We start from the raw sequence: 176,405 nt of genomic DNA, 5'->3' as shown, positions 1-176,405 counted from the left end.
TCCTCGGGGCCGGTTACCGGGATCGGTAGTCGACGCCGGTTGTCGGAGGCGATTGTTGTAGGATTGTTAGATTTGTAGATTTTTTTAGACCGCGAGGCGGTTCAGGGCATACGGTCGAGCAACTCTGGGTATGCGCTGGCGATTTCCTCGGGGAGACGCGCCTTGCCAAAACGCCGGATTACCAGCGTCAGCGGGGTCAGGATGCTGTTTGCGCGATGCTCGGCGTCGCGAAACAGGCGGGCGCTGGTGTAATGGTTCATCCGCAGCAGGGCTGCCGCCTTTTCATACGATAGCATCCGCACCACCGCCCTGGCCCGGATCGAAAGGTTGTCGGGGTCGGCGAACATCGGCTCAAAGAAGAGCATTGCGGCAGTCGAGATGCCGTAGAGTTCGCGTTTGGTCAGGTTCAGGCGATCAAAATCCGCCACCGCGCGCAGCGCCTGAATCTTGAGGGTCAGCGCATAAAGATGCGCCTTGGACCCGTGTGCGACGAGGTTCAGCGCCTGATCGAAACACCGCAGCGCTGCCTCCGTCTCGCCAGCGAAAGCACGGAGCTGGCCGGCGATAACGAGTGAGCCTGCCGGCGCGACGCTGGAGGCCAAGGCCTCCTCCGACAAGGTATGCGCCAGGTCGAAATAACCGCGATCGAGAAAGTGCAACAGCTTGGCCGCCATGATCGCGTACTCTGGTTCGGATTGCACATGCGGCAGCGCGGCGAGGACCAAAGCCTCGATCCGGTCCTCGTCCTCGGCGCGCGTGTCGATACCGGCGCGGAATAGGCGGTGCCCGAAAGAGATATACTTCGAATGGATATGGGTGGCGTAGAGGATCTTGAGGCCGGCATCGCCGGGCTCGACCTCCATCAGGCCGCGCAGCCGCGTCTCGTTCTCCTGCCAGGCCGCCATGGAGCGGTTTTCGAGCTGCGTATTGAGCTTGTCCAGTCGCCGGTCGCTGTCGGTCGCGGCGCCATGGCTGTGGTCCGGCTCGGTCGCGGCCAGGTGTATAAGAACCGGAAGCGGCAAGCCGCTGTCGGTCTCTGTTGCCAGCGTCCGCCAGGTATTGTTGAGCAGCTGCTTCGCGGCGTCGGCGGCGGCAGGGTTGGTCCCGGCCGGTATGTCGGTGGGCAGAGATACGCGCAGGATCGCCAGAATGCGGCCGGTCGGGAAATCGCGCGCGGCGGCGACGCAATTGACCACGCCGCACTCCTCGAAAAAAGACAGCTCGACGGATAAGCTCGGCCTCTGGTCGGCGAAATCGGTCGCCGGCGGACAGTCCGGCGCCAGTGCAACCCGCTGCGCGGGCGGCAGATCGGCGCTCAGGCTGGCGCGCAGGTCGGCGGCGAACCGGTGGGCAAGGCTGTGGCAATCGGACAGATTGTCGAGGCCGCGCAGCGGGCCGACCACAAGGAACGCATCGGCCAGATCGGCAACAACACCGGGCGGCGGCCCGATCCAGACATAGCCTTCGCCGTAGCGGGTCGCGATATAGCGCGGATCGCGAGCGTTGTCCGACAGCTTGCGGCGTAACCGGTTGATCAAAAAGTCAATATTGCGGTCACCCTTGTCCGATCCCGATCCGGTGAGCGCATCGAGGATCTGATCGCGGGTCAGCAGGCGGTTGGGATGTCGGCACAGTATTTCAAGCGCCCGTTTTTCCGAGCGCGTAAAGGTCACCCGCTCTCGGTCTGGCCGCTCGGCGAATGAAAAGTCGGGCGCAAATCTCATATACGTTTTCGGAGAGAGGATGACTTCGTTTGAACAGGCGGCGTGGTGTGGAGGTGTTCAACACTCGCAAGAATTGTTCGCGTCCGTCAAGACGATGCCTTTTGCTGGGCGCCCTGAGGTCATGATCCGGTGGCCAGGACAAGATGGCAGGGAAAGAGCACGCAAAAACGCAATCCATACCCGCCGGCATCCATCAGATCAGCCGGCTTCGGTCAGTGATCGTGGAGCTGATCGGTCGCGTGGCGCTACATCGCCCGGGCCTGCTGTCGGCCGGGCCCGTGGAAGATATGATGAACGGCGAAGATTCCACCTCGCTGCCACCGCCGGAAAGGCCGGTTCCTGCGCATCGCTGACATCTGTTCGGTGCACACCATCACCCTTGCTGGCCCACGCCGAGCTGGATGCCCGGTTACGGGAAATTGACCACTGGCCTTCGCGCCTGCAGCAGATCTGTCGCTGCACCTTGCTCGAATGTCTTTGTTGGGCTGGCTTCCGACCTTCACCGTCCCTGATATGGACGTCAGCGATGCGCAGGAAGCCGCCGGTGCAAAGTTGCGAGCCGGGGTCGTCCTTCGGGGCGTGACCGGCCCGGAGCCGACCTTCGCAAATGTAAACACCCACGGCGCTGTTTCACCAAACCGGCCGTTGGTGCAATGCGCAACATAATCATGGGACGGATCACGGCGCTGCGGACACATGACCCACTGGCAGGCTCACGTCTCGCGGTTGGTGTCCAGCAGGCCTTCGCGCAGGGCGAGGGCAAGCAGTTCCGCCGCGGAATGGACGTTCACCTTTCGCATCAGGTTGGTGCGATGGTTGTCCACGGTCTTGGCGCTGACGCCGAGGCGCGCTCCGATATCCCGGTTGTTGAGCCCTTGCGCGACGAGGTTCAGGATCTGCCGCTCGCGGGCCGTCAAGGTTTCGATACTGCTCGTGCTGTCAAGGAGGTCGCGGACACCGGGCCCGAGAATCCGTTGCCCCGACATCACCTTCGGAATGGACGCCGAAAAGGACTCCAGTTCGTCGCGCTTTAGAAAGATCGCATCCGCGCCCGCACCGGCCAGTTCGCTCAGAAGGCCGGTGGAGGTCATCCCGGAAAACACGATGATCCGAGTTTCCGGCGACCACCGGCGCGCCTCTCCGAAAACCTCGATGCCGCGTGAATAGGGCATGGCGATGTCCAGCGTCAGCAGCGCCGGTCGATGGCTGCGGATCATTGCGATGGCCTCGAGCCCGTCCGAGGCTTCGGCCACCACGTCGAGCCCGGCAGAGGTCAGAATCTGGCGGATCCCCTGCCGAATGAGCGCGTGATCGTCCGCGATGACGGCGGTTTGGTCCTTCATGGCGCTTCTCCGGTCGGTGTGGACGCGCGCGACAGCACTATCTCCGTGTCGTCGTTTGGCACGCAGATGCGGGCCACCGTGCCACGTCCGGGCCAGGATTGCATCTCGAATGCCAGCCCGTGTGCCGCGGCCAGCTCGGTCACGATGGACAGACCCAAGCCGTGGCCGCCCGAGGTCGCCCCGGTTTCCCCGCGCCGGGTCACGCGGGCCAGTTCGGCCAGGGACAGGCCGGAGCCAGTGTCATGCACCTCCAGGCAGAGCGCGGTCGCCGATCGTCGGCATCCGACCAGCACCCGCCCGGCGCCGGCGTGCTGCAAGGCATTGGAAACGAGGTTTCCGACCATGCGCATCAGCGCGAGCGGGTCGGCGACGAGGTCTTTCGTGCAGGCGACCACACGCAGGGCCGTCCCCTGATCGGCGGCCTCGGCGCCGAACATCGCCTCGATGTTCCTGAGGATGATGTCTGCCGTGAACCGTTCCCGGGACCCGCGCGACACCGGGTCGGCATCGCCCGCCCCCAGAGGGGCATTGGCCTCCTCCAGTCCGACCCGCACGATCTCCCTGAGATAGTTGAGACTGGTCTCCACGCCTCCACGTTGTTCGCCCTGTCCCGACAGCGCCATCTGCAGCGATGTCAGGGGTTGGCGGATGTCATGGGCCGCACTGGCGAGCGCCTCGCGGCTCCGATCGGCGGCGCGGGAGGCTTCGAGGCGGTCGTCTTCGGCGCGCCGCAGCGCCTCGGACAGGTAGAGCCGGTCTTCGGACAGGCGCAATTGCTCGCGCAGCGAGTGGTCCCGTTCCCGTCGGGCGGCGCGGATCCGCAGCGCGATGGCGGCAGAGAAGGCCGTGGCCTCGGCCAGAAAGCCAAGCCGTATGGCCACCCCCGCCACTTCCTGCTCGAACAGCCCCTCGGTCAGGTAGCCGGCGACGCCGACCAGAAGCGAGGCCGCCAGCGCGCCGAACCCGAGCAACAGCGTCCCGGCGCCGGCCTGGCCCCGTCGCAGCGCGGCACTCGCAAGCACCACCTGCATGGCGGTTCCGGCCACCACCGCGGCCAGCAGCGCGAACTTGAACCAGATCGACGACAGCAACACCCAGGACAGGGCCGCCAGTGCGGCAAGCGCCGCAATGGTGCCCATGGCGGCCCGGTGAAGCCGCGGGGCATGCCGTGCGGTTTCGGTAAATCGGTCGACGAACAGCGCCCCGAGCGCAACGGACGTGAGCGCGATCATCGCCAGTGCCACGTTGTTGAAGCCGGGGGCATTCGGCCAGACGTATTGAAAGGTGTAGCCCTCGATATGCGTCAGCAGGAGGACACCGCCGAGCATGTAGCTGCCATAGGCCAGGGCCGGTCGCCCATCCAGCCCGTAGAGGTAGACCGTGTTGATCAGCCCCATGCCCAGGACAAGGGCTGTGAGCATCACGATCCAGAGGGTCTCGGATTGGGTCCGGGCGACGAAATGCGGCACCGATTCAACAAAGAGCGGCATCTCGGTGGCCTGGTCGGTGGTATAGGCGATCAATAGGGTCGCCTTCGCCCTTGGCGCAAGGGTTATTTCGGAGACCAGGTGACGATGCGGGATCGGCCGGGCGCCGAACGGGTCCGTGGCGCGGTAGCTCAACAGTGTCCGTGCCGACGCGGAAGGCGCGCCATCCGGCACAAGATGGACCTGCACCAGCTCGGCGACCGGAATGTCGTGGGTCACCCACCACAGGCCCGGATCGGACGAGGTGTTTTCCAGCAGGACACGCACCCAGTACCGCCCGGTGCCGAAGCCGAAGTCGATCAGGTTGCCGGGGACCGGCGCGAACAGCGCGTCGCCCTCGGGGCCAAACACGTCCTCCAGCGTCAAGGCGCGGCTCTCGTCGGCGATGGCGCAGGCATAGGCCCCAAGATTGAGTGAAAACTCCGCCGCATCCGACAGGCGCGCGACACCGCAGCCGCGAAGCCCCTGCGACGAGGCGGGCACTGCAAGACACAGAAGAAAGACAAGCAGCACCGGCAAACCACGCATCGCAAAACGCTACCTTGCGGCCTTGCGTTGCGTCAAGCACACCCGCTTGAAGCGAAGCGTCAGGCACATGTCTCTGTTTTTGGGACCAAATTTCAAGTCCGTCGCTCGAATGAGGTGTTTCCCTCATTCAGTTCCGTCACCCTGTCCGGCTACAACTGACCTGACGGAACGTATTCTCTGCGGGAGACGCGCCATGGGCACCGCCTATTTCTACGACGGCTACTCCGACCACTACAACGACGACATGACCATCGCAAAGGGGCTCAGTACGGTTACGTTCAACCCGTCGGGCGATCCGGCCGGGGCCGAGGTCGAGGCGGTGCGGTTCCGGTTGCACCTTGATCATAACTCCGGAACCAAGGTGGACTTGGGCAAGGTCGACATGTGGATCGTCTCTCCCGACGGCGAAAAGAACAGCATCTATTACAACTGGGATGGCTTTGGCGCGGACGGGGACGACGGAAACGACAGCGACAAGTCGGACGACTACGACATTTCCTTCTGGGGCAGCGATCTGAAATCCAGCATTCTCTTCGGGCTCGACGGCAACCCGGTGAATGGCAACTGGGGGCTGCGGATCGACAACCGGACCGGGATCTCACTCGACCTCAACTATCTGGAGGTCTGGGTCGATTACAACTCGGCCGCCGATCTGCGGGTCAAGGACATCGACATCTCGGGAACGCAGGAGGTCGGTTCGCCGGTGCTGATCGAGGCCTGGATCGAGAACCTGGGCGACCAGTATTACACCGGCAAGGTCGACATCGAGTATCTCGTCAACGGCGAGGTCATCGGCACCAGCGTCCTGCCGGCCGGCTTGGGGGGCGGCAAGGTGAACTATGAAAGCGACCTGCATGTCTTCGACAAGGTCGGGACCAACACCGTGCAGGTGCGCATCGTCGATTCCGGTGACGCGGACACCAGCAACGACAGCCGCTCCGAGAGCTACACCTTCGCCATCGGTGACCGTCCCGACCTGACCGTCAGCGATGTGCGTGTGCTTGGCGGCTGGGACAAGGGCGACACGATCGAGATCCGGCCTTTCATCGAGAACATCGGAACCGAGTCCTGGAACCTGCTGAAAGGCCCGATCAACATCGAGTACATCGTCGATGGCGCCCGCGTCGGCACCGACAAGCTGAGCTGGGGCCTAACGCCGCTGTTCGGGGATTGGGAAAGCTTCGACTACACGCTGACAGAGGACGGGCCGCACACTGTCGAGGTAAAAGTGTCCGGCGGCGATCCCGAACTGTCGACCGCCAACAACAGCTGGTCCGAGGACTTCGGCCACGATCACGACAGCGGCCCGCGGAAGACTATCGTCAATTCGGCCTTCGAGGTAAAGCTCGGCGCCTTCATGGCACGGGCGGTCTACGGTATGGAGAACCTGCCCGAAGACTACCGGTCGACACACGAACTGGCCGAGAACGGGCTGATGGACGATTACCGCGCGTACCTGAAGGCCGCCGAATGGACGGTTCTCGACGACGGCAACGGGTTGGGCGACTATTTCCGCGCCGAGACAGGCGAGGCGTTCTTCTCCACCAATGGGCTATATATCGGCGATTCTGAGGACATCAGAATTTTCACTCGCTATGCCGCGCAAGGGTTGGTGGCCGTCGGCCTCGACCCGGAGGGCAATAAAACCCTGGCGCTGACGTTTCGCGGCACGGATGACAAGGACGCCGTGGACGCCGCCCTGGGGCAGTCCTTTACCGGCAACGGCATCTACAACTACTACGAGGCGATGCGCCCGTTGATCGACGCCGCGATCGGCTATGCGAACGACGACGGCAACAACATCGACAAGGTGGTGGTTTCGGGTCACAGCCTGGGCGGTGCCACGGTGGATCTGTTCACGCTGGTGGATGCCCATCGGCTGCAGTCCGAGCTTGATCTCACCATCGTCTCTCTGGCCTCGGCCGGGCTGCATCATGAGGCCCTGCTCGAAGGCTATACGAAAAAGGGCATGGACGGCCAGTATGACCCCTCGCTGGTGCGCACGATCGAGCTCGGCGGCAGTTTTCAGACCGTGTCCCTGGACGCCCCCACAAGCTACATCGGGCTCTCCTTCACCAATGATCCCGTGACCTTCGACCGCGAGAACCCGACGTCGCTGCCCCTGGTCCCCAATTCGCCCCTGAACGCCAATCAGAACTTCGACAACGGCCTGCGCGCCATCGACCTGCCCAATGTCGCGATGACCGACCCGACGGAATCGTTCAAGCTGGGCGGGTTCGGGGCCGAGCACAATCAGGGGCTCTACTGGGCCATCATGAGCATGGTGGCCGACGATACGCTGGTTGGCCACCTGGACGGCCACAGGGTGATCGCGGGGGAAACCGACTACAGCACCGTCCCGGATTTCGGCGGGACAGAGTTCGAAGTTTTCGGCGACTACATGCGCGCCAAGGACAGCGGATACGAACACGACGCGGATCGAAGGGCGCTCATCGGCAGCGACGCCGATGACTATATCCTCGGGCTCGGCGGAAATGACGAATTGAACGGCAAGGGCGGCGCCGATCTGCTGTCCGGAGGTGCGGGCAGGGACAGGATCCTGGGTGGCGACGGGGACGACATCCTCGCGGGCGGGACCGAAAGGGATTTCCTCGACGGCGGCAAGGGGGCGGATCTGCTTTCCGGCGGGCGCGGCGCCGACAAGATCAAGGGCCGGGGCGGATCGGATCAGCTTTCTGGCGGCGCAGGAGGCGACAGGCTGTCGGGATCCGCAGGCGCGGACACCCTCCTTGGCGGAACCGGCGGCGACACGTTGAAAGGCGCCAAGGGAACCGACGTTCTCTCCGGCGGGCACGGCAAGGATTGGCTCGACGGCGGTGCCGGGAACGACGTTCTGCACGGCGGGGGCGGGAAGGATACCTTCGTGTTTCTCCACGGGTCCGGTCACGACGAGATCGAGGACTTCACGGCCGGCACGGACACGCTTGTCCTTGGCGAGGCGCTGTGGGGCGGCGGGTTGGACGTGCGCGAGGTGCTGGAAACCTACGGGACGGATACCGGAGCAGATGTCGTTCTGGACTTTGGCAAGCAGGACCTGATTCTGCGCGACGTCGGGGACATGTTTGCCCTGACAGACGACATCGTCTTCATCTGACGGGCCCGCGTCAGACAACGTCATGGTTTGTGAAGTGCCCCGCGCTCGCCGATCTCATCACGCGCCTCGAACGGATAGGAAAGGCCGCTTGCCCCGCTTTCCAGTAGACGACACGATCGGCCCGGAGCGGCCGTTCGTCGACGGCCGGAGGCCGCGGCGCAGCATCACAAAAGCGGCCGGTCAGCCCGTTGCAAGGCATGGCATGACCGTCGCTCGAGTGCCGGCTGTGCGGGCCAATCTGCCATTCACTGCGCATGCATCATGGTATCTTCGGCCGGAGAGGGTGAACGAAGGGAGGGAAGCCCGCCCGCTCCGGTGAGAAACGATGCCGCCTGACTACGCGCAGTTGCAGGTCCGCCCGCGCGCTGATATTCATCTCGCGAATCCGTTGGGGTGCCCCGTCTGGGGCTGAGAGGCGCGAGCCAACCCATTGAACCTGATCCGGGCAATACCGGCGTAGGGAACGGAGCAAGATTTGGCGCGCACGACGATGCCCGCCTTTTCTTCCTCCTCCCCTCGCCGGAGGAGGAAGCGACGATGCCACATCAATCCGCACTGACCATCGCGGGCTCCGACAGCGGCGGAGGCGCGGGCATCCAGGCCGATCTGAAGACCTTCTCGGCGCTCGGCGTCTATGGCACGAGCGCGATCACCGCGATCACCGCGCAGAACACCCGCGGTGTCTTCGCGGTCGAGGCGGTCTCGCCCGCCGTGGTCATGGCGCAGATCGCCGCCGTGTTGGACGACATCCCGCCGCAGGCGATCAAGATCGGAATGCTGGCCTCGCCCGAGATCGTCGCCGCGGTCGCCGACGCGATTGCGGGCTACGGTGGCCCGGTCGTGCTCGATCCGGTAATGGTCGCGAAGTCGGGGGACGCGCTGCTGGCCGAGGAGGCCGAGGTCGCGCTGATCGAGAGGCTGCTGCCCCGCGCCGACGTGCTGACGCCGAACCTTCCCGAGGCCGCCCGCCTGTTGCGCTGCGGCGATGCACGGGATGCCGGGGAGACCGAGGCGCAGGGGCGGGCCCTGCTCGGGCTCGGCGCGCGGGCGGTGGTGATGAAGGGCGGCCACGCGGAGGGGCCGAGTTGCATCGATCGGCTGGTGACAGCGTCCGGCGTCGTGGCGATGGAGCAGCCCCGCCTTGCCACGCGCAACACCCACGGCACCGGGTGCAGCCTGTCCTCGGCCATCGCGGCCGAACTGGCCCAGGGGGCCAGTGTCATGGACGCGGTTCGGCGGGCACAGGCTTGGGTGCACGGCGCGATCCGCGCGGCCGACGGGCTGGATATCGGCGACGGTCACGGACCCGTCCACCATTTCCACGAGGTCTGGACATGACGCGGGCGACGGTCCTTGGCGCCGGTGTCGCCGGGCTCTGCGTCGCGACCGAACTGGTCGCCCGGGGCTGCGATGTGAGGGTCTTCGATCCCGCCCCCCGGCCCGGGCCGCATGGCTGCTCCTGGTGGGCCGGCGGGATGCTGGCGCCGTTCTGCGAGGGCGACACGGCGGAAGAGCCGGTGGTCCGGCTGGGCAAACAGGCCGCCGGATGGTGGACGCAGCAGGGGGTGGCCGTGGCGCAACGCGGGACCATCGTCGTGACGCTGGACCGGGACAGGCGCGAGCTTGACCGCTTTGCGCGGCGGGTCGAAGGCCACCGACAGCTCGACGGCAAGGCGCTCACCGCGCTGGAGCCCGATCTTGGCGGCCGGTTCGACCGGGCGCTGCACGTCGAGGACGAGGCGCATCTCGATCCGCGCGTGGCGCTCAACCATCTGCGCGACCGGCTGGAACAGGCCGGCGTCACTTTCATCGCCGCGCCCGGTCGCCCCGATGGCCTGACCTTCGATTGTCGCGGGCTTTCGGCGCGGGACGCCCTGCGTGACCTGCGCGGGGTAAAGGGCGAGATGGCCGTTCTGCGCTGCCCCGATATCCATTTGAGCCGCCCGGTGCGGCTGCTGCACCCGCGCTTTCCGCTTTACGTCGTCCCGCGCGGCGACGGTCTGTTCATGCTGGGCGCGACGCAGATCGAGAGCGATGATCGCCGTCGAAGCGTCCGGTCGGTGCTGGAACTGCTCTCCGCCGCCTACGCGCTGCATCCAGCCTTTGGTGAGGCGGAGCTGGTGGAAATCGGCGTCGATGCCCGTCCCGCCTTTCCCGACAACCTGCCCCGCCTTCGCAGGCGGGGCCAGACGATCCACGTCAACGGCCTCTTTCGCCACGGCTTCCTGCTCGCGCCCGCCCTGGCACGGATGGCGGTGGAGGCGGCCTGTGACGGCACAAAACCGGAGTTCTGGCATGAAGATCACGATTAACGGAACCGCGACCGAGGTGCGGGCCGACACGCTCGCCGCGGTTCTGGACGAACTCGGCTACGGCGGGGCGAAAGTCGCCACCGCCGTCAACGAAAGCTTCGTGCCGGCGGCGGCGCGCGCGCATACGGCGCTGCAGGATCTCGCCGCTGAGGTGCTGGCGGACCGCACTGTCCTGCACGTCACCCATGACGCCGCCGAGGCCGCGCGACTGGGGCACCGCGTCCTGCTGATGACAGGCGAGGGGATTACCAATGTCACCCCGCCCGAGGCCCCCACGCCGCGCCTCTACGATGCGCCCGAAACCCTCGCCTTTCAGGGCCGGTTGCTGCGATTGCTGATGGAGGCGGCGTGAGACGGGCCGCGCGCATGGCCGGCGCCGCGCTTGTGGCCCTGCTGGCCTGGCAGGCGGTGGTCACGCTGGGGGATCTGCCGCGTTTCATCCTGCCCGGTCCGCAGCGCGTTTTCGCCACGCTCTGGGCCAGCCGCGCGCTGATCGCCGAGCATGCTCTGGTCACCGCCATCGAGGTGCTTGTCGGCCTCGGGCTCGGGGCGGCCCTGGGCTTTGCCACGGCGCTTCTGCTGGTCGCCTCGCCGCTGGCGCGGGCGTTGCTGCGCCCGATGCTGGTCTTCAGCCAGGCCATCCCGGTGTTCGCGCTGGCGCCGATCCTGACGCTGTGGTTCGGCTACGGGCTCTGGTCCAAGGTCGCGATGGCGCTGCTCATCATCTACTTTCCCGTCACCTCGGCGTTTTTCGACACGCTGATGCGGGTGCCGTCCGGCTGGCTGGAACTCGCCCGCGTGATGAACGCCACGCCCGGCCGCATACTGTGGCGCGTCCGGGTGCCGTCCGCCATGCCCGGCTTTGCCTCGGGCCTGCGGCTGGCGGCCGTCTATGCCCCCATCGGCGCGATCATCGGCGAGTGGGTCGGAGCGTCCAACGGGCTCGGCTACCTCATGCTGCTGGCGAACGGTCGCGCAAAGATCGACCTCATGTTCGCCGCGCTGATCGTTCTGGCCGTCCTGACGCTCGTCCTCCACGCCGCCGTCGACGCAGTCTGCCGTCGGATGTGGGAGAGCTGAGAGACATTCGTCGTTCTTCGCGGCTTTGGAAGAGTTTCCCGTGAGTGCTGCGGCTGCGATGGACGCTGCAAATTGCCCAGTCGATCTGGGCTCAAAGTGTGAATTCGCCGCGCCAATCAGGAAGGTCCGGTTCGGTTGGAACCGGGGAAACCCGGCGGGTTTCCCCGCCGGGCCCGAGGGGGGAAACCCCGTTCCTCAGAACGGGATCTCGTCGTCGCGGTCGACCAGCTCGGGGTTTTCGTTCTCGGGCGACTTCGGGCGGCTCAGGAAGTCGACCTTCTCGGCGATGATCTCGCAGCCGTAGCGGTCATTCCCCATGCTGTCGATCCACTTGGTGTAGTGGATGCGGCCGTGGACGAGGACCTTCATGCCCTTTTCGCAATGCTCCGCGACCGTCTTGCCGAGACCGTTGAAGCAGGTGATGCGGTGCCATTCGGTGTCCATGACCCGGTAGCCGTTCTCGTCGCGCATCACACGGCCTTCCGAGAGGCGAGGGCGCGAGGTGGCGAGGCTGAAGTTGGTGATCTTGGTGCCGCTCTGGGTGGTGCGGATTTCGGGGGTCTGACCGATGTTGCCGGCGAGGATGACGATGTTCTGCATGATAAGCTCCTGTGTGTCCTGTCTTCGGGACCGTCCCTTCGACAAGACCCGGGAAAAGCCCGTCGGGTGACGCGTGCACGGTGGACGGAACGGACGCCGGAAACCCCCAGAGGACCGGGGTGGCGCGGGCAGCCCCGAAGGGGCAACACGGCCCGGACTGACGCGGGGTTGCGCGCGAGAGCCCGAACGGGATTAGGGGATTGTCAGTCGAAGGGATGGCCCAGAAGACAGAGATGCGCGGGGAGCCCATGCCAGACCATGTCCCCTTGCCAATCGGGACTGTTTGACCCAAAGCCCACCACGCCGCTGGCGGTCAAAGTGGCGATCACCAGCTCTCGCCCCGCCTGCCCTTGCCCGCCGCGGAATGCTTGTTCCTGCCGCGACAGGCTATGATACCGGATCATCCAAGACACGGGACGCACCCGATAGCTGGTTTCGATCTCGGGATGCTGTCGCTCAACGCTCTGCAGAAAATGCAGAAGGAAGTCACTAAGGCGATCTCCAGCATCAAGGAACGGCAGATGGCTGAAACTTGCGCAACGGCGGAGATCTGTGTCGCGATATGAACTTCTCCCCGGCCACCCGAAATCGGTAGAGATTGAAGCCCGGCCATGCAGCTTCGTGTTTCCGGTCGCCTGAGAACTCGAGGCTCACTGAAACCAGCCGTGGGCGCAAACGTCAGGTGAGAGGATCAGCGGCCAAACACGTCATTCGTCGAAGACATCAAGACCTCAAAACGGCTAAACTAAATAGACCATGTCTCGTGAACCTCGCCGCATAATCGAAGAAGTGATCTTTGAGAAATTGGGTCCACTGTCGGCCCGTGATCTTCTCGCCATGCCACGCGAGGGATGGGAGAGCTTGCGGGCTGGCATTACGGACCACCGGAACGGAAAAGACGGCCTAGTGGCCCGGTGCATCGCCTGCAATGGGCAGGTATATATCTCGACCTCGCACGGTCGCCCATTGTTCGCCCACTACCAAGGATCAGATCCGCGTTGTCCTTGGTACTCCGGAAAGAACATGCACCCGGATGACGCACGCGCAGCGCAGTATCGCGGCCAGCAAGAGTCCGAATTGCACCGCCGCATGTGTGAACTCATTGCCGAACTTACCGCGCTGGATGAGCGGTGCGAGGGCACGAAGGTCGACGAGTATCTGCCGCCGACAGAAAGTCAGCACGGGCGTTTTCCGGACGTGCTGGTTGACTGGCGCGGCTTCGGACGCTTCGCCGTCGAATACCAAATGTCGCATACTTTTCAGACCGAAGTGTCGCAACGTTGCATCCACTACGACCGCGAAGGCATTCCGCTACTTTGGGTGTTGTCATCTTTCAATCCTGACCATGTGCCACAGGCAGTTTCAGACGTGGTTCATCGGCACAAAGGCAATGCCTTCGTCCTAGATCAGCAAGCGGTCACCGCATCGCGGGAACAACGCACCTTGGTACTGACCTGCTATTTGTCGAACGGAGTGGGATATGACGTACCCGTTCTGGTCAGGTTCGACTCCCTCACATTCCCTGGATCTGAGTGCCCGTTTCTAGAGGATCGACTTGCGGGACCGCTACTCGAACAGATCAAGTCGAAACGTTTGCCCTATTTCCGCGCTTTGCGAGCGTGGGGTGATCGAATGAACCATCTGCCGTTGGCGGAACTTGAACAGTTCGCGGAACGGCAGCGTATCGACCGCCTTGTTGCTGCCGCGTTTTCCATCGTTGCAGAGGCGGCTGGCAAACCCGAAAACTACGCGAGCGATCATCCAAACATTCGGGCGATGCTAAACACCTTTCAGAACTCTGGTTCACTGGCGCCTTTTGCACGCTTGCTGACTACCCTGATCGAAAACACGTCGCAACGCGTTCTGTTGAAGGGCAAGGTTGGTGAACACCTATACCGATCGATCACCTCTCACAGGCTTGGCCATGTCGAGCAAGTTGATGAGCAATCGCCGGAATGGCGGTTGCTGCGTGACCTTCTGCCGGAGGCGCTCGATCCCTTCGTCCGGCAACGGCTGATCGATGCCGGAGCTTTGCCCGCTTGGGCGTCAGACCATTAGTGAGCAGCCGGGATATTCGGCGTGATCCGCTTGTCGGCCGACGCAGGCGACTGGCGAAGGACCAGGTCCGGAGCCTTGTTCCGAACCAGGGCCCTTTCCGAGACCGTGGGCTTCACGCCCACGGGTCGATCTCACCCACCACCTGAACTTCGTCGCCGTCGATTTCATCGGCGGGGACGGCACCATAGGTTCCATCCCCTGCCTGGAAGACGACGATCGAGACCATGAGCGTGGCGGCGAGGGAGGCGGCGAAAGCGTGAGCATCTTTGCGGGACATCTGTTTGGCTCCTGTCTTGGAGGCGGAGGACCATCCCCCGCGCGACAGGACCCCGCAGGCCCGAAGACTGGCTGACATCACCGGGTGCGTTCGGCTCGTCCGAATCCACCCGGCGGCACGGGCTCGCCCGTAGTCCGACCCCTCGCGGGTTGATCTCGAAGACGGGATTCGGGGCAAGGAAGGGAATGGTGAGCGGGGGATGGTGCGACCGCTGACTGGAGCCGGGTGTCCCGCAGATGCTTTCGCTGCCAGCCTCCCGGGCAGGCTCTTAAGTGAAGATTTCTTTCCGTTTTGGATTGGATCCTATGGTGCCCCGCGATCTCGTGGGAAAGGGTCGTGATGGGTGAGAGGCCCGCGCTTAGGCGGGCCCCCTGAGTTCTAAATGGGCTCATGCAGCAAGCTCCGCGCCCCCTGCCCTATCGCCGTCCTCGCTGCCGACGATCTCGAGCCGCGCGTTGCGATAGCCTTCTTTGGCGATCCAGAGTTCGGCAGCCGTGACAGACTCGGCCAGGTGGAGCAGCTCCGTGCAACCGCCGAAATCCAGCAGGACACGCACCTGCCCGGGCCGTGGTTCCTCAGCGACCTCGAAGGTCAAGGCGCTATCCGCCGAATGCGTTCGCATGATGGTGACGAGAATGACCCCGTCCGAGGAGAAGTTCCCCTCGTGCAGCGTGAACGACGCCGGCGCCGTCCAGGTTCGCGGCGGCTCCTTCTTGACGAGACGGCCGACGCCGTTCGAGCGCTCCCAGGCCGCGAGCTTCTTCGTGAACCGCGCAGGCGGTTTCGGACTGCCGTCCGTATAGCGAATGAGCGCCCCCAGGGGCGCAGTGTCGAGAATGTTGGTTGCAGACATGATTCCTCATCCTGAATGCGTAAGATCGCATTCATGTTATTGATATTGTTATATTTTATGTGATTGAGGGCGGGTTTCCCCGCCCTCGGATGGCGCGGATCACTCCGCGGCCATCATCGATGCCTCATTGCTCGGCAAGTCCGTTGTAAGGAAGGCGGGCAGGTCGACATCTTCGGCCTGCTCAGCGTCGGAAACGGGCTCAGACGCCCCCTGCCCTTCCACACCGTCGAGTGCCGCCGGATCATGACGACGAAGAACCTCCGGCAACCAGCCGCTACCCTTCAAGAGGCGCTCGGCTTCGGTCGCCATCTCGCCCTTCTTCAGGTGATCGAGGAGTTGCGCCGTCCCCTCCCCTTTCGCCTCACGCACGGCCTCGAGGATCCGGGCCTTGGGCACGCGGTTCAGGTAGGTATCGGCCGTCGGCTCCCAACCCGCCTCGACCATGTCGATGTCGACCGCCTGTGCGACCAGGTCGGCCTGGGTCATCCGCCGCGTCAGACCGCTGGCGGAGATGCCGGCACCATAAGGGTTCACCTTCTCATGCAGCGCATTGATCCCGAAGCTGAGGCAATGCGCGAGCAGGGACAGACGGCTCGCCTGATCGAGGGAGGTCAGGTAATCCCAGAGAGCGGCATCGTCGCCGAGCGGCAGGTCGGCCTCCCACTCCGCGTGACGATCGTCCACCAGCTTGGCCACCACGCTGTCCTTCAGATCGCTGGCTTGCGCGGACATGTAGACGTGACGGACCGAGGCCTCGAGGCAGCTGCCGGCCGAACTGGACGTCCGGAAGGTGTCGTTGACAAGCTTCAGGAGCAGCAGCGTCAACGCGACATCAGGGGTGCGCCCGACAGCTTCGCGCAGTGCCAATGTCCGGTGCGCCGTCAACTCCATGACCAGCCGCTCAGGCAAGGGCTTTAACGCACCATCGTCCTCCTCGTCGGGAACGTTGGCGCCAAGCGCCTGACCGGCAGAGGTGATCACCGTGCCATGGCCGACACCATCCGCGCTGCCCCCCACTGAAAGCTCAGCGCCCTGCCCGCCTACGGCCTGTTCACCGCTGTGGACGTCGATGTCTTCCCGAGGCTCATCCTCGGGCCGCACGAAGCCCCGATAGACGGCAAGCTCGCCATAGCGATCAAGCGTCACGAAAGCCCCTGCCCTCGCGATCTCCTCCGCGTCGAAGATCAGCGGCCGAGCCTCGAGCTTCTCCATCGCGACTTCCAACTCGCCAAGACGCGCGTCGATCTCTTCGGGGAACTTATCCTGGCCCTCGTATTCCTCTTCGAGCGCTCGGTACTCGGTAAGCAGCTTGGCATGGGCCGCGCCTTCATCATCCGTCATCGGCGCCGGGTCTCCGCCCAATCGCCGCAGGCCATGGCTGTAGCCATAGGGCAGGTCGAGCGAGACCTCGATCCACTTCCAGCCTTCTGTCGCGATGGCTTCGGCTTCAGCCTGAAGCTTCTCGCTGACCAGACGATCGAGCAGGGCAGGGTCTTCCAACCAGCCGCCGTCATCGCCTTGGAAAAGGTCATGCAACATCGTACCGCCAGCAGCCTCATAAGCCTCGACGCCGACAAAGGCGGCACGACGGTCAGAGGCGCGCACCGAGGTTTCCGTCAGCATCCGTCGGATCTGATACGACTCCTTGTTCCAGGACGACCGAATCGCCTCCCAGATCTGAACCTGGCGTTCATGATCCGGATTGACCGTGAAGGCCATCAGCTGCTCCAGCGTCATCTCGTCCTCGGCATAGAGCTCGAGCAGGGCAGGGGCCACGGTGGCGAGCTTCAGGCGTTGTTTGACCACCTGTGGCGTGACGAAGAAGGCGGCTGCGATCTCTTCATCGCCCTGACCCTTCTCCCGCAGGGCCACAAAGGCGCGGAACTGATCGAGCGGATGTAGGGCAGCGCGTTGCATGTTCTCAGCGAGCGAGTCGTCTTCGGCGAGGATCGTGGAATTGGCATCCCGCACGATGCAGGGAATGGGCGTCGTCTTGGCCAGGCGCTTCTGTTTCACCAGGAGAGACAGGGCCTGGAAGCGCCGACCGCCAGCGGGGATTTCGAACTTACCGGTCTCGGAACCATCCTCCTCAACAACGGGCCGGACGCTCAGGCTCTGCAGCAACCCGCGGCGGGCGATGTCTTCGGCCAGTTCCTCGACCGAGATGCCGGCCTTGATGCGCCGCACGTTGGACTGGCTCAGCACGAGCTTGTCGAAGGGGATGTCCCGGGAGGGGGACAGGGTGACTTTCTGGACAGATTTCGCCATCAGATCTTCTCCACGACGGGCGCCGGAAGCCACTCTTCCGATCTCACTTCCCGTCACCCCTTTCACAGCCATTCACTACCTCTCAACATGTCCACCGCGGTGGACATCACGCAGTAGCTGCCCCAGAACGAGAAAGTCTCTCCAACAAGAGTGATGGATTGAAGTCAGTTTCTCTGCGACCGAGCGTGATGCTGTGGAAATACGCTCCAAAGTCTCGGATGCGGTTGCTCATCTGGAGAATTATGAAGATGGCGCATGATGCTTTTTGAGAGCCTATCTTCCTCGCAGCCTTTTCGAAGGTGCTTTCGTGGATTCCCATCATTGGAGCGAGTGTTCTGGCATGTCTTTCGACGTCGATCCAGTTTCTGAGCGAGTTCGTAGCGAACGATGTGGCTTGGTCGCAAACGGTTGTGAGCGTTTGCAGAGCAGGTGTTTCGTCGTTGGTCGCGCTTTCTAAATCTTTTTGTTCTTTTTCAGACTTAGATTGGTGCCGGACAGTTTGTCCGTCATTGGCGGGCAGTTTCACTGCTTCTGGTGCGTCCACCGCGGTGGACATCTGCTTGCAGTGAACTTCCAGTTTGTCGAGCAAAGCACGATACTCCGCGATCGAGAGCTTCCTCCGAAGAACTCGGCGTACCACATGTGTGAGGTTGTTTTCGGGGTCATCTTCGTCGAGACGTGCAAGCCTGGTTAGGATTTGCTTTCGCAGGAACACGCGATCCCGGCGTGCGTTTTCCATCTCTTGGGCCGCCGCAAGTAGCTCGCTGGCACGCGCGAGCAATGGAGTGAGTGACAAGCCATAGCTAATGGACCGACCTTCGGACGACTTCACCCGGTATCTTTTGCGATTTGGGCTGTCATGGCGCTTCATGAAACCGAGTTCGACAAAGCGATCGATGTGCCTACGGAGGGTTCGTTCATCGATCCCGCCAATTCGACGGCAGATCTCGTCGTTGGAAGCGAACACTGTATCTCCATGCCCAGGCTTGAGAAAGCTCAGCATCGCTTGGAGCGTTTGAACATGTCCTGGACGGAGACCAAAGAGGGTGCGAGTGTCTCTCAGCGCGCGGAAAACTGCCCAGATGTTGGTTTCAGGCGTGGATGTGGCGGGGGTGCTTTTCCCTACGCCCAAAGTTTGAACGGAAAGTTTTGTGAATGCCATGTTTGTTGAACGACGACCGTTGCGGCCCACAACTTCCCCGGCTCTTCACGCCGTTTTTGGCGAGAAAAGGCAACAAAAAGACGTCCACCGAATCGGTGACTCTTGACCGGTATGTCGGAGATTGCTACATCACAGGTGCTAATCAGATGATGAGGGCTCTCCGGGGGAAACCTTGGGGGGCTCTTTTCTTTTTGGTCTTCGCCTTTCTCCTCTGCTCGTGTTTATGGTTATGACCGGGGATCAGGTCCCTGAGCCTCTCTCATTCTGCCACTGTTCGAAAAGCTGTCGCAGCGTGTTTTCCGCACGCTCTTCGAGCCATTGGCCGAATTCCGGGTTGTCCTTGCGGGTGATCTTGATCGCGATCGACTTGCCATCCACTGAAAGTGTGCCGACAGGGCTACCACTTTTGTCCTTTACCACGATCGTTTGGCTACGGGCGCTTTGGTTGGCCGCGCCACGCGCTTTGCTGGAGCAAGCGACGTAGACAGCTTGAAACCTGTCTGAACTTGGAGTGGTGTCAGGGAGAGCAGCAAGTGTCTCGCGCGCAATATCGACAAGCGGAACTTTCTCCGAAAGAGCCGCCAGATCACCCCATTGGCGTCGACCCACGCCATGAGCCGGGCCGATAAGTCGGACAAGCTCGTCAGGCAGTTGTTCGATGACTACACGATGGTTCGACACACCTTGCCGGGTGAGGCCTAGAGCGTCCTGGATGACGCCCGGCTTGTAACCGGCTTCCTGCATCTCTTTGATAAAAAAAGATTTCTCAATGAATGACGGATCCAGCCGGAGGTTGTTTTCCTGGCCTTGCGCGATCAGAGAGGCATCGTCATCGAGTGTTCGAACGATCGCTTTTACGGTTCCGCCGACTCTTCGAATGGCTGCCAGTCTTCGACGGCCATAAATGATGCGGTATCGGTCTGGTTGGTCTGAGGGGCGGACCATGATCGGCACTTGCTGACCATGCTTGCGAATGCTTTCGGCGAGATCTTCAATGCTGCTGTCCTCCAGGATCAGTCGATCCCGGAGGCCATCCACATCGATCCGGTCGGGCTCGATATCTCGGATTGAGTTGGCAGTGATTTCTCGGAGAGAATCCCGCAATCCGCCAACCGAGCCAGGTAGCTTCGTGGATTTGACCGGGGCAGGAGAGGGGGCTGCCGACTCTTTCTCGTCTTTCGGTGGTTGGTTGAAGATATTTCGGGCCATCAGCGACGCCCCCATGCCATTTGGATTGTCTGCTCCAGCTCATCGGCAACGCTGTTCACGCTGGTCAAAGCCCGATCAATGGTCTTCCGAATGAGCTGGCTCGGGTCTACCTCGTAGATGGTTTGCTGAGTCATGCCGGCATCAGAAATGGCTGTCGACTTCAGCATCGGCTCAGTCATGACTTGACCCGCAAGGATTGAACGCAGGTACCCGGCCATTTGCGTTTGTGGTCCGTCCGACGGCTCGTAGCGTGTGATCAGGAACTTTACGAAGTCCCAAGTGACATGCCGTCCAATCGCCTCCTCGACGGCTTTGACCGTTTCCGAAGCAAGTTTGAGAAACTGGCTCATCGAAGCGATGTCGAGCATGCCAGGAACTACTGTCACGAGCAGGCCCGTGGACGCCGCCAATGCCGTCAATGTCAGGAAGCCCAACTGCGGAGGGCAATCGATCAGCACGATGTCATAGTCGGAATCGACCTCCTCCAACGCTAGAGCAAGACGCTCTGCGAAAATCGGCTGAATCCTGCGCGCGAGCGCGTTCGCTGTCTCGGTCTCGTATTCGGACAGCATCAAGCCAGCCGGGACCATGTCGAGCTTATGGAAGTATGTTCTCTGGATTACCTCAGAGAGTGGAACCTGATCCTCGTACCTCAAGGCGTCATAGATTGTGCCACCCTCGGCAAATTCAAGCTCAGGCCGGAAACCAAAAAAAGTTGTCAAACTGGCTTGCGGGTCGAGATCCAGAACAAGCACACGGTAGCCGCGCAGGGCATACCGATGTGCCAAATGGATCGTCGCAGTTGTCTTCGAGCTGCCGCCTTTGAAATTCACGACCGATATGACCTGAAGACGGTCGCCCTCTCGGCGACCAGGCCTGTATGCGTCAGCGTTCTTCCCCGTCCGGGCCAAAATGTTACGGAGTTCGTCAACTTCTTCGGCCGTGTAGAACCTGTGACCACGACCGTCAGTGTGAACTTCAGGAAAGCTGCCATCTTTGTGCCGGTTGCGCAGGTTCGACGTACTAACGCGCAGTAGCTCGGCGACCTCGGTCGAGCTGAAGCGGCGCAAGGACTTGCGTTCTTCCGGCTCGAACGCAACTTTCATCTGCCGGTCAAGCGACTCAGCAAGACTGTCTGCGAATGCTCCGATGTCGGAAGAGCCTATGCCTTGCGCGTAGCCCGTATTTCGATCATCCATGTTCTGCCGCCTCTCATGGCCTTTGCCAAGGCTCTTTGTCGTTCTGACGGTCGAAGCCACGTCTGACGCGTTTTGCCGTCAGAATGGAAATGCCACGAACATCTGAGTCCGGCAAGAAGAATCTAGATGTAGTGGAAAAGTTGTCCACAGCACCAAATCGGGCGGGTGGAGCCTGCGCTCGATAACGCATTGATTACTAACGAAAAAGACTGAATCTGGCGAGGCCGATATCCTTCGAGATATTTTCTGCTCTCGCGAACTAACCCCAAGCCTTTGTTGGATATTTTGGTGGTTTTGGTCCAATTGTGGCGATGATTCTGGAAGATTATGGCCGAGCGAAAAGAGTAGTTTGCTAACCATTGGCGCCTACAAAAGGCCGAGGCGCTCTGCCCGCTCCAGGAGCATTCTGACTGAGGAAGGTTGCCAACTTGTGCGACCGCGAGGGGTGCGCTCACGCATGGATTCCAGCCGGTCACAGATTGCCTGCAGCGTGATCTCGGGGTCCGCACCTTTGATAGCTGCGACAATCGCCGGCAGGCGATCGTCGGTTTCGCGACGTCCAGCGCGTCCAAGCACTTCAGCGGGCAGGAACCCGTCCCGCACATATGCCTTCACAGCGCGGAGTAACCGGCTTTGCGTCCAGTGGCGGCCGTGGGGCAGGGGGCCATTAATGATCCGCAGCACATCTTCCCAGGCCATATCCGGTCGCAGGCGCCGCACATGCGGCACCCAATCCTGCGCGGTCTCGTTCAGGCGTTCCATGTAGCCATCCTGCCGGGCAAGCCGTACCTTGCGAAGCGCGGCCGGGTCCTTGGTGCGAAGCCCAGGATTGCCACCAACGCGACCTTTGGCGCGCGCAGAGGCAAGACCCGCCTTGGTACGCTCGCGGATCAGAGCGCGTTCAAACTCCGCCGCCGCACCGAGAACCTGCAGGGTGAACTTGCCCTGAGGCGAGGCAGTGTCGATCGGGTCCTGGAGCGAGCGGAAGAAGGCACCCTTTGCCTCCAGACGGTCGATCACCTCGAGAAGGTGCGACAAAGACCGCGCCAGCCGGTCGATCCGCACGACGACCAGCGTGTCGCCTTGGCCCACGCGCTCCAGCACGCGTGCCAGCACCGGCCGCGCGTGATTGCCGCCCGAGGCGTGCTCTTCAAAGATCTCGGCGCATTCCGCAGACTGCAGGGCCTCAGACTGGGGCAGGGGGGTCTGATCCTCTGTCGATACGCGCGCATATCCTATCAGGGGCATGAAAACGGGCCGTTTGCAATTCAAGTTATCGCGATTAAACGGCCGTTTATGAACGGATTCAAGGGCGTTCACTGTGGCGCTTTTCGGCACAACGCCTTTGGTTTCCTTACGCCGAGCAGGATCAGAGAGGGCTCCGCGCCCGGCGCGCTTGCTCAGGACGACGAACCCGGCTACCAAAATCCAACCCGCAGACTCTCGTTATGAACGAGGGACCGCCGGGGGGCAGGTCACGCCCCGGGGCCTATCTGAGACGGCCGGCACAAAAGGCCGAAGCGGGCAAATTCTCGATCCTTCCGATGCTGAATGCGCTGTTGCGCCGCTCCCCCCAAGCGGATTGTCAGCTGGCAATCTGCAAAAGTGTGGAAAACCAATGGTATGCAATATTGCCAGGCGTCATTCACCGCTCTTTTCCGGATATTTCCGGCCCGGCAGGCCCATACAGCGCGGCAAGAGACCAGCAGCGCCGTGGCAGGGCGGGATCGAAGGGCCGTCGGCCGTTCGTCCCTCACTCCAGCAGATCCGCCGCCGGATTTTCGGTGATGTCGACGTCATCGTAGTAGCGCTGCGCCTGGGCCATCGAGCGATGCAGGGACAGGCGCATGGCCGCCTGGATCGGGGCGCCGTCGAGGGCGGCCTGGGTCAGAAATCCCGAGCGGAGCCCATGCGGGCTTGCCTGATCCTCTGGTAGTCCGGCCAGTTTCAGGCGCCGCTTGACGATCTGATAGATGCCATCGGGCGACAGTCGACGGGGCAGGGGGCGGCCCGACTTGCTGATCGGCCGGAACAGGGGGCCATCGCTGATCTCTGCCGTGTCGATCCAGACAGCGACCGCACTGGCCGCGCGTCCCTTGAGCACCAGCCGGGGCGTTGCATCGGGCCTCGTCGTCTTGGTCTGCAACAGATGGATCCAGACAAGCCCCTTGGCCTCGAACGCCTCCAGCGACAGATCGGCCCGTTGCAACCCCGAGAGTTCCGAGCGGCGCCGGCCGCCGCTGGCCCAGCCCAGCATCAGGATCGCACGGTCCCGAAGGCCGCGCAGATCGGGGCCGCAGGTTTCCAGCATCTGTTCCAGCGTCTCCCGGACGATGGGTCTGGCCGATTTCGGCGCCCTGGGCCGGGCGGCGGCGCGCCGGGCCTTGGACCGGGCCTGACGCAGCATTGGCGCCTCGAAGGGCGAGGGCAGGTTCTTCATCCGGTGGAAGGCCCGCCAGGAGGCGATGCGGCGGTCCAGCGTGGCCGGGGCAGGGCAGGCGAGGGATTTGCGCAGACCGGCGTCTATCAGTGTCTCGGCGGCGATGCGGGCGGTGTCAGCCGGATCCGCCGCGCCAAGATCGCGTGAATGATCAAGGATGAACCGCAGCGCCACCTCCTCGCGTTCGGGCCAGTCGGGGCCAGCGCCGAATACGACCTCGCGCCAGCGGGTGATATAGAGCAGATCCCGCTCATAGGCGCGCAGCGTGTTTTCGGGCGTGCCGCGCACATAAAGATCGATAAGCGCGGTCTGATCGGCTTCGCAGAGGGCAGGGGATCTGCCCCAGGGCACGGAGACGTCTTGACGTTTCATCAAAGTCTAGCCATCTAACTAGCCAGTAAGCGGCGGGAGGTGTGCGCTATGTGGACATTGCAGGATGCTAAGAACAGGTTCAGCGCCGTTGTCGACGCGGCGCTCGCCGGTGTGCCGCAGGAAGTGAGCCGCCGGGGAAAGCCCGCTGTGGTGGTTCTCTCGGCCGAGGAATACCATCGGCTGATAGAGGATGCGGTCATGCGGCGGGAAAGCTTCGCGGACCACCTGATGCGGTTTCCGGGACCGGAGGAGGTCCCGCGCGCCAAGGTCACCCCACGGGACGTGACCTTCTGATGTATCTGCTCGACACCAATGTGATTTCGGCGGTGCGGCGTCCGGATCGGGCGCCGCAGGTCCGCGCCTGGTTGATGAGCAAGCCGGAAGCGGACCTTTATCTCAGCGTCATTACCCTGGGCGAAATCGAGCGCGGAATCCGCCAGCAGGATCGCGGCAATCCCGATTTCGCGGACGACCTGCGGGCCTGGCTCGACCGGACGATGCTGATCTTCTCCGATCGGCTCCTGGCCTTCGGGGCAGAGGAGGCTAGGATCTGGGGACGGCTGAGCCACCAGCTCGGGCACAGCGGGGCTGACCTGATGATCGCGGCCACGGCGCTGCATCATGGTGCGACCGTGGTCACCGGGAATGTCGTGGATTTTCGGCCAACCGGGGTGCTGTTGGAAAACCCGTTCTGAGCGGCGCAGTCCGCGCATGTGCCCACGCTCCACAGTTCCGGATGTGCCGATGACATAGGCTTTCATGAGCGCCGCCTGGTCGACTTCGCTCAACTGGGCGCGGATCGAGAAGGGCAGGGGGGTCATGCAGCACCTCCACGCGAACCAGACCGGGGCGATCCGGGCCGAAGGGCGTGGCGGAAAGAGAACCGAGCCACTTGCCGGAACGTCGCCGGGGCGTATATACAAGCGTATATCCTTGGAGGGCCTATGATGATGGAAACCCGCATTCGGAAAGTCGGTAACTCCGCGGTCATGACCCTGACCGGGGAAATGCTCGCTCTACTTGATGTAAAGCCCGGGGATACGCTCTTCGTGGTGCGGGGGGATGACGGGTCTCTGAAGCTCTTGCCACAGGATCCCGCCGTTGCCGAGGCCCTGGCGGCGGCCGAGGATGTCATGGACGAGAACCGGGACCTGTTGCAGGCCCTGGCGTGAGCCAATGGCGCTGGGTGCCGATCGAGGCGCTGCATGTGATCCACGACCGGCAGATCGCGCGCCACGGCGGCGCACCGGGTCTGCGGGATGCCGCCCTTCTGGAAATGGGCTGCGCCCGGGCGATGAACCGGGCGGGGTACGAGGAGGCTTCGGTGTTCGAGATCGCCGCCGCCTATGCCTTCGGGATCGTCAAGGCGCATGCTTTCGTGGACGGCAACAAGCGCACCGGTTTCGTCGCCGCTCTGACCTTCCTGAGGCTGAACGGCTATGCCATGCGGCCGGAGCCGGCGGTCGGGGTGGCGATGATGGAAGACCTGGCCTCCGGTACGGTGGAGGAGGCCGCCTTCGCGGTGTGGTTGGGGCAGGAGGCACGTCCGATCGAGCTGTGACATGGGGCCAGACTGCGCCGTTTTCGCCGTTTTCTCAATAGGCATGATAATGGAACCTTATCATGTCTGATGGGGCTTACTGCACGGATCCCCCAGTGCCGCGCGAAAGGATTGTTTTTTGCACATCATGGCCATGATGTGCAATTATAGTTGCACAGAGGGAGCAGCCAGAGGGGCGCGCTATGACAGGTCATTTCGAACGCCATGTCCCGGCGGACAACATGGCCCGCTTCTATAGGCTCGAGATCCAGCCGACCCTGTTCGGCGACTGGTCCTTGCGCCGCAGCTGGGGGCGGATCGGAACCTTTGGCCGCGCCCGGGTCGAGCGTTTTGCCACCGCGGAGGCGGCGCTGGCCGCGGCCCGCCGGCTGGCGGAGGCCAAGTGCCGCCGCGGCTATGTCCGCCTGCCCGAGCGGCTGGACCTGCCGTTCGGACGGGGCGCCTGAGCGATGCTCCGAGTTGGCGCGATCCCGGACATCGAGGACCTGGAAGACGACGAGACCCCCGAAGAGGATCTGTGGTTTCTGCCCGGTCCCGATCCGGAGGAGGATGTCCCGCCGGGCGCCGCGCCGGACAGACGGGGGCAGGACAGGGCCCTGTTCGACCCTGAACCCTGGCAGGCGGCGCAGGCCGATCTGGCGCGGGAGCTGGCCGAGGTCGCGGGCCTGTTCGGGGCGCTGGATCAGCGCCTGAGGACGGCGCCCGCAGGCTGGCGGCAACGGCTGGCCCTGCGCGAGGTCTCGGACCTGAGCTGGTGGACCGGCGACCGTCTGGGGCCGGAGCGGATCGGCCTCTGGGTCACCCTGCGGGCCGGCTCGACCCGGGATACCGAACGGGCGCTGGCGCGCGCCGGCTGGGCGATGCGGCGGCTGGCCCCGGGATCGGGGCCCGCGCCCGCACCATCGGAGGATCTGGCGGTCTTCCTGGACCGGCTGCCCGGGCCGGCGGCTCGGGGCCGGACAGGCGGCGCGCCCGCACCGGCGCCCGATAGGGCCGTCGAGGATGCGCTGGCCGATCTGGCCGAGGTGATGGCCGGCGAGCAGGCGCTGCATCCGATCACCGCCGCGGCGCGGCTGTTCCATGCCTGGCGCGCACTGGGGCCGGCGGGGTCGGTGGATCTGGAGGCCGCCGTGCTTGCCGCCCGCCATGCCGCTGCCATGTCCAGGGCGCCGGGGCAGGGGGCCATTTTCCTGCCGTTGGCGCAGACCGGCGCCGGGGCGCTGCGCGGGCAGGGGGATCCACATGCGAAACTCTCTGCCTGGTTGCGCGGAGCCGAGCGGGCCACGCTGGCGGCGCTGCTGCACCTCGATCGCGTCGCCGCCTGGCGGCAGAACGCCGAGGCGGTGATCGCCGATTTCTCGGGGCGGACGCCGCCGGCGCTGATTGCCCTGCTTGGTGCCTGGCCGCAGGTCTCTGCCCCCATGGCCGGGGCCGAAACCGGCGCCTCCCGCGCCGCCGTCCAGCGCAACCTCGACCGGCTGGTGCAGCGCGGCCTCATCCGCGAGATCACCGGGCAGGAGCGGTTCAGGGTCTGGGCCGCCCGGCTTGTCGGCTAGCCGCGCGCGAAGGACGACCGGTGCCGCGATGACGGCAGGGCCGGGGGAAACTTGCCAGCACCCGGACCATTCCGGTTCCGCATCTATTCGCCGCGCCACGCGGGGGGGCGTTTTTCCAGAAAGGCACGCGCGCCCTCCTGTGCGTCTTTCGACCCCGTGGTCCTGTTGAGGTAGTCGTCATTCAGCGACCACAGCGCGGATTCATCACCGCTCGCCGCGCTGCGCGCAAGATCGAGGCCAAGGGCCACCGACATCGGGGCAGAGGCGGCGACCTTTCCGGCCATGTCGCGCGCGGTGGCCATGACATCCGCCGCCGGGACAACGCGGTTGATCAGGCCCAGGGCACAGGCGCGGGCGGCGTCGATCGGCGCGCCAATCAGGATTATCTCGTTCACCAGCGCAATGGGAAGGCGGTTTGCCAGCCGGAAGACGCCCCCGGCCCCGGCGATCAGCCCACGCTTTGCTTCGGGCAGGCCGAAGATGGCGGTGTCGGCGGCCACGGCCATGTCGCAGGCCAGCACCAGTTCGAACCCGCCGGCCATGGCGGGGCCGTTGACTGCGGCGATCACCGGTTTGGTGCGCCGGACGCCGACAAACCCCGCGAACCGGCCCTTGCCGTGCAGGATGGCCTCGGTCTCGCCGTCGGCAAAGGCCGCAAGGTCCATACCCGCGCAGAACGATGAGCCGGACCCTGTGAGGATCGTCACGGCAACCTGCGGATTGGCCTCACAGGCCTGCACGGCCGCGCTCAGCTCCCGGGTGAGCTGCGCATTCACGGAATTGCGCCGCTCGGGCCGTTCGAGGGTGATGGTCGCGATTGGCCCGTCGATGGCCAGGGAGATGGTTTTTGGCTGAGTCATGAATACGTTCCCATGAAGTGTGGCGCGCGTCTTGTGTGGAACCGGGCGAGGCCTTCCGGCGGGTCGTTGCCTCCTGCGGTCATCGGGTGCCGGATGCCGCGATGCCTGCGTCCCTTGTGTCCGTCCATGATAGCGATAGGTGGCAAATTTCATTTGGTCAACTTTTTCGTCATACATTATTGTCTGCCGATAATGCTGGTGATAGGTTCGCTGGCGAAGAATGAAAAAGTCATGACTTTAAGGGGAAACGACACATGATTCCTGAAAGCTCTCAAAGGTCTCTGGCGCTGAAGAGCCGGATCGAAGCCTTTATGGAAGACCATATCTATCCGAACGAGGCGCGGTTTTATCGGGAATCCGAAGATCTGGGTCCATGGAAGGTCCAGCCCGTGGTCGAGGAGCTGAAGGCAAAGGCGCGCGAGGCCGGGCTGTGGAATCTGTTCCTGCCGGAATCCGAACGCGGCGCCGGGCTGACCAATCTCGAATACGCCCCCCTGTGCGAAGTCATGGGCCGCAGCCACCTCGCTCCCGAGGTGTTCAACTGTTCGGCCCCGGACACCGGCAATATGGAGGTCTTGGAGCGCTATGGCAGCGAAGAGGACAAGAAGCGCTGGCTCGCGCCGCTCCTGAACGGCGAAATCCGGTCGTCTTTTGCGATGACCGAACCCGCCGTCGCCTCTTCGGATGCGCGCAATATCGAAAGTGCCATCGTCCGGGACGGCGACGAATATGTCATCAACGGGCATAAGTGGTACACGACCGGCGCCACCGATCCGCGCTGCAAGATCATCATCTTCATGGGGAAATCGGACCCCGATGCCAATCCCTACCGGCAGCAGTCCATGATCCTTGTTCCCAAGGACACTCCGGGCGTCAAGGTGATCCGCTCTCTGCCCGTCTTCGGGTTCTATGGGGTGCCGGATCGTGCCGCCGAAGTGGTGTTTGAGAATGTCCGTGTGCCGGCCGCCAACATGCTGCTGGGCGAAGGGTGCGGGTTCGAGATCGCTCAGGGGCGGCTTGGGCCGGGGCGGATCCACCACTGTATGCGGCTGATCGGGCTTGCGGAACGCACATTGGAAAAAATGGTGGCCCGCGCCGAGGGCCGCGTGGCGTTTGGCAAGGTTCTGTCAGAGCAATCCGTGACCCGCGAAAGGATCGCGGAATCGCGGATCATGATCGAACAGTCCCGCCTGCTGACCCTGCGCGCCGCGCATATGATGGATACCGTTGGCAACAAGGAGGCCAAGGCCGAGATCGCCATGATCAAGGTCGCGGTGCCGCAGATGGCCTGCAAGGTCATCGACTGGGCGATCCAGATTTTCGGCGGTGGCGGGACCAGCAATGATTTCGGTCTTGCGGCGGCCTATGCCACCGCGCGGCTGTTGCGTCTGGCCGACGGCCCGGACGAGGTGCACCGCGACCAGATCGCGCGTCTGGAATACAAACGTCACCGCAATCGGAATGACGCCGCCGGCGCGCTGAATTGGGGACCGGCGCTGTCTGACGCGGCGCTTGGCACCGCCGACGCATAGACCTGCGCAAAGGCGCCCGGTTGCGCCTTTGCGATCCCCCCTCGTCAGGTGATCCGATGGGGGGCGTGGCAAAGCGGGAAACCTGGCGGCCCGGAGGCACGGCGTGTCCCGGCGCTGCGGGCGTTGGAGCAACCGGCACAGATGTCCTGTGCCGGTTGTTGCGTTCACGATGTCAAAGGTTCACCTCGAAGAGCCCGGCGGCGCCCATTCCGCCGCCGACGCACATGGTCACGACGACATACCGCGCGCCGCGCCGCTTGCCCTCGATCAGCGCATGCCCCACCAGCCGCGCCCCGGTCATGCCGTAGGGGTGGCCGACCGAGATTCCTCCGCCGTTGACGTTGTAGATCTCCGGGTCGATCCCCAGATGATCGCGGCAATAGAGCGCCTGAACCGCGAAGGCCTCGTTCAACTCCCACAGGCCGATATCGCCGATCTTGAGGCCGTGCTGTTTCAGAAGCTTGGGAATGGCGTGGACCGGACCGACCCCCATTTCCTCCGGCGGGCAGCCGGCCACGGCCATGCCGCGATATGTGCCAAGCGGGCTGAGGCCGCGCTGTTCAGCCAGTTTCGACTCCATGATGATGCAGGCCGAGGCACCGTCCGACAGCTGGCTGGCATTGCCGGCTGTCACGACGCCGCCCTCGATCACCGGGTTCAGACCCGACAGCGAGTCCAGGCTAGTCTGAGGCCGGTTGCCTTCGTCCCTGTCCAGGGTGACCTCCCGCTGGCTGACGGCGCCCGTGGCCTTGTCCCTGACCATCATGCTGGTGGTGAAGGGAACAATCTCGGCGTCGAACCGCCCGGCGGCCTGCGCGGCGGCGGTGCGCTGTTGGGACAAAAGCGCGTACTCGTCCTGCGCCTCGCGGCTGATGTTGTACTTTTGCGCGACAAATTCGGCGGTCTTGAGCATCGGCATATAGGCATGGGGCACCTTGGCGATGACGTTCGGATCCGACTCCGACGAGGCCCAGTCGAAATATTTCTCCTGCACCGCCGAGATATTCTCCTGCCCGCCGGCGCCGACGACATCCATGCCATCGACCATGACCTGTTTGGCCGCTGTGGCAATCGCCATCAGACCGGACGCGCATTGCCGGTCCATCGTCTGCCCCGAGACCTCGACCGGCGCGCCCGCGGCCAGAACGCTATTGCGGGCAAGGTTCATGCCGGCCGTGCCGGCGGCCAGGACCGTGCCCAGAACCACATCCTCGATCTCGCCCGGCTCGACGCCGGCGCGATCGATCGCATGTAGCAGCGCATGGCCGGCGAGGGTGGGCGATTTGGTGGCGTTCAGCGCCCCCCGAAAGGCCTTGCCGATGCCCGTGCGGGCAGTGCTGACGATAACGGCTTCTCTCATGATGGTCCCTCCAGTGGATCAGATGTGACGCTGCCAGTCCGACAGACGCGAGTTGGTTTCGGCCAGGTGCCGCAACAGCGGCGCGACGGTCCAGTATCCGTGTTCGTTGCCTAGCGCGGCGGCGTAGTGATCCATCCGCGCCACGATCGTCTTCAACCCGATCTCATCGGCCATGAAGACCGGACCGCCCCGCCAGGCGGGAAATCCGTAGCCGGCTGTCCAGACGATATCTATGTCACCGGGGCGATAGGCGATGCCGTCCTCGAGGATCAGCGCGGCCTCGTTGATCATCGGATACAGCAGGCGCTCCAGAATCTCCTCGTCGGGGATCGCGGCGCGGCGGGTCACGCCATGCGCCTGCGCCAGGTCGCGGCACAGCTTTTGGGTGTCGTCGGAATGCACGGCCTTGCGATTGTCGTAGCGATAGTATCCCTGGCCGGTCTTCTGGCCATGCTGGCCGTGCTCATAGAGGGTGCGGGCGAGGATACGATAGGCCGGATCCTGTGGTCCCTTGCCGCTCTTGATCCATTCGACCACCGTGCGCGCGCCCACGTCCACCCCGGCCATGTCCAGCATCCGGCTCGGCCCCATGGCCATGCCCAGAAATGCCGGATTTTCGGCCACGCCGTCGATCTGCGAGGGCACCGCGCCCTCAAGCTGCATCGCCTCGCTTTCGCGCATATAGACCTCGGCCATCCGGTTGCCGATGAAGCCGTAGCAGACGCCGCTGACCACGGCGGTCTTGCGGATCCTGCGGGACAGTTCCATGACTGTGGCCAGAACCTCCGGGGCGGTATCCTTGCCGCGCACCACCTCAAGCAGTTTCATGATATGGGCGGGGCTGAAAAAATGGGTGCCCAGCACGTCGCCGGCCCGGCCGGTTTCCCGTGCAATCCTGTCCACGTCGAGGGTCGAGGTGTTGGTGGCGATGATCGCCCCCAGTTTGCACACCGCGCCCAGTTTCCGCGCGACCGAAAGCTTCAGCTCCATATCCTCGAACACCGCCTCGACCACGATGTCGCAATCGCTCAGATCGGCCATGTCGGTCGAACCGGTCATCAGGCCGATCCGGGCCTGCGCCTGGTCTTCGCTTATCAGCCCGCGCGTGACGGTGCTTGCGTAGGCCGCGGCGATCAGGCCCTTGCCCCGGTCCAGACCATCCTGCGAGGTTTCGACCAGATGCAGCGGATATCCGGCATTGGCAAAGCACATGGCAATACCGGCGCCCATGGTGCCCACGCCCAGAATGCCGACCCTGGAAATCGTTCGCCTCTCCGCGTCCCTGCTCAGGCCCGGGATTTTCTGCGCCGCGCGTTCGGCGAAAAACAGATGCCGCATGGCCCGCGACTGCGGTGTGCGCACCAGATCGGAAAAGGCCCGCGCCTCCACCCCCTCTCCATCGGGGAAGGATTTCTGCACCGACGCCGCAAGGCAATCGGCCACGGCGGCAAGGGCAGGGAGCCAGGGCCTGGCCTGCGCCGCCCTGCGCGCCTCGGCGATCACGGCCCCGGCCGTGTCGGCATCCGGCGCGATCAGGGCGCGGGTCCGCCGGATCGGCGCGCCGGATCCGGCCAGGTGCAAGGCTAGCTCCCGCGCCGCCAGGGCATGATCCTCGGCCAGCTTGTCCACGATCCCCGCCGCCGCTGCGGCGCTGGCCGAAATCGGCTTGCCCGAGGTGATCATCTCACAGGCTTTCGCCACGCCGGCCAGCCGGGGCAGACGCTGCGTGCCAAGCGAGCCGGGGATAAGTCCGAGCGTGATTTCCGGCAGGCCCAGCCTCGTCGTCGGTGTCGCCACCCGGGCATGGCAGGCGAGGGCAAGTTCCAAACCGCCGCCCAGGACGGTGCCGAACAGGGCCGCAACCACGGGACGGTCGCTGGCCTCGATCCGGGCCAGCAGGGCGTTGAAGGGGCCAGCGCTGAAGGATGGATCGTCAAAGGCCGCGATATCGCCCCCTGCGACAAAGGTCCGCCCGGCGCATTCGATGACCAGGGCGGCCAGCGATGTGTCCGCTTCGAATGCCGTCAGGGCGGCGTCCATCGCTGTCACCAGATCGGGGGCGATCGCGTTGACCGGTGGATTGTCGATCCTCAGAATTCCCAGGCGCCCGTCCCGGTGCAGTTCAGCCTTGCTCATGTCGGTCCTTCCCGATGTCTTCAGATATCCAGTTGAGAGGGGCGACGCGCGCGCATCGTCTCATCCGTGCCGCGGAGGGGCCGCGCCACGATTTTGCGCCCATGACAGGCGTTCCGTCCGGTCACCGGGGCATTGATTTGCCTGTCGGGCCGCATCGCCCGGATGGACAGAGGGGACATGCCGCTTTACCCTCGGTCGGATCGGAACGGAGAAAGTGAATAAGCGTGGCCAAGGAAAGTGTCGGCTCTGCCAAAGGGACAACAAGTGCGGCGGAAACCATTGTTCGGGACATCCTCCGTGGACTTTACGAGGGCCGCTATGTATCCGGCCAGCGGCTGGTCGAACCCGATCTGATCGGCCGCTACGGGGTCAGCCGCTCCACTGTGCGCGAGGCGATCAAACGGCTTGCGGCGCAGGGGGTTGTCGAAACCCGTCATCACCATGGTGCCCGTATCATGACGATGACCCGGGACGAGGCGTTGAACATCCTGCTGATCGCAGAGGTGCTGGTCGGTTTGGCCGCCCGCCAGGCCGCCGAGCATATCGACGAAGGCACCGCCCGTCAGGATCTTCAGGATGCGCTGGATGCCGTGACGGCCGCCGCCCTGTCGGAAGAGCGTTTCGATTTCATCCTGTCCCGCAACCATTTTCACCGGACGCTGGCCCGGATCGCCCGCAGCCGGGTGCTGGAACAGAGCCTGTTCAACCTGCATGTGCACCTTGTCCGCAACAAGCTGGTCATGACGCCCGAACAGCGCGCCGCCTCTTACCAGAGGATTGCCGATGCGATTTTTGCGGGCGACGCGGCGGCGGCAGAGGTTTCGGCGCGCGCCCATGTCCGGGCGATGATCGACCTGTTGCGGTCCTCCTGACAGACCCTCCGGCCGATCCCGCGCATCCGCCGTGCCGGGCGGTGGCGGTACGGCGGCGGCAACCCCGGCCAAGATCAACCCCCGTCCGCGGGGGCCCGGCGCTGCACACCGATGAACACCAGCTCTTCGTCGCCGTTCACCCAGTGATGCATGGTGCCCGGACCGAAGACGATCACATCCCCCGGTCCGAAATCAAAACGCGAGACCGTGGTGCCGTCCGGCGCGTCATTGCCCATGGTGCCATGACCCGAGACGATACAGCCGATATAGGTGTCCGGTCCGTCATGGCTGACAATGCGCCCGCCGGGCGCGATGTGCCCCTCAAAGACCTCGAACCCTTCCATCCCGGACCAGAGCCGCGCATAGGAGAACCCGGCATTGGCCTTGCCGCCGATCTCCGGCACGTCGGACATGGCCGGGGACGGCGTGGTTTCGACATGCGGAACGCCATTGGCATCGTCCGTGATCACGTGAATTTCTGCGTTGGCCATTGCCGGCAGACAGGCCATTGCGGCGGCGCAGATGATCCGTTTCATGAAATCCTCCGTCGGGGTCCGGTCCGGACCCCAGGTTAAGAAATTGCTGTACATGCGCGCGCCCGGGGCGGGCGGGCGGTTTCAGGTCGGATGGATCATCAGCTTGATCTGACCGCCGGGCTTGCGCAGGGCTTCGAAGGTCTCGGGCAGACCGGCAAGGTCGGTGTGGTCGGTGATCATCGCCTTGGCGTCGATCAGTCCGCGCCCCATCATGGCGAGGACACGGGCAAAGTCGGCGTCCTTGTACCCCAGCACGAATTGCAGCCTGAGTTCCTTGAGCGTCGCGGAAATGGGTATGATCTCATCGGGCTTCATGCAGACCCCGACCAGAACGATTGTGCCCTGGGGGCGGGACAGGTCGATCGCCTGCTGGATGATACCCGGCACGCCGACGCAGTCGAAGATCACATCAGGCGGCGCGCCCGCGGCGTCGGCGAAGGCCCCGCCGATGTCCTCGGTCCGGGCCGGGTCGATCACGAGGTCGGCGCCAAAGGCCGCCGCCGCGTCGCGGCGGGCGGGCGCATATTCGGACACTACAACCGATCCGGCGCCGCGCAGACGCGCGAAGGCGAGCACCGACAGTCCAATCGGTCCGGCCCCGAGGATCAGCACCCGGCCACCCAGGGGAATATCGGCCCGGTCCACCGCATGCAGCCCGACGGCGAGCGGCTCGACCAGCGCGCCTTCATCATAGGATACGCCTTCGGGCAGCGCGACGACCTGCTCCGCACCGACGCGGACGGCTTGGGCGTAGGCGCCCGGCACGGATTTGGCCAGTCCGGTGATCCGGTTCTCCGGGCACAGGATTCCCAGGCCGTTGCGGCAGGATCCGAACCCCATGTCCCGGCAGGTATCGCAGGCATTGACGGGAACGGCTGTGGCGCGCAGCCCGACCGGGACGGCCGGGTCGTCCGAGGCGATTACCTCTCCGGCGAATTCATGGCCAAGGATCGTGCCCTGTTCCTGAAGAAAGGCGCCCTCCTGTGTCGCATGAAGATCCGATCCGCAGACGCCGCAGGAATGCACCTTCAGCACGACATGGCCATCCCCGGCCGCCGGCTCCGGCACCTGCTCGACTGAAAGTTTCTTTCCGGGCCCGTGAAATACAGCCGCTTGCACCATGACGAATCCTCCCAAATTTCGTATTTCCTTTTCGTAGGACAATTTTGTGTGTATGTCCATTGGCGTGCCCTGATTTGCAGGGCGGGATTCAAGAGGGAGGAATTTCGGTGGCTCGATTGAAGGACAAAGTGGCGCTGATCACCGGTGCAGGCACCGGCGTGGGGCGCGCCTGCATGGAGATTTTCGCAGGCGAAGGCGCCAGCGTCGTCGGTGTATCGCGGACCCAGTCCAATCTGGACGAAACGCTAAAAAGCGTAACGGAGGCAGGCGGCAAGGGTCAGGTTGTCGCCGCCGATCTGTCCACGCCCGAAGGGGCACAAAAAGCAGTGGATGCGGCGATGGCGGCCTATGGCCGGATCGATGTTCTCGTGAACTCTGCCGGGGTCGGGTACAATTTCCAGGACAACAATCCCGGCACGATGGAGGACACCGCCAACACCTCGCCCGAGGCCTGGCGGCAGGTGATGGCGATCAACCTCGATTCGGGGTTCTACATGTGCCGGCTGGTGATCCCGGAAATGCAGAAACAGGGGGGCGGCGCGATCGTGAACGTTACCTCGATCAGCGGATATCAGGGCCTGCCCGGCGCGCATACCTATACGGCGGCAAAGGCTGGCATGATCAACCTGACCCGCTCGCTCTGCGTGGCCTATGCCAAGGACGGGATCCGCGCCAACGCGATTGCACCGGGGTTCATTGCCACCCGGATGGTCGAAAGCTTTCTGCCCCTGTTCGAGGACGAGGCGGTTGCCGATTCGATCACCCCGATGCGCCGCCCCGGCAGACCGGAAGAGATGGCCTATGGCTGTCTTTACCTCGCCTCGGACGAGGCCGGCTATTGCAACGGCACGATCCTGACGATCGACGGCGGCACGACCGCCCGCCAGTGAGGCTGGTCGGCGCGGGACGAACCCGCGCCGATCGCGACGGTTCGGAACCTGAAGATTTCGCCGTCATTTCCGTACAATCTTCGGGTGGCCCATCGGCAGCCGGCCGGGCGCCCCTGGCCGCGGGGCGCGGACCGGCTTTGCCTAGAGGGCGTCCTCGTTCAGCGTGGCGGTCAGATCGGATTTCGCGACGACCGGGGCCAGCCATGCCCGGACCTGCGGCAGTTCGAACTGTGAGAAATAGCGGCACGCCAGTTTCTGTCCCTCTCCCGCCCGTTCGGTCGAGGCGAGATCAAGCAGGAGCCAGCCGGCGACCACATGGCCCGCGGCGCTCAGCATCTGGGTCGCATTGGCCAGCGCGGCGGCGGGGTCGTTCATGTCGTGCGCGGCGGCGACGCCCTCTTCCAGCGCCTTGCGGGCCGCGCGCAGGGCGGTGACGCAACCGGCCAGGTCATCGGGTGCGTTGTCCGCGGTCTCGCTGATGCGGCGCAGCAGCAAATCAAGACCGCCGGTCCGATCGAACAGCATCTTGCGCCCCAAAAGGTCGATGCCCTGAATTCCGGTCGTGCCCTCGTGAATCGGGTTCAGGCGGTTGTCCCGGTAGATCTGTTCGACCTCGAAGTCCCGTGTATAGCCGTACCCCCCGTGTATCTGGATCGCCATATGATTGGCCACCAGCCCCATTTCGGAGGGCCAACTCTTTACGATCGGCGTCAGCAGACCCAGGAGCGTTTCCGCCTCTTCGTCCCCGGCGCCGGACAGATCGACCAATCGAGCGGCATAGAGGCAGATCGCAAGGCTTCCCTCGGCGATCGCCTTTTGCGCCAGGAGCATTCGGCGCACATCCGGGTGGCGGGTCAGGGGCACCGGGTCGGGCGCGTCGCGGGCATCCAGCGCGCGACCCTGTACCCGTTCGCGGGCATAGCTGCGCGAGGTCAGATAGCCGCGCCAGGCCAGCGCCGCCGCCCCGATGCCGACCCCGATCCGCGCCTCGTTCATCATCTGGAACATGATCGGCAGTCCCTGTCCCTCGGTTCCGATCAGCCACCCCTGCGCGCCGGTCTTTTCACCAAAGGCCATGACGCAGTTGGGTGTACCGCGCCAGCCCATCTTGTGGTTCAGCCCGGTCACAGCCACGTCGTTGACCCGGCCATCCGGCAGAACAGAGGGCACCGCGAACAGGGACAGGCCGCCGGACCCGCTGATGACACGGCCGTCCGGTCCTTCGGCCTTGGCCAGGACCAGATGGACGATCTGCTCCGTGATGTCCTGTCCGCCCGCGCTGATCCACATCTTTGTGCCGCGCAGGCGATAGCGCGGGCCGAGATCGTCGTGACCGTCCGGCACCGCGCGGGTGGCGACATCGCCAAGCGAAGAGCCGACGTTGGGCTCGGACAGGCACATTGTTCCAAGCGCGGTGCCGGCCTGTTGCGGGGCGGCAAAGGCGGCGATCTGGGCGGCCGTGCCAAAGGTGCGGATCACCCGCGAATTGGCCACCGACAGCATCGGGAAGGAGGCCGCCGCGATATGCGACGCCATGCTCATCGCCATGGTTGCGGCCGCCACGGTAAAGGGCAGCGACAACCCGCCCTCATCCTCGGGCACGGCGGCCAGATGCAAGCCGGCGTCAAGCCAGGTGCGCACGGCGGCACGGGTTCCGGGTTCCACCCGGACGACCCCGTCCCGCAGCTCCGGCTCGGTCCGGTCAGAGGCGCGCCAGGCCGGGGCCAGTGCCTCTTTCGAAACCCGGTCGGCGAGGTTCAGAACCGCTGTCCAGTCGGCGACGTCCTGCCCCTGATGGGCAGGCAGTTCCGCCAGGGTGTCGATCCTGAGCCAGTCGAACAGCAGAAGGTTCAGTGTCTCCCGCTCAAATGGGTTGCCCGCCATCAGCTGCGCCGCACCGAGTTCAACGACGCCGAGATCAGCGCAAGGATCAGAATTCCACCCTGCACGATGTATTGCCAGAACGTTTGCACACCCATCACAGAAAGCCCGTTGTTGATGACGCCGATCAGCAGCACGCCGACAGCCGTGCCCAGGATATGAAACTTTCCGGGCTTCATTGTCGAGGCTCCGATGAAAACGGCGACAAAGGCGTTCAGCAAATAGACGTCGCCAACCCCCTGCGGGCGGCCCGCGCCGAGGTTTGCGCCGGCGACCAGACCGCCAAGCGCGGCACAGGCGCCGCTGATCGCCATGGCGATCAGCGCATAGCGGGAAAAGGAAATCCCGGAAAGGCGCGAGGCCTCGCGATTGCCGCCAAGGGCGTACATGTTGCGCCCGGTCTGGGTGTGTTCAAGAAACACCCACAGCACGAATCCGAGCAGCAGAAGGATCAGAACCGGGTTCGGAATGCCCGCGATTTTGCCCTGTCCGATGATGGTAAAGGCCTCGGGGATTTCCGTTGCATAGACCGTGCGCCCCCCTGAGATGCCAAGAATGATACCGGTGGCGACGAAGCTCATCGCGAGGGTTTCCACGATCGCCGATATCCCCAGATATGCGATTAGCGCCCCGTTGATCATCCCGATCAGCGCCGCCAGAGCCAGCACAACGAGAATGACGATCACCACGGCAAAGCCGTTTTCGACGTTCAGTTCCATCAGGAAACGCGCCGCGAAATAGCCGCCAAAGGTCGCCATGGCACCGATGGACAGGTCGAACAGGCCCACGACCAGACAGATGGTCAGACCAAAGGCGATCATCCCGAGGATCGACACCTGATTGAGAATATTGAGCATGTTGCGCAGGGTCATGAAGACCTCGGGCCGCCCGATGGAAAACAGGATGATCAGCAAACCGAGAGAGATCAGCGTCCCCCAGCGAGACAGGAAGGTGATCCAGTCAAAAGAGGGGCGCGGCTGCGGATCGGCGGAGTTATCAGAAGTTGTTGCGGTCATGCGGCGAGTGCTCCTCCGGCGGCGAGTGTCATGATGTTGGGTTCGGTCACGTCCTCACCCCTGAGTTCTCCGGCTACGCGACCGGCGGCGAAAACGAAGACGCGGTCACAGACCAGCGCGTATTCTTCCAGCTCGGTCGAGGCAAAGACGATGCCTTTCCCCTCGCGGGCCAGCTCGTCAATCAGGTCGTAGATTTCCTTTTTGGCGCCCACATCCACCGCGGCGGTCGGAGAGTTCAGCAGAAAGATGTTGGCCCCGGTGGAAAGCCAGCGGCCCAGAACGACCTTTTGCTGGTTGCCCCCCGACAGATCGTCGATCGAGGCCTCGATGCCGGGCATCCGCACGCGCATCCGTTCCGTCACCTCTCTGGCGGCCTCGTCTTCGCGGCCCCTGTGGACCAGCCGGAGGATCGGTTCACGCAGGTATTTGGCAAGGCTAGGCAGAGTCACGTTCGCGCGCACGCTGTCAGCGTGAAAGACCGCCTCGGCAAGGCGGTTTCTGGGCACATAGGCGATGCCGGCGGCGATGGCGTCGCCTGGATCGCGCAGGCGGACAGGCTTGCCGTCGATCTCGATTCCGCCGCGGGTGGACCGGCGGCGGCCAAACAGCAGGTTCATTGTTTCATCTGCGCCCGACCCGGGCAGACCGGCGATGCCCACGATCTCGCCGGCGGCCAGATCGAAGGAGATGCCGTCGGCGCGGCGCCCGGACAGATCCTGGACGCGCATCAATGTGCCGTCAGTCGAATGGCTGCGCACCCGCCGTTCGGCCAGCGCGCCGTCCCGCCCGACGATTGCGCCGACGATACCGGCATGGGTCATATTGCTCCGGTCGAAGGTTCCCGACAGACGGCCGTCGCGCAACACGGTGGCGCGGTCGGCAATCTGGAACACCTCGCTCAGACGGTGGCTGACATAAAGAAAGGAATGGCCCTTGCGGGTCAGAACCCGCATCTGGTCGAACAGGCGTTCGACCTCATGCGGCAGCAGCGCATTGGTGGGCTCGTCCAGGATGATAATCCGGGCCTCGGCCGAGACCGCCCGCGCGATCGAGATCATCGCGTGCTGCTCCGGTCTCAACTCGGAAATCAATGCCGTTGTCGGTATATCGACGCCGACACGGTCCAGCACCTGCCGCGCGCGGCGGTGGACCTCTGACCAATTCAGGAGCCCCGCCCGACGGGGCAGTTTTTCGCCAAGGTGCAGGTTTTCGGCGACGCTCATGGTCGGCACGAGGTTCATGTGCTGGTGCACCACCGCGATGCCTGCGGCGCCGGCGTCGGCGGGGCTAGTGATTTGGACCGGCTTTCCCTCGATCAGGACGTCGCCGCCGGTCGCCGAATAGGCGCCGCAGATGCATTTGATGAGGGTCGATTTGCCGGCCCCGTTTTCGCCGAGAAGGGCGTGGATTTCGCCCTGACGCACCCCGAAGGACACGTCATCGAGCGCGAGTGTGCCGGGGAACTGTTTGGTCAGGCCCTTGATCGTGAGCACCTCCCGGGCGCTGTCGGGGCCGGGTGCGGGGATCGCGGCGTCCGAGCCGCTGGCCGCAGGAATATCTTGCGCTGTCATGGGTTTGTCCTGCTTTGAGGCTCCGGGCGGCGTCCTCTGCCGCCCGGAGACCGCGGTCACTCGCCCGAGAAAAGGCTACAGGAGGAAAAATCGAGCGCGGCGCCTTTGGCCGGCGCGGTGTCCTGCGTCACCAGGCAGGGCTTCAGTGTCAGCAGCGAAGTCGACGGCATGTTGCCCTTCAGCGCCTCGTCGATGACATCCACCGCGACGACACCCATGCGGTGCACGTCATAGGCAACGGTCAGTTCGACCGGCCCGCCCTGGCGCACAAGCTCCAGAACCTCGGGGATACCGTCCTGACTGACGACAAAAACCTCGCCTTCCTTGCCAGCCTGTTCGATGGCGCGTGCCACCGGCGCCGCCAGTTCATCCCAGCCAACCCAGATCGCCTTGATATCGTCATTGGCCAGCAGCAGGTTGGTCGTCTGCGCATAGGCATCGTCCACCTGGCCGGGCACCTTGATTTCGACCTTTGTGATGTCAACGCCGGGATATCCGGCCATCACGGCCTCGAGCCCGCGCTGGCGCTCGATCAGGGCGGGCAGAACGTTCCAGTTGAGCGCTGCGATATGGCCCTCGCCCTGGATGCGGCCGACGAGTTCGGTCGCCGCGATGACGCCATCGGCCGTGTTGTTGGATCCGACGTCGGCGGTAATGCCCGGCACAAGGCCCGAGAATGTCGAGACGAAGGGCACGTCCTTTTCGCCGGCGTATTTGATCACGCCGCTCATCTGCGTATTGGCCGAGGCGACATTCAGGATCGCATTGAAGCCGCGGTCGATATAGGCCATCGCCGCGTTGTTGGTTGCCACCTGATCGCCCTGGCCGTCGAACAGCTCAACCTCCCAGCCCAGTTCCCGGGCCCGTGCGATGCCGCTGTCGGCCTGCAACTGGATCGAGGGTGAATTGTAGTTCACGGCAACCACGCCCAGTTTCACATTCTGCGCCTGGGCGGCACCTGCGGTCATGCCGGCCGCTATCGCGGCGGCGCCGGCGAATTTCGTCAAAAAGTTTGTCATGTGGTCCTCCCTGTGCGCCCCTCCCGGCGCAAGTTGCCCCCTGACCTCTGCCCGGCTTTTCCGGGTCTGCGATCAGGTTCGATGGGGCAGAGCCTAGTCGAGTTGCAAGTCAGTGGTCAACGGTTTTGCATGACAAGATTGTCTAACAATAAGGAATGACCTACTCTGCCGCTATCGAGACCGTCAGTGGGCGGAAGAAAGTGAGCCAAACGGAGGCCTTACCATGCCGAACCTTCGAAGCCTGCCGTTTGACGGCGCCGCCAACTTTCGGGATCTGGGTGGATATCCGGCCGGTCCCGGGCGTCAGACCCGGTGGAATCGGGTCTATCGCAGTGATTCGTTGTCCGACCTGACCGAGGCGGATCTCGACCGTTTGTCGGGTCTTGGTCTGTTCGGAATCTGCGACTACCGGCTGCCGGAGGAGGCGGGCAAGAAACCCGATCGTCTGCCTGAGGGCCACCAGATGCAGATTCTGAACCCCGGATTCCTGCCGGAAAAGACCGGGGACATGCTGGCCCGCTTGGCCGAGGGCAGTATCGATGCCGCCGGGATCGAGGTCGAAGTGACGCACCATTACCGGCTGTTCGCGCGCAGGCATATCGCCGTGTACACTCCTTTTTTCCGCATGATCCTTGAAGCGGACGGTCAGCCGGTGCTGATTCACTGCACGTCCGGAAAGGACCGCACGGGATGGGGCTCGGCGCTGGCGCTGCTGGCGGCGGGGTGTGACGATGCCACCGCCGTCGAGGATTATCTGCTGACCAACGCCTTCCGCCGCGACGTGAGTTTCATGTTCCCCGGTGGGGTCGACCCGGCCGCCCTGCACATGCTGACCAGTGCGATGCCGATTTATATCGACACGGCGCTGAAAGAGTTGCGCAGGCTGCACGGCCCCCGCAATGCCTGGATGGCCGAGGCGGGGCTGGACGAGCCTGAGCGGAAACACCTGCGGGCGCTTCTCAGCGAACCCGCAGGCTGATCCCGTCACATCAGGACCCGAAGGCCTGTTCGAGACTTCGCAAGGACTGCTCGGCGGTCATGTCCAGCTTGATCGGCGTGATCGCGATCTCGTTGTTCTCGATTGCCTCCAGATCGGTCCCGGTGGCGATCTCATGTTCAACCCGCATGATCTGGATCCACCAGTAGTCCTTGCGCCGCGCATCGCTGCGCTTGGTCGGCTTGAACGATCCCGGCGGGCGTTGACCCAGCCGGCAGATGCGGATCCCCTTGACCTCGTCCGGCGGCACCGGCGGGAAGTTGACGTTGACGAAGGTGCCCGGCGCGATCCCTGCTGAAAGGATGCCGTCCAGCACCTCTGGCGCGAATTTCTCGGCCGTCGCCCAATGCACATCCTCAAAGGCGTGGACCAGACTCATCGCCACCGAGGGCACACCCAGCAGAGCCCCCTCCATCGCGGCGGAAGCGGTGCCGGAATAGGTCAGATCCTCTGCAAGATTGGCGCCCCAGTTCATGCCCGACAACAGCAGGCTGGGTGGTTCGGGCATAATTTCGTAGATTCCCATGAGCGCGCAGTCTGTCGGCGTTCCCTTGACCGCGTGGTGATACCTGTCGATCTGCCGGTGCCGGATCGGCAGGTGCATCGAGATGGAATGCGATGCGCCGGACATTTCCTCGGCGGGGGCGACAACCCAGGTTTCCTTGCTGTGCGGTCCGACCACGCGTTCCAACAGCTTGATGCCGTCCGCGTCGATCCCATCGTCATTCACCAAGAGCACCCTGTGATTCTTCAAACTATCCATATTTCTCTTCCTCCTGCAAAATTGTCCTACATAATTGTTTGACGGTATGCTAGATGATTCCGCGAGGAAGACGAAAAGCCGCCGGTCGGGACACCGCCGGTCTCAGGGAGGATCACATGGATATCTGGATTGCCGGGGTCGGCATGACCCCGTTCGGCCGCCACCCGGACAAATCTGTCAGGGATTTGACCGAAACGGCGGTGGGCGCTGCGCTGGCGGATGCGGGCCTCGGCGCGCCGGACGTGGGCGCGGCCTTTTTCGGCAATGCCGTGCAGGGTGCGATCGAAGGGCAATATGGAATCCGTGGCCAGATCGCCCTGCGGGATGTGCCGCTTGGCCCCATTCCTATCGTCAATGTCGAGAACGCCTGCGCCAGCGCCACCACCGCGCTGCACCTTGCTATCGGGCATGTTCAGACCGGGGTATGTGATATTGCGCTGGCCATCGGCGCCGAGAAGATGGTGCATCCCGACAGCGCGGTGTCGATGACCGCGTTCGAGGGCAGCTGGGAGCGGGGCGAGCGGGATCGGGTGATCGGTCGGCTCACCGATCTGGGTCTCGGCACCCCGACACCGCCGCAGGCCGCCGCGCGGGAGACCCCGCACTCGGTGTTCATGGATGTCTACGCCGCGTTCGCAAAGTGGCACATGGCCGAGTACGGCACGACCGAAGCGCAAATCGCCCGGATTGCCTCCAAGAACCACGGGCATTCGGTGCACAACGACCGCTCGCAGTTTCGCCGGCCGTTCTCGGTCGAGGAAATTCTCGGCGCGCGGCTGATCGCCTGGCCCTTCACCCTGCCCATGTGTTCGGCCATTTCCGACGGTGCGGCGGCGGCGGTGGTCTGCAACAAGCGGGGGCTGGCGCGGGTCAATGCCGCGCGGGCCGTCCGATTGCGGGCGGCGGTGTTGATGCACGGGGGGCGGCGCGCGGCGCAGGATTATGCCAGCCACATCTCGCGCCAGGCCTCTGCGCGCGCCTATGAGATCGCGGGGCTGGGACCGGCGGATATTGATGTCGTGGAATGCCATGACGCGACGGCCTTTGGCGAGTTGCAGCAATCCGAACTGCTGGGATTCACCGCGCTTGGCGGCGGCGGCGCGCTGGCGGACAGCGGCGCGACGACACTTGGCGGGCGCATTCCCTTCAATCCCTCGGGCGGGCTGGAAAGCCGGGGTCACCCGATCGGTGCGACCGGGCTTGCTCAGACCTGGGAGCTTGTCACCCAGCTGCGCGGTGAGGCCGGGCCACGTCAGATCGAGGGGGCGCGGATCGCCCTGGCCGAGAATGGCGGCGGGTTGATGGGCGTCGAAGAGGCCGCCATCGGCATCACAATATACGAGGCCGCATCGTGACCCTTGCCTATCTGCTTGCCACATCGGCGCGGCTGCATCCGGGCCGACCGGCGATTTCCGTCGGCAACGAGGTCCGGCTGGACTATGCCGGGCTGGCCCGCTCGGCCGCCGGAATAGCGACGTATCTGGCGGTGCGTGGACTGATGCCCGGCGACCGGGTGATGCTGGCGATGAAGAACAACGACCGGTACTTCACCTATTTGTTCGGCTGTTGGTGGGGCGGTTTCGTTGCGGCGCCCCTGAACGCGACGCTGCATCCGCGGGAAATGGCCGGGATCGTGGCCGATCTTGCCCCGCGCCTGGCGATCTGCGATCCCGGGATCGCCGACGGGCTGGGGCCGCTCTGCCCCGATCTGCCCATTCTCGAACACGGCTCGACGGAGGCCGCGCGCGCCGAGGCCGCGGATCCCGCCCCGCTGGCGGACTGCCTGCTGAACGATACGGCCTGGATCTTTTTCACCTCGGGCACCACCGGCGCCCCCAAGGGCGCCTGCCTGAGCCATGCCAACCTGCTGGCGATGTCCACCGCCTATCTGGCCGATGTGGATTCGGTCGGATCCGGGGATTGCCTTCTGCATCTGGCCGCGACCTCGCATGCGTCGGGGCTGTTCGGCCTCAGTTTCATCGCCCGCGGTGCGGAACATGTGCTGATGCCCTCGGGAGGTTATGAGGCCGGGGCGATGCGCGACATTTTGCAGGCACGCCGCGCGGTGAGCTTCTTTGCGCCCACACCCCTGTTGGCCCGGATGCGCCGGGATGGCATCGGCGATCTGGCCGACGGTCATATCCGCACCGTTCTGACCGGCGCCGGACCTGTGCTCGCGCAGGATGTGCGCGATGCGGTGGAGACGTTCGGACCAAGGCTCTGGAACGGGTATGGCCAGGGCGAAACGCCCTGCACGATCACCGCGATGGCCAAGGCCGCGATCGCCGAGGCCGTCGCGGCCGACGACGACGCGGCACTGGTATCGGTTGGCATACCGCGCAGTGCCACGGCGGTCCGGTTGCTGGATCCCGGCGGACGAGAGGTGCCGCAGGGCGAGGCCGGAGAGGTCTGCGTGCGTGGGCCCACGGTCATGTCGGGCTACCTCAATCGCCCCGAGGCAACCCGGGAAACGCTGCGCGATGGCTGGCTGCACACCGGGGACACCGCGCGGTTCGACGTGGCCGGCCGGCTCATCCTGCTTGATCGGCTCAAGGATGTGATCATCAGCGGCGGAATGAATGTCTATGCCCGAGAAGTCGAGGATGTGCTGTCCCGCCATCCCGGAGTTCTCGAGGTCGCGGTGATCGGCAGGCCCGACCCGGAATGGGGCGAGGAGGTCGTCGCACTGATTGTTCCGGCGCCCGAGGCGGCGGGCGACAACCTAGCGGAATCACTCGATGCGATGTGCCTTGACCGGCTGGCCCGTTTCAAGCGCCCCAAGGCCTATCAAATGCGCCAAACGCTGCCCAGAAATGCGGCGGGGAAAGTTATTAAGTCGCTGCTTAAGAAGGATATTTCCGCAGGAAGTTTAGGCAATCAAAATTGTTCGACAATTTTGTCTTAACATCGTTGACAGCCCTGCGCGAAACACGGCAAACTTGGTTCTGCGAACCCCGGGGAGGAAGGGGGTTCGCGATAGGGGAGGGAACTATGGCAAAACTCTACGTTGATTCCGACAAGTTTGGAGAGGCGAATGCCTCGCCGACAGTCGAGGCGTTTCACGCCGCCGTCAAGGATCTGGTCCGGCGGAAACTGGACGCCTCGGGTGGGCATTGGGACAGCTTCGTTTTCGACAAATCCTATGGGCTGCTGACCGCCGAAGACTTTGCCGGGGTCGAGCGGCAGTTGCTGGACGCCGGCCATCTGTTCGATTGGTCGGCGGCGATTTCGCCGCAGGAACGGCCGGACATCTACAAACCCATCGAGGGTGTCGGCGACGATGACATGGGCACGTTCAGTTTCGAGCACGAGGATGCGGTGACCGGGACGCAAGGCGATCTCGAACAGCGCGGACAGGGCGACAACGTGGCCCGTTACCCACAGGATTGCGAGGGCATCGCCCGCTATATCCGCTCGCCCATGCAGGTGATGAAATACCTCGAAGAGGGGGTGCCGGAAAACACCATCGCCATCATCGACGATTCCGGCGGCACGCTGACCGCGCCGATCTTGGAGCAGTTCAAGGGCGTGATCTGTGCCGGTGGGTCAACCCGCTCGCACCTGGGGATCCTGACCCGTGAATACGGCGTGCCCTGCGTGATGAACGCCAAGATCAGCGGCCTGAAACAGGGCGACACGGTGCGCATCGAATGCACCGCGGCCCCCAAGACCGCTGCCGATTACCAGAAGAACGTTGACCGGACCGCAAAGGTCTGGCGCGTCGCGGCGGCCGGCTGATCCAGGCCAAGGGAGGAAAAACACATGGCAATGCCACTCAATTACACCCAGCTGCTGGAAACCAACAATCTAATCCAGCAGAACGTCGATGAGAGCTATTGGCTCTGCGTCACCCGGACCGTTCAGGAATCCAAGCTGTTCCCGGTTCCGTCCTATATGATGCTCAGCTATCTGATGGCCTTTTACCGCTATCCGTCGCTTCTGCGCAAAATCGAGTCGCGCATGTCCGCCGAGGAGCTGGGCGACCGTTCCCGCGAAATGGCGATGAAGCACCGCGCGCCCGGGGTCAGCTGGGGTCTGCCCAATTTTTACCTGCTGGGCCGGGAATGGCTGATCAACCTCGGCGTCATCAAGCCGACGGATGCGATCGAGGACGTGATGTACGTGATGGATTTCTGGAAACGGTTCCAGCTGTCCCTGCATCGCAATGACGGCCATATCAGCCGCGCGCAATACGGGCACCGGGGTCAGACCCTGTCTGAGCGGCAGGCGCAGGTGTTTCATTCCGACCTTTATTCCTGTGAGGCCGGAGACGAGCTGCACGAGGCCGCGCATCAGTTCATGGCCTCGGCGTCGCAGTACGGTTTCCTGATTTCCTGCGAAAGCCGGATCAGCCTGCACAACCACGGACCTTACAAGCTGTCCGATACCTCCGAGATGATCGTTCGCGATTTCATGGACCTCGCCGAAAGCGATTTCCCCTGGCTCGACGGCGTCGCCAAGGGGGTGGAATACAACAACATCACCGTCACCATGGCCGCCAAGGACTGCCATTTCTACCTGGTCGACGACTGGGGCAGCTTCGAAGCCGAACCTGAATTCTCGGCCGAGAAACTGGTCGGCGTCGGCCTCTATGCCTCGGATAACCTGTCCGAAGGGTACATGCCGCTGGGTATGAACAGCCGGGAGGAGCTGATCGCGACGTTCAAGCGGTTGGATGGGCAGGTCAAAGAGGCGATGAACAACCTCTGGCGCCGGATCGCAGGCTACAGCCGCGACCAGATGATGGATGCCGGCGCGATCACCTATTTCGCCATCATCAAGGATCTGGCGCATATTGCCGGGGTCTACGATGTGGACGACTGGATGAAGGTGGACGAGCGTGCCGAACGCTTCCGCCCGCTGCTGAACGACGAATACGGCCGCGATGTTCTGGGCGAACTGGTCGGTCTGTTGTCCAACCCCAGCCAGAAGCTGTCGGACTATTCGATGATGATGCATTCGAATGCCCCAACGCGGATGTATACGCCCATCCCCTACTCTGTGCTGTCGGGGGAACCCTATACGCCGACGGCCGGTCCCCTTTATCCCGGGATCACCAATCTGCCGGAAAAAGACGACGTCTATACCACCACCAGGGGCAAGATGACGTTGGCCGAATACAACAGGCAAAGTCAGGAATTCACCCCTTCGGCCGTGGCGCCCGAGACACGGTTTCTCTGTGACACCTGGCTCAAGTACCACGCCGGCAGCGACCAGGCCGACAGCTTGTACAGGATCACGCAGGCAAGCTCGCGCAAGCTGGCGGGCAAGGGCTCGACCCTCACCCGCGACGAGGTCGAGGCCCTGCGCGACTGATCTTACCAGGATCGGCCCCTTCGGGGCCGGGACAGACGGACCACCGGGAAGGGCTTGCGCCCTTCCCGCACCAGGACACATGGGAAATCGACAATGCAAATCGGATCTCTGATCCGGCGCGCCGCGCGCCAATTCAAGGATGCCCCCTGCCTCGTGCAGGATGGCCGCACCCTGAGCTATGCGGAATTCGACGCGGCCACGGACCGGCTGGGCAATGCCTTGCTGGCACGGGGGTTGACGCCAGGGGACCGGGTCGGTGTGCTGCTGCCCAATTGCATGGAGTGCATCATCGCCTATTACGCGCTGGCCAAAGCCGGCCTGGTGCGGGTCGGGATGAACACGCGCGAAACGATAGATGACCACAGTTACAAACTGACCGACAGCCAGTCACGCGCGGTGATCCATGCCGGGTCCGACGAGATGCCGGTCGAGATGGCGATCCCCCTGGACGAGTTGAAAGAGATGATCGCCACCGGTGACCCCGCGCCGTGCGAGGTTGTCCGCGCGCTCGATGCGCCCTACCGCATGGGGTATACCGGCGGCACCACGGGCAAACCCAAGGCCGTGACGCTGACCGAACGCGGCGAGCTGTCCGAACTCTCGGCCTTTCTGACCGATCTCATCCCCGATATCCGCGAAGGGGACACCTTTCTGCATGCGGCCCCGATCGCCCATGCCTCGGGCGCCTTTTTCCTGCCCGCCCTCGTGCGCGGCGCGCGCAGCCTGACGATGACCAAGTTCGATGCCGAACAGTTCATCGGGATGGCGCAAGCCGAAAACGCCACCCTGACCTTTCTGGTGCCGACCATGCTGTCGATGATCCTGGCGCATCCCGACTGTGAAGCCGCGGATTTCGACTTCCGCCGCATCGCCTATGGCGCCTCTCCCATTGCCGAAAGCGTGCTGCGGCGTGCCGAAGCGCGATTTGGCAAGATCTTCGCTCAGAGCTATGGGCAGGCCGAAAGCCCGATGGTCATCACCTGCCTGAAACCCGAGGATCATGACCGCATCGGCTCTTGCGGGCGCCCCTTCACGATTGTCGAGGTCCGGGTGCTGGACGACGACGACAACGAGGTGCCTGTCGGCGAGACAGGCGAAATTTGCTGCCGTGGCCCGCAGACAATGGCCTATTACTGGAACCGGCCCGAAGCGACGGAAAAAACCTTTCGCAACGGCTGGCTTCACACCGGCGATGTGGGGCGGATGGACGAAGACGGGTTTTTCTACATCCTGGACCGCAAGAACGACATGCTGATTTCCGGTGGTTACAACGTCTACCCGCGTGAGGTCGAGGATGTCCTGCTTGAGGTCGAGGGCGTGGTCGAGGCCGCGGTGATCGGCCTGCCCGACGAGACATGGGGCGACCGCGTTTATGCGGTGGTGTCCGGGGCTGCGGGCCTTGATCCCGACGCGGTGCTGGCCCACGCCAAACGGCGTCTGGCGGGTCATAAATGTCCCAAGGGCGTCGAGGTCTGGCCGGACCTGCCCAAAAGCGGCGCGGGAAAAATTCTCCGCCGCAAGGTGCGCGACGAACTGATCGCGCACGCCAGATCAAAGGAGATGTCCGAATGATGAAAGCACCGCAACTGGCTCTGCACGGGCTGGCGATCAAAAAACACGGCAGCGCCGCTGAGGTCGCCCGGATCACCGGCCTGTCCGAGGAAGCCGTAGAAACACATCTGTCGGCGGCCGTGACCAGCGGACGTGCGATGAAATCCGGTGAGAAATACATGCTCACCCCGACCGCGCAGATCGCGCTGAAATCGGCCTATTCCCGGGATTTCGCGGATGAACGCGCGGATGCGGCCTTTCAGGCAACCTATGATGATTTTGAGCGCATCAACGAACAGCTCAAATCGCTGATCACGGAATGGCAGACGATCGAGGTCGGCGGGCAGTCCATGCCCAACGATCACTCCGACCCCGACCATGACGCCCGGATCATCGACAGGCTGGGCGATCTGCATGAACGCGCCGAACCGATCCTTGACCGGCTGGCCGCGGGTCTGCCCCGGCTTTCGGTCTGGAAGGATCTGCTGCTGACCGCGCTGGAAAAGGCCGAGGATGGCGATGTGGAGTGGGTCTCGGACGCGAAATGCATGAGCTACCACACCGCCTGGTTCGAAATGCACGAAGATCTGATCCGCGTTCTCGGGCGCGAGCGTTTGGAGTAGGCCGATGACCCGCTGGACCCTGAAACTCGATGGCTCGCACCTGCCCGAAAAAACCCTGATCGGCGGCAAGGGCTGGTCGGTTGCCCGCATGGCCGCGCTTGGCCTGACCGTGCCGCCCGCCTTTGTCATCACAACCGAAGCCTGTACCGCCTATCGCGGCTCCAAGGACTATCCCGAAGGGCTCGAGGCCGAGATCGCGGACGGCATCGCCTGGCTTGAGCAACAAACCGGGCGCACCTATGGCAGGGGACCGTCGCCGCTGCTGGTCTCGGTCCGCTCCGGGGCCGCGATTTCGATGCCGGGCATGATGGACACCGTGCTGAACATGGGGATCACGCCGGACACCGAAACGGCCCTGGCCGAGGAATGCGGTGACCCCGTTTTTGCCCGCGACACCCACCGGCGGTTCCATGAGCTTTATGCCCATATCGTTCTCAAGACCGAGGCCGGTGAGTTTTCGAACGACGAGACCGCGCAGGACTGGGCGGCGCGGATCGAGACCGCCAGCGGGCGCACTCTGCCCGCCGATCCGGCGGATCGTCTGCACGCGGCGGTCCGCGCGGTGTTCGACAGCTGGGATTCCCGCCGCGCCAAACGCTATCGCAAGCATCACGACATCCCCGACGATCTGGGAACCGCCGTGGTGGTTCAGGCCATGGTATTTGGCAATATGGGCGGCACTTCGGGCACTGGGGTGATGTTCTCCCGCAACCCGATTGATGGCGAGCCCACTGTATATGGCGAGTTTCTGGCAAACGCGCAGGGCGAGGATGTGGTTTCGGGCAAGTTCACCCCGCAGCGGCTGGACACGATGCTGGACGCGCTGCCGGAGGCGCATGACGCCCTGCTGCGAGCCGCCCGAATGCTGGAGATCGAAAACCGCGACGTTCAGGACATCGAGTTCACCGTGCAAAACGGCACACTCTACCTGTTGCAGGCCCGCGCCGCCAAGCGCGCGCCAGAGGCGGCGCTCAAGATCATCTGCGACATGCTTGACGAGGGCACGATCGACGAAAAAACCGCACTGTCCCGCATCACGCCGGACCAGGTGCGGAGCCTGCTGGCCCCCCGCCTGCCCGAAGGCGCCTCGGCCCGGGCGAAGCAACTTGCCCGGGGGGAGGCGGCATCGCCGGGCATCGGCATCGGCACCGTGGTGACGGACAGCGACGAGGCCGAGCGGCGCGCGAAGAACGGCGAGGCGGTGATCCTTGCCCGCGCCACGACGAGTCCTGACGATCTGCACGGCATGATCGCCGCCCTGGCGGTGGTGACGGAACGGGGCGGCTCGACCAGCCATGCCGCCGTGGTCAGCCGGGCGCTTGGTGTGCCCTGCGTGACGGGCTGTGGCGAGGGGTCGGTGACCGCGCTGGCCGGGCGCAAGGTCACCGTCGACGGCAGCGGCGGGCTGATTTTCGACGGCGAACTGCCGGTGCAGGAACCGGACGAGACGGCCCTGTCCGGCCTGGTTCGCCTGACCCGCATCGCCGAACGGCTGAGCCCGGTGAAAGTGATCCTGCCCGAAGACGCCCTCGGCGGGGCGCTGGACCTCAACCGCGTCGAGGGCGGCAGCGAAATCGAAAACCTGCCGCGGCTGCTTACCGGCATCGACATCGCCGGGGGCGGCGCATTGGCCGACGACAAGGGGATCGCCGCCGGCCTTCGTGCCGGGCTGAAAACAATCGTCGGGCGTCCGCGCCTGCCCATCCTGCTGGCCGCGATTCGCGGCGCCCGACCTTCCGAGGATCGCGACACCGTCGCCGTCTCGGCCACCGAATGACCCATCCAACAGGGAAGACCGAAAAGCCATGACACTGAAACAAACTGACATCGAAGCCTTGGTCCAGCTTTTCGGAGAGTCCGACTGGAAGGAGATGCATCTGACCCTTGGCGATGAAGAGATGTTCCTCTCCAAGGATCCGAATGCGGCTGGCCCGGCGACAGCCGTTGCGGCCCCGCCCGCCCCGGTCGCAGGGCCGGCATCACCCCCGGATCGCGCGGCGCCTCCCCCGCCGTCCGGGGGTGGCGTCGAGACCGCCGCCGCCGCCGACCGCACCGGCTGGGTGGCGATCAAGGCGCCCAACCTTGGAACCTTTTACCGCGCCCCCAGCCCCGAGGCGGATCCCTATGTGACCCTCGGCGGCCAGGTCACCGAAGAGACCGAGGTCTGTCTTGTCGAGGTGATGAAGCTGTTCACCACGATCCGCGCCGGCATGACGGGCATTGTCCGCGAGATCGTCGCCGAAGACGGCGAAATGGTCGAATTCGGTGCCACGCTGATGTGGATCGAGCCCGAGGTCTGAGCCATGTCCATTTCCCGCATTTTTGTGGCCAACCGGGGTGAAATCGCCCTACGGGTGCTGCGCACGGCCAAGGAGATGGGGCTGGAAACCGTCCTCGGCGTTTCGGAGGCCGACCGCGACGGGCTGCCCGCGCAGATGGCCGACCGCGCCGTGGTTCTGGGCCCCTCGCAGGCCACCAAAAGCTATCTCAATGCGGACCTGGTTCTGCATGCGGCCCGGGCCACGGGTTGCGACGCGCTGCACCCCGGTTATGGCTTTCTGTCGGAAAAGCCCGATCTGGCCCGCCGATGCGCAGAGGAGGGGATCACCTTCATCGGCCCCAGGCCCGAAACCATCGAGGCAATGGGCGACAAGCTGTCGGCCATTGCCGTGGCCAGGGCCGCCGAGGTGGCGACTGTCCCCGGCACCGACATGATCGACACTGCCGGCGACGCGGCCGGCGCGGCCGAAGAGTTGGGCTATCCCGTGGTGATGAAGGCCAGCGCCGGGGGGGGCGGCAAGGGGATGTTCCTGGCCCGGTCCGCCGACGGTCTGGCCAGCGCCTTTACCCGAGCCAGCCGGGAGGCCGAAGCGGCCTTTGGCGATGGGCGGCTTTACATGGAGCGGTTCGTCGAACAGGCTCGGCATGTCGAGGTGCAGATCATCGGCGACGGCGAGGGCAACGTGCTGCATTTCGGCGACCGGGATTGTTCGGTTCAGCGCCGCTACCAGAAACTGATCGAAGAAGCCCCGGTCACCGCCATGCCGGCCGCGCTGCAGGAGCGGTTGCACGACGCGGCGGTCCGGCTCTGTGCCCACGCGAAATATCGCGGCGCCGGAACGGTCGAGTTCCTCTATGACATCGCGCGCGAGGATTTCTATTTCATCGAGGTGAATTCGCGCATTCAGGTCGAACATCCCGTCACCGAGGAGATCACCGGCGTCGACCTGATCCGTCACCAGATACTCGCGGCGAGCGGGGCCGGCCTGCAACTGACGCAGGACCAGATCAAGGTAGAGGGCCACGCGCTGGAGGCCCGGATCAATGCCGAGGATGCGGAAAACGGGTTCTCTCCCGCCCCCGGAAGGATCACGGGCTGGGAACCGCCGATCACGCCGGGCATCCGTCTGGACAGCCATATCCGCCCCGGCGATCTGGTTCCCCCCTTCTATGACAGCATGGTCGGCAAGCTCATCACCCGGGGCAAGACCCGCGACGACGCGATCGAGGCCATGCTGCGCGCGATCCACGATTTCCGCATCGAGGGCATCAAGACCACGCTGCCCTTTGCCGCCCGTATCATCGACCACCCGGATTTCCGGTCCAACCGTATCACCACGCGCTGGCTGGAGGACCGCGTCCTCCCCGCGCTCGAAACCGCCTGAAGGAGAGACAGATGGCCCATGTTGAATTTCTCGACGAGACCATGCGCGATGGCCAGCAGAGCCTCTGGGGCATGCGGATGCAGGCGGGCATGGCTCTGCCCGTTTCACCACTGATTGACCGCACCGGGTTCCGGGTGATCGACCTTGCCGGATCGTCGCTGATGGAGGTGTTGATCAAGCACGCGCAGGAAAACCCCTGGGAAGGGCTCGACCTGCTGGTCAATTCCATGCCGCGCACACGGCTGCGCGGGGGGATGCGTTCCAATGCGTCCGTTACCTTTGGGGTGACGCCGGATTCGTTGATGGATCTCTGGATGCGGCAGCTCAACGAACATGGCATCCGGTCTTTCTGGATCTATGACGTGCTGTACAACATCGACAAGATTCACCGGCTGGCCAAGGTCGCCAAGGAATACGGATCCGAAGTCGCCGGCTCGATCATGTTCGTGCAGTCTCCGGTTCACACGGATGCGTATTTTGCGGAAAAGGCGGGCCAGATGGCCGCCTCGCCGGATATCGATACGATCCTGCTGTATGACACCGCAGGCGTATTGGAGAAGGAGCGTCTGAAAACCCTCGTCCCGGCGATCCAGAAGGCGATCAAGGGCAAACCGATGGAGTTTCACGCCAACAATATCCTTGGCCTGTCGGGCAAGGCATATCTCGACGCCGTGGAGCTTGGGGTGACGATCCTGCATACCGCCTCCCGCCCCATGGCGAATGGGCCCTCGGTTCCCTCGACCGAAAGCGTGGTGAAGAACCTCGAAACGCTTGGCCATACGCACAGCCTGAACAAAAGCCTGTTCAAGCCGGTCGAGGATCATTTCCGCGCCGTCGGCCACGCCGCCGGATTCCTTGTCGATCAGCACAATGAATACGACGTGCTGGCCGTGCATCACCAGATTCCGGGCGGCATGACCGGGACGCTCAAGGCGCAACTGGCCCAGCATAACATGATGGACCGGCTGGACGATGTGCTTGAGGAAACCGCCAGGGTGCGGCGCGAGCTGGGCTATCCCGGAATGGCGACACCGTTCTCGCAACTGGTCGGAACCCTTGCCGTGCTGAACGTGGTCACGGGCAAACGCTATTCGGTCATTCCCGACGAGGTCATTCAATATGCCGCCGGATACTACGGCGAAACGGTGGCGCCGATCGAAGGGAATGTGCTGGACCAGATCATGACCTCCTCGCGGGCCAGGGAGGTTCTGGCGAGCCCGCCGCCCCAGCCCTCCATCGAGGATCTGCAAAAGCAGTATGGTACGACCGACCCGGACGAGCTGATCCTCAGGGCGCTGGTGCCCGAACCCGCGCTGGCTAGGATGCGGGCGGCGGGCCCGGTGCGGCAGGATTTCCCGCTGCTGTCCTCGCCGGAGCTGGATCAGGTGCGCAAGCTGATGAAGCTTGCCAGCGTCCCGGCGGTTCAAATCAGGTCGGCGCAGATGAACCTGTCGCTGCGGCGCGAGGCCTGATCCGATGCGCCGCGCGGTGATCGTCGACATTCTGCGGACCCCTTTCGGCCGTGGCCGGGAGGGGGGCGCACTCAGCCATATGCATCCGGTGGACCTTTATGCGCAGGTGCTGCAGACGCTGGTGGCCCGCAGCGGTATCGACCCGGCCCTGATCGAGGACGTGATCACCGGCTGCGTCATTCAGGTCGGCGAGCAGTCCGCGAATATCGGGCGGCAGGCGGTTCTGGCCGCAGGCCTTCCGGAAAGCGTGCCGGCCCTGACCATCGACCGCAAATGCGGCTCGGCCCAGCAGGCGCTGGACTTTGCGGCGCAGGGTGTCATCGCCGGGGCATATGACATCGTCATTGCCGGCGGGGTCGAGATGATGAGCCGGGTGTCGGCGAAATCCAACCGCATGGGCAAGGACAACATGGGCCCGATGTATCACGCGCGCTATCCCGCCGGCATGGTGCACCAGGGTATCTCTGCCGAACTGATCGCCGCGGAATGGCAGCTCGGGCGGAGTGAAATGGACGCTTTCGCGCTCAGATCGCACAATCGCGCGGAGGGCGCCCGCGACAGGATTGCCCGGGATATCATGCCGGTCGGCAACGTGGACCGGGACGAAGGGATCCGCGCCGACACCAGCCTCGGGAAGCTGGCGAGCCTGCGCCCGGCGTTTGAAGATCCAGAGATGGCCAGGCGTTTCCCGCGGATCGACTGGTCGGTGACGGCCGGAAACTCCAGCCAGGTCACCGACGGGGCCGCCTGCGCGCTGATAATGGAGGAGGCGACGGCGGCGAAACTTGGCCTTTCCCCGCGGGCGGCAATCACTGGCTTTGCGGTGGTCGGGGATGACCCGGTCATGATGCTGACGGGGCCGATTCCCGCAACCCGCAAACTGCTGGCCCGCACGGGCCTGAGCGCCGACAGGATCGACGCCTTTGAGATCAACGAAGCCTTCGCCAGCGTGGTTCTGGCCTGGCAACAGGAGATCGGAGCCGATCCCGACCGCGTGAACCGATATGGCGGCGCGATTGCCCTTGGCCATCCTGTCGGGGCCTCGGGCCTGCGTCTGACGGCCAACCTGCTTGCCGCGCTGGATGAAACCGGCGGAAAATACGGGGTTCAGAGCATGTGCGAAAGCGGCGGATTGGCCAATGCCACCCTGTTCGAGCGGCTATAGGGGGCGGGGATGTACATCGTTACGGTGCTTTATCCGGCCGGTGGTCCTGTCGATCTGGACTATTATCGCGCCAGCCACCTGCCGCTGGTGCGGCGTCTGTTGGATCCGATGGGGATGCGGGAGCTGGGGTACTGGTGCCCGAGCGAGGCCGACCCGTCGGCGCCATTCCAGCTGGTGGCCGAGCTGCGGTTTGACGACGCCGGGGCCGCTCAGGCCGCGCTGACCGCACATGGCGCGGAAACCCAGGCGGACATTGCGAATTTCACCGGGGTGACACCAGTGATCCTGATGGGGACGTGGTCCGCGGACTGACGCATTATCCGTCGGCGCGGGTCAGCCCGGTGCGGAAGGCATCATCCGTCAGGCGCGAGATCGAAAGGCGCGTGCGACGGATATGGATTGCCATCAGCCGCCCGGCCCGCTTGGGCTGCGCGGTCAGGATCGCCGAGATCACCGCCCGGTATTCGTCGAACCGTTTCTTGCGGTCCGCTTCGGATACCCGGGTCTGGAACTGCAGGCGCAGCAGATGGATGTTCATCAGCGGAATGATCCTGTGCAGCTCCATGTTGTCGGTCACCATGAACAGCACGTCATAGAATTTGCGCCGCGCTTCGATGAAATCGTGGGAATCGCCCCTGGCCTCATGCGACAGGAGCTCTTCGGCCGCGGCCTCGAACTCCGCCCGCATATAGCCCTCTTCGATCTTGCGGGCGGCCAGCCGGGCGCCGAGCGCGCAGTTCACTTCCAGCACCCGCAGCAAATCATCCGCATCCTTGCGGTTGAGGGCGCGGACAAAGGCCCCGCGGTTGGCGTTCAGCGTGACAACCCCTTCCGCGGCCAGCCGTTTCAGCGCCTCGCGCACGGGGCCACGGCTGACGCCCAGGCTCTCTGTCAGATCGGCCTCGACCAATCGCTGCCCCGGGACCAGAGATCCACTTCGGATTCCAGTGATGATTGCGTTGAACACGATGTCCGGGGAACTCTGAAGAACCCGTTTTGTCGTCGTGTCAGCCGAAGGCGCTTCGTTTTTCTTCACGTTCCGGTCCTCTGCCTTTGACCAATGCGGTTTTGGAAAACCGGTTGGCACACCGTATTGGCAATTATTGTACTACAATATCTCGTGCAAGTGGTAGCGCGGTCCGCTTTTCAACCGTTCGCCATATCCGACGCAGAGAATGCGGTTCAGCCAGAGCCAAGCGGGCGCGGATGTTTCGAACCTTGGAAGGATGCGGAAATACAAGCGCTCCGGCGGGACATGGTCCCCGCGTGCCAGCGCCGCGAGGTCTGCCGCCGACCCGTGCCGCATGCCGGCATAGGTGACATGGATCAGCGCCCCTTCGGATGTTTCGATCGTCAGGCGCACGTCTAGTTCCAGAACCCCGTCGGTGCGGGTCAGGGCCCAGTCCCCTCCGAACGGCAGAATCCGTCCGTTGATCCGCCCCTCCACCGTGCCCCCGGTCACCGGGACGATCTTGCGATTGCCCCGGGGTGTCTCGCCATGAGATTGCGGCGGTCCGAGGTCCGCCGTCATCACCGCCAGAGGTGTCGTGCGGGGTATCGTCCAGTCGGTCATTTCGCGCGTCTCCGGCAGGCATCTTCGGTTTTTCCAAGTTTAGGTTGCGAAGGGGCTCGATGTATAGGGCAATATTGCACTACGATTTCGTTATGCTATATCGAACGATGATTTTGGAGGGTATTCACACCATGGCAATCGTCATTACAGGCGGCTCAAAGGGTATTGGCCGGGACGTCGCGCTCGCCTTTGCCGAACCGGGAAAAACCATCGTCATCAACTTCAATTCCGATGGTGCTTCGGCAGAGGCGACCGCGCGGGAGGTGCGGGACCGCGGGGCCAGAACGCTCGTCGTGCAGGCCGACGCGGGCACGGTCGAAGGATGCCAGAAGATCGCAGACGCCGTCCGCAATGACGGCGCGCGGGTCGAAATGGCCGTTCACTGCGCGGTCGACGCCTATGCCGTCCCGGTGTTGCAATCCGACCCGGCCAGGATGGCCCGGGCGGTAGAGACCAACAGTCTGTCGATCCTTTACCTTGTTCAGACTCTCGACGAGCTATTGGACCGCGGGTCGACGATTTTCTTTTTCACCAGCCGGGGGGGCCGGATCGTCGTGAAGAACTACGCGGCCATCGGTGTCGGAAAGGCGGCGACAGAGGCGCTGATCCGTTACATGGCGACCGAACTCGCGCCGCGCGGAATTCGCATCAACTCCATCGCGCCCTCCATTGTCGGCACCGAGGCCGTCCGGCACATCTTTGGCGAGGATGAAACCAGAAGCCTGATGGACCACGCCCGCGACAGCAACCCCTCGGGTCGCGCGGTGGAACCCAGGGACTATACCGAGATCATCCGGTTCCTGGCTTCTCCCGCCGCAGAGTTCATCACCGGGCAGGTGGTCTTTGTGAACGGCGGAGCGAACCTTTCGGCCTGAGGCAAAGAGGTGAGACCGGCGGCGCCCGGATTTAGGCCGCTTTCCGGCGACCGCCTTTTGTGCGTCTGACGCGGTGCGCAAGGTCGGCAGACCGTCTCCTGCGCCATGGTGCGGCAACCCGGATGGCGCGGCGACCCGGGCCCGACCCGGCGCGGCGAAACTGGCGGATGACTGCGGAACGAACCGGGTGGAGCCCTGTCTTTCGCCGCGCAACGGCGGGCAAGGCCGATCCGCGATGTCAGCCCGGACACCGTGTCGAGCGTCAGGTCAGGGTCTTGCGCAACCCGACCTGTACCCGAAGCAGCTCGGGCAGGTAGTCGCGGACGAGATCCGCATCGGAGGCGGCCAGGCCGGTGTTGAGCGCGGCGACCACGAGGCCGCGGGCGTTCAGCACCGGCACCGCGAGCGAGCGCAGCCCGATCTCGACCTCCTGTTCGATGACAGCAAAGCCGTCGGTCCGGACCTGGGCGATTCGTTCCATGATCTCGTCGGGGTCGGTGACGCTGTTGACCGTGCGCGGTGTCAGGTCCGACCTGTCGATCAACGCGCGTGCCTGCGGCGGCGGCAACGCCGCGAGCAACACGCGCCCCATCGAGGCGCAATGCGCCGGCAGGCGCGATCCCGGCATCAGCCCGATGGACATCACCCGCCGCTGCGCCGCGCGGGCGACATAGACGATTTCCGTCTCATCGAGGATCGAAACCGAACTGGATTGCCCGATCCGCTCGGACAGCTGGTCCAGCCAGGGCTGCACGATCTGCGGCAACGGCATCGCCGCGAAAGCTCCGGTGCCCAGCCGCAGCACCCGCGGGGTGAGCTGGAAATATTTTCCGTCGAAATCGGCATAGCCGAGCTCGCGCAGGGTCAGCAGGCACCGCCGCGCGGTGGCCCGGTCCAGCCCGGTCGCCTCGGCCACCTCTGCGATCGACAGGCGCGGGGTATCGCCGCCAAACACTTCGAGCACGCTCAGCCCCTTGGCCAGAGAGCCTATGAGGTCGGTTCTGTTCACCATGCGACCATGACGACCGACATTTTGAACAAATGTCAATATGCGAACGAGACGTCTGGAAACGACCTGAAATTGCGCCTAGCACTGCCGGGCAGGAGGATTCCGCATGGACAAAACAATCTCATCTCTGGCCGGGGCGGTCGCCGATATTCCCGATGGCGCATCCGTCATGATCGGCGGCTTCGGCGGCTCGGGCGCGCCGCTCGAACTGATTCACGCCCTCATCGATCAGGGCGCCCGGGATCTGACGGTCATCAACAACAACGCCGGCAACGGGCATGTCGGGCTGGCCGCGCTGATCGAACAGGGCCGGGTGCGCCGGCTGATCTGTTCCTTTCCGCGTTCCGCCGATCCCACGGTGTTCAACGATTTCTACAAGGCGGGAAAGATCGAGTTGGAGATCGTGCCGCAGGGGACGCTGGCCGAACGCATTCGCGCCGGCGGCGCGGGCATTCCGGCGTTCTACACGCCCACCAGCTATGGCACCGACCTGGCCGAGGGCAAGCCGGTGGAGGAGTTCGAGGGGCACGCCTATATTCAGGAACGCTGGCTGAAGGCCGATTACGCGCTGGTCAAGGCGGAGTGCGCCGACCCGCACGGCAATCTGACCTATCGGATGGCGGCGCGGAACTTCAATCCGATCATGGCGATGGCGGCGAGGCGCAGCATCGTGCAGGCGAGCCGCATTGTGCCGCTCGGCGGGATCGACCCCGAGCATGTGGTGACACCGGGGATTTTCGTCGATGCCGTCGTCGAGGTGACGAACCCGGCGCAGGAAGAGGTGCTCAACCGCGAGGGGGCGGTATACCCATGACCGATATCAGCGAGATCAAACTGACCAACGCCCAGATCGCATGGCGCGCGGCGCAGGACATCGTCGACGGCGCCTATGTCAACCTCGGCATCGGGTTTCCCGAGATGGTCGCCCAATTCCAGCCCGAAGGCCGGCAGGCGATCTTTCACACCGAAAACGGCGTGCTGGATTTCGGCCCCGCCCCCGAGCCAGGGCAGGAGGACTGGGACTGTATCAACGCCGGCAAGAAGGCGATCACGGTCCGCCCCGGCACAGCGTTCTTTCACCATGCCGACAGCTTCGCCATGGTGCGCGGCGGCCATCTGGATGTGGCGATCCTCGGCGCGTTCCAGGTGGCGCAGAACGGCGATCTGGCGAACTGGTCCACCGGGCGCGGCGGCGTGCCGGCGGTGGGCGGCGCGATGGACCTGGTGCATGGCGCCAAGCGGGTTGCGGTCGTCACCGACCACGTGACCCGGGACGGCCAGCCCAAGCTGGTCGAGCAATGCAGCTTTCCGCTGACGGGCAAGGGGTGCGTGACGCGCGTCTACACCTCGCTGGCGGTGATCGATGTCGAGGACGGGCATTTCGTGCTGCGCGAAAAACTGCCCCGGATTTCCATGGCGGACCTGCAGGCGGTGACGGGCGCGACCCTGCACACCGACGGCGGGCCGGCCGACCTGATTGTACCGGAGACCCTGTGATGCAAGACGTCTTTATCTGTGATTATATCCGCACCCCGATCGGCCGCTACGGCGGCGTATTGTCAGCGGTGCGCCCCGACGATCTGGGGGCGATCCCGCTCAGGGCGCTGGCCGCGCGCAACCCGGATCTGGATCTGGCGGCGGTCGACGAGGTGATCTTCGGCTGCGCCAACCAGGCGGGCGAGGACAACCGCAACGTGGCGCGCATGTCGCTGCTGCTGGCAGGCTATCCCGAAACGGTGCCGGGCAGCACCATCAACCGGCTGTGCGGGTCGGGGATGGATGCGATCATCACCGGCGCCCGGGCGATCCGTGCCGGCGAGGCCGAGCTGATCGTGGCCGGTGGCGTCGAAAGCATGAGCCGGGCACCCTTTGTCATGCCCAAGGCGACCGGCGCCTTTTCCCGCGCGGCCGAGGTGCATGACACCACCATCGGCTGGCGTTTCGTCAACAGGCTGATGAAGGCGCAATACGGCGTCGATTCCATGCCGGAAACCGCCGAGAACGTGGCTGAGGACTTTGACATTTCCCGCAGCGATCAGGATGCCTTTGCCCTGCGGTCGCAGCAAAAGGCGGGACGCGCGATGGACAGCGGCCGCCTGGCAAAGGAAATCACCCCGGTGATCATTCCCCGGCGAAAGGGCGATCCCCTCGTCGTGGACATGGACGAACATCCGCGTCCGCAGACCGCGCCGGCAGACCTGCAAAAGCTGATCACTTTCGTCAAGGCCGACGGCACGGTGACGGCGGGCAACGCCTCCGGGGTGAACGATGGCGCGGCGGCGTTGATCCTTGCGACCAGAGAGGCGGCCGAACGGAACGGCCTGCGCCCGATTGCCCGCGTTCTGGGCGGGGCGACGGCGGGGGTGCCGCCGCGGATCATGGGCATCGGCCCGGCGCCCGCCTCGAAAAAGCTGATGGCGCGGCTGGGCCTGACGCAGGCGGATTTCGCGGTGATCGAGCTGAACGAGGCCTTTGCCAGCCAAGGGCTGGCGACGCTGCGCGAACTGGGCATCGCCGATGACGATCCGCGGGTGAACCCCAACGGTGGGGCGATCGCGCTGGGGCATCCGCTGGGGATGTCGGGCGCGCGGATCACCGGCACCGCCATGCTGGAGCTGAAGCCGGGCGAGAAGTCGTTGTCCACGATGTGCATCGGTGTGGGGCAGGGCATCGCCATCGCGCTCGAGGCGGTCTGAGACCGTCGCCGGCGGCCCGGCGCAGCAACGGCGGCGGGCCGCTGTCAATCCGGCCGGCGGGCCGCGCCGCATTCTTTCGCGGAAGGCGCGCGGTGTCTCGCCGGTCGGATCTGTTGCATTATTTGTCTCAGCCTAGGATTTGGCTGGTTAGAACGCCGCGCTCACGCGACCATCCCGAAGAGGCTTTCCACGAAACGGACTTCGCCTGTGATCCCTGGGTCCTTGCCATAGACATGACCGCGTTTGATGGTTCGGATCGCTTCGATCCCGCGCAGAGTAGCTTTTGCAGATGACCGGGACTTGAAGCCGCGCATGGGTGTGATGAGTTTTTTGAGGGCGGCATGATCGCTCTCGATCCGGTTGTTCTCCCACTTGCGATTGTTGTGCAGTATGCCTTCGCCTGGAAGCTCAAATTGGTTCATTTCACCAATTACGCGTACATAGCTGTGTGCCTTGTCCGTGGTGATCGTGCGAGGCTGGTACAGGCGGGCATTCTCGCAGGCCTGCTTCAGAAACGCCCTTGCTGCTTTGAGATCGCGCCGCGCTGTGAGACGAAAATCTACAAATTGGCCGCATTGATCAACCGCACGTCAAAGGTACCGCCACTTTCCACCCACTTTGATGTAGGTTTCGTCGACATGCCAGTTTAAGCCCCGCCATGACCGATGCTTGAATGATCGCTTCGCAATCTCAGGTCCGAACTTGCGCACCCATCGGTGGATCGTGGAGGCATCCACATCAATGTCACGCTCTGACAGCAAATCACGAACATCACGGCATGATAGCGCGAAGCGGCAATACCAACGTACGGCGCACAAGATCACGTCAGGCGGAAAGCGATGATGCTTGAAAGGACTGCGTTGCATGATTGGCCTCTCGAAACTGTGGGGCAACTTAAACTGCAATCTGACATCGATTAATGCAACAGACCCGATTGAACAAAGGCGCATCGGTGCCGGACGCCGCGCGACCGGTACCCATTCCGGTCGCGGGTCAAGTGCCGAAAAAAGGGCGGCGCAAGGCGCCTGAAATCAGGTAGACGGACCAGCAGGTTCCGCAATTTTGCCTTTTTTTCAACATCTTCGACAGTCAAATCCCCATTGATATTGGTTAATATACAAAGGACTGCTGCCTGTTGTGAGCAATTCGAATAGATGTGTATACCGAAATGCCGCAATCGCAGCATCGCCCCGGCCCGACGCGGCGCGGCAGGCAAAGCTGATCTGTAAGGGTGGACCATGACCTGCCTGACGAATTTGGACTTCACGGTCGTATCCGCCGCGGTCGCGACGCTGTGGGCGGTGGCCGCGCTTGTGCTTGTCTGGGTGGCGCGGAATCATCGCTTTGCCGGAAAACCCGCCTTTGTTCTGTCCTTCGTCGCAATGCTGTGGTGGATCTTCGTCGTCGGGTTCGAGATGTCCTCGCAGGGCCTGTCGTGCAAGGTCAGCTGGGCGCTGGCGGCCTGGCCTGCGATAACGCTGTTGCCGATGGCCTGGGCGTTCTTTCTGTTCGACTACACGGTGAACACCAAAGGGGGGAGCAATCCGTTCCGCCTTTTGTGCTACGTCGGCCTGCCGTTTCTGGTCAGCGCGATCGCCGTTACCAACAGTCAGCACCACCTGCTGTATGACCTCGATACCCATCTTGTGACCGAGGGGGCCGAGGCCTATGTCGTCTTCGTGCACGGGCCGCTGTTCTATGTGATCGCCGCGGGCCTTTATGTCTTTGTGATGAGTGCCTTGGGCGTTCTCGCCTATGCCTTCGTAAACGCCGAACGAAACATCCGCCCCTTCCTGGCGGTCCTGATCCTCATCACCATCGCCCCGCTGGCGGCAAATGTGGCCTATGTCCGCTGGGGGTTCACCATCCTCGGATTCGATCCGACCTCGTTCATGTTCAGCGGCGCGCTCATCTCCTTCAGCTGGTTGCTTGTGAACAACCGGATGATGGATACCGAGGCGCTGGGTCGCGATCTGCTGTTCTACGCCACGCACGACCCGGTGATCATAATGGATGGCGCCGGTCGGTTCACCGGCGCAAACTCGGCCGCGACGGAGTTGTTCGGGGACCAGATGCCAGAGCGCGGCGGATCGCTCGGCCACCTGGAAAAGATCGGCCCGATGCTGAGTTTTCTCGCGGAAACGGGTGAACTCACCTGTGCCGAGCCGATCCGGTACGGAAACCGTATCTATGATCCCCGCGCGCTCCTGATTGCGAGCCCGATCCAGACCAAAAGCAATCTGCTGGGTTGGTCGGTGTCCCTGGTCGATATCACCGAAAGGGAACGCTCGGCCGAGGCGCTGCGGGTTGCCCTGCAGCGGGCCGAGACCGCCAACCGTGCAAAGACCGAATTTCTTGCGGTGATCAGCCATGAATTGCGCACGCCCATGACCTCTCTGAGGGGCGGGCTGGACCTGGTGCTTCATGGCGTCGCCGGTGATGTCAGCGAGCCCGTGAGAAAATTGCTGGGGATCGCCCAGAAAAACAGCATCAGGCTGCAAAAGCTGATCGACGACATTCTGGATCTTCAGAAACTCGACCTGAACGAGATCAAGCTTGATCTTCAGGAGGTGAACCCAACCGAATTCCTGCGTGAGACCGTACAGGAATACGACGCGTACGCCGCTCAGACCAACGTCCGGCTCTCCGTCGTCTCGGATGATGCGCACAGCCGGGTGCATGTGGATCCCTTCCGTTTGAAGCAGGTGGTCGGAAACGTTCTGTCAAATGCCGTCAAGTTCTCTTCCGAAGGCGGTGTCGTCGAATGTTCCGTCAGCGCGACAGGCGCCACGCTGAGGCTGTCGATCCGGGATAGCGGGATCGGCATTCCGGAAAACGCCGAGGACAAGGTGTTCGGCAGGTTCGATCAGGTCGACAGCTCGTCGACGCGGGCCTCCGGCGGCACCGGTCTGGGGATGCACATCGCCAAGCGGCTGATCGAGCGTATGGGCGGCGCCATTTCCTATGAGAGCCGCGTCGGCCTCGGCACCACCTTTCACATCGACATTCCGCTCGCATCGCACCGGGCGCGGACGCACTGAGGCTCACGCCGCCGCAGCAAACGGCTAGATTCTGAGCGATGCGATCCAAAACGGCCGCCGCTGACCGGGAGATCCCGTCAGCGGCCCTTGCATGATCGCCCCGGCATCTTTACTTCAATCTATAAATGTTTCATCTGATGAAATAAATGGTGTCGCGAACCGATGATCCGCGGCACCTTGGCCAGTGCAACAAGAGGTCCGACGCCATGTCCCCGGAGATAGATCTGATGATCTCCATCCACCTCCTTCACGAAACGCTGGAGGCGCGGATCGAGGCGGCGGACCTGGATCAAACCGTCCCCAAGAATGATATTCTCATGCTCATCCGATTGACCGAGCCAATGAGAATGGGCTCCCTGGCCGAGGAGATGCTGGTCCTGCCCTCGACCCTGACGGCGATTGCCGATCGTCTGGAGGAGGCCGGCCTGATCCGCCGCCGGCGCGACCCCGAGGATCGGCGGGCCTGGCTGCTGGACGTCACCGACAAGGGCCGCGCGCTGCAATCTCATATCATGGCGCTGTCGGCTGAAATGTTCCGGTCCGTCACCGGCCTGTCCGCCGCTGAGATCGGGGCGTTAGGTCAAATGATGCACAAGGTCCGCCGCAACATCATTGAATGCGGCTATACGCAGGAGTTGATGAAATGAGGGGGTTCTCATATCTCCGGGCCGCCGGTTCCGGGCGCTGGCCCGGCCTGATCGCGCCGGGCATCGTCCGCTCGGCCGGCCGGTTGACGGCGGCGGGCTTTCTCCTGCTGGCGCTGGCCGTTCCCCCTGCCCGCGCCGAAGAGCCGCTGGCGGTGGAGCTGGTGACCGCCACCCCGGCCCCGGACATCCAAAGCCACTCTCTCACCGGCGAGGTCGTCGCCCGCGCCACGCTCAGCGCGTCCTTTCCCACCGGCGGCCGGGTCGGCGCAGTACTGTACCAGGAGGGCGACATCGTCGCGCAGGGCACCCCTCTGGCGCGGATGGATTCGGTGCAGCAGGAACAGGCGTTGCGCGCCGCCGAGGCCGGCCTGTCGACCGCCGAGGCAGACCACCGCCAGGCGATCGAGGATCTTCTGCGTCAGGAGGCCCTGCTGGAACGCGGCGCAACCACCCGGACCGCGCGCGACAACGCCGAGGACGCGCTGCGGATCTCCGAGGGGGTCCTGACCCAGGCGCAGGCCGATCTCGACCGCGCGAAAACCGCGCTGGAGGACACCGTTCTGCTGGCGCCGACGGATGCCACCGTGATCGATCGCATGGCCGAGCCGGGGCAGGTGGTCGGCGCGGCGCAGCCGGTGATTGAACTGGCCCTCGGGCGCGGCATCGACGCGATCTTCGATGTGCCCGAGGTCCTGCTGACCAGAGATCTGTCGCTGGAGGCCATCGATCTGACACTGCTGGAGCATCCATCCGAGCGTTTCGCCGGCCAGCTCCGCGAGATTTCGCCGCTGGTGGATCCGACCACCGGAACCGTTGAGGTCACCGTCTCGGTCCTCGATCCGCCCGCGAACCTGGCCTATGGCGATGCCGTTCGCGGCACCGGATGGATCCAGGGCGCGACCCGCATTTCCCTGCCCTACACGGCCCTGACTGCCACCGCAGAGGGCCCCGCGGTCTGGGTGGTGGATCCCGGCACGATGGCGGTTTCGATTCGCCGGATCACGGTCGCCCGGTTCACCACCGGACAGGTCATCGTTGCCGACGGGCTGGAGGATGGCGCGCTCGTCGTGGCGCGCGGATCGCAGTTGCTCTACCCCGGCCGGGTGGTTCGTCAGGCGGAGGTCAGCCAATGAGGATCGCAGTTCTTCTTTGCCTGCTTGCGCTGCCCGCCTTTGCCGAAGACACGGCCCCGTCCGCCGCGCCGCCGCCCCGTCCGGTCGTCTCGGAACTGGCCGACCCCCGCGCCGGGGACCGGATCAGCTTTGTCGGAATTGTCGAGGCGCGCACCGAGACCGACCTGGGTTTCCCGATGAGCGGCACCATCGCGGAACGGCCGGTCGAGGTCGGCGATCTGGTTCACGCTGGCGATGTCCTCGCCCGGCTCGACCCCGAGGATCTGGAGGCCGACGTCCGCGCCGCCCGGGCCGGCGTCATCGTTGCGACCGCGCAATTGCGCACCGTCCGCAACGCCGAGGAGCGGGCCCGCACCTTGTCGGCCAGCGGCGTTGGCAGCGCCACGCGGCTGGAGGATGCCGAACGGGCGCTGACGGCGGCCGAGGCGCGGCTGGAACAGGCGCAGGCGGGTCTGGCGCGCGCCGAGGACATGCGCGACTTTGCCACCATGACGGCCCCCGAGGATGGCGTCGTCACCCAGGTCTTTGCCGAGGCCGGCGCCTCTCTCACGGGGGGACAGCCGGTGGTGCGGCTGGCCGGCACCGGGACGCGCGAGATCGCCATCGACGTGGTCGAAAAGGATGCGGCCACTCTCAGCATCGGCACCGTGTTCGACGCCACCCTCACCGCCAATCCCGAGGTGACGGCCCGGGCCACGCTGACGCGGGTTGATCCGGTCGCCGCGCGCACCACCCGGACCCGCGGCCTGCATCTGACCCTGACCGATCCGCCTGTGGGATTCCGTCTTGGCGCGCTGGTGCGGGTCAGCCCGTCGGCCGGCGCCGACGTAGGGGTGATCCTGGACCGCAGGGCCATCCTCGACCCGGACGGGGCCGCCGCTGTCTGGGTCGTGGACCGCAGCACCGACACGGTCCACCGCACCCCGGTCACGCTGGGCCGGACAATCGGCCCGCTTGTCCAGATCACCCGGGGCCTCGCTCCGGGCGACGAGGTCGTCACCAAAGGCATCAATTCACTTGAGGATGGGCAGCTCGTCGGCCCACGCGTGTCGGAATGAAACGTTTCAACCTGTCTGACTGGGCGCTCAACCATCGGTCGTTCGTGTGGTTCCTGATGGTGATCTCGGTCCTTGCGGGGGCGCTGTCCTATGTGAACATCGGGCGCGAGGAAGACCCTAATTTCTCGATCAAGGTCATGGTCATCGCCGGCGCGCTGCCGGGGGCCGACGTGCAGGAAACGCGAACCCAGGTCACCGACAGGATAGAAAAGAAGCTGGAAGACCTGCCAGAGCTGGATTTCACCCGATCGGTCACCCGCCCGGGCGAGGCGATCGTCTATCTCGAATTGCTGCCGACCACCAAGGCTGACGAGTTGCCGCGGATCTGGCAGACCGTGCGCAACATGATGGGCGATATTCGCGGCGATTTCCCCGAAGAGTTTGCCGGGTTCCGGTTCAACGACAATTTCGGCGATGTCTTTGGCAATATCTATGCGTTCACCTCGGACGGCTTTTCCCCGCGCGAGGTCCGCGATTACGCCGAACGCGCCCGCCGCGCCATTCAGGCGCTGGACGACGCCGGCAAGATCGAGATTTTCGGCACCCGCGACGAGGCCATCTATCTGGAGTTTTCCACCGAACGGCTGGCGGCGCTGGGGCTGAACCAGCAGGCGGTGCAGGAGACGCTGGCGGCGCAGAACGCAATCGTGCCATCGGGGGTCATCGACGCGGGCAAAGAGCGTGTCCTGGTGCGCATCGGCGGGCAATTCAGCGATGTCGCCAGTCTCGAGGACATCAACCTGCGGGTCGATGACCGGTTTTTCCGGCTGATCGATGTCGCCGACATCAGGCGGGGCTATGTCGATCCGCCGACCGAACTGTTTCGCTTTAACGGGCAAGAGGCCGTCGGTCTGGCCGTGGGGATGCGCAAGGGCGCGAATATCATCGACTTCGGCGCCGAGCTGGAGGCGGTGATCGCGCAAGCCCGTGCCGATCTGCCGATCGGCATAGACATCCATCAGGTCGCCGATCAGCCAGAGGTCGTGGACAACGCGGTCGGCCATTTCCTGCAAGCCCTGCTCGAGGCGGTGCTGATCGTTCTGGCGGTGAGTTTTGTCAGCCTGGGCATGAGGGCCGGCTTAGTGGTGACACTGACGATCCCGTTGGTTCTGGCGATCACCTTTCTGGTGATGGATTATTTCGGCTTTACCCTGCAGCGGATCTCGCTTGGCGCGCTGATTATCGCCCTCGGGCTGCTGGTGGACGACGCCATGATCGCGATCGAGACCATGATCTCGCGGCTGGAGCGGGGCGAAAGCCTGACGACGGCGGCCTCCTACGCCTGGACCTCGATCGCCTTTCCGATGCTGTCGGGCACATTGGTCACCGTCGCGGGCTTCATTCCGATCGGCCTCAACTCGTCGGCGGCGGGGGAATTCACCTTTTCGCTGTTTGTCGTGATCGCGGTGTCGCTGCTGGTCAGCTGGATCGTCGCGGTGCTGTTCGCGCCGCTTCTGGGGGTGACGTTTCTGCCGGCCAGGATGAAACATGTCGATGCCGGCCCGGGCCGGATCCGGCGGGCGTTTCATGCCCTGCTGCGCGCCGCGATGCGGTTTCGCTGGCTGACCGTGGTCCTGACGGTTGCGGCCTTTGCCACGTCGATCTGGGCCATGCGGTTCGTTGAGAACCAGTTTTTTCCCAATTCCGACCGGCCCGAGTTGCTGGTGGACATGACGCTGCCGCAAAACGCCTCGATCACGGAAACCCGGACCCAGATGAACCGGCTGGAGGCGCATCTGAAAGACAATGAGAACGTGCTGTTCTGGTCGTCCTATGTCGGCCGGGGCGCACCGCGTTTCCTGTTGTCGCTGGATGTGCTGACGGCCGAGCCCAACATCGGCCAGATCGTGATCCAGACCCCGGGGATCGAGGCCCGCGACGCGCTGCGCGCCGAGTTGAACGCCGTCGCAAGGAACGAGTTTCCCGGCGTCGATGCCTTTGTCAAACTGCTTGAGGTCGGCCCCCCGGTCGGCCGCCCGGCGCAATACCGGATCAGCGGGCCGGACATCGCGGTGCTGCGCGATCGCGCCCGCGAACTGGCGGCGCTGATTTCCACCGACTCGCGCCTGACCAACACCATCATGGACTGGAACGAACCGGCCCGCGTGGTCCGGGTGAACATCCTGCAGGACAAGGCGCGCCAGCTGGGCATCACCCCGCGCAACATCGCGGCCTCGCTCAACGCGATCTATGACGGCGCCAGCGTGACCCAGCTGCGCGATGCGGATTATCTTGTCGATATCGTCGCGCGCGGCGACGCGGATTCGCGCCAGTCGGTCGAGGCGCTGGCCGGGCTGCAACTGGGCACCGTTGACGGCAGGACCATTCCGCTGCGCTCGGTCGCCACGCTCGACTATGGGACCGAACAGCCGGTCATCCACCAGCGCACCCGGATGCCGACGATCACCGTCAAGGCGGACATCGCCACGAACGATCAGCCCGCGACCGTTGTCAGCGACCTGGCGGACAAGGTCGCCGCCTTCGACACGGCGCTGCCGCCCGGCTATGCCGTCACGGTCGGCGGCACCGTGGAATCCAGCGCCGACAGCCAGGGACCGATTGCCGCTGTCGTGCCGCTGATGACGCTGATCATGCTGACCCTGATCATGATCCAGATGCAAAGCTTCCGGCTGGCCTTCGTGGTGATCTGCGCCGCGCCGCTCGGCCTGATCGGCGTGGTCATCGCGCTTGGGCTGTCCGGCGCGCCGCTGGGGTTCGTGGCGATCCTCGGCGTGCTGGCGCTGGTCGGCATCCTGATCCGAAACTCGATCATCCTGGTCCATGAGATCGAGGTTCTGCGCGACAAGGGACGCAGCGCCTGGGACGCGGTATTCGAGGCCAGCGACAGCCGCGCGCGCCCGATCCTGTTGACCGCGGCGGCGGCCAGTCTGGCCCTGATCCCGATCTCGCGCCAGGTCTTCTGGGGGCCGATGGCCTTTGCCATGATGGGCGGCATCATCGCCGGCACGGTCATCACGCTGGTCTTCGTTCCCGCGCTCTATCTTGCGGTGTTCCGGGTGAAGCGCGGGGACGCGGCCACTTAAGACCGGATCCGGTTCCTTGCGGCCCTGACCGGGGCGCGCGGGGTGCCTCCGGCGTTCAGGTCGTCGCCGTCATCACATAGCCGGGATGAAAGGCCAGCCGCACCGTCGTGATCGGGCCGCTGTCGTTCCATGTGGTCCGGTTGAGGATCAGCAGCGCCTGCTCCGGTTTCGTCTCCAGCAGCCGGGCGTCGCGCACCCCGGCGGAACAGGCGGAAAAGTTCAGCTCCGCCCGCAGATAGGGGGCGTTGCGGACCAGCCATTCATTGGCGTTCATATGGTGGAAATCCACCGTTTCGATGCCCGGCACCGCGCGCGGATTGATCCAGCGATCCTCAAGCTGAAACGGACGGCGGTCGCCGTAATGCACCGCGCGCTGATGAATCAACACCTCGCCCGCTGGCAGGCCCAGCCGCGCCGCGTGCCGCTCCGGCAGCGGGCTGCGGCTTTGCGAGATCAGCCGGTGGCTATAGCTCATTCCCGCCGCCTCGACCTGTTCGCGCACGATCGGGATCGAAAAACTCGCCTTGCGCACCGGGTTGACCGCGACCCGGGTGCCGGCACGGCGGCGGCGGTCCAGCAGCCCCTCCTCGGCCAGCATCTGCAACGCCTTGTTCACCGTGGCGCGCGCCACGCCGAATTCGGCGGCCAACTCCGCCTCGTCGGGAATGCGTTCGCCCTGGCGCCATTCCTTTTCGATGATCCGGCGGCGCACCTCTTCGGTGATATAGGCGGCCTTGCCGCCGCTCGGGAGGGCCTCGCGCTCTGTCACAATCTCTCCTGCAGCTTGCCGATAAAGGTCAGATAATCGGACACAATGCGGTCGCGGTCCATATGCCGTCCGTCCCGCACCAGATGACGCCCGGCGGCCCAGACATCGGTGATCAGCCCCGCGCCGCCCGAAAATATCAGACTGTCGAGCATGGCGTCGCCGTCACGCCCGGCCAGTACCGGGTTGCGGCGGGAGACGGCGCAGAGATCGGCCCACATGCCCGGTGCGATGGCCCCGGTGTCGCGTCCTGCGGCGCTCGCCCCGCCGTCCAGCGCGGCCTCATAGAGCACCCGCCCGGTGGAGCGGTCGGGCGTGGCATAGATGGCGCGGGCGCGCTCGCGCAGGCGCTGGCTGTATTCCAGGGTCCGCAGTTCCTCGACCAGCGAGATGCGGATATTGCTGTCCGAGCCAAAGCCGATCCGCCCGCCCGCCCGCTGCCAGGCGACGCCGTTGAAGATACCGTCGCCCAGGCTCGATTCGGTGATCGGACACAGCCCGGCCAGCGCCCCGGTGGCGGCCAGATCGCGGGTCTCGGAATCGGTCATGTGGGTCAGGTGGATCAGTGTCCAGCGCGGATCGGGGGCAAAATTCTCCAGCAGCCATTCGACCGGACGAAGGCCATAGGCGGCCCGCACCTCCTCGATCTCCGGGATCTGTTCGGCCAGGTGCAGGTGCAGCGGACGATCCGGCCGCAATTGCGTACAGAACCGCAGCCCCTCGGGCGCGACGGCGCGCAGGGAATGCGGCGCCACGCCGATCCCGGCATCGGCAGGCAGCCCCGTCAGCGCCGCCTCGGCCCCGTCGAGCAGCCGCGCGAACCCCTCGGGCGTGGTGCCGAACCGCTGCTGGCCGGACCCCAGCGGGCGCCGGTCGCAGCCGCCGAACTGGTAATGCACCGGCAACAGCGTCAGGCCGATCCCGCTGCGCGCGGCGGCGGCGGCAATGCGCTCGGACATCTCGGCCGGATTGGCATAGGGTGCGCCGCTCGGCTGGTGATGCAGATAGTGAAACTCGACATTGGTGGCATAGCCGGCCTCGAGCATCTCCATCTGCACCAGCGCGGCGATCGCTTCGACATCGTCGGGCGTCAGATGATCGAGAAAATGATACATGATCCGGCGCCAGGTCCAGAAGGTGTCGCGCGGATGCGGCCCGCGCGCCTCTGCCAGGCCGGCCATGGCGCGCTGGAAGATATGCGAATGCACATTCGCCACCGCCGGCAACAACAGCTCGACACGCTGCCCCGCCGGCGCCGCGCCCCGGGCGATGCCCGTAATCCGCCCGGCATCGTCCAGCGTGACCCGGACATTGTCCGCCCAGCCATCGGGCAACAGCGCCCGTTCCGCCCATAGCACCGTCATCTTCCCGTCCCATTGTTTTCAAGCATCAATTAAGTTTAGACATTGACCACATATAAGTCTAAACATATTAGCACGGAAAACAATCCGGAGACGGCGCGCCATGCAGATTCTCGGTGACGTGAAAATTGCTCGGATGGACGAGGGCTCTCCCGGCTACGGGATGGTCGAGGCGGCCTGTCTGGTCATCGACGCGGATCGGATCGCCTGGGCCGGGCCGGAAACCGACCTGCCGGCGCGCTTTGCCGGTGCGCCGCGCCGGGATCTTGGCGGCCGGCTGGTCACGCCGGGGCTGATCGACTGCCATACGCATCTGGTCTTTGGCGGCGACCGCGCGCGCGAGTTCGAGATGCGCCTTGAAGGCGCCGGGTACCAGCAGATCGCCCGCGCCGGCGGCGGGATCCTGTCGACCGTGCGCGCCACGCGGGCGGCGAGCGAGGATGGGCTGGTTGCACTGGCCCTGCCCCGGGTCGATGCGCTGCTGGCCGAGGGGGTCACCACGATTGAGATCAAATCCGGCTACGGGCTGGATATCGAGGCCGAGCTGCGGATGCTGCGCGCGGCGCGCCGGATCGGGCGCGCGCGAAAGGTCCGCGTCGTGACCACCTGGCTTGCCGCCCATGCGCTGCCGCCCGAATACGCCGACAACCGCGCCGGCTATCTGCGCGAGGTGGTGATCGCGGGGATGGAGCGCGCCCATGACGACGGGCTGATCGATGCGGTGGACGGGTTTTGCGAGGGCATCGCCTTCGGCCCTGACGAGTTGGCGCAGGTTTTCGACCGCGCCGCCGCGCTCGGCCTGCCGGTGAAACTCCACGCCGAGCAGCTGTCCGATCTGGGCGGGGCGGCGATGGCGGCGCGGCACCGGGCGCTGTCAGCGGACCATCTGGAATATCTCGGCGCCGACGGGATCGCGGCAATGGCGGCCTCGGGGACCGTCGCGGTGCTGCTGCCGGGGGCCTTCTACACCCTGCGCGAAACCCGATTGCCGCCGGTTGCCGCGCTGCGCGCGGCCGGCGTGCCGATGGCGCTGGCAACCGATTGCAACCCGGGAACCTCGCCGCTGACCTCGCTGCTGCTGACGCTGAACATGGGCGCGACATTGTTTTCGATGACGCCCTCGGAATGTCTGGCTGGTGTGACCCGCAACGCGGCCCGGGCGCTGGGTCTGACCGATCGCGGCGTGATCGCGCCGGACCTGCGCGCCGATCTGGCGGTCTGGGATGTCGCCCACCCCGCCGAATTGGCCTACCGGATCGGCTTTAACCCCCTTCACGCCCGCATCCACGGAGGCGAATTTGTCTGACTGCGTTCTGTTTCCCGGCCGCACCACCCTGGCCCAGCTGGAACAGGTCTGGCGCGCCGGGCTGGCCGTGCGCCTTGACGACAGCGCCCGCCCGGCGATCGCTGCCGCCGCCGCGCGCATCGCCGCCGCCGCGCGGGGCGACGCGCCGGTCTATGGCGTCAACACCGGCTTTGGCAAACTGGCCTCGATTAAGATCCGCGCCGAGGACACAGCCACGCTGCAACGCAACCTGATCCTGTCGCACTGCTGCGGCGTGGGCGAGCCGATCGAGCCCGAGACCGTGCGGTTGATCATGGTGCTGAAGCTGCTGTCGTTGGGGCGCGGGGCCTCCGGCGTCCGCCCCGAGGTGGTGGCGCTGCTCGAGGCGATGCTCGCCCGGGGCGTGGTGCCGGTGATCCCGTCTCAGGGCTCGGTCGGGGCCTCGGGCGATCTGGCCCCGCTTGCGCATATGACGGCGGCGATGATCGGCGAGGGCCGCGCGCAGTTTCAGGGCCAGGAGATGGACGGGGCGGCGGCGCTGGCGGCAGCTGGACTGGCGCCGATCAGCCTGACCGCAAAGGAGGGGCTGGCGCTGATCAACGGCACCCAGGTCTCTACCGCCTTTGCGCTGGCCGGACTGTTCGACGCCTTCCGGCTGGCGCGCAGCGCGCTGGTGACCTCGGCGCTGGCCACCGACGCGGTCATGGGCTCGACCGCGCCCTTTCTCGACGCGGTGCACCAGTTGCGCGGCCATCGCGGCCAGATCGTCGCCGCGCGCGCGATCCGCAGGCTGATGGCGGGATCGCAGATCCGCGAGAGCCACCGCGACGGCGACCAGCGCGTTCAGGATCCCTATTGCATCCGGTGTCAGCCGCAGGTGACCGGCGCCTGTATCGACCTTCTCACCCAGGCGGCCCGCACGCTGGAGATCGAGGCCAACGCCGCGACCGACAATCCGCTGGTGCTGATCGCCGAGGACCGGATCGTCTCGGGCGGGAATTTCCATGCCGAGCCGGTCGCCTTTGCCGCCGATCAGATCGCGCTCGCCATTGCCGAAATCGGCGCCATCGGGCAGCGGCGCATTGCGCTGATGGTCGATCCCGCGCTGAACCACGATCTGCCCGCCTTTCTCACGCCCTCGCCCGGGCTCAACAGCGGGCTGATGATCGCCGAGGTGACCTCGGCCGCGCTGATGAGCGAGAACAAGCATCTCGCCACGCCCTGTTCCACCGATTCCACGCCGACCTCGGCCAATCAGGAGGATCACGTATCGATGGCGGCGCATGGGGCGCGGCGGCTCGGACGGATGAACGCGAATCTGACCCATATTCTCGGGATCGAGGCGCTTTGCGGCTGTGCCGGGGTCGAGTTCCGCGCGCCGCTGAAAACCTCGGCGCCGCTGATGGCGGTGATCTACCGGCTGCGCCAGTCGGTGCCGCCGCTGGACCAGGACCGGTACCTCGCCCCCGATCTGGAGGCGGCGGCCGAGTTGATCCGATCGGGCGCGCTGCTGGACGCGCTGCCTGATGCCCTGTTGGACGAGGTGCGCCCGTGACCCCGGTCGCCGTCACCCGGGGCGAGGGTCCGGTCATCCTTGCCCTGCCCCATACCGGCACCCATGTTCCCGACCGGATCCTTGCCCGGCTGACCCCGCGGGGACAGGTCCTCGCCGATACCGACTGGCACGTCGAGCGGCTCTATGGCGGGCTGCTGAAAGGGGCGACCACGGTGCGCGCACTGTTCCATCGCTATGTGATCGACGCCAACCGGGGGCCCGGGAACGACAGCCTCTATCCCGGGCAAAACACCACCGGGCTCGTCCCGCTGACCGATTTCGATGGCGAACCGATCTGGACCGAGGTCCCCGACGCCGCCGAAACCGCACGGCGTCTGGCCGATTGGCACGTCCCCTATCACGCAGCGCTCGCCGCCGAGATCGCGCGGGTCAGGGCGATCCACGGGGTGGCGATCCTTTACGATTGCCATTCGATCCGCAGCCGTATCCCGTTCCTGTTCGATGGCACCCTGCCCGATTTCAACATAGGCACGAATCTGGGTGTTACCTGTGATCCGCGCGTCGAGGCCGTGGTGCGCGAGCTATGTGAAGTCACCGGCCGGACGCTGGCGGTGAACGGGCGGTTCAGGGGCGGCTGGACGACGCGCCACTACGGCCGGCCCGAGGACGGCGTGCACGCGATCCAGATGGAGCTGGCGCAATCGACCCACCTGACCGCCGAGGCGCCGCCGTTCGCCTACGACCCGCTCAAGGCCGCGACGCTGCGCATCCCGCTGGGCGCGATCCTGCGCAGGCTGGCCGGGCTGGCGCCCGAGTTGGCGGCGACGACATGAGCCAGACACCGGGCGCCGCCCGGCGCATCACCATTTCCGGCCAGTTGCTGGCCCGATCCCAGGGAGAGAGACATGACCAATCCCCGCCACAACACCCGCGACATCTTTGCGCCCACCGGCCCCGAGCTGACCGCAAAAAGCTGGCTGACCGAGGCGCCGCTGCGGATGCTCATGAACAACCTGCACCCGGACGTCGCCGAAAACCCGCATGAGCTTGTCGTCTATGGCGGCATCGGGCGCGCGGCGCGGACCTGGAGGGATTTCGATCTGATCGTCGAGACGCTGAAAACCCTCGAAGACACCGAGACGCTGCTGGTCCAGTCGGGCAAGCCTGTGGGCGTCTTCCGCACCCACAGGGACGCGCCGCGGGTGCTGATCGCGAACTCGAACCTGGTGCCGCACTGGGCCAACTGGGACCATTTCAACGACCTCGATAAAAAGGGCCTGATGATGTACGGTCAGATGACCGCCGGCTCGTGGATCTATATCGGCGCGCAGGGCATCGTGCAGGGCACCTATGAGACCTTTGCCGAGGCCGGGCGCCAGCATTATGGCGGCGATCTCACCGGCAAATGGATCCTGACAGGGGGGCTGGGCGGGATGGGCGGCGCACAGCCGCTGGCTGCGGTGATGGCCGGCGCGTGCTGTCTCGCCGTTGAATGCGACGAGAGTCGCGCCGATTTCCGCATCCGCACCCGTTATTGCGACGAAAAGACCCGCGATCTGGACACGGCGCTGGCGATGATCGAGCGTTGGACTGCCGCCGGCGAGGCGAAATCCGTGGCGTTGATCGCCAACGCGGCGGATGTTTTCCCCGAGCTTCTCAAACGCGGGGTGAGGCCCGATCTCGTGACCGACCAGACCTCGGCGCATGACCCTGTTCACGGCTATCTTCCGCAGGGCTGGAGCCTGGCCGAATGGCGCGCCCGGCAAGAGAGCGATCCCAAGCGCGTCGCGGCGGCGGCGCGCGCCTCCATGCGTGCGCAGGTCGAGGCGATGGTGGGGTTTCACGACGCCGGCATCCCGACGCTGGATTATGGCAACAACATCCGCCAGATGGCGTTTGAAGAGGGGTTCGCACGCGCCTTTTCCTTTCCCGGTTTTGTGCCGGCCTGTATCCGGCCGCTGTTCTGCCGGGGGGTCGGGCCGTTCCGCTGGGTCGCGCTCTCGGGGGATCCCGAGGATATCTACAAGACCGACCAGAAGGTGAAAGAGCTGATCGACGATCCGCATTTGCACAACTGGCTCGACATGGCGCGCGACCGGATCGCGTTCCAGGGGCTGCCGGCACGGATCTGCTGGGTGGGTCTGGGACAGCGCGACAAGCTGGGCCTTGCCTTTAACGAGATGGTGCGCACCGGCGAGCTGAAGGCGCCGGTGGTGATCGGGCGCGACCACCTCGATTCCGGTTCGGTCGCCTCCCCCAACCGCGAGACGGAATCCATGCGCGACGGCTCCGACGCGGTGTCGGACTGGCCGCTGCTGAACGCACTGCTCAACACCGCCTCGGGGGCGACCTGGGTGTCGCTGCACCATGGCGGCGGCGTCGGCATGGGCTTTTCCCAGCATGCGGGCATGGTGATCTGTTGCGACGGCACCCCGGAGGCCGATGCGCGCATCGCCCGGGTGCTGTGGAACGATCCGGCCACCGGGGTGATGCGCCATGCCGATGCGGGCTACGAGATCGCGGTGGACTGCGCAAAGGCGCACAACCTGAACCTGCCCGCAATCCTGTGAGCGAGGCCGGCGCCCCGCGGCGCTGACCCCGTACAGGTTAGCGCCGCGAGTCCCCGGGGTTCGACCGATGCGAGCCTTTACGGCGGCACCCCGGGGTTGGACGGCAGTCAGCGCATGTTGAACAGCTCCTGATGGAAATCGCCCGCCGCCAGGCCGTTCGCGATCAGATCGCCGCGCAGGCGCTGCCCGAAGGCGGCCGGACCGCAGAACCAGACCGAGGCCGCCGTCCACTCGGGCACCAGATCGCGAACCCGGTCGCCGGTGAGAAACCCGTCCCGGTCATCGACCAGGATGTGCAGGTCGATACCGGCCGCCTCAGCATCGGCGGTCAACAGGTCCAGCGCCTCGGGCGATATCTCTTTCGTGCTGTGGATCAGATCGACGGTTTTCTCGCCCGGCACCCGCGCCAGCTGTTTCATGCGCGCGATGAACGGGGTGATGCCGATGCCGCCCCCGATCCAGATCTGCCGCTCGCGCGCATCATCAAAGGTAAAGCAGCCATAGGGCCCCTCGACAACGACCTCTTCTCCGGGGGTGAGCGTTTCGGGCAAGACGTCGGTATAATCGCCCAGCCCCTTGGTGATGACAGCAATCTCGCGCGTTGCCGGATCCCAGGCCGAGGCGATGGTGAACGGATGCCTGCCCTCGTGGCGGTGGAAGGTCACAAAGGCGAACTGGCCTGCGTCATGTCCTGTCCAGCCGTCCTGCAACGCGATATTGACCTCGGTGCTGCGCACCTCAGGGAATGTCCGAAAGGTCACGATCCTGCCCGCCACGCGGTTGCCCCGGCCGATCTGCCCGCTCAGCGCCAGCGCCGCCGCGATCACGCCGCCGACCATGAGCAGGCCGACCAGAATGCCCAGGGGCTGGGTCCAGGCGCCGAAGTCGAGAAGCACCGTGGAATGGGCGACCAGCACCAGATAGGCGACGGCAATCAGCTTGTGAGCTGAGACGAAGAATTTATAGGGAACCCGCCTGATCAGGGCGAGCGCGATCAGCAGAACCGCAGCGTAAAACGCCCATTCGCCCAGCATCTCGGCGGTGCCGCGTTGGCTTTTGAAAATCTGTTGCAGGGCTGGCAACGCCTCTGCCCCCGCTGGCGGGCCACCGCGTTTGGGCCGTTCCAGCAGGCCCATGCCAACCGCCCATTTCGGCCCCTGCGTGGCAAGCCAGTGCAGGATCGAGGTCACCAGCGCGGAAATGCCCAGCCATTTGTGCAGCCGATAGGATTTATCGAGGCCGTTCAGCCAGGGTTCCAGCCATTTCAGGCGCAGGGCCAGGATCATCGCGACGCTCATCGCGCCGATGCTCAGCACCCCGGTATATTGGACCAGCAGGTTGCGGACACCGATGACGCTCAATTCGTCAGGAAAGGGAAGGGTTGCGGCGAGCCAGAGCACGGACAGAACCGCGGGAATGGCCCAAAGGGTGATCTTGATTTTCTTCATGGTATTGGCCTTCGTGGAGGAGGACGCGGACAGTCCTGCCCGCAATACCGCTCGGGTATGACCTTCATACGTTGGCCGAGGGCATTTCCGTCGGCGATTATATTCCGCAGGTCCGGGACGACCAGATCCGGAACCATGGTTCGCGGTTTTTGACCGGGTTCAGCGCCGCATTTCCCGGAAATGCCCGGATCGCCAGCCCGTTTTTTCGGTCATATGCAGCGCTATATCATTGATATGATTTTGAATACCGCACGGCTGTCCAGGTCTACGGCAGGCACCCCCCACCTTGCGAAAATCCATGGCTTTTTATGACATTTGTTGACTCCGAATGCCGGGCCTTCCTCGGCTCCTCCCGAATACGGCGTGTCGCGGCGCGCCCCCCCTGCTCGCCTCAGCGGAGGTCCCGGCGATAGGCGCCGGGGGTCACCCCGGTCCAGCGTTTGAACGCCCGGTGAAAATTCGCCACCGAGGCAAAGCCGATGTCCTGCGAGATGCCCTCCAGGCTCTTGCCGCCCCGGGTCAGGTCGCGGATGGCGATGTCGCGGCGCAGCCCGTCCTTGATATCCTGAAACGAGGTGCCCTCTGCCTCCAGCCGCCGCATCAAGGTGCGTGGCGTCAGGTTCAGCGCCCGGGCGGCATCGCCGAGGTTCACATTCATCCGGTCCGATAACAAAAGCAACTCGCGCAGGCGCAGCGGCAGGGCATGTTCACGATAGCCGGTAAAGATCCAGTCGCGCGGGGCGCGGATCAGAAAGTCCTGCATCTCGGCCTCGCTGCGCGCCACCGGCAGCGCCCCCAGCGCCCGGTCCAGACTGATCGACGAACAGGGCTGCGCAAACCGGATCGGGGCGGGAAAGAGGATCGGGTAATCCTCGGCGAACCCCGGGCGGGCAAAGACGAAACCGACCTCGCGCAGCGGCAGTTCACGCCCGGCCAGCCATGAGGCGATGCCATGGGCCAGTTTCAACAGCAGCATCTGCCCGAACCGCTGCGGCACCGCCGCGCCGCGCGGTACGATGGACAGGCGCAGCGCCTCGCCGGTCTCCTCCAGCGTCAGCCGGTGGTCGTCCAGCAGCAGATTCCAGAAGGTGGTGAAACGATAGAGCGCCGCCGCCAGCGACGAGGCCCCGCGCACCGAGGCACATAGGATCTTGAGCCCGCCCGACCGGATTGGCCGGCTCCACAGCCCCATCATCTCATCCCCGGTGCCGACCGCCACCAGCTGATACAGGCGCACGATCTGGTCATGCGTCACCCGCGCGCGCGGCTGGCTGGCGGCGGCGGCCAGCCCGGTCTGCTCCAGAAACTCCGCCAGCTGCTGCGGCGGGCAATAGGCCCGGAGCGCCGAGAGCCAGTCCTCGACAAAGGCGAAGGACACGGTGGAGAGAACCGGCGGGGTCTGGGCGGGCACGAGGGCTGGGGTCATGGTTCGGTCAGCATCCCGGAATTTGTCACTTTTTGCAAATTAAGCGTCCATGGAGGAGATAGTACGCGGTGTTTTTCCCTTCTATATGGCACTCAAACGCATTCAGGGGGCTGCCCGATGACCTTCACCGCACCTGTCAGGGATCTGCTTTTCAACATCGAACATCTGTCGGGCTGGTCCGGGATCGCCGGGCTGCCGCAGCACGCCGGGCTCGATCTCGGCGATGTCTCGGCGGTGCTTGAAGAGTTCGGACGTTTCTGCGCCGACCGGATCGCGCCGCTGAACGCCCCGGGGGACCGGGCCGCTTCGCGCATCGAGAACGGCAAGGTGATCCTGCCGGAGGGGTTCGCCGCCGCCTATGCCCAGTTCGTCGAGATGGGCTGGCAGGGGCTGCAACACCCCGAGGCCTATGGCGGTCAGGGCCTGCCGCGCGCCGTCGGGGCGGCAGCGACCGAGATCCTGAACGCCGCCAACATGAGTTTCGCGCTGTGCCCGCTGCTGACCGACGGCGCCATCGAGGCGCTGCTGACGGCGGGGTCCGAGGCGCAAAAGGCCACCTATCTGACGCCGCTCGTCTCGGGCCGCTGGACCGGGACGATGAACCTGACCGAGCCGCAGGCCGGCAGCGACCTGGCCTTGGTGCGCAGCCGCGCCGAGCGGAACGCCGACGGCAGCTATCGCATCACCGGGACCAAGATCTTCATCACCTATGGTGAGCATGACATGGCGGAGAACACCGTCCATCTGGTGCTGGCGCGCACCCCGGGCGCCCCGACGGGGGTCAAGGGGATCAGCTTGTTTCTGGTGCCGAAATACAGGGTTGAGGCGGATGGGAGCCTTGGCCCCCGCAACGCGGTGCGCTGCGTCTCGGTCGAGCACAAGCTGGGCGTCAGGGCGAGCCCGACGGCGGTGCTGGAGTATGAGGGCGCGACCGGCCATCTGATCGGCGAGGAAAACCGCGGCCTCGACTATATGTTCGTGATGATGAACGCCGCCCGCTATGCGGTCGGGCTGCAGGGTATCGCCATCGCCGAACGGGCCTATCAGCAGGCGCTGGCCTTTGCCCGCGAGCGGGTGCAAAGCCGCCCGGTCGACGGATCATCCCGCGACGCGGTGACGATCATCCATCATCCCGACGTGCGCCGGCTGCTGCTGCGGATGCGGGCGCTGACCGAAGGCGGGCGCGCGATGGCCGCCGCCACCGCGGGCTGGCAGGAGCTGGCGCATCCGGACGAAACACCCGCGAGCTGCCCCGAGGCGGCGGCGCTGGCCGAATTCATGGTGCCGCTGGTCAAGGGATACTGCACCGAGATGGGGGTAGAGGTCGCCTCGATGGGGGTGCAGGTGCATGGCGGCATGGGTTTCATTGAGGAAACCGGCGCCGCCCAGCATTACCGCGACGCCCGCATCCTGCCGATCTACGAGGGCACGACGGCGATCCAGGCCAACGACCTTCTGGGCCGCAAGACCCTGCGCGACGGCGGCGCCACCGCCCGGCGGCTGGCCGCGATGATCGCCGGAACCGAGGCCGATCTGTCGGCAGGCAGTCCCGTCGCGCAGTTGGTGGCCACCCGGCTGACGGCGGCGCGGGGCGCGTTCGAGGCGGTGGTCGATCACCTCTGCCACACCGGCGGCGCCGATCCCAACGCCGCCTTCGGCGGCAGCGTGCCCTACCTGATGCTGGCCGGAAACCTGATGGCGGGATGGCAGCTGGCCCGATCGCTGCTGGCGGCGGAAAGGGCCCTGGAAAACGGATCAGAGCCTGATTTCATGACCGCCAAGATCGCCACCGCGCGGTTCTATGCCGACCATATCCTGCCCGAAACCGAAACCCAGCGCCTGCGCATCACCGAGGGGGCGGACAGCCTGCTCGCCGCGCTGCTCTGACCCCGCTTTGCCAGATCTGAAAGGACTGAACCATGACCGTTGAAATCGATACCTCCCGCTACACCCGGCTGGCCCTCGACCCGCAGGAGGACGGCGTCTGGGTCGTCACCCTGAACCGGCCGGAAAAGCGCAACGCGCTTGATCTCGCCACGGTCGAGGAGATGGTCGAATTCTTTTCCGCCGCGCCGCGAGCCGGGGTCAAGGCGGTGGTTCTGGCCGGTGCCGGGGACCATTTCTGCGCCGGTCTCGATCTGATCGAACACCATGACGCCGACCGCAGCCCGGCCGATTTCATGCATGTCTGCCTGCGCTGGCACGAGGCCTTCAACAAGATGGAATACGGCGGCGTTCCGGTGATCGCGGCGCTGCAGGGCGCGGTAGTCGGTGGCGGGCTGGAACTGGCCAGTGCCGCCCATGTGCGGGTGATGGACCAGAGCACCTATTTCGCCCTGCCCGAGGGTCAGCGCGGCCTGTTCACCGGCGGCGGTGCCACCATCCGGGTCGCCGACCTGATCGGCAAGGCGCGGATGATCGACATGATCCTGATGGGCCGCGTCTATCAGGGGCAGGAGGCCGTCGACCTGGGTCTGGCGCAATACATGGTCGAAGGCTCCAGCCTGGACAAGGCGATGGAACTGGCGCGCCGCGCGGCGCAGAACCTGCCGCTGACCAATTTCGCCATCTGCTCGGCGATCAGCCACGTGCAGAACATGTCGGCGCTGGACGCCGCCTATGCCGAATCCGTGGTGGCCGGGATCGTCAACACCCAGCCCGACGCGCGGGCGCGGTTGGCCGCCTTTGCCGACAAATCCGCCGCGCGGGTGCGCCCCAACAGTTGAGCGGACGTTGCCGCGGCCCGGCTGGCGGCGGAAAACGATGGCGACCAACCGGGGGCAACTACCCTCGGTTGGCGCGGCCGGACCTCCGCAGCTGTCCCCTGAACGGGGTCGCGGCCGATCTGGCCACCTTGATCCACGGATTTTCGCGCGGGCCGCAAGCGGTCCCCGCGGTCAGAACCCCGGAGAATCGGGGCGCGCGTCCCGGCGCCCGGATCGCGGGATGCGCCTGCCGGTGAGCTACCCCCAGAAATTCGGACACTGACATAAGCTACGATTTGCAGTCTGCTGATCTTCGACAAAGAGGAGATCAGAGATGTCGAAACGGCGTTATCACGTTAATCGGGCGGCGATTGCCTGCTCTTTGATTGCAACGTAGATCACAGCGATGCAGACACCTTCCATCAGCTACAAGCGGCACCGGTTTCCGCCCTCGATCATCGCCCACGCGGTCTGGCTGTATGTCCGGTTCAATCTGAGCCTGTGTGAGGTCGAGGAGATGCTGCTCGAACGTGGCATCGACGTGTCCTATAAAGCCGTTCGGCGCTGGACGGCCAAATTCGGGCCGCAGATCGCGAGGAACCTGCGGCGGCGCCAGCGCCGCCCCGGCGACATCTGGCACCTTGACGAAGTCGTGGTGAAGATTTCCGGCAAAACGTTCTGGTTCTGGCGCGCCGTTGATCAACATGGCGCCGTTCTGGACGAGATCCTCCAGTCCCGGCGGGACAAACGGGCCGCCAAACGGCTTCTGCGCAAATTGATGAAACGCGCGGGATCTGTTCCCAAGCGGATCATCACAGACAAGCTCCGCTCATGCCGCGCCAATGCTCCGGACGATCTCGATCACGAGGGCTGCGAGCGCGGGTACATCCACTTCTTCCGGCTCAACCCGGTCGCGGAATTCGGCACCGATGAAGAAAAGGAACGGATGATCCGGCCCATGGCGGAAGGGCAGGCCACAAGGCCTGCTTCGCCGTGACCGAACCCAACAGTGGGCTGCAACCGCCACGCCGTGGGGCGGTTGCGGATCGGCTCCGGGCCTCAGCTCCGATGGGTCAGGAAGCGGGTGTTGAGATAGGCGTCGAGGGCTTCGAAGCCGCCTTCGTGGCCATAGCCGGAATCCTTGATGCCGCCGAAGGGGGTTTCGATCAGGGCCAGGCCCTGATGGTTGATCGAGACCATGCCGCTTTCGATCTCGCTCATCATGCGGTCGGCGCGGGCGGCGCTGGCGGTAAAGCCATAGGCCGCGAGGCCATAGGGCAGGCGGTTGGCCTCGGCAAAGGCGGTATCGTCCTCCGCAAAGCAATTGAGGATCACTACGGGGCCGAAGGGCTCATCCTGCATCATCCGCGCCTCCGGCGGCACGTCGGCGAGCACCGTGGGTTCGAAGAAACAGCCGGAGTTGCCGCGGCGCTTGCCGCCGGCCAGCAGGCGGGCGCCCTTGTCTAGGGCATCGCCGACCAGCGCCTCGATCTCCACGACCCGGCGTTCGTGGGCGAGCGGGCCCATGTCGGTCCCCGGGTTCATGCCATCGCCGAGCCTGAGCGCCTCGGCCCGCGCAACCATCTCGGCGGCGACTGTATCGAACAGGGGCTCTTGTACCAGGAAACGGGTGGGGGCGATGCAGATCTGGCCGGCGTTGCGAAATTTGGCGGCGGCCATGCGGTCCACCGCATCGGCGGCGTCGGCATCGTCGAAGATCAGCACCGGCGCGTGACCGCCGAGCTCCATCGTGCTGCGCTTCATGTGCCGTCCGGCCAGTTCGGCCAGATGCCGCCCCACGGCGGTGGAGCCGGTGAAGGAGACCTTGCGGATCTCCGGATGGGCGATCAGCCGGGCGGAGATGGCGACCGGATCTCCGGAGATCAGTCCAATGACCTCGGCTGGAACGCCCGCATCAAGATAGGCGCGGACCAGTTCGATCACCGAACCGGGGGTGGTCTCGGCGCCCTTCAGCACGATCGAGCAACCAGTGCAGAGCGCGGCGGAAAGCTTCCGTACCGCCTGGCCGATGGGGAAGTTCCAGGGGGTGAAGGCGGCGACCGGCCCGACCGGGTCCTTGACCACCATCTGCCGGACCTGCGGGGCCCGCGCGGGGATCACCCGGCCATAGGTGCGGCGGCCCTCTTCGGCGAACCATTCGATGATCTCGGCTGAGGTGATCACCTCCAGCCGCGATTGCGCCAGCGGCTTGCCCTGTTCCCGGGTCAGGATCGGGGCGATGGTGTCGGCGCGCTCACGCAGCAGGGCGGCGGCGCGGTGCAGCACCTTGGCGCGGTCGAAGGGCGATACGGCCTTCCACGCGGCAAAGCCGCGCGCCGCCGCCCGGGCGGCGGCCTCGACATCCTCCGGGGTGGCGCAGGGCAGGCGGCCGATCTCTTCGCCGGTGGCAGGGTTGTGAACGGCCAGGCTGTCGCGCTGGTCGGCGCCGATCCATTGCCCGGCAATATGCATTTTGAGGTCGGCGTAGCTCACTCTGGGATCTCCCGTCGCTGTTCGATTGGGCGCCGGTCCCGAAACGCGCGGCGCGCGCCTCGGACGGCCGCGCCATAGTGGCGGCGGGCGCTGCGCCGAAAAAGAACAATGCGGGCATGCGAGCGATCTTGGAAGGAGATGCCTAGCCGGCCCAGTCAAGCAGGAGATCGGCGGTTTCGTCGATCAGATGGGGATGGCTGTCGAGATAATGCGGCGCGCCCTTCAGCACGTGGTAGGTCTGGCGCCCTTCGCAGGCGGCCGCCCATGCCCGCATGTGGCTGGGAAAGACGGTCTGGTCGGCGGTATGCTCCACCAGCAGCACCGGGCAGGCGGTCTCGGCCAGCCGCTTCGGTCCGTTGGCGCGGCTGTGGGCGGGGCTCCACTGGCTGAGGTAGGAGCGCAGCGTGCAGAACCGCCCGAGCCCGTTGGCGGCGTAATTCGCGTGCGCTGCCGCGCCCTGGATCGAGCCCGCCTTGCGGTCGTTGGCATCCAGAGACAGGTCCAGCAGCCGCGGGTCGGCCTGAGTACGGTGAATGACGAAGGCCTCGTCGGCGGTCTCCGGCGGGCGGGTGTCGTCGAGCTGTCGCAGACGGGAGAGCACATGGGCGGTGATTCTGTCGATCCGCGCCGCCTGGGCGGCGCGATAGCGTTCCACCCAGGCGGGGGCATAGGCGGGGCCGTTGTCCGGATTGTACATATCGAGCGCCGGATCGTTCAGTTCGGGATCGGCCTCGTCGGTGACCGCCGGGTCGATCTTGGTCAGCAGCTGTTCGGCACGGCCCGGGTGGGCGCAGGTCAGCACGATGCCGTCGGCCGGCGGTATGTCCCCGGCGGTGATGCCGAGAGGTCGGCCGTCGGGGGTGTCGGCGAAGCCCAGGGTCTCGGCCTGGCTCTGATAGAAGGCCGCCAGGGAGCCGCCGCCGGAATTGCCGATCAGGATGATCCTTTCGTAGCCCCGGCCGCGCAGGAAACGGATGCCGGCGCCCAGATCCATCGCCGCGCGTTCCATCAGCAGCATCGAATCGTTGCCCGAATAGCGGGTGTTCAGCGCCAGCACCGCGCCGCCCCGGTTCAGCAGCGGCTCGATCAGGTAGTGGTTGTGGAAATTGCTGGTCGGGTGGGTCAGGACGAAGGCCAGCTTGCCTTTCGGCGAAGGCTCTTCGAATCGGCAGAAGATCACCGGGCGGTTTCGCTGGATGCCGCTCTGGCTTTCCATGAATCCCCCCGGTTTCACCGGAAGTGTCAGCAGGTGGCTGAGGGTGTGGGGCATTGCGGAACCTCCCTGGTCGTGCCGGAATTAAATAGAACTGAAGGTTCCGTTAGTAGATGGATCGGGCGTGTTTGACGAGGGGAAATTGCTTGTTGTCAAAACCTGAATAGGTGATATTTATAGAAATAGAACATCTAGTTCTGTTTTTGTCGAGCCAGAGGAGGGCCCCCTATGACGCCGTTGAGACTGGACCATGTCGCTTATCGCTGCCGCGACGCCAATGAGACCGTGGAGTTCTACAACAAGTATCTGGACATGGAACTGGTCGCAGCGGTGACCGACAGCCATGTGCAGTCCACCAAGGAATATTGTCCGCATATCCACGTGTTCCTGGCGATGCAGGACGGCAGTTGTGTGGCGTTTTTCGAAACTCCGGAAGAGCCGGACATGGGTCGCGACCCGAACACACCGGAATGGGTGCAGCACCTTGCCCTTGAGGTGGCCGACCGCGAGACCCTGATGTCGATGATGAAGCGGCTGGAGGACGACGGCATCAAGGTCACCGGGCCGAAGGACGGGCATCTGTGCCTGTCGATCTATTTCTTCGATCCCAACGGCCACCGGCTGGAGCTGACCAACCGCAAGATCGTCCCGGACGAGTGTACGGCACGCGACGCCCGGCGCATTCTGGAGCGCTGGAGTGCCGACAAGAAGCCGGTGACCGGCATCGAGATGGAACGTCAGATCTGAAACTCCGCCGCCCTTCGGGACGGCGGTTCGAGACCCAGCTTTGCGCCCTGTCGAGCCCGGGTGCGAAGCCACTGAAAAGGACGAGGGGGGAGACATGGGTGACACGAAGCCGGTGGATGTATTGATTGTGGGCGGTGGCCCGGTGGGTCTGGCTCTGGCCGGGGATCTCGGCGCGCGCGGGGTGTCCTGCGCGCTGTTCGAAAAGACCGACGGGGCCATCCGGCAACCCAAGATGGACGGCATCAGCAACCGGACGATGGAGTTCTGCCGTCGCTGGGGGGTCGCCGAAAAGGCCAAGACCTTTCCGTTTCCGGCCGATCATCCCAACGACATGGTCTATCTGACCGGCTTCGACGGCTATGAGCTGGGCCGGGAATCCTTTGTGCGGCCTTCGGGCGGGGCCGAGCTGTCCGGTGCCGAGGTCAGCCCCGAGCCGCGGCTGCGCTGCCCGCAGAACTTCTTTGACCTGATCCTGCGCGATTTCGCCCGGTCGCATGGCGCGCGGGTCTCGCTCAACTACGAATGCGAGGTCACGGCGGTGGCGCAGGACGGTGAGGGCGTGTCGCTGACCTGCCGCGATAACCGTAGCGGCGAGAGCGTCGAGCGGCGGGGCCGTTATCTTGTGGCCTGCGACGGCGGTGGCAGTTTCGTGCGCGAGGCGATGGGGATCGGGATGACCGGGCTGGGCTTCCTGAACTATTCCACCAACGTGCTGATCCGTTGTTCGGACCTGATCGCGCGCACCCATATCCTGCCCGGCTATCGCTTTTTCTTCGTGGGCGAGGAGGGGGTCTGGGCGACCTGCTCCCATATCAACGGCCAGGACATCTGGCGGGTGCAGATATTTGGCGGGTCCGAGGCGTGCAAGCCAGCGCCGGAGGAGGTCGAGGCGAAGATCCGGCGCGCCTTTGGCGCGGGGATAGAATTCGAGATTCTCGACATCCTGCCCTGGCAGCGCAAGGAACTGCTGGCGGATCGCTATCGCGCGGGGCGGATATTTCTTGCCGGGGACGCGGCGCATATCACCTCGCCGACAGGCGGGTTCGGGATGAACACCGGCATTGCCGATGCGGTCGATCTGTCGTGGAAACTGACGGCGGTTCTGCAGGGCTGGGGCGGGCCGGCGCTTTTGGACAGCTACGAGGCCGAGCGCCGCCCGGTTGGGTTCCGGGCAATCCGCGAGGCCTCAGGCAACCTCTACCGGACCCTCTCGGTCGGCGAGGTGCCGGGGTTGCTGGCGCAGACGCCGGAGGGGGCCCGGCTGCGCGCGCGGGTCGGTCGGACCTATGCCGCGACGATGCTGCGGGAATGGTACAAGAACGGCATCGATTTGGGGTATGTCTACCGCAATTCGCCAATCTGTGTCGCGGAGGAAGAGGCGGAGCCGGGGCCCGGCCGGGGTGCCCGGGCGGAGGGCGATCCGACCTTCCTGCGGGAGTGGCAGCGGCTTGTCGTGCATGAAGCGAACGGTACGCCGCTGAAGCTTGACTGGCGGGAGTTGCCGGTTGCCGAGGTCATGTTGTTTTCGCAGTCCGCCGAGCCGGGCGCGCGCGCGCCGCATCTGTGGCTGGGCGACGGGCGTTCGACGTTGGATCATCTGGGCGGGGGGTTTGTGCTGTTCGTGTTGGGGCCGGGCGGCACCGGGACCGCGGCTTTCGAGCGCGCCGCGGCCGAGCGTCGTATCCCGCTCGATATCGTGCGCATCGTCGAGCCCGCGGTTTGCGAGCTCTATCGTCGCAAGCTGGTGCTGATCCGTCCGGATGGACATGTGGCCTGGCGCGGGGACGATTGCGGCGGTGCGGATGGCGCGCAGGCGCTGCGTATTCTGGAGCGGGCAACCGGGGCCTGAGCCGGGGGCGGGCCGGTGTCGGGCGGCGCAGCGGGTAAAACCCATGCCGGTTCGAGATACCTTATATCGCATTTGTATCCATTTTTGCGATTAAAAAAATCCGTAACCTATCGCCAAGCGATGCTCGATTCCCTTGACGGCTCATGCAATAGCTGCGTTAAATATAGAACACAGTTCTACTATGCAGAATAATGCGAGGGATCGTGAGCTTCGCTGACCGTTCCCCAGCGGGGCGCGGAAACTGAATAAGACATGTCGACCAGGGAGGAAAATATGCTGGGATTTGCAACTGGACGCCGTTTGAGGGCGGGCCTGTCCGCCGCGGCACTGTCGGTGACCTGTGTCGCCGCGCCGGCGGTGGCCGAAACTATGACCTTCGGGGCCTATATGGCGCCGAAACATCCGTTTTACGATCGGGCGCTTGAGCCGCTGCTCGAGGACCTCAAGGCGGATCCGGATATCGATTTCAAGGTGCGCGTCATTCCGGGGGGGCAGCTTCTGGGCGCACGAGAATCGCTCGAAGGGGCCAAGAACCGTCTGGCGGACTTCAGCTTTGTCGTGCCGGTCTACAACCGGACCGAGCTGCCTGAGATCAACCTGTTCTTCCAGTTTATCGCTTTTGGCGACAATGTGGTGGCCGGCACCGGCGCGGTGCTTGAGGCGATGTATCTGCATTGCCCGCAGTGCCTGAGCAACTACACTGACAACAACACCGTTCCGCTAGCGACGGGGTCGGGCGGCCAGTACCGCATGTTCTGCAAGGATCCGGCGAATTCGGTGGCCGATCTGAAAGGGCGCAAGATCCGCGCGGTGGGCGCTCTGGCGCGTCTGGTCAACATGATGGGGGGGACGCCCATCAACATGCCTGCCAACGAAGGCGTTTCGGCAATCCAGCGCGGCACACTCGATTGCCTGATCGGGCCGCTCGCCTGGATGACCTCCTATGGCTATGTCGACACGGCGCCGAATATCGTCAATGTCCCGATGGGCTATGTCAAAGGGCTGGGCCTGGTGGTGATGAACAAGGATCGCTGGCAGGGGCTGTCCACCGAGGCGCGGGCTGCGATGTTGTCGCATATGGGCGAGCTCAGCGCGCGTTCGACGATCGACGCCTATCTGAAACCCGATGAGGAACTGCTGTCCCAGGCCGATGAGCTTGGTCTGAAGCCGACCAAAGGCGACGGTAGTTTCGAAGAGCTGTTCAAGGCCTTCGGCGAGGCCGAGGTGGCCGAGGTGATCGCTGCGGCTGAAGCCAGCGGGGTGAAAAATGCCGCCCAGCTGGTCGAGACGGTGATGAACCTCTATCCAAAATGGCTGGAAATCGCAGAGACCACGGGCAACGATCCCCAAAAAGTCGGCGAAGCCTATACCCGCGAGGTCTACAGCAAACTCGATCCCGATACGTTCGGTATGAACTGATCGACACAGTATCGTGGTCCGGGCGCGCAACGGTATCGGGGCGCGCCCGGGATTTCGATTGGGATACATCATGCAAAGCACTTACGAACGACAGGGCGGCCTCGTGCGCAGGCTAGCCGTCTGGTCCAACTGGCTGGCGGCGCTGGCGCTGGCGCTGATGATGGTGCACATCACCATCGACGTGATCATGCGCTATCTGTTCAGCGCTCCGCTGACCGGTACGATCGAGATCGTCTCGGCCTATTACATGGTCGCGGTGATCGCCTTTCCGCTCGCCTACGTCCATTTCAAGGACCATCATATCCGGGTGGAACTGTTCACCGCCGGCCTGTCGTCGCACCGGCAGCGCCAGATCGATACGGCGGTCGAGGTTCTGCTCTTCGTTATGTTCACCGGCATCGCGGTTCTCAGTATCGAAGAGGCCGTGGCCAAGACGCAGGCGAAAGAGGTCTGGGAAGCCGGACAGGGCCTGATCCAGGTCTGGCCCGCGCGCTGGTCGTTGGCGATCGGCTTTTCCCTGATGGCCCTGGTCAGTTTTTCCCGCCTGTTGTCCCGGTTCGGGCTGGCCGGACACCAAGATGAGACAATCAAATGATCAGCGAATATGCATCCGAACTGACCACGGGCGGCGTGGCGCTGGGGGCTGTCCTGCTCCTGATCGCGGCCCGCGTACCGATTGCGATGGCGCTGTTTCTGGTATCGTTCCTGGGCATCTACTACCTGAACGGGCTCGACGTCGCCCTGGCGGTGATCCGCAGCGTGCCGTTCGAGTTTTCGGCGCATTGGTCGCTGTCGGCGATCCCGATGTTCACCTTCATGGGCGCGCTGGCCTATTTCACCGGCATCAGCTCGTCGGTGTTCCGCGCCGCGCGGATCTGGCTGGCGGGCCTGCCCGGCGGGCTTGCGGTGGCGACGAACTTCGGCTGCGCCGGTTTTGCGGCGGCGTCCGGTTCCAGCACGGCGACGGCGGCCTCGATGGGCAAGATCGCGATCCCTGAGATGCTGAGCGCAAAATACGACAAGGGTCTGGCGACCGGCGTCGTGGCCAGCGCCGGCACCCTTGGGGCGCTGATCCCACCCAGCATCCTGTTCGTTCTGTTCGGCGTCTTCGCCGAGGTCTCTATCGCCAAGCTGTTTCTGGCTGGCGTCCTGCCCGGGTTGCTAACCGCCTTTGTCTTTGCCGCGATGATCGTCATCCGCTGCTGGTTGAAACCCGAGCTGGCGCCGCGCACGGCAGGGATCAACAGCTCGGAAAAATGGAAAGCGCTGTTCGAAACCTGGCCGGTTCTGCTGCTGGTGGCGGGCATCACCGTGGGTCTCTACGGCGGTCTGGTGACCCCGACCGAGGCGGGGGCCTATGGGTCGGCGGTGACGCTGCTGGTGGGTCTGCTGCAACGCCGGCTGAACTGGCGTACCCTGATGGACAGCCTGCAGGAGGCCGCGGCAACGACGGCCAAGGTGTTCATCGTGGCCATCGGCGCCTCGCTGTTCACCAAGTTTCTGGCGATCAGCGGGACTGCCTACGGGCTCGGGCAGATGGCGGAATCCTATATCGCCGGCCCGCTTGAGCTGTTCATCGTGACCACCGTCTTTTTCCTGTTCCTGGGGATGTTCCTGGACCCGCTTGGCGTGATGCTGATCGCGATCCCGGTGCTGCTGCCGTTCTATGATGCGGCGGGGCTGAATCTGATCTGGTTCGGAGTTCTGGTTGTCAAGCTGGTCGAGATCGGGCTGCTGACGCCGCCGGTCGGGTTCAATGTCTATGTGGTGAAAAGCGTGGTGGGCTCGCAGGTGTCGCTGGGGCAGATCTTCCGCGGGGTGACCTGGTTCCTGCTGTGCGAGGCGATTGTCCTGCTTCTGCTGTTCACGTTCCCGCAGATCTCGCTGTTCCTGCCGGATCTTCAGTTCTGAAACGAAGCCCTGGCCCGGCCGCCGGATATCCGACGGCCGGGCCTGGGTAAATTACCGGGCGATGTCCTTTGGGTTTGACATCGTTTTTTCGCATTATTAAATTAGAATGACGTTCTGCAGAATAGAACATCGTGAGGAGGCGAAGCCGCAAAGATGAAACTGGCCAGATTTGACGACGGGAAAATCGGATATGTCGACGCAGAGGAGATCGTCGACATCACCGTGCTTTGCGGCGTGGACGCAGCGGCCTGGCCGCCGGTCGGCATGCCGAAGGTGATCGCGGACTTCGCCGCGCTGAAACCGAAGATCGAGGCGGGGCTCGCGTCCTGCACGCGCCACCGGCTGTCCGATGTGGTGCTGCGCACGCCGATCCCCTGGCCGAACAAGGTCATCGCCTATCCGGTGAATTACCATGCCCATGGCCGTGAGATGCAGGCGGGTTATCGCGCCACGCAGCAGGGGTTTTTCCTTAAGCCGAACTCGTCGCTGTCGGGGGCGGGGGAGCCGGTGGAGCTGCCCGATCTGCCCGGCCGCGAGACCCATCACGAAAGCGAACTGGCGATCATCATCGGCCGCGAGGCGCGCGGCGTCGCGCGGGCGGACTGGAAGGATTACGTCTTCGGCTATGCCTGCCTGCTCGACATGGTGGTGCGCGGCCGCGAGGAGCGGGTCTGCCGTAAGGCCTATGACAGTTTCTGCCCGGTCGGCCCCTGGATCACAACCGCCGACGAGGTGGCGACGCCCGAAGAGCTGCAGATGAAGCTCTGGGTCAACGACGAGCTGCGTCAGAGCGCAAATACCCGCGATCTGGTGCTGGATATCCCCGGTATGATCGAGACCGCCTCGGCGGTGATGAAGCTTTATCCAGGCGACATCATCGCCACCGGAACGCCCGAGGGCGTCGGCAAGGTGGAGGGCGGCGACCGCATCCGTATCCGCATCGAACAGGTCGGCGAGATGACGGTGGATGTCATTCAGGGCCATCGCGGCCAGACCGAGGTTTTTTCCAAGCCCTATGAGCCCGACATCATCAAGCAGGAGCTGAAGCCATGAGCGCCGATATTTCCAGTCTGGATGAGCTGTACGCCGCCTTTTCCTCGCTCAGCATGGAGGGCGGCTGGCACCGGGTGCAGCCGGCGCTCTGGCCCGTGCCGCGTGAGAATTTCGAGCCGGCGCAATGGTCCTATGCTCAGGTGCGGCCGATCCTGGACGCGGCCGGGCGGCTGATCGATACCGAACAGGCCGAGCGGCGCAACCTGACTATGACCAACCCCGCCGAGGGCAACCTTTACCCCACCGTGCGCACGCTGGTCGCGGCCTATCAGATGATCAAGCCGGACGAGCGGGCCTATGCCCACCGCCACACGCCCAATGCGCTGCGGCTGATCCTTGAAGGGCGCGGCACCTATACGGTGGTGGACGGCATACGGGTGGAAATGCGCCCGGGCGATGTGCTGCTGACCCCGAACTGGGCTTGGCATTCGCATGAGAATGTCGGCTCGGAGGATTGCTACTGGATGGATTTCCTCGATGTGCCGCTGGTGCATCTGCTGGAGCCGATGTTCTTCGAACGCCACCCCGACCGGCTTGAGGCTGAGGTCAGCGATCGCGAACAGGCCGACGGTGTCTATCGCTGGGAAGAGACCCGGCGACGCCTGGCCGAGGCGCCCTCGAACGCGACGCCGGAGGCCGACAAATCCATCGAGCTGGGCGGTCCCGCTCTGCCCACCATCGGGCTGCATATGCAGGAACTGAAGGCAGGTTCGCGCAGCGGCGATTTGCAGACCACGGCCAACAGCATCTTCGCCGTGGTCAAAGGGCGGGGGACAACCACGGTCGGCGGCCGGACGTTCGACTGGGGCTTTGGCGACACCATCGCGGTGCCGGCCTGGCGTCCCTACAGCCACATGGCCAGCGAGGATGCGGTGCTGCTGCGGGTGACCGACGCGCCGATGCTGCAAAAGCTGGGCTGGCTGCGCGGCAATTTCGAGTGAGCAGGGGCCGGTCCGTGCGGCCGGTGACCCGAAACGGAAGGGAAAAGGACAGATGGCTAAAGTTGGGAAAATTCTGATCGCCGGCGGCGGTATCGGCGGCATGGCGGCGGCGCTGGCCCTGTTGCGGCGCGGTTTCGAGGTGGATGTGTTCGAGCAGGCGCCGAAACTGGGCGAGGTGGGCGCGGGCGTCCAGATCAGCCCCAACGGGGCCCGCGCACTCGATGAGCTGGGGGTTCTGGGGGTGCTCCGGGAGCTCTCCTGCAAGCCCGAGCGCAAGGAGTTCCGCCTGTGGAACAGCGGCGATGCCTGGCCGATGTTCAATTTCGACGACAAGGCGGCGGAGCAATATGGCTATCCCTACCTGACCGTCTATCGCCCCGATCTGCTCGGCGCGCTGGTCGATGGGGTGAAGACCCATGAAAAGGGCCGGATCCACCTGGGCCGACGGGTGGCCGATCTGGAGCAGGACACCGATGGCGTGACCCTGATCCTTGAGGATGGCGAGACTGCGCGCGGCGATGTGCTGCTGGGGGCCGACGGGGTGAAATCGGTGATCCGCGACCGGCTGTGGAACACCGAGCCACCGCGGTTCTCGGGCATGATCACCTGGCGCGGGGTGATCCCGATGGAACGCCTGCCCGAGCATATGCAGAAGATGGTCGGCTCGACCTGGACCGGGCCGGGCGGCCATGTGGTCAATTACCCGCTGCGGGCGGGCAAGCTGATGAATTTCGTCGGCACCATCGAGCGCGACGACTGGCAGGTGGAATCCTGGTACACCGAAGGCTCGGCCGAGGAATGCGCGAAGGATTTCGAAGGCTGGCACGCGGATGTGCAGGCGATGATCGAAACCGCGCCGACGCTGCTGAAATGGGCGCTGATGGAGCGCGAGCCGCTGCAACAGTGGACCCTGGGCCGGGTGACGCTGGCCGGGGATGCCTGCCATGCGACGCTGCCGTTCCTGGCGCAGGGCGCGGTGATGTCGATCGAGGACGGGGTCGTTCTGGGCCGCTGCCTGGAACAATTCGACGATCCTTTCGAGGCGCTGCGCCGCTATGAGGCGGCTCGGGTCGGGCGCACCACCCGGATGGTGCGGGGCGCGCGCGACAACACCGACCGGTTCCACAGCTCCGAACTGGCCACCAAGGAAGAGGCGCAGGCCTATCTGGAGCGGGAATGGAGCCAGAGCCCAATCCGCGACAGGTATCACTGGTTGTACAATTACGACGTGATGGCGACGGCGATCTGAGCGCGCCGCAGCCCCGTTTCCCCAATTAGAGAAAGGCATCCCCTCCCGTGACCGACCAATTGCCGAAGGCCGATCTTTTGCAGGGCATTCGTGTGCTCGACCTGACCAATGTGCTGTCAGGCCCGTTCTGCACCTATCAGCTTGCCCTGTTGGGGGCTGAGGTCATCAAGATCGAAAACCCCGAAGGTGGTGATCTGGCGCGGGAGCTGGGCGCGGGGCCGGAGCTGAACACGGCGAAGATGGGCGCGTCCTTCCTGGCGCAGAACGCCGGTAAGAAATCGATGACCTTGAACCTCAAATCCGAGGCGGGCAAGGTGCTGTTCCTGCAGCTTGTCGATACAGCGGATGCGGTGGTCGAGAACTTCCGCCCCGGGGTGATGGAGCGGCTGGGACTGGGGCAGGAGGTGCTGCGGGCGCGGCGGCCGGAGCTGGTCTATTGCGCGATCTCGGGTTTCGGGCAGGAGGGGCCGCTACGCGGCAACCCGGCCTATGATCAGATCATCCAGGGCATGTCCGGGGTGATGAGCATCACCGGCGATGCCGACAGCGCGCCGCTGCGGGCGGGCTATCCGCTCTGCGACACGCTGGGGGGGATGACCGCCGCCTTCGCCATCGTCAGCGCACTGCTTGCGGCGCGGACGACCGGCATGGGGCGGGCGATCGACGTGTCGATGCTGGACAGTACAATTGTGGCGCTGGGTTGGGTGGTTTCAAATTATCTTCTGGCCGGGGTTACCCCTGCGCCCATCGGCAACGAGAACATGACAGCCGCGCCCTCCGGCACCTTCCGTACCGGAGACGGCCCGCTGAACATTGCTGCCAACAGGCAGCAGCAGTTCGAAACGCTATGTCGGGTGATCGACCGGATCGATCTCGCATCCGATCCGCGTTTTGCCGAGCGCGAGGCGCGCAAGGCGAACCGTGCTGCGCTCAATGCCGAGATCGAGGCCAGCCTGGTCACGCAACCGGCCGAGGCTTGGGAGCGGACGCTGAACGAAGTCGGAGTGCCCGCCGGACGGGTAATGAGCATACCCGACATTCTGGCGCATCCGCAGATTGCCGGGCGGCGGCTGATCCAGCAGCTTGACAGCAGCGTGGATGGGATCGACCGTCTCAGTGTAGTGCGGGCGGGGTATCGCCTGTCCGATTGCGAGCCGGCTGCGGGTTGGGCGCCGCCGACGCTCGGGGCCGACACGGATGGCCTTTTGCAGGAGATCGGGGTCACCGCGGCAGATCGCAAAAATTTTCGTGACAGCGGCGTGATCTGAGCCAGGCCGCGATGTCAGGACCGGGGATCTTTTTCGGCCGGAAGCAGCCGTTTCAGGATTTCGGGCGATGCGCCCGCCTGGATCGACAGCTCTACCGCCGCGCGTTGCAGCACCGGTGTGATCTCGGCCACCCGCTCGGGCGAAAAGCGGGTGCGCGGGCCGGAGATGTTGATGCAGCCCGACAACGTATTGCCGAGGCCGAACACCGGTGCGGCCATCGCCGCCATGTCCGGGTTGCGCTCACCGAAGGAGGTGAAGACAAGACCGTCGCGACCGGCATCGCTGGCACGCTTGCCGCTGTAGCGGATCAGCGCCTTGCCGCTTGCGCCGCGGTCCAGCGGCCGGGTGTCGCCGACGCGGATATGGTCGCGGATCTCCTGCCGGGCATCGACGCGGAACAGACACAGGCGCATTTTGCCTTCCCGCACGAAATAAGAGGCGCTCTCGTTTACCTCGTTCACGATGCGCTCCAGCATCGGCATAACGATATCGCCAATTCGGAAGGTTTCCTGATAGATACCGGCGAGTTCGACAAATTTGGGTCCGATCTGATAGCCCCGGTCGTCGAGCTTTCGCACATAGCCGTAGGCCTCCAGCGAGGCGAGCAGGCGCAGGATCGTACTTTTGTACAGGCCGGTCTTCTGGGCCAGTTCCGTAAGGCTAAGACGGCCGTCGGTGTCGCGAAACGCATCCAAGATCGAAAGCGCGCGCTCGACCGCGGCGACACCGTTTTTCGCTGTCATGCTGATGCCTCATCTTTCTCACCAAGCGTAATACCATTCTACGAGATGAAACTGTACATATCAATGCCAAACCCGCGTAGCGCCTGGCCCGAAGGGGCGGACTGCGCTGTGCCCCCCCGTTGTCAGGGCCCAATACCCGCTGCAGCCAGAACCGGAGTACAACCGTGAGCGATTTTCCCACCCGCGTCCATATAAAGGAAGAGGGCCCCAGAGAGGGGTTCCAGATCGAATCCGCCGCGATATCCACCGTCGACAAGATCCGCCTGATCGACCGGCTGTCGGACAGCGGGTTGCGCCATATCCAGGTGGTGTCCTTCGTAGATCCCCGGCGGGTGCCGGGCATGGCCGATGCCGAGGCGGTGGTCACCGGCATGGTGCGGTGCGAAGGGGTCAGCTATACTGCGCTCTGGCTCAATGCCCGCGGGTTTCAGCGGGCAGCCGCAGCCGGCGGGCTGGATCTGGAGGGCAGCCTGAACCTCTATGCCTCGGACGCCTTTCTCATGCGCAACCAGAACCGCACACCTGCGCAGCAATATGCGGCGCAACCCGAGCTGATCGCGATGTATCAGGCGGCGGGTGTGCCGGTGCGGCGCGGTTTCGTTTCGGCGGCCTTCGGCTGCAACTTCGAGGGCGATATCCCGGTGGCGCGGGTGGTGGACCGGGTGGGCGAACTGCTGGCCCTTGCCAGCGATCACGGCGAGACGCTGGGCCATGTGGGCCTGGGTGACACAATGGGCTGGGCAACGCCGCTGACCGTCAAGCGGGTGGTCGGAGCCGTGCGTGACCGGTTCCCGGACCTTCGCCTGTCGCTGCATCTGCACGACACCCGCGGTATGGGTGTGGCCAATGCCTGGGCCGGGCTGGAGATGGGCGTGGATATGTTCGATGCCGCCGTGGGCGGGCTGGGCGGCTGTCCATTCGCCGGTCACAAGGGGGCGGCGGGCAACCTGTGTACCGAGGACTTCGTATTTCTCTGCGACGAACTGGGGATCGAGACCGGGGTCGATCTGGAGGCGCTGATCGATTGCGCGCGGCTGGCCGAGGAGATCGTCGGCCACGATCTGACCGGATCGGTAATGAGAGGCGGTCTACTGCGCCGCCTGCGGCGCTGAGCGCGGATCGGGGTGCAGATGTCAGGCCGGGTCAGAAGAGACGATCTCTTTCAGCAATCCGATCATCCGCTCGACCTGCCCGGCGTCAAACCGCTGGTCGGGGCCGATGATAGTATAGACGCCGATCAGGTCGCCATCTTCGGCCAGCAAAGGGGCTGCGACCGCCGAGGCGCCCTCGGAGACCGCGCCGGAGGAAAACGCGACGCCGTTCTCGCGCACCGAGTCGTACACCGCACCCTGGCGGCCCCGGCTGGCTTCGATCACCAGCCCGCTGGCGTTGCACCCAATCGGGATCCGGTCGCCCTCGTTGACCGAGGCGCGCACGAGTTTCGGCGATTCGATCCGGTAAAGGCACATCTGCTGAAGCCCCAGCGGGATATAGAAGGCCACGGTTTCATCGAAGGCGCTGTGCAACCGGCGCATGTTGGCCAGGACGGCCTCCCGGTCGATCAGGTTGCCGAAGTAGAACCTGTTGCCCAGCTCGCCGACGACCGCGCCCAGACTGTAGAGCCCGTCGGCATTGCGGTGCAGGAAGCCGTGGTCCTGCAGGGTGCTGCACAGCCGCAGGGCGGTACTTTTGTAATGGCCTGTCCGTTCGGAGATCTCCGTCAGCGACAGTTGCGACCGATCGCCGAGGAAGCAGTTCAGCACCTGAAGACCGCGTTCCAGCGCAGCCACTCTCTGTTCGGGTTTCGCGGGCTTTTCGGTGCTCATCTGCTTTCTGTCCTCCCAGACGGATGCGGCTTTCCCAGCCTTTTGGTGCATATACCGATCCGGGCGGCGACAACAGGGTGCGGCGGGCGTTGTATGGACAATCCGGCCACAGTAACGTTGAAGACCAATTCCACATCCGGCGCGCAAGGCGTCCAATGCCCGGCCTGAAGAATGAACTCGCAGCCAAGAACCGTCTATCTCCTTGCCCGAATCTATCACGTGATCCGCGAACAGATGGATTCCGAACTCGCCCGGCTGGGGATCACGTCGGTGCAGTATTCCATTCTCAGCCTGATCCGCGCCGGGGACGGGCTGTCCTCGGCGCAGCTTGCCCGGCGGTACCGGGTCAAGCCGCAGTCGATGATCAAGATCGTCAAGGATCTGGAGGACAAGGACTTGATCGAGCGTCACATCGGACCCGACAGTCGCAAGGCGCTGGTGGCGCGACTGACTGCGGAGGGCTCTACGGCACTGGATCGGTGCGATGCAACGATCGACCGCTTCGAAAATCGCATCTTCACAGATGTCGCGCCGGAGGACATCGCCGCCTTCCGCCGCGTCGCAAGGACGCTGATCGATCAAACCGGGTTCTCGCCCGACGGCGATGCGCGCGGAGGGACGGAGGCGTGAATATCGACGATCTGAAAGCCTTTGTCTGGGTGGCGGAGGCCGGCGGATTCTCACGGGCCTCGGCCGAACAGCGGGTCGCACAGTCGGCGCTGAGCCGACGGGTGGCGCGACTGGAATCGGAACTCGGCATCCGCTTGGTCAAGCGGGACGGACGCGGCGTCCGGCTGACCGATCAGGGCAATTTGCTTCTGGAACGTTCGGGCGGGATCTTTGCCGAGATCGACGCGGTAAAACGGCAGATGGTCGAGCATTCCGACGAGCCGCGCGGCGAGGTGACTCTGGCCATGCCGCCCACCACGGCCCAGGTCCTGGCGCCGCTGATTGCCATGGAGGTGACAGAACGGTTTCCCGAAGTGCACCTGCGGATGCTAGAGGGGTTCAGCGGAGCGATCCACAACCTGGTGGTCAGCGGCCGCGTCGATCTCGCGCTGCTCTACGAGCCGGAAGAACGCTCCGATATCAGCATAACGCCGCTGATCAACGAACCGGTCTACCTGATCGTGGCCAAGGACAGGCGGTCGGCGTTTCCGGTGCTGAACGAACGCAAGGTGGTGCGGTTCTCGGACCTGCCGAAGCTGCCGCTGATCCTGCCGAGCAAGAGCCACAGCATTCGTAGCCTGATCGAGCGTCAGGCGATAGAGCGGCGGCTGAAACTGAACCTAGCCTTCGAGGTCGACGGTATCCGGGCGACCAAGGCGATGGTGCAGGCGGGGTTGGGGTGCACGATGTTCAGCTACGCGGCGGTCTACGAGGATGTGAACGCGGGCAGGCTGGAGGTGATCGAGACCATGCCGCGGCTGTCCTGGACACTGTCGCTGGGCGAGCCGAAGCGGGAGGATTCCGGCCGCGCGGTGCAAGCGGTGCGCGGTGTCATTCTGGAAAAATTGCAAGCGCTGAAAGACGGCGGCTACTGGCGTGGGCGGTTCCTGTTCCGCTGAACCTGGCCGTTCCGGCAATCCGCCCCGCCGGGGTACGGCGAGGCGGGGGCATCAGACCTCGATCTTGGTGACGTCGTCCTTGAAGATCCAATCGTAGCGGTCGAGGATCGCGGCGCGGCCCCATTCAGTTTCGATGAAATCGGCGGCGGTATCGGCCTGCAGGAACGCCTCGTTGTGGAACCGGCGCAGGTTTTCGTTGGCGCCCTGCACCTTGCGGTTGGCTACCGGGCTGCGTAGTTCCTCATAGCGGCGCAGCGCCCGAACCGGATCGTCGGTGTATTTTTCCAGACATTTCGCCAGGACAACCGCATCCTCGATCGCCATCACCGCGCCCTGCGCCAGCAGCGGCAGGGTGGGGTGGCAGGCATCGCCCAGCAGTGCGGTGCGCCCTTCGGCCCAAATCTGCAGTGGCGGGCGCACCATCAACGCCCATTTGAATTGCGAAGGTGCCGCCTCGATCAGGGTCTGGATGTCTTCGTGCCAGCCTTGGAAATCGGCGCGGAACTCTTCCTTGTCGCCCTGGGCGCTCCAGGATTCCACCCGCCAGTCGTCGCGTTCGGCGGTGGCGACCACATTCATCAGCTTGCCGCCGCGCAGCGGGTAGTGCACCACATGGCCATGCGGGCCGACCCAAACGGTTGCGCGGTTGCGGTTCATCCGCTCGGGCAGGTTTTCCATCGGCACCACGCCGCGCCAGGCCAGCATGCCGGAGAACTCTGCCGGAGCGCTGCCGAACATCGCCGCACGGATGGTGGAATGCACCCCGTCGGCGCCGATCAGAACGTCGCCGGTCACTTCGGTGCCGTCGTCGAGCCTGAGGCCGACGCCGTCCTTCGTCTGGGCGAAGCCGGTGCATTTGCGGCCCAGATGGATGGCGTCGGGCTTTTTCAGCCGGACCGCATCGACCAGCACCTGCAGCAAATCTGGCCGGAACACGGTCAGGTAAGGGTAGCTGTAGCGTTCCAGCGCCTCGGTGCCCAGATCGAACATTTCGAAGGTTTTACCACTGTCCCACAGGCGCACGACCTTGTCGTCGGCATTGGACGACAGCCGCGCCAGGTCGTTGAACACGCCCAGGTGATCCAGCGCCCGGTTGGCGTTCGGGCTGATCTGGACGCCGGCGCCGACCTCGCCCAGTTCGGGGGCCTGTTCGTAGACATCGACGTCGAACCCCTTGTTCAGCAGCGCCAGCGCCGTCGCCGCCCCGCCGATCCCGCCACCGGCTATGATGACATGCAGTTTCTTTTTCATGATCCCTCCCGCTTGCTGCGGACGTGTAAGCTCAGGGCGCTCCCCGGCGGCGGGGGGCGCCGTTTCGCGTTTTCGGTTGGAGCGCCGCTTATTCGGCGATCAGGAAGCCCAGCTTTTCCATCACCGGCTTGTCGCAGACCTCGAAGAGGTCACTGTCCTCGTCCGTGGTGATCTCGTGGCGGGCCCAGGCCGGTGCGGCGAAGACATCGCCGCGTTGCCAGCGGAACTCGGTATCGCCGCTACGGAAGCTGCCGCTGCCCTTGGTGGCGGCATAGATCCGGTTGACCGTATCGCGCACCGGGCCGAGCGTTGCTCCGGCGGGCAGGGCCATGCAGGTCAGCTCCATGGTCAGGATATGTTCCTGGGAATCGAGCACGTGGCGGCGGATGCCGGCGGTATCCGGGGTGGCTTGGGCCAATGCCGCGTCGATCTCCGCCCGCTTGAACCAGAAGGGATGGGCCTGCGGTGTCTGCTCGACGGTCTGATAGGTGTCGGGATGTTCGGTATAGAACATCGGCTCCAGCCGGTGCACCAGCGGCACATCGAGGAAGTCGATCCAGCAGGCGGTTTCTTTGCCGTCGTTGTAGTGGCTGTGCCAGCAACCGCCGGGTGTCAGCAGAACGTCGCCGGGAACCATGGGCAGCTTGACGCCATCGACTACGGTAAAGAGCTCGGGGCCCGCATCCAGCACCAGCCGCAGCGCGTTCGGCGTGTGTTTATGGGCGCGGGCGTGCTCGCCGGGCTGGATCAGCTGATAGGCGCAGACCAGGGTGCGCACGGTGTCATAGTCGTTGTCGCCCACCGGGTTGAACATCAGCAGGTTGCGACGCTCGGCCAGTTCGGTGTCGATCCACAGGCTGGCGCGGTCGAGCGCGGCATGGGCCTCGCGGTAGGACCAGTGCAGCGGGCGGAACTCGGTCGCGGGTTGCTTCCACAGCGAGCGGCGTTTCTTGTGCCAGCCGGCGGTATAGCGCTCGCGTTCGAACAGGGGGTAAAGATCGTCCAAGCCGCTGGACTTGGCGATATCGTCGATCGTACTCATGCGATGGATCCTTCCTTGGTCTCAGATGCCGCGTTTGAATTCATAGGGTTTGTCGAACACCACATTGGCGCCGCAGTCGCCCGCCACCACCGGCAGCGACATTCGTCCGATGCCCTCGACCTCGATGGTGACGGTATCGCCGGGCTGGATCGGCCCCACGCCCGCGGGCGTGCCGGTGGCGATGATGTCGCCGGGATAGAGGGTCATGGCCGAGGAGGCGATCGACACCATGTCGGGCATGTCGACGATCAGGTCGCGGCTGTTGGCATGCTGGCGCAGCTCGTCGTTGACCCAGAGCTTCATCTCGATATCGGCCACATCGGCGATCTCGTCCGCGGTCACGATCCACGGCCCGATGGGGGTAAAGGTGTCGTAGGATTTGCGCATCACGCGCTCTTCCTTGCCGCGCACGGTGATGTCCATCAGGCAGGAATAGCCGAAGACATAGTCCAGCGCCTCTTCGGGCGAGACATCGCGGCAGGTCTTACCGATGATCAGCGCGATTTCGCATTCGTGGTGGAATTCGCGCCCGGCGATATTCGGCGTGGCGATCTTGTCATTGGGGCCGATGATCGAAGAGTTGGCCTTGAGAAAGAAGCCCTGGATATTGGCGAGGCCGGTCGAGGTCATCTCCTTGGCGTGGTCGTGGTAGTTGACCGGATAGGCGATCAGCTTGTTCGGCCAGGGCACCGGGGTTTCCAGCGTCACATCGGCCAGCGGAATCGCCGGGCCGGTCTTGACGGCGTCCTCCAGTTTCTCCTTGAGCCCGTCGAACTCCGCGATCATCCGCAGCGGGCCGACCGGCGGCCATTCTGCCGCATCCACATTACACAGCGCGGTGACGTCGGTGATCTCCTCCCCGGCGATGACCCCGATCTTGCCTCCGTCGAAACGTGCGATCTTCATGTGTTCTGTCTCTCCTGAAATTTTCATTCGGCGCAAACCGCCTTTCGGGCGCAGGGTAGAAGCAAAAAAACATCTCAAAAACAGATGAGTTTGCGATTTATGCCATCTCGTTTCGGCAATAATTCCGTTGCCTGACATTGCCGTACCGTTTGTCCTTGCGCCCGAAAGATGCCGTGCAACGGCGGCTTGACAGGGAGAATTCGGATTCGTATTAATTTATAAGCCTAACTGATATTGTATCAGTTAGGGGTTGAATTTTGGAGGAGTCCCATGAGACAGACTGCTGAAGGTGTGCCGGGCGGCAAGAACGTGACGGTGGAGTTTGAGGACGGCATCGCTTGGGTGCGTCTCAACCGGCCGGAGAAGCGCAACGCGATGAGCCTTGAGCTGGCCATCGAGATGAATGAGGTGATGGACGCGCTGGAGCTGGATGATCGCTGCGGCGTTTTCGTCCTCACTGGCGAAGGCGATGCGTTTTCCGCCGGTATGGACCTCAAGGGGTTCTTCCGCGAAACCGACGGCATGACCGACCTGCACCGCAAGCGCGCCTATCGCGAGAACCGCGACTGGCAGTGGCGACGGCTGATGATGTACGGCAAGCCGACCATCGCCATGGTCAATGGCTGGTGCTTCGGCGGTGCCTTTACGCCGCTGATCTGCTGCGATCTGGCGATCTCCTCGGACGACGCGACCTATGGTCTGTCCGAGGTGAACTGGGGCATCATCCCCGGCGGTGTGGTGCCCAAGGCGGTGCAGACGCTGGTGAACGACCGCCAGGCGCTCTACTACATGATGACCGGCGAGACTTTCAAAGGCCAGAAAGCCAAGGAACTGGGGCTGGTCAATGAATCGGTTCCCGCCGACAAGCTGATGGAGCGTACCCGCGAGGTGGCGAAAGTGCTGCTGGAGAAGAACCCGCTGGTTCTGCGCAACACCAAGCTGAGCTATCGCTATATCCAGGAAATGAACTGGGAACAGGCGGGCGAATACCTGATGGCCAAGGGCGACCAGACCACCTTTATGGATCCGGAGAAAGGGCGTCACGAGGGGATCAAACAGTTCCTCGAAGACAAGACCTACAAGCCGGGCCTTGGCGCCTATTCGCGGGACTGATCCCGGGCTTTGGATGAAAACGGTGCCGGTGCGCGACCGCGAGGGCGGACGCGTGCCGGCACAGGGAGGACAGGAATGACAGTCAGGCCATCCATCGTGCGCCTGCTCCGGCCGCGGTCCATCGCGGTTGCCGGGGCATCGGCGAAGAAGAAATCACTTGCCAATATCGTGCTGGACAATCTCGCGCGCTACGGGTTCGCGGGCGCTCTGCATGTGATCCACCACAAGGAGGCCCAGATCGAAGGGCGGCCGACCGTCGCTTCGGTGGACGAGCTGCCCGAGGGTGTCGATTGCGTGGTTCTGGCGATGCCGGCCAAGGCGATTCTGCCGGCGGTCGAAGCCTGTGCCGCCAAGGGCGTGGGCGGGATCATTATCTTTTCCGCCGGTTTCGCCGAGCTGGGCGAAGACGGCCGGCAGGCGCAAGAGCGTATTCGCGAGATCGCCCATGCGGCGGGGATGGTTGTCGAAGGACCCAACTGCCTCGGCATGATGAATTACGTCGATGCCATCCACCTCAGTTTCAGCGCCACCGATCAGCGCGATATCGCCGGGCCGGGAATCGGCGTGATCTCGCAAAGCGGGGCGATGGCCGTAGTCGTGCGCGGCGCCTTTCACGGGCGCGAGCGGGATGTGAGCTATGCCATCTCGACCGGGAACGAGGCGGCCAACGGGATCGAGGATTTCCTCGAATTCCTGCTCGACGACGACGACACCCGGGTGATCTGCATGATTGCCGAACAGCTGCGCGACCCGCAGCGGTTCCTGGCGCTGGCCGGGCGCGCGCGGCACATCGGCAAGCCCATCGTGATGCTGCATCCGGGCAAATCCGGTGCCGCGCGCGAGGCCGCGCGCACCCACACCGGGGCGCTGGCCGGCGACAACGCGGTGATGCGCGCCAAAGCGCAGGCCAAGGGCGTGACGCTGGTCGATACCATCGAGCAGCTGATCGACGTTACCGAATTCGTCCAGCTGTATGGTTTTCCGTCAGCGCCGGGGCTTGGGGTAATCGGCGAATCCGGTGCTCTGAGCGCGCAGCTGCTCGACTATTGCGAAGAGCAACATGTGCCGCTGCCGCATCCCGAAGGCGCGGTTGCCGAGGCGCTCGCCGCCATCGCGCCGGGGTTCATCAATGCGACCAATCCGCTGGACCTGACGGCACAGGCGATGATCAATCCCGACATCTACCGGCAGGCGGTCGCCGCGCTGGAGGTCGACGACCGGATCGGCACCATCATGTTCGGCATTAGCCTGACAAGCCGCACCATGGCCAAACGCAAGCTGCCGCCGCTGTTGGAAATCCTCCGGGCTTACCGTCCGTCCAAGCCGGTGATCTTCGCCATGGTCGGCGACGACGCCGAGATCGGGCAGGAGTTGATCGGGCAGATGCGCGATCTGGGCATTCCCTTCTATCGTTCGCCCGAACGGGTGGTGCGGGCGCTGCCGGTTCTGACTGCGCCCCGTTCAGGGGCCGAGGCGCGCCGCCTGCCGGCGCCGGCGGCTGCGGATCTGCCCGAGGGCACGTTGTCGGAGGCGCAGTCCAAGACGCTGCTAGCCGAAGCCGGTCTGCCGGTGCCGCCGTTCCGCGCCGCAGGCAGCGCGGATGAGGCTGCCGCCGCGGCTGCCGATCTGGGCTATCCGGTTGCGATGAAGGTGCTCTCGGCCGCGTTGCCGCACAAGAGCGACGTGGGCGGTGTGTTCCTCAGCCTGAAGGACGAGGCCGCACTGCGTGCCGCCTATGAAGAACTCCATGCCAATATCGCCCGCCTTGCGCCGGGGGTGACGTCCGAGGGCGTGCTGATCGAGCCGATGGCACGGATGGGGGTGGAGCTGATCGCGGGCGCGCGCGACGATCCGCTTTGGGGGCCTGTCGTGCTGGTGGGGCTTGGCGGGGTTCAGGCCGAATTGCTGAAAGACCTCCGGCTGTTGTCTGCCGACTGCTCGGAGGCCGAGGTAATTGCCGCGCTGGAGGGGCTGAATGGTGCCGCACTTCTGAAAGGGTTCCGGGGGGCACCACCCTGCGACCTGCCTGCGATCGCCCGTGCGGTCTGCGCACTGGGGGATTTCGCGGCGGCCCATCCGCAGGTGGCCGAGGTCGAGATCAACCCGCTGTTTGCCTACCCCGAAGGGGACGGCGTCTGCGCCGTCGATGCGCTGATTTCTGTCAGGAAGGAGCAGGAGTAATGGATTTTTCCGTTTCCGAAGAACAAAAGATGCTGCTCGATACCACATCGACGCTGATGAGCCGCCATGCGGATCCGGCCGAGATCGGCAAATGGGATCTGGACCGCCAGTATCCCGAAGAGCTTTACGCCAAATGGGCCGAGGCCGGGCTGATCCAGTTTCCGTTCCCCGAGGAATACGGCGGACTAGGTGGCGATGCGGCGGATGTGGCCCTGCTGGTCGAGGAACTCTCCAAGTCGAGTGCCGACCTCTGCATGCCCTATTCCAGTGCGATCTTTTGTGGGTTCAACATTCTGCGCAACGGCAGAGAGGCGCAGAAGCGCCGCTGGCTACCGCCGCTGCTGAGCGGCGAGATCAAGATGCTGATCGGCATCTCGGAGCCCGGCGCGGGCTCCGACGCCACCGCCATGAGTACCTTTGCCAGCCGGACCGAGGGCGGCTATCTTCTGAACGGGCAAAAGCTCTGGGTCACCGGGGCGGGGCTGAAGGACGCTTATCTCTGCCTCTATGCGAAAACCGACAAGACGGTGTCGCACCGGGACGGCGTTTCGATGTTCTTGATCGATGCCCGGGCGCCGGGGGTGACGCTACGCAAGCTCGACATGCTGGGGCGGCGCTGCAGCGGGACCTATGAAATCTTTTTCGAGGATGCCTTCGTGCCCGAGGATCAGCTGATCGGCGGCGAGGGTCATGGCTGGCAATGCCTGATGTCGGGGCTGCAATACGAGCGCGCGGTTTCCGCCGCCAGCAGCTGCGGTGGGGCGCAGGGGGTGGTTGACCTGATCGCCGCCTATGCGATGGAGCGCCAGCAGTTCGGCCAGCCGATCGGCACCTTTCAGGCGATTTCGCACCGCATCGCGGATATGCAGACACGGGTCGATGCAGCACGGATGCTCATGCTCCGGGCGAGCTGGCTGTCGTCGCGGGGCGAGGACGCGCTGCGCGAGATCTCCGAGGCCAAGCTCTTCGCTTCGGAAACCTATGTCCATGTGGCGGGCGAGGGGGTGCAGCTAATGGGGGCCTACGGGCTGAGCCGGGAATATGCGATGGAGCGGCATTTCCGCGATGCCCGCAGCGCCACCATTGCCGCGGGGACCTCGGAGACGCTCAGGAACTTGATCGCGGGTCTGATGGGCTTGAAACAGCTCCGATAGCGCGCGTTGGCTGGTCCCGTTACCGAGGTCCAGACCCCAGGCATTCCCTTCCCGGGGGACAGGGGGACGACGCGGCTTCGCTATAGAGGAGCGAACAGATTGGCCAGGAGCCGAGCATGGCGGGTCTGTGCCTGGTCTTGCCCCGTTTTAGTTCCGGTCTCTTTCGAGCAATGTTTGCTATGAAGGAGACCGAGAATGGCAACGAACTAAACAGACGAGTTTCGTCGTGGTGCTTTACGAATCGCAACGACCATTGGTCTGACAAGACCACAAGCGGCATCAGATTTGGGGTTGGGCATTCGACATTGAACAAGTGGGTTCAATAGCATCGACACGAGGGCACCAAATCCGTCGCCTGATCCTGAGATGATTTCCTGGCCGCTGTGTTGTGCCGGGCATGGGTCATTTCCCGCAGCTGTGCTTTCGCCGATTTGGCCCCCTTCCACCCTCACCGCGATTTCGCATCGGATGAGTGTCTTGTCCTACCACCGGGCGTTTCAGGTAGGGACGTCCCACGAAAACGTGGTGATCGTCGACTACCTCTATGAATTGAATATCCGCGGGCCTGTGGTCGATCTGGACGACGTCGAGGGCCTGTCTCGCACTGATGCATCCCGGACGAAGTTTCAGGCGATGAAGATACTTGCCGCCGGAAAGCCTGCGACGTGCAATCTCCTCGTGGGTGAACAGGTGCGGGATCCGCTTGGCCACGCTGACATAAGCTGGAGGATTGAGCCCTTCACTGGCACAGCGCGCACGGATTTCATCGACGAACGGAGCGAGGTCGGGTTGCTCTGGCCGGAGCCACAACTCGCGCATCTGAACCCGAGTTCCGGATCTTGTATCTCAGTATACCTCAGGTTTGGGGGGCGCCGGCTAACTATGGGGGCGGGTAGCAACAACAACGCGCGGCTCTTTTCCGGTATGACCCCCGAAACCTATTCCCGTTCCGACGCCACAACCCTCGCGCAAATGATCCGCAGCGGCGAGGCTGGCCGTGATGAGGTCCATGAAGCGGCTGTGCGGGCGGCTGCTGCGGCAAACGCGAAATTCAACTTTGCCCTGGCGTTGAAGGCTGATGCCTCGGAGCCAACGCGGGAAGACGGTGCGCTCTGCGGGGTTCCGACCCTGATCAAGGACATCAACGGTCATATCGCAGGCGACCCGGTTTGTTTTGGAAGCCGCCTCTATCAATGTCAGACATCCGCACAAAGCAGCCATGTCGGCCTCGGGATTCAGCGGGCCGGGATGGATGTGATCGGCGTCTCCTCGGCGCCGGAGTTCTCGCTGGAAGGGCACACTTCCAACCTGCTGACCGGCGACGTGCGCAATCCCTGGGCAACTGAGCGGTCGCCGGGAGGCTCCAGCGGCGGGGCCGCAGCAGCGGTTGCCAGTGGCGCGGTGCCAGTTGCCCATGGCTCGGACATTGCCGGCTCGATCCGCGTTCCTGCGGCCTGGTGCGGGTGTGTCGGGCTGAAGCCGTCGCGCGGGCGCGTCAGTTCAGGCCCTGCAAAGGATGAAGGCGGCTTTGGCCTTGCCACCAACATGTTCCTGACCCGGACGGTACGGGACGCGGCCGCCACTCTCGATGCGCTATCACGCCCCTTTCCGGGTGATCCGTTCCGTATCCCGACGCCGGAAGGATCGTTTCTGGCCTCACTTGGGAACGGTGGTGTGGGCGGTTCGTTGCGCATTGCGGTCTCTGTCGAAGGTCGCATGGGCATTCCGGTCGAGCCTGAAACCGCCGCGGCACTTCGCGATGTCGCAGGTCTTCTGGAGCAGGCGGGCCATTTTGTGGAAGAGTTCGGCGACCCGCTGGACGGAATTGAGAGCCTTGTCGCGTTGACCGAGGTCTGGCTCGCGGGCTTCGCGGATCAATCCGACCGGGTGGCGACGGCACAGGGCCGCAAAATCGATGAAACCGTTTTCGGTCCGGTCGCATTGGCCGCCTATGAGTGGTCGAGACGCATCGATCTGGCCCACTTTCTTGCTGCGATCGATCACTTGAACCGGAGCCGTCGCCAGATGGGCGAGGCGCTGGAGGCCTATGACATCTGGCTCAGCCCGGTGACCCCCGCAGCCGCGCCCCGGATCGCCGATCTGCCGACGCCCTCCACAGATTTCCGCGACCATATTGAGCGCGGCATGGCGCCTGCCTTCCAGCACACCGTCGCGCAGAATGTACTTGGCCTTCCGGCGATGTCGCTGCCGCTTGCACGTCACAGCGACGGGCGGCCCATCGGAGTGCAACTCACCGCGCAGGCCGGTCGGGAGGATCTGTTGTTGCACCTTGCAGCCTTTTTCGAAGAAACCCGTCCCTGGCCGCTGATCCCGCCAGAGGCGAGATAACAAACCACTGGTCCAACAAGGAGAAGATCATGAAATTGAAACCGATTGTTGCTGCGATTGCGGTGGCGCTCGGCCTGGGAGGCGCGTCCGCCCAGGCCGAAGCCAAATATACGTTAACGATCTCAAGCTGGGGGCCGCCGACCTCAGGGATAAATGTTTCGATGTGGCCACAGATCACGAGACTCATCGAAGAGGCAACCGATGGGCGGATCACGACCGACCTGAAACTGAACCTTGCGCCGCCGCCCGCGCAGTTTGACATGATCCTCGACGGTGCCGCGGATCTAACCTGGATTTTCCACGGCTATAATCCCGGCCGCTTCGTTTCCGCCCAGATGATCGAATTGCCGGGGTATGATGCCGATTCCGCCACACTTTCGGCGGCCTACTGGCAGGTTTATCAGGACCATTTTGCCGGGCTGGACGAACACCGCGGGGTGAAACTGATCGGTTTGATGACCCATGGTCCGGGTCAGCTCGCTTCGGCCTCCAGGATCGAACAGCTGTCCGATATTGCCGACCTGAAGATCCGCACCGGCGGCGGTGTCGCTGGCGAGGTTGTCGGCCTTTTGGGGGCCAGCCGCATCCAACTGCCTGCGCCGAGTTCGTATGAGGCGATTGCCTCGAAGGCGGCGGATGCCAGCATGATGACAATCGAGGGCCGCAAGAGCTACAATCTGGTTGAGGTGGCGCCCTTTATGTACGAAATGCCCGGTGGCTTCTATCGCGGCTCCTTTGCGCTGCTGATGAACCAGGAAAAATTCGACGCGCTGCCCGCGGACCTTCAGACTGCGCTCGACACGGTTTTCGGCCTCGACACCTCGCGCGTTGCCGGCACCGTCTGGGATGAGATCGACCTCGAAGGTCGTCAGGCCACGCTCGACACGCCCGGCAACGAGATCATCGTCGCCAGCCCCGAGGATCAAGCGGCCTTCGCCAAACTTGCCGAGGGCGTCAAGGAGAAGGTCTTTGCCAGCCTCCGCGACGCAGGCGCAGATCCCGAGGCTGCCTATGCCGAGATCTTGTCGCTGATCGCCAAGTGATGAGCTGGTAGAGCGCATGTCATCCTTTCGGAACACTGTCACCGCGGTCCTTGTGACCGCGGTGCGTTTGCCCAAGGGGCTGGCCATGGCGGCGCTGATGCTGCTGATGGTCATGACCTTTTTCGATATCTTGCTGCGGTCGACGGTGAATGCCCCGATCGAGGCCACGACCGAACTGTCGCGCATCCTGTTGATGTTCGTCGTTTTTGCCGCCATGCCCGAGGTGACCCTGCGCGGCACCCATGTGGCGGTGGATCTGCTGGCGCCCGTACTGGACCGGGTCGGGTTCGCCCGCATCGAGGGGCTGATCCTGATCGGCTCTGCTGTGCTGATGGTCTGGCCCGACCAGAAGATCCTGACGCTCGCGATGCGCAGCAAGAGTTATGACGACATGACAGAATTCCTGCATATCCCAACATATCTGCCGGCGCTTTGCGTGTTTGCTTTCATGGTGATGACCACAGCCTGTTTCGCCATTGCCGGGCTGTGGCTTTTGCTGACCGGGTATTCCTTTGGGTTTGAACGGCGGGAGGCAAAGGAATGGTAACCTCTCTCTTGGGCCTCGCGGCCGTTCTGGCCCTATCGCTGCTGCGTGTACCGATCGCCATAGCGATGGGCGTCGTCGGCGTCCTTGGCTACGCGATGGAGACCAGCATGTCGGCCTCAATCTCGATGGCCGCACGGCTGATCACCGATGCGTCGCAGGACTACAGCCTGACGGTGGTGCCACTCTTCGTGCTGATGGGCCTCTTCGTCAACAAGGGCGGCATGGCGGATGAGCTTTACGAGGCCGCCTATTCGTTTCTCGGGCATCTGCGTGGCGGGCTTGCGATGGCGACCATCGTCGCCTGCGGCGGCTTCTCGGCGATCTCGGGTTCGTCGCTGGCGACGGCGGCGACCATGTCGCGGGTGGCGATGCCGCAGATGCGGAGGTTCGGCTACAACGATACGCTCTCGACCGGATCCATCGCGGCGGGCGGTACGTTGGGCATCCTGATCCCACCCAGCGTGATCTTGATCATCTACGGGCTTCTGACCGAGACCAGCATCGGAAAGCTGTTCCTTGCCGGTATCGTGCCGGGGATGCTCGGCATCCTGCTTTATCTGGTCGCCGTTCGCTTCGCGGTCTGGCGCGACCCGTCGGCGGGGCCGGCCGGAGAGCGCTCCACCATGCGTCAGCGACTGCATGCGCTGCGCGGGGTCTGGGCGATCCTGCTGCTGTTCTTCATAGTGATCGGCGGGCTCTACGGCGCGCTGAACTTCTGGCCGATCCATATCACCTTCTCGCCGACCGAGGCGGCGGGCGTCGGTGCGACCGGGGCTTTCCTGATCTCGTTGTTCAGGAGGCAGATGAGCCTGCGCGACATGCTGTCGGCGTTGTCCGAGGCCGTGACAACCACCGCCTCGCTTTTCGCGGTGCTGATCGGGGCCTGGATCTTCTCGAATTACGTCAACATGGCCGGCCTGCCATCGCAGTTGCAGGCCTTGGTGTTGAACTGGGGAACCTCGCCCTTTCTCGTCATGGCGATGATCATCCTGATCTACGTGCTGCTGGGGTGCGTGTTCGAGAGCATGTCGATGCTGTTGCTGACCGTGCCGGTGTTCTTTCCGGTCGTCGTGGCGCTGGGATTCGATCCGGTCTGGTTCGGCATCGTCGTGGTCGTGGTGGTCGAGATCAGCCTGATTACACCGCCCGTTGGGTTGAATGTCTTTGTTCTCAAGCGCGTGGTGCAAGATGTTTCGATCGCCACGATCTTTCGCGGGGTGACGCCTTTCTGGATTGTCGATCTGATCCGGCTGGCCATTCTGCTGGGCATCCCGGCGGTAACGCTGTTTCTTCCCAACTCCATTCACTAGGGGCCTTAGGGCTCCGAGACCCGGCCCCTCCACTGGCGGGGCCGGGTTCGATTCAACATGTCAGACGGTCAGTTGGCGGTTTCGGCAACTGGGCATATTGGCCACCGATGAACAGCAGGGGATCGACCTGACCCTCAGGGGCCTCCATGTGCACCGGCCGGCCAAGGATGATCCGGTGGTCCCCGCCTGGAAAAACCTCATGCAGATCGCAGAGGAATACCGCCGACGCATCCGCCAGCCGTAGGAAGCCGCGGTCCCGTAACAAGGGCACCGAAGCCACATCGCCGCGTCCGGAGAAGGCGTTGGAAATCTCGGTCTGGTCGCGCTTGAGGATGTTCACCGAGAACCGCCCAACGCGCAGAACCGTATCAGCACTTCTGCTTTCATTGCGGGCGCAGAACAGCAGCAGAGTCGGATCAAGGCTGACCGAGGTCAACGAATTGACGGTCATGCCACAGGGCCGGTCGTCGTCCTTTGCCAGGATCACCGCCACGCCAGTGGCGAAGCGCCCGATCAGAGAGCGGAACAACATGGGGTCCAGAGTCGGAAAATCTTGGGAATGCATAGGGGTACCCGTTCGCAATTTCGGTATGGGCCCATTCTGGCGCGCATCGCGCCGACTCGTCTGTATCTCCCGTTACCGGCTCAGTCCCGGAACCGATCGGAGATCAGCAGGATCCGCCCGTCGATGATGGCGATTTCTCCGCGCTCCTTCAGTCGGCCAAGAGTTCGGGTGACGGTCACGCGGGTATTGCCTGTCATTGCCGCAATCTGCTCATGTGTCAGTTTTGGTACGATCAGTTTTCCGTCGTCGCGGGTCTCAGCGAACATCCGCGCCATACGGCCGAACATTTCGAGGATCCTTGTCTCAGGCTCCCGCGAGGAAAGCTGTTCCAGCCGCACCGCCAGTACCCGCTGTTTCAGGGCGGTTACCTGGAGGACGGCGGCAACGAACTCTGGGCTGTGTGCCGCGATTTGTGCAAGCTTGCCGGCATCGAATTCGAGAAGTTCCGTCGGCTCCAGTGCCGTAGCACCGGAAAAGCGGGGGAGCGCGTCGATGGCGGCGCCCTCACCGCAGACAGTCTGTGGTCCCATCAGTTCTAGGATCACCTCGGTACCGTCCTCGCGGATCATGGCGATCTGAACCAGACCCGAGACCACGACATAGAATTTCGAGGATAGACTTCCCTGGGCATAGATCTCTTCGTCCTTCCTGAACCTGCGGCGCAGGAACAGACCACTGTCCTTTATCATCGAACCCATCAACTCGTCCGACATCAGCCAAGTGCCATTGGGGTTCAATTCCATTTTCGTTCCTTTTAAAAATTGCAGTGTATCCAAGGATACCGATCAAGCCTCCGGGGCTGTGTAGCCTGCGCTACATCGAAAGTCTGGAGGTCCAAGAAAAATGTCAAATCCAATGGTGGCGAACTGCCATCAAGAGGCCGGCGACCCGATTGAGGCCGCACGCGGTTTGCAGCCGTGGCTGAAAAACCAGGCAACCCGAATCGAGGAGGCGAACCGCCTACCCCCGGATGTCGCCGAGAAGCTTGTGGAAGCCGGGTTGTTCAAAATGTCCGTCCCAAAGCGCTATGGAGGATATGAACTCTGCCCCTCGCAAGCCAGTCTTGCGGTGTTCGAGGTCGCACGCGGATGCGCGTCATCGGCCTGGTTGAGCGGTTTGGTGGCGGCGAACCTGATGATGGTTGGAAAATTCTCGGACCGGGCACAGGACGAAGTCTTTGGCGGCGGGCGTCCGGCAATCGTGCCAATGCTGACCGGTGGAGTTGGATATGACATCATCGTCGCGCCGACCGAGGACGGCCTTCGCCTGTCGGGCAAATGGCGCTATGCCTCGGGGATCGATATCGCCTCGTGGGTGGGGTTGCTGATCCAGGTCCCCGGAAACGACGGTCCGCGTCCGGCGCTGGTTCTGGTCCCGCAGGAGGAATTCTCAATCGACGATGCCTCCTGGCAGGTTCTCGGGATGCGCGGGACCGGTAGCAAGAACGTGGCGCTGGAAGAGGTGTTTGTCCCGGCGCACCGGATGCTGGACTGGCAGGTGCTGCAAGAGGGGGGGCGCCATCCGGATTGCAGCAACGACGGCATGATTTTCCATTACCCTCTGAACTCGGCCTTTGCGCTGTCGGTCGCGGCGCCCACACTGGGGGTCGCGGCGGCTGTGGTCGAAACCTATACGGACACGGTCCGCACCCGCGTCGCGTCCGGTACCGGGCAGGCCCAGGTCGAGGATCGCGTCGCACAGATCGCCGTTGGGTCGGGAACAGCGGTAACACACCTGCTGTGCGAGGGTCTGGTGACGGGCGCCGCCGCTCTGTCGCGGCGCGTGGAGGCGGGGGAGAGCATCAGCCTCAAGGACCGCGCGATGTTCCGGATGCGACTAGCAGCCTCCACGTCTCTTGCGCTGCGCGAAGCGCAGAAGGTCTTCCGCTCGGTGGGCGGCAGCCTGCTGCCGTCCGGCAGCCCGCTTGAGCGGTTGTTCCGGGACATCCATGCGATGAGTTCGCATTTTCTTTTGCAAGAGGATCCCATCGGTGAGGCATTTGGCCGCCTGCTGCTGGACCTCGACCTTCCCAAGAACGCAAGACTGTAAAACAAGGAACCCAAACCATGACCAAGATCACGACAAACCCCGATCATCCGGCGTTCAAATCACCCGATGGCAGCAGTATTTTCGACAAGTTCGGATATTCCGCCGCCGTGCGCGCCGGTGATTTCGTCTATGCAGCGGGGCAGATCGGCTTGAACCCCGATGGCTCGATTCCGGAAAGTGACTCAGAACAGATCCGCAATGCTTTTGACCGGTTGAAGATCGTGCTCGAAGCCGCTGGGTCGTCGATGGATGATGTGGTGGAGTTGATCACTTACCACGTGGGCATAAAAAACAATCTGGCCGGTTGTGTCGCCATCAAGGCCGATTACATCAAGGCGCCGTTTCCGACCTGGACAATCATCGAGGTAGCCGGTTTGGCGCGGCCGGAATTGAAGATCGAAATCAAGGCCACCGCCTACACGCCTGAAAAATAGCGGAGCGATCCTACAGGGTCGGCCCGCCGCCACTGGGTCTCGCCGGTCTGATTCCTCGCTAATGGGCAGCGCTGTCGCAGTCTATGCGCGGCGCGATGATTGGAAACGGGGGCAGCGATGATCATCACCTTCCTCGGCGACATTTCCACCAATCACCTGGCAGGGGCCACCCCTCGTTGCGGCGCCATGGCGCTCGCCATCATCCTGTTCCTCCTTTCGATCCGCCGCGTCTGCGGGAGATGTGATCAGCTTGCCCCGGCGTTTCGGCCTTGGGAACGGGATAGTGGCGCGGTGTCCGTATGATGCGGATCTACCGATCAACGAAACCGCCGGGTGCCGCTGCTCCGTGGTCTGCAGGGTCAAGCTCAAGAGGGCGTGTGGTCGCAAAGACGGGATGGGCCGGCTATCGGATCACTTCAGATCAGCGGGAAGGAGTTCATTTGGAAGGTTTTGATGGCAGACTGGCCGAAGCCACCGGCGAATTGCCAGTGTTCCGACCGAGGTATGTCCGAAATTCGTCGAGGCAGGATAGGGCCCCCCATGGACCATCGCGTCGCAAACCTCGACCCCTGTCGGAAAACCGTTGGCGAGAACCCGTCCCGCCTTGCGCTGAAGGGTCGGCAACAGGTCGCGGCCGATGTCTGTGTCGGCCTGGTCCATGTGCAAGGTGCAGGTGAGCTGGCCTTTCAGACTTGCCGCGACCGCCTGCATCTCATCGGCATCGGCAACCGAAACGATCAGACCGAACGGCCCGAAGACCTCTTCGCCCAGCACCTCGTTTGTCATCCAGGCCGCGCCGGTGGTGCGGTAGAGGTAGGGGGTAGCGTTCCTGAAGTCGCAGACCGAGGTCAGCAGCTCCTGCACCCCCGCGCTGCCGGCCACACGATCGCGCCCGGCGCGGTAGGCTGTGGCGATGCCGTCGGTCAGCATGACCTGTTCCCCGCCCTGCGACAGCGCCACTGCCGATGCTTCGGCGAAGGCGTCGGCATCCGGGCCATCAATGACCACGGCGATCCCGGGATTGGTGCAGAACTGCCCCGCGCCCATGGTCAGCGATCCTGCCCATCCAGATGCGATCTCGCCGCCGCGCGCGGCAAGCGCGGCCGGCAGCAGGAACATCGGGTTGACCGAGCCGAGCTCGCCGAAGAACGGAATCGGTTCAGGCCGCGCCGCGCACAAATCGAACAGCGCCCGCCCGCCGTCGAGCGAGCCGGTAAACCCGACCGCGCGGATCAACGGATGGGTGACGAGCGCCTGCCCGGTCTCGCGGGTTCCGCCCTGCACAAGGCTGAAAACGCCCGGGTCGATCCCCTGACTGTTGATCGCCGCCAGAATCGCCTGGGCCACGATCTCGCCGGTCCCGGGATGGGCCGAATGGCCTTTGACCACGACCGGGCAGCCCGCTGCCAGTGCCGAGGCCGTGTCTCCGCCCGCGACTGAAAACGCCAGCGGGAAGTTCGACGCTCCGAACACCGCGACCGGCCCAATCGGCTGTTGCATCACGCGCAGATCGGGGCGCGGCAGCGGCGCGCGGTCGGGCAGTGCCGGATCGTGGCGGCGGTCGAGATAGTCGCCCGCTTCGATATGATCGGCGAACAGGCGCAGCTGGCCCGTGGTCCGGCCGCGTTCGCCCTCAAGCCGCGCCGCGGGCAAACCAGTCTCTCTGGTGCCGATCTCGGTTATCGCGGCCGCGCGCATCTCGATCTCTTCGGCGATGGCGCGCAGGAAGGCTGCCCGCGCGGCGCGCGAAAGCCCGGCATAGGAGGCGAAGGCCGTTTCGGCGGCGCGCACCGCTCGGTCGACATGTTCGGGCCGGCCCACGGCAAAGGAATCTGGCGTGCCGTCGATCGGCATGTTCGTGAAGGTCTCGGTGTCGCCGACCCATTCGCCGGCGATCAGGTGATTGCCACTAAGCATTGTGCTTCCTTCTTCAGATCAGCTTGCGGTGCGCGAGATTCGCCATCAGCGCGCGGGCGCCGAAGGTCCATTCGGGGCATTTCGTTGAAAGATCGACGGTATTGCGGAGCGCCCCCAGCCCCTCGGAGGCGATCGTCACCACGTCGCCGATCTTGTGCGTGAAGCCGCCGCCCGGGGTGTCGCGGTCTTCGGTTGGCGCGAAAAGCGTCCCGAGAAACAGAATCAGCCCGTCGGGATACTGGTGATGACGGCCGATCGCCTGAGAGACGAGATCCGCCGGGTCGCGGCTGATTTCAGCCATAGAAGAATGGCCCTTCAGCACGAAGCTATCCGGACCTTCGACCGTCAGTGCAACCTCGGCCTGCCGCACGTCGTCCAGTGTGAAGCCGTCATCAAATAGGCGGATGAACGGGCCGATCGCGCAGGAGGCGTTGTTGTCTTTCGCCTTCGACAGAAGCAGCGCCGAACGCCCCTCGATATCGCGCAGATTGACATCGTTGCCGAGGCTCGCGCCAATGATCCGGCCGGCCGAGGAGACCGCCAGAACCACCTCGGGTTCGGGGTTGTTCCATGCCGATGCCGGGTGCAGCCCGATCCGCGCGCCCTGGCCGACGGAAGAGAGCGCCTGTGCTTTGGAGAAGACTTCGGCGTCGGGACCGATCCCGACCTCGAGATACTGGCTCCAGAGCCCTTCGGCGATCAGCGCCGCCTTGGCTGTCGACGCCTCGGGCGAGCCGGGGCGGATTGCGCGAAGGCTTTGGCCGATCGCGGCACCGACGCGGGCGCGGATCGCTTCGGCGCGGGCCGGGTCGCCGGCGGCGCGCTCCTCGATCACGCGCTCGATCATCGAGCCGGCAAAGGTCACGCCGCAGGCCTTGATCGGTTGAAGGTCGCAGGGCGCCAGCAGGCGCAGCGCGTCGCCCTCGTCGGCGTCCTGCGCCAGAAGATCGGCGAGCGGTCCCAAGGCGTCGCCCGGCGCGGCCTGGACATGGGCGGCGGGGTCGTCCAATTCGCAGACGTCGCGTACGGTGGGCGCGGCGCTCGAGGTGATGTCCACCACCGCGCCGTCCCGAACCGTCACGACGCAGGGCCCGATGCCGGGCCGCCAGACCCGCCCCAGAAGCGTGCCATGCGTAAGGGGATTGCTCATCATTCACCTCCCGTGGTGCGTGTCGGCTCAGACATTGCCGAACAGGTGCTGCTTCTCGATCCCGGCAGACAGCGTGTAGTTCGGGTCGACCATGTTGCCCAACCGCACCCGGCCACACTGGCTCAGCAGCATGTAGGCCTCGAGCCGATCATGCCCGAACTCATCGGCCATCCATTCGACGAGATCGCGATAGGCGATGCGCGCGGCATCCTCCATCGGCCGGGCGCTGCCGACTGACATGATCCGGTCTTCGGATTCGATGCGCGGCCAGTTGATCTGCCAGTCGCGGATCAGGTCGACGACGATCGTGGTTTCGCTGGGGTGCTCAATGGCATTGCCCGAAAGCTCGCCATCACCCTGAGTCGCATGAACGTCGCCGAGGAACAGGTATGCGCCTTCGGCACGTACCGGCAGGTAAATGACATTGCCCGGCCGGGTTTCAGGCAGGTCCATGTTGCCGCCATGGCTGGCCGGCACCAGCGAACTAATCGAATCGATCTGTGGCGAAAGCCCGATCGTGCCGATGAAGGGTTCGTAGGGCAGGCGAAGACGGTCGCTCCAGTAGACCCAGTTCTCGTCCACCACGACCTTGCGTACTTTCTCGGGCAGCGGATCGTTCAGCATCGCCGTGACGTCAGTGCCGACCAGCCCGCCGAGCTCGTTGATCAGGCAGGTCGTGCCCCGGGGCTGATCGCCGCGCGGTACGATCCGTTCGATATAGATCGCCAGAACGTCGCCCTTCTTCGCGCCCTCGACCCGGATCGGCCCATTCTGCGGGTTGCCGAAGGGCATCTCGAGGATCTCGGACGGCCGGTCGCTTTCCAAGCGGATGCGTCCGCCGAATGCATCCAGCGTTTCGACCACGATACGGTCGCCGGGCGCGACCTCCAGCACCGGATCGGCGTATGGGCCAAGCGTGTATTTGAAGTCCCTCTGCGCGGCTTCATCGAGCCGGTGGGTGCGGCCGACACGGCCTTGCGCCGCCCCGCGGGCGCGCATGATGGATCCCGAAAGCCAGGACGATTCCTCGAACGGTCTATGCACTGTGCTACCTCCCTGTGCCTTGGTTGCCTGCGATGGTTTCCCCGGTACATGGCCGCAGCGGCCATGTACCGGCCTGGGCGTGACGCCGCGCATCGCGCCGCCTATCGTGAGACTTCCCCAACGCATTGGCCTACCTTTCATACCAGTTTTTTCGCGCTACGACGCTTGAGTCAAGACGGAATGCTGGCTTCTGCATGGAAATCCCGCGTGGCTTGCGGCTGGCCGGACCGTGCAGTGTGTATCGCCCGTCGCCGGTGATGGCGGGCCGGCCGGGGAGATGATGGCCGCTATTCGGTCAGGGAAAGACGCGCCTCCCAGACCGACCAGTATTGTTTGATCACGCCGTCAAGATGCGCGCGCATCGCTGCCTCGGCGGCGTCGGGGTCCTTGGCGGCGATCGCCTCGAAGATGCGGGTGTGGGCCTCGACGGCATGCTGCGGAGACCCGGGGTGCAGCATGGCGATCTGGCGCTGCTCGAATAGCCATTCAGACAGGCCGCTGTAGGTCGCATCGATCACCGTATTGCGCGCGATCGAAACGATTTGGGCGTGAAAGGCATTGTCGGTTTCGTTGAAGCGATGCCGATCGTTCACCGCCACTCGGTTCGCGTCCAGCGCCTCCTTGAGCTCTGCGATGTCGTCCGGCGTGGCATTGACGGCCGCGTGACGAACCAGCGCGACTTCGAGCAGAACTCGAGCATCCTGGAACATGCGCACGCCGTCCCTGGTGGCCATCAGCGAACGGGCTGCGCCGGACAATTCCTGGATAAGCACGTCCGGCGTGGGACTGGTGACGACGGCGCGCTCGCCACTCCTGATCAGGACGAGGCCCATTTTGCTCAATGCAAACAGGGCTTCGCGCACTGCCGGGCGCCCGACCCCGAATTCTTCCATGATCTTGCGCTCCGAGGGCAGATGATCTCCCGGCGCGTAATCGCCGGCGTGAATCCGCCGTTCGATCTCGGACGCAATTTCCTCGTAAAGTTTTCTGCGGCGAATGTCGTTTCGACCCATGCCTTTGCGCTGCCTCTTTTTCTAAAGTTCTACGTTAACCTCGAACCGACCGTGCCGGAAGTCCGCTTTCCGGTATCGCGCGATTGCGCGTCCGGGGCGCTAGTGTCTGCGCCAATCACGCATCCAGCCCGACGCGCTGCCCGCACCGCCGCTCGGCAGATATTCACAGCCGACCCAGCCGTCGTAACCAAGCTGGTCAAGAGTTGCGAACAGGAACGGGTAATTGATTTCGCCGGTGCCGGGCTCGTGCCGGCCAGGCGTATCGGCGATCTGTACGTGTCCGATCACGTCGATATGGTCTGCGAGGGTGCTGGCCAGCTCGCCCTGGATGCGCTGCATGTGGTAGATATCGGCCTGAAGTTTCAGGTTGGGCCGGCCGACCTCGGCAATGACATCGAGCGCGTGCGGCACGCTCGCCAGGAAATATCCGGGCATATCATGCGGGTTGAGCGGTTCGACAAGCACCGTTGCCCCTTGCGCTGCGGCGCGGTCGGCAGCAAGGCGCAGGTTCTCGATATAGGTCGTGTGCAGTGCTTCGCGGTCGTCGCGATCCGCGACCAGCCCGGCCATTACATGGAGCCGCGGGCAATCGAGCGCGCGCGCGTATTCCAGAGCCAGATCAACGCTTTCACGAAATTCGACCCCGCGTTCGGGCCGGCAAGCAAGGCCGCGATCGCCCCACTCCCAATTGCCGGGCGGCAGGTTGAACAGGGCCTGGGTGAGCCCGTGCTCGGATAGCCGGTCGGCCAGTTTGGCGGCGGGCCATTCGTAGGGAAACAAGAACTCGACCGCCTCGAAACCATCGCGTGCGGCACATGCGAATCGATCGGTGAAAGGGCTCTCGGGAAACATCATCGACAGGTTGGCAGCAAAACGGGGCATGGCTGTACTCGCGTCCGTGATCTGGCCGAAGATCGACCTGCTTGCAGAACAGCATGCGCGCGATCATCGCTATAATTATGATACCAAGGTCGTACGAGAAGCGCTGTATCCTGTCAAGTAAGGGGTTATTCCGGCCACGATATGCAATGATATTCTTTATCGATCAAAAGAAGATATGGCCAAGAAAAGGTAATTTTAACAGTGTATTGGTGCCATTCCGTTCAAGACCTGAGTACACTCCGGCGCGCAGAAAGGAAAAATTTTGAGTGCTTGACAGGGCCTGGAGAATCAAGAAAGGTGGTATCACAGGTAGACCAGTCAACCAGAGTTGCGCCGCACAAAACGGCGCGCGGTGACCGAAAGGCAGGGGAGAGATATGACCAAAGAAAAGATTGCCATTGTTGGCGCGGGCATTGTCGGACGCGGCTGGGCAATCTCGTTTGCGCGGGCAGGTCATGACGTGCACCTGTATGACACGGACGCTTCGGTGCTCGATGCTGCGCTTTCCGAGATTGGCGATCTGGTTGCCGGGCTGCATGCGCACGATCTTCTGAGCGGCCAGACCGAATCGACAGTGACGCATCGGATTGTCCCGACAGATGATCTGGAGCGCGCGCTCGACGGGGCGGTATATGTACAGGAATGCACGCCCGAGCGGGTCAAGGCCAAGAGCGAGGTCTTCGCTGCGCTCGACGCGGCGGCCGGAGACGGCGCAGTGATTGCCAGTTCTTCCTCGGCAATTTTGCCCTCACGCTTTACCGAGGGCCTGCCAGGTCGCCACCGCTGCCTGGTCGTCCATCCGATCAATCCGCCCTATCTCGTTCCCGCGGTTGAGATCGTGCCGGCGCCCTGGACAGACGTCGAAGCCGTCGAGCGCACGTCAAAGCTGATGCGCGGCTGCGGCCAGGCCCCGATCGTGATGAAGAAAGAGGCGGAAGGCTTCGTGATGAATTGCCTGCAGGGCGCCTTGCTGCACGAAGCCTTCCGGCTTGTTGCCGAGGGCTATGCCAGCGCCGAGGACGTCGATACCGGTGTGCGTGACGGGCTCGGCCTGCGCTGGTCGTTCATGGGCCCGTTCGAAACGATCGACCTGAACGCGCCGGGTGGGATTCGCGACTATATCGGGCGCTATGGTCTGGCCTATGAGCGCATCGCGCAGGATCAGCATCCGGTCCCCTGGCGCGGCGCACTAGTGGACGATCTGGAGCAGGCCCGCGCCGAGCGGCTCCCGCGCGACCTGCTGGGCGAGCGGCAACGCTGGCGCGACCGCAAGTTGATGGCGCTGATCGCGCATAAGCGCGCCGGGTGCGAGGCATGAGCGGCGCGGCAAACACATCGATCGCTCTGCTGGGAGTGGGGCTGATGGGCGCGCCGATGGCGCGGCGCCTGGCCGATGCCTTCGGGCAGGTCACGGTGTGGAACCGCAGTCCCGCCGCATTCGACCGCATCGACTGCAGCGGCCTTCGGATCGCCCGGGACGTTCACGAGGCGGTGCGCGGGGCCGATGTGGTGATCACCATTCTAACCGACGGTGCCGCCGTCGAGGATGTGCTCTTCGTTCGCGGCGCGGCCGAGGCGATGACGCCCGACGCATTTGCTATCGACATGAGCTCAATCGCGCCGTTCGAGGCGCGCGAACATGCGGACCGGCTGGCCACGCTCGGCCTGCGCCACCTCGATGCGCCGGTGTCCGGCGGCACCTCCGGTGCCGAAGCGGGGCGGCTTGCAATCATGGTGGGCGGCGCGGCAGAGGATTTTGATCGCGCCCGCCCGATATTCGCACCGCTGGGGAGGGCATTGCATCTGGGGCCCTCGGGCGCCGGCCAAGTGGCGAAGCTGGCCAATCAGATCATTGTGGGCCTGACCATCGGCGGCGTCGCCGAGGGGCTGGCGCTCGCCCGGACAGGCGGCCTCGATCTCGAGCGGTTTGTCGACCTCATCGGTGGCGGGCTGGCCGGTAGCACGGTCCTTGCTCAATATGCGCCACGGATGATCGCCGGCGACTTCACGCCGCGCGGTCGGTCGAGTACGCATCTGAAAGACATCCGCAACGCCCGGCGACATGCCGCGACACTCGGGCTTTCCCTGCCGTTCAGCGGGGTGCTCGAAGACGCTTTTGCACGGCTGATCGAGCGACAGGGCGACGTTGACCATTCGGGCCTGATCCTCGCGCTGGACCAGGCGGTGCAGCCGGGCCCGGGTGCTGCTGCGGCGGTTTCGGAGCAGAGGAGCCGAGAAACGCGATGACCGGCCAAACGAAAAAACATCGGCTGCGTTCGCAGGACTGGTTCGACGATCCCGAGCGCATCGACATGGCGGCGCTCTACCTCGAGCGGTTCATGAATTTCGGGCTCACGCCTGAAGAGCTACGGTCGGGCAAGCCGATTGTCGGCATCGCCCAGAGCGGCAGCGACATCAACCCGTGCAACCGCATCCATATCGATCTTGCCCGCCGGGTGCGCGACGGCATCCGCGATGCCGGCGGCATACCGCTGGAATTCCCGGTGCATCCCACTTTCGAGAACTGCCGCCGCCCGACCGCGGCGCTCGACCGCAATCTCGCCTACCTGGGGCTGGTGGAGATCCTGCATGGCTATCCGCTCGACGCCGTAGTGCTGACCACGGGCTGCGACAAGAGCACGCCGATGGCGCTGATGGCCGCGGCGACGGTGGATATCCCGGCGATCGTCCTGTCGGGCGGTCCGATGCTTGACGGCTGGCATGACGGCAAGCTGGTCGGCTCGGGCACCGTTATCTGGCAAAGTCGGCGCAAACTGGCCGCCGGCGAAATCGACGAGGACGAATTCATCTCCCGCGCCGCCGACAGCGCTCCTTCGGCGGGGCACTGCAACACCATGGGCACGGCGCTGACGATGAATTCTCTGGCCGAGGCGTTGGGCATGTCGCTGCCCGGCTGTGGCGCCATCCCCGCCGCCTATCGCGAACGCGGGCAGATGGCCTATCGAACCGGCCGACGGATCGTCGAGATGGTGGACGAGGACCTGCGCCCGTCGCAGATCCTGACCCGTGCGGCCATCGTGAATGCCATCGTGACCAATTCCGCGCTCGGCGGATCGACCAACGCGCAACCGCATCTTGTGGCAATCGCCCGTCATGCCGGGGTCGAGATTTCCCCCGACGACTGGCAGACGCACGGATACGACGTGCCGCTTCTTGCCGATGTCCAGCCCGCAGGGCGCTATCTCGGCGAGCGGTTTCACCGCGCCGGCGGCGTGCCGGCGGTGATGTGGGAACTCATGCAGGCCGGTGTGATCGCCCCCGATGCGCTCACCGTGACCGGCCGGATACTGGGCGAGAACCTTGACGGCCGCGAGGCCCGCGACCGCGACGTTATCCGGCCCTATGACCAGCCACTGCGCGAGCGGGCGGGCTTCATGGTCCTGTCAGGCAACCTGTTCGATTTCGCGATCATGAAAACGAGCGTGATTTCAGACGAGTTCCGCCGCCGCTTCCTGTCCCGCCCCGGTCAGGAAGGTGTGTTCGAGGGTCGCGCCGTCGTATTCGACAGTGCCGAGGAGTACCACGCCCGCATCAACGATCCGACGCTCGAGATCGATGAGGGCACGATCTTGGTGATCCGCGGCGCCGGGCCGCTTGGCTGGCCCGGATCGGCTGAAGTGGTGAACATGCAGCCGCCCGACGCGCTTCTGCGTCAGGGTATCACCAGCCTGCCGACAATCGGTGATGGCCGGCAGTCGGGCACATCGGACAGCCCGTCGATCCTGAACGCCTCGCCAGAGAGCGCCGCCGGTGGCAATCTCGGCCTGCTGCGCACCGGCGATCGGATCTGCGTTGATCTCAACACGCGGCGTTGCGACGCGCTGCTGTCCGACGAGGAGTTTCTCAGGCGGGGCGAGGAGGGCACCACGCCCGCCGTGCCCGAAAGCCAGACGCCCTGGCAGGCGCTCTACCGCCAGACCGTCGGCCAGTTGCGCGATGGCGCGGTGATCGAAGATGCTGTTCGGTTCCGCCAGGTCGTGTGCACACCGCCGCGCCACAATCACTAGCGAGGCTCCCGTGACGTTCAGCAAAGCGAAATACAGGTTTCAGACAGCCGGCGCCGTGCCGCAACGGGCCCGGCGGACATGGTGCGCCCGCCTTGGCGAAATGCCCGCCAATCCTTCGCACCGAGTAAGACCGTCGTGCGAGAACGCGCGCCGGAGAAACGCACCAATTGGCCACTGCGCCGGGAGTTGACCGATGGGAAGTATCACAATAAGCAAAGTGACCAAGCATTTCGGCGCGCTGGAGGTGATACCGCCGCTGGATCTGCATATCGAAGAGGGCGAGTTCGTCGTCTTCGTTGGCCCGTCTGGCTGCGGCAAGACCACGCTGCTGCGCCTTATCGCGGGGCTGGAGGACGTGACGTCCGGGTCGGTGGCGATCGATGGAACCGACGTGACGCAGGTTGCCGCCGCGCGGCGCGGACTCGCCATGGTCTTCCAATCCTACGCGCTTTACCCGCACATGACGGTACGAGAGAATATCGGCTTCCCGCTGCGAATGGCGGGAATCGGCAAGGCGGAGATCGCCCGCAAGGTCGAGACGGTCGCCGAAACACTTAACCTGACGGGCCATCTCGATGCGCGCCCCGGCCAAATGTCCGGCGGTCAGCGCCAGCGTGTCGCCATCGGCCGTGCGATCGTGCGGGAGCCCAAAGCATTTCTGTTCGATGAACCGCTTTCCAACCTGGATGCCTCCCTGCGGGTAAACATGCGACTGGAAATCTCCGAGCTTCACCAGCGCCTCCAAACGACCGCGATTTATGTCACACACGATCAGGTCGAGGCCATGACCATGGCAACCAAGATCGTGGTTCTGCGCAGCGGCATCATTGAGCAGGTCGGCTCTCCGATGGAGCTCTACAACCAGCCGCGCAACCTGTTCGTCGCCGGCTTCATAGGTTCTCCGAAAATGAATTTCATTACTGGTGAAAAAGCAGCGCAACACGATGCGGCAACGATCGGCGTGCGGCCGGAACACATCGCGCTGTCGAAGGACGCCGGGGCCTGGCAGGGCGCCGTCGGAATCGTGGAGCATCTGGGCTCAGACACATTTCTGCATGTCAACGTGTCTGGCGCAGGGCCGCTTACTGTGCGCGTGGCGGGCGAGTTGGCCGTCAACTTCGGCGACACCGTCTTCGTGACCCCCGACGCGAACAGAATCCACCGCTTCGATGCCGCCGGCAACGCGTTACCGCGAAGGAACTGATCGAGCTGCGGAGACAGCAGACGCGACAGCCAATGCTACGACACGGGATTGAAGAAATGGAACACCGAATGGCGATCGACCGGAAAACGCGGAAAAGGATCCGCGAGCTCTGTCGGCCACCATGATCGGGTGCACCGGCTCTGCCAGCAGGGTCGGACTGGGTGGCGCGAATCGACCGCGACGACCGCGACGCCGTCAAGAGGTGACAGAGTATCGCGCAGAATCAAATTGAACCGAGAAATGACAAGAACCCAAAGGGAGGATACGATCATGTTGACTGTTATTGGAAGAAAGAGGACGAGCGGCGGAGTGCTCCGCGCGGCTCTGGCCGCAGGAACAATTCTGGTTGCCGGATTCGGCGCGCAGGACGCCTTTGCGCAAAGCGGCAGGTTGGTCATAGGCGCCGTCAACAATGCCGAGTTCGTGGCGCTGAAGGATCTTCTGCCGGAGTTCAACCGGCTCTATCCCGACATCGACGTGGAATTCCAGCTGGTCCCGGAAAACGAGGTCCGGGCCAAGATCACCACCGATGTCACGACCCAGAGCGGCATCTATGACCTGATCACGACCGGGCCGTTCGAGGTGCCGATGTGGGGCCGCACCGGCTGGCTGGAGCCACTTGACGAGATCATGGACGATCCGGCCTATGAGGCCGATGACGTGTTCGAAGCCTATCTCAACGGCCTTAGCCATGACGGGAAGCTCTACGCGGCCCCCGGCAGCGCGCAGGCCTCGATGCTCTACTACCGCAAGGATCGGCTCAATGCCGCGGGATTGACGATGCCCGAGGCCCCGACATGGGATCAGGTGGTCGAGATCGCCAGCCAACTGCACGATCCGGCGTCGGGCCAGTATGGTCTGTGCCTGCGCGGCCTTCCCGGCTGGGGGCAGATGGGTGCCCCGCTCGGAACGGTGATCAACACATTCGGCGGGCGCTGGTATGACGCGGACTGGAATGCCCAGATCACGTCGCCGGAGACCTCCGCCGCGATCAAGTTCTACATCGATACCTTGCAGAGTGCGACGCCGCCGGGGGTTACCCAGTTTGGCAATCAGGAATGCGGCCAGGCGATCACCACCGGCCAGGCGGCAATGCTGTTCGACGACAGTTCCTGGTCCCAGGTGTTCTTCGATCCGAACACCAACCCCTTTGCCGAGAACATGGCAGTCGCGATGGCGCCGGTGAAGGAGGCGGGCAGTAAACCGAGCGCCTGGTTCTGGACCTGGGCCTGGGCGGTCCCCACCAGCGCCAACAACAAAGAGGCGGCGCTGGCCTTCATCAAATGGGTGACGGGGCCCGACTACATCCCCTACGCCGCCCCGATCAAGGGTTGGGGCAACATGCCCGGACCGGCGCGCCAGTCGCAGTATGAGGACGGCTCGCCCTATTCGGAGTTCGCCACGCCGTTCATGGCGGTCCTAGACCGGACGCTGGCAACCGTCGACGGGGTGAATGGCACCCACTACGACGACACGCCGTACACCGGCAACCAGTACATCCAGATCCCGGAATTCCAGGACCTGGGCAACCGGTGCACGCAGGAGTTCTCCGGCGCTGTGGTTGGCCAGCAGACCGCCGACGAGGCGATCGCCAAATGCCAGCAGTATGCCGAGGACGTGGCCGTGAACGGCGGCTACAAGAACTAGGCGACAAAGCGCGCGCCCCGGCCCCTGCTTTGCCCGGGCGCGCGCACCTATTTTTCACAGGCAGCGGTCCGGCTGCAACAATCATGAATGAGGCGGTATAGATGACTTCAGAAGCCAATCCGGCCCTTTTCGGGCGCATTCCGATCCTCGGGCGGTTCGGGTTGTGGATCTGGCGCAATCCGCTCATTGCGCCGGCCCTCCTCGTCGTTATCGTCGTCACGCAGGCGCCATTCATCCTGACAGTCATCTACAGCCTGTTTCGCTGGAACCTCCAACGACCAGAGAACACCGCGTTCAACGCGTTCGGCAACTACGTCGACATTGTCCGGGACACACGGTTCCTGGACTCGATTGTGACGTCCTTGACCTTCACAGTCGGAGCAGTGCTTCTGTCGCTGCTGGTGGGATTGATATATGCGCTGCTGGTCCACGATCGTTTCTTTGGCCGTGGTATTGTGCGCACTCTGCTGATCACGCCGTTCCTGATCATGCCGATCATCGGGGCGCTGGCCTGGAAATACACGGTTCTTAGCCCGATCTTTGGCGTGGTTAACTGGATCGTCCGGCAATTCGGCGCCGCCCCGATCGACTGGATCGGGATGTATCCAGTCGCTTCGGTCGTGGCTGTGCTGGTTTGGCGCTGGGCCCCGTTCATGATGATCATCATCCTTGCCGGGCTTCAGGCGCTCGACGACGACCAGCGAGAGGCGGCCCGCATGGACGGCGCCGGTCCGTTGGGTGAAATCCGCTTTGTCGTTCTGCCGCATTTGAAAAAATACCTGCAACTCAGCGCTCTGCTCGGATCGATTTTCATCGTCAACGAGTTTGATGTCATTTTCATGCTGACCCAAGGTGGGCCCGGCACTGCAACGACTAACGTGCCCTTCCTGATCTATCAGAGCGTTTTCTATAGCTTCGATATTGGCCACGCGGCGGCCATGGCAGTCGTGACCGTGCTCGGCACGATCATTATAGTGACTTACCTTCTGAAACTGCTCGGCAGCCTGATGGGAGATTTGGACTAATGGTTTTCTGGCAACGCAGAACCGCGGCCACGCGGGGAATCGAACGGGCAAGCATGATACGGACGGTACTCGCTTGGGCGGTGGCGCTTTTCGTGTCGTTTCCGTTTCTCTATCTCGCCACCAGCGGATTCAAGACCGAGGTCGAGGCGCCGAAGATGCCGCCAGCCTTTGTGCCGGTGCCGGAATCCCTGAGCGGTTTTCCACTGGCCTACACGCCGACGCTTGAGAACTACAAGCTGATCCTTGCTGGCGATTTCATGCCGTATTTCATCAATTCGGCGATTGCGACGCTGGTTTCTACGCTCATCGTGTTGCTGCTAGCGACTCCGGCAGCATATGCGCTGACCCTGCCGCAGACCACCGGCAAACGAAATGTCTTGTTCTTCTTGATCTCGACCCGCTTCCTGCCGGCAGTCGGCGTGATCATTCCGATCTTCCTTGCGACGCGGTTTCTCGGCCTGCTCGACAACGTGCTGGCCCTCATCATTCTCTATACCGCCATGAACCTGCCGATTGCGGTCTGGATGATGCGGTCGTTTTTTCAGGATCTACCAGCCGACGTTCTGGATGCCGGGCGCATGGATGGCGCCGGTACCATCCAGGAGCTGATCCTGATCGCGTTGCCTATGATAAAAAACGGCGTTCTCGCCACGGCTTTTCTGGCGATTATCTTTGCTTGGAATGAATTCCTGCTGGCGCTCACGCTGACGACAACGAAGGCCGCGACGGTGCCGCTTTACATGATTAGCTTCATGTCGGCCCAGGGGCTCTGGTACGCCAAGATGTCGGCAGCGGGCACACTGGCGGCACTGCCCGTCGTGATCCTCGGCTGGTTCGGGCAGAAATGGCTGGTGCGTGGCCTGTCCATGGGAGCCGTCAAGTAGCAACCCGCCAGCTGATCCTCAGGGTAGACAAGGGATATGACGCTGCCAAGTTTCTCGCTGATCTGCGACAGGCCTGCGTTACACCCCATGTCGCGCAGAAATCGCGGTATTCAGCAATCGATGGCCGCACCACCCGGCACAGGGGCTATGCTCTGTCCCTTAAGCACCGAAAACGGATCGAAGAGGCGTTTGGCTGGGCCAAGACCGTCGGCGGCATGGCTCAGACTATGTATCGCGGCGTCGAGCGGGTGCGATCCCGCTTCATTCTGACGATAACGGCCAACAATCTCGCCCGTCTGCCCCGGCTGTTGGCCGCATGAAGCCGAAAGCAGGCATCAGGCGTACGTGACGTTCGCACCGACGGCGCATTACGCTCAAGGGGGACACCCCAGATAGCGGAAAACCGTTTCGGCACGGCGACTTTTTCAGCACCCTGTTAAGCGTTTCGGCAATCAGCATTGCGCTGGCAACCGGACCCCGAGATGACGCAGAAGTCCGAAGACAACAGTGTCGTGTTCAGGTTATTGGTTTTCTTGGCGACAGTGCGGCTGATGCTGCCTGCGAGATCGATCCTGCAAAGACGCCGGAACAACAACGCACGCGATGCACCGACAGGGGACGCCTGATGAACCGCGGAAATCAAATCAGCATCTGGTACATTTTCATTGCGATTATGGGCATTGTCCTGCTCCGCGATCTGTGGGTTCAGAGCCAGACGATCGAGGCGATACCTTACAGCCAGTTCGAGACCTATCTGGCAGACGGGGCAATCGAGGACGTCACGATTGGCAGCACCACGATCAAAGGCATCTTCACCAGCCCGCAGGATGGCAAGACCGGCTTCGTCACCACGCCTGTCGCGCCTGATTTGGCCGAGCGGCTGAACGAGACCGGGGTCACCTATACCGGTGCGGTCGAAAACACGTGGTTCACCACGCTTCTGTCCTGGGTTCTGCCCGCGTTGTTCTTTGTCGGGATCTGGATGTTCGCGATCCGCAGGCTCGGCGGCGGTCAGGGCATGGGCGGCCTGATGTCGATCGGCAAGAGCAAGGCGAAGATCTACGTCGAAAGCGACACGAAGGTGACCTTTGCCGATGTCGCCGGCGTGGACGAGGCCAAGACCGAATTGCAGGAAGTCATCGATTTTCTGAAAGACCCCAAGGGCTATGGCAGTCTTGGGGCGCGTATGCCCAAGGGGATCCTTCTGGTTGGTCCTCCGGGGACCGGCAAAACGCTGCTGGCGCGGGCCGTCGCGGGAGAGGCGGGGGTGCCATTCTACTCCATCTCCGGCTCGGAATTCGTCGAAATGTTCGTGGGCGTGGGCGCGGCACGGGTGCGCGACCTGTTTGAGCAGGCCCGCAAGGCGGCCCCGGCAATCATCTTCATCGACGAGTTGGACGCCCTGGGCCGGGCGCGCGGCGCGGGCAACATTCAGGGTGGCAATGACGAGCGCGAACAGACACTGAACCAGCTTCTGTCCGAGCTTGACGGCTTTGATCCCAGCGAAGGGGTCGTGCTGCTCTCGGCGACCAACCGGCCCGAGATCCTTGATCCGGCCCTGCTGCGCGCGGGACGGTTTGACCGGCAGGTTCTGGTGGACCGGCCCGACCGCAAGGGCCGGGTGCAGATCCTGAAGGTGCACATGAAAAGGATCGTGCTGGCCCCCGACATCGACCTTGACGACATCGCGGCCCTTACCACCGGCTTTTCCGGGGCTGACCTTGCCAATCTTGTCAACGAAGCCGCGCTTCTGGCCACCCGGCGGCGCGGCGATGTCGTGACCATGGACGATTTCACCCGTGCGATTGAACGCATCGTGGCGGGTCTGGAAAAGCGCAACCGCCTGATCAACCCGCGCGAGCGCAAGATCGTCGCCTATCACGAGATGGGCCATGCCTTGGTGTCCATGGCGCTGCCCGGTGTGGACGAGGTGCACAAGGTGTCGATCATCCCGCGCGGTATCGGCGCGCTTGGCTATACCATCCAGCGCCCGACCGAAGACCGGTTCCTGATGACCGAGGCGGAACTGCGCGACAAGATCGCCGTTCTGATGGGCGGGCGCGCTGCGGAAAAGCTGGTGTTTGATCATCTGTCCACCGGGGCAGCCGATGATCTGGCCCGCGCCACGGATATCGCCCGCTCGATGGTGGCGCGATATGGCATGGATCCGGACTTGGGCAGCGTCAGCTACGAAACGCAGCAAAGCAGCTTTCTGGAGGGCCAGGCGCCGCGTTACATCGAGCGCAGCTATAGCGAGGCGACAGCCGAGGCGATGGACGAGGCCGTTCGCGAGCTGTTGCGGGAGGTTTCGGAGCAGGCACTGGAAATCCTGAGTGCAAATCGCGATATTCTGAACAGGTCTTCTGATCGCCTGTTGAAGGTCGAAACACTGGACCAGGCGGAATTGCGTGACCTGGCGCGTGGTTTGCGCAATGAAACTTCGAATGAAACAAAGGTCACGATGAATGGAAGATGACCCCTACAAAGTTCTTGGCGTCGCCAAGGACGCCTCTCAGACCGAGCTCAAGAAGGCCTATCGCAAGCTGGCCAAGTCCCTGCATCCCGACATCAATCCCGGCGACAAGGCCAAGGAGGCGCGGTTTCAGGCCGTGGCCGCCGCCTATGACATCATCGGTGATGCCGAGAAGCGCCAGCGTTTCGACGCCGGCGAGATCGACGCCTCGGGTCAGGAGCGCCCGCAAAGGCAGTATTACCGCGATCACGCCGACGCAGATCCGCGAGGGCGCTATACCTCCGGCGCGGGCTACGGCGATTTCGAGGATCTGTCGGATGTGTTCTCCGACATCTTCGGCGCGCGGGCCCAGGCGCGGGGCGGTGCCCAGGGTTTTGCCGCGCGCGGCGCCGACCTGCGCTATCACTTGGACGTGGATTTCATGGATGCAGCAAAGGGCGCCAAGCGCGCCGTGCCGCTGCCCGACGGCAGCGCCATCGACCTGACCATCCCGGCGGGCGTGCGCGACGGCCAGACCCTCCGGCTTCACGGCAAGGGGCAGCCGGGCGTTGGCGGCGGCCCGGCGGGGGATGCCCATGTCGAGATCGGCGTGCACCCGCACAAGGTGTTCACGCGCGATGGGAATGATATCGAGGTCGAGGTTCCGATCAGCTTCGACGAGGCCATCCTGGGAGCCAGGATCGAAGTGCCGACGCTCTCGGGCAAGGTCTCCATGAGCGTGCCGAAAAGCGCGTCATCGGGGCAACGCTTGCGCCTGAAGGGACGTGGCATCAAGCCTGCCAAGGGGGCGCCGGGCGATCAGTATGTGCGGCTGAAGATCGTGACGCCGCCCAGGATCGATGCCGAGATGGAAGCGATCGCGCAGCGCTGGCGCGATCATGACGCGCAGGATCCGCGGGCAGTACTCTGGAGGGATCTGTAATGCTGAACGAACACGATGTCGTGGCGCGGGTCGCACGGATAGAGTTGCGCGAACTCAGACTTTGGGTGCGCGAGGGCTGGATCAAGCCCGCCGAGGGCGAGAACGGCCCGGTCTTTGACGACCTGGACGTGGCGCGCATCCGGCTTGTCTGTGATCTGCGCAAGGAGATGGCGCTGCCGATCGATGCCATGCCCGTGATTTTGTCGCTGCTGGATCAACTGCACGGAGCGCGGCGCGAACTGCGCGATCTTGCAGCGGCGATTGATGCGCAATCGCCCGAGATTCGGCAGGCTATCGTTGCGGCCTACAGGACGGGGCAAGAGACCCGGTCTTGACCGGATGATTTGGGTATTGGGGCTGTCCACGAACGACAACGCCGCCGAACGAATGCAACACTGCGGTCCGCCTGAAACGGAATCCGATCGGCTTTGTCTGCAATGAGTCCGCCCATTTTCAGTTTCGTGACCGGAGCATGGACCTCGCCCTGTCCCGGTTCGACTGGCCGCATTTCTCGGATGTGGCCACAGCGCCGGGCGGGCGGGCGTTGACGTGCAATCGAATGCCGGTCTCCAAACCGCGACCGAGGCGCCCGCGCCCCGCTACGGACGCGGGTGTTTCGTCTGTACCATGGTGTCCCGTCTGTCCCAAAATCACTTCGTCCTGGATCGCCCTTGCCAATCGTGCACGCCGCTGCAAGTCGGGTTTCTCTGACAGTGCCCTCCGCGATCCACCGCCTATCAGGCCCCCAAACCAATTGACTCAACGTCATCTTCGGCCGAGGGTACACCTGTTTGACGGTCCCTTTTCTGGCTGCGGATCGCCGTCCGCGGCTGCATTCTTCGGCGCTCATGGCGGTTTCGCAGAATGCAGCTGATCGATTTCGTGAACCAGCCTCGGCCGCAGCCTGACTGGTTCCAATCCCGGATAGGAGACTACCCATGTCAAAAGATCAAGCAGGGTCTGCGACCGGCGCTGCGCAGCGCAGTCTTGTCGTGCAGGAATTCACCAACGGCATTCTGGACCCGTCGCAGCCGATGCTGGGCCCGCTTGAAGACGGCGGCACGATCATCGCCAATACCGCTCCGGGATGCTGGGGGCCGATGATCACCCCGCGCCTTCGCGGCGGGCATGAGGTGACGAAACCGGTCTACGTGAACGGCGCAGAGCCGGGCGATGCGCTGGCGATCCGCATCCGCGACATCACCGTAACCGCCATCGCCACCGCATCGGGGCACGATTCGTCACCCGAAGGGTTCTGCCTCGGCGATCCCTACGTCGCGGCCCGCTGCCCGCATTGCGACGCGCTCTGGCCCGAAACCCATATCGAGGGGATTGGGCCGGACGCGGTGCGCTGCGACAAGTGCGGCAATCCCGTCAAGCCGTTCGAGGTGGTTCACGGATACACCGTCGTCTTCGACGAAACCCGCAGCGTCGGTGTCACCATGCCCAAGGACGCGGCCGAAAAGATTGCGCACAATGCCGAACACTATGCGGCGCTGCCCGACCATTCGGTTCAGCATCCCATTCTCGTCTATGCGCCGTCGGACATGCCGACAGTGATGGTCCGGATGCGGCCGTTTCTGGGGCAACTGGGCACAACGCCGTCGATGCCGTTGCCGGATTCGCATAATGCCGGTGATTTTGGCGCAGCCCTGATCGGCGCTCCGCACCAATATGCGGTAACGGCAGAGCAATTGGACGCGCATCGAACCGATGGCCACATGGACATCGACGCGGTCCGCGACGGCGCCATCCTGCTGACGCCGGTCAAGGTGCCGGGTGCCGGGGTCTATATCGGTGACATGCACGCCGGACAGGGCGATGGAGAGATCGCGGGGCACACGATGGACGTGGCCGGCAGCGTCACGCTTCAGGTCGAGGTGGTCAAGGGCCGCACGCTTTCCGGTCCGGTGCTGTTTCCCCGCCTCGAGGACTTGCCGCCAATGGCCCGACCGTTCGATGCCGATGAGAAGGCAAAGGCCGTGGCGCTGGCCCGCGAGTGGAACATCGAAAGGTTGGAGGAGTCGGCGCCGATTTCGGTCATCGGCACCGGCCCGACGCTGAACCAGGCGATCGAGAACGGGCTGGTCCGCGCCGCCGACCTGCTTGGCATGACCGTCCCGGAGGTGCGCAACCGCGCCACCATCAACGGCGCGATCGAAATCGGACGTGCCCCGGGTGTGATCCAGGTGACGTTCCTTGCGCCCCTGTCGGCGCTCGACGCCGCCGGGATCGGCAAATTCGCGCGCGAGCAATACGCTTTGTAACAGAAAGCCTTGCAACGGGCGGCGCGGCGGGCCGACCGTTGATCTGCGGTGATGCGGAAGGTGAGATGCGGCATAGTGTTTTGAGGTTCACGCGCCCGCACACGAACCGAACAAAAGGGAGGACTCACATGCAACCGACGAAAGAACAGTCACTGTGGATGTACGAAAACATGGTGGTCAGCCGGCGTTTTGAAGAGGCGATCGAGAAGATCTATCTCGAAGGCAAGACGCCTGCGTTCAACATGGCGAATGGGCCGATCCCTGGCGAGATGCACCTGTCGAACGGGCAAGAGCCGGTCGCTGTAGGTGTCTGCGCGCATCTGGATGCCGACGACATTGTGACCGCAACCCATCGCCCACACCATCAGGCGATCGCCAAGGGCGTCGATCTGAAAAAAATGGCCGCCGAGATTTTTGGCAAATCGACCGGCCTGTCTGGCGGACGGGGGGGCCACATGCACCTGTTCGATCCGGCGGTGAATTTCGCCTGTTCCGGCATCATCGGCGAAAGCTGCGGCCCTGCTTGCGGGGCTGCCCTGTCGCGCAAGATGCAGAACAAGCCGGGGGTTGCGGTTGCATTCCTCGGCGAGGGCGCCGCGAACCAGGGCGCATTTCATGAGGCGCTCAACCTTGCTGGTTCATGGACGCTTCCGGTGGTCTTCGTGATCGAGGACAATTCCTGGGGCATTTCCGTGCCGAAGTCCGAATCCACGGCCGTGGCCCGCAATGACGTGCGCGCAGCGGGCTATTGTATGCCCGGGCACTACATTCCCGGCAACGACCCTCATGCAATCTTCGATATCGCAGGCCAGGCGATTGCGCGCGCCCGCGAGGGCAATGGGCCGACGCTGATCGAGGTCGAAACCTACCGGCTGGCGGGGCACTTCATGGGGGACGCCGAGCAATATCGCCCCGAGGGCGAAAAGGACGCGCTGTTTGCCAAGGATCCGATCCCCAGGATGCGCGAACGCCTGGTTGCTGACGGGCATGCGGCCAAGGACCTGGATGCGCTCGAAGACCGCGCAGAGGCCCGCGTGGCCGAGGCGATCGCCTATGCCCGTAACAGCGAGTATGCGCCGGACAGCGATGCGCTGACTGCTGTTTACGTCTGATTTTCCGACCTTCACCGGCGGGTGGTATGAAAGGATTTGTTCCATGCTTGACCAACCAACCAACGAGCGCCGCCTGACCATTGCCCGCGCGATGGCCGAGGCAATGCAGCAGGAGATGAGCCGCGACCCGACCGTCTTCGTGATGGGCGAGGATATCGCCGGTTTCGGCGGCATCTTCGGCAATACGCGCGGCCTGTTCGAGGAATTCGGAAAGGAACGTGTGCGCGATACTCCGATTTCCGAAACCGGCTTCATCAGTGCCGCGGTGGGCGCGGCGATGGACGGGATGCGGCCCGTCGTCGAACTGATGTTTGTAGACTTCTTCGGCGTCTGCTTTGACGCGATTTACAACCAGATGGCCAAGAACACCTATTTCGCGGGCGGCAACGCCTCGGTGCCGATGGTGTTGATGACCTCGACCGGAGGCGGCTATTCGGATGCGGGCCAGCATTCACAGTGCCTTTACGGGACTTTTGCCCACCTGCCCGGCATGAAGGTTGTTTCGCCCTCGAACGCCTATGATGCCAAGGGGCTGATGACCGCCGCGATCCGCGACGACAACCCGGTGGTCTACATGTTCCACAAGGGGTTGCAGGGCATGGGGTGGCTGGGCACCGAGGCCGGCGCAACAGTCAACACTCCCGAAGAGGATTACACCGTCGAGATCGGCAAGGCCAAAGTCGTTCGCGCAGGCACCGACGTGACGCTGGTCGGGCTTGCCATGGGGGTGCATAACGCGCTGAAAGCCGCCGACAAGCTGGCCGAAGATGGCGTCAGCGCCGAGGTCGTCGACCTAGTTTCGCTGGTCCCGCTGGATCGTGAGACGGTGATCAATTCGGTCGCCAAGACTGGCCGCCTGATCGTGGTTGATGAGGATTACCACAGCTATGGCGTGTCGGGTGAGATCATCGCCACCGTGACCGAGCATGACATCTCGAAGCTGAAAGCGTCACCGGCGCGTATCACCTTTCCGGATGTGCCGATCCCTTATGCGAAGCACATGGAGCAGTTCTGCCTGCCCAATCCCGACAAGATCGTCGCCGCCTATCGCAAGATGTAGCAAATCGCGGCCAAGTGAGGGAGCGAACGGATGGCAACCGAGGTGAAGGTGCCACAGGGTCTGTGGCAGGATGACGGCATGGAAGCCGTCATTACCAACTGGCTGGCAAGTGACGGCGCGACCGTGCGCAAAGGGGCGCTGATCGCCGAGATCATGGTCGAGAAGTCGCAGTTTGAGGTGACAGCGCCGGCCGACGGCGTTCTGAAGATCAGCAAACAAATCGATGACATCGTGCGCAAGGGGGATGTCATCGGGCAGATCACATGACCGCCACGACGGAGGTGGCGGGCCCTGTGCGAGGCCTTGCTCTTGCCGATGCATTGGCTTGGGAGGCAAGCTGCCTAGCCGACATTGCCGCCGGACGCCGCACCGCCAGCGCCCGGCTTTGGTCCTGCGAACCTGCGCTGGTCGCGCCAGCAAGGATGGCCAGGCTTCCCGGGTTCGCTCGCGCTTGTACGCGGGCCGCTGACGCTGGCTGGCCGGTTCATTTGCGGGCCACCGGCGGCGATCTGGTTCCGCAGGGGCCAGGTATCGTCAATCTGACGCTAATGTTTCGAGAGCCGCAGGGCGCGGCATCCACACTTGAGGACGCATACAAACGACTGACTGCGCCGATCTGCGAGGCGCTTTCCGATGCGGGCATACCCTCCCGCTATGGCGCCGTGTCCGGGGCCTTCTGTGATGGCCGGTTCAACGTCATCGTGACGGGCCGGAAATTCGCCGGAACCGCTCAGCGCTGGCGCCCGATGGCGGGGGGAATGGCCGTGCAGACCCATGCGATGATGCTGATACGCACCCCGGACGAAAACACGATCGCGACGCTCAACCGTTTCTATCAAGATTGTGGAATAAATCGGGTGATCCATGCCATGGCACATGTCGGATTGCAGGAGCTGTTTCAGCTGGCGGGGAGGAAAGCCACGCAACACCGCTTCCTCCGCATGATCGCTGATCGGGCGCGTTCGTGTCCGGAGGCGGCTTTGCCATGCGGGCTCCCTCTACGAGGTCAGCGAGGCGTGAGAAGCCCCGCCAGGTGACGGTCGTTCCCGGTGGCGCGTCGGAAGCTCGGTCGAGATAGCCGCCGAGCCGTGCGACTGCCCTAACATAGAACTCAAAGTCGTGCGGTGCCGGCGCTTTCTGTCCGGCGTTGCGTGTTCGAGCAGGTGGCGCTCGTCGTCCGTGAAAACCGCAGCAGGGTTGGGAGTGTCATGAACTCAGTTTCGATTCCTTGTGCCTGTTTGAGATCAATAGTTGACCTGTTCGAAGCCATAGGTGCCCTCAAGGTCCTTCCAATCCACGAACACAGCGCGGACCCAGATCGAGGGACAATTCTGACTGTACCGCTCTGTCCCCCGGAAAGCTGGAGGAAGGGCGCTTACAGAGCTGTTTTGCCACCGAAATTGGCCGTCCTGATCATAGGTGCCGTGCCGCACGGAAGCATATCGGTTGCACTCGCCACGGCCCCTGTCTTGTTCCGCAGTGACTTGGAAAACATCGATGGAGCGGATGAAATCAAACGCTGGGTCGGTCACGTCGATATCCGCACCACGCCCGACAGCTTGGGCGAGCTGGAGCGTTTCTCGCTCAGGGGGCAGGGAGACTGCTGGCCCGGGATTAAACCCCGCCAACCTGTAGAGGCGCTCGACCGGGTCCGGCGCTTCCAACGCCGCACGCATTGGGCAGCGCCAGATCTGCAGCGGTGGCTCTACCGGCCAGGGCGTAATGCGGCGAATAAACTCTGCGCGCGCGCGGGCACATGGGACCGAAGGCGGCCAACCGCCTGCGAGGCACAAGAGGATTGCACAATCGATCTGGTAGCCTTGTGCGGTAGCGGGTTTGGCAGCAAGCGGCATGAGGCCGATTGCGATGATCGCGGCCGTTGAGAGGAGCCGCCTCATGACAGAGCGCCGCCGCTAACCTGTTGTCGTATAATAAGACTTATGTTAATTGAGTCACAATTACTGACATATTTTGTGCGTCGTTTCATTGGAACATCTCCCGGTAAGCGTCAAGCACAAGACGGACTTCGGCCTGCGCAGAAGCCGATGCCCCAGCAAGGCAATTCAAATAGGTTTGTGCCTCATCGAAGTAGGCGTTGAACTCGGCTCTGATGTCGTCGCCGTACTCGTTCAGGAGCGCAGGCGAAGCCGACAGCGCCGGCCGCAACGGCAACACGCAGTCCATCGCCAGCGTCTCGGCGTTTGCTGGGATCGCAAGGACGATGAGTGTGGTACATACCAGTAACCGCGACATCTGGTGGTCTCCCGACAATCTGGGGGCGAATCGTGTGCTCGACCTATCACCGAAAAAATATCGCAATCAATCAAAAGATATCTATTGACCCTCTAACATATTTTCCGCTACGCCGCCGCATATCCTGTGACATACACTGTTTGAAGCGGTGCAAAAGCAGGTTACTTCCGGAGGAACTTCTTTCCTTCGGAGGCAAAATGGCAGGAACAAAATACCCCGTGATCCTAACATCGCACATGCAAGAGGCGATCGAGGGTGGGGCATGGATCGAGGTGGAATGCGTTGAAGCCCCGGAAAAGGGCGGCAATACGCATAGGGGTGGCTGGACAGTTTTCGTCTGCTCCAATGACGGTCAAGGCGGTGTGCACCGGTCGGTCTATGTGACCAACCGGGATCTGAAACCACGCGTCTTCAAGACCGCAGCAGGGCTCATGAGCTTCTGCCTGGAGCTCGGCGCGAAGGTGTTCAGTTGCCCCCTCCGAGAGGGCGAGAGAGGCACGTGGGAGTTTGAGACGACAAGGTATCCTATCAGCGGCTAGCCTCGTTCTCTGGGGTCTTTCAGGCCCTTCCTCTTATGCACAATCCGTTATCGATCTCGATGCTCCAGAGCGTGCTGGTCGACTGACCAGCAGCGTTCTCGACTTCGCAAGGCCTCAACCCGAGCAAAGCGACGTTGTCGCACGTGCTGAGGTAGCCCCTCTTTCTTCACCACGACTTTCTAAATCTCAGGTCCCATCAGGTTGTCCCGAAATCGAGGCTATGATCCTCGATGTGGGCTCGGTCTATGCGGACCACCCGGCCCTGCGCAGGGCCGGGATGACCTCTCGCGACTGGCTTGCATTCTTTCGCGCCAACATCGCTATTGAAAGCGCATTTGATCCAGGCGCGCGGTCGCATGTCGGCGCAATCGGGCTTGGGCAGTTGATGCCGGACACCGCGCGCGTGCTTGGAGTCGATCCGCATGATTCTGAGCAAAACCTGCATGGATCCGCCCGCTACTTGCTGACACAACTTGATCGTTTCGGCACACCGCAGCTTGCGCTCGCGGCCTATAACGCCGGCCCCGAAGCCGTGGCGCGTCACGGCGGTGTGCCCCCCTACCGCGAAACCCAAGGCCATGTCCGCAAGGTCATGGCCGTCTATGCCCAATCCATCGGAGACCAGATATGAAACGTATTGACTATACCCGGGCGGCATTGGCCGCGTTGCTGATGTTGGCCGCCGCCCCGGCGCTCGCGCAGGACCTCAGCCCCGTCTCTGACATGATCGACAACATCATCGACGCGGTGACGGGTCCGATCGGTCGTGGCCTCGGCGTGCTCGCTCTCGTGGGGTCCGGTGTCATGATGTTTTTCGGGCGCCTCAACTGGCCGATTTTCGTCGCCGTGTTTGTCGGCGTGGTGCTGATCTTTTCGGCCGAGACCATCATCGACGGCTTTGCGGCCCCTTGATCTGACAGGCCGCAGAGACCTCCAGGCCCGCATTCTGGTTGGCTGGTCACGCATCGTCACACCCGAGGGGCAATCGGTTCAGCTCGCCGCATTTGGCGCGGACGATCAGGGCCGGTCGGGCGTGACGGGCTCCGTGAACTCCCGCTTTGGGCTGCGCTTTGGCACAGCCGCATTGCTCTCGATCATCGGCGCAGGACCGGCAATCGCCGCATCCGAGGCCAGCTCCGAGACCAGATCAGAAATTGCAGAGGATGTCGCGGGCAGTTTTGCGCAGGCCACCGATGCGGTGATCGGCGAATATGCCACCCTGCCTCCGGTTATCTCGGTCCAGCCGGGTGCTGCGATCAGTGTGATCGCCGACCGTGATCTCGAGTTCTATTAAGTGCGTTTCAGGTTCGACAAAATAATCATGTGTCGAAACACGCGTTCGACCGAAGGGAGAGGCAGCGTGTTTCGACGCAACACAAACCTGAAATGCACAGGCGGCCAGCCATGAACCAGGCGGCAGAAAAAACCAGTTTTCTTTCAACATATCTAAAACCGCTGGCTGCACCGCTCTCCGATCCCGCCGTGGTCGAAATAGCCATCAATCCCGATGGAAAGGTCTGGGTGGAAACGCGGGGGGCTGAGCATATGGTTGGCCTCGAGGGCCTGTTCTACTCCCCTGCGCAAGCTCGGGACCTTGCAACGTCCATTGCCAGCGCCACCCACGGACAGATCAGCGAGAAAAAGCCGCTGGTCTCCGGCAAGATCGAGATGAACGGCAAACCGATCCGGGCACAGGTCGTCTATCCACCGGTCGTGGATGGCGGGCCGTCGATCACCTTGCGCCGCTATAGTGAAGACCAACTCACCTTGAGCGACATCGGCCTGTTGCACGGTGCACTGGTGGACCTGGACGCCGAACGACAGGCAAAAGCCGAACGGGTGATCGCACTGACCCAGGCAGGGGATATTCGAGCCGCCATGAAACTCTGCATCGATGAGCGGCTGAACATCATGATCAGCGGCGGTACGTCCACGGGCAAAACGACTTTTGCTCGGGCGCTTCTCGCGCTGGTGACCGAGACGGAGCGTATCGTGACCATCGAGGACGCGTTTGAGCTCTTCCCGCCGCAACCCAATCGCGCGATGCTCAAGGCTGACCGTATCCCCTCAAGCGAACGCACCGCGGCCAAGTTGCTCGAGACCTCTTTGCGCATGCGTCCTGACCGGATCATTCTTGGTGAGCTGCGCGGCGATGAGTGCAAGACCTTCCTCGACGCGATCAACACCGGCCATTCCGGCTCTTTCACCACAATTCACGCCGATACCGCGCAGAAGGCGCTCGACCGCCTTGCCCTCATGGTCATGTCGGTGGGCATCAATATGAGTTTTGAGGAGGTAAGGCGCTATGCTGCGTCCAGCATCGACGTCGTGGTACAGCTTGGGCGGAAGGACGGGCGGCGTGGGGTCGAACAGGTGTGGGTGCCGGATAGCCCGACTCCCTGAAGGGATCTGTTGGTCCGCGTCGGATGTGACCCTGTGTACCGCAATGCTGCTCAGCAGAGTACTCCACCCGGTAAAGGGAAATGAATTGGTTTACCGAGACAACAACCCGGAGGGGATATGGCGAACCTGAGTTCAGTGGCGAGGTCTGCCTTCGGCGTAAACAGCGCCAAAAGTAGATTTATCTCCGGCATCACAGAACAGGTTGCGCGATCGTTTCATTTCGAGCGCAAATGTAGCTTTGGGCGACATTTTACTTGACTTTGGCGGATATGTCGCCCAAAGCTACATCATGAAGCAGATCAGCTATACGAAAGCCGCGATCAAAGCGTTGCGCCGAATACCTGTGAACACTGCCACACTGATCCGCTCCAAGATCGAGGCCTATGCGCAAGACCCAGGCTCGCAGGCCAACAATGTGAAGTCCCTCAAGGGGCGAGAGGGCATTCGGCTACGGGTAGGCGGTTGGCGTGTTATCATGGATGATCAGGGCAATGTCCTGGCTATTCTGGATATAGGGCCCCGCGGCGGCATCTATGACTGAAAGGGTATGACATGAACGAAATGGTGACGATCCCCCGCGAAGAGTATGACCGCCTGCAGGCTGCAGCTGAGGATCTGGCTGATTTGCAGAGCTTTGACCGTGCCAAGGCAGCGCTGGCGGCGGGAGAGGAAGAGCTTGTGCCTGCGGAATTCGTAAATCGCCTGCTGAATGGCGAAAACGCCCTGCGCGTCTACCGGGACTTGCGTGGCCTGACACAGGCAGCGCTGGCTGCAAAGGCGGGCGTAAACCGCGTGACCGTGACCGAGATCGAAACCGGTCGCAAACAAGGTTCGGTCACAACACTGCGCGCATTGGCGAATGCCCTCGACGTCGCGCTCGACGATCTGGCAGAATAAAGGTCTGCATTTTCCTGGCGCTCTGGTAAGTCAGAAGGTTAAGAAATTCCGGCAGTTTCGGCTGTGTCTTGCCGAAAGCCGGAAGCTGACCGCGTTCTCTTTGGCCGCGCCTTTGCCATCTCTGCATATTCCCGCAGCGCTCCAGCATAGGACTGCACGACAGTCTCCAGCTCCTTGTCATCCATGGAGATCGCTTCTGGCGCACTGCCTAAGGGCCGCTCCAGTTTGATCTTCTTCGGCCTGCTCGAGATTGGCGCTGCAGCAGGAGGATAGGGCAAGGCATGCCCCTGCCGTGCTTTGTCAATCTCCGCAAAATGTCGGTCGGCATAGTAACGGATGTGATCCGCCCTGATAGGATATTGCCCCTCAGGCAGGACAAGGACCTTGTCGAGCGGGAAGCGCAGCAATTCAGCGGGGGATACCAGCGCCCGTTCTTCCGAGCGACGGCTAATATTTGCGCTCTCCGAGAGCTTACGCACGGTTGCCTGTGATCTGGTCTTGCCCACGATCGTGCGCTTGCCGAGGGCTGCGGACAGCACGTCGGCGGTGCGATCATCCTGCGGGGTCATGTAAATCTGTACACCCGCACCGGCCTGCAGCGCGCGGCGGTCGGTTTCGCCGTAGATGCCCTCAAGACCGGGGATCGACTGCGAAATGATAAAGAGCCGCAGGCGATGACTTAGAGCGTGATGCAGCAAGACGCAGGGTTCACCGGCAGGACCTCGAAGTCTTCGAGGTGATTTCCACCCTGCCACTTCTGCCCACGCCGGTGCCCCATCTCACTGCGATCCAGCGCATGCCGTTGACCGGACCGCTGGGATACGTGCGGGACATTTATGAACAGGATCTTCGTCATCGGTTGCAGGCAGGGCATCTTTCCTCAGCCCTGACACTGTGCGGCGATGTCCTTTGCGACATCGAGGCCATGGTGGACTCCGCCAATGGCTAGGAAGATTCCAAGCCGGTCCGGGACCGCTGTCTCGAACGAAGACAGGCTGGCGCGGTCGCGGCAGTTCGCCACGAGCGCCACGAAATATGCCGCGTTCAATCAGAGTACGGCGGCAGTGGTCGCGACAGAAGGCCTAGCGGCAAATTCGGTGGACGAGAAAGAACCCCGGAAAGGGGAACAGGCAGCCTCGGCTGAAACGGCGCGCATCAACTCAGGGGTATCCACCCAGCCGTTGGGGGATGATGCTTGCAGTAATAGCACCGGAGGGCAGTCTCGAACCTATTACGTGCGCATCGGAGCTGAGGATCAGGCACGGATTGAGGCGCTAGCAGAACGATCTGGCCTTGATCCGGACTACGTTCGGCGTGCCTTGGTAAAAGCGGTTCGCGCCCGCATGCAAAAACTGCGCAACACCGCGACCTGGCATGAGGTTGCCTCCGCTGCACGACCACGCCTGGCCGAGTCCAAAGGCACTGGTGCCCCCTTCATGAAATCGATGATCAGGCTCGACGCCGCCCATGTGGCGGCGTTGCAGACAAGCATTGATGACCCGCTCAAAGTCTATGGGGTGACGCAACTGTTATCCGCATTCGGCAAGGCGCTGCTCAGATCCGAGATCGAAGAGCTCGCTCAACAGATCAGCGGCATCGAAGCCCGGGCAGCGCGTCCTGATCCAGCGTAAAGGCATCGCGTGCAGTCACGACAGCGATTTGACCGCCCGCCTCAATCATGTCGATGAGCTGTGCCCATTCGGCTGGATCAGCATCGCGTTGCGTTGCGATCCCGTCCTGCACAGAAAAGGCAGCCTGCTCTCCGGTCGCCGCGAGAAGAACAACTTGTTGCGGGAATTGGTCATCGTCAAAACGCGACAAAAAGTACGCATGGCTCACGTTTGGGTTGTAGACACGGTCAGGATCGCAAACTAAGAGCACAGCTCCGTGGTTTGCAGTCGCAGCATAGGTCTCCAGACCTCGCGACAAGCCGATCTCCCACTCGGCAGCGACAGCCGATGAAGCCGCGCCCAGAAAGAGCGCAATATGTAGAGGCCTGTAAAGCAAGTTTGTAAACTCCGTTTTGTGTTGGTTAAGCATATAGGTACAGGCATATACCTGCCACCTGATAACTGCGGCTCCGACCAAATGGAGGTCAGGAGTTGAGCATGAAGAATTATGCGGGTTACCCCGTCGAAGTTATTTGGGCGACAGTAGATGGTGAAGATGTCGAGGTCGGCGTAGTGTTCCAATGGATCTGCGGCATGCGCCGTACCAGATGGTCCGATGGCTTTGATCAGGCGGACGGCGCAAACTTGAGGTACGTGCCTTATGATGACGCGGGATAGACCGCCATCAGCCCTACAATGCTCGCGAGCGCACGGAGCGAGACAGTGATCGTTGCAAAGGCGAAAGGTTGTGACGCTGCCTGCCTTGCAAAAGGGATGCAGACCCGTGAGGGCTGAAAGCGGATCGTAATGGCGACCATGTGGCAAACGTCTTGGCATGGCTCAGGATGAGACCTGCCAGGTCATATTGCTACAGGGAGACGGCGGGATCAGAATTCAGGGCAAAGCCTCAACAGCCCGGCCCCGCTTGCGGGGTTTGCCAATGACGTGAGAATCCCATTGCGCCCGATGCTCTTGCTTTAGATGCTGCGGGTGCATGCGGATGGTGTCAGCCCAAACTCGACATGCGCTCTGGCCCCGTGCTGACCATGCCCGTTCGGTCGAGAGGGCGTATTCCGTTGAAAAACTCGTGCTTGATCGAGGGGCATCGGGCTGATTCAATTCCCGCATTGGGCGGGAGGATTTGCGATGATGGGACCGAGGCAGGAGGCGCAGCCATCGCTGTTCTACGAGTTCTCGCTGGAAGATCACATCCCCCAGGATCATCTGCTGCGCTCCATTGACCGGTTCGTCGATCTGACCGGGATCCGGGCCTACCTCGCCGACTTTTACAGCCACATGGGGCGCCCATCCGTCGACCCCGAGTTGCTGATCCGCATGCTTCTGGTCGGCTATTGCTTCGGCATCCGGTCCGAACGGCGACTCTGCGAGGAGGTGCATCTGAACCTGGCGTATCGTTGGTTTTACCGCCTCGATCTGAGAGACCGGGTTCCGGATCACTCGACCTTCTCGAAGAACAGGCACGGGCGTTTCCGCGACAGCGAATTGCTGCGCCACCTGTTCGAGATGACCGTCGCACGCTGCATTGAAGAGGGCCTGGTCAGCGGGCAGCGCATGGCCATCGATGCCAGTCTGATCGAGGCCGATGCCAACAAGCAGAACTCGACACCGAAAGAGGACTGGGACATCGGACAAATCGATCCAGCCGATGCGCCCCGCGCCGTTCGCGAGTATCTGGACACGCTGGATGAGGCTGCCTTCGGCGCCGCCAGCGAGGTCCAGCCGAAGTTCACGTCACATTCCGACCCGGCCAGCCAGTGGACCGCTGCCCGTAAAGGCCCGGCGTTCTTCAGCTACTCCGACAATTACCTGATCGACACCGACCATGGTGTTATCGTGGACGTGGAGGCCACGAGATCAATCCGGCAAGCCGAGGTCGGATCGGCCAAGACCATGCTGAGGCGGGTGAAGGACAAGTTCGACCTGCATCCCGAGCGCCTGATCGCCGACACCGCCTACGGCACCGCGCCGATGCTGGGTTGGCTTGTCGATCGCAAGATCGCGCCGCACATTCCGGTCTTAGACAAGTCCGGACGTAATGACGGGACCTGGACCCGAGCGGACTTCGAATGGGACGCCGGGAACGATCAATACATCTGCCCAGAGGGCCACGAGTTGAAGCAATTCCGCCGCAATTACTCGGACCCCAATCGGGGGGCGACTGGCAAGGGCACGGCCCGATATCGCGCGCTGAAAGAAGTCTGCCAGGCCTGCCCATCCAAGGCGAGATGCTGCCCGAACGCAGACGCACGCAAGATCACCCGCGAGGAACATGAAGACGCCCGGCAGGTTGCTCGGGACATAGCAAAGACCGAGCAATACGTGATCTCGATGAAGCTGAGGAAGAAGGTCGAGATGCTCTTTGCGCATCTCAAGCGGATCCTCAGCCTCGGACGGCTCCGATTGCGTGGGCCATGTGGCGCAAACGACGAATTTCTCCTCGCCGCCACCGCCCAGAACCTCCGCAAACTGGCCAAGATCCTTCCCGCACCGCAGCAACCGCGAAAAGCCTCATAGGAAAGGCGCTCGCGCCCAACTCAAGCGGCGGAATTCTGCGCCCGCGAACGGGTGTTTTTCCACAGAATCGGCTGGAAGCGGTCTTTAGCTGCGAATCAGACCATTGACGGCTTTGCGCAGTTAACTGACTTTGCAAAGTGATTGCGTCCGCGCAAGTTCAGCCGGACAGTGGGAAGTTGTAACCGAAGTTTCCCCTAGGGGCCTCATGCTTCCGTTGGGCGCCTTGCAGACGGCCCCCCTGACCGAAGCGCCGGTCAGGGGATTTGATCTCCGATATCGCGAAATTGGATGCCCCGAAAGCGACGCCGGCGGCCGGTTGATCAGCTCCGCGGGTAAACCTTGCCCGGATTCATGATACCCTTGGGGTCCAGCGCCGATTTGACTTGCGCCATATAGTCCAGCATCGGTCCCATTTCCTTTTGTAGATAGCGCTTCTTGCCTTGGCCGATCCCGTGTTCGCCGGTGCAGGTGCCCTCCATGGAAATCGCAAGATCGTTCAGCCAGCCGACGAATTCCTCGGCGCGAGAGATTTCCTCGGGGTCTCCGACGTCGATCAAAAGTAAGGTGTGGAAGTTCCCGTCCCCGACATGTCCGACGATGGGAGCGATCAGGTTCAGCTCTCGTGCTTTGCTCTGAGCCGAGGTTACACATTCGGCAAGTCGCGACATCGGCACGCAGGCATCGGTTGATAGTCCCTTGGCGCCGGGGCGTAGGGTGAGGCTTGCCCAATAGGCGTTGTGCCGGGCCTGCCAAAGCTTGTTTCGGTCCTCGGCATTTGCAGTCCACAGAAACTCGGTGCCACCGCAATCGGCAGCGATCTCGCCGAACATCTCGGCCTGTTCGGCCACCGAGGTTTCGGACCCATGAAATTCGAGCAGCAGATGCGGCGTTTCAGGCAGGTCGAGCTTGGAGTAGCTGTTCACGGCACGTACAGACAGCGCATCCAGCAGTTCGATCCGCGCAACCGGGATTCCCATCTGGATCGTCATGATCACCGCATTGCAGGCGTCCTCGGTGGTTTCATGGTCCGCCTTAGGCAAGAAGGTGATCAGCCCCACGTCCCAGATCATCCCTTTGTGCTGCATGTGCTGCTGTCGGAAGTGGCCGAAATGGGTAAGATACCCAACACCCACTGGCAGCACATCGAGCATGGCGTCGTTGCGCTTGAAGGGGGCTGCTTTGGCGTGCTTGGTCCAGTCGGGCTTGAAGGCGACCTGCGTCACGCTGCGAGCCTCGGCCCATTTGGCGGCGATGAGCTCTGCGCCCTTCGGGCTGCCACCGTGCAGGAGGACCATGTCGGGATACTTGGTCCGGACCTGGTCGAGCTTGCCCCAGATCAGGCGGTGATCGTTGAAATCGGTCCCGCCGGTGAGGGCGACCTTGGGGCCTGCGGGAAGCATTACCTCGGTCTCGGCGCGGCGCTTGGCGGCGAGGAAGTCGCGGCTGTCGATCAGGGCGGCGGTCATGTGCTGGCGGTTCACGATTGATCCGGTGCGGGGGCGCCAGGTCGATCCCGTGTGATGGACGAACTCGGTGGCGGCGTGATCGCGCATCATGTCCATGCAGTTGCGCCGTTCAACGAGAGTCAGGCCTTCGGCCGTCAGGCGCTCGAGTTCGGTGGATTTCACCTCGGAGCCGTCCTGCTCACGCTGAAGGCGGCGCTGCGCCTGCACCCGTGGCCGAGACATAGACCACGCGGGCATTGGGCAGTTTATGCTGCAGGCGCAGACCCGCCCTGCCCTGTTGCGAGGCCATGGTATCACCCCGCTCGCCCTTGCCGCCGACGGCATTGGCCATGGCGTGGCTTTCATCGAACAGGATCACCCCGTCAAAATCCGCGCCCAACCAGTCGACGATCTGGTCGACGCGGGACTTCTTGGCCCCGCGCTCTTCCGAGCGCAGCGTCGCATAGGTGGTGAAGAGGACGCCTTCGGTCAGCGGGATGTCGCGGCCTTGGGCAAAGCGCGAGAGCGGTGTGACCAGCAGGCGCTCCTGCCCGAGCGCCGACCAGTCGCGCTGCGCATCTTCCAGCAGCTTGTCGCTCTTTGAGATCCACAGCGCCTTGCGTCTTCCTCGGGCCCAGTTGTCGAGCAAGATCCCGGCCGACTGACGGCCCTTGCCCGCCCCAGTGCCATCGCCGAGGAAGAAACCCCGGCGGATCTGGAAGCCTTGGGCGAGATCAGGCTGCAGTGCCTCGGCGACGGCGAGGATTGCGGGCGCGGGTTCAGCAGTCGGAACAGGAACTGGAGGCGCAACGGGAGCGAGATAGGTCATTGGAAAACTCCGGAATGAGGGAAAGGGACAGGCCCGGACGCCCTCTCTCGGGCACCCTCAGGCCTGATCTTCCCCGGCCCCCCCTCTTCCTCTCGGACCGACGCGGCCCGGACGCTTAGCTTGATTTTGTTCCTGTTATGTTCTATTTTCTGAACCAAGCCAGAAAGGGGGTTCCACCATGGAAAGCACCACGGCCGCCCTGCCCGCAACGCCCAAGCAGATCGCCTATGCGCGGGCGCTCGCCCTGCGCAACCGGACGCTCCTGCCCTGGGAGGTTCAGCAAGACCGGCGATCTTTGAGTGCCTGGATCGAGGCGCAGGCCCGGCTGAAGCCGGTATCGGACATGGACCAACTGCCCACGTCCAAGCAGGTGGCCTTCGCGGAGAAACTCGCCCGGATCAAGCGCCGCGCCGTCCCGGACGAATGCTTCCGCGACAAGGGCCTGATGTCGAAGTGGATCGACGGGAACAGGTGAGGACGGCACCGGCTGGTGACGCCCTGTGCGGCCGTCCGGAGCGCTTGCCACACCGTAGTTTGGCAAACTGAGCGTAGTTGCCAGCCTATAGGCTGGCAGATTGGCTCTTCAGGACTTCAACCGCGGTCAACCGCCTGTCCGAGCCCGGCCAGCTCGGTGAGCGCCGCGTCCTTCATCTGCACTGCTTACTCTTCAGCGATGAGCTTTCGAACGACGCTGACTGGCAAGAACATCCTCAGCGGGTTCGATGCGAGCGGCAGAAAGCCGTAGCTTTCGTATAGCGCCTTGCGGCGGGCCACGCGGTCGGGATCGCCACAGTCGAGAACATCGAGCATGACGACAGCGACGCCGATGGCATCTGCGGCAACTGCAATCCGGCGGAGGGCATCGACAAGCAAATCGCCGCCAAAACCGCCCCCACTGAACTTCTGATCACGCCCGATCATCGAGATGTATGCGGCCGGGATATTGCCGTGCGACGGACGTGTTCGCGCGAACTTTTCAGGTAAATCCGCAAAGTGAACAGCGTGCGCATTGAGAGCATAGAAACCGATTACGGTGCCGGCAGGATCGACCATCACATAGAGCCGGACGTTGTCCGTCTTGGCGAGCTTGTTGGCCGTCTTCTGGAAGTAGTTGTCGACCTGTTCGACGCCGCAAGAAAAAGCCGCTCGATCATGTCTCTTTGGATCGAACGGCTCAATGATGTAAGAGGCCGGTTGTGATGCAGCCATCTACTGCGACACAACTGTTTTGCCATGCCGACGGAAGGCCGAGCGCAAGGCGTCTGTCGGCGCTGCCGGAGTATCGAGTGCCGAGAAAAACGCGTCATGATCGACCGGCTGCAGCACCGTCCGTTCATGTGCTGCAATCGTTGCCAGCGCTGCCTGGTAGGCGGCATTCATGGTGAAGACGGAATCGTCGACGCCAGAAAGCGCTGCCGCCTGCTGAATCGCTGTCTTGATGCGCGGCTTCGTCCGGAAATTCATCCGGGCCTCGTTGCGCTCATCGATCGCGCGCGTGGTGTCGTGGAAACCAAGCATGGTCGCCTCCTGTTTTTCCATCCATCATGTACGCCACATTGACGTACAAATCAAGAGTTCGGTCGGGAAAGTACTTCGAAAGTAGCGCACTCACCCGAATCGCCGCCCTCCTTCCGTGAACGTGTACTCGTTCACGATGATCCCCTCCTCGATGGCCTCGTCCGAGGTAAGGTGGTCGTATTCGTTCTGAAGCTGGCGGTAGAGCCAGCGGGCAAGGTCGCGCAGCGCCTCGGTCACTATCTCCTCTGCGTCCTCGGTGGTCGGCTGCCAGGTCGGGCTGTTGCGGGTGACGTCCACGGACATGGTGTATTCGTGGTAGTAGCGACCGCGGTGGCTGACCTCGGCAGCGAGCTGGTAGAAGTTCCGCCGCTGAATGGCCTGCAGCCGGTCGGCGATTCTGTGCAGCGTGGCGTCCTGGGGCGCATAGTCCCGGATGCGCGCGGCCGCGCCCTTGGTGTGGCTGAGGTATGCTTCAAAACAGGCCCCATCCCCCTGGCTCCAGAATCCTGAAAACCAGATGCAGGGCTTAGCCCGCGTCCCTCCGCCCATCAGGCGGACGGGCGTGGTCTTCAGACGGATGCCGAGGATCTCACAGACCCGCTCGAAATCCTCGTAGATCGCGTCCCACCAGTCGTCGTGGGGCCCAAGCTCGCGATACCAGCTGCGCGCCTTTTCCTTCGCCGCATCCGAGAGTTCCGGGAACTGGTAGACTGTTGTGCAGATGACTTCAGGCATCGACGTCCTCCCCATTCAGCGCGGCGGCCAGCCATTCTTGCGTGCTGGTCCAGCCGATGGATTTGCGCGCCCCAAGATCGATGATATGCGCGCCGCCGCCGAAGGCGTCGAGGCGCGGACGAGAGCAGGTCAGCGCGTACTGGAACCCCCATAAACCTGCGAGGTCGAGTTCTTCAGCCAAGCGCAGCACGAAGCGGATAACCGCCTCGACATCACCGTGCTCGTCGTCATGGATCCAGAGGGTGCTGCCTTCAGGCGCGTCCTGGCGCGCAAGAGTGAAGCCCGAGACCTCCGGGTCATCGGCGTCCTGATCCGCGGCGCGCAAGCTCTGGAACAGCGCGAGCGCGCGCGCGGCCTTGTCGGGGCTGCCGACGTCGATCAGGCATGAGAAATGGGTGAAGTAATCCGCCATGGGGACCTCCTGAGATTGAGAAACCCGGCCAAGGGGCCGGGCGCTGGATTGGGATGAAGGGTTGGTTGGAAGCGATCAGCCGGTCGGATTGTCGCCCGATGCCTGCCGCGCGGCATGCGCACAGAGCATCTGCCGGTAGAAGCGCTTGCGCGCCGTCCGGAAGCTGCGCACGGCGCGCGTGTCGGGGTGCAGCGCCCGGACCGCCGCGCGCAGAACTGTCTGGGGCGACGCCGTCAGCGGCAGGCCGAGGCGCTGATAGGCTGGATCGGTCATGTCAGCTCACCTCGACCACGGGCGAGGCGAGATGCGGGTCGACCTTTGCTTCGATCCGCTCGGACCGGCCCATCCAGGGTTCGGGCCGGATGGCCTTCACCCAGTCGGCGAAACTTGGGATGAAGCCGAGGTCTTCCTTCACATGCTGCTCGCCGACCCAGCGGGTCGGGATGATGCGCCCGGTCGAAAGCGTGATCGTCGGACCGAAAATCGTCTCGGCCATGAAAATACCCTCCGCATGGTGGCGCAGCGCCCGATGCCGGAAATCGGCTGTGATCTCCTTGCTCTGGTCGAACCAGCTATGCACGGCCATGTAGCAGTCGACCGTGCCGCCCCATTTCTTCACAGAGGAGAGGGCGTGGTGATAGGGATGTGCCATCGCCGCCCCCTTACAAATCGTGGGTGGTGAGTTCGGACGAGGTGAAGCGCTCGTTGAACTCGAGGTGGATGGTGCGAACGCTTGCGTCGAAGCAGAACTCGCCGTAGGCCCCGTCGTTGTTTTCCCAACCGCCATGGGTGTCAGACAGCAAATCGTAGGCCAGTTGCTCCACGACATCTTCGAGCGAAAGCGCCCGCATCTCGACCTCCGGGTCGTCCCAGGTCAATGCGGCATAGGCGATCTGGGTCTTGGGGAAAGTGACTTCGGCGTCGCCAGCGTAGGCAGCGATACTCTCAACCTGACCGCTGTCGCCATAGCCGTCGAAACAAACAGTCACATGTGTGATGCCCGCGGCAGACAGGCCATCGAAGAGGCGTTCCTTGTTGGCCGGTCGCAAAGCTGCGATCCGCGCGTCGCGCTCGGACTGCCGGGCCAGCACGGCGGCGAAATCAATCCTAGACGGCGCCATCGGCGCGGCCAGGTTGGGTTCGATCTTGGACATTGGAAACTCCGGAATGAGGGACAGGATATGAACCCCGAGGCTCTCTCGTCCTCGTAGGCTCACATCCTCCCCTGCCCTTCTCTGACTCTTGGACGTCACGCCGCGATCTGCAGGGCGCGAGACGCGAAGGCGCGCCAGAGCGGATCGACAAGACGGGCATCGAGAAGATCGGCGTGGTGCCGCAGCCTTCGCGCGAGGCAATGTTCATGCCACTTGGCCGCTCGTATGGCCTGCTCGCGGGTCTGGCTGGCCTCGGACACGACGGCACGGGCTTCGGCGGCATCCGAGACCGGGTGGCACCATGCGACCCCGCCATCATTGGTAGCCCCGGCCAGAACGAGGCGGCCCTCCCGATCGAGGATTGCCAGGATGCGCGGAGCGTCTTCAGGTGTGATATCTTCGGCGTGAACGATTGCCCCCTGCATGGCCTCGGCCAGCGTGGCAAACCGCTCCAGTACCTTGGGTTGTGCCTGCCCGGACATGAGAGCCGCGGGCGCATGGCAAGCCGTCGTGAGCGCAAACGGCAAGTCTTGATCTGCAAAAACGGTCAGGAGGCTCGGCGGCAAACCAGTTTTCTGCGTTTCCGGCTGAGTTTGGAAAGGAAGGTCGAACATGGGCATATCTCCGACGGTGCGGAGAGCCTCTCTCCCCGCTTCAAACCGTCAAAGACCAAACCCCCGCCCTCTTCCTCGAAAGGGTGACGGCGGCAGGTTCGAAAGGCGCGTCAGAGCTTGCCCAGGGCCCGCAGGCTCAGTTCCGTCCCGGCGCCGACGATGATGTGGTCGTGCAACGTCAGGCCGAGATACTTGCACCCTTTCTGTATCTCCTTCGTCATGCTGAGGTCGGCCTCCGACGGTGTCGGATCGCCCGAGGGGTGGTTGTGGATCAGGATCAGAGCGCTGGCGTTCAGCATCAGGGCTCTCTTGATCACCTCGCGCGGATAGACGGGGACATGATCGACTGTTCCGGTCGACAAAAGCTCATCGGCGATGATGCGGTTTTTGCGGTCGAGATAGAGGACATGGAATCGCTCGATGGGACCTCGGACGGTCAGCGCACAATAGTCCATCAGCGCCTGCCAGCTTCCGATGACCGGGTTCTGGCTAAGGTAACGGCCGAGGATGTCACGGGCCTCGAGGATGACGGTTTCTTCTTGGGGTGTCATGGGCCTCTCGCAGGATTGCGCACACGAAGCCCCCGGCTCTCTCGGGCCGGGGGAGCGGTGCGCTCGTGGAAGGGGAAATTGCGACCGCCACGCGTGAGGCCGGTCGCTTTGTCAGGCTGGACGTCAGCCGACCCGGTCGAGGAGCTTCTTGGCGCGCCCCTCCATGTCGAGGCGGGCATCCTGCTGGGTCTTGTCGCGGGCAAGCCGCGTGATGCCCTGCACGAAGTCGAAGATGCTCTCGGGCGGGCGGCCTTCCTCCATCAGCACCTTCTCGATGATCTTGCCGGTTTCGGCCTTCGAGAAGCCCCGCTTCCGCAGGAAATCCGCGCGGTCTTCGTCGCTGCGCGCCACGACCTGCTGCCGCGCGGCCTTGATCCCGTTCATGAACCCCTGCGGTGAGGAATTGGCAAACCGCGTCAGCGCTGGCGCCGCCTCATGCGCGAAACGCGTGGCGGCGTATTTCGAGTGGCGGATCTTGATCTCCTGGAACTCCTCGACGCCCCAGAGGTTGCGGTTCTGGCACACCGCCCGCAGGTAGAAGCTCGCCATACCGAGGGTCTTGGCACCGACCTCGGAATTCCAGCAATAGAAGCCCCGGAAGTAGAGATCGGGGGAGCCGTCTGGCAGCTTGCCCGCCTCGATCGGGTTGCGATCGTCGACCAGAAACAGGAAGACGTCGCGGTCCGAAGCGTAGAGCGTGGTGGTGTCGCGGCTGATCTCGACATCGGGATTGTAGACCCCGGTCGACCAGTCGAGCACACCCGGCACCTTCCATCGCGTGTCACCCGTACCGTTGCCCGCGATGCGCTGCACCGCCTCGACAAGCTCGAAGTCATGGATGCGGCCGTAGTCGGGACCGGTCACGGCGCGCAGTTCCGTGCGGCCATCCTCGGTCTCGAAGGTCTTCACCTGCTCGGCGCGGTGGTTGGTCAAACCGTATTGCAGGTTGATCCCCGCCAGAGGCGCGGGAAGCTGCCGCAGGTAGGATGCCGGGGCACCGACGATGCTGGCAAGCTGGCCGAAGGCCCAGTGCGTGGGCGCCACCGGTTTCTGCGCTTTCGGTAACATCAGGTGCAACCGCTCGGGGTTATCGCGCGCGGCCTCAACCCGGATGTCCGCCGTCTGCACCACCCGGCTCCGGCTGCGCTCGGAGCGGCCCTTCACATTGGCCCAGAGATCGTCGAGCGACAGATACCGCTCATCATCGGGCCGGTTGAACCATTCGGACGACACCCGCCCGTTCCGCTCCCCCCGGCTGACATCCACTTTCCAGCCACCGGCCCGCGTCGGTGCGACCGGATCCAGAACTTCCACAACGCCCATCGGCTATCTCCCGCGACAGGCGCCGGGAGCCACTCTCCCAGCCTTCAACCCGTCGCAAAGGAACCAACCCTGCTCTCACTCTTGAACCCATGCCTCGATTGTAGACGTTCGGGACTGACGCCACGAACCGCCGCTTTGCGGACTTTTCTGCCATTGGCTAATGTGCTTAAAGCGCAACATGACACAGCACATGATCGAAACAGAGCGTCTACTGCTACGAGGTTGGAAGCCTGATGATCACGCGCCATTCGCGGCAATCTGCGGCGACCCCGACGTCATGCGCTACATCGGCAAGGGGCTTTGTTGCACAAATCCTCTTCTGGGATTCATCTCGGGAATCCAGCATGATAGCTGGAGAGCATGAGCAGTTGGGCCCCTACGAAGTACAAGACCACGAACTGGTCGGCGTACAATGAAGCGTTGAAGCGACGCGGATCGCTGTCGATCTGGTTCGATCCCGAGATGAGCTGGGATGCCACACCGACAGGCAGGCGTGGCCGACAGCAGACCTACAGCGATGCCGCCATCCAGACCTGCCTGTCAATGAAGGTGCTGTTCGGCATGCCACTCAGGCAGACCACCGGGTTCGTCGAAAGCATCCTGCGACTGGTCGGGCTGGACTGGCGGGTACCGGATTTCAGCACCCTGTGTCGCCGCCAGCGGACGCTGAATGTGAACATCCCCTACCGCGGCGCCAAGGGCCCGCTGCATCTGCTGATCGACAGCACCGGCATCAAATCTGAAGGGGAAGGCGAATGGAACGCGCGCAAGCACGGCGGCCCGAAACGCCGTATCTGGCGCAAAATACATATCGGGATCGACGAGGAAACGCTTGAGGTTCGGGCGGTCGAAATCACCGGCAGCAACATTGGTGATGCACCCATGTTGCCTGAACTTCTGGACCAGATCCCGGCAGACGAGCAGATCGGATCAGTGACAGCCGATGGCGCCTATGACACCCGCGAATGTCACGAGGCGATCGCCGCCCGACGCGCTGCCGCTGTCATCCCGCCGCGCAGGAACGCCAAGCCGTGGAAACCCACAAGCGCCGGCGCTATCGCCCGCGACGAAGCGGTCAATGCGTCGCGATACCTGGGCCGTGCCCTGTGGCGACGATGGAGCGGATATCACCGCCGAAGCCGCGTCGAGAGTAAGATGAACTGTATCAAACTGCCGGCCAATCTCTGATGGCTAGGGACTTCGACCGACAGGTCGCCGAACTGCAGGTCCGCATCGCTGTGCTGAACAGCTACACCGCTCTCGGCATCCCTGTCACTGAGCCCGTGGGATAGGTCCGTCCCGGGAAAGGGGGCGTACGGTCAGACCTCCATTTGTGCAACAAAGCCATGAAAAACGGCCTGATCCGATAGCTGGCGCTTGATGCGCGTGCAGGAAATGAAAACGGCGGTGCAAAATTGGCCCACCGTAGCGGCGGGATAGTCCTGCTGCGGGCGGAGTAAAATCCGTCCACTTTTCCCTCCGTGCGGCAGCAGGGAGGGCGAGGAGATCTATACCGTGGAATTACATCCCAAGGTTCGTCTGGCGTGCGCCGAGGGCATGAGCGCATGGACGGCGGCGCAGCATTTCAAGATGTCACGTGGGACGATTGGGAAGATGCTGGCCTTCTCTGAGCCGCCTGGCTATCGGCGGAGTGCGTCGATCAAGCGTCCAAAGTTGGACGGGTTCACCGATATCATCGACAGCTGGCTGGACGCGGATAAGGCAGTCCATCGCAAGCAGCGTCACGCGGCCAAGCGGATCTTTGCGGTTCATCGGTCAAGATGCACCCACGTCACGCATTGAAAAATCGAGCAACAAGCCCTGTCATTCACTCCCGCGAATAATCCCCGCGCGGTGCAGCTCCCTGACCCGCCGCCGCAGGTAATCGTGGACGATGGACACCGCCGGTCTCTGGTTGGCCTGCGACTGAGAGACGATGGTCAGCATCCGCTGAAAGTTGGGCCGGTGCAGCGGCCGGGCGAACATACGCCCGCGCGCCACCCCGTCGAAGAAGGTCTGCCAGATCGAAATCGTATATCCCAACCCCTGTTCCAGATAGGTGGCCAGCAGCGGTACGGAATTCACCTCGTGCCGGATGTTCAGGTCGAGCCCCCTCTCGCGGGCGGTGGCCTCCAGGGTGCGGCGGATCAGGAACCTGCCTCCCGGCAGGATCAGCGGCAGCCCGGCGATCTCTTCCAGGGTGACAGGCGCGCCGCCGTGGTGGGTTTCGTCGATGCGCCCGCCGAAATACAGGCTGTCGACCACGCAGCGTTCGGCCTCGCAGCCGTCGAACAGATGCCCGTTGGTGACCAGCGCCACATCGCCCTGGCCGCTCTCCATCAGGTGGCGGGCATCGTCCCAGTGGGTTTCGCGGCAGACCACGTGGATATTTGGGTAATCGGTCACCACTGCCTTGACCAGATGCGCCGCCACAAAGAGGCTCAGCGCGGGTGGCACGACGAAGACGACCTCGTCCGCGGCCTTGCTGCCGTCGAGCGCGATTTCGCGTTCCGCGCGGGACAGTTGCAGCAGGATCAGGCGGCAGTGGCGCAGGAACTTTTCACCGGCGGGCGTCAGGCTGACCCCGCGCGAGCTGCGGTTCAGCAGCGGCTTGCCGAGTTCCGTCTCCAGATCGGCGATCTTCCGGGACAGCGCGGGCTGGGCTATGCCCAAGCTGCGAGAGGCCGCAGAGAAACTGCCGCTTTCGACCACCTCGCGAAAGCATTTTATCTGGTGAAGCTTGATATCCATGTCTTACCCCCGTTCGCCAGCCATGCCTTTTCGGCATGGTAACGCGCCGAAATAGTATTTCAACAAATGCGGCCATGCCTCTAAGCAGATGAGACAACCGGGTGAGGAGAGCATCCGGCACAGGGACCTGCGTTGTACTGGGAGGGCGACGTGCAAAAAGCCGACATTCTGATCGCTTCGATCCTGATCTGTTTCGTGGCCGCGGCGTTGTTCCTCGTCGTGCCCGCGCAGATCCCCGAGGGATTCGGCGGCGCCCTGTCGCCCCGGTTGGTGCCGCAGGCGGCGCTCTGGGGCATCCTGGCGCTGGCGCTGGTGATCCTGGTCCGCGCCGCGCGCGGCCACAGCGCGGGCATCGACCGGATCGCCCGCTCCGAGCTTCTGGCGCTGATCGCGGTTCCCGCCCTGATGCTGGGCGCGACCTGGCTGCTGCCCTTCGTCGGGCCGCTTGGCGCCGGCGCGCTTCTGGTCTCCGGCGGAGGTCTGCTGATGGGCGAACGCAACCCGGTGATGCTGTCGGCACTGACCGGGGGTATGCTGCTTCTGGGCTATGTGCTGATCTATGTCATCCTCGGCAGTTCGATCGGTTGAGGTGACGAAATGGACCAGATTTTCCTCGGCCTGACGGACATCCTCACCCCCGCCACCCTGTTCTGGATCTTCGCCGGGGTCGGCATCGGCTACCTGGTGGGGGCCCTGCCGGGTCTGGGCAAGGCCACTGCGGTGGCCATCGCCATCCCGCTGACCTTCACGCTGCCGGCGCTGCCGGCCATCGCCTTCCTGCTGGGCATCGCCAAGGGCAGCGCCGCGGGCAGCGCAGTCTCCGCCATCCTGCTCAACGTCCCGGGCGAGCCGTCCTCGGCGCCCACCGCGCTCGACGGCTATCCGCTGGCGCGGCAGGGCAAGGCGGGCAAGGCGCTGAAGATGGCGCTGTTCTCCTCGGTGATCGGCGATCTCAGCGCGACCATCGTTCTGGTGGTGCTGGCCGAACCGATCGCCTCCTACGCGCTGCTGATCGGGCCGGTCGATATCTTTGCCATCCTCGTCTTCTCGCTGACCTTCGTCGGCGGGCTGTCGGCGGCTTCGCTGCCCAAGGGCATCATCGCGGCGCTGCTGGGCATTCTCGCGGCCACCGTCGGGCTGGAGATCGAAACCGGCCTGCCGCGGCTGACCTTCGGCGAATACCGGCTGTTCGACGGCATCCCGCTGATCCCAATGGCCATCGGCATGCTGGCGGTGTCCGAGATGATCCTGCAGGCGGGCAACCGCCACGGCATCGACAGCCAGACCCGCACGATGCAGATCGGCAAGGGCCGCGAACAGAACAGCGTGACCGCAGAGGACTGGCGCCGCGCCGCCCCCTCGATCCTGCGCGGCACCGGCATCGGGGTGATCATCGGCATCCTGCCCGGCCTGGGGGCAAGCGTCGGCTCCTTCCTGTCCTACGGCGTGGCGCGCAGCCGCTCGAAGACACCCGAACGCTTCGGCAAGGGCGCCATCGAGGGGGTCGCCGCGGCGGAAAGCGCCGACAACGCGGTGGTGCCGGCCAGCCTGATCCCGCTGTTCGCCCTCGGCATCCCGGGCAGCGTCATCGCCGCCATCCTGATCGGCGCCTTCATGCTGCACGGGCTGGCGCCGGGGCCGCTGATGTTCGCGCAGCAGCCGCGGCTGGTCGGCGGCATTTATGCCGCGATGATCGCGGCCAGCCTGGCGCTTCTGATCATCGGCCTGGTTTTCCAGGGCTTTTTCGCCCGCATCACCCTGGTGCCGATCCGGGTCATCGTGCCCAGCGTCTTGTTCCTCTGCGCCGTCGGCGCCTGGATCGAGGGCGGCGGGGTGTTCGGCATCCAGGTCATGGTGGTCTTCGCCGTGCTCGGCGTGCTGATGCTCCGGCTCGGTTTTTCGGTGGTCAACTTCCTGATCGGCTTCGTCGTCGGGCCGGCCGTCGAGCTCAGCCTTCGGCAGTCGATCCGCATCCTGCACGGAGAGCCGGCGCGGCTGATCGAACATCCGTTGGCGCTGATCTTCCTGCTGCTGACGGCGGCGGCCGTCTGGCGCTTCGGCAAGGCGGCACGGGCGAACGGCAAACGTCTCAATTCATCGGAGGAGAAAACGCAATGAAACTGCCAATGAAACTGAATATCCACGACGCGCTTAAGGGTGCGGTCGTGGCCGCGGCGATGGCGCTGGGCCTCGGCGCCGGGCCGGCGCTGGCGGAATGGCCGGAAAAGCTGATCTCGCTCTATATCGGCTTCAACCCCGGCGGCCAGAGCGACCTGCTGGGCCGGGCGCTGGCCACCGCGATGTCGGAAGAGCTGGGCGTGCCGGTCAATGTGATCAACAAGCCCGGCGCAGCGGGCGGCGTCGCGCTCGCCGGGCTCCGGGCGATGCCGGCGGACGGCTACTCGTTGCAGTTCAACCCGTCGCAGACGATCACCCTGACCCCGGCGCTGCAAAAGGTGGTGCCATTCTCGATCGACGATTTCGACTATGCCGGGATGCTCACCAGCTTCGACTCCGCGCTGGTCGCCCCGGCCTCGGCGCCGTTCGACGATTTCCAGGGCATGCTGGACTATGTGCGCGCCAACCCCGGCACGCTCTACGCGCCGGTCTCGGCCTCGACCCGGTTTTTCGCCACCGAGATCGCCCGCGCCAATGATCTCGATATCGGCATCCTGCCGGTCAACGGCGGCCAGGGCGTGATCAACGCGCTGCTCGGCGGGCAGGCGATGCTGGCCTATTCGGGCGGCATCCACCACCGCTATCCCGACCAGATGAAGGTGATCGCGGCGCTCACCGCGCGGCGCAACATCGGCAGCCCGGACGTTCCCACCATCAACGAACTCGGCATTCCCATCGGTATGGATCTGCAAACCGTTCTGATCGCGCCGAAAGGCCTGCCCGAGGACGTGCTGGCCAAGCTGTCGGACATGCTGGCCGATGTGGCCGGGAACGAAGGTTTCCGCGAGGTCGCAGCCAGCATGTTCGCCCCGATCGACTACCGCGACGCGGCGCAGGCGCGTGAAGAGATGTACACCCAGCTTGAAAGCAATCTGGCGATCATGAAGGCCGCCGGTATCGAACCGCAATAACCGCGGCCGCAGTCCCCCGGCCCGCCTTGCGCAGCGGGCCGGGTCTGAAGGCCGCCCCCATCCCAGACCCCTGAAACCGGCTCGGATCCTGTCCAGTCCCGGCGGGCACGGCACCCGCCCTGGCGGAGCCGTGCCCGAACCCTACGGAAGGACTGACACATGAAGGACATGACACGCATCCGCGGCGGCGCCATCCTGGCCCGCGCGTTGAAGGAAAAAGGGGTGGATCACGTCTTCACCCTCTCCGGCGGGTTCTGCAACCCGGCGCTGGAGGGGATGATGGAATGCCAGATCCCAGTGATCAACACGCCGCACGAGCAGGTGGCGGGCCATCTGGCCGACGGCCATACCCGGATCACCCGCAAGCCTGCGGTCTGTTTCGTGGGCCCCGAGGGCTTCGCCAACGCGGTGCCGGCGATGATGGAGGCGCTGGGAGAGCGCAGCCCGATCCTCTTCATCACCTCCTCCTCGACGCTGAAGCGCGAGAATGCCGGCGGCTTCAAGGAGATCGACGACGTCGCCATCGCCGCACCGCTGGTGAAATATTCGGTGCAGGTGCGCGACGGCGCGCGGATCGGCGAATATGTCGACCGGGCCTGGACCATGGCGACCTCCGGCTATCCCGGCGCGGTGCATCTGAGCGTGCCGGTGGATATCATGTTCTCCTCCTTCCCCGAGGATGCGGGCCGCGAGGAGCGCCCGCTCGACCACGGGGCCCGCCCGCCCGCCCGCGCCTGGCCGGAGCCTGCCGCGCTCGACCGCGTGCTGGCACAGGTCAGGGCGGCTGAACGGCCGGTGATCATCGCGGGCCATTCGGTCTGGTGGTCGGGCGGCGAGAAAGCGTTGGAGGCGGCGGCGCGGGCGCTGCGCCTGCCGGTCTACGGCCAGCCCGGCCACCGCAAGCTGATGGGCGAGGATGCCGAACCCTGGATGGGGCTCGCCGATTTCCACCAGTACCCGCCCTCGAAACCCGCGATCACCGAAAGCGATCTGGTGCTGGTGATCGGTGGTAAGCTGGACAACACGCTGAACTTCGGGAACGCTCCGTTCTTCCCCGCTTCGACCCGGGTCATCTGCATCAACGGCAGCAACGAAGAGCTGGAGTTCAACCGCCCCGCCGACGAGCTGCTGCTGAGCGATCCGGGCGCCTTCTGCGAGGCGCTGGCGGGCATCGGCCGGGCCTGGCCGCAATGGTTCGACCAGCAGCGCGCGCGGCGCGGCGCATGGGTCGAGCAATGGGAAAACGACCTCGCTGCCGAGACAGCGAAGGAAGCAGGCGCCAAGGTGCACCCGCTGGACCTGGCACTGGAGGTGCAAAGGGCGATGGGGCCGCGGGACTGGCTGATCTTCGACGGCGGCAACACCCATTTCTGGACCGAGATCGCGGTCAATATGATCGGCTGGCGCGGCGGTCGGCTGGCGGGGATGCTGAATCCCGGCATCAACTCCATGCTCGGCTGCGGGGTGCCCTTCGCCATGTCGGCCAAGAACCTCGACCGCGGCTCCAACGTGGTGCTGATTTCGGGCGATGGCGCCTTCCTTGCCGGCGGGCTCTCGATCGAGACCTGCTTCCAGGAGGGGCTGCCGATCACCGTGGTGATCGACAACAACGGCGGGCTCGACGCGATCAGCCAGCAGCAGGAGCGGTTGTTCAAGAACGGTCAGCATTTCGCCACCGACTTCCGCGACATTCCCTTCCATCGTATGGTCGAGGGGCTGGGCGGCTATGGCGAGTTGGTGACTCGGCGCGAGGACATCGCGGCCGCCGTCAAACGCGGCATCGCCAGCGGCAAGCCAGCCTGCATCAACGTCAAGACTCGCGGCGTGATCAGCCCGATCATCGCCGCCACCTCGGACAAGCGCGACAAGGCCTCGATCGAATGACGCTGAAATTCACCACCCATATCCTCAACGGCACCGACGGCACCCATGCCTCCGGTGTCGGCATCGAACTGCGGAATCAAGCCGGCGGAGAGCCTCTCTTTGTCGGCGAAACCGACGCCGGCGGACGGCTGCAATGCGAGATCGCCTCGGAACGCGTCGCGGCGGACGGCCGGTTGGAACTCATCATCAGCAACGGCGGCTTCTGGCTGGGTCGGGAAATCCCCCGCAGTGCGCCGCAGGTGGTCGAGGAGATGGCGATCCGGATGCGGATTCCCGAACGGCAGGGGCATTACCACGCCCCGGTCATGCTGTCGCCCAACAGCTTCTCGTGCTGGTGGTCGGCGTGACCGGCCTGAGCGAGCGCGACGGGGACGGCCGCGCCCCGCCGCCGCCGGTCAGCCCCTAAGGATCAGATCGGCGGCCCTTTCGGCCAGCATCATCACAGGAATGTACATTCCGGCCCGCACAATGTCCGGAAAGGCCGAAGCATCAGCGACCCTCAGCCCCTTGATCCCGCGCACCCGGCACTGCGGGTCCAGTACGGCGGCGGGGTCGCCCTCACCCCCCATCGCGCAGGTCGAGCAGACGTGATGCGACATGCCGGTGGCCTCCGCGATCAGCGCGCGCCGCATCCCGTCAGAGCTGCGTAGCGCGGCCAGGTCCAGGATCGAGCGCCCCAGCGCCGCCTTCCGGACGGGGCCGAGCTTGAGCATCGGGTTGATCGCGGCAGTGGCAAGGCGGTTGGAAAGCGTTCGGGGCTGGAACCGCCCCACCATCTGAGGATCGGGCAGGAAGACATCGTTGATGACGCCCGCGTCCCGCATCGGCTCCAGCAGCCGCAGCGCGAAATCGAGGCCGTCGACCATTCGCGCGAAATCCTCCTGATGATCCAGCAGGTTGAAGGTGACCCTTGCGGCGCTGAGCGGCTCTCCCGACCCGGCGATGCGGACCTCGCCGGTCGAGCGCGGATCGTACAGCGCCACGCTCAGCGCCCCTACCTGCTGGCCGATGGCGTGCCAGGAGCTTTTGCTGATCGCCATCAGCCCCATGTCATGCGGCTGGCTGGCGCCTATTCTGGACGAATAGCGCAGGCAGATCTCGCCGATTGCGCGGAACCCCGCCGCTTGCCGGCTGGCATCGGGCAGATGAACCGCCAGTTCGATCTTGGGGTGGTTCTTGAGCCCCGCACCGACTCCGGGCAGGTCGAGGACCGGGGCAATTCCTTGCCCCCGCAAGAACCCTGCCGGGCCGATGCCGGAGGCTTGCAGCAGAAGCGGCGAGAAGATGCCTCCGGCGGAGAGGATCACCTCCCGCACAGAAAGTTCGGCGACCGCCCCGGCGCGACTGATCCGAACGCCGGTTACCCGGCGCCCGTCCAACAGCACGCGTTGAACCTCGGTTTCCGGCAGGATCGTCAGGTTGGACCGCCGGCGCACCTCTGCCGACAGATAGGCGCTGGCGGCCGTGATGCGGCGATGGGGCAGGTTGGTCATCGGAACCTGGCCGTAGCCGTCGCCGAATTCGCCATTGTAATCGGCCAGCGCGGCGTATCCTTCCCGTTTCGCCCCCTCGGCCAGCGCGCGACTGAAGGCGCTCCAGCTTTCCAGTCCCTCTCGCCGGATCGTCACCGGCCCCGCCTGACCGTGCATCGGGCCATTGCAATCCGCATCATCCTCCAGCCTGCGGAAATAGGGCAGCACGTCCTCCCAGGCCCAGCCGGTGGCACCCCGTGCGGCCCAGCGATCATAATCGTCAGGCTGGCCGCGAAACGCGATCGACCCGTTGATCAGCGATCCGCCGCCAACGCCGCGGCCCTGCAGAAACCGCCGCGACCGCGGGGTGCCGCCATGAGCAGCGCTGACCCCGACCTCGGCTTTGAGACCGGCCCAGGACAGTTCCGGGATGCCGAAGGAGATCGGCAGCGGATCCAGGACATCGGGGGGTTCCTGCCCCGGGGCCATGTCCTCTCCAGCCTCGATCAGCAGAACCCTTTTCGACGGGTTTTCCGACAGACGCGAGGCCAGAACGCAGCCGGCCACGCCCGCGCCAATCACCGCATAATCGAAAAAACAGCCATCCAGCCCGGCGAACCGGGCGACCTGTCCTTCAGGCGTTCTTCCTCTGAGCCGTGCATCAATCATCGGCGACCTCCGAACCAAGCTGCGCATAGATCTTGTCGAAAGCCCGGAACAGCGCGGCGCGATCGCCGGCGTCCAGGCGTGCCTCAAGGCGCTTCTGGCGCCCTTCCCGTAACGGAACGACCTTTGCATAGACCTCTTGCCCGGCGGCGGAGAGGGCCAGCCGAATGAGCCGCCGGTCGTCCGGCTGGGCCAGTCTGGTCACCAGCTTTTTCCGTTCCAGCCCGCTGACCGCGCGGCTGATCGCAGCCTTGTCCATGTGGGAATGTCCGGTAAGTTGCGAGATGGTCGTATCCGGAAAGTCGCCAATCAGTTGAAGCACCCATACCTCTGACAGTTTCAATCCGAATTCACGTTCGTAGAGATTTGCACTCTGTCGGCCCCACTGACGGGAAATCCTGTGAATGTGGTAAATGATGAGGTTTTCGATATTCTTTCCCGTCATAAGCATGTTCCGTAGTACAGAGCGTTTGCACTACATTAATTGCTTATACAATGTTGTGCCAACAACTTAATTGAAGAACTCTTTCTACGGCTCTGATAGACTCTGATGCTGTGACTGCCCCCCGACGGCATTGATGTACCAAGGTGGGTCTACAACGATCCACAAAAGAGGACGGTCACAGCCTCAAAGCCACCTGAAAGCCATCTTCCAAGATGCGCGCATGGTGAGACTGTTCCGCGCGGGTCACGTCCGACACGCTTGCCACTGCCCTGGCTGGGCGCTGGATGGAGCGCGCGACCTACGAAGGCGCAGCACGCATAATCCGCAGCGTGCTCGACCAAGAAAAGCTAATTGGCTTGAGCGTGATCCGAAGGGTGTCTCGCTCATGACCATGCACAAATCGAAAGGGAAAGAATTCGATGGTGTGGTAATGGTGGAAAGCATTCACTCAAGTCACTTCCTTCTTGGGCACGAGGCGCCCGGCTTCGCCCCGTCGCGGCGACTCCTACGCGTCGGCATCACGCGGGCACGCAGTTTCGTGCTGCTGGTTCGGCCCCGCAAGGAGAAGCCTCTGGTAGAGGGATAGGCTGCAGCCCACCACTACGATCCTGTCTTGGCCTTTCGCCTGATGCCTTGAACTGCATTATCTGCTCTGGACGGCATACCGGCCGTTCGCCATGAATATCGCAAACGGTCGCTTAGGGCCGTTCGCGTACTTCGACACGTCGGGCGGGAAGTGTGAATTCGCTGCAAGCGCGCGGGGCGCATCCCACCAACGCGAAAGCAGCCATTCACCGACCCAAACACCTGACCACGCATGCTGCTCCCTCCACCAACGGCAGCAATGCGCAGGAAGCCTGCTTCCGTAATGGGGCGTGATCTGTCAAGCACCGTTCCCCATGATAAAATGACCTCCTACCGCAATGGAGGGGAGATGCAGCGGACCACTGGCCGGTCACCTTTTCTTGCTGGGCCATGCTTTTTGCGATTGCATTGAGGTTTGCCCATGCCGGGATGATGCTTCCGTCCATAGTCAGCGCATTGGCTGCCACATCATGCCTGGTCCAAATGCAGTTCCCGAGTGCCCATCTTTGCAGCGTGCTCGGGCAACGAGTGTCCGGCATCAAGTCCGCTTACGGCATCTTTGCATACTGACGCGGACAGCGCATTGCCGGCCCAGAGGGGCGACACAACAAGGGGCGGCTCCGTTGTCCTGCTTCGCAACGGGGCCGCTCAATCACATCGCCATCATCTCAAACGAACAGGATATCGTCCACGGTGAATGCCCCCGGATCCAGCAACCCCAGATCAATCGTGGTACCGTGCCCCAGATCGAGGGTCGTCCGACCGGTGGTTGTCACATCGAGCGTGACATCCGGCGATGACACCCCGGATATCGCAATCGTATCGGCGGCAGCGTCGAAATCGCGGATGCGGTCGCTGCCTTCGTCCAAGGCACCATCAAAGAAAAAGGTATCCTTTCCCGTGCCACCGCGCAGCACGTCGTCTCCCGCGCCACCGGTGAGCATGTCTTTCCCCTTGCCGCCTGCAAGCAAGTCGCCCTGTGCCCCGCCAATCAACTTGTCATTGCCCCTTCCGCCGATCAGCGTGTCATTGCCGCGACCGCCTGTCGCCAGGTCCCTGCCGGCGCCCATCTTGACGGTGTCATCGCCGAGCCCGCCATGGGCCGTGTCGTTGCCCCTGCCAGCCAAGATCCCGTCATCTCCGTCATTGCCAAACACCACGTCGTCACCACCACGGCCGATCAGCTTGTCGGCGCCGTCATAGCCAAAGAAGACTTCAGCACTACGGTCGCCTGTCGCCGCGTCGGTGTCGGAACGGTCGAAATGGACGCGCATTTCGGCATCGTCGAAGATCAGCCAGCCGACCTCTACAAGCTCGTCGATCTGGCCATGGTGGCTGACACGGTGCCCGTGATTGCCGTGATAGTCGCCCGCCGGTTCAAGGAACGTGAAATCGGCCCGAAGGCCGGAAAAGACCACGCGGTCGTCGGGGGTGCCGCCATCATAGAAATCGCTGCCCGCACCATCGACCATGACATCGGCGCCGGCGCCGCCGTAGACGATGTCGTCGCCGGCGCCGCCAAACAGCATGTCGTTTCCGTCCCTGCCGATCAGCCTGTCGTTGCCGCCGCGCCCGACCAGAATGTCGTCGTCACCGGTGCCCGTCAGCGTATCCCTGTCGGGCGTTCCGGCAATCACATTCAACGGGATGGTCTTGTCATCGAATTGCAGGACTTCGATGCCCCGCAGAACATCGCGCCCATCCGGCCCCTCGACGATCACGGACTTGCCGTCTTCCGAGGTAATAGAATAGGCGGTGCTGAGCCCCGAGAACGCGGCGATATCGCCATCGCCGCCGCCGCCGTCGATCTCATCGTCACCTGCGCCGCCAACCAGCAAGTCGTCGCCGCTGGTGCCGATCACCGTGTCATCGCCGTCGCCGACAAAGACGAGACCGAACGAAAACGGGCTCACGTCTATCTTGGGAAAGCTGCCATCCTCATCGACCACAACGATACCGGTCTGATCGGCGAAGCGGATCCTGTCGATATCGCGCAAGGTGTCCGTCCCGTCCGACATTTCGACGAGAAAGGCACCCTCCGCGAAGGAATAGGCAAAGCGCGCGTCGGACAGAGGCAAGTAACGGCTATCGGACGCTTGGAAGTGGACATAGTCCACGCCTGCACCTCCGTCGAAAACGTCGTCTCCAGCTCCGCCGTACAGAGCGTCATTGCCATCGCCGCCGAAGAGCGTGTCTTTACCAACCCCACCATATAGACGGTCCGCGCCGGCTCCGCCGTACACGAGGTCATTGCCTGTACCCGCCTCGACCAGATCGTTACCGGCCCCCGCATGCACGATATCGTCCCCTCCGCCGGAGTGAATCACATCTCCCGTCGCAGGGCCTTTGCTCCCGGTTTCATCGCCGGCAAAGATCAGGTCGTCGCTCGCGAATTTGCGATAGTGCTTGGTGCCGTCCTCATCGACACGGACCACCAGTTCGAAATCGCCCTTGATGGTGTCCCGCCCCGCGCCGTCAACGCCGCTGGTGCCGTAAAGAACGTTCAGCGTTGCGTCGTCGAAGAACACACGCTCAACATAAGACAACTGGTCAACCTCGCCGGTTGGTCCCGTGAACTCCATGATTAATTCGTGACCGTTGTCCGCACTGACGGAAGTTTTCACCGTATGGGTGTACGTCAGATTAAAGTCCTCGCGGTTGCCTTCCATGCGAACCACATCGAACCCGCCACCGCCAACGACCCTGTCGTTGCCGGCGCCGGGTTCCAGCGCATCATCGCCCGCACCGCCTGCGAGGCTATCGTCACCTGTGCCGCCGATCAGCCGATCCTCTCCGTCGCCGCCGATCAAGAGGTCGTTGCCGCCGCCGCCGCGGATCAGATCGCTGTCACCATAGCCCCAGATGATATCGTTGCCGCCCTTGCCAACGAGCAGGTCATTGCCAGCGGTGCCGTGCAGTTCGGCATCGTTCGACACACCCGGCGCCTCGAAGGCCACCAGCTCCTTGCCATCGGTCAGGGTTCGGTACTTGGCGGCCAGGTCCAGACTGGCGCTGCCATCGACCCCAAGCCCAGCCTTGCTCAGCGCTTCGCTGATCAGCGCCTTTTCGAAATAACGTTCGGCCAGCGCTTTGCCGTCAGCCGTCGTGAGGTTCACGAAGATCAAGTTTTTAGAGTAATCCGGTCGGCCAGGAAAATCGAAGGACTCGGGCAGCGCGTGGTTGTCCAAGGTGAGCCCCGTGCTGACCTCCTTCAGGTCATCGGGGCTTGGGTAAGTCTCCTTGATGCCCTTGACCCGCTCGATGGCGTTTGCCAAGTCCGCTTCACTATAGGTCGAAACGGACTGCTTGACGGTTTCGACGCCGAATTGGAACGACGCATCCAGCGTGTAGTAGCTGTATGTCAGTGTGTGGGTCGCTTCCTGTCCGGTGTAGACGTTGACGTTGTAGACGACGTCGTGGGTCTCCGAATGCTTGACGATCTCGATCGTGGTCGAAGCTTGCGCCAGATCCGTGATCACCGTGGGCAGGTTTTCGAAGAACTCGGCCGCATCGTCGATCTGGCGGGTGATCTTGTTTGCCGAGACTTCATCCGCCTCGAAAGTCGCCGCCACGGCCAGCCGGGAGCTGAGCGCGTAGCTGACCGCGAAACTGGACAGGATCACCGATCCGGCCTGCACCGTTCCATAGGAGGGATCTGTAATCGCCTTGGCCTGGGCCAGCACATCGCGGAAGGCATGTGAGGCGTCGGAAATGATCGTGCTGGGATCGACCGCATCGCTTGTCCCGGCGCTTGACAGCAGGTCGCGCGCATTTTCGGCACGGGCCAGCGCACTCAGCAGGTTCTGTTGCTGAACATCCTCGATCTCGTACCCGATGGTGGTGCGCAATTCGGTGACGGCTTCGTCCAGCTTGGCGCTGATCTCGTCCAGCTTGCTGATGATCGCCTCATTGCTGTCGGTGAACGAGCCCCAGAAATCCTCGGTCGATCCGTGATCGACCAGATCCTCGATCAGCCCGTAGGCCGTATCCGCAAGCCCGATAATGTCCAACGTTCCAAGCGCCATCGCGATGTCCTCTAAATTCCACTCTCAGGACCCTGCGCAACCGATGCGCAGCCGACCCTCCGGACGGTCCGGCCCCGCTTCGTCATTCCTCGGGGCCGGTTACCGGGATCGGTAGTCGACGCCGGTTGTCGGAGGCGATTGTTGTAGGATTGTTAGATTTGTAGATTTTTTTAG

161 protein-coding genes, 5 pseudogenes and 1 riboswitch are annotated in these 176,405 nt (G+C 63.8%); of the genes and pseudogenes, 102 read left to right on the top strand and 64 right to left on the bottom strand.

Annotated features, from left to right (window positions below; translation table 11 throughout):
- Positions 1-101: 101 nt before the first annotated feature.
- Entirely contained in the window at positions 102-1,673 is a 1,572-nt protein-coding gene (locus E1832_RS13885; RefSeq protein ID WP_165978895.1) for a helix-turn-helix domain-containing protein, read from the bottom strand.
- A gap of 194 nt (positions 1,674-1,867) precedes the next feature.
- On the opposite strand from E1832_RS13885, the gene E1832_RS13880 reads away from it, so the two are divergent.
- Positions 1,868-2,077, top strand: coding sequence for a hypothetical protein (locus tag E1832_RS13880; protein WP_133360356.1), 210 nt, complete (start codon positions 1,868-1,870; stop codon positions 2,075-2,077).
- 360 nt (positions 2,078-2,437) lie between these two features.
- Here the strand turns inward: E1832_RS13880 and E1832_RS13875 are convergent, their stop codons facing one another.
- A complete protein-coding gene (locus E1832_RS13875) occupies positions 2,438-3,067 on the bottom strand; it encodes a response regulator (protein ID WP_133360355.1) in 630 nt (209 codons plus the stop codon).
- A complete protein-coding gene (locus tag E1832_RS13870; RefSeq protein ID WP_133360354.1) occupies positions 3,064-5,082 on the bottom strand; it encodes a sensor histidine kinase in 2,019 nt (672 codons plus the stop codon). The genes E1832_RS13875 and E1832_RS13870 overlap by 4 nt, the downstream gene beginning before the upstream one ends.
- A gap of 193 nt (positions 5,083-5,275) precedes the next feature.
- Between E1832_RS13870 and E1832_RS22555 the strand changes: the two genes are divergently transcribed.
- The 5 genes from E1832_RS22555 to E1832_RS13845 all read left to right on the top strand — a co-directional run bounded on the left by E1832_RS22555 (position 5,276) and on the right by E1832_RS13845 (position 11,589).
- On the top strand, positions 5,276-8,197 hold the full coding sequence (locus E1832_RS22555; RefSeq protein WP_165978894.1) for a hypothetical protein: 2,922 nt from the start codon (positions 5,276-5,278) through the stop codon (positions 8,195-8,197).
- A 379-nt stretch (positions 8,198-8,576) separates the two neighbouring features.
- A riboswitch (TPP riboswitch) is annotated at positions 8,577-8,677 on the top strand.
- A gap of 57 nt (positions 8,678-8,734) precedes the next feature.
- Positions 8,735-9,535, top strand: coding sequence for a bifunctional hydroxymethylpyrimidine kinase/phosphomethylpyrimidine kinase (gene thiD / locus E1832_RS13860; RefSeq protein ID WP_133360353.1), 801 nt, complete (start codon positions 8,735-8,737; stop codon positions 9,533-9,535).
- Complete coding sequence (locus E1832_RS13855; RefSeq protein WP_133360352.1) at positions 9,532-10,509, top strand: FAD-dependent oxidoreductase; 978 nt, start codon at positions 9,532-9,534, stop codon at positions 10,507-10,509. The genes thiD and E1832_RS13855 overlap by 4 nt, the downstream gene beginning before the upstream one ends.
- A complete protein-coding gene (thiS, locus tag E1832_RS23275) occupies positions 10,493-10,861 on the top strand; it encodes a sulfur carrier protein ThiS (protein WP_133360351.1) in 369 nt (122 codons plus the stop codon). Before E1832_RS13855 ends, thiS begins: the two co-directional genes overlap by 17 nt.
- A gap of 14 nt (positions 10,862-10,875) precedes the next feature.
- Positions 10,876-11,589: an ABC transporter permease gene (locus E1832_RS13845; protein WP_133360367.1), complete on the top strand. Its 714-nt coding sequence runs from the start codon at positions 10,876-10,878 to the stop codon at positions 11,587-11,589.
- A gap of 195 nt (positions 11,590-11,784) precedes the next feature.
- Here the strand turns inward: E1832_RS13845 and E1832_RS13840 are convergent, their stop codons facing one another.
- Positions 11,785-12,189, bottom strand: coding sequence for a single-stranded DNA-binding protein (locus E1832_RS13840; RefSeq protein WP_133360350.1), 405 nt, complete (start codon positions 12,187-12,189; stop codon positions 11,785-11,787).
- 1,023 nt (positions 12,190-13,212) lie between these two features.
- Between E1832_RS13840 and E1832_RS13835 the strand changes: the two genes are divergently transcribed.
- Positions 13,213-14,247 carry a competence protein CoiA family protein gene (locus E1832_RS13835; RefSeq protein ID WP_206021057.1) on the top strand — a complete coding sequence of 345 codons (1,035 nt, stop codon included), beginning with the start codon at positions 13,213-13,215 and terminating at the stop codon, positions 14,245-14,247.
- Positions 14,248-14,359: 112 nt separating this feature from the next.
- Here the strand turns inward: E1832_RS13835 and E1832_RS22550 are convergent, their stop codons facing one another.
- From E1832_RS22550 to E1832_RS13800, 8 genes are all read right to left on the bottom strand, one after another.
- Entirely contained in the window at positions 14,360-14,524 is a 165-nt protein-coding gene (locus tag E1832_RS22550) for a hypothetical protein (RefSeq protein WP_010138195.1), read from the bottom strand.
- A gap of 388 nt (positions 14,525-14,912) precedes the next feature.
- Complete coding sequence (locus tag E1832_RS13830) at positions 14,913-15,377, bottom strand: hypothetical protein (protein ID WP_133360348.1); 465 nt, start codon at positions 15,375-15,377, stop codon at positions 14,913-14,915.
- 99 nt (positions 15,378-15,476) lie between these two features.
- Positions 15,477-17,645, bottom strand: a complete 2,169-nt coding sequence (locus E1832_RS13825; RefSeq protein ID WP_133360347.1) for a ParB/RepB/Spo0J family partition protein — start codon at positions 17,643-17,645, stop codon at positions 15,477-15,479.
- 106 nt (positions 17,646-17,751) lie between these two features.
- Positions 17,752-18,807, bottom strand: coding sequence for a plasmid replication protein RepC (gene repC, locus E1832_RS13820; RefSeq protein WP_133360346.1), 1,056 nt, complete (start codon positions 18,805-18,807; stop codon positions 17,752-17,754).
- Between the two features lie 240 nt (positions 18,808-19,047).
- Positions 19,048-20,016, bottom strand: a complete 969-nt coding sequence (gene repB, locus E1832_RS13815; protein ID WP_245513989.1) for a plasmid partitioning protein RepB — start codon at positions 20,014-20,016, stop codon at positions 19,048-19,050.
- Positions 20,016-21,215: a plasmid partitioning protein RepA gene (gene repA / locus E1832_RS13810; protein ID WP_133360366.1), complete on the bottom strand. Its 1,200-nt coding sequence runs from the start codon at positions 21,213-21,215 to the stop codon at positions 20,016-20,018. The genes repB and repA overlap by 1 nt, the downstream gene beginning before the upstream one ends.
- Positions 21,216-21,581: 366 nt before the next feature.
- A complete protein-coding gene (locus E1832_RS13805) occupies positions 21,582-22,463 on the bottom strand; it encodes a recombinase family protein (RefSeq protein WP_133360344.1) in 882 nt (293 codons plus the stop codon).
- A gap of 505 nt (positions 22,464-22,968) precedes the next feature.
- On the bottom strand, positions 22,969-24,027 hold the full coding sequence (locus E1832_RS13800; RefSeq protein ID WP_133360343.1) for a tyrosine-type recombinase/integrase: 1,059 nt from the start codon (positions 24,025-24,027) through the stop codon (positions 22,969-22,971).
- A gap of 48 nt (positions 24,028-24,075) precedes the next feature.
- Between E1832_RS13800 and E1832_RS13795 the strand changes: the two genes are divergently transcribed.
- From E1832_RS13795 to E1832_RS13770, 6 genes are all read left to right on the top strand, one after another.
- Entirely contained in the window at positions 24,076-24,321 is a 246-nt protein-coding gene (locus E1832_RS13795; RefSeq protein WP_133360342.1) for a type II toxin-antitoxin system Phd/YefM family antitoxin, read from the top strand.
- A complete protein-coding gene (locus tag E1832_RS13790; RefSeq protein ID WP_133360341.1) occupies positions 24,321-24,722 on the top strand; it encodes a type II toxin-antitoxin system VapC family toxin in 402 nt (133 codons plus the stop codon). The genes E1832_RS13795 and E1832_RS13790 overlap by 1 nt, the downstream gene beginning before the upstream one ends.
- 252 nt (positions 24,723-24,974) lie before the next feature.
- Complete coding sequence (locus E1832_RS13785) at positions 24,975-25,199, top strand: AbrB/MazE/SpoVT family DNA-binding domain-containing protein (protein ID WP_133360365.1); 225 nt, start codon at positions 24,975-24,977, stop codon at positions 25,197-25,199.
- The gene (locus tag E1832_RS13780; RefSeq protein ID WP_133360340.1) at positions 25,196-25,588 is read left to right on the top strand and encodes a type II toxin-antitoxin system death-on-curing family toxin; all 393 of its coding nucleotides are present in this window, start codon (positions 25,196-25,198) and stop codon (positions 25,586-25,588) included. The genes E1832_RS13785 and E1832_RS13780 overlap by 4 nt, the downstream gene beginning before the upstream one ends.
- A gap of 182 nt (positions 25,589-25,770) precedes the next feature.
- Complete coding sequence (locus E1832_RS13775) at positions 25,771-26,034, top strand: WGR domain-containing protein (RefSeq protein WP_133360339.1); 264 nt, start codon at positions 25,771-25,773, stop codon at positions 26,032-26,034.
- A gap of 3 nt (positions 26,035-26,037) precedes the next feature.
- On the top strand, positions 26,038-27,144 hold the full coding sequence (locus E1832_RS13770; RefSeq protein WP_133360338.1) for a helix-turn-helix domain-containing protein: 1,107 nt from the start codon (positions 26,038-26,040) through the stop codon (positions 27,142-27,144).
- Positions 27,145-27,227: 83 nt separating this feature from the next.
- On the opposite strand, the gene E1832_RS13765 is transcribed toward E1832_RS13770, so the two are convergent.
- A complete protein-coding gene (locus E1832_RS13765) occupies positions 27,228-28,157 on the bottom strand; it encodes an enoyl-CoA hydratase-related protein (RefSeq protein ID WP_206021056.1) in 930 nt (309 codons plus the stop codon).
- A 101-nt stretch (positions 28,158-28,258) separates the two neighbouring features.
- On the opposite strand from E1832_RS13765, the gene E1832_RS13760 reads away from it, so the two are divergent.
- Entirely contained in the window at positions 28,259-29,536 is a 1,278-nt protein-coding gene (locus E1832_RS13760) for an acyl-CoA dehydrogenase family protein (RefSeq protein WP_133360337.1), read from the top strand.
- Between the two features lie 172 nt (positions 29,537-29,708).
- Here the strand turns inward: E1832_RS13760 and E1832_RS13755 are convergent, their stop codons facing one another.
- Positions 29,709-30,896 carry an acetyl-CoA C-acyltransferase gene (locus E1832_RS13755; protein ID WP_133360336.1) on the bottom strand — a complete coding sequence of 396 codons (1,188 nt, stop codon included), beginning with the start codon at positions 30,894-30,896 and terminating at the stop codon, positions 29,709-29,711.
- Between the two features lie 18 nt (positions 30,897-30,914).
- Positions 30,915-33,032, bottom strand: coding sequence for a 3-hydroxyacyl-CoA dehydrogenase NAD-binding domain-containing protein (locus E1832_RS13750; protein ID WP_133360335.1), 2,118 nt, complete (start codon positions 33,030-33,032; stop codon positions 30,915-30,917).
- 224 nt (positions 33,033-33,256) lie between these two features.
- Here E1832_RS13750 and E1832_RS13745 point away from each other — a divergent pair, with 224 nt between their 5' ends.
- Positions 33,257-33,904, top strand: coding sequence for a GntR family transcriptional regulator (locus E1832_RS13745; RefSeq protein ID WP_133360334.1), 648 nt, complete (start codon positions 33,257-33,259; stop codon positions 33,902-33,904).
- A 74-nt stretch (positions 33,905-33,978) separates the two neighbouring features.
- Here E1832_RS13745 and E1832_RS13740 read toward each other — a convergent pair whose 3' ends face one another.
- Positions 33,979-34,440 carry a cupin domain-containing protein gene (locus tag E1832_RS13740; RefSeq protein ID WP_165978893.1) on the bottom strand — a complete coding sequence of 154 codons (462 nt, stop codon included), beginning with the start codon at positions 34,438-34,440 and terminating at the stop codon, positions 33,979-33,981.
- A gap of 81 nt (positions 34,441-34,521) precedes the next feature.
- Entirely contained in the window at positions 34,522-35,562 is a 1,041-nt protein-coding gene (locus E1832_RS13735) for a zinc-binding dehydrogenase (protein WP_165978892.1), read from the bottom strand.
- A gap of 107 nt (positions 35,563-35,669) precedes the next feature.
- Here E1832_RS13735 and E1832_RS13730 point away from each other — a divergent pair, with 107 nt between their 5' ends.
- Positions 35,670-36,452: an SDR family NAD(P)-dependent oxidoreductase gene (locus E1832_RS13730; RefSeq protein ID WP_165978891.1), complete on the top strand. Its 783-nt coding sequence runs from the start codon at positions 35,670-35,672 to the stop codon at positions 36,450-36,452.
- Between the two features lie 141 nt (positions 36,453-36,593).
- Here E1832_RS13730 and E1832_RS13725 read toward each other — a convergent pair whose 3' ends face one another.
- The 4 genes from E1832_RS13725 to E1832_RS13710 are packed head-to-tail and all read right to left on the bottom strand — an operon-like array spanning position 36,594 to position 41,939.
- On the bottom strand, positions 36,594-38,336 hold the full coding sequence (locus E1832_RS13725) for an acyl-CoA dehydrogenase family protein (RefSeq protein ID WP_133360330.1): 1,743 nt from the start codon (positions 38,334-38,336) through the stop codon (positions 36,594-36,596).
- Entirely contained in the window at positions 38,336-39,349 is a 1,014-nt protein-coding gene (locus tag E1832_RS13720) for an ABC transporter permease (RefSeq protein WP_133360329.1), read from the bottom strand. The genes E1832_RS13725 and E1832_RS13720 overlap by 1 nt, the downstream gene beginning before the upstream one ends.
- Positions 39,346-40,920, bottom strand: coding sequence for a sugar ABC transporter ATP-binding protein (locus tag E1832_RS13715; protein WP_133360328.1), 1,575 nt, complete (start codon positions 40,918-40,920; stop codon positions 39,346-39,348). Before E1832_RS13715 ends, E1832_RS13720 begins: the two co-directional genes overlap by 4 nt.
- 56 nt (positions 40,921-40,976) lie before the next feature.
- Complete coding sequence (locus tag E1832_RS13710; protein ID WP_133360327.1) at positions 40,977-41,939, bottom strand: sugar ABC transporter substrate-binding protein; 963 nt, start codon at positions 41,937-41,939, stop codon at positions 40,977-40,979.
- A gap of 223 nt (positions 41,940-42,162) precedes the next feature.
- Here E1832_RS13710 and E1832_RS13705 point away from each other — a divergent pair, with 223 nt between their 5' ends.
- Positions 42,163-42,918 carry a tyrosine-protein phosphatase gene (locus E1832_RS13705; protein ID WP_133360326.1) on the top strand — a complete coding sequence of 252 codons (756 nt, stop codon included), beginning with the start codon at positions 42,163-42,165 and terminating at the stop codon, positions 42,916-42,918.
- A gap of 10 nt (positions 42,919-42,928) precedes the next feature.
- Here E1832_RS13705 and surE read toward each other — a convergent pair whose 3' ends face one another.
- A complete protein-coding gene (gene surE / locus E1832_RS13700) occupies positions 42,929-43,699 on the bottom strand; it encodes a 5'/3'-nucleotidase SurE (protein WP_133360325.1) in 771 nt (256 codons plus the stop codon).
- Between the two features lie 116 nt (positions 43,700-43,815).
- Here surE and E1832_RS13695 point away from each other — a divergent pair, with 116 nt between their 5' ends.
- The 12 genes from E1832_RS13695 (at position 43,816) to E1832_RS13640 (ending at position 57,803) form a co-directional block, all read left to right on the top strand.
- Positions 43,816-45,054, top strand: a complete 1,239-nt coding sequence (locus E1832_RS13695; protein WP_133360324.1) for a thiolase family protein — start codon at positions 43,816-43,818, stop codon at positions 45,052-45,054.
- Positions 45,051-46,604: a class I adenylate-forming enzyme family protein gene (locus E1832_RS13690; protein ID WP_133360323.1), complete on the top strand. Its 1,554-nt coding sequence runs from the start codon at positions 45,051-45,053 to the stop codon at positions 46,602-46,604. Before E1832_RS13695 ends, E1832_RS13690 begins: the two co-directional genes overlap by 4 nt.
- Before the next feature lie 86 nt (positions 46,605-46,690).
- Positions 46,691-47,437 carry a PEP-utilizing enzyme gene (locus E1832_RS13685; protein WP_133360322.1) on the top strand — a complete coding sequence of 249 codons (747 nt, stop codon included), beginning with the start codon at positions 46,691-46,693 and terminating at the stop codon, positions 47,435-47,437.
- A 24-nt stretch (positions 47,438-47,461) separates the two neighbouring features.
- Positions 47,462-49,015 carry a hypothetical protein gene (locus E1832_RS13680; RefSeq protein WP_206021055.1) on the top strand — a complete coding sequence of 518 codons (1,554 nt, stop codon included), beginning with the start codon at positions 47,462-47,464 and terminating at the stop codon, positions 49,013-49,015.
- Between the two features lie 93 nt (positions 49,016-49,108).
- Positions 49,109-50,587 carry a class I adenylate-forming enzyme family protein gene (locus E1832_RS13675; protein ID WP_133360321.1) on the top strand — a complete coding sequence of 493 codons (1,479 nt, stop codon included), beginning with the start codon at positions 49,109-49,111 and terminating at the stop codon, positions 50,585-50,587.
- Positions 50,584-51,189 carry a hypothetical protein gene (locus E1832_RS13670; protein ID WP_133360320.1) on the top strand — a complete coding sequence of 202 codons (606 nt, stop codon included), beginning with the start codon at positions 50,584-50,586 and terminating at the stop codon, positions 51,187-51,189. Before E1832_RS13675 ends, E1832_RS13670 begins: the two co-directional genes overlap by 4 nt.
- A 4-nt stretch (positions 51,190-51,193) precedes the next feature.
- Positions 51,194-52,966: a pyruvate, phosphate dikinase gene (locus tag E1832_RS13665; protein ID WP_133360319.1), complete on the top strand. Its 1,773-nt coding sequence runs from the start codon at positions 51,194-51,196 to the stop codon at positions 52,964-52,966.
- A 28-nt stretch (positions 52,967-52,994) separates the two neighbouring features.
- The gene (gene accB / locus E1832_RS13660; protein WP_133360318.1) at positions 52,995-53,489 is read left to right on the top strand and encodes an acetyl-CoA carboxylase biotin carboxyl carrier protein; all 495 of its coding nucleotides are present in this window, start codon (positions 52,995-52,997) and stop codon (positions 53,487-53,489) included.
- A gap of 3 nt (positions 53,490-53,492) precedes the next feature.
- Positions 53,493-54,854 carry an acetyl-CoA carboxylase biotin carboxylase subunit gene (locus E1832_RS13655; RefSeq protein WP_133360317.1) on the top strand — a complete coding sequence of 454 codons (1,362 nt, stop codon included), beginning with the start codon at positions 53,493-53,495 and terminating at the stop codon, positions 54,852-54,854.
- A gap of 11 nt (positions 54,855-54,865) precedes the next feature.
- A complete protein-coding gene (locus E1832_RS13650) occupies positions 54,866-56,326 on the top strand; it encodes a pyruvate carboxylase (RefSeq protein ID WP_133360316.1) in 1,461 nt (486 codons plus the stop codon).
- A gap of 4 nt (positions 56,327-56,330) precedes the next feature.
- Positions 56,331-57,491: a thiolase family protein gene (locus E1832_RS13645; RefSeq protein WP_133360315.1), complete on the top strand. Its 1,161-nt coding sequence runs from the start codon at positions 56,331-56,333 to the stop codon at positions 57,489-57,491.
- A 9-nt stretch (positions 57,492-57,500) separates the two neighbouring features.
- Positions 57,501-57,803, top strand: coding sequence for an EthD family reductase (locus tag E1832_RS13640; protein WP_133360314.1), 303 nt, complete (start codon positions 57,501-57,503; stop codon positions 57,801-57,803).
- A 4-nt stretch (positions 57,804-57,807) separates the two neighbouring features.
- On the opposite strand, the gene E1832_RS13635 is transcribed toward E1832_RS13640, so the two are convergent.
- Entirely contained in the window at positions 57,808-58,458 is a 651-nt protein-coding gene (locus E1832_RS13635; RefSeq protein ID WP_165978890.1) for a GntR family transcriptional regulator, read from the bottom strand.
- Positions 58,459-58,599: 141 nt separating this feature from the next.
- The gene (locus E1832_RS13630; RefSeq protein WP_133360312.1) at positions 58,600-59,064 is read right to left on the bottom strand and encodes a DUF3237 domain-containing protein; all 465 of its coding nucleotides are present in this window, start codon (positions 59,062-59,064) and stop codon (positions 58,600-58,602) included.
- A gap of 74 nt (positions 59,065-59,138) precedes the next feature.
- Between E1832_RS13630 and E1832_RS13625 the strand changes: the two genes are divergently transcribed.
- Entirely contained in the window at positions 59,139-59,939 is an 801-nt protein-coding gene (locus tag E1832_RS13625) for an SDR family oxidoreductase (RefSeq protein WP_165978889.1), read from the top strand.
- Positions 59,940-60,201: 262 nt separating this feature from the next.
- Here E1832_RS13625 and E1832_RS13620 read toward each other — a convergent pair whose 3' ends face one another.
- Positions 60,202-60,951 (bottom strand): IclR family transcriptional regulator domain-containing protein, encoded by a 750-nt coding sequence (locus E1832_RS13620; RefSeq protein ID WP_133360310.1) that lies wholly within the window; start codon positions 60,949-60,951, stop codon positions 60,202-60,204.
- A gap of 103 nt (positions 60,952-61,054) precedes the next feature.
- On the opposite strand from E1832_RS13620, the gene E1832_RS13615 reads away from it, so the two are divergent.
- Genes E1832_RS13615 through pcaF form a run of 3 tightly spaced genes read left to right on the top strand, consistent with a single transcriptional unit; the run spans position 61,055 to position 63,644 of the window.
- Entirely contained in the window at positions 61,055-61,762 is a 708-nt protein-coding gene (locus E1832_RS13615) for a 3-oxoacid CoA-transferase subunit A (protein WP_133360309.1), read from the top strand.
- Positions 61,759-62,445: a 3-oxoacid CoA-transferase subunit B gene (locus tag E1832_RS13610; protein ID WP_133360308.1), complete on the top strand. Its 687-nt coding sequence runs from the start codon at positions 61,759-61,761 to the stop codon at positions 62,443-62,445. The genes E1832_RS13615 and E1832_RS13610 overlap by 4 nt, the downstream gene beginning before the upstream one ends.
- The gene (gene pcaF / locus E1832_RS13605) at positions 62,445-63,644 is read left to right on the top strand and encodes a 3-oxoadipyl-CoA thiolase (protein WP_133360307.1); all 1,200 of its coding nucleotides are present in this window, start codon (positions 62,445-62,447) and stop codon (positions 63,642-63,644) included. Before E1832_RS13610 ends, pcaF begins: the two co-directional genes overlap by 1 nt.
- Before the next feature lie 161 nt (positions 63,645-63,805).
- Here the strand turns inward: pcaF and E1832_RS23270 are convergent.
- Positions 63,806-64,510 (bottom strand): annotated as a pseudogene (locus E1832_RS23270) (IS6 family transposase).
- Between the two features lie 372 nt (positions 64,511-64,882).
- Here E1832_RS23270 and E1832_RS13595 point away from each other — a divergent pair.
- The 5 genes from E1832_RS13595 to E1832_RS13575 all read left to right on the top strand — a co-directional run bounded on the left by E1832_RS13595 (position 64,883) and on the right by E1832_RS13575 (position 72,567).
- Positions 64,883-66,685, top strand: coding sequence for a histidine kinase N-terminal 7TM domain-containing protein (locus E1832_RS13595; protein WP_133360306.1), 1,803 nt, complete (start codon positions 64,883-64,885; stop codon positions 66,683-66,685).
- Between the two features lie 227 nt (positions 66,686-66,912).
- Entirely contained in the window at positions 66,913-67,332 is a 420-nt protein-coding gene (locus E1832_RS13590) for a MarR family winged helix-turn-helix transcriptional regulator (RefSeq protein ID WP_165978888.1), read from the top strand.
- A complete protein-coding gene (locus E1832_RS13585; RefSeq protein ID WP_165978887.1) occupies positions 67,329-68,465 on the top strand; it encodes an efflux RND transporter periplasmic adaptor subunit in 1,137 nt (378 codons plus the stop codon). The genes E1832_RS13590 and E1832_RS13585 overlap by 4 nt, the downstream gene beginning before the upstream one ends.
- Positions 68,462-69,523, top strand: coding sequence for an efflux RND transporter periplasmic adaptor subunit (locus tag E1832_RS13580; RefSeq protein WP_133360303.1), 1,062 nt, complete (start codon positions 68,462-68,464; stop codon positions 69,521-69,523). The genes E1832_RS13585 and E1832_RS13580 overlap by 4 nt, the downstream gene beginning before the upstream one ends.
- Positions 69,520-72,567 (top strand): efflux RND transporter permease subunit, encoded by a 3,048-nt coding sequence (locus tag E1832_RS13575; RefSeq protein ID WP_133360302.1) that lies wholly within the window; start codon positions 69,520-69,522, stop codon positions 72,565-72,567. Before E1832_RS13580 ends, E1832_RS13575 begins: the two co-directional genes overlap by 4 nt.
- A 55-nt stretch (positions 72,568-72,622) precedes the next feature.
- Here E1832_RS13575 and E1832_RS13570 read toward each other — a convergent pair whose 3' ends face one another.
- Together E1832_RS13570 and E1832_RS13565 are read right to left on the bottom strand one after the other, a co-directional pair.
- Positions 72,623-73,336 (bottom strand): histidine utilization transcriptional repressor HutC, encoded by a 714-nt coding sequence (locus tag E1832_RS13570; RefSeq protein ID WP_133360301.1) that lies wholly within the window; start codon positions 73,334-73,336, stop codon positions 72,623-72,625.
- Complete coding sequence (locus tag E1832_RS13565; RefSeq protein WP_133360300.1) at positions 73,333-74,697, bottom strand: formimidoylglutamate deiminase; 1,365 nt, start codon at positions 74,695-74,697, stop codon at positions 73,333-73,335. Before E1832_RS13565 ends, E1832_RS13570 begins: the two co-directional genes overlap by 4 nt.
- 100 nt (positions 74,698-74,797) lie before the next feature.
- Here E1832_RS13565 and hutI point away from each other — a divergent pair, with 100 nt between their 5' ends.
- From hutI to hutU, 4 genes are all read left to right on the top strand, one after another.
- Positions 74,798-76,000 (top strand): imidazolonepropionase, encoded by a 1,203-nt coding sequence (hutI, locus tag E1832_RS13560; RefSeq protein WP_133360299.1) that lies wholly within the window; start codon positions 74,798-74,800, stop codon positions 75,998-76,000.
- Entirely contained in the window at positions 75,993-77,534 is a 1,542-nt protein-coding gene (gene hutH, locus E1832_RS13555; RefSeq protein WP_133360298.1) for a histidine ammonia-lyase, read from the top strand. The genes hutI and hutH overlap by 8 nt, the downstream gene beginning before the upstream one ends.
- Positions 77,531-78,328: an N-formylglutamate deformylase gene (gene hutG, locus E1832_RS13550; RefSeq protein WP_133360297.1), complete on the top strand. Its 798-nt coding sequence runs from the start codon at positions 77,531-77,533 to the stop codon at positions 78,326-78,328. Before hutH ends, hutG begins: the two co-directional genes overlap by 4 nt.
- 72 nt (positions 78,329-78,400) lie before the next feature.
- Complete coding sequence (hutU, locus tag E1832_RS13545) at positions 78,401-80,065, top strand: urocanate hydratase (protein ID WP_133360296.1); 1,665 nt, start codon at positions 78,401-78,403, stop codon at positions 80,063-80,065.
- A 107-nt stretch (positions 80,066-80,172) separates the two neighbouring features.
- Here hutU and E1832_RS13540 read toward each other — a convergent pair whose 3' ends face one another.
- Both E1832_RS13540 and E1832_RS13535 read right to left on the bottom strand, forming a co-directional pair.
- A complete protein-coding gene (locus E1832_RS13540; RefSeq protein WP_133360295.1) occupies positions 80,173-81,513 on the bottom strand; it encodes a ferredoxin reductase family protein in 1,341 nt (446 codons plus the stop codon).
- A gap of 391 nt (positions 81,514-81,904) precedes the next feature.
- The gene (locus tag E1832_RS13535; protein ID WP_133360294.1) at positions 81,905-82,939 is read right to left on the bottom strand and encodes an AraC family transcriptional regulator; all 1,035 of its coding nucleotides are present in this window, start codon (positions 82,937-82,939) and stop codon (positions 81,905-81,907) included.
- A gap of 117 nt (positions 82,940-83,056) precedes the next feature.
- Between E1832_RS13535 and E1832_RS13530 the strand changes: the two genes are divergently transcribed.
- The 3 genes from E1832_RS13530 to E1832_RS13520 all read left to right on the top strand — a co-directional run bounded on the left by E1832_RS13530 (position 83,057) and on the right by E1832_RS13520 (position 86,641).
- Positions 83,057-84,826, top strand: coding sequence for an acyl-CoA dehydrogenase family protein (locus tag E1832_RS13530; protein ID WP_133360293.1), 1,770 nt, complete (start codon positions 83,057-83,059; stop codon positions 84,824-84,826).
- Between the two features lie 32 nt (positions 84,827-84,858).
- Positions 84,859-85,665 (top strand): crotonase/enoyl-CoA hydratase family protein, encoded by an 807-nt coding sequence (locus E1832_RS13525; protein ID WP_133360292.1) that lies wholly within the window; start codon positions 84,859-84,861, stop codon positions 85,663-85,665.
- A gap of 385 nt (positions 85,666-86,050) precedes the next feature.
- Positions 86,051-86,641 (top strand): IS6 family transposase, encoded by a 591-nt coding sequence (locus E1832_RS13520; protein ID WP_280960209.1) that lies wholly within the window; start codon positions 86,051-86,053, stop codon positions 86,639-86,641.
- 62 nt (positions 86,642-86,703) lie between these two features.
- On the opposite strand, the gene E1832_RS13515 is transcribed toward E1832_RS13520, so the two are convergent.
- Positions 86,704-88,137, bottom strand: a complete 1,434-nt coding sequence (locus E1832_RS13515) for an NAD-dependent succinate-semialdehyde dehydrogenase (protein ID WP_245513988.1) — start codon at positions 88,135-88,137, stop codon at positions 86,704-86,706.
- 142 nt (positions 88,138-88,279) lie between these two features.
- The gene (locus E1832_RS13510; protein WP_133360291.1) at positions 88,280-89,407 is read right to left on the bottom strand and encodes an alpha/beta hydrolase; all 1,128 of its coding nucleotides are present in this window, start codon (positions 89,405-89,407) and stop codon (positions 88,280-88,282) included.
- Positions 89,408-89,578: 171 nt separating this feature from the next.
- On the opposite strand from E1832_RS13510, the gene E1832_RS13505 reads away from it, so the two are divergent.
- From E1832_RS13505 to E1832_RS13465, 9 genes are all read left to right on the top strand, one after another.
- Positions 89,579-90,097, top strand: coding sequence for a VOC family protein (locus E1832_RS13505; RefSeq protein ID WP_133360290.1), 519 nt, complete (start codon positions 89,579-89,581; stop codon positions 90,095-90,097).
- A 94-nt stretch (positions 90,098-90,191) separates the two neighbouring features.
- Positions 90,192-91,946, top strand: coding sequence for an FAD-dependent monooxygenase (locus E1832_RS13500; protein WP_133360289.1), 1,755 nt, complete (start codon positions 90,192-90,194; stop codon positions 91,944-91,946).
- Positions 91,947-92,219: 273 nt separating this feature from the next.
- Positions 92,220-93,365 carry a C4-dicarboxylate TRAP transporter substrate-binding protein gene (locus E1832_RS13495; RefSeq protein WP_165978886.1) on the top strand — a complete coding sequence of 382 codons (1,146 nt, stop codon included), beginning with the start codon at positions 92,220-92,222 and terminating at the stop codon, positions 93,363-93,365.
- 70 nt (positions 93,366-93,435) lie between these two features.
- Positions 93,436-93,960, top strand: a complete 525-nt coding sequence (locus tag E1832_RS13490; protein ID WP_133360287.1) for a TRAP transporter small permease subunit — start codon at positions 93,436-93,438, stop codon at positions 93,958-93,960.
- The gene (locus E1832_RS13485; protein WP_133360286.1) at positions 93,957-95,276 is read left to right on the top strand and encodes a TRAP transporter large permease; all 1,320 of its coding nucleotides are present in this window, start codon (positions 93,957-93,959) and stop codon (positions 95,274-95,276) included. Before E1832_RS13490 ends, E1832_RS13485 begins: the two co-directional genes overlap by 4 nt.
- 153 nt (positions 95,277-95,429) lie before the next feature.
- A complete protein-coding gene (locus E1832_RS13480) occupies positions 95,430-96,329 on the top strand; it encodes a fumarylacetoacetate hydrolase family protein (RefSeq protein WP_133360285.1) in 900 nt (299 codons plus the stop codon).
- The gene (locus E1832_RS13475) at positions 96,326-97,270 is read left to right on the top strand and encodes a cupin domain-containing protein (RefSeq protein WP_133360284.1); all 945 of its coding nucleotides are present in this window, start codon (positions 96,326-96,328) and stop codon (positions 97,268-97,270) included. Before E1832_RS13480 ends, E1832_RS13475 begins: the two co-directional genes overlap by 4 nt.
- Positions 97,271-97,322: 52 nt before the next feature.
- Positions 97,323-98,519 carry an FAD-dependent monooxygenase gene (locus E1832_RS13470; RefSeq protein ID WP_133360283.1) on the top strand — a complete coding sequence of 399 codons (1,197 nt, stop codon included), beginning with the start codon at positions 97,323-97,325 and terminating at the stop codon, positions 98,517-98,519.
- 47 nt (positions 98,520-98,566) lie between these two features.
- Positions 98,567-99,787, top strand: coding sequence for a CaiB/BaiF CoA transferase family protein (locus tag E1832_RS13465; protein WP_245513987.1), 1,221 nt, complete (start codon positions 98,567-98,569; stop codon positions 99,785-99,787).
- Positions 99,788-99,801: 14 nt separating this feature from the next.
- On the opposite strand, the gene E1832_RS13460 is transcribed toward E1832_RS13465, so the two are convergent.
- Positions 99,802-100,530 (bottom strand): IclR family transcriptional regulator, encoded by a 729-nt coding sequence (locus E1832_RS13460; protein WP_133360282.1) that lies wholly within the window; start codon positions 100,528-100,530, stop codon positions 99,802-99,804.
- 164 nt (positions 100,531-100,694) lie between these two features.
- On the opposite strand from E1832_RS13460, the gene E1832_RS13455 reads away from it, so the two are divergent.
- Positions 100,695-101,642: a hydroxymethylglutaryl-CoA lyase gene (locus E1832_RS13455; protein WP_133360281.1), complete on the top strand. Its 948-nt coding sequence runs from the start codon at positions 100,695-100,697 to the stop codon at positions 101,640-101,642.
- Between the two features lie 21 nt (positions 101,643-101,663).
- Here the strand turns inward: E1832_RS13455 and E1832_RS13450 are convergent, their stop codons facing one another.
- Complete coding sequence (locus tag E1832_RS13450; protein WP_165978885.1) at positions 101,664-102,356, bottom strand: IclR family transcriptional regulator; 693 nt, start codon at positions 102,354-102,356, stop codon at positions 101,664-101,666.
- A gap of 171 nt (positions 102,357-102,527) precedes the next feature.
- Between E1832_RS13450 and E1832_RS13445 the strand changes: the two genes are divergently transcribed.
- Both E1832_RS13445 and E1832_RS13440 read left to right on the top strand, forming a co-directional pair.
- The gene (locus tag E1832_RS13445) at positions 102,528-102,986 is read left to right on the top strand and encodes a MarR family winged helix-turn-helix transcriptional regulator (RefSeq protein ID WP_133360279.1); all 459 of its coding nucleotides are present in this window, start codon (positions 102,528-102,530) and stop codon (positions 102,984-102,986) included.
- Positions 102,983-103,924 carry a LysR family transcriptional regulator gene (locus E1832_RS13440; RefSeq protein WP_165978884.1) on the top strand — a complete coding sequence of 314 codons (942 nt, stop codon included), beginning with the start codon at positions 102,983-102,985 and terminating at the stop codon, positions 103,922-103,924. Before E1832_RS13445 ends, E1832_RS13440 begins: the two co-directional genes overlap by 4 nt.
- Before the next feature lie 51 nt (positions 103,925-103,975).
- Here E1832_RS13440 and E1832_RS13435 read toward each other — a convergent pair whose 3' ends face one another.
- The 3 genes from E1832_RS13435 to E1832_RS13425 all read right to left on the bottom strand — a co-directional run bounded on the left by E1832_RS13435 (position 103,976) and on the right by E1832_RS13425 (position 107,123).
- Entirely contained in the window at positions 103,976-105,175 is a 1,200-nt protein-coding gene (locus E1832_RS13435) for an FAD-dependent monooxygenase (protein WP_133360277.1), read from the bottom strand.
- 88 nt (positions 105,176-105,263) lie between these two features.
- Positions 105,264-106,217: a cupin domain-containing protein gene (locus E1832_RS13430; protein WP_133360276.1), complete on the bottom strand. Its 954-nt coding sequence runs from the start codon at positions 106,215-106,217 to the stop codon at positions 105,264-105,266.
- Positions 106,218-106,238: 21 nt separating this feature from the next.
- Entirely contained in the window at positions 106,239-107,123 is an 885-nt protein-coding gene (locus tag E1832_RS13425) for a fumarylacetoacetate hydrolase family protein (protein ID WP_133360275.1), read from the bottom strand.
- Positions 107,124-107,393: 270 nt separating this feature from the next.
- Here E1832_RS13425 and E1832_RS13420 point away from each other — a divergent pair, with 270 nt between their 5' ends.
- The 7 genes from E1832_RS13420 (at position 107,394) to E1832_RS13385 (ending at position 116,820) form a co-directional block, all read left to right on the top strand.
- Positions 107,394-108,236: a p-hydroxycinnamoyl CoA hydratase/lyase gene (locus tag E1832_RS13420; protein ID WP_133360274.1), complete on the top strand. Its 843-nt coding sequence runs from the start codon at positions 107,394-107,396 to the stop codon at positions 108,234-108,236.
- A gap of 75 nt (positions 108,237-108,311) precedes the next feature.
- Complete coding sequence (locus E1832_RS13415) at positions 108,312-110,417, top strand: acetate--CoA ligase family protein (RefSeq protein ID WP_133360273.1); 2,106 nt, start codon at positions 108,312-108,314, stop codon at positions 110,415-110,417.
- Entirely contained in the window at positions 110,417-111,571 is a 1,155-nt protein-coding gene (locus tag E1832_RS13410; protein ID WP_133360272.1) for an acyl-CoA dehydrogenase family protein, read from the top strand. The genes E1832_RS13415 and E1832_RS13410 overlap by 1 nt, the downstream gene beginning before the upstream one ends.
- Positions 111,572-112,039: 468 nt before the next feature.
- The gene (locus E1832_RS13400; RefSeq protein ID WP_165978883.1) at positions 112,040-113,920 is read left to right on the top strand and encodes an amidase; all 1,881 of its coding nucleotides are present in this window, start codon (positions 112,040-112,042) and stop codon (positions 113,918-113,920) included.
- 29 nt (positions 113,921-113,949) lie between these two features.
- Positions 113,950-114,963 carry a TRAP transporter substrate-binding protein gene (locus E1832_RS13395; RefSeq protein ID WP_133360270.1) on the top strand — a complete coding sequence of 338 codons (1,014 nt, stop codon included), beginning with the start codon at positions 113,950-113,952 and terminating at the stop codon, positions 114,961-114,963.
- A 61-nt stretch (positions 114,964-115,024) separates the two neighbouring features.
- Positions 115,025-115,510 carry a TRAP transporter small permease gene (locus E1832_RS13390; protein ID WP_206021053.1) on the top strand — a complete coding sequence of 162 codons (486 nt, stop codon included), beginning with the start codon at positions 115,025-115,027 and terminating at the stop codon, positions 115,508-115,510.
- Positions 115,504-116,820: a TRAP transporter large permease gene (locus E1832_RS13385; RefSeq protein WP_133360268.1), complete on the top strand. Its 1,317-nt coding sequence runs from the start codon at positions 115,504-115,506 to the stop codon at positions 116,818-116,820. The genes E1832_RS13390 and E1832_RS13385 overlap by 7 nt, the downstream gene beginning before the upstream one ends.
- Positions 116,821-116,872: 52 nt before the next feature.
- On the opposite strand, the gene E1832_RS13380 is transcribed toward E1832_RS13385, so the two are convergent.
- Both E1832_RS13380 and E1832_RS13375 read right to left on the bottom strand, forming a co-directional pair.
- Entirely contained in the window at positions 116,873-117,352 is a 480-nt protein-coding gene (locus E1832_RS13380; RefSeq protein WP_280960208.1) for a flavin reductase family protein, read from the bottom strand.
- A gap of 113 nt (positions 117,353-117,465) precedes the next feature.
- Positions 117,466-118,128 (bottom strand): Crp/Fnr family transcriptional regulator, encoded by a 663-nt coding sequence (locus tag E1832_RS13375; RefSeq protein ID WP_133360266.1) that lies wholly within the window; start codon positions 118,126-118,128, stop codon positions 117,466-117,468.
- A 112-nt stretch (positions 118,129-118,240) separates the two neighbouring features.
- On the opposite strand from E1832_RS13375, the gene E1832_RS13370 reads away from it, so the two are divergent.
- The 3 genes from E1832_RS13370 (at position 118,241) to E1832_RS13360 (ending at position 120,171) form a co-directional block, all read left to right on the top strand.
- A complete protein-coding gene (locus tag E1832_RS13370) occupies positions 118,241-119,434 on the top strand; it encodes an acyl-CoA dehydrogenase family protein (RefSeq protein ID WP_165978880.1) in 1,194 nt (397 codons plus the stop codon).
- Between the two features lie 17 nt (positions 119,435-119,451).
- Positions 119,452-119,868, top strand: coding sequence for a RidA family protein (locus tag E1832_RS13365; RefSeq protein WP_133360264.1), 417 nt, complete (start codon positions 119,452-119,454; stop codon positions 119,866-119,868).
- 117 nt (positions 119,869-119,985) lie between these two features.
- Positions 119,986-120,171 (top strand): hypothetical protein, encoded by a 186-nt coding sequence (locus E1832_RS13360; protein ID WP_133360263.1) that lies wholly within the window; start codon positions 119,986-119,988, stop codon positions 120,169-120,171.
- 108 nt (positions 120,172-120,279) lie between these two features.
- Here the strand turns inward: E1832_RS13360 and E1832_RS13355 are convergent, their stop codons facing one another.
- The 5 genes from E1832_RS13355 to otnI form a co-directional block, all read right to left on the bottom strand.
- Positions 120,280-121,785, bottom strand: a complete 1,506-nt coding sequence (locus E1832_RS13355; RefSeq protein ID WP_133360262.1) for an aldehyde dehydrogenase (NADP(+)) — start codon at positions 121,783-121,785, stop codon at positions 120,280-120,282.
- Positions 121,786-121,798: 13 nt separating this feature from the next.
- Positions 121,799-122,935 carry a fumarylacetoacetate hydrolase family protein gene (locus tag E1832_RS13350; RefSeq protein WP_425358977.1) on the bottom strand — a complete coding sequence of 379 codons (1,137 nt, stop codon included), beginning with the start codon at positions 122,933-122,935 and terminating at the stop codon, positions 121,799-121,801.
- A gap of 27 nt (positions 122,936-122,962) precedes the next feature.
- Positions 122,963-123,979 (bottom strand): acetamidase/formamidase family protein, encoded by a 1,017-nt coding sequence (locus E1832_RS13345; protein ID WP_245513986.1) that lies wholly within the window; start codon positions 123,977-123,979, stop codon positions 122,963-122,965.
- A gap of 287 nt (positions 123,980-124,266) precedes the next feature.
- Positions 124,267-124,992: an FCD domain-containing protein gene (locus E1832_RS13340; protein ID WP_133360260.1), complete on the bottom strand. Its 726-nt coding sequence runs from the start codon at positions 124,990-124,992 to the stop codon at positions 124,267-124,269.
- 99 nt (positions 124,993-125,091) lie between these two features.
- Positions 125,092-125,874, bottom strand: coding sequence for a 2-oxo-tetronate isomerase (gene otnI / locus E1832_RS13335; RefSeq protein WP_133360259.1), 783 nt, complete (start codon positions 125,872-125,874; stop codon positions 125,092-125,094).
- Positions 125,875-126,250: 376 nt separating this feature from the next.
- Here otnI and E1832_RS13330 point away from each other — a divergent pair, with 376 nt between their 5' ends.
- From E1832_RS13330 to E1832_RS22965, 16 genes and pseudogenes are all read left to right on the top strand, one after another.
- Entirely contained in the window at positions 126,251-127,192 is a 942-nt protein-coding gene (locus tag E1832_RS13330) for a 3-hydroxyacyl-CoA dehydrogenase (protein ID WP_133360258.1), read from the top strand.
- Complete coding sequence (locus tag E1832_RS13325) at positions 127,189-128,121, top strand: NAD(P)-dependent oxidoreductase (RefSeq protein ID WP_133360257.1); 933 nt, start codon at positions 127,189-127,191, stop codon at positions 128,119-128,121. Before E1832_RS13330 ends, E1832_RS13325 begins: the two co-directional genes overlap by 4 nt.
- Positions 128,118-129,902 (top strand): IlvD/Edd family dehydratase, encoded by a 1,785-nt coding sequence (locus E1832_RS13320; protein ID WP_133360256.1) that lies wholly within the window; start codon positions 128,118-128,120, stop codon positions 129,900-129,902. Before E1832_RS13325 ends, E1832_RS13320 begins: the two co-directional genes overlap by 4 nt.
- A 193-nt stretch (positions 129,903-130,095) precedes the next feature.
- On the top strand, positions 130,096-131,106 hold the full coding sequence (locus tag E1832_RS13315) for an ABC transporter ATP-binding protein (protein ID WP_133360255.1): 1,011 nt from the start codon (positions 130,096-130,098) through the stop codon (positions 131,104-131,106).
- A 309-nt stretch (positions 131,107-131,415) separates the two neighbouring features.
- The gene (locus E1832_RS13310; RefSeq protein WP_165978879.1) at positions 131,416-132,753 is read left to right on the top strand and encodes an ABC transporter substrate-binding protein; all 1,338 of its coding nucleotides are present in this window, start codon (positions 131,416-131,418) and stop codon (positions 132,751-132,753) included.
- Between the two features lie 101 nt (positions 132,754-132,854).
- A complete protein-coding gene (locus E1832_RS13305) occupies positions 132,855-133,778 on the top strand; it encodes a carbohydrate ABC transporter permease (RefSeq protein ID WP_133360253.1) in 924 nt (307 codons plus the stop codon).
- Complete coding sequence (locus E1832_RS13300) at positions 133,778-134,662, top strand: carbohydrate ABC transporter permease (RefSeq protein WP_133360252.1); 885 nt, start codon at positions 133,778-133,780, stop codon at positions 134,660-134,662. The genes E1832_RS13305 and E1832_RS13300 overlap by 1 nt, the downstream gene beginning before the upstream one ends.
- Before the next feature lie 2 nt (positions 134,663-134,664).
- Positions 134,665-134,982, top strand: a pseudogene (locus tag E1832_RS13295) (transposase); the annotation flags it as partial.
- A 305-nt stretch (positions 134,983-135,287) separates the two neighbouring features.
- Positions 135,288-137,138 carry an ATP-dependent zinc metalloprotease FtsH gene (ftsH, locus tag E1832_RS13290; RefSeq protein WP_133360251.1) on the top strand — a complete coding sequence of 617 codons (1,851 nt, stop codon included), beginning with the start codon at positions 135,288-135,290 and terminating at the stop codon, positions 137,136-137,138.
- Entirely contained in the window at positions 137,128-138,057 is a 930-nt protein-coding gene (locus E1832_RS13285; protein WP_133360250.1) for a DnaJ C-terminal domain-containing protein, read from the top strand. The genes ftsH and E1832_RS13285 overlap by 11 nt, the downstream gene beginning before the upstream one ends.
- Positions 138,057-138,392, top strand: a complete 336-nt coding sequence (locus tag E1832_RS13280) for a chaperone modulator CbpM (protein WP_133360249.1) — start codon at positions 138,057-138,059, stop codon at positions 138,390-138,392. The genes E1832_RS13285 and E1832_RS13280 overlap by 1 nt, the downstream gene beginning before the upstream one ends.
- Positions 138,393-138,995: 603 nt before the next feature.
- Positions 138,996-140,324 (top strand): acetamidase/formamidase family protein, encoded by a 1,329-nt coding sequence (locus E1832_RS13275; protein ID WP_133360248.1) that lies wholly within the window; start codon positions 138,996-138,998, stop codon positions 140,322-140,324.
- Positions 140,325-140,452: 128 nt separating this feature from the next.
- Positions 140,453-141,436 (top strand): thiamine pyrophosphate-dependent dehydrogenase E1 component subunit alpha, encoded by a 984-nt coding sequence (locus E1832_RS13270; RefSeq protein ID WP_245513985.1) that lies wholly within the window; start codon positions 140,453-140,455, stop codon positions 141,434-141,436.
- Between the two features lie 43 nt (positions 141,437-141,479).
- Positions 141,480-142,496 carry an alpha-ketoacid dehydrogenase subunit beta gene (locus E1832_RS13265; protein WP_133360247.1) on the top strand — a complete coding sequence of 339 codons (1,017 nt, stop codon included), beginning with the start codon at positions 141,480-141,482 and terminating at the stop codon, positions 142,494-142,496.
- Positions 142,497-142,526: 30 nt separating this feature from the next.
- The gene (locus E1832_RS13260; RefSeq protein ID WP_133360246.1) at positions 142,527-142,763 is read left to right on the top strand and encodes a biotin/lipoyl-containing protein; all 237 of its coding nucleotides are present in this window, start codon (positions 142,527-142,529) and stop codon (positions 142,761-142,763) included.
- Positions 142,760-143,533, top strand: coding sequence for a lipoate--protein ligase family protein (locus E1832_RS22965; RefSeq protein WP_425358976.1), 774 nt, complete (start codon positions 142,760-142,762; stop codon positions 143,531-143,533). The genes E1832_RS13260 and E1832_RS22965 overlap by 4 nt, the downstream gene beginning before the upstream one ends.
- Positions 143,534-143,740: 207 nt before the next feature.
- On the opposite strand, the gene E1832_RS13250 is transcribed toward E1832_RS22965, so the two are convergent.
- Positions 143,741-144,394: a hypothetical protein gene (locus tag E1832_RS13250; protein ID WP_133360245.1), complete on the bottom strand. Its 654-nt coding sequence runs from the start codon at positions 144,392-144,394 to the stop codon at positions 143,741-143,743.
- Between the two features lie 85 nt (positions 144,395-144,479).
- On the bottom strand, positions 144,480-144,749 hold the full coding sequence (locus E1832_RS13245) for a hypothetical protein (RefSeq protein ID WP_133360244.1): 270 nt from the start codon (positions 144,747-144,749) through the stop codon (positions 144,480-144,482).
- Between the two features lie 522 nt (positions 144,750-145,271).
- Here E1832_RS13245 and E1832_RS23265 point away from each other — a divergent pair.
- The 6 genes from E1832_RS23265 (at position 145,272) to E1832_RS13210 (ending at position 148,588) form a co-directional block, all read left to right on the top strand.
- Positions 145,272-145,919, top strand: coding sequence for a lytic transglycosylase domain-containing protein (locus E1832_RS23265; RefSeq protein WP_425358978.1), 648 nt, complete (start codon positions 145,272-145,274; stop codon positions 145,917-145,919).
- 26 nt (positions 145,920-145,945) lie between these two features.
- On the top strand, positions 145,946-146,200 hold the full coding sequence (locus E1832_RS13230; RefSeq protein ID WP_245513983.1) for a TrbC/VirB2 family protein: 255 nt from the start codon (positions 145,946-145,948) through the stop codon (positions 146,198-146,200).
- The gene (locus E1832_RS13225) at positions 146,187-146,582 is read left to right on the top strand and encodes a TraB/TrbI/VirB10 family type IV secretion system protein (RefSeq protein ID WP_133360241.1); all 396 of its coding nucleotides are present in this window, start codon (positions 146,187-146,189) and stop codon (positions 146,580-146,582) included. The genes E1832_RS13230 and E1832_RS13225 overlap by 14 nt, the downstream gene beginning before the upstream one ends.
- A 110-nt stretch (positions 146,583-146,692) precedes the next feature.
- Positions 146,693-147,691: a P-type DNA transfer ATPase VirB11 gene (gene virB11, locus E1832_RS13220; RefSeq protein ID WP_133360240.1), complete on the top strand. Its 999-nt coding sequence runs from the start codon at positions 146,693-146,695 to the stop codon at positions 147,689-147,691.
- Between the two features lie 289 nt (positions 147,692-147,980).
- Positions 147,981-148,232, top strand: coding sequence for a type II toxin-antitoxin system RelE family toxin (locus tag E1832_RS13215; protein WP_133360239.1), 252 nt, complete (start codon positions 147,981-147,983; stop codon positions 148,230-148,232).
- An 11-nt stretch (positions 148,233-148,243) separates the two neighbouring features.
- A complete protein-coding gene (locus E1832_RS13210) occupies positions 148,244-148,588 on the top strand; it encodes a helix-turn-helix transcriptional regulator (protein ID WP_133360238.1) in 345 nt (114 codons plus the stop codon).
- Positions 148,589-148,626: 38 nt separating this feature from the next.
- Here the strand turns inward: E1832_RS13210 and E1832_RS13205 are convergent, their stop codons facing one another.
- On the bottom strand, positions 148,627-149,286 hold the full coding sequence (locus E1832_RS13205; protein WP_165978878.1) for a type IV secretory system conjugative DNA transfer family protein: 660 nt from the start codon (positions 149,284-149,286) through the stop codon (positions 148,627-148,629).
- Positions 149,287-149,324: 38 nt separating this feature from the next.
- Between E1832_RS13205 and E1832_RS22545 the strand changes: the two genes are divergently transcribed.
- Together E1832_RS22545 and E1832_RS13200 are read left to right on the top strand one after the other, a co-directional pair.
- Positions 149,325-149,537, top strand: a complete 213-nt coding sequence (locus tag E1832_RS22545; RefSeq protein ID WP_165978877.1) for a hypothetical protein — start codon at positions 149,325-149,327, stop codon at positions 149,535-149,537.
- Positions 149,530-150,219 carry a hypothetical protein gene (locus tag E1832_RS13200; protein ID WP_133360236.1) on the top strand — a complete coding sequence of 230 codons (690 nt, stop codon included), beginning with the start codon at positions 149,530-149,532 and terminating at the stop codon, positions 150,217-150,219. Before E1832_RS22545 ends, E1832_RS13200 begins: the two co-directional genes overlap by 8 nt.
- Here E1832_RS13200 and E1832_RS13195 read toward each other — a convergent pair.
- Entirely contained in the window at positions 150,176-150,628 is a 453-nt protein-coding gene (locus E1832_RS13195; protein WP_133360235.1) for a hypothetical protein, read from the bottom strand. The two genes, E1832_RS13200 and E1832_RS13195, sit on opposite strands and share 44 nt — an antisense overlap.
- 68 nt (positions 150,629-150,696) lie before the next feature.
- Between E1832_RS13195 and E1832_RS13190 the strand changes: the two genes are divergently transcribed.
- Positions 150,697-150,876 carry a hypothetical protein gene (locus tag E1832_RS13190; RefSeq protein ID WP_133360234.1) on the top strand — a complete coding sequence of 60 codons (180 nt, stop codon included), beginning with the start codon at positions 150,697-150,699 and terminating at the stop codon, positions 150,874-150,876.
- 468 nt (positions 150,877-151,344) lie between these two features.
- Entirely contained in the window at positions 151,345-152,733 is a 1,389-nt protein-coding gene (locus E1832_RS13185) for a transposase (RefSeq protein WP_133360233.1), read from the top strand.
- A gap of 320 nt (positions 152,734-153,053) precedes the next feature.
- Here E1832_RS13185 and E1832_RS22960 read toward each other — a convergent pair whose 3' ends face one another.
- Positions 153,054-154,406: an FAD-linked oxidase C-terminal domain-containing protein gene (locus tag E1832_RS22960; RefSeq protein ID WP_245513982.1), complete on the bottom strand. Its 1,353-nt coding sequence runs from the start codon at positions 154,404-154,406 to the stop codon at positions 153,054-153,056.
- Positions 154,402-154,893: pseudogene (locus E1832_RS13175) on the bottom strand (strawberry notch family protein); the annotation flags it as partial. The gene E1832_RS22960 and the pseudogene E1832_RS13175, both read right to left, overlap by 5 nt.
- 292 nt (positions 154,894-155,185) lie before the next feature.
- On the opposite strand from E1832_RS13175, the gene E1832_RS13170 reads away from it, so the two are divergent.
- Positions 155,186-155,482 carry a hypothetical protein gene (locus tag E1832_RS13170; protein WP_133360232.1) on the top strand — a complete coding sequence of 99 codons (297 nt, stop codon included), beginning with the start codon at positions 155,186-155,188 and terminating at the stop codon, positions 155,480-155,482.
- 185 nt (positions 155,483-155,667) lie between these two features.
- Here the strand turns inward: E1832_RS13170 and E1832_RS13165 are convergent, their stop codons facing one another.
- The 10 genes from E1832_RS13165 to E1832_RS13120 form a co-directional block, all read right to left on the bottom strand.
- Positions 155,668-156,216 (bottom strand): GNAT family N-acetyltransferase, encoded by a 549-nt coding sequence (locus E1832_RS13165; protein WP_133360231.1) that lies wholly within the window; start codon positions 156,214-156,216, stop codon positions 155,668-155,670.
- Positions 156,217-156,546: a type II toxin-antitoxin system TacA family antitoxin gene (locus tag E1832_RS13160; RefSeq protein WP_245513981.1), complete on the bottom strand. Its 330-nt coding sequence runs from the start codon at positions 156,544-156,546 to the stop codon at positions 156,217-156,219.
- Positions 156,547-156,615: 69 nt separating this feature from the next.
- Positions 156,616-157,260 carry an antitoxin of toxin-antitoxin stability system gene (locus E1832_RS13155; protein ID WP_133360230.1) on the bottom strand — a complete coding sequence of 215 codons (645 nt, stop codon included), beginning with the start codon at positions 157,258-157,260 and terminating at the stop codon, positions 156,616-156,618.
- Positions 157,253-157,672, bottom strand: a complete 420-nt coding sequence (locus tag E1832_RS13150; protein WP_133360229.1) for a hypothetical protein — start codon at positions 157,670-157,672, stop codon at positions 157,253-157,255. The genes E1832_RS13155 and E1832_RS13150 overlap by 8 nt, the downstream gene beginning before the upstream one ends.
- 75 nt (positions 157,673-157,747) lie before the next feature.
- A complete protein-coding gene (locus E1832_RS13145; protein WP_133360228.1) occupies positions 157,748-157,945 on the bottom strand; it encodes a hypothetical protein in 198 nt (65 codons plus the stop codon).
- A 1-nt stretch (position 157,946) separates the two neighbouring features.
- Positions 157,947-158,324, bottom strand: a complete 378-nt coding sequence (locus E1832_RS13140; protein ID WP_133360227.1) for a DUF6915 family protein — start codon at positions 158,322-158,324, stop codon at positions 157,947-157,949.
- Positions 158,325-158,334: 10 nt separating this feature from the next.
- A complete protein-coding gene (locus E1832_RS13135) occupies positions 158,335-158,826 on the bottom strand; it encodes a DUF6878 family protein (protein ID WP_133360226.1) in 492 nt (163 codons plus the stop codon).
- Positions 158,827-158,921: 95 nt separating this feature from the next.
- Entirely contained in the window at positions 158,922-159,440 is a 519-nt protein-coding gene (locus tag E1832_RS13130) for a DNA repair protein RadC (RefSeq protein WP_133360225.1), read from the bottom strand.
- 110 nt (positions 159,441-159,550) lie between these two features.
- Positions 159,551-159,991, bottom strand: a complete 441-nt coding sequence (locus E1832_RS13125; RefSeq protein WP_114276349.1) for a JAB domain-containing protein — start codon at positions 159,989-159,991, stop codon at positions 159,551-159,553.
- Between the two features lie 123 nt (positions 159,992-160,114).
- Positions 160,115-161,314, bottom strand: coding sequence for a DUF932 domain-containing protein (locus E1832_RS13120; protein WP_133360224.1), 1,200 nt, complete (start codon positions 161,312-161,314; stop codon positions 160,115-160,117).
- A gap of 360 nt (positions 161,315-161,674) precedes the next feature.
- Here E1832_RS13120 and E1832_RS13115 point away from each other — a divergent pair.
- Positions 161,675-162,606: pseudogene (locus E1832_RS13115) on the top strand (IS5 family transposase).
- Between the two features lie 223 nt (positions 162,607-162,829).
- Positions 162,830-163,078: pseudogene (locus E1832_RS13110) on the top strand (IS21 family transposase); the annotation flags it as partial.
- Positions 163,079-163,138: 60 nt separating this feature from the next.
- Here E1832_RS13110 and E1832_RS13105 read toward each other — a convergent pair.
- The gene (locus tag E1832_RS13105; RefSeq protein WP_133360222.1) at positions 163,139-164,065 is read right to left on the bottom strand and encodes a LysR family transcriptional regulator; all 927 of its coding nucleotides are present in this window, start codon (positions 164,063-164,065) and stop codon (positions 163,139-163,141) included.
- Positions 164,066-164,215: 150 nt separating this feature from the next.
- Here E1832_RS13105 and E1832_RS13100 point away from each other — a divergent pair, with 150 nt between their 5' ends.
- The 5 genes from E1832_RS13100 (at position 164,216) to E1832_RS13080 (ending at position 169,385) form a co-directional block, all read left to right on the top strand.
- Positions 164,216-164,653, top strand: coding sequence for a hypothetical protein (locus E1832_RS13100; RefSeq protein ID WP_133360221.1), 438 nt, complete (start codon positions 164,216-164,218; stop codon positions 164,651-164,653).
- Between the two features lie 9 nt (positions 164,654-164,662).
- A complete protein-coding gene (locus E1832_RS13095) occupies positions 164,663-166,183 on the top strand; it encodes a tripartite tricarboxylate transporter permease (protein WP_133360220.1) in 1,521 nt (506 codons plus the stop codon).
- The gene (locus E1832_RS13090) at positions 166,180-167,154 is read left to right on the top strand and encodes a tripartite tricarboxylate transporter substrate binding protein (protein WP_133360219.1); all 975 of its coding nucleotides are present in this window, start codon (positions 166,180-166,182) and stop codon (positions 167,152-167,154) included. Before E1832_RS13095 ends, E1832_RS13090 begins: the two co-directional genes overlap by 4 nt.
- A 159-nt stretch (positions 167,155-167,313) precedes the next feature.
- Positions 167,314-169,038 carry a thiamine pyrophosphate-binding protein gene (locus E1832_RS13085; RefSeq protein ID WP_133360218.1) on the top strand — a complete coding sequence of 575 codons (1,725 nt, stop codon included), beginning with the start codon at positions 167,314-167,316 and terminating at the stop codon, positions 169,036-169,038.
- Positions 169,035-169,385 (top strand): hydroxyisourate hydrolase, encoded by a 351-nt coding sequence (locus E1832_RS13080; protein ID WP_133360217.1) that lies wholly within the window; start codon positions 169,035-169,037, stop codon positions 169,383-169,385. Before E1832_RS13085 ends, E1832_RS13080 begins: the two co-directional genes overlap by 4 nt.
- A gap of 48 nt (positions 169,386-169,433) precedes the next feature.
- Here the strand turns inward: E1832_RS13080 and E1832_RS13075 are convergent, their stop codons facing one another.
- Positions 169,434-171,179 carry a GMC family oxidoreductase gene (locus E1832_RS13075; protein ID WP_165978876.1) on the bottom strand — a complete coding sequence of 582 codons (1,746 nt, stop codon included), beginning with the start codon at positions 171,177-171,179 and terminating at the stop codon, positions 169,434-169,436.
- On the bottom strand, positions 171,172-171,621 hold the full coding sequence (locus E1832_RS13070; protein ID WP_165978875.1) for a MarR family winged helix-turn-helix transcriptional regulator: 450 nt from the start codon (positions 171,619-171,621) through the stop codon (positions 171,172-171,174). The genes E1832_RS13075 and E1832_RS13070 overlap by 8 nt, the downstream gene beginning before the upstream one ends.
- Before the next feature lie 133 nt (positions 171,622-171,754).
- On the opposite strand from E1832_RS13070, the gene E1832_RS23260 reads away from it, so the two are divergent.
- Complete coding sequence (locus tag E1832_RS23260; protein ID WP_133360214.1) at positions 171,755-172,207, top strand: ATP-binding domain-containing protein; 453 nt, start codon at positions 171,755-171,757, stop codon at positions 172,205-172,207.
- A gap of 667 nt (positions 172,208-172,874) precedes the next feature.
- Here the strand turns inward: E1832_RS23260 and E1832_RS23130 are convergent.
- Positions 172,875-176,231 carry a calcium-binding protein gene (locus E1832_RS23130; RefSeq protein ID WP_133360213.1) on the bottom strand — a complete coding sequence of 1,119 codons (3,357 nt, stop codon included), beginning with the start codon at positions 176,229-176,231 and terminating at the stop codon, positions 172,875-172,877.
- Positions 176,232-176,405: the final 174 nt, after the last annotated feature.

Origin of the sequence: Antarcticimicrobium luteum (assembly GCF_004358185.1) — a bacterium.
Classification (GTDB): Bacteria; Pseudomonadota; Alphaproteobacteria; order Rhodobacterales; family Rhodobacteraceae; genus Antarcticimicrobium; species Antarcticimicrobium luteum.
The sequence above is the reverse complement of the archived record's forward strand: the minus strand, read 5'-3'. Positions and strand labels throughout refer to the sequence as shown.

Excerpts from the sequence above, each read along its gene's own strand:
- E1832_RS13375 (WP_133360266.1), bottom strand. The coding sequence starts at position 118,128 with ATGGAATTGAACCCCAATGGCACTTGGCTGATGTCGGACGAGTTGATG.
- otnI (WP_133360259.1), bottom strand. The coding sequence starts at position 125,874 with ATGCCCCGTTTTGCTGCCAACCTGTCGATGATGTTTCCCGAGAGCCCT.
- E1832_RS13190 (WP_133360234.1), top strand. The coding sequence starts at position 150,697 with ATGAAGAATTATGCGGGTTACCCCGTCGAAGTTATTTGGGCGACAGTA.
- E1832_RS13170 (WP_133360232.1), top strand. The coding sequence starts at position 155,186 with ATGGAAAGCACCACGGCCGCCCTGCCCGCAACGCCCAAGCAGATCGCC.
- accB (WP_133360318.1), top strand. The coding sequence starts at position 52,995 with ATGACACTGAAACAAACTGACATCGAAGCCTTGGTCCAGCTTTTCGGA.
- E1832_RS13075 (WP_165978876.1), bottom strand. The coding sequence starts at position 171,179 with ATGATTGATGCACGGCTCAGAGGAAGAACGCCTGAAGGACAGGTCGCC.
- E1832_RS13355 (WP_133360262.1), bottom strand. The coding sequence starts at position 121,785 with ATGCTTAGTGGCAATCACCTGATCGCCGGCGAATGGGTCGGCGACACC.
- E1832_RS13735 (WP_165978892.1), bottom strand. The coding sequence starts at position 35,562 with ATGGTGCAAGCGGCTGTATTTCACGGGCCCGGAAAGAAACTTTCAGTC.
- E1832_RS13080 (WP_133360217.1), top strand. The coding sequence starts at position 169,035 with ATGACGCTGAAATTCACCACCCATATCCTCAACGGCACCGACGGCACC.
- E1832_RS13855 (WP_133360352.1), top strand. The coding sequence starts at position 9,532 with ATGACGCGGGCGACGGTCCTTGGCGCCGGTGTCGCCGGGCTCTGCGTC.
- E1832_RS13565 (WP_133360300.1), bottom strand. The coding sequence starts at position 74,697 with ATGACGGTGCTATGGGCGGAACGGGCGCTGTTGCCCGATGGCTGGGCG.
- E1832_RS13785 (WP_133360365.1), top strand. The coding sequence starts at position 24,975 with ATGATGGAAACCCGCATTCGGAAAGTCGGTAACTCCGCGGTCATGACC.
- E1832_RS13305 (WP_133360253.1), top strand. The coding sequence starts at position 132,855 with ATGACTTCAGAAGCCAATCCGGCCCTTTTCGGGCGCATTCCGATCCTC.
- E1832_RS23130 (WP_133360213.1), bottom strand. The coding sequence starts at position 176,231 with ATGGCGCTTGGAACGTTGGACATTATCGGGCTTGCGGATACGGCCTAC.
- E1832_RS23260 (WP_133360214.1), top strand. The coding sequence starts at position 171,755 with ATGTACCAAGGTGGGTCTACAACGATCCACAAAAGAGGACGGTCACAG.
- E1832_RS13715 (WP_133360328.1), bottom strand. The coding sequence starts at position 40,920 with ATGACAGCGCAAGATATTCCTGCGGCCAGCGGCTCGGACGCCGCGATC.
- E1832_RS13670 (WP_133360320.1), top strand. The coding sequence starts at position 50,584 with ATGATGAAAGCACCGCAACTGGCTCTGCACGGGCTGGCGATCAAAAAA.
- E1832_RS13480 (WP_133360285.1), top strand. The coding sequence starts at position 95,430 with ATGAAACTGGCCAGATTTGACGACGGGAAAATCGGATATGTCGACGCA.
- E1832_RS13135 (WP_133360226.1), bottom strand. The coding sequence starts at position 158,826 with ATGTCCAAGATCGAACCCAACCTGGCCGCGCCGATGGCGCCGTCTAGG.
- E1832_RS13160 (WP_245513981.1), bottom strand. The coding sequence starts at position 156,546 with ATGGAAAAACAGGAGGCGACCATGCTTGGTTTCCACGACACCACGCGC.
- E1832_RS13705 (WP_133360326.1), top strand. The coding sequence starts at position 42,163 with ATGCCGAACCTTCGAAGCCTGCCGTTTGACGGCGCCGCCAACTTTCGG.
- E1832_RS13640 (WP_133360314.1), top strand. The coding sequence starts at position 57,501 with ATGTACATCGTTACGGTGCTTTATCCGGCCGGTGGTCCTGTCGATCTG.
- E1832_RS13270 (WP_245513985.1), top strand. The coding sequence starts at position 140,453 with ATGCAACCGACGAAAGAACAGTCACTGTGGATGTACGAAAACATGGTG.
- E1832_RS13685 (WP_133360322.1), top strand. The coding sequence starts at position 46,691 with ATGGCAAAACTCTACGTTGATTCCGACAAGTTTGGAGAGGCGAATGCC.
- thiD (WP_133360353.1), top strand. The coding sequence starts at position 8,735 with ATGCCACATCAATCCGCACTGACCATCGCGGGCTCCGACAGCGGCGGA.
- E1832_RS13095 (WP_133360220.1), top strand. The coding sequence starts at position 164,663 with ATGGACCAGATTTTCCTCGGCCTGACGGACATCCTCACCCCCGCCACC.
- E1832_RS13130 (WP_133360225.1), bottom strand. The coding sequence starts at position 159,440 with ATGTTCGACCTTCCTTTCCAAACTCAGCCGGAAACGCAGAAAACTGGT.
- E1832_RS13420 (WP_133360274.1), top strand. The coding sequence starts at position 107,394 with ATGAGACAGACTGCTGAAGGTGTGCCGGGCGGCAAGAACGTGACGGTG.
- E1832_RS13145 (WP_133360228.1), bottom strand. The coding sequence starts at position 157,945 with ATGACCGATCCAGCCTATCAGCGCCTCGGCCTGCCGCTGACGGCGTCG.
- E1832_RS13740 (WP_165978893.1), bottom strand. The coding sequence starts at position 34,440 with ATGAAACGGATCATCTGCGCCGCCGCAATGGCCTGTCTGCCGGCAATG.
- E1832_RS13800 (WP_133360343.1), bottom strand. The coding sequence starts at position 24,027 with ATGAAACGTCAAGACGTCTCCGTGCCCTGGGGCAGATCCCCTGCCCTC.
- E1832_RS13340 (WP_133360260.1), bottom strand. The coding sequence starts at position 124,992 with ATGGGTCGAAACGACATTCGCCGCAGAAAACTTTACGAGGAAATTGCG.
- E1832_RS13520 (WP_280960209.1), top strand. The coding sequence starts at position 86,051 with ATGCAGACACCTTCCATCAGCTACAAGCGGCACCGGTTTCCGCCCTCG.
- hutU (WP_133360296.1), top strand. The coding sequence starts at position 78,401 with ATGACCAATCCCCGCCACAACACCCGCGACATCTTTGCGCCCACCGGC.
- E1832_RS13580 (WP_133360303.1), top strand. The coding sequence starts at position 68,462 with ATGAGGATCGCAGTTCTTCTTTGCCTGCTTGCGCTGCCCGCCTTTGCC.
- E1832_RS13275 (WP_133360248.1), top strand. The coding sequence starts at position 138,996 with ATGTCAAAAGATCAAGCAGGGTCTGCGACCGGCGCTGCGCAGCGCAGT.
- E1832_RS13250 (WP_133360245.1), bottom strand. The coding sequence starts at position 144,394 with ATGAGGCGGCTCCTCTCAACGGCCGCGATCATCGCAATCGGCCTCATG.
- E1832_RS13645 (WP_133360315.1), top strand. The coding sequence starts at position 56,331 with ATGCGCCGCGCGGTGATCGTCGACATTCTGCGGACCCCTTTCGGCCGT.
- E1832_RS13360 (WP_133360263.1), top strand. The coding sequence starts at position 119,986 with ATGATCATCACCTTCCTCGGCGACATTTCCACCAATCACCTGGCAGGG.
- E1832_RS13350 (WP_425358977.1), bottom strand. The coding sequence starts at position 122,935 with ATGAGCAATCCCCTTACGCATGGCACGCTTCTGGGGCGGGTCTGGCGG.
- E1832_RS13760 (WP_133360337.1), top strand. The coding sequence starts at position 28,259 with ATGATTCCTGAAAGCTCTCAAAGGTCTCTGGCGCTGAAGAGCCGGATC.
- E1832_RS13150 (WP_133360229.1), bottom strand. The coding sequence starts at position 157,672 with ATGGCGGATTACTTCACCCATTTCTCATGCCTGATCGACGTCGGCAGC.
- E1832_RS13825 (WP_133360347.1), bottom strand. The coding sequence starts at position 17,645 with ATGGCGAAATCTGTCCAGAAAGTCACCCTGTCCCCCTCCCGGGACATC.
- E1832_RS13750 (WP_133360335.1), bottom strand. The coding sequence starts at position 33,032 with ATGAGCAAGGCTGAACTGCACCGGGACGGGCGCCTGGGAATTCTGAGG.
- E1832_RS13590 (WP_165978888.1), top strand. The coding sequence starts at position 66,913 with ATGATCTCCATCCACCTCCTTCACGAAACGCTGGAGGCGCGGATCGAG.
- E1832_RS13445 (WP_133360279.1), top strand. The coding sequence starts at position 102,528 with ATGAACTCGCAGCCAAGAACCGTCTATCTCCTTGCCCGAATCTATCAC.
- E1832_RS13725 (WP_133360330.1), bottom strand. The coding sequence starts at position 38,336 with ATGGCGGGCAACCCATTTGAGCGGGAGACACTGAACCTTCTGCTGTTC.
- repC (WP_133360346.1), bottom strand. The coding sequence starts at position 18,807 with ATGGCATTCACAAAACTTTCCGTTCAAACTTTGGGCGTAGGGAAAAGC.
- E1832_RS13665 (WP_133360319.1), top strand. The coding sequence starts at position 51,194 with ATGACCCGCTGGACCCTGAAACTCGATGGCTCGCACCTGCCCGAAAAA.
- repA (WP_133360366.1), bottom strand. The coding sequence starts at position 21,215 with ATGGATGATCGAAATACGGGCTACGCGCAAGGCATAGGCTCTTCCGAC.
- E1832_RS13215 (WP_133360239.1), top strand. The coding sequence starts at position 147,981 with ATGAAGCAGATCAGCTATACGAAAGCCGCGATCAAAGCGTTGCGCCGA.
- E1832_RS13425 (WP_133360275.1), bottom strand. The coding sequence starts at position 107,123 with ATGAAGATCGCACGTTTCGACGGAGGCAAGATCGGGGTCATCGCCGGG.
- E1832_RS13805 (WP_133360344.1), bottom strand. The coding sequence starts at position 22,463 with ATGCCCCTGATAGGATATGCGCGCGTATCGACAGAGGATCAGACCCCC.
- E1832_RS13500 (WP_133360289.1), top strand. The coding sequence starts at position 90,192 with ATGGGTGACACGAAGCCGGTGGATGTATTGATTGTGGGCGGTGGCCCG.
- E1832_RS13875 (WP_133360355.1), bottom strand. The coding sequence starts at position 3,067 with ATGAAGGACCAAACCGCCGTCATCGCGGACGATCACGCGCTCATTCGG.
- E1832_RS13380 (WP_280960208.1), bottom strand. The coding sequence starts at position 117,352 with ATGTTGTTCCGCTCTCTGATCGGGCGCTTCGCCACTGGCGTGGCGGTG.
- E1832_RS13300 (WP_133360252.1), top strand. The coding sequence starts at position 133,778 with ATGGTTTTCTGGCAACGCAGAACCGCGGCCACGCGGGGAATCGAACGG.
- E1832_RS13615 (WP_133360309.1), top strand. The coding sequence starts at position 61,055 with ATGGACAAAACAATCTCATCTCTGGCCGGGGCGGTCGCCGATATTCCC.
- E1832_RS13105 (WP_133360222.1), bottom strand. The coding sequence starts at position 164,065 with ATGGATATCAAGCTTCACCAGATAAAATGCTTTCGCGAGGTGGTCGAA.
- E1832_RS13630 (WP_133360312.1), bottom strand. The coding sequence starts at position 59,064 with ATGACCGACTGGACGATACCCCGCACGACACCTCTGGCGGTGATGACG.
- E1832_RS13585 (WP_165978887.1), top strand. The coding sequence starts at position 67,329 with ATGAGGGGGTTCTCATATCTCCGGGCCGCCGGTTCCGGGCGCTGGCCC.
- E1832_RS13200 (WP_133360236.1), top strand. The coding sequence starts at position 149,530 with ATGGCTAGGAAGATTCCAAGCCGGTCCGGGACCGCTGTCTCGAACGAA.
- hutI (WP_133360299.1), top strand. The coding sequence starts at position 74,798 with ATGCAGATTCTCGGTGACGTGAAAATTGCTCGGATGGACGAGGGCTCT.
- E1832_RS13085 (WP_133360218.1), top strand. The coding sequence starts at position 167,314 with ATGAAGGACATGACACGCATCCGCGGCGGCGCCATCCTGGCCCGCGCG.
- E1832_RS22555 (WP_165978894.1), top strand. The coding sequence starts at position 5,276 with ATGGGCACCGCCTATTTCTACGACGGCTACTCCGACCACTACAACGAC.
- E1832_RS13675 (WP_133360321.1), top strand. The coding sequence starts at position 49,109 with ATGCAAATCGGATCTCTGATCCGGCGCGCCGCGCGCCAATTCAAGGAT.
- E1832_RS13830 (WP_133360348.1), bottom strand. The coding sequence starts at position 15,377 with ATGTCTGCAACCAACATTCTCGACACTGCGCCCCTGGGGGCGCTCATT.
- E1832_RS13070 (WP_165978875.1), bottom strand. The coding sequence starts at position 171,621 with ATGACGGGAAAGAATATCGAAAACCTCATCATTTACCACATTCACAGG.
- E1832_RS13435 (WP_133360277.1), bottom strand. The coding sequence starts at position 105,175 with ATGAAAAAGAAACTGCATGTCATCATAGCCGGTGGCGGGATCGGCGGG.
- E1832_RS13505 (WP_133360290.1), top strand. The coding sequence starts at position 89,579 with ATGACGCCGTTGAGACTGGACCATGTCGCTTATCGCTGCCGCGACGCC.
- surE (WP_133360325.1), bottom strand. The coding sequence starts at position 43,699 with ATGGATAGTTTGAAGAATCACAGGGTGCTCTTGGTGAATGACGATGGG.
- E1832_RS13470 (WP_133360283.1), top strand. The coding sequence starts at position 97,323 with ATGGCTAAAGTTGGGAAAATTCTGATCGCCGGCGGCGGTATCGGCGGC.
- E1832_RS13540 (WP_133360295.1), bottom strand. The coding sequence starts at position 81,513 with ATGAAGAAAATCAAGATCACCCTTTGGGCCATTCCCGCGGTTCTGTCC.
- E1832_RS13720 (WP_133360329.1), bottom strand. The coding sequence starts at position 39,349 with ATGACCGCAACAACTTCTGATAACTCCGCCGATCCGCAGCCGCGCCCC.
- E1832_RS13525 (WP_133360292.1), top strand. The coding sequence starts at position 84,859 with ATGACCGTTGAAATCGATACCTCCCGCTACACCCGGCTGGCCCTCGAC.
- E1832_RS13485 (WP_133360286.1), top strand. The coding sequence starts at position 93,957 with ATGATCAGCGAATATGCATCCGAACTGACCACGGGCGGCGTGGCGCTG.
- E1832_RS13090 (WP_133360219.1), top strand. The coding sequence starts at position 166,180 with ATGAAACTGCCAATGAAACTGAATATCCACGACGCGCTTAAGGGTGCG.
- E1832_RS13365 (WP_133360264.1), top strand. The coding sequence starts at position 119,452 with ATGACCAAGATCACGACAAACCCCGATCATCCGGCGTTCAAATCACCC.
- E1832_RS13325 (WP_133360257.1), top strand. The coding sequence starts at position 127,189 with ATGAGCGGCGCGGCAAACACATCGATCGCTCTGCTGGGAGTGGGGCTG.
- E1832_RS13195 (WP_133360235.1), bottom strand. The coding sequence starts at position 150,628 with ATGCTTAACCAACACAAAACGGAGTTTACAAACTTGCTTTACAGGCCT.
- E1832_RS13210 (WP_133360238.1), top strand. The coding sequence starts at position 148,244 with ATGAACGAAATGGTGACGATCCCCCGCGAAGAGTATGACCGCCTGCAG.
- E1832_RS13330 (WP_133360258.1), top strand. The coding sequence starts at position 126,251 with ATGACCAAAGAAAAGATTGCCATTGTTGGCGCGGGCATTGTCGGACGC.
- E1832_RS13285 (WP_133360250.1), top strand. The coding sequence starts at position 137,128 with ATGGAAGATGACCCCTACAAAGTTCTTGGCGTCGCCAAGGACGCCTCT.
- thiS (WP_133360351.1), top strand. The coding sequence starts at position 10,493 with ATGAAGATCACGATTAACGGAACCGCGACCGAGGTGCGGGCCGACACG.
- E1832_RS13430 (WP_133360276.1), bottom strand. The coding sequence starts at position 106,217 with ATGAGTACGATCGACGATATCGCCAAGTCCAGCGGCTTGGACGATCTT.
- E1832_RS13765 (WP_206021056.1), bottom strand. The coding sequence starts at position 28,157 with ATGAAATTTGCCACCTATCGCTATCATGGACGGACACAAGGGACGCAG.
- E1832_RS13695 (WP_133360324.1), top strand. The coding sequence starts at position 43,816 with ATGGATATCTGGATTGCCGGGGTCGGCATGACCCCGTTCGGCCGCCAC.
- E1832_RS13845 (WP_133360367.1), top strand. The coding sequence starts at position 10,876 with ATGGCCGGCGCCGCGCTTGTGGCCCTGCTGGCCTGGCAGGCGGTGGTC.
- E1832_RS13530 (WP_133360293.1), top strand. The coding sequence starts at position 83,057 with ATGACCTTCACCGCACCTGTCAGGGATCTGCTTTTCAACATCGAACAT.
- E1832_RS13395 (WP_133360270.1), top strand. The coding sequence starts at position 113,950 with ATGAAATTGAAACCGATTGTTGCTGCGATTGCGGTGGCGCTCGGCCTG.
- E1832_RS13510 (WP_133360291.1), bottom strand. The coding sequence starts at position 89,407 with ATGCCCCACACCCTCAGCCACCTGCTGACACTTCCGGTGAAACCGGGG.
- E1832_RS13490 (WP_133360287.1), top strand. The coding sequence starts at position 93,436 with ATGCAAAGCACTTACGAACGACAGGGCGGCCTCGTGCGCAGGCTAGCC.
- E1832_RS13495 (WP_165978886.1), top strand. The coding sequence starts at position 92,220 with ATGCTGGGATTTGCAACTGGACGCCGTTTGAGGGCGGGCCTGTCCGCC.
- E1832_RS13410 (WP_133360272.1), top strand. The coding sequence starts at position 110,417 with ATGGATTTTTCCGTTTCCGAAGAACAAAAGATGCTGCTCGATACCACA.
- E1832_RS13165 (WP_133360231.1), bottom strand. The coding sequence starts at position 156,216 with ATGGCTGCATCACAACCGGCCTCTTACATCATTGAGCCGTTCGATCCA.
- E1832_RS13595 (WP_133360306.1), top strand. The coding sequence starts at position 64,883 with ATGACCTGCCTGACGAATTTGGACTTCACGGTCGTATCCGCCGCGGTC.
- E1832_RS13260 (WP_133360246.1), top strand. The coding sequence starts at position 142,527 with ATGGCAACCGAGGTGAAGGTGCCACAGGGTCTGTGGCAGGATGACGGC.
- E1832_RS13450 (WP_165978885.1), bottom strand. The coding sequence starts at position 102,356 with ATGAGCACCGAAAAGCCCGCGAAACCCGAACAGAGAGTGGCTGCGCTG.
- E1832_RS22965 (WP_425358976.1), top strand. The coding sequence starts at position 142,760 with ATGACCGCCACGACGGAGGTGGCGGGCCCTGTGCGAGGCCTTGCTCTT.
- E1832_RS13795 (WP_133360342.1), top strand. The coding sequence starts at position 24,076 with ATGTGGACATTGCAGGATGCTAAGAACAGGTTCAGCGCCGTTGTCGAC.
- E1832_RS13650 (WP_133360316.1), top strand. The coding sequence starts at position 54,866 with ATGGCCCATGTTGAATTTCTCGACGAGACCATGCGCGATGGCCAGCAG.
- E1832_RS13610 (WP_133360308.1), top strand. The coding sequence starts at position 61,759 with ATGACCGATATCAGCGAGATCAAACTGACCAACGCCCAGATCGCATGG.
- E1832_RS13710 (WP_133360327.1), bottom strand. The coding sequence starts at position 41,939 with ATGACAAACTTTTTGACGAAATTCGCCGGCGCCGCCGCGATAGCGGCC.
- E1832_RS13185 (WP_133360233.1), top strand. The coding sequence starts at position 151,345 with ATGATGGGACCGAGGCAGGAGGCGCAGCCATCGCTGTTCTACGAGTTC.
- E1832_RS13280 (WP_133360249.1), top strand. The coding sequence starts at position 138,057 with ATGCTGAACGAACACGATGTCGTGGCGCGGGTCGCACGGATAGAGTTG.
- E1832_RS13370 (WP_165978880.1), top strand. The coding sequence starts at position 118,241 with ATGGTGGCGAACTGCCATCAAGAGGCCGGCGACCCGATTGAGGCCGCA.
- E1832_RS13835 (WP_206021057.1), top strand. The coding sequence starts at position 13,213 with ATGCACCCGGATGACGCACGCGCAGCGCAGTATCGCGGCCAGCAAGAG.
- E1832_RS13770 (WP_133360338.1), top strand. The coding sequence starts at position 26,038 with ATGCTCCGAGTTGGCGCGATCCCGGACATCGAGGACCTGGAAGACGAC.
- E1832_RS13790 (WP_133360341.1), top strand. The coding sequence starts at position 24,321 with ATGTATCTGCTCGACACCAATGTGATTTCGGCGGTGCGGCGTCCGGAT.
- E1832_RS13840 (WP_133360350.1), bottom strand. The coding sequence starts at position 12,189 with ATGCAGAACATCGTCATCCTCGCCGGCAACATCGGTCAGACCCCCGAA.
- pcaF (WP_133360307.1), top strand. The coding sequence starts at position 62,445 with ATGCAAGACGTCTTTATCTGTGATTATATCCGCACCCCGATCGGCCGC.
- E1832_RS13680 (WP_206021055.1), top strand. The coding sequence starts at position 47,462 with ATGGCAATGCCACTCAATTACACCCAGCTGCTGGAAACCAACAATCTA.
- E1832_RS13400 (WP_165978883.1), top strand. The coding sequence starts at position 112,040 with ATGAGTGTCTTGTCCTACCACCGGGCGTTTCAGGTAGGGACGTCCCAC.
- E1832_RS13140 (WP_133360227.1), bottom strand. The coding sequence starts at position 158,324 with ATGGCACATCCCTATCACCACGCCCTCTCCTCTGTGAAGAAATGGGGC.
- E1832_RS13155 (WP_133360230.1), bottom strand. The coding sequence starts at position 157,260 with ATGCCTGAAGTCATCTGCACAACAGTCTACCAGTTCCCGGAACTCTCG.
- E1832_RS13385 (WP_133360268.1), top strand. The coding sequence starts at position 115,504 with ATGGTAACCTCTCTCTTGGGCCTCGCGGCCGTTCTGGCCCTATCGCTG.
- E1832_RS13265 (WP_133360247.1), top strand. The coding sequence starts at position 141,480 with ATGCTTGACCAACCAACCAACGAGCGCCGCCTGACCATTGCCCGCGCG.
- E1832_RS13315 (WP_133360255.1), top strand. The coding sequence starts at position 130,096 with ATGGGAAGTATCACAATAAGCAAAGTGACCAAGCATTTCGGCGCGCTG.
- E1832_RS22550 (WP_010138195.1), bottom strand. The coding sequence starts at position 14,524 with ATGTCCCGCAAAGATGCTCACGCTTTCGCCGCCTCCCTCGCCGCCACG.
- repB (WP_245513989.1), bottom strand. The coding sequence starts at position 20,016 with ATGGCCCGAAATATCTTCAACCAACCACCGAAAGACGAGAAAGAGTCG.
- E1832_RS13120 (WP_133360224.1), bottom strand. The coding sequence starts at position 161,314 with ATGGGCGTTGTGGAAGTTCTGGATCCGGTCGCACCGACGCGGGCCGGT.
- E1832_RS13535 (WP_133360294.1), bottom strand. The coding sequence starts at position 82,939 with ATGACCCCAGCCCTCGTGCCCGCCCAGACCCCGCCGGTTCTCTCCACC.
- E1832_RS13245 (WP_133360244.1), bottom strand. The coding sequence starts at position 144,749 with ATGTCGCGGTTACTGGTATGTACCACACTCATCGTCCTTGCGATCCCA.
- E1832_RS13870 (WP_133360354.1), bottom strand. The coding sequence starts at position 5,082 with ATGCGTGGTTTGCCGGTGCTGCTTGTCTTTCTTCTGTGTCTTGCAGTG.
- E1832_RS13460 (WP_133360282.1), bottom strand. The coding sequence starts at position 100,530 with ATGACAGCGAAAAACGGTGTCGCCGCGGTCGAGCGCGCGCTTTCGATC.
- E1832_RS13320 (WP_133360256.1), top strand. The coding sequence starts at position 128,118 with ATGACCGGCCAAACGAAAAAACATCGGCTGCGTTCGCAGGACTGGTTC.
- E1832_RS13415 (WP_133360273.1), top strand. The coding sequence starts at position 108,312 with ATGACAGTCAGGCCATCCATCGTGCGCCTGCTCCGGCCGCGGTCCATC.
- E1832_RS13125 (WP_114276349.1), bottom strand. The coding sequence starts at position 159,991 with ATGACACCCCAAGAAGAAACCGTCATCCTCGAGGCCCGTGACATCCTC.
- E1832_RS13755 (WP_133360336.1), bottom strand. The coding sequence starts at position 30,896 with ATGAGAGAAGCCGTTATCGTCAGCACTGCCCGCACGGGCATCGGCAAG.
- E1832_RS13880 (WP_133360356.1), top strand. The coding sequence starts at position 1,868 with ATGGCAGGGAAAGAGCACGCAAAAACGCAATCCATACCCGCCGGCATC.
- E1832_RS13775 (WP_133360339.1), top strand. The coding sequence starts at position 25,771 with ATGACAGGTCATTTCGAACGCCATGTCCCGGCGGACAACATGGCCCGC.
- E1832_RS13575 (WP_133360302.1), top strand. The coding sequence starts at position 69,520 with ATGAAACGTTTCAACCTGTCTGACTGGGCGCTCAACCATCGGTCGTTC.
- virB11 (WP_133360240.1), top strand. The coding sequence starts at position 146,693 with ATGAACCAGGCGGCAGAAAAAACCAGTTTTCTTTCAACATATCTAAAA.
- E1832_RS13620 (WP_133360310.1), bottom strand. The coding sequence starts at position 60,951 with ATGGTGAACAGAACCGACCTCATAGGCTCTCTGGCCAAGGGGCTGAGC.
- E1832_RS13655 (WP_133360317.1), top strand. The coding sequence starts at position 53,493 with ATGTCCATTTCCCGCATTTTTGTGGCCAACCGGGGTGAAATCGCCCTA.
- ftsH (WP_133360251.1), top strand. The coding sequence starts at position 135,288 with ATGAACCGCGGAAATCAAATCAGCATCTGGTACATTTTCATTGCGATT.
- E1832_RS13475 (WP_133360284.1), top strand. The coding sequence starts at position 96,326 with ATGAGCGCCGATATTTCCAGTCTGGATGAGCTGTACGCCGCCTTTTCC.